The sequence below is a fragment of the Blastomonas sp. AAP25 genome, from assembly GCF_001295965.1.
In the GTDB taxonomy this organism is placed as follows: domain Bacteria; phylum Pseudomonadota; class Alphaproteobacteria; order Sphingomonadales; family Sphingomonadaceae; genus Blastomonas; species Blastomonas fulva.
In genome coordinates, this window is sequence record NZ_LJHP01000002.1 from 54030 (window position 1) to 275023 (window position 220994).

The following is a 220994-nucleotide window of genomic DNA, read 5'->3' on the forward strand; positions in this document are numbered from 1 at the left end:
GGTGCGCGCGCCGGGGCCCTGGCGACCGACGAAGTTGCGGTTCGAGGTCGAGGCGCAGCGCTCGCCTGCGGGCACCTTGTCGGGGTTCATGCCGAGGCACGCCGAGCAGCCCGGCTCGCGCCACTCGAAGCCGGCGTCGATGAAGATGCGGTCCAGACCCTCTTCTTCGGCCTGGCGCTTGACCAGACCCGAGCCGGGCACCACCAGCGCGGACTTGATGCCAGGCGCATTGCGGCGACCCTTGAGCACCGCTGCGGCGGCGCGCAGATCCTCGATCCGGCTGTTGGTGCAGCTGCCGATGAAGATGTGCTCGACCGGCACTTCGCTGAGCGGCGTGCCCGCGGTCAGCCCCATATAGGCCAGCGACTTTTCCGCCGCCGCGCGCTTCGACGGATCGGCAAAGCTTTCGGGATCGGGGACGCTGCCGGTAATCGGCACCACGTCCTCGGGGCTGGTGCCCCAGGTGACCGAAGGCGCGATTTCGGCGGCGTTGATCACCACGCTCTGGTCGAACACCGCGCCGTCATCGGTCTTCAGCGTACGCCAATAGGCGACCGCCGCATCCCAATCGGCACCCTTCGGCGCCATCGGGCGACCTTTGAGATAGGCGAAGGTCGCATCGTCGGGCGCGATCAACCCGGCGCGCGCGCCCGCTTCGATCGACATGTTGGCGACCGTCAGCCGCCCCTCGATCGACATTTGCTCGAACACACGGCCACGATATTCGATGACATGGCCGGTGCCGCCGGCAGCGCCGATCTGGCCGATGATGTGCAGGATCAGGTCCTTGGGGCTGACGCCCGGGGGCAGATCGCCCTCGACGCGGATTTCCATCGATTTCGACCGCTTGAGCTGCAGCGTCTGAGTCGCCAGCACATGCTCGACCTCGGAGGTGCCGATACCGAACGCCAGCGCGCCCAGCGCGCCGTGCGCCGCGGTATGGCTGTCGCCGCAGACCATGGTGCAGCCGGGCAGCGTGAAGCCCTGTTCGGGGCCGATCACGTGGACGATCCCCTGCCGCACGTCGGTCGCATCGATATACGGAACGCCGAACGCAGGCGCATTGCGCTCGAGCGCCTCGAGCTGGGCGCGGCTTTCGGGATCGGCGATTGCGATGCGCTTGCCCGCTGCATCAACGCGCGGCGTGGTGGGCACGTTGTGATCGGGAACCGCAAGCGTCAGATCGGGCCTGCGCACCTTGCGGCCTGCCATGCGAAGTCCCTCGAACGCCTGCGGGCTGGTGACTTCATGGACAAGATGCCGGTCGATGAAGATGATCGCGGTGCCATCGTCGCGCTGGTCGACGACGTGCGCGTCCCATATTTTTTCATAGAGCGTCTTTGCTTGGGCCATCACCAGAAACCTTCGTATCTTGGGCGTTTGTGCCCGTCGCTTGGCAGATGCGCCGGGCCAAATCCAGCGCGTATTTGGTTGCGGCTGCAACCGCCTGCACGAGCCCTCTTCAAACCGGCGGCGATTGCGCCTATTCTTGTGACCATGCAGGCTCTTATCAATCTCGGCATCGTGATTGCCACCACCGCGTTCATGGAATTCGTCGCCTGGTGGAGCCACAAATATGTGATGCACGGCTGGGGCTGGGGCTGGCACCGCGACCATCACGAACCGCATGACAATGTGCTCGAGAAGAACGACCTCTATGCGATTGTCGGCTCGGCGATCTCGATCAGCCTTTTCGTCATCGGTGCATGGTTGTGGGAGCCGGCGACATGGATGGGCATCGGCGTGATGATCTATGGCGCGATCTACACGCTGATCCACGACGGCCTCGTCCACCAGCGCTATTTCCGCTGGGTACCCAAAAGCGGCTACGCCAAGCGCATCGTCCAGGCGCACAAATTGCACCACGCGACCATCGGCAAGGAAGGCGGGGTCAGCTTCGGCTTCGTGATCGCCGAGGACCCGGTCAAGCTGAAGCAGGAATTGAAGCGCCAGCGCGAGGCGGGGATCGCCGTGGTGCGGGAGTCTGCCGGGGCGTATTGAGCGGTTAGTTCGAAGAAGCGCCTCTCCCCTCCCGCTTGCGGGAGGGGAGAAAAGTTGGACCACATCGCGATCCCATCAAGGGAGAGGCGGAGAGATTACAGCATCCCCGTATCCGTCGGCAGCCCCAGCGCCACTCGCCCGACCAGCTCATACACGCTGCTCGCGGTCGCGATGTGTTGCGTCGCGACATGGGCATCGCGGAAGCGGCGCTGGAGCGAGCTCGTCATGTAGACCGCGCTGCCGCCTCCGATGGTGAACGCGGTCTTGGCGACGTCGGCGGAAGTTTCGGTCGCATGGGTCGCCGCCAGCCGCAGCTTGGCGCGCTCCTGCGGCGACAGTTCGCCGCGCGTCGTCGCGCCCTCCCAGCATTCGGCGATGCTTTCGCGGAAGAAGGCTTCCGCCGCCGACAATTTCGCCTCGGCGCGCATCAAGTCGGTCTGCACCACGGTGCGTTCGGCCATGGTGCGCTGGCCGCCCTGCGGCTTCTTGGCGCGGGCGAGCGCCTTGATCTCGTCCATCGCGCCCACCGCATTGCCCAAAGCCACCGAGGCGACCCCCATTGCGAGCAGCCCGAACACCGGGAACTGGTAAAGCGGCCCCTGCTCGACCGGCTTGTCCGCGATCAGCGAGACGCTGCGCGCCTTGGGAACGATCGCGTCCCTGACCGCGATATCGCCCGAGCCGGTGCCTTTCATCCCCATCACATGCCAGGTGTCGAGCAGTTCGACTTCGTTTGCCGGGAAGATCATCATCCGGTGATACGGCGCGCCATTGGCGAAGCGCTGCAGCTCCCCGTCCTTGAACACCATCGCGCCGCCGCACAGCCAGTCGCAATTGGCGCTGCCCGATCCCCACTGCCAGCGACCGGTGACCTTGTAGTGATCGCCCATGTCGTCGGCGCGGCCCATCGGCGCAAACACCCCGCCGGTGATCGAGTGCGGATCGGCATAGACCTCGGCGGCGACATCATGCGGCAGATAGGCGGCGTTGATCGCAGTGGTCGCGCCGATCATCGCGCACCACCCGGTGCTGGCTTCAGCGCGCGCGATCGCATGCAGCACGCCCACCAGATCGAGCGGCGCCATCTCCAGACCGGCGAGGCTCTTGGGGCGGACCATGTTGAAGACCCCGGCGCGGGCAAGGCTCTGGGCAATGTCAGCAGGCAGTCGCCGCGCCTCCTCGATCTCGTCACCGCGCGCGGCGATGCCGGGCAGCAGCATCGCGACCACATGGCCCAAGGGTTCGACGCTCTCGAGTGGTTCCATGAAAAAATCCCTATCCTATCCCACTGCCGTCATCCTGAACTTGTTTCAGGACCCATTTCTCGTGATCGACCATCCTGACCCGGACGTGGCATGGGCCCTGAAACAAGTTCAGGGTGACGAAGGAAAACACGCGTGCGCGCAGGTCCATCACAACCGCATCAAGCTCGCCAGATTGTTCTTCTGCATGTCGCTCGACCCGCCGACGATCGGCATGCCGAGCAGATCGCGGACGTGGCGTTCCATCTCATAGGCATCGCTGAGCGCATAGGAGCCCATCACCTGCTGGCAGATCAGCGCGATCTCGACGCCCATGTCGGCAACAAACAATTTGGCCATGCTGGTCTCGACCGAACACGGCCGCCCTTCATTGGCCAGCCACGCCGCGTGGTAGAGCATGTGCCGCGCCGCCTGCCATTTGGTGCGCGCGGTCACCAGTTTGTGGCGGATCGCCTGATGCTGGCTGATTGGTTTGCCGAACTGGACGCGCTCCTGCGCATAGCCCCAGGCCTCGTCGATCGCGGCGCGGGCGATGCCGAGCGCTACCGCGGAAATCTCGAGCTTCTCGACATCGAGCGCGCGGCCCGCGAGCAGCTTCCAGCCCTTGTTCCACATCGCCTCGCCCCCGACGATCGCGGATACCGGCAGACGCACATTGTCGAAATACACGTCTTGGCTGTGGGTGTAGCGCAGGTTGACGTGCTCGATATCCTGCATCGTCACGCCGGCGGCCTTGGTCGGCACCAGCACGAACGACAGGTTCTTGTAGCGGTCTTCTGGCGGGCCTGAGCGCACCAGGCAGTAGATGTAATCCGCCCAGTCCGCGCCGGTGCACCAGCGCTTCGCTCCGTTGATCACGATATCGTCGCCCTCGCGCACCGCGCGGGTCTCGACGCTGGCAAGGTCGCCGCCGACATTGGGTTCGGACAGGCCATAAGCGAAGAACAGCTCGCCCTTGGCCAGCCTCGGCAGGAATTCGGCCTTCTGCTCGGGCGAGCCGTTTTCGCTGAGGTTCATGCCGCCGTAGAAGCTGGTGTGGATGAAGGGACCTGCGAGGCACGGGCCGCCTGCCGCCAACTCCTCGATCACCGCGATCGCCGCGACAAGGTCCTGCCCTGCCCCGCCGAACTCTTCCGGCACGGTGAGAGCCGTCAGACCCAACGCATTGAGTTTGCTGTAGACATCGCGCGGCCAGCGCGCCGCCTTGTCCCACGCCTGCCGCGCCTCGCGCGGGGCATGTTCGCCGAGGAACCGCTGCAACGTCGCGCGCAGCGCGGAGACGTGATCGGGTTCGTCGGTGAAGGTTTGCAGGGTCATTCGCTTGTCCCCTCTCCGTCACCCCCGCGAAGGCGGGGGTTCCGCTTCCGCACGGCGGTGGAGCAATAAGGCGGGATTCCCGCGTTCGCGGGAATGACGAACAAGGTCACCAGCATCCCCCTCATTCCCCGGTCAAATTCGGAGCACGCTTCTCGGCCATCGCCGCGACCGCCTCGCGCCGGTCGCCGAGATAGTTCGAGACGCTCTCCCACCCGATCGCCGCATCCATCATCTGTGCGGCGAGTGCGCGCAAGGGTATGTTGGTCACCGTCTTGGTCCAGCGCACTGCCCATTTGGGGTTGCCCTGCAATTTGGCGATGATTTCGCCCAACTTGGCATCGAGCTGATCCCCCGGCACAGCATGGTTGATCAGCCCCAGCGCCTTGGCTTCGGTCGCGGTCAGCATGTCACCGGTCATCAGCAGTTCCTTGGCGCGGGCATAGCCGATCAGCTGCGGCCAGATCAGCGCGCCGCCATCGCCCGCGACCAGCCCGACCTTGACGTGCGGATCGCCGATCAGCGCCTTTTCGTCGGCGACGATGATGTCGCACAGCAACGCGATCGTCGCCCCCAGCCCCGCCGCCGCGCCGTTCAACCGGCACAGCAGAGGCTTTTCCATCTCGAGCAGGCTGGTGACGATCCGCTTGGCATCCCAGGCAATCGCGCGGAAGCTCGCCGGGTCGTCGATCTGCTGCTGGAACCACGCAAAATCGCCGCCTGCGCAGAACGCGCGGCCCCTGGCGGTCAGCACAATGATGTCGCTTTCGCTGTCGCGCTGCAGGTCGGTGAACACCCGCGCCAGCTCGTCGTGCATCGGGCCATCGACGCCGTTGACAGGATGGTCCGAAGTGATGATCGCGCGCAGCACCCGCCCGTCGCGCTCGAAGGTGAAGCGGGTATAAACCTGGTCCTCGATCCGGAAGGTCTGGCTCATCACACGTCTCCGAGCCGCACCAGCCGCCGCCCGAAATTGGCCCCGGTGAACAATCCGCAAAACGCTTCTGGCAGTTGATCGAGCCCTTCGAACAGCTCCTCACGATAGACCAGCTTTCCATCGCGGATCATGCCGCCCATGTCGGCCTGTGCTGCGGCGAATTGCGGAATGTCGTCAAACACCACCAGCCCGCGCATCGTCAGGCGCTTGGCGATGAATTCGGCGGTGTTGGTGATGCCAACGCGCTGGTCGTGCGGCACGCTGTAGTCTGCGACCTGCCCCGACACCACGATATGACCGTTTAACCGCATCAGCGGCAGCACAGTGTCGATCATCGCGTTGCCGACATTGTCGAACAACAGATCGACGCCCTTGGGCATCGCAGCGGCAATTGCGCCCGCGAGATCATCGGTGCCCTTGTAGTCGATCGCGGCATCGAACCCGCATTCACGGGTCAACCAGTCGCATTTGTCCTGCCCGCCTGCGATCCCGACCACGCTGGCAGCGCCCCAGGCCCTGGCCAGTTGCCCCGCTGTCGCGCCGACCACGCCTGCCGCTGACGTCACCAGCACATGCGCGCCCTCGCGCAAAGCGCCGACGCGCTTCAGCCCGAACCAGCTGGTCATGCCGGGAATGCCGAGGATACCCAGCCATAAAGAGCGTGGCAGGCCGTTGTCAGGGAGCGGCATGATATAGCCGCGGCCATCGCCGATGCTGTGGCTCGCCCAGCCGCCGCCTGCGGTCACCCAGGTCCCGACCGGAAAACGCTCGTTGCGGCTCTCTGTCACCTGTCCCACCACGAACCCGTCGATGCGACCGCCCGGCGGGATCGGCGGCGCATAGCTCGCCCCGGTCGCCGACAGCCTAGACCGCACGCCGGGGTCAACCGAGACGATCCGGTGTTCGATCAGGAACTGATGCTCGCCCAGCGCGGGGATTTCGCTGTCGGCAAAGGTGAAGTCTTGCGGCTGCGGCAGGCCTGCAATCGGGGCTTTCAGCACGACGCTGCGCATGGTTGCCATTGGGGTGTCCGCTCCTGGTTTTTGCCTGATTTTCGCAAGAATTGCAGAAGCAGCGCAAGACGCAAAGCGGAAATGTCGGCGATTTCTTTGGCGAGCATGGCAATCGCCTATGCCCTAGCGTCATGCCCCCCCACGCTTGGCCCCAGCGCTGGGCCCCCGCGTTAGCCGGGGCGCCGCTCGCTTCCCAGTTCGGCCAACAGCGCGCGGTCAGCCTCGGGCACCAGCCCTTCGAGCACGCGCCAGAAGCCGGTGACAGACTCCTGCCCTGCGCGCCGGTACGCCTGCGACAGCCGCGTGCGCAGCGCATCGAACAGCTCCGCTTCCAGCGTCGCGCCCGCCTGTGTCAGCCTCAGCAATTTCTGCCGGCGGTCGGTCTCGCCGCTGCGGGTCTCGATCAGGTTGCGGCGTTGCAGCTCGGTCAGCACCCGGCCCAGCGATTGCTTCGTGATCGCCAGCGCGCGCAGCAGCTGGCTCACCGTCAGATCGGGGTTGCGCGCAATGAAATACAGCGCGCGGTGGTGCGCCCGGCCCAGCCCCTGCTTGGCCAGCTGGTCGTCGATCGACTTGGTGAGCCGGGTATAGCCGAAGAACAGCAGCTCGACGCCGTGCCGGATTTCATCCTCGCGCAAAAACAGGGCGGATGCTGAAGGGGAAGATGGGACAGGCATGTTGACCTTGATTGCCAGCACGATTAGGTCTTGGCAAGCCCGTGTTGCAGCAAGGCCAGCGATCGGGACCATACGACCACCCATAATCCTTGCAGTTTTCAGGGGATGACATGCTGCCCTTCGCCGTTGAGCCGACTTCAAACCCCACCCCCGCCGATGCGCGCGATGCGGCGCTCGCCGATCCGGGCTTCGGCAAATTGTTCACCGATCACATGGTCGTGGTGCGCTATGACGAGGACAAGGGCGGCTGGCACGACGCGAAAGTGACCGCGCGCGCGCCGATCCCGATGGATCCGGCCTCGTCGGTGCTGCATTATGCGCAGGAAATCTTCGAGGGCATGAAGGCTTATCGGCTGAGCGATGGCAGCACCGCGCTGTTCCGCCCCGATGCCAACGCCCGGCGCTTCAACGAATCCGCAGCCCGCATGGCAATGCCCGCGGTGCCGCCCGAACTGTTCATCGAATCGGTCGAGCAATTGGTGCGGATCGACAGCGACTGGTTCCCAAAGGTCGATGGCGGCGCGCTCTATCTGCGCCCGTTCATGTTTGCGAGCGAAGTGTTCCTCGGCGTACGCCCCGCGAAACAATATCTGTTCATTACCATCGCCTCGCCCGTCGGCGCCTATTTCAAGGGCGGCGTCGCCCCGGTGACGATCTGGGTGTCGCAGCATTACACCCGCGCCGCACCCGGCGGAACGGGCGCAGCCAAATGCGGCGGCAACTACGCTGCCAGCCTTGTCGCGCAGGCCGAAGCCACCGCGCAGGGTTGCGACCAGGTCGTGTTCCTCGATGCTGCCGAGCACAAATGGGTCGAGGAACTGGGCGGCATGAACCTGTTCTTCGTGTTCGAGGACGGCTCGATCATCACCCCGCCGCTGACCGGAACGATCCTGCCCGGCATCACCCGCAACTCGATAATCGAACTGGCGCGCGGCCAGGGCCTGACCGTGCGCGAGGAGCCCTATTCGATCGACCAGTGGCGCAGCGATGCCCAGAGCGGAAAGCTCCGCGAAACCTTCGCCTGCGGCACTGCGGCGGTGGTGACCCCGGTGGGAACGGTCAAATCACCGCAAGGCAGCTTCACCATCGGCGGCAACCAGTCGGGCCCGGTGACTGCGGCGCTGCGTTCGGCCTTGGTGTCGATCCAGCGCGGCGATGCCGCCGATCCGCACGGCTGGGTCCACCGCATCGGCTGATCGCGCGAGCCAAGCCGCCAGCGCCTCCAAAAAGGCGCTTGGCGGCCCGCGCCTTTTCCGTATATAGGCGCCTCCCGCGCTGCCCCGGCCCACACCGCCCGACAGCGCCGCGAGCACGGCATTGGGGTGTCGCCAAGTGGTAAGGCACCGGTTTTTGGTACCGGCATTCGCAGGTTCGAATCCTGCCACCCCAGCCAGTGTTTGTGCCAAGCGGTGCCGGTGCAAGACACCGGCCTTGCAATTCCGCCTTGGAATGTAAAGACATTGTGCCAGTCGAGGACAGCGAGTCGCAGCGAAGGGCTTGCGACGCGGGGGCCTCAGTGGGGGCTTCTCATCGCGACCAATTTGCTCACCGAACGGACGATCGCGGCAGCCAAGCCAGCGGAGCGCGAGCTTCGTCTGTTCGACGGTGGGGGCCTGTATCTGGCGATCCGGCCGACCGGCGGCAAAAGCTGGAAATGGAAGTATCGCTGGCAGGGTCGCGAGAAGAAGCTGACGATCGGCCCTTACCCGCTGCTGTCGCTGAAGGATGCCCGGCGCGCCCGCGACGGCGCGCGCACCGAACTGCTGGCTGGGCGGGACCCGGGAACGACGCTGCAGCTGGCCAAACGCCGCGCAAAGGACGGCGAAACATTCAAGGAAGTCGCCATGTCCTGGCACAAGGCGAAGGCACCGACCTTGTCGCCGCGCTACTCGGGCCAGGTACTTGCGCGCCTCGAGGCGAACGTCTTTCCGAGGATCGGAAAGATGCCGATCGGGCAGATCACGCCGGTAGACGTGCTGGAGACAATCCGCATCATCGAGCGCCGCGGTGCGAAGACCATGGCGCACGAGGTCCGGGGGCATATGTCCGAAGTGTTCGTCTGGGCGATCGCGTCCGGCCTGGCGGAGACAGACCCTGCGGGGATCATCCGCAAGGCCCTGGCGCCAGCGAGCAAATCGAATTTTCCTGCTATATTGGCGATCGACGATCTCAAGGAGTTGATCAAGGCGATCGATGCCGTCAGTCATGCGCTGAAGGCTACGCGGCTGGCTTCCCGTTTTCTGGCATTGACGGCAGTTCGTCCCGGGGTTGTACGTCTTGCCGAGCGCGGCGAGTTCGAGGAGCTGGATGGGGCAACGCCGCTCTGGCGCATCCCCGCCGCAAAGATGAAGCTCTCCAAGGCGTTGAAGGCCGATTCCCGCCGGGATTTTCTGGTGCCGCTTTCAACCCAGGCTGTCGCAACGGTTCAAGCTGCGATGACCGCCAGCAGGCACAAGGCCTGGCTTTTTCCCGGGTTGATAGGGCGCGCGCCGATAAGCGATTCCACGCTCAGTCAGCTTTATCTCGACGCAGGGTATCGGGGTCGCCACGTTCCGCACGGCTGGCGCGCGAGCTTCTCGACCATCATGAACGAGTGGGCTGCGCAGCACGGGCGGGAGGACGATACCGACATCATCGACCGGATGCTCGCCCATGTGAAGGGGGATGTGGAAGCAGCGTACAACCGCGCGGCCTATCTGCCGCGGCGACGCGAGCTGGCGCAGGCATGGGCAGACATGCTGATGGAGGGCATATCGCCCCCGGGGTCGCTCATCACCTGAAGCATCGGGAGAGCTGGGGCCGGGTCACCGGCTTTGGTTGTTTCTGGGAGATCGCGGCATGACGGCGATTTCTGCAGAGGGACGCGCAGGAACGGGCCGCGCAATCGGCGACGTCATATCCGGCGCTGAGTTTACCAAATCGCGGCGTACTGGGCAGCCCGTATGGCGCAACAGCTACTATGAGGGGCAGATTGAAAAGCGCCTCTGGCGACCGATTGCGGACGGGACCAGGCGCGGTGGCAGGCGCTATGCCGGCGCTGTGCTGAAAAGCGCGAAGGAGCTCGAGCGCAAGACGCTCCGCGCTCGGCAGAAGCTCAGCCCGGGTTGCCGCAATGGAGCTCTTGGCAGCGTAGCGATCGAGGTGCTCGAGGCGCTATACCTGAACTTCGTCGACTACAAATCCGGTCAGCTCGAGCCAGCAGTCGCGACGATCGCCGAGACCATCAGCCGATCATATTCCGCCGTGCATGCGGCGTTGAAGCGATTGCGGAATGCGCGTTTCCTGCATTGGATCAGGCGCAGCAGACCGATCGACAACGCCGTTGGGCCTCAGGTCGAACAGATCACCAACGCCTACGCCTTGGACATCCCTCCAGAGGTCGAGGCAATGGTGCGCCAGCTTATGGGGAGGTCACCACTGCCCGACGATGCCCGGTGGGCGCGCGAACAGCGCAAGGCCGAATGGGACGCGATGGTCGAGACCCTGTCGGCCGAGAAATATCTCAAGGACATCGCCCCCGTCGACGGCCGCCTAGGGGAAACCCTCAAATCCATAGCTATCATGTTGGACAGGCGCGAATCTTCCAGCCGCAGAGAAACCGGGAGCAGGGTTATATAGTGTGGCTTCGCCACGCGCTTTTCCTGCCCCCCAACCCCGAACCCGATGGTGAAACCATCAGTGCCGTGAAAACCCTCACCGGCGCGCAGGGGCGGCTGTGCCGCCCGGGCTTTCCAGGGGGCAGGGAGCAAGCTTTGTGCCAGTCGGCACAGGCATTGCGCCGCTAGAAACGAGCGCCTGGCCGGGTATTACGCGGCCAACAGCTCACCCCAGCGATCGAAGATCGCAGTTCGCTGATCGATCATGCCGGATCGGTTATATGCCGCCTCGACCTTGTCCTTGGGACTATGCGCCAGCGCGCGATCAATCGCCGCGCGAAATTCCGGGCCCATATCGTCATTGAGGATCGTCGAGAAGGACGAACGCCAGCCGTGCGGAACGTGGCGACCCTGAAATCCCGCTCGAGCGATCAGCGCACCCATCGATCCCCGGCCGATCGACACCGCGCCACCGCGGCCGGGGAAGACGAGCTGCTCCGGATCGATCGACTTGCCATCTGGCTGGCCCTGGATCTCAGCCGCGGCGACCAGGACAGCCAGCGCCGGCTCGCTTAGCGGCACCAGATGCGCAAACCGGGCTTCCCCCTTCTTGCTGCGCGCAAGCTTCATCCGCGCCGGCGGTACGCGCCAGGCCGGGCGGCCGGTGTCGACGCACTGCCATTCGATCTCGCCCCATCGCATGCCGCGCACTGCATCGAGGCGCACCGCGGTCAATGCCAGGAATCGGGATGCGAGACGAATATGCAAATTTGCACGGGCAAGTTCGCTCGCCTGCAACAGCGCACGACACTCAGCGATATCGATCAGCGCCGGGTGTGGCTGCACCAAAGCGGTACCGGCCATCGCGCGGCCGAGCTGGGCGGCCGGATCGGCCGTGACCAGATCCTGCGCGATCGCGAAACCAAACACGGCCGAAAGCCGCTGGCGTAATCGCGAGGCCGTCGCGCCGCAGCCGCGCGCCTCGACGGCGCGGATCACTTTTAGCAGTTCGCTGGGCCGGATATCGCCGATCGCCACCGCGCCGATCGCCGGGAAGACATCACGCTCGAGCCCCGCGATTACATCGTCGGCATGCGCCGACGACCAGCGAGTAAGATTGTGCGCATGCCAGGCACGGGCGATATCGGCGAAGCAGCGCAGCTGCTCTAGCTGGTCGACGCCGCGCGCCATATCCTGCTTGACCTGGTCGCGCGCAGCGCGTGCCTGGGCAAGGTTGATGTCCGGAAAGCGGCCGAGCGTCTTGAGCTGTTCGCGGCCGGCGCGGCGATATTTCAGCCGCCATGATTTGGTGCCGGCTGGCGTCACCAGCAGGAACATCCCGCCCGAATCGTATAGCTTGTAGGCGCGCGATTGCGGCTGCGCGGCCTTCGCCGCGGCATTGGTCAGCATGAAGCCCCCTTTTTCCCGGTGCCGGGAATATGGTTCGTGAACCCGGAAAAACCGCAGAAATCGGACTGTTTCGGCACTTGACCGGCATTTGATCGGAGCGCGATTGATCCGGATAATCCCTCCGGATCAATGATCGAGTGAAATGGCAGTTTTGCGCGCCTTTCGGCTGGTCGAAAGCGTGTCGATACCCCCGCCGGTACCCCCAGATGATCGGTAATTGATCATGCCGTTGGCGCCATCGATATGATCGGGCAGGCGCATTGACGGATTGAGAACACAATGAGAACAAGGGCGCATGCCGCGCCGCCGATTCGCCATCGTGACCTTCGATCCAGATCGCATCGAGACGATCGAGGCGAACGCTGATGGACAGACGTTCGCCTGGATCATGCTGCGCGCGCTGCAGGGGTACGACTATCCCAAGGAACGCGGCATCATCAACATCACGCTAATGGACCAGCTGCCGAAACGCGAGCTGTGATCAAATAGCCGACCACTTGGCATGCGCCTGGGCGATCTTGATGTGATACGCGTTGGCGGCATAGCCGGTGCCGTTATAGCCGCTGGCGAAGGGCACGCAGGCAGCATGATAGTTGCTGATCTGGCGAAGCGCAGTCAGCAAATTATTGTTCCGGATGAACGCCGCGAACGCATCCAGGTGCGCCCGCTCGCTGACCTTCATCGCCTCCCAGAACGCCTCGACGGTGTCGAAGCCGGCAAGCTTGTGGTTGAAGCCCATGATCTGGGCGCCGCCCACCGATGCCGATCGCAGCGCCGCGCGCCGATCGAGCTGCATCGCTTTGTTCAGCCGCAGCCACTCGGCTGAACCACCGACATACAGTTTCCGGTTCCACCGCGCGGACGAAAGGTTGGGATGGCTGGCGCGGAATCGTCCACCGGTCTCGCGATCGAAGATATGCGCTTCGAACAGGATCTTGGGCAGGTGCGGCCCATCGATGAACCCGCCGGGCCCATCGGATGCAAGAATATCGGTGCGCACGTCGGTGAACCACCCGCCGCCGCTCTCGACTTCCCACACGGCGCGGATCTGCGCGACAGTGCAGCCAAGAGCACCCGCGACCTCGGAAAAGTCGGCAGAGGTAAGTCCGATCTGGCGCGCTGGCACGGGTGCAAGGATACCAAGGCCAGCGTCAATCGCAGCATCGAGGCGGTCGACCTGAGGCTGCTGCAGCTGGCCGAACATGTCGATGACGGCGGCGAAAACCGGCTTTCGATTGAACGTGGTCACTGTCGCACTCCCTTGGTTCGGTCGAGCTCGCGCTGGATGGCGGTGGGCAGCGGTCCGGAGAGGCTGGCGCTGAACGCGGCACCCAGCGCGATCGGCACGGGGCCGCAGATCGCACTGCAGGCTAGCGTCAGCTTGTCCGCCTCGATCCGTACCTGTTCGATCGCGGAGCGATGGTCGTTGGTGGTCGTGATCATTTGAACCTCTGATCGAAATTCTGGATAGTGATCGTCAGCCCGGCCAGCGCTGTCGCCAGAGCCTTGTCCGCCTCGGTGCGAAGCTTGTTCTCTTCCGACCGCAAGCGCTCGAGCTCGGCGGCCTTTTCGGTCTGGTTTTTATCGCGCCAGATCAGATATCCGATCAGCAGCCCAGGAAAGCCGAACTGGCCGAACAGGGCGAGAGCTTCAGGGGTCATTCGCCCAATCCTTCAATTTTGGAGACCACCGCTCAGACCGTGTCGTCGCAGGGCCAGAGCATCATCCGCATTGCCATTCCACGCCCGAGGCGATTTTTGAGCTGCGCCTGATATGGATGCAGGTCATCATCCATCAGGCTGCGGCTGCTTGTCAGCGGGTTGCCTCCGACCGTCTGCACCTCGCCATCGGCATCACGGATGGTCTGCTGGTTGACACCGCTGCCGTTGTAGTTGTCGATCAGGAACGCACCCCACAGGCCAGCGAGCTTGATCTGCCCTTCGACGATGTTGCCCTTGCGGTCAGTCTCGTAATGGCAGTCGATTGCGATCGGCAGGTTGGGCTGCGAGATCCGGAACTGATCAAAAATGTAATTTGACGCGCCGAGGAAGGTGCCGCGATCGCGGGTTGGGTCCGCATTCGCCCCTACCCCAGTCAGCGGATCAGGATAGGTTCCAAGGCTGGTGGGCAGATAGCGCATATCGCCGACATCGCCGGTGACGCCGCCACCTGGTAGGGCGCCGGGGATGTTGCGTGCCCAGTCGTTATGACCATGTCCCCACAAAAGCCCGTCGATCGTACCGAAGTACGGCGCGTACAAACTTTCCCAGCAGTGCGCCAACCATTCGGCGATCTGATCGCTGGTCGGCGTTTCAGGTGCATCGGTCAGCAGGCTGCTGGTGGTTTCCCAGTCATCGATCAGGGCCTGCTTTTCCTCGATCGTCGCTGATGCGCACAGCATCACATCGGACACCGCCAGACCACCGATGCCATGAGGGTCGCTGGCAGAACGATTGGCCGCGACACCGAAGCGCGCCGTACTGGCGGGCTTGGCGCGATTCAGCACCGTAGCACCAATCACGTCGCCGGCGATCTGAGGATAGCCGCCCCACTGGATTGACGTGCCAGCAGACAGAAATAGCTTGCCCCGGTGCGGCGCAATGGAAATCTGGCGCTGCTGAGACACCATGAATTTCCGGACAGTTGGCGTTCTGCTGACGAAGCTGGAGATTTTCAGCGTACCGTTGCCCGGAGCGATGTATTCGAGGCCGGTGAACGGGATGATGTCGGGATCCCCGTCGCCTTGCTCGAGCGGATCACCGACCGTATCTCCGGTCACGGGATCATAGAGCTGGGCGATCGCAAAGTTCGCGCCGCCGAAGCGGTCGGCGTCGATAAGAAAGGCATCGCCTTCCAGAACACCGTCGACCTGGACAGATTCCCAAGGTCCTGCAGCCAGCGCACCGTCATTCGCAAGATCCCAGTAACCGGCAGAGGTGGTCAATGTGAGCAGCGAGTAGCTTGCGAAGATGCTGCGCAAATCTTCCAGCCGCGCGACTGATGCATTGATGTCCGCAGCCAACGCGGCAACTGCGTTGCTTGCGACCGATGCGAACAGATCAGACGGGCCGTCCCAGTCGCCTGCGGTGGTCGCGCCGTTCTTGACGTAAAGGCCGTTCTTCGATGGGTCAGGATCGAGAAGCACGAGTGCTGCTTCTCCATCGGCGGGGACCAGGTCCGCGAACAATTCGGACTGACTAAGGTAGACGCGATCGCCCACCGCCGCCGACACAGTCCCATTGGTCAGTGCAGCATCTTGGGCAGCGTTCCGAGCCTCGAGACCCGCCAGATATGTGCGGAGCGCGGGCATGTCGACGTTGCTGCCATCACGCAGGATGGCATTGATCGTGGTCATAACTGGCCTTTCATCGGGAAATTCAGAAACTAGGGTTCAAGCGCCTCAAGGCGCGATTCCAGTTCAGCGAGCTTGGCGGCATCATAACTGCCGACGGCGCCTGCTGTGGTGGCGCTGGCAACCACGGTCTCGACTGGATCGGGCGTCGCCACTGTCGCGCTGCCCGGCTTTGGCAGCTCGATCTCGGTCGACCATTCGTAGATTTCCGGGTTCTCCTCGCGCAGCAACAGCTGCACGCCAAAGCTCTGGTCCAGCTGCCAGTCGTCGATGACAAAAGCGTAATTGCCCAGGCCATAACGGGCCGTGTCGATCTGCACCGTCTGCATCGCCTGGTGGGCAAGCCCGGAGAAGTTCATCGGCCAGTTCACCCGTTTCTGGCATTGGCCGCGCCGCAGCATGATCTCGAGTATCCGCTGGCCGCGCGTGTGGCTTGTGATGTGGGGCAGCTCGTAATCGGCTTGGACAATATCCGTACCGCTGACTCCCCGCGTCGGTACAGGCTGAGGCTGATACAGGTTGTCCGGATCGAAATAGGTGCCGCTGACCTCGGTGGCGAACTGCTCAGTCTCCAACAGCAGAGGCACGCTGAAGCCGCCGGTAAGATCACGCTCGGAGAGCGTCGCAGTGGATGGCACCCAATAACCAGGTCGCATCCAGAAAACGCCACCGATGCAGGCGTGCTGCCCCGCCATGCAGGCGATCATGCTATCGCGTACCGCGCTGGGCTGGCCACCGGTTTCGATCAGCGCATCGAGCGTGTACCGTTTTTCGGTACCGCCGGCGTCCAGGTCCACGTCCTCATCGCAGATATTGGTCCATGCGCTCAGCAGGGTGTCGTCGGGTATTTCGTCCGGAAGCGCGCCGAAGCCGCCTTCCTCACGTGGCAGCTGCAGCCACCAATACGCGGCAGGAATGGCAAGGTCCGTCCAACCGATGCTATCGTCGCGCGGGTCACGGATTTCGTCCGCTCCTTCGATCTCGGCACTGATTGTCGGCATGCCTGCCTCGACCACGGCCTTCGTCAGCTTGAACTTGGCATAGATCGCAGCGACGCCCCGGCCCCGGTGATCGCTGGTCCACTTGCCGTCGCATTCGGCTACGAATGTGCTGTTGGCTGCTTGGTCTTCCATACCGCGCTGGAACCAGAGCCAGGCAGCGCCCGCATATGGTCCACTGGTCACCATGCCGCTACCATCGACCGTGACGACTTCGTCCCCCAGATACCAGCGCGCCACGCCCTTGCAGCGGTGCCCCGCACTGGCGAACACGAAATATCTGTAGGTATCGCTGCCAACCTTCCTTGGGTGGAAGAACGTCATCACCCCGCCCTGCCGCCGCTTCCCGATCAGAATGTGGCTGCTGGCATTGGCATTGCGATAATTGATCGGCTGCGGCTTGGTGCTGGGATTCGGTGAGAGTTGCTGGATAAGCAGGCCGCCTGCGAGTGAAAGAACGGTTGCGGCGATTGCCGTGGCTGCAGCCGTAGCAGTGGCGCTCGCCCCTGCTGCAAGGAAAAGTGCGCCCAGCTGCGGCGCAAAGACAGCCACTGCGACCGCCAAGGCTACGGTCGCCACAATTGCCACCACCTTGCCCATATCAGCCCTCTTTATCGTCGGCGCAAATCCAGCGGCCAACGGGCCATGCCGCATCGACATCAGCCAGTGGCACCATGGCTCCGCCGAAGAACTCGCACTGCTCTCCCCTGCACACGCCCATCGCCCAGCCTTTGCGGACGATGTCACCTCGCCGAGCTGCTCGCAGCGGAACAGGGTGGCCATGAACGGCGCAGACCACTTCGTGGAGCGATCGAACACCAAGGCGGCGCATCATCGCCGCCCAATCACGAGGTCGACGCGGCGAAGGGCCAACGATGTCGCAGATGTCTCGGCCTACAGTCGACTGCACGGCCTCCCGCCAGAGATCGCCGCAGTGTCGGGACCAATCGGGATCGGGAGCACACGCGGTCATAGCGGGTCCTGCCTCCCCTTGGCCCAAAGGATCGGCACCTCTGTGAGCCTGGGCAGATATTCGAAAAATCGGTCGCCTGGGAATTTGCGCTGCTGGTATTCGTTTGTGTACCGCTTGACCGCCGGGCGGCGCTGGTCGATCTGCCGGCTTTCCCCGACCGCGGTGACGGTGATCGAGCTACCCTCGTCGAGGATTTCATAACCCTGCAGCGTCCCTTTCCAGATCCGCTGGTGACCGACGACGGTCTGAAAATCCAGATCGAAGGCACCTGCGTACATTTCGAAAGCAACGCCGCGCACGGCCTGGTCGGCCACATCCTCGGCAAACTCCGTCGGCACCGAAAGTAACGTGGCACGTACACCGCTGGCGCTGCCACTGACGGTCTCGCCAACTGTATCGATGCTCGCAACGCCATGAATTCCGAGGAACTCATGGCCGCCCAATGTCATTTTGCCACGCCCGGTGAATGCGCGCACCGGGTCGGGAAAATCGATAAACAGAGCCATGAAAGGGCGGATGCCGCTTGTTGCCAGCTCTGCCTCGAGCTCCGGCGGCAGACCTCGGCTCATGGTAGATCCTCAACAAAATCCAGCTGATATTCGACGAGGTCACTCCCGACGTCGCTGTCGTTGTTGCCGGCATTTTCCGCGCTATCCGTGGACAGCTTGAACGGGGTGGTCGGCCGCATGGTTATCGCCTGGCCAACGCCCAGCGCGCTTTGCAGCGGTGGGTCGAAAGTCAGCATAGTGCGGCCGTCCTCGTCCGCGACCGTCGCGGTATGAATGATGTGCGAGCGACCATCGCCGCCAAAATAGTCGCCAGTCTGGAATGTGCGCTCGCCCGGCAAGAAGCCGCCGAAAACGATCGATGTCGCGCCTGCGGACGCCAATTCATTTATCGGCTCTGCTTCCGCCGGAACGAAAAATCGCTCACCCAGGCTGAAGGTCCGGCCATCGGCAAATGTGTACGTCTCGCCAGAAAACTGACTGTAGTACCGGCGCAGGCCGACAGGGTAGGGGCGGCGAAAGTCCCACAGGAGGACTCGATTGAAACCGCCCTGCATCTGAACGATCAGCGAATCCATCCTCGCGCCCAGCGCTGCCTTGCCGTCCTCGCCATCCCACCCCCCTCGAAACGAGAGGCGGCAGACCCAAACTGGCTTGCTGAGAAGGTAAGTTTTTCGCGTGCGGGTCAGCGGACTTTCAACCCCGCCAACATGCGGGCGCAGAAAGAACGATGCTCGAAACGGCGACAGGTCCCTGGGCCATTCGATGTCCGCCATCAGCGCGCACTCCGTCGGCGACTATCAGCCATGGCCGCCATGGTGGCGCGCTTCGTTGCATCTGCCAGACGGTAGACTTCCGCCCGCGTCGCCAGATCCACACCACCAGTGACGGTGATTCTCTGATGAACTACTGGCTGCATCTGCCCAGCGCCTGAACCACTGCCTGCCTGCTGAACGTTGACCAGTTCACCGCTCGACACCATGGCGATGGGATTGCCGTTAAGGCTGAGCGTATTCGTGTCGATGCCTGGCAGGCCTTTGATGATGCCTGATCCGCCCGTGTTGAAACGCGGGAGTGTCGACGCCGATTTCGCCGCGCGGGCAGCGGCATTACCGACCGCAGTTCCGGCACCACGGACCGACGCACCGGTTGTAGATCCGCCGCCGATCGCGCTGCCCAGCGCGCTGGCCAGCGTACTCAGGAAACCACCACCTCCACCGCCACCATTGCTCATCAGGTTGGCGAGTTGGTCGGCAAGTCGATCGAGCACCTTGGCCAGCGCGTCGAACGTTCGTGTCTCCATCCAGTTCTTGAAAAAGCTGCTCAGATCGCCGTTCATCGCGGCCTGCAGGCCTGCGCGGAAGGTGTCGCGGAAGGTTCCGGTCAGTGCAGCGCGCGAGCGCTCGGCACCTTCCTGCAATGCCTGGGCCTGCGAGTCTTCGACGCTCATGTTGCCGCCGGACCGCAGCTCATCCGCACGGTCGCGGATGCGCCGCCTCTCCTCGAGCGCATATATGCGCTGTGGATCGTCACCGCGGAGCCGCGCAAGTTCGATCTGTCGTGCATCCTCTTGGTCGGCGAGACGGCGCGATACCTGTTCGGCCCGTGCCTCTTCGAGATTTTTCAGGTCATTGGCAGCGCGGAGTTCAGCTTCAGCAAGATCGATGTCCTTGCCGCGCCACATCAGGATCTGCTTTCGCAGGAACTCTTGTTCTTTAAGAAAACGGACGGCTTCATAGTCATTGCGAAGCTCGGCAAGCTGTAGATCGATGCTCGCTTCTTCATCGGCGATCGCCCGGGCCTGCGCCTCGGCGCGCGCCTGGTCGAGCTCCGAGAGATCCTTTTCGGCTGCAAGTTTAGATGCGGCTGCATCCAGGCCGGCTCGCTCGTATTGTTCAACCTTCGAGCGCAGGTCGATCTGGCGACGCAGCGATCGCTCTGCCTCGATGTCGTTCTTTTCGCGCGCAACGGCCATCGCCTGGTCGAGCTTCAACTCTTCACGGCGGTCGGCGAGCTCGGCCGCGGTCGGACCGGAGCGACCACCGCCAGCTTTCCGCCCGCCGGAACCACCGGAGCCCGGAATGGCGTAATTTCCGCCGGATGCTTCTGCAGCGTCGGTGGCCTTGTTGGCAGCGCCGGCCATGAAGCCGATCGCGCTGCCGCTCCAGCCACCACCCTTGCCCTTGCCAGACGAAGACAGCGGCGAGCCGTCGCCGGTGAGCCGGGCCATCAGATCGAGAGCACCGGCGAGCCAGGGCATTACGCCGCGGATCAGGTTTGCAATGCGCTGGACAGCCCGGGCGACGGTGTTGCCAGCAGACTGCCAGGCACCTTCCCAGTCGCCCTGCAGCAGCTGTGAAACCGTCTGCACCACGCCGCGAATGGCCTCGATAATGCCCGTGATCAGGTCAACCGCAGCACCGATCGCCGTGATGACTGCAACGCCGCCGATCTCCAGCATGATGCGGATGACATCGCCGATCGTTTCGAACAGCGAAGCGAATGCCTGGCCGAGATCGCCGCTAATAAAGTCCTGCAACGCTTGGCCGAGATCTGCAAAAAGGCCGCTCACCTGCTCGAGCAGACCGGTCAACCGTGGGCCTAGCGCATCCTCGGCAAACTTGGTGATGTTTTGGAAAGCTTCGACGATATCGTCTTTGAAGAGCAGCACTGCAGTAAGCGCCAATCCCCAAGGCGTGAGGAAGCCAGCTGCGATGCGTGCGAGGCCGCCCAGTGCGCTGCCGACGAGGCCGAATTCGCCTGCCAGCTTGCCTAGGACGACGATAGCAGTGCCCAGTGGATTGATGATCGCGGAGATCGCGAGGAACACCGGTCCCATGTTCGCCAGGAACAATGGCAGCACCGTCGCGGCGATCGCGCCCAGCACCAGCATCGCAGGACCAAGCGCTGCAGCAAAAATACCGAAGCCGATCGCCGCGTCTTTGACGGCAGGCGGCAGGTTTCCGATCCACTCAACGGCGCCCTGCGCCCAGCCAACGACCTTTTCGGCATAGGGTAGGAATCGCTCGCCTATCTCTTCGGCCAGCTCCTGGATGTTGCCTCTCAACGCGCGAACGCGGTTGGCAAAGCTGCCAGACGTACGTTCGACGTCGCCGGTTGCATCGCGGAGGCCTTCGGTGATCAGCACCGATCGGGCCATGATCTTGCCCTGCTCGGTCAGCTCCTCGCCGACCTTGATCATGCCGAGCTCGAGCGCCTTAGCCTTTACGGCCGCCTCGGTTAGGAAAACGCCGAAATCGCGCAGCGGCTCGCTCTCGCCCGAAAGGCCAGAGCGAATCTTGCCAAGCGCTTCGTCGTAGCTGGTGTTGTAGAAGCTCGCGGCATCCTGGGCGAGCTCGGCAAAGCGCTGCGACAGGCGCGCAGCAGCTGCTTCCGTCGGTGCTGCCTGCTTGAAAAGCTGACCCATCTGCAACGCGCCAGCCTTCATTTCACTGGTGGCGCGACCCATGGCGTTGCCGGTGTCTTCGGCCCAGCGGTTCATCAGCGCCGACGTGTTGCCGAACGTGTAATCGAACGCGCTCTGCAGCTCCTGCAGATTGCTGGCGGCATTGACGGTGAAGCCTGCCAGCGCGACCATAGGCGCGGTGATTCCCAGCGTCATGCGCTGGCCGAACTGGTGAAAGCTGGCCGCAAGATCTGCGCCCAGCGTTCGCAGTCGCCCGAACGCTCCTTCGATATGGCGCGTGCCACGATCGAAATCGGCAAGATCCCACCGCAACGCGGCGTTCAGCGATGCGATTGGTCCGGCCATTGTCAGCCACCTTTCTTCTTGCCCGCGCGCCGTTGTCCGGCGCGCAGCCATGCTCCCCAGGCGCGCATGTTGGACGCGGCCTCTTTGGGATCGACTTTTTCGGGTTCGGCGGACTTCTCGCCGCCATTGCCGCCAATCAGCTTGTCGAGCTGCGGATATTGCGCCGGCGGACATTGGCTGAGCATTCCGCCCAACCAAGCACCGGTGACGATGTTGCGGAAGTCCGCCTCGAGGCGGTAGCGCGCGCCCCAGATCGCCAGCATCGTGCTGCGCGGCGTCTGGCGCAGGAAGGTGTCAGGCGAAAACCCCGCCTGACACCAGCTCTGGAAGATTACTTCCCAGTCCCAGCGCGCTTCCGACCGCCCGGCTTGCTCACCTTGGCCGCCTTGGGAGCGTTTCCCTCCGGTGCCTTGGGCGGGGCGAGCTCAGGCGACCGGGCGCCGCGCATCGCCTGGTTGATTGCCAGCATGACCTGGGGGTCTTCGCTGCAGATCATGTCGATCACGTTCTTCTGCGTGATCTCTGGGTGATTGCGCTTCAGCCCGCCATACACGATCGCGCAGATCGTCTTGAGGCGAGGCTTTTGGCCCAGGGCTGTTTCGCGCTGGTACTCCTCGATCGCGTCGAGCCACGACCGTCCAAGAACGTCTTCGGCATCGATCATGACCTCGTTGTCGAGCACCAAGTCGTAGTTGTGGCCCTCGAACGCGAAGCTCGCGCGGCCATCGAGGATATTCGCCATGAACTAGCGCTCCTTAAGCGGCCGCAGCCTTGGCGAGGATCCCGGGCTGACCGGTCAGGGTCGCCGTGCGCATTGCACCCAGCGGCGCGTTGTCGGGCACATAGGTCAGCAGGAACATCGTCCCGGTGCTTTCCTGAATGGTGCCGTCTTCCTCGACCTCGTCGATCTGGAAGGGGCGCTTTTCGCGGCTCGCCAGGTGCTCGAGGATCAGAAGATCGGTTGCGCTACCCGTTTCGTATTTCAGGGTCGCGGTCAGCTCGCCGACGTCGCCATGTCCGGGGATGTATTCCTTGACCTTTTGGCTGTCGTGATCGGTGCTCTCGACCTTGCTGATCGAGAGGTTGGGGCGGTTGACGCTCAACAGGCCGACCAGCTTGGTCAGCGTATCCGACGAGTTCGTCAGCCACAGCGCAGTGCCGTCCGAAAGGACGCCGTCTCCGGTTGCCATATCAAATTTCCTTTATGTGGGGGTGTAGGGGATCGTCATGTCGCGCAAATTCCGGAAAACCTTGATCCCGCCGCCCAGGTCTTCCGGTGTCATGTTGCGCTCGAACACCAGCTGCGCGCCGCGGTGGAAGCGGATGCCACCAACCTCGTCCGGTGTTTCGACAAGCTCGGTGATCGCGCGTGCCAGCTGCTTGGCCTGCAGCCAGGAGCGGCCGAAGCATTCGAAGCGGATGCGTGGAATATGCAGGCCCTGCGGCCCGTCCTGGTCGTACATCCGACCAGGGAAATTGATGTCGATGAAGCATGCTGGGAACGATTCCGGCTTGTCCGATCGCCGCTCGCCGACGTCGATCGCGGGTCTGCCATTGTAGACGCCGGCCACCGCAACGATTGCTGCGCTTGCGCGCAGTCGGGCGACCAGGGCCTCTTCCATGTCAGTTCGCGTTCAGGATCAGGCGCCCGGCACCTTTGCCTAGGATGTCGACGATCAGATCGCGGTGCTGCTCGAAGGCGGGGCCCAGAAACGGCTGCGCCTGCATGTGCACCGTGCCACCCTCGACAAACCAGCCATGCAGCGCACGGCCCTGCAAGACGCCAACATAGACCGAGCCGCCCTTCCCGCGTTCTGGCCCGCTATGCAGCCGATCGCTGATGACCAGGCTGTCGTGCAGCTCGTCTGTGTCGCGAGGCACCTGCTGGCGAGCTGTCTCGAGCACTGGCTCGAGCGCTTTCGCCGCCTCGGGCTTGATCGTGTCGTCCGTAACCGCGCCGCCGACCCGCCGGATGGCGGATATGGCGTCGTCGATGCCGGACATGGCGAAATCAAGCATCGGTTGCAGGCTTGCCCTTCGATGCCTGTTTCGCGTCGGCTGCAGCTGCAGCAGCGTCGACGACGAAGCCGCTTTCGATCAGCGTGCGCGGCTCGGGATGCTCGTAGGTTGCGCCCACCGTCTTGACGCGATGGCTGCCGTCTTCCTTGACGACGCCATGGCGATTTGCGTGTTCGCGTACGGTCTTTACCAGCATATCATGCTCCTTGGTTGAGGCTGGTGCGTCGCACCGCCGTAAATTCCATCTCGTCGCGCTCGAATGGCACGGCGCTGGTGATGTCCCATTGGCCACCGTCGTAGAGGACAAGGTGCGCCTCGGTGATCGCCCGAGTTGTTGGGTTCTGCAGCGTGATGAACGTCGCCGACAGATCGTTGCCCTCGATGCCCGCAGATCGACGCTCCTGACCCTTGCCATAGCTCACTGCGGCGTAAGCCTGCCCGGCATCGGCCAGGCTGGTTTCCACGGGTTCGCCGGCAGCGTTTTCTTGCGTGACAGGAAGCCGGAACTTGATCAGCCGGTCCCGCTTGCGCGAGCCAAAGCGCCCGCGCCGGGCGTCATGTTCCATCATCAGGCCAGCCAAATCCTGTGATTGACCAGCATGTGCTCGATCGCGATCTCGCGGCCTTCGAACTTGGCCCGGATCGCCTGCAAAATGACAAAGTACAGGTCCCGCGGCACGTCGGTACTAGCATCGCCGTACCCGACGCTGACGGTCACCCGAACGGCGTCGGCGCGACTGGCGATCGTCGGCCAGACGAACCCGGGGACGCCAATAATCTGCGCATCGAGCACGCCGGCGACGAGCTCGTAATTTTCCGCAGCCAGCAGCTGCTCGACACCATCGGTATTTACGTATTGGATCGTGACGATGTCCTGCACCGGCCCGATCGGCAGATGCTCCAGGTCGGCAAAACTGCTCGCAACCAGCATGACATCCTGCGTGATCATCCGCGTGTTGCAGATCTGCTCGATTTCGGCGCGCGACGCGGCGATGAAAGTCTCGACTTCGTCGTCGAAGCTCTCATCGCCGGCATCGATGCGCAGATACTGCTTGGCTTTCGCCAGATCGACCGGTTCCGCCTGAGCGGCAGTGACCGAGACCGGCGACAGCCACATCAGCTCTTCGCCCGCGCTTCAGCGGCCAGGCGCTTCTTCTTCTGGGCAGCGGTCTCTGCTTTCGGTGCGACTGCCTTGGCGTCAGCATCGGCCTTGGCCTTGGCCTCGGCAGCAGCTGCGGCCTCAGCATCGGCCTTTGCCTGCGCCTCGGCCGCGATCGCGGCTTCTGCGTCAGCCTTCGCCTTGGCGTCGGCGTCGGCCTGCGCAGCTGCTGCAGCTTCAGCGGCATCGCGTTCGGCCTGTTCAGGATCAATTGGCTCGAACCCGTCAGTTGCCTCGGCAAAACCGGCCAGGATCAGGCGTGAGGCCTCCCCTTCGCCAAATTCGTGGCTATCGCCGGGCGACAGCGAATAATCTGGGCCCGAAAGGCCCGTTTTCATCTTCAGCATCGGCATGGATCATCTCCTTCGCTGGCCCGCGCGAGCAACGCGCAGGCCAGCGAAAGCCCGGGCGAGGTTTCCCCCGCCCGGATTTCCGTTTCGACTGGCATTAAGCCGCCTGGCGAAGGGCCTTGACGGCGGCGGCATCGGTCAGCTCGCCATCGAAGCGGACCAGACCGGCCATGCCGACCTTCGGCCAGAAGCGCTCGCGCACGGTTCCGATCAGCGGGCTGCCGACCTTGCGCACGATATAGGCCGACATGTCGCCGAACAGCACCGAACGGTTGTTGGAAGCCATCGCCGGCACGTCGTCGTTCACGAAATACTGCTTGCCGAGCAGCAAATCGGGCGCTCCGACGCGGACATCGCCCATCTGCCACAGATAGTTGCCCTGGCCGTCCTTCAGCTTGCGGATCGCGGCAAGCGTGGTGTCGGCGAACTGCCAACCGCAACGCGGGCTGCGGCGGTATGCCGCGTTCACGGTGTGCTGGAAGGTGATCAGCTCGTCGGCCGCAATCGCGGCGGCAGCTGCAGCCGTCACGCCGACGGTGGCCGCAGTGACGATACCGTTGGGTTGGCTTACGCCGGTGCCGATCGTCAGGCGCTGGTTTGCGAGGCGACCAAGGCGCTTGCCGAGCGCTGCACCGACGAACTGCTCGAGGTTGAACGCCGAGTCCTGCAGCAGCTCGAAGCTGATCTTCAGCCACGGCGTCGCATAGACATAGGCGTTCAGGTTCTTTTCGCCGAACGCCAGGTCGCCGCTGTTGTCATCGGTCAGATCGGCGCCCTCGGCCAGCAGAGCGGCAAGGTTGCCGGTGTCGTCATTGGTCGGGATGTCAAACGCATTGCCGCTGCTGGTGATGATCTCGGTGGTGATACCGGGATCGTACATCGGGCCCCAGTCCTTCATCGCCTGAACGATGAAGTTGGCGAGCGTGGTGGGCACGGTGAAGCCGCCAGCAGCATCGGTGCCGGCAGTCTGCACGCGGTTTTCCACATAGCCGCGGCGCAGAAGCTGGCGCTGCTCAGCGCTGAGGCCGGACATATCGCCGCCCTCGCGCAGCATTGCATAGAATGCGTCGCGATATTCGTCCTGCATCTGAGCACTGGTGCGCTCTTCGTCGCCTTCGGGATTGTCGACGCCCGATGCGCTGCCATTGGCGCCGTTCGGGCGATTCTGGCGACGGCGCTCTTCTTCGCTCGTTTCGCGGGCCGCCTGGCGCTCTTCGAGCTCGATCTTCTTGTCGAGGGCGTCGAGCTTGGCCATCACGGCGTCGTGGCGCTGCTCGGCTTCGGTGATGCGGGTGGTGTCGGTTTCGGTCTCGATCGAATCGAGGATCGAGCGGGCCTCGGCCACCAGCGTGCCGCGCTGCTCATAGTACTGCTGCAGGATCATTTGTCGCTCCAGGTCACAAAAAAACCCGCCAGATTGGCGGGTGGTTGAGGACGCCGCGGTTGCGGACCGTCGCCTCGGGCTGGGCCCGGTAAATTGCTGTCAGATTTTCCGTTCGCGCTGCGATGTGCGCATGCGAAGGCGCGCCAGCGCACCTGACTTGTTGTGCTGGCGACGTTCGGTACGGGCCGTTTCCAGGCTGCGCATTCCGGCTTCGGTGTCCGGATAGGCGGGAAATGCCGTGTAAGTGATCTCGATCAGGTCCGCTTCGTGGATGGTCCGCAGCGGCGGCTCGACTGTTTCGTCCCATTCCTCGCGACGCGCGCGGAATCGGAAGCTCATGCCCTCGATGTCGCCGCGCTCAAGCTGGACCTTCAGGTCGCGGCCATCATTGGTGTCCGGCAGATCGTTTTCGAACGCCAGGCCGCGCGTGTCTTCATTCAGGCGCAGGGTGGTGCGACTGCGACGGCCGACAGGTCGCGCGTCATCATGGCTATCCAGCGCGACCACGTCGGCCTCGCCCAGCGACTTGGTGAAGCAGCCTGGCGCGAACTGTTCGGTCCACCATCCGCCGATATCGGTCCGGTTGTTCCACAGGACAGCATAGCCCACCGCCGTGCCGATCCCGTCGTTGCCCTGCGCAACGCGTAGTTCGCCGCCGGTAACAAGCGCCCTGCGCTCAACCCCATCAGTCTTCGGCGCTGGCATCTGCAGCATCCTCCTCATCGTTATCGTTTAGCGGTGGACCGCCGTTGTGGCCGACGCCGGCGCCGGCCATGGTCAGCGGAACCGTGGCCTGCTGCACGTAAAGGACATCGCCGCCGTCCAGCGGCGCACGCTGCTCGAGCGCGCGGGCTTCGTTTGGCGTCAGCTGACCAGTCTGGATGGAGCGGGCCAGCGCCTCGCTGCGTTCCTTGAATGCTCCGCGCTGCAGCCCGTCGAGATTGTGGCGGACGCGGCGTTGCGGGTTTTGCCAGCCATAGAGCTTCAGCGTCAGCTCATCTTCGAAAGCCTTAGCCCACTGCATGACGAGATGCTTTGCCAGCCACAAATCCTGCTGCTCGGTATTGCTGAACGTACCTTTCGATAGATCCTGCACGAACACCGGCGGCATCTGCCAACCGCGGCTGATCTCGATGATCTGGAAGGCCCGCGCCTCAACCATCTGCCCTTTCGAAGGATCAATCCCGACTGGCTTCAGGTTGTGGCCTGGCGGCATCCCGAATATGTTGCTGTTCGACTTTTTGGCGAGGTCGATCGCGCGTTGGATATCGGCATGTGCACGCCGATATGCATCTGCGCCTGATGGGACTGGCCCTTCGAGCGACAGTGGCGGGATACCTCCGCCGAGGAAAAAGCCGCCCGCAAAGCCCTCCATGGCGATCGCCAGCGATATCGCCTTGTTGATCTTGGCGATCGGCGAGTAGCTGCCCAGGCCGTCGCGCTTGAGCATGAATGGCGTGTCGATCACGTCCCTGGCGGCGTAATCTCTGCCGCTATGCGTGTAGATCTTCTGCCCGTTCACGCGCCGAATGGTTGTAAGCGCCGGATCCATCGGCCAGATCGCAACCGGCTTGGTCCCTGCGCGCTCGATCCAGGCCAGGCCACGACCGCCGGTAAAAACCTGCTGCCAGTGCCAGCGGCGCCAGCCATAGCTGCTTTCGCCTTCGTTCGGCGCGTAGCTCAGCAGCTGAGCCACCGAATCGTCCACCCGGGCGCCATTATCGCCCGCCTCGAACGTCGGCAGCGGCAGTGCAGCCAGCGTCCGCGACAAGAATGCGACGATCGAAAGCACCGCCGGCACGCACAGGGCGGCCTCGATCGACACGATCGGTAGCGCATTCTGCTTATCGGCGACGCCAAGCAGCCGCAGCAGCTCTTCCGGGCTTTCCGTTAGGCTGTATTGTGGGTCTTCGATCGAGCGCTGCTCGACACCGCCGAGCAGCCAGTCGCTGAACCACCCCATCAGGCTTCGCCCTCGTCGGCCGTGATCGAGAATTCCGGGTCATCCCATGGCGAAGTGGGCATAATTTCCTCTTCCTTCGTCATAGCCGCGCCCAGCGCGCTGATCAGCGCGACCGGGTTGTCGATCTTGGCTTCGACCCGTGGCTTGTTGGGGTAGACGTTGTCCTTGCGGTCAGCCTGTGCCACCACGTTGTTCATTTGCCATTCCATCACCGGGTCGCCACCATGGGCGATCGTTCCGGCCTTGGTCAGCGCGTCGAGCTCTTTCATCGGCTCGGAGAAGTTCAGCACGATGGGCCGGTACTCGATGACCGGAAACCCTTCCTTCTGCATGGTGGTGATCATGTAGGTCGCCTGATGCGGATCGTACGCCACCTGCTCGAGCTGGCAGAAGCTGCGCACATCGCGCAGCGTGTCCAGGATCTCGTCATAGTCGATGATGTTGCCATCGGTCACGTTGACCAGGCCCTGCGCATCCCAGCCCTGATAGGCAGGCACGCTCAGGACCGTTTCGGAGGGGAGGAAGTAGAATCCCACCCGAACATAAGGGTCGTCGACCGTCGCCTTCGCGCCGATCGGCAGGAACAGCAGCTCGAGCGCCGCGATATCGATCTTCGACGCCAGGTCGAGCCCGGCGATGCAGCGCCTGCCCCTCAGCCGTTCGAAGCTGAACAGCTCGCGGCCGCGCATCGGAACGTCCGCGTCATGGCAGCGGCGCCATGCCTGGATGTCGAAGTATGCCGCCTTCGAAGCAACCCAAAGGTTGAGGTGCTTCGTCTTGAAAACACCGGACTTTCGTGGCGTCGCGATCGCCTCGCGCTGTCGTGCGCGGAGGAAATCGCCTGCCACCGAGATATCCAGATTCGGATTGGCCTTGCGCAGCGTTTCTTCTGCGCGCCAGTCGTCGTCATCGTCGGCCGCGTACTCGACGAAGAACGTTTCGTCGTCGAGCGGAGGCCCGCCGTTATGGCCCAAGCCAGCGGCCGCCAAGACATCGCGGGTGTCTTCCATGACGCCGATGCCCTGCAGCTTGTCGCGTTCCTCTTGGATCTTCGCGTAACATGGACCGGCAAGGTTATCGCCGGCGGTGGTGATCAGCAGCTGCAGCGGTTGTTCGCGCGCCCCCATCCCGGTGAGCATCGTGTCGACCTGGCCGTCGTCGGCATGCTCGTGATATTCATCGTGGATCGAGCAGCTCGGGCTTTGCCCATCGCCCGGATCTCCGATGATCGTCTCGAACTTGCTCTCGTCGTCGATCCGCACCAGGTTCGCGGCGTTGACCTTGACGTTCCATTTCGAGAGCAGCGCCGGCGTCCGAGAGGCCATCAGCTTGGCCGGTTTGAAAACCTCCCAGGCCTGCTTCTCGTTGGTCGCTCCCGAATAGACCTCAGCGCCGAACTCCTCGTCGGCGCAGAACATGTACAGGCCGATTCCCGCGGCGATCGCTGACTTGCCGTTCTTGCGCGGCACCACGACGAACAGCACCCGGAAGCGCCGCAGCCCGTCGCGCTTGCGGATCCAACCGAAAGTGCAGCACAGTATCCAGATCTGCCAAGGCTCGAGCCTGATCAGTTCCTTCGCCCTGGCCCATTTGCCTTTCGAGTGCGGGAGCCGCTCGATGAACTTGCAGACCCGCGTTGCCTTGGCGTTATCGAACCGATGGGGGAACAGCTTGCGCCGTTCGACCTTCAGTTCATCCAGGAACCGCTGGCACTGCCGATGGATCGACTTGCCTGCAGGGATCTTGCCGGCAACAACATCACGCGCATATTGCTTCGCGATCCCAGGATAATCGCGCGTCTCCACATGCAGTTATGCCGCGCGGCGATGCTTCCTGCGCGTGCGCCGGCTGATGTGGAGGCGGTTGCTGCGCTTGGCAGGTTTCGCCTGCTTGCCCTTGCCGCGCGGGTACTTCGCATAGGCAGGCTGCAATGTGCGGCGGGGCGCCACAGCTTCCAACCGCTCCATCGCCACAGCCGCTGACGATGCAGCAGCCGAAACGCCAGCCATGGCCATCGCCAGGACCGGGAAGATGCTTTTGCCCAACATGCGCATTGAGGTCTCCTTAGAAATCGTCGAACTCGCCCGCCTGGGGCTTGTGGCCTTCGGCTAACTTCATGGCGCTGGCCGGGTTGAGCATCAGCTCACCGAGTAACGACTGCGCCTGGCGCATCGCATCCGAAAGCATCGCAACCTCGGGCCGCGCGCGAATGATGAACCCTGTCTTGGTCGCGGCCTCATAGGTATCGCCGACCGACTCGAGCACCGCCTGGTACCGCTGGATCTGTTCGAGCCGCTGGGCGAGCAGCGCGATATGTTCCGCATAGGACGGATGCGACCGCTTCTGCTGCTCCAGGATTGCGGCGATAGTGCCGAAGTGCAGCTGCGCCAGATCACTGAGATGCAGCGGGCAGATCAGTGGCCCTTCGCCGGGCGCGATCGTCGCCGCGGTCTGCCGATCCTTGCGGTCGGTGCCCATCAGCTTCTTCAGCGCCGGCGACGTCGGGCGTCGACCAGATCCCGGCCTAGCCCCGCCTCGCGCCATGCAACTTTTTACCCTTTGAAATCGACCGCGTAAGAATCTTCCCACCAAGGCGGTGTCCGGGGGGCGATGCATGGAGACACTGACCCTCCCCCTCCCCATGTGATGATGCTCAATCGAAATCTTCGATTTAGCGACGTCGCGTGAAGGCCCGCTCGGCCTTGGATTTCTCGTCGTGGCAGGGGTCGCATAGTCCCTGCTTGTTATCTAGATCGTCTGTTCCGCCCCATGCGAGCGGTATCTTGTGGTCGACAACGTCAGATGCGACCTCGAGCCCCTTTTCCAGGCACAATCTGCATAACGGCTCTTCAGCCAGGACCTGAGCGCGATCGCGCATGCCCGCACGGCCGCGTTTGCGCTTGTCCTTTACGAACAGACCAGGCCGTGCCCATGGCTTGCCAGGCATCCAGCCTGGTGGCCGGTAGCGTGGCGGCTGCGATGGCATCAGTCGATCGACATGCCCAGCTCAACGAGCTCCGCATTGATTACAGCGAGGCGATCATTCAGCGCGGCGACAGCAATCGGCACTGCCTGGGCGAGGATAACGCCGGTAAGCTTCGCAGGCCAGCGAGCATCCCCATGAAGCATGCTCTCAGCCGGGTTGGGCAGCTGCAGCACGTCCTGTATCTGCATCCGCTCACAAACCAACTTGGCCACACGGCTGAAGTTGTCGATATGCATCATCAGCTCCCGATCGTGCCAGTCTGCTCAGCGCGCGCAAGCACGAACGATTCCTCGCCCGCTTTGGCCGTAACGCCCAGCTTCGCTAGATCCTGGGCCTTGGGCCCGGATGTCGCCTTCAGCAGCGCCGTCTTGTCCAGCTTCGGCTTGGCAGGCGCGAACACCTTGCCCCAGCGCAGCTTTGTCAGCGCGCTGATCAGCGTGTCTTCAGCACCAGCGATCGCCAGCACTGTCTTGCCAGTGCGCGATCCAATGATGCATCCGCCCAGCTCCATGGATTTGCGCTTGGCCGGCAGCAGCTCGGCCGCCACCTTCGCCCACCAGGGCTGAACCTTCTCGTCGATTGCGTCCATCTCCTGGACGATCGGCACCAGCTGCTCGTCTGCAGCGGCGTTAATCTTGGCGATCGCGTCATTGCGCTCCGCCTCGATGCCCGCACGCTCACCGTCCAGCACGGCGAACCGCTCGAGCATGGCCGTGGCCTGCTCCAGCGTGCGTGGCTGGCGATGCTTGGTAGCGGCCGTCTCGCTCACAGCGTCGACGTCCGCTCGATCGGTCCGGTGCGCAGATCCTGGATGACATCATCCACGGTGCGCGCGCGGCTGAGTTGTGCCTGGGCAACGCGCCCGGCGGTCAGTTCGCCATGCACTTGACGCAGCCAAGCTAGGCTGACGACAGTGCGAGCCTTCGGCTCCTCGGACTTGAATGCGCTTGCGCGCAGCTGCTCCAGATCGATCCGATCGTCGCTCACATCCGCCTCCGCAAATTGGTACAGCCGCCCTGGCGCACGTCCGGCTGGCGAAACGCCGCGACGATCTCGCCCGCGATGGCTTGCGCCTCGCTCTCCAGGTCGTCGAAATGCCTTTGGTTGCGCACGCCCAGCGATACATCGTGGCACAAGACATCAAGCCGAGTGCTGGCGCGGGATAGGCGGCTGCCCGCATCGCCACCGTGAAGACCTTTCGGCATCGGTGCGTCTCCCGCCCACGAAAAAGCCCGCAGGCACCTCGGGGAATCAGGTGTCGCGGGCTACGGTCACAATTATCGCCGGGTCAGATTTGGCAGTCTCGATGCGCTTTTGGCAGGGGCTTTTTTGTGACACCTGCAAAAAACCTACATGCTCAGGCGATCTTTGGACTCATCGTCCCCCATCGTGATAGGTATCTGTGATTCTAAACAAATGCGGTTGATCAATATGAAACCTGATACGCGTTCTGACGAAATGGGCATCCGCGCGAATAACAGTATATCCAAGTTCATCGAGTATTATATCGAGCCAGAAAGGCGTTTCGATTATGCAGTAATGATTGACGGACCTTGGGGCTCGGGCAAAACCCACCTAGTCAAGGAATTTGTGAAAAATAGCACTGTAAACTCGCTTTATATCACGCTCAATGGTGTGTCTTCGACCGACCAAATCGACGCGGAAATCTATCGGCAGCTCCATCCGATTTTGTCGGGCAAAGGGATGAGGATTTTAGGCGCTGTATCGCGAGCGGTCGCTAAGGGTGCGTTCAAAATGGATTTTAGCGATGGCAATAGCGCCACCTTAAACGCAAGTCTGACTGAAATCGATATATCTAAGGAACTTAGCAATCCCGGCAAACGATTGCTGGTCTTCGATGATCTCGAGCGGTGCAAGATTCCGGTGGGCGAAGCGCTCGGCTATATTAACAGCTTCGTGGAGCATGACGGCCTTAAGGTTATAATCCTCGGTAATGAGGCTGAAATAAAGGATGATGGCGATATGACGTATCGCCAGATAAAAGAAAAATTGGTTGGTCAGACCTTAAAGGTATCGTCACCGGCCGGCGAAGCGTTCGAGGTATTTGCTGAACTGGTTCGGCATCCTCCAACTCGCGGATTTCTGAAGCGTCACAAGGAAAATGTACTGGCGCTTCACCGCCAGGGAGGACGCGGCAATCTTCGGACGCTCAAACACGCGATGTGGGATTTCGAGAAAATCGGCTCGCTTCTAGAAACGCGCCATTGGAACAAACAGGCTTCGGTATTGAAGATCATGAATGTTGCAATGGTGTGTACCATGGAAGCCCGCGCTGGCGTTCTCGATGCAGACGTCCTGAATTCGCTCATCGATAATGCTGTTGCAAGGGCGATGCGTCTCCAAGCTAAAAAACCCAAAAACCGTGCGGATGAAATTGATGATCGCTACCCTCAAATCAATTTTAGTGACACACTGCTGACTGCACAGATGCTCGGTTCCACGCTGCTCGAAGGGCAGATTAATGGTCCCGGGCTCGTGGCAGTGTTGGACGCTTCAGCCGACTATGCCGCCCCTGGAGACAGCCCGCTATGGAAGCAGGCGAGCGCGCTTTTCTTCGCCGACGACGAAACTAGCGAGCGCGTAACGCATGAATTGGAAGAAGCCTTCGCAAGTCATCAATTCACGTTGCGAGGTGAGATTTTGCACGTTGCCGGCATCCGTCTTTGGCTTGCTAAGATTGGTATGATACCGAAGGAAATTGATGAGGTGGTTGACGAGTGCAAGGCCTATATCGACCACGTTGGTCGTGCGGCTCAGCTGGAGACCAGCCTAGATAGGCCAAATGAACATGGCGGACGCAATATCTATGGCGGCTACATGATGGTTCAGTCAAACACACCGGAGTGGCTTAGTATAGCTGCACATTACGATGAGGTAGAACTCACTGTAGCGAAAGAAAAATATGGGTCGATCGCGCGCGACCTCCTTGAGGTCCTGCCCACGGATCCAGACGAATTTCTGTTTGACCTTGCGGTGAACGGCGTGCGCCGAGCTCGATATAGCGAACATCCGGTCTTAATGAGCATACCGGCGAAAGAGTTTGCGACGGTGATCTTCGAAGCATCACCCGAAATTCAGGCCCGCGCGTTTGCAACCTTGCAAAACCGCCACGCTGGCCGCAGCATCCCTTCGCTTCTCCCAGAAAGGCTGTGGATCGCAGAAGTGAAGAATGAACTCGAAAAGCTCATCGTTGCCGCCAAACCCATGACCCGCTATCGGCTAAATCAACTGATCGAAGAACACCTCGACCCGCTTTTTGCCGACTAAGATGCGACAGTTCATAACAACCCCGCATGCATCGCCGCCAAGTCGCCGGCATCCACCCGCTTCACCGCATCGGCATAGAAATTCGGCCACATATCCAGCGCCTCGAGCAGCATTCGCCTCGCCCGCCTCGGGCTGATATTATGCCGCGCCGCCGCTGCGCTGATTCCCATGTCGCCCACGATCATCGCCAGAACCGGCTGAGCCTGGGGCAATGCCGCGCGCCATCGGCCATAAGCCATCTCCGCTCTCACCCATCCCAGCGCCTCATAGAACGCGCCACCAGCGCGCGGAGAGGCATCGACCCGGGTTTCCAGGCTCACGGTGCGGATGGTCAGCTCGGCGCCGATTTTCGCGGCAATACCGGCGATCACGTCGGCGTCGGCGAGCTCGAACTGGTCGATTACACCACGCACATACAGCATGTGCAGGCTGCCCTGCAGCTGTCGGGATGCATGTTCATGCGTTTGGGCGGTGCCATGGCGCTTGTGATCCCACCGGTTGGCGATCGCGTGCTGCTCCTTGCGCAGCGCCCGCTCGGCGGCGGCCTTTCCGGGGTGTCGCGCGGCATAACTGGCGGCAATTCCTCGCCTGCGCTCACTCAGTTGCGCTTGCGCTACCTTCTTGCCCTTCGCTGCGCCTTTGCGCGCAACGCCTGCCTTCGATCCCATATCTGCCAATTCCCCGCAACTTCGATGCACGGGGAACATAATCCAGTTCGGCAGGAGGTAGGAGGGGCTGATTTGTAACGCTTTTCGGCCCACTGGCAGGCGGTGTCGCCGTGCGATCGCCCGGGTTGATTATCCACCCTCGCGCGCGCAGCTGCCGCACTGCCATCGGCTCGTCATCGGGCAGGCTCAGGCCACGAGGCCCAGGTATGCGCATTAGCTGCCCTTCCGCGACCAATGTCCGCAGCGCACGGCGCACCCGCGTGCGGTTGGTGCCAAGCGCGGCACCGATCTCGCCCAAGCTGGGAGACCCATCCCATTGCCGGATATATTCAGTGACGAATTTCAGCACTAACAGCTTCAAGCTTGCCATCTCAGGGCGCTGTTTCAGGTCGGCACGGGGCGCTGTTGGGCGGATCTGGCTGGCCATGCTGGGAACATATCAGGAAACGGGCTAAAATGCTCTATTTCGATAATTTGAGTCCCATAGCTCAGCTGAAAAAAACGCTGCAACGTGATTTCGACGTTGCGATTTCGAGATGGTATCGGCCATTAATGCCCCCACCCATCAATAGTACGAGGATGAGGTGCTACATTGGACGCTGGAATTCCTGCAGAAATCGCACAAGTCAGCTATAATTCGTGATCGCCAAAATCGGCAAGAAACTCCCGACCCTTCGCTGAAATCATAAGTTGCCTGGGAGACTGGTCGAGCCCTCCGATGGAAACTATGGTTTGCGGAGCGACAACGACAAGATAGCCAGCTTCTATCACCCGACGAATTAGGACCATCATCACCGGCGTCCACAGAATGCCTTGGCCCGGCGGTAATCTGGCGGCATCGAATAAGATATCCATTTCAAGTTGTGAAAACTTGTCATGGGCAAACCGGAGGTTGATTTTGTATAGACGAAGAGATTTACGATCAATCTCCCCGCGGTCGGCTCTCCTGTGGCAATTTGCACAGAGAGCGATGAGATTGTCGTAGTCATGCGAACGACAATTCGCCCAGGGGATAATGTGGTGAATCTCGACCTCAATGTATCGGCAGGTGGGTATCGCACAACGGTGTCCAGCCTCGACAAGGACGCGCCGTCTGATTTCGGCCGGTATTGGAGGACGACGTTCCCCGTCAAATGACTCGTTCATTATCGACCAGCCTCCAAGGCATACATCCTGATCGCCTTCGGTCCAGACCAGGCCGTGCCATGCAACGCATCGGCCTTCGCTTGGAGGTCAATCCGCCGTCCAGCCCTCCCGTTGTCATCGATATGGGCCAAAGTCACAGCATCCGGCCAATCTTGCTGCGCAAACATCTGCAACGCCAGCTAGTGATTAGGGCTGAAATTTTGCATGAATTCCACTGCATTTAGCTAGCTGACCCTCACATACGTCACTCTGGTCTGTTCGAAAACCTCCGGGCCGAACTTAGGAGCGACTCTGTCATAATCGGGAAATCGTATCGTGGTGCTGGCATAGCAATCGGCAACCGTCGCGCCGTCGCTATCACCCAAGGCGTCGTAGAAAACCCCGATCTTGAACGACCGGTAAATTGGCATCGGGTTTTGCCTGAACTCTACCGATGGCTGCGGCACCTCAATGAAGAACTGGAACTCGGCATGGTCGCCCGGCAGGATGCCCTGCATATGTTCGCCGGGCTGCCGCACAAATGCCTCGTCTGTGTTGAACGGGAGATGGTGTTGGCCAGCAGACCCTTCGAACTTAGGATATCGAAAGGTGACGTTCAGCGCAGGCGTTTGTCCTATGTTGATAGCTCGAGCGATTAAGGTGATGCGCGAAAAATCCTTCACCCGCTCGATGCTCAGGGGCCGGACCTCGAACTTTATCCAAGGCCTGGTACTAATCGAGGCGATCCTGTTTGCCGCCCCCATCTCTCTGTTCGCGGCTGCACCGCTGGTAACGGCGGCGCGCGTCAGATCAATCTGGTGCCAAAGCAGATAGGTGCCGACCACCGTCACCAATATCTGGACTGTCACCAATAACAGACCGGCCCCTGAAATCACTGAGGCCTGCCTTGTGATGGCAAGCTCGGCGTCTGCGCGCAAATGGTCGCGATGGATATCGTTCACTGCTCTGATGCATTTGCCGCGGTCGATCGCGAGGTCGCATTCGGCCTTGATCCGGGCTGCCGCTTGGGCGCGCTCTGCTGTAACGCCTAAGCGAGCAGACGGAACCAGCGATTGGCTCGAGATCCACAAAGCAGCTGGTGCGGCAACTGCGAGAACGAGCATAAGAATTCCGAGCCAGATCCATGAAACCGACCCAGCGACACCATTTGCCGGATGGCTGCTACCCTCACCCATGCCGCTTCACTTTCTTGGCGCGCATACCAGGATCGCCTTCGGTACATTCCATCCTTTGATGTGAAGCGTCCCGTCGATTGTCACCAGATCTAACCGTCCCGACGATCCAGTATCGTCGACATAGAGCAAAGTGACGCGATCAGGCCGGTCAGGCTGCCTGAGTACTATCGGGGGCCGCCAAGCGCCTGCATCGAAAATGCACCGCTCTACATCGTAGATATTGGCCTCCGAGACATAGTCGAAGTCAGGCTTGCGATCGTCCCACTTCGATATCGGCCCAGCAGCTGCTGCGGCAGGTAGCATCAATCCCGCAAACGCAAGCAACGCTCGGGTCATCCGAACGCGGCCTTGATATTGTCGGCGAACACCGCGATCGCCGCGACCAACGCTAGGGCAGCCGTCGTTGTCGTGACGATAAATCCCTTGCTGGGAAGGTGCGATACTCTCTCGGTCAGCGTGGCGATGTTGACCTTCACGTCGCCCAGTTCGTCGGCAACCTTGTCAATCCGACCTTCTAGCCTTGTCACGCGATCGTCTGTCGGGCCAGAGCCTCCACTGCCAGAATCCGTGCCAACACCTTTGATCTCAGCATGCATAAAACGAATTTCACGCTCCGCTTTCAGTATTTGGCTCAAACGGTCGTCAATCGCCATTGCGCTGCTCCTGAAGTAGCAGCAGAAGCTCTTTTGAAAGTTTCAGCAGCTCGTCAATATTTCCAGTAAGATTTTCCCACTCGTCTGCGCTCACCCCTTTACCGGTGTAAGTTCTAAACATAATACGGACCATTGCGGATGTCACGCCAACGTGACTAATCAAAGCCTCGGCGCTCTTTATACGGTATGTAGTTTCGTCGACCAACTTGCTGGATCCTTGATAAATAGAGGCTTTCCGCCATTAACGTGATCAATGATCGGTCCGCAGATCAATCCAAAAGACGCATCATTCAATCATCTCGGGCGCGTCGATCCGCGCGATCGCGAACTTATGCTCGCATCGCAGGTTTAGACAATAGCCAGTCAGATCGCGTCCGTTGCTGATCCAATTTGCCCACCGTGCGAACGCAAACCAACCCATGCTCGTCCGCATACGTAAACCGGATCAAGTCACCGGAAGCGCCAGGCTTCAGCATCCATCGCTTCGCCATATCGGCTCGCATTCCGGTCTTTGGCCTGCCGGTCGCAGCGATCGGAGTGGTTGGCGCAGACGGCGGCAGTGCAACTGGCGGCGGCGCACGCCGTAGCCCCTGCGCCTTATCGACCATGGCGGTGCCAGCCTCGTAGATCGATTTGACTGTCTTGATCGTGTTGGGATCGTTGAGCATCTTTGCGGCCGCGACTAGCAGGTGAACAGGAACCGCCATCGCTAAGCGCCCGCCTTAAAAACGCGTTCGTCATCTTCGGCGCGAAAAGCGCTCCGATCATTATGCAGGGTGTTGTGCTTGGATGGTCCTTCCACGGCTGACCTCATTATGATTATGAAGCTGTTTCTCTCAGGCTCGCCCAGCTTGTTAAAATACTCGATCAACTGCCGCTGCTGATAATCTAGCGCCAAAATGGGGGTTTCGGTCGAAGGATCGTCAGTTTCACCTGACAAATACGCTGCTGTAGTCTGCAGTTCCCTCGCGATTTTGTGGAGATATTTGCTCCCGTAGCCGTCGCCTGACACAAGCTTGTATATGGTCGTTTGAGACACACCAACGCGCCTCGCCAACTCAGATTGCGAGATGGCGAGCTCCTCCATCCGAAGTTTCAGGCGGGACGATTCTAACACTGCTGCATTCTAAACCTTTAGGTTTTGAGACAAACAAACCTTTCGGTGTTGACTCGATAAAACCAATGGGTGTAGCAAGCACTCATGGCACTGATTCGATCTTCATTCGAAACACCACTCGACGCATTGCTTGAGGCTGTGCGCATTTTTGGTGGCCAGTCAGCAACAGGTCGGCACCTAGGAGTCAGCCAACGTGCCGTCTGGAGGTGGGTCAAGCAAGGCACCGTGCTCCCAGCCGAGCATGTCCTCGCCATCGAAGCTGCCACCGGCATTTCCCGTCACGATCTGCGGCCCGACATTTATCCCGTCGATCTGCCTGCTTCTGCAGCATCATCCTTGCTTTCATCCAATCCCTCAGGGGCCCCCTTCCCCGAAGGTCGCACTTCCAGTCGTCCCGATGCCAGTCTTGACCCTGTTGAGGCATCCCAAACGGTGGCTGGTGGGGAGGCGGCGCAGTCTTTCGACGACCCGGGCTGCGCCGCCGACGCCCCCGAAGTAGGGGCCCCTCCCATCGGAAAGGCTGCGGCATGAAGTGCGGCGACGGATCTCTCATCATCGCCGCAATCCTGTCGCTGTGCCTGTTGATCTGCATTGGCGTGGCCTGTGGCCTTTCCCTTTACGGCATCGCCACATCGGAGGCCGCCTGTGCATCCTAACGCGCCTAAGCCCGGCAGTCCCTTGCCGTCGAGCAACCAGAATGCAGACCGTGCTGCTAGCGGCTCTGCAACCGAAGGGGCGGCACCGGCATATGCCGCCCCCGAGGGTTGGTCATGACGAAGGCGCGCGCGCCTCTCTCGATAGACGCTGGCCTTGCCCGCATCGCCGGCCACCTTCCCGGTGGCTACACCGATATGGCCACGATCGTCGGCCGCGCGGTCCGCACCGTGCGCAACTGGGGCGATCCCGATACGGCCGAACAGATCCCGCTCGATTGTGCGATCGCGCTCGATCTCGCCTTCATCGCCGCCGGTGGAGACTGTACTCCGCTGTTCGAGACCTATCAGCTGCAGCTCGAGCTCGCGCAGATGGAGCGCTTCGCCTGCAATATCGCCTTGGGCAAGCATGCCGCCAAGGTCATCCGCGAAGGCGGAGAGGCGCATTCCGCGCTGCTGCTCGCAACGCTGCCCGGCGCGACGGAAAACGACCGCAAGAACGCGCTGCGTGAATGCAGCGAGGCCTTCGATGTTCTGAAGCGTGCCCTGCCTCTGCTCGGCGCACCGAGCGCCGATGGGGCGGGCGGCACAAACAATGACCCGATTCCCGATCAGCACCACCCGCCGTGATCGACACTTCATAACCCCGGCGCGAAAGGGGTGCCTGGTACGGCTCGCGAGGCCCCCAGCGGCTGATTATTGGGTCAGCCCCTGCCTTGACAGGCTCGGCGGACATCGATCGCACCCCGTCGCGCAACATCCCGCCAACCATCAGCCAGCCCGCTGCGAACCGCGCTTTCGGGATGGCCTTTCTGCTGCCTGAAGAAAGCTCCCGATATGCCCGAAACAATGACCCAGCCCGCTTCAGCCCGCTTCGCAGACCCGGGTATCGGCCACGCCGAAATGCCTGCCGCCGAGCCGCGCCGCCTCAAGCACTGGACTGCCTATCGCTCCGGCGCTGCGCTCTCGGTGTCCGGAATGGACGCGGTAACCGGCAGCACCATGACGATCACCGGCGTCAGCACCCTCGGGCCCGATGCTAGGGGCGGCGTCTTCATCACCGATGCCACCGGCCAGCGCTGGGAACTGGTGCTGTGACCACACCGCCGCCCATCCCGGCTGCGCTAATGTCGCCCGGCACCTATCTCCGCAAACGCCGCGAGGCCGCAGGTGTCAGCCTCGACCTTGCGGCCGTCGCATTGGTGCCCTGGGCCCAAGCGAAAAAGGTGTTTGAGCCTGCCGCGGTGCGCTCGGTGATCAACAACGATCTCGTCGCCCAGGTCGTGCATGTTTCGGCCTGGATTGCCGAGCTCGAGCGCGACATGCGGGTCGTCGACGGCGCGGTCACCGCGCGCCTCGCCTGCATCATCCCGCTCGACGTCGAGATCTATGATCGCCTGGTCGCGCACAAACATGGTGTCGCCGTCCCGCTTCCGCAGATCTGCCGCGAGTGCGGCTGCAGCTGGCACCACCCCTGCGTCCAACGCGTCGAAAGCGGCATCCCTGGGTGTTTCGCCGAATACGGCTGCGCCTGGGCGGGTGCCGACCCCAACCTCTGCACCGCCTGCGAGCGCAAGGCTGCAACACCCCAGCAGGAGACGGCAGATGCGTCCTGATCCAACCCTCTGGAACCTGCAGGCTGATCGCGAGCCACAGGAAGGCTTCTTCGGCGAACCGATCAGCGCCGCGACCGCCGGCATCGCGCTCACATGCGGCTTCATCCTCATCCCGGGCCGCCTGGCCCTTTCTCTCGTCATGGAGCTGATCCGGTGAACCAGAGCACGATCCACCCCGCCGACTGCCGCTGCAGCAAGTGCCCCGGCACCCGCGAACAGCGCCAGCACCGCTTTCGGATCACCGTTTTCCTTTACATGGCCATCCTGATCGGTGCCGGCACCCTCATGATCATCGCGACGGCCGCACGATGAGCGCGCCCCTCTCTGCAGATGACCAGCTGCGCCTGTTCGTCGAGCGCATCGAGCGCCTCGAGGAAGAGAAGCGTGGCGTCGCCGACGACATCCGCGACACATACGGCGAGGCGAAAAGCCAGGGCTACGATCCCAAGATCATGCGCCAGATCGTGAAGCTCCGCAAAATGGAAGCGCACGCTCGCCAAGAAATGGAGCTGGTCCTCGAAACGTACAAAGCCGCGCTGGGGTTGGGCTGATGGCGGGCGGCGCGCAGCCCATCAACCTCTCGGCCGACCAAGCGCGCGTGATCCATTGGTCCGGCGTCTCGCAGATCCGCCTGCGCCCGGGCGTGATGGCCGATCGTATCGTGGCTGGCTCGCAGGCGTGGATCCGCGAGCCTTACGCTTTCATGCCCTGGGCAGACAATTACGCGCCCACGGCTGCGTTGGCGCGCGCCGACAGCGTCGCAACGCCAGGCTCCGGCAACATCCATTTCCTGGCCGATGGCCGCAAGCCAGCCGGGTTCGGGATCACCCGCTTCGCCCGCACTCTGCCCCGCCAGATGAGCCGCGGCTTCCTGCAGGTACTCTCGATCGAGATCGACGAGCTGCAGCGCTGGTCACTGCAGGATGAAGCCGCCCTGGGCTTCTCCAAGGCAGATTACGTCGCCTCGTGGAACGTCGCCGCGGCCGCGATCGCGAGCTTCGGCGGCGATTCTAGGGGCATGCTCTGGGCCGACAATCCCCGGGTGCGCATCATCAACTTCAGGCTGGTCAGGCAGAATATCGACGCCTGGCTTGCGTCCCGGCGCGAGGGTGTCGCGCATCGAAAACTTGCCGCAGCGGTGCCTGAAACCGCTGCGGCAAGCAGCGCTCGCAAAGGCAGGCAAGCCTCGCGAAGCGCACCTTCCGCAACCAATGCAACTGGCCACGAAAGGACCTGATCCATGAACCAGACCATACCGCTGAACAAGCTGATCCTATCACCGCGCAACGTCCGCCGTACTAACGGCGACGAGGATATCGAGAGCCTCGCCGATTCCATTCACTCGAAGGGTCTGCTGCAGAACCTCGTCGTCTCCGAAAGCATCGAACATGCCGGCAAGCACGAGGTCGACGCGGGCGGCCGTCGCTGGCGCGCACTCAATCTTCTCGTCGACCAGAAGCGCATCGCCAAAACGTTCCCGGTACCGGTCCACATCATCCCGCGCGACGACGCGCTCGAGGCCAGCCTGGTCGAGAATCTGCAGAAGGTGGCGATGAACCCGGCCGACGAAGTCGAGGCGTTTCACGCGATCGTCCATGGCGGCGAACCGTCGATCGACGACGTCCCCAACCGCATCGCCAATTGCGCCCGCCGCTTCGGCCGCACCGTGCGCTACGTCGAACAGCGCCTGCGCCTGGCTGCGCTGGCGCCGGAGATATTGAGCGCGCTGCGCGAATACCGGATCTCGATCGAGGCCGCGCGCGCCTATGCAAGCCATCCCGGCCACGCCGAGCAGCTCGTCGTGTTCAAGAAGGAAGACGCCAGGGCACTGACCCAACCCGAATGGGCGCACCGCCCGGTCAGCATCCGCGAGGCGCTGGCAGGCAAGAGCTTCCCGCTCGATCATCGCTTGGTGCGCTATATCGGGCTCGACGTGTACATCGGCGCCGGCGGCAAGACCGAACGCGACCTGTTCTTCGGCGACGACGATCGGGAGCTGCTGATAGACACCGCGCTGGTGCGCAAGCTCGCGACCGAAAAGGCGCTGCACGAAGCCCAGGCGCAAGCTCACACCGGCGGTTGGCTGGATGCGGCGGTTACACCGGTCGACGGCCCCTATTGGTCGACTCCCAAAACGCCCGACGGATTTAAGGAGCGCTGGGCCAGCAATCCCGCAGATCTGCCGCTGGTCGACAAGCACAACGCGATCGCGATTTTCCGCGTCAATGCAGACGGCACCGGCGTCGAATTGGCACAGCATTGGTTCCAGCCCGCACCGCCCGCTGCACCCGGCCAAGCCGACAGCTTGCCGCCAGCGATCGACCGCGACTGGCAGGCTGAAGCGCGCGAGGACGAGATCCGCACGATCGCCGCCCGCCTGGCCGCCCCCAAGGTGGCCGGCACCGCGCTGGAAGGTCGCGCCTTTTGGCCCGCCAAGGACCGGGCATGGATCGATGTCATCGAAGAGCACGAAGGAAAGACCTTCGTCGCGCTGATGATCGAGGTCGATCCCGCCGATCTCCAAGAGCGCCTGGTCGAAGCTGAGGCCGAGTATGAGGCGCGTGAAGCCGAAGCAGCCGAGAAAAGGCGGCGGGCCGAAGCGGCCCGAGCCGCTGGTCTTGATGGCGTCGAAGCCAACGACACCGCCGCGCAGGCCGGCTCCTCGATCGATGAGCCGGTCGCATGAGCCAGGACACCATAGAATCCCGCGTCGCCAGGATCATCGCCGACCAGTTCGGCGGGCTCAAGCTGGCCGACATCGATCCCGATATGAAGCTGCGCGACGACCTTGGTGCGGACAGTCTCGATTCCATCGAGATCGTTCTGGCTCTCGAGGAGGAGTTCGGCGTGCCGATCGCCGACGATGACTGTGCAGCCTGCCCCACTGTCGGCGAGCTGCAGCAGCTGCTCGTAAAGCTGCAGGAAGCGGTCGCATGAACGCGCAGGAGCCCACGGCAGAATCGCGGCGCGCTGAGCGCGAAATGCGCGCCGCCGTTCGCGAGCAGCTCGTTGCGATGGGCGTGCCCGGCAATACCGCGGTCGAGATTGTCGATTTAGCTTTCCACGCAACCGATAAGGCAATGGATGCGCTGGTCGCCGCGACCGAGGTCTCCCAGGATTCGCGGGTGCGTATGAACGCGCTGCTCGTCGCCACCAGTCTTGTCGACATCCGGATGAAGCAGGCGCGCGACTCTGCAAGCGAAATTGCGGGAGCGCTTGGCTGCCAGATGATGCACGGCACCATCCGCGTAGGAGGTCAGCCATCATGACCGCCACCGCCGAGAAGCCCGAATTCGCCACAGCTGTCGGCAACATGCCGGCGCTCAATTGGTGCAGGCTCGATCAGCTCCACATTGATGACGCGTACCAGCGCTCGATCGACACCCCGGGCAGCCAGTCGATGATCCGCGCGATCGCGCGCAAATGGAACTGGGATCTGTGCCAGCCGCTCTTCGTCGCCAAGCGCGATGATGGGCGCATGTATGTCGTCGATGGCCAGCACCGGCTCGCTGCGGCAATAATGCGAGAGGACATCGACCAGTTGCCCTGCATCGTGTCTATGACCAGCGGTTCAGCTCAGGAAGCGCAGCTGTTCAGCGAGTTCAACCGACGCAGGCGAGCGCCCAGCCAGCTCGATCTATACTTCGCGGATCTCGCTGCAGGCGAACCTACCGCGACCGACATCAACTGCGCGCTGATCGCTGCAGGCCTGTCGATGTCGAAGCACACCAACGCCGGGAGCTTCAAGCCCGGCCAGGTGATGAACATCGCCGGCCTTCGCAACTGCCTGCGTGTGCATGGCCTCGATGTGCTGTCAGTCGCATGCGACCAGATGGCGAAGGGTTGGGCCGGTCAACGCCTGCAGTATGCAGGCACGCTTTTTCCCGGAATAGCCGAGCTCGTTCGCCACGAGCGCGCGTTGGCGCAGCGCGCGCCGTGCTGGGCAGAAGGGCCAAGGGTCCAGGCGATTGCCCCGTTCCTCGCCAGCAAGCAGCAGATGGATTGGTACGGCCTGGTCATGCGCGCGAAAGGCGACACCCCGGGCACCAACACGCACGTCATCTCCGGCCAGGTGCTGCTGCAGCACTGGACCGCCAAGCATCCGGGAGGGGCGTGACCATGGAGATCGATGTTGAGGAAACCTTCAAGGGCTTTCACTGCCAAGTCCAGCACGCCGAAAATGCCGAAATAGACCCTCGCGAGGGTATTGTCAGCGTAAAGACGGTCACCATGCCCGGTAGCAATCCGTTGGTGTTGATCAACATTAGGCATGCCGACGGCACATCGAACTGCGCGGTGCTCGATTCCTCCAAGTTCATGCAGCTGACAGCGCTGATGTACGACGCAAGCTGCGAAGCAGCGACGCTTAGCCACCAGGCTGCAGAGGCGACGGTCCAATGACGCGCTACGCAGCGAAGACCGAGGTCAGCTCGGAAGCTTCCCGGATGGAGATCGAGCGAACGCTAACGCGTTATGGAGCCGACGCATTCAGCTACGGCTGGCAGGGCAAGACGCAGACGATGGTCTCGTTTCGCGCGCACGATCGCTATGTTCGCTTCGTCCTCACCTTGCCGGATCCTGATCTTCCGGAGTTCAAGTCGTACCGGCGCGGGGCCTTCATGGTCGACCGCGCGCCCGAGGCCGCGCGCAAGCTCTGGGAGCAGGCCTGTCGGCAACGCTGGCGTACTCTGGCGCTCGTCGTGAAGGCAAAGCTCGAGGCCGTTGAGTGCGGCATCAGCGAGTTCGAGGACGAGTTCCTTGCCAACATCGTGCTGCCCGATGGCCAGCTGCTTGGCCAAGCCATCCGACCGCAGATCGCCGCCACGTATGCAACAGGCAACATGCCGCCGATGTTGCCCGACTATTCGGAGGGCAGATGACCTGCGAATACATCCGCCTTCCTGATGGCACCGGCATGTTCGTCTGCGGAACAAAGGCGCGGCCGAAGTGCGTGAAATGCGGCAACCGCGCCGATCTCGAGTGCGACTGGAAGGTTCCCGGCAGGCGATCCGGCACATGCGACAAGCCGATCTGCGCGCGCTGCACCATAAGCCCGGCGCCGGAGAAGGACCTTTGCCCAGAGCATGCTGAAGCCTGGGCCAATTGGCAGCAGGCAAGACGCGCATGAACCAGCTCGCCCAGCAGATCCAAGAAGACGCGCGCCGCCGCGAAGAGCGTGTTGCAATCGCCCGCAAGTTCTCCAATGGCACGCCGCTGGATGTTGATCGAGGCGGATCGTTCCCGCTGCAGATGCCCGATCGCGGCGCCGGCGACGCCCGGCCGTATGCAGTCAGCGCCGATCCCTGCCCTCGCTGCGCCACGCGCGGCGCGCTCGGATGCGCGCACCAGAAACCCTACCAGCCCAGGAGCAATTGAAACCATGGCCAGCCAGCCAGTCCCGTCCGGCCGCATGTTGAAGATCGGCGAGGTGATCGAGCAGACCTCGCTTAGCCGCCGCTCGATCTACCGCCTAATGGACGCGGGCCAGTTTCCGAAAAGCCGCAAATTGTCGCCGCAAAGGGTCGCCTGGTCCGAGAGCGAAGTTGAGGCCTGGAAGCAGTCACTCCGGGGCAGCTGAGGCGCTCGGCAAGGGCCCTCACAAACACAAGAAAATCACAAAATCATTTTAATGCAAGGGGATAAGCCAATGTTCCAAATCCTGCCACCCCAGCCACGTTCAGCTGCAAACTATTGAAAAACAATGATTTGCCCTCTCGCTCCGCATTTGGCGCCTGCCAACTGTGTGACCTATCGTGTGTCGCAGGGTCGAACGAGTGGCATGAACCATGTCCAAGAAAGATACCAACTTCAGACGATTTCGCCGTCGCCTGGCGCGAACTGGATCAGGTCGAGGTCGTAACGATATGCATGACTGATGCTCGTTAACACCGGATCGGACAAATTTTCCCCGTTCGACACTCGCGGAGCCCTGGTCCGCTTGACCGACAAGCCAACTGATTTGCCCAGCCGCGCACTACTGGCCATGAAGCTCGCCAAATCGGCCACTGCATCCTTTGAGACCGCCCAACTGGCCGACACGCAGCCGGTGACGCGTCGCGCCTTTGGGTTTCAGATCGAAGGGCCGCTCCCGCGCAATAGCGTCTCTTGGCAGTCCAGAAAGGCGCACCGGCGTGACCATCCCAACGATCGCCCGCCGCTTCCCAAAAAAATCGTGCTGGACGCTCTTGCGGACCTGTGGTGAGCAAGGCGCATGTCCGCCCTGCCCCCGACGATCGTGACGCCTGCGATTGAGCCTGCCAAGCTCAACGCCAAGGAGCTCGAAATCCTGCGGTTGCTGGCCGAAGGGCATACCGTGAAATCAATCGCTGCAGGACTCAACCGCTCGGAAGCCTCGATCAACGAACGCCTGCGCGAAGCGCGGCGCAAGACCGGGGTAGGCAGCAGCCGCGAATTGGCCCGCTTGCTGGACGCCCAGAAAATCTGGGACAGGAAAATCGATCTGTCATCACAGTCACCCTCGACCGATAGCTCGGACAGGCCGCCGCACAGGCACGGCCCATGGTCGAAAGGAAAGATGATGATGCTGATTGCCCTACCCCTCGCCGCCGCCGGGCTGTTGATGACCTCGATTGGTGCGTTCGAAGATGTCGTGGCACCGGGTTCCGAGGCGGTGGTCCCCGCGGGCGCCTCGCCTCTGGTCGGCACCTGGTCGCTCGATGTGGCGCAAATCCCCTCCGCAGAACGGCCGCGTGCAGTCACCATCGCGTTCCGTGAGGCGACGGAGGGGCATTGGAACACACGGGTCGAGATCATCGCTCCGGATGGATCACGGATGACGGCCGAGTCCACCGCCCGTCTCGACGGCGTGGCGGTTCCCGTGACAGGGAATATGGGTTTCATCGACAGCATCTCGTTGCGCCAGCCCGAGCCCGCCACACTGGTGATGACGCTCGCAAAGGACGGCAAGCGGGTGTCGACACGTGTCTACACCTCGGCAAAGGACGCGCAGACGATGACCGAGACGATCGTCTGGGCCGCGGAAGGGATGCCCAACATTGTGACGACGACGTTCAACCGCACGAGCTGAGACGCAGAACGCCCGGGTCCACGGGCCGGGCGTTCTCATGTCCCGCTGTTCCGGCCCGTCAGAGCCGCGGGGGCTGCCGTCTTCAAACCGGGTTCCCCCACTGGTTCGCAACCGCATACCCCTTGGTGACGGCACTGCCGCCGATGCGCAGCCGACGGCCCCCAGATTACATCTTGGATCAAGCAGCACGCCGCACAAAGTGGATGCCTGCATGCCGTGTCGATGGTAGTTGCACGATAGCTTTCGCAGCTGAGGACCCCGCCATCACCGAAGAACGCAGTCAATCGCTAGACAGGCCGCAGCGGCGGTTGCTGCGCCGGATTTTCAACGGCCGCACCGTTCCCGTCTTCGTCGATGGGCGGCCTTTTCTGACCTACAAGGAGGCAAGCCGATACCTCCTCTCACTTGCGGATGACGACCGCCAGAAGGCCTTTCTGGACATGAGAAGCGGCGCGGCGATGGGATCCGTGATCGAGGAGTAGATCGTGCGGCCACGCAGGCGCGTGCCATGATTCAGCCTGACGCCGGCTTCACTGAAAGCGCAGCGTGTTCTCGAACCCCTCATTTGCCCTGGTCATCTTGGCGAGTTTCCTGAGATTGGCTCGAACATATCGTTCGAAACGCGGATCGTCGTAGATGCCCGTGACCACATACTCATCCTGTGCCAGCAATTGCTTGAGACGATCGGCGAATGCGACCTGATCATCCTTGTCGGCAACCATCCTCAGGCTTCGGCACACCCATTCTTCAGCCGCTGCCTTGTCATAGTCGTCCCGAGCCTCATACCCCCGCCTGTCGGCAGCCGCCTGATCAAGACGCGCCGCATCGATGCGGCATTCGAGCCATTTGCGGACCTGTTCGCCGTTCCATGCTTTCGACAATATGCTCATCCTGTTTTCCTGCCCGGCAGGGCAGCCTCTGGCTAGTTGCCATCCGCATCGACCGTGAAAACCATCGGTTTTCCGCGAGACGCAGGGTCCCAGCCGGCATCCAGCGCTGCCTGAATTCCCCTTGATACAATCGCATCACTGATCTGAAGGCGGCCTCGCTGCATTCCCTTCAGCAAGCGTTTGGGCGGGGGAAATTCCAGCAAGGCTTCGCGCTGGGTATGCTTCTGCAGCAAGGCGACCGTCACGCCTTTCCAGCCTTCGGAATCGCACCACTGCGGCTCGCTCCGCACCTCCCACTCATAATGAAGCCCGCCGACGTCGACGATACCGGAAAGTCTGTTGATGTTGGTCATGCTGCCACGCCTAGCAGGTCTGTGACCATAAACCATCGGGCAGGTGAGCGATTTCACGAAGTGCTCGCCGTTGGGCTCACGATCCACTAACCATCGTACATGGCAGAAAAATTCGAACGACATCGACAACCATGGACCAGCGCAGAGATCCAGAAACTCCACGCACTGGCAAAAAAGGGCATGCCGTTGAAGGCCATGGCCAAAGCGCTGACCCGTAGCGAGGAATCGGTGAAGGACCGCGCGAAGGCTGACGGATTACCCATCAAAAAGCTGAGATAGCGATGAGCGAAACATTACATGAGCTGCAGCTGAAAATGGATGCTGCGGCACGGGCACTGGACTTCGAGGAAGCAAAAAGATGCCGTGACAAGATCAGTCTGATACGCGGCGGCGCCACAGCTTCTGAAGCCGAGGAAGCCGATTTGCTGGGTGTGGAACGGCAGCAGCCGGGTGCTATGGGCTTGGGAACCAGCCAGCAGCGCGTGACGCCCCCTGAAGGCTGGAAGCCGCCGCCAAAGCCCGATCCGATGACATCCGGCAAAACCGCTCCCCGCAAACCACGCAGATGACACCATAGCGGGCAACCCATCATTATCTTGAGGAACCCGCCACAATTGGTAAGACACCTCCAAGAAGGAGTTTGTGATGGCACGACCCATAAGGAAGCGAGCCTTCAGCTGGCAGAAGGGCGCGAGCGGCTCTATCAGAAGCTCGCCTGGCAGCTTTTCGCGGAACTCGCGCCCGGGCGCTATGCCGTGGGCGACCGCTTGCCTGCGGAACGCGAGCTTTACATACAGTGCAACGTCAGCCGCCCTGCGGTGCGCGAGGCGATGATCGCGCTCGAGGTGCAGGGAATGATCGATGTCCGCACCGGATCGGCGGCCCATGTCCGCTCCTTGCCGTCCGAAACCGATACGCCAGGTTTCAACGTGACCGCATTCGAGCTGATGGAAGCGCGCCTGCTGATCGAAAAAGCGCGCACAGCCATTATCCAGCCGGTGGTCGAGGAGCACCGCGCGATGCTGAATGCCCTGCGCGTGCACGACCCCGCCGCAGCGCGCACCGCCATGCGCGGACACATGGCATCCGTCATCGACCATCTGCTGTTCGCGGCCGAGGAGGAGGCCGTCGAGGCCGCCCGCCGCCATGTCGCTACCACCCGCGAGCGCTCTGCGCGCGCCGTCAAGCTCTGAGGATTTCCATGCGCCCGCTTCACCTGCACCCCGACCGCCTGTTCCCCGCCGACCCCGAAGTCCGCGCCATCACTCGCAGGCTTTACGATCATGTCGCAACGCTGCCGATCATCAGCCCGCACGGGCATACCGATCCGCAATGGTTTGCCCAGAACGCGCCCTTCGCCAATGCCAGCGAACTGCTGCTGCAGCCCGATCACTATGTCTTCAGGATGCTCTATAGCCAAGGGGTGCCGCTCGAAGCTCTTGGGCTGACACCGGTGTCTGTCGATGCCGCCCCCGCGGTCGATCCGCGCGAGGCCTGGCGCATACTGGCGGGCCATTATCACCTGTTTCGCGGCACGCCTTCGCGCATGTGGCTCGACTGGGTGTTCGCCGAAGGCTTCGGGATTGCCGTGCAGCTCACCGCCGGAACCTCCGATCTGTATTACGACCGCATCACCGGTGCGCTGGCTACACCCGAATTCCGCCCACGCGCCCTGTTCGAACGGTTCAATATCGAGGTGATCACCACCACCGAATCGCCGCTCGACACGCTCGATCATCACCGAACGATTGCCGACAGCAACTGGAACGGCCGGGTACTGACGGCCTATCGTCCCGACCCGGTCGTCGACCCCGAATATGAAGGCTTTCGGGACAATCTGGCGCGCTTTGCCGAACTGACCGGAGAGGATACGTTCAGCTATGCCGGATATCTGGCCGCGCACCGCAAGCGCCGGGCGTTTTTCGCCAAGCATGGCGCGACATCGACCGACCATGGCCATCCGACGGCCCTTACGGCGGATCTGTCCCGGGCAGAGGCCGATGCGCTGTTCGCGCGCGTCATCCGCCCAGATGTCTCGCCGCAGGATGCCGAGCTTTTCCGCGCGCAGATGCTCACCGAAATGGCGGGCATGAGCGTCGAGGATGGTCTGGTCATGCAGATCCACCCCGGGGCGTTGCGCAACCACAACCCGCAGGTCTTCGCCCGTTTCGGCCGCGACAAGGGCGCCGACATGCCGATGCGCACCGACTATGTCCATGCGCTGCGCCCGCTGCTGGCGCGGCACGGCAACAACCCCGATCTCACCATCATCCTGTTTACGCTCGACGAGACGGTGTATGCGCGCGAGCTCGCCCCGCTCGCAGGGCACTATCCCGCGCTCAAGCTCGGCCCGGCCTGGTGGTTCCACGACAGCCCCGAAGGCATGCGCCGCTTCCGCCTGTCGATGACCGAGACCGCGGGCTTCTACAACACCGTCGGCTTCAACGACGACACCCGCGCCTTCCTCTCGATTCCCGCCCGGCATGATGTCGCCCGGCGGGTCGACTGCGGTTTCCTTGCGACTCTGGTCGCCGAACACCGGATGGAGGAATGGGAAGCGGCAGAACTGGCGCATGACCTCTCTTATGCGCTGGCGAAGAAGGCGTACCGGCTGTGAGGCTTTCACTCGAAACGCTGGACTCGCTCTCCCCGGCCGTTGCCCGCCCGGGCTATGACTTTGCACGCCAGCGGGCAGGCATCGTGCATTTCGGCATCGGCGCGTTCCATCGCGCGCACCAGGCGGTCTATACCGACGATGCCATGGCGGCGGGCGACCGCGACTGGCGGATCATCGGCGTGTCATTGCGCTCCGCCGATGTCGCCGAGCAACTTAATCCGCAGGACGGCCTGTTCACGCTGACCGAGCGGTCTTCGGACCGGACGGCCACGCGGCTCATCGGCAGTGTTGCGAAGGTCATCGTCGCGCCGCAGGATCCGCAGGCGGTGATCGAGGCGATCGCTTCGCCCGACACGCACATCATCAGCTTTACCGTGACCGAAAAGGGCTATGTCCGCAGCCCCGATGGATCGCTCGATCGCGCCAATCGCGCCATCGTGTCCGACGCCAGCGCAGCAGGGCCCCCGCAAACCATATATGGCTTCGTCGCAGCCGGCCTTGCGCGGCGCAAGGCAGCCGGGCTGCCGGGCCTGACGCTGCTGAGCTGCGACAATCTGGCCGACAACGGCGCGCGGCTGGCGCGGCTGATGAGCGACTATCTGACCGACACCGACCCTGCATTGGCCGAGTGGTTTGCCCGGACCTGCCGCTGCCCCGGCACGATGATCGACCGGATCGTGCCTGCGGTGACCGACGCCGATCGGCAGCGTGTCGCAGCCTCGATCGGTCTGGATGACCGCGGCGCGGTGATCACCGAACCGTTCAGCCAATGGGTGATCGAGGACGACTTTGCCGGGCCCCGCCCGCGCTGGGAGACGGTGGGCGCGCAGCTTGTCCCCAATGTCGGCCATTACGAGGCGGCCAAGCTGCGGATGCTCAATGGCGCGCACTCGGCCCTGGCGTATCTGGGTCTCGCGCGCGGTCATGAGTTCGTCCATCAGGCAATCGCCGATCCGGAACTTGCCGGGCTGATCGAGACGCTGATGCGGAGCGAGGCCGCTCCTACCCTGCCCCCGGATTCGGGCATCGACCTTGGCGCCTATGCCGATGCGCTGATCGCGCGTTTTGCCAACAGTGCGCTTGCCCACCGCCTGATCCAGATTGCGATGGATGGATCGCAGAAGATCCCGCAGCGCTGGCTCGAACCTTTGGCAATCAATCAGCAGGCGGGACGCAGCACGCCCGCCACATTGCAGGCGCTTGCCGCGTGGATACAGCATGTGTCTGGCGCTGCACGACCGGTCGACGACCCGATGGCCGCGCAGCTTGCCGATCTCTGGGCCAGCCATGGAGCAGACGGGATTGCAGCGGCGCTGTTCGGCACCGGCGGGGTGTTCCAAGCCAGCTGGACGCCATCGGCCGAGTCCGCGCAGGCATTGCAAGCCCATCTGGACGCTGCCCGCAACTGAGCGAGGCGGCTTTTGCCATCGCCGGGCGGGGATGCCTCAAGCATCGGATCGACATCTGAACGCAACGCATGGGCGCAATAGCGGTCGGGGCAACAAAAACTATCTTGCCAACCAAAATGGTAGAGATTAGTCATGTCTCCGCGGGCCATGCTGCATGCAGCCGGTCCGCACCAGATTTCACAGGAGTTTCGCCCCATGCCTCCTAGCAAACCCGCGCGCGCCGATACCGGTCCGCAATCAGCAGTCCCGCTTTCCGCGATTGCCGAAGCCATCGCCAGACTGCGCTTCGGCGCGGTCGTGCTGACCGTGCATGACGGCAGGCTGGTGCAGATGGACGTGACCGAACGCCAGCGTTTCTCCTGACGGTCACACGCTGCGAATGCCGAGACCGGGACAACGGAACGGCATTTTCCTGAAGCCCCGACCCCCCATCCACCAATCACCAACCACCAACCACCAACCACCAAATTGCCGTGCCGACCGGACAACCGGAAGCACTTCCACCCCTGGGAGTCCTGCCGAATGTCCATTACCCTTGCCGCGCGCGCGTCTGTCGTCGCGCTTGCCGTCGCACTTGCGCCACAGTCGCCAGTGCTCGCCTCTGATCGCGATGTCGCCGAAGCCCCGGGCGATACAGCAGACGCCGAGGCCGAACAGCAGCCCGAAACCGTGATCATCGTCTCGGCCCGCCGCCGCGAGGAATCCTCGCAGGACGTGCCGATCGCCTTGTCGGTGGTTGATGTGACCACGCTCGACAACACCGGAAGCTTCAATGTCAGCCGCCTGACGCAGCTTCAGCCCAGCCTGCAGTTCTATTCCTCCAACCCACGCAACTCGGCGATCAACATCCGCGGTTTGGGCGCGCCATTCGGCCTGACCAATGATGGCATCGAGCAGGGCGTCGGCATCTATATCGATGATGTCTTCGTCGGCCGGGTCGCGGTGGCGACGCTCGACTTCCTCGACATCGCGCAGGTCGAGACGCTGCGCGGGCCGCAGGGCACGCTCTACGGCAAGAACACCACTGCCGGCGCGATCAACATCACCTCGAAGGAACCGAGCTTCGATTTCGAAGGCCGCGCCGAGGTCACCGCGGGCAATCTCGAGTTCCGCCAGGCCGAGGCGTCGGTGTCCGGTCCGCTGTCGGATACTCTGGCGGTGCGCTTCGGAATTGCGACCACCGACCGGCGCGGTACGATCTTCAACATCGCCACCGGCACGCACGTCAATGAGCTCAACAATCTGGGGCTTCGCGGCTCGCTGCTGTGGAAGCCGAGCGATTCCCTCAAGGTGACGCTTGCAGGCGACTACAACCGCCAGAACCCGGAATGCTGCGCGCAGATCTATGCGCGCTACGGCAGCACCCAGCGCCCGGCCAACCGCCAGTTCCCCGCGCTGTCGGCCGCGTTCGGCTATGCCCCGCCCAGCCTCGATGCCTTCGACCGGGTGACCGATGTCGATGCCGAATTGAGCGCCAGGAGCATTCTGGGTGGAGCATCGCTCAAGATCGAATGGGATGTCGGCCCTGGCACGCTGACCTCGGTCAGCGCCTGGCGCTTCTGGGACTGGACCCCATCGAACGACCGCGACTTCACCGGCCTGCCGATCACGCTCAAGGTCAACAACCCCTCGCAGCAGGAGCAGTTCACGCAGGAGGTGCGCTATGCCGGATCGCTGGGTGAGCGCATCGATTTTGTCGCAGGCGTGTTTGGCTTCTACCAGACCATCGACACCCAGGGGATCCAGGAACAGGGCACCGCCGCCAGCCGCTGGCTGCTTGCGCCCACCAGCGCGCTCGCGGGCAACCCGGCCGTGCTCAACGGGTTGGTCGCCAACAACACCATCGGATTCAAGAACACCAGCGTTGCCGCGTTCGGTCAGCTCAGCTGGAAGGTCACCGATGATCTCACGATCCAGCCGGGTGTCAGGATCAATTACGACAAGAAGACCGGGTCCTATGACTCGGTGGTCACAGGCACAGCCTCGAACGGCACCCGCCAGCTGGTCAGCTTCAACGGGCCATTCCCCAACGACCCGTGGATTGTCGCACAGCGCGGGGTGCTGGCCCCGCAGTTCTTCGAGCCCGAGTTCTCCGACTGGAACCTGTCCTATGACCTGACGCTGTCCTACCGGATCGCCCCCGATATCCGCGCCTACGCGACCTATGCCAGGACCTTCAAGACCGGCGGCATCAACCTGTCGGGCGTTCCCAACGACGCGGCGGGCAATCCGCTGCTCGCGGCAGGTTCGGTGAAACCCGAGAAGGTCGACCATTTCGAGGTCGGCCTGAAAACCCAGTTCTGGGACCGCCGCGCGACACTCAACCTCGCGGGCTTCTGGACCGAGATCCGCGATTATCAGGCGACGGTGAACAACGGCCAATTGGGCGTGCTGCGCGGCTATCTCGCCAATGCGGGCAAGGTGCGGGTGCGCGGGATCGAGGCCGATTTCAGCGTGCGTCCGTCGGATCGGTTCAACGCCTATGTCAGCGGCGCCTATACCGATCACGAATATGTCCGTTTCGTCGATGCACCATGCCCGCCCGAGCTCGCGGGCGGCGCCACGGTGACCGGTACGCAGGTGCCCGGAGCGCCAGGCGTCCCCGGCGCGCTGAGCCCGGCAAACTGCGATATCTCGGGCCAGTGGCTGCCCGGCATCTCGAACTGGGCGCTCTCTTACGGCTTCGAGTATAACGAGCCGGTATCGATATTCGGCCTCGACGGCTTTGCCTATGCCGGGTTTGACGGCAACTATCGCTCGAAATTCTCGTCCAACCCTTCGCGCTCGATCTACACCGACATCAGTGGCTATGCGCTCAGCAACTTCCGGCTGGGCTATCGCACCGATGACGGGCTCAATCTCTTCGCCTGGGTGCGCAACGCCTTCGACGTCGACTATTTCGAGCAGCTCGCGGCCAACACCGGCGGCAATACCGGGCTGATCGCCGGACAGCCGGGCGACCCGCGCACCTATGGCCTCACTATCGCCTCGAGCTTCTAGGCGCGCCGACCCGCACGTCGGGCCCGGCACGAATCCTGGTCCCGGCAAATCCCGGCAAAGGCGCCGGGTCCGGAACCGGGGCGGGCCAGGCTCGTAACAGTCCTTGCATGCGTTGGGCAGCAAGGATTGGAGCGCCAGTGAACCGGCTACATGACGATTACTGGAATTTCCGCGGCTCGTTCAAGATCGCCAAGCTGATCGATATCGGAACCCATATGTCGCTGGTCCGCCGGGCCAGCGGGCGGTTTGTAGCGCTCGACAGCTATGCGCTGGATGACGCGGATCGCGGCCTGCTGCTCGAGGTAACCGATGGAGGGCGGCTGGTCGATGCGATCATCAACGTCCACCCGTTCCACACGCTGCACTGTACCGCGCTGATCGATGCGCTGCCGGGCGCACGGCTGATCGGAACGCGGCGGCACCTGGCGCAGTTGCCCGATCTCCCCTGGGATCAGGCGGTGATCGAGGACGCGGCCACCCAGGCGGAATTTGCGAGCGACCTGGAGTTCTCGATCCCGCAGGGCGTCGACTTCATCAGCGCCGACGAAAAGGTGCATGTCGCCTCGGTCCTGGTGCGCCACCGCGCCAGCCGGATCGTCCATGTCGACGATACGATTAACGTGCTTCAACCCCCCGGCATCCTGAGCGCGGTGCTGCCCGAAGCCAAGCTCCGCTTTCACCCGATGCTCGCCAAGGCGCTGCAGAAGCGCAGCGGTGCCGCCGATGACTACGCCAGCTGGGCGCGCGAGCTTGCGCAAAGCTGGGCCGATACGCCGGTCGTGTGCGCTGCGCACTCGGCGGTACGCCAGCTGCCCCCCGGCGGCTGGGAAAACGAAATCCTCGGCGCGCTGAAGGATGTCGAGAAAACGCTCGACAGCCACCGCGCCACCTACGGCTGACCCGGCCGTACCACCCCCGTCCATTGGAGACCAAAACTATGAGCGAACGCAGTTTCGAGACGATCAACCCTTTGAGCGAAGAGCCGATCGAGACCTACACCTACATGACCGACGCGCAGGCGAACGACGTGATCGAAGCGTGTCACAGCGCCTTTCTCGACTGGCGGATGCAGAGCCTGGAAGAGCGCGCCAGAGTGATCGGCCGTATCGGCGATGAATTGCGCGCGTCGAAAGATGAATTTGCGCAGTTGATGACAGACGAGGTCGGCAAATTGCTGCGCGACAGCCTGCAGGAAGTCGACCTCGTCGCATCGATCTGCGACTACACCGCCAAGCAGGGCCCCGAAGCGCTCGCCGACCAGAAGCGACAGGTCCAGAATGGCGAAGGCTATGTCACGCATGCCCCGCTGGGCGTCATCTACGGCATCCAGCCGTGGAACTTCCCCGCCTATCAGGCGGTACGCTATTCGATCGCCAGCCTGATGGCGGGCAACGGCGTGCTGCTCAAGCATGCCGAAAGCTGCACCGGCAGCGGATTGTTCCTGCGTGATGTGTATGAGCGCGCAGGGCTGCCAAAGGGTCTGTTCGGCGTGCTGGTGATCGATCATGACCAGTCGGACCGTGTCATCGAACACAAGCGTGTGCGCGGCGTGACGTTGACCGGCAGCGACAAGGCCGGCCGCGCGGTCGGAGCCAAGGCGGCGTCGGTGGTCAAGAAGACCGTCCTCGAGCTCGGTTCGAACGACGCTTACATGGTGCTCGACGATGCCGACATCGATCTTGCGATCAAGACCTGCGTGCAGGGCCGCATCTACAACAACGGCCAGACCTGCGTGAACGCCAAGCGCTTCATCGTCACCGAGGCCAATTACGACGCGTTCGTGAAGGGCTATGTCCAGCAGTTCGAAGCGCTGAAGATGGGCGATCCGACTGCCGAAGACACCCAGCTTGGCCCGCTGGTCTCGAAGCGCCAGCGCGACTCGCTGCACGATCAGGTCGAAAAGAGCGTCGCCAAGGGTGCGCGCGTGCTGACCGGTGGCGAGATTCCCGATCGCAAGGGCTGGTTCTATCCCGCCACGGTGCTGGTCGATGTCGAACCCGGCCAGCCTGCTTATGACGACGAGCTGTTCGGCCCCGCCGCATCGATCATCCGCGCCAAGGACGACGAGGACGCGATGCGGATCGCCAATGACAGCCGCTATGGCCTGGGCGGCGGAATCTTTTCGCGCGACACGGAGCGGGCGAAGGAGCTGGCTGCCAGGCATTTCGATACCGGCATGGTGTTCATCAACAACTTCAACGTCGCTTCGCCCGACATGCCGTTCGGCGGGGTGAAGGATTCGGGCTATGGCCGCGAGCATGGTGATGAGGGCTTCAAGGAGTTCGTCAACGCCAAGGCCATCCTGGTTGCATGAGCGAGAAGGACAGACTGCGCTGTGACGTCGTGGTGATCGGGGCCGGCACTGCCGGCCTCGCCGCCGAAAGGGCTGCGCGCGCCAATGGCGCATCGACGCTGCTGATCGACCCGGACTTCAGCGGGACGACCTGTGCCAATGTCGGGTGCATGCCGTCGAAACTGCTGATCGCGGCAGCCAAGGCACGCCACGCGGTTGATCGCGCCAGCCAGTTCGGCATCGATGTCGGTGAGGTCAGCGTCGATGGCGCTGCGGTGATGAAGCGAGTGCGCAAGGAGCGCGATCGCTTCGCGGCATCGACGCAAAAGTCGATCGAGAAAATCCCTGACGCTATCCGCATCAGGGGGCGGGCTAAGTTCACCGCACCCGGCAAATTGCAGTTGGACGACGGCCGGTCGATCGAGGCGCGGACGATCGTCATCGCGACAGGCTCGCGCCCTGCTCTGCCCGATGCGTTTGCCGCGCTGGGAGACCGTGCGCTGACCAACGAGACCGTATTCGAGCTCAAGGCTCTGCCAACGCGGCTCGCGGTGATCGGATCAGGTGCGATCGGACTGGAAATGGCGCAGGCCTTCGCGCGGCTGGGGGTCAAGGTCGCATTGTTCGACAAGTCCGAAACCATGGCCAAGCTGCGCTGCCCGCGCGTGCACGAGGCGCTCAAAGCGATCATCGCGTGCGATGTCGATCTGCATCTGGGTGTCGATGCCACGCCTGAACCGGCCAAGGACGGCGTCACCATGCGCTGGAGCGGCAACAGCAAGGGCAAGGCGGTGTTCGACCATGTGCTGGTCGCGGTGGGCCGACCGCCGGTGCTCGACGGGCTGTCTATCGATAAGGCCGGGCTCGATCTTGATGACAAGGGCGTGCCGTGTCACGACCGCGCGACGATGCGCTGCGGCGACAGCAACGTCTTCCTCGCAGGCGATGTCGCTGCCGATCTGCCCCTGCTGCATGAAGCATCGCATGATGGCGCGATTGCGGGAAGCAACGCGGCGGCCTATCCGGCGCCGGTCCCGACCGATCGCTATGTGCCGTTCAGCATCACCTTCACCGATCCGCAGGTCGTGACCATCGGAAAGGCGGAGGAGGATGGCGCGGTGAGCGGCACCGCCGATTTCACCGATCAGGGCCGCGCGCGGGTGGAGGCGCGCAACAAAGGGGCTCTCACCCTGTACGCAGCCGCACCTGACGGTGTGCTGATCGGCGCGGATCTGGTTGCCCCGGCGGGGGAGCATCTGGGCCATTTGCTGGCGTGGGCAATCCAGCAGAAGATGACCGCGACGCAAGTGCTCGAGATGCCTTTCTATCACCCGACGATCGAGGAAGGGCTCAAACAGGCGCTGCGCACCGTCTGCGCCGCGACGCCGATCGATATTCCGGAAAATCAGGACGCTGGTTCGCCGGCTGGGGCATAGCGCCAGCGGCGCCCGGCATCATTCCACCGTGGGAAGGCACACCTCGAACGTGCTGCCTTCCCCGGGAGCGCTGTGTTTCAGCCGGATGGCGCCGTCGTGCAGTTCGACCAGCTGCTTGACCAGCGCCAGCCCGATCCCGAGGCCGTCCTGCTTGACCTTGCCACTGACATCGGCCTGCTCGAAGATCCCGAAGATCCGGTCCTGCTGATCGGGCGCGATACCGATGCCGTTGTCGCTGACCTCGATCCAGGCGGTCCCGTCCCCGACCCGCGCAGTCACCCTGATCTCGCCTGCCGCTGGCGTGTATTTGGCGGCATTGCTGACGAGGTTACCGATGATCTGCGCCATGCGGGCGTGATCGGCGTCGAGCAGCACCGGTCCCGGCGGAAGCTCCACATGCAGATTATGCCCTGCCTCGTCGATCGCCGGCCGCGATGTTTCGACCGCGAACGCCAGCACATCGTTCAGGTCCACCCGCTCGCGCTGCAGCGATATCTTGCCCTGCTCGATCCGCGAGATATCGAGCAGATCCTCCACCAGCCGGGTCATATGCGTCAGGTAGCGGCTCATCGAGATGCGGATTTCACCCTCGACCGGCTGTCCTTTCTTGCGCTCGAGCATGATCAGCCCGGCGTTGAGCGCCATGATCGGGTTACGCAACTCATGCCCCAGAACGGCGAGAAACCGGTTCTTCTGGATGTCGGCCTGTTTGAGCGATTCGGTCAGCGCGGCGAGTTCATCGCGCTGCGCCGCCAGTTGCCGGCGCTGGGTATAGAGCTCCAGGAAGACGCGGGCCTTGGACCTCAGGATATCGGCCTCGATCGGCTTCTGGATGAAATCGACCGCGCCGGCCTCATAGCCCTTGAACCGCCGCGTGCCGTCGCCTGCGCCTGCGGTGACGAAGATGATCGGGATGTGCCGCGAGCGTTCGCTGTTGCGCATGAACTCGGCCAGCTCGAAGCCGTCCATGCCGGGCATCTGGACGTCGAGAAACGCCAGCGCATAGTCCTTGACCAGCAGCAGCTCGAGCGCCTCCTCGCCGCTGCGCGCGGTATCGCAGCTCAGCCCCTCGCGGCGCAGCAGCGCATTGAGCGCGATCAGGTTTTCCTCAAGGTCATCGACCAGCAGGATGCGGACCGGTTCTTCAGCCATCGACATCACGCTGCCTCCTGCTGCAGGTGCAAGACGATCTCGTCGATGCTCATCGCCTTGGCCGCCGGGCAGGCAGCCAGCGCTGCAAGCGGCATGGTGGCAACTTCGGCGGTCTGCGGGTCCTGAACGATGGCAGTCCCGCCCGCCGCGCCGATCGCGCGAAGACCTTCGGCGCCATCATGATTGGCGCCGGTGAGAATGATGGCTGTCACGTCGCGTTCCAAAGCATCTGCAGCGGTTTCGAAAAGCACGTCGATGGCCGGGCGCGAGTAATTGACGGGTTCATCCGAAGACAAGGCAATCGACATGTTTTTCTCGAGCAGCAGATGATAGCCGGGAGGAGCAAAATAGACCGTTCCTTGCTGGAGCATTTCCTTATCCTCTGCCTCCTTAACCTCCAAAAGGCATCTTGCCCGCAACAATTCGACCAAAAGATTGTCATTGCGTTGCGGAACGTGGAGGACGACCAGAATCGGGCATGCGAAATGCGGCGGCAAGGCGGTGAGGATCGACGACAGCGCCTGCACCCCGCCGGCCGACGCACCGATGACGATCGCCCGGGTCATGGACCGGTCCGCTGATAGATTTTTTCTTCGCGCACGAAATCGGCAAAGGCATCGGCGTGCGAGGAGAATCGCAGGCTCTCCTTCGACCCGAGCCCCAAGAAGCCCCTGCGCGCGAGCGAGTCGCGAAACAGCCCGACGGCGCGGTCCTGCAGTTCTCGGTCGAAATAGATCAGCACGTTGCGGCAGGAGATCAGGTGCATCTCTGCGAATGCGGCATCGGTGACCAAGCTGTGGTCGGAAAAGACGACCTGGCTGCACAGCGACTTGTCGAACACTGCGCGCCCGTAATTGGCGGTGTAATAATCGGACAGCGATGAACGCCCACCCGACGCCTGATGATTTTCGGTGAAAAGCCGGATCCGATCAAGCGAATATACCCCGGCTTGCGCGGCCTTGAGCGCGGTCGGGTTGATGTCGGTGGCATAGAACATCGTCTTCTTGGCCAGTCCCTCCTCGTGGAACAGGATGGCGAGCGAATAGAGCTCCTCGCCGTTGCTGCACCCTGCGACCCAGACCTTGAGCGAGGGATAGGTATGCAGGTGCGGGATGACCTTCTCGCGCAGCGCGCGGAAATAGGACGGATCGCGAAACATCTCGCTGACCTGCACCGTCAGGAAATCGAGCAGTCGCGGCAGCAGCGTCGAATCGCGCAGCACCGCGGCCTGGATCTCGGAGATGCTGTCATAGCCCAGCTGCGCACGCGCCTGCAGAAGCCGGCGCTTGATCGATGCGCGGGCGTAATGCCGGAAATCATAGTGATAATGCTGGTACAACGCCTCCAGCAGCAGCTGGATTTCGATGTCCTCGATAGAGCTGGTCACTAGCGCGGCATCCATACCCGCACCAGCGAGAGCAGTTTGTCGACGTCGATCGGCTTGGCCATATAGTCGTTGGCCCCCGCATCGAGGCAGTTCTGCTGGTCGTCGGGCATCGCCTTGGCGGTCAGCATGATGACGGGCAGCTTCGCCCATTTCGGATTGCTGCGCATCGCGCGCACCGCAGTCAGCCCGTCCATGACCGGCATCATCACATCCATCAGCACCAGGTCGATCGGCTTGTCGGCCCCGTCGGCGCTAGCCTCCAGCATATCGAGGGCCTCCTGGCCGTTGCGCGCGATCTTGGCGATCACCCCGCGCGGTTCCAGAACGCTGGTGAGCGAATAAACGTTCCGTACATCATCCTCGACGATGAGCACGCGTCGCCCTTCCAGCGCCGCATCGCGATGCCGGGCCTTTTCGAGCATCCGGCGCTGCTCGGGGGGCATCTCGGCGACGACCTGGTGGAGGAACAGCGAGACCTCGTCGAGCAGCCGTTCGGGCGACTTTGCGCCCTTGATGATGATCGAACTGGAATAGCGGCGCAGGCGCTGCTCTTCCTCTGCGGTCAGATCGCGCCCGGTATAGATGATCACCGGCGGATAGGCGCGGTCGCTGTCCTGGCTGAGCTCCTCGAGCAACGAGAAGCCCGAGGCATCGGGAAGCGCCAGATCGAGCACCATGCAATCGAACGGTTCGCTGCGCAGCAGCTCGAGGCACTTCGCCACCGTCCCCACGCCCACGGTTTCGACATCCTGCGACTTGAGCAGCTCCGACACCGCGTCGCGCTGCACCTCGTTGTCCTCCACGATGAGCACTCGCCGCATCGAGGAGGCGAGCTTCTGCTGAAGACCGGCCAGCACCTCGGCCAGCCGCTCGCGCTGCACCGGCTTTTCCAGATAACCGATCGCTCCCAGCGCCAGCGCGGTCTGGCTCTGGTCGGCGCCGGAGATCACGTGGATCGGGATGTGCCGGGTTTCGTCCTGGTGCTTGAGATGATCGAGCACGGTCAGCCCAGACTGGTCGGGCAGACCGATATCGAGCACGATCGCGCTGGGCTTGTAGTCGCGTGCGATGTCGATCGCCTCCTGCGCGGTCCCGGCGACGATGCACTGGAAGCCCAGCTCGTGCGAAAGGTCGCACACGATCGAGGCAAAAGTCGCATCGTCCTCGATCACCAGCAGCAACCTTTTTCCGGTATCGAGCACGTTGCGATCGTCCTCTATGCTGGCCGGCCGCGGCTTGGCAGCCGGACGGCGCCGGGCGGGTGGCGGGCTCGCCACTGCCGGCTGCGGCGCGGCGCGCGCCTGGTCGCGCACCCGAACCTTGGACGGATCGTAGGTCGCAGGGATGGTCAGCGTGAACCGGCTGCCTGCGCCGACCTCGCTCTCCACGGTGATCGCGCCGCCGAGCAGCCGGGCGAGCTCGCGCGAGATCGACAGGCCGAGCCCGGTGCCGCCATATCTGCGGCTGATCGATCCATCGGCCTGCTGGAATGCATCGAAGATGCTGTCCTGCTGCTCCTTTGTGATGCCGATGCCTGTATCTGTGACCGTCAGCGCGACGCAGTCCTCGCCAGCCGACGCCACGGTCAGCTGCACGCTGCCGCTTTCGGTGAACTTGAGCGCGTTCGACATCAGGTTCTTGAGGATCTGCTCCACCCGCATGCGATCGGTGAGGATCGACCGCGGGCAGTCGTCGGACAGCTCGAGCGCCAGCGTCAGCCCGCGCTCGTTGGCGATCGGCTGGAAGACCTTTTTCAGATCGCCCAGCAGCCGGTCCATCGGCACCGATGCCGGCTGGATTTCGATATGCCCTGCCTCGATCTTGGAGAGGTCGAGAATATCGTTGATCAGGTTGAGCAGATCGTTGCCCGACGACTGGATCGTCTGCGCGAACCGCACCTGCTCTGCCGACAGATTGCCATCGGGGTTGTCACCCAGCAGCTTGGAGAGGATCAGCAGCGAGTTGAGCGGGGTGCGCAGCTCGTGGCTCATGTTCGCCAGAAAGTCGGTCTTGTACTGGCTCGCCTGTTCCAGCTCGCGCGCCTTGAGCTGCAGTGTGGCGCTCGCGCGCTCTAGCTCGTCGCGCTGGGTCTCGAGCGTCTGCGCCTGTTCTTCGAGCTGGCTGTTGGTCTGTTCGAGCTCGACCTGCTGCAGTTCGAGCCGCGCCTGCGATTCGCGCAGCGCCGATCCCTGCTCTTCGAGCTCCTCGTTCGAGACCCGCAACTCTTCGGATTGCGCCTGCAACTCGCTGGCCTGCCGCTGGGTTTCCTCGAGCGCGTCCTGCAGCCGTTCGCGGAATCGTGCGGAGCGCAGCGCAATGCCGATGGCCCCGGACGCCTCCTCGAGCAGGTCGAGCACGACATCATCCACCGGTTCGAAAAAGCCGAGCTCGATCACCGCATTGACCGCATCGTCGGCCTTGGCCGGGGCGATCACGAGATGCCGCGGCGCCGAGCGACCGAGCGACGATCCGACCGTTAGATAGCCCGGCGGCACATCATTGAGCACCATGATCCGGCCATCGACCGCGACCTGCCCCATCAATCCCTCGTTGAGCGTGAATTCCACCGGGACGTCGGCATCACCGGGCACGCCGAGCATATTGGCCCGCCGGAAGCTGCCACCCTCGCCCTTGAACAGCGCGCCTGCCGGGCTGCCGGTCCGCTCGTGCAGGAACGACAGGATGGCTGCGCCGAGCTCCGCGATGGTCTTGTCCCCCATCATCGCCTTGCCGAGGTCCGCCTGCGCCGCCTGGAGCCACTGCTGGCGCTCGCGGCTGCGGGTGTTGCGGATGAACAGGATGAAGATGGCGATCGTCAGGGCAATGCCGCTGAGGCTGGTGATGACGGCACTGACGACCGCCGCCTGCGAGGCGGCGGCCATCGCGACAAGGCGAGATTCGCGGACACGCTGCTCCTCGCGCGTCATGCTGGCGACCTGTTCGCGGATATCGTCCATGACATTCTTGCCACGATCGGTGTTCAACGCGGCCACCGCGGCCTCGACACCGCCCGTACGCCGGAGCTCGATAACGTCCGCCATGATCTGCATTCTGGCCATGACCCGGTTTTTCAGCGCGGCGAAGGTCTCCTTCTGCACCGGGCTGGCACGGGTGAGGCCGTCAAGCTTCCGCAACTCGTCATCGGCCCGCGCGACTCCCTCCGAATAGGGCTCGAGATAAGCGTCGCGCCCGGTGAGCAGATAGCCGCGCTGCCCCGTTTCGGCATCGAGCATGGCTGACAGCACATCGTCGAGCGTGGTCAGGACGACATGCGTGCGCCGGATCTCGCGCTCGCTGGCGCGCACATTCTCGATGTTCAGATACGCCACGGCTGCGCTGATCACGAAGAAGGCGACGCCGATCACCAGCCCCACGACTGCCCATCGGCTCGCAAGACTTTGGGCATGCGACGTAACGCTGGCTGTTTTCACTGTGTCTCTTCTCGCAATCCGTGTTGGCCATGGCTTAGCCAAGAGCGGTGACCATATACAAGGACGCAAAGACCATATCTTGCGTCCGGCACGGTTCTGGACCTTGCCGACGTCGCCGATGCCAAATCGCAATGGGCAAGGCTCTGCACGTGTGCAGGTATCCTTCAACACACGGATTGTGCTGGCATGCGGGCAATACCACGGCCAATGGTGCTCCTGCGCGCAAAGGCGTGCGATGGTACCAAGGCAGAATTTCCTTCATGTTAGACACGATTACGCAGTTCGTCGACATCTACAGTGCGCAGATAGGGCTTGCCTTGCTCCTCGCCATATTTGCCGCGTTCATGACCGAGCGGTTTCCGCCTGTCGTTGTTGGCGTCACCGGCGCTGCGGTGGTCATGGTGCTGGGGTTCGTGTCGGTGGCCGATGTCCGCGCCGTGTTTTCGAACTCCGCACCGCTGGCGATCGGCGCGCTGTTCGTGCTGTCGGGAGCGTTGGTGCGCACTGGCGCAATCGAGGCGGTGATGGGGCTGCTGCTGCGCCGCGCCGAGAGCAAGCCCAGGCAGATCATGGTCGAGGTGTTCGGCGGAACGCTTGCCGCTGCCGCCTTTGTCAACAACACCCCCGTGGTCATCATCATGATCCCGATCGTCAAGAAGCTGGCCAAGACGCTGGGCACATCGGCCACCCGGCTGCTGATCCCGCTGTCCTATCTTTCGATCCTGGGCGGGACGCTGACGCTGGTGGGGACATCGACCAACCTGCTGGTCGATGGGGTGGCGCGCGGGCTCGGCCAGCCGGCCTTTGGCGTGTTCGAGATTACCGGCGTGGGTCTGATCACCGCGCTCACCGGCGCGCTGACGCTGCTGCTGCTCGGCCCCAGGCTGCTGCCCGACCGCCCCGAAAACGCGCCTGCCGACAGCGAGGCGCATGAGTGCCTGTCCGAACTGACGGTGCTTCCTGATTCCGAGATGATCGGCAGGGCGATCGAGGACATATCGGCGCTGAAGCCCGAGCGCGCGCGGATCCTGGGGCTCAAGCGACAGGGCAGCTTCCGCCGCAAGGGCTTCGAAAGTGCGGTTCTCGAGGTTGGCGACCGGCTGGTGATTGCAGCATCACCGCACGAACTGGCAGCGTTCGCCGCCAGCAGCGGGTTCGAAACCGGGCTCGCCGGGCTCGGGGGAGGTCTCGCGCTGCACGGCGATGAGCGGCCCGAAGACGTCACGCTGTACGAGGCCACCATCGCGCCCACGCATCCCAGCATCGGGCGGCATCTCGACGAAATTCCCATGCTGTCGCGGCTGCGCGTGCGCATACTGGGGATTTCGCGCGCGCGGCACCTGCCGGGCCCCGATCTGCCCACTGCCCGGCTGCGCGCAGCCGACACCCTGCTGATCGCCGCGCGACCGCCCGAACTGGCTCAGTTGCAGGACAACATCCACCTTGCCGGGGTCTCGACCGCCAAGGCGACCCCCTATCGGCGCGCCAAGGCTCCGATCGCGGTTCTGACGCTGTTGGCGACGGTGCTGGCAGCCGCGCTGGGTGTCATGCCGATCGAGGGCCTTGCCATCATCGGGGTGGCGGTGGTGCTGATCACCCGCACCATCGACCCTGCCGAGGCCTGGGCCGCGATCGATGGCAGCCTGCTCGTCCTCATCTTCGCGATGCTGGCGATCGGAACCGGGTTCCAGAATGCCGGCAGCGTCGATCTGATCGTCGGCGCGGTGGCACCGATGCTGACCAGCGCGCCCTTGTTCCTGCTGATCCTCGCAGTCTACACGCTCACCTCGCTGCTCACCGAGGCGGTCACCAACAATGCTGTAGCGGTGCTGCTGACCCCGATCGTGATCGGCATCGGCGCCAATATGGGGATCGACCCCCGGCCGCTTGTGGTGGCCGTGATGCTCGCCGCCTCGGCAAGCTTTGCCACCCCGATCGGCTATCAGACCAACACCATGGTCTATGCCGCCGCCGACTACCGGTTCTCGGACTTTCTCAAGATCGGCATCCCGATGAACGTCATCGTCGGGCTGGCAGCGTCGATCTCGATCTATTGGCTGTTCTGAGGCCATCTGGAATGAGATATGCCGCAAGGAGAGCAGGTCCCCTGCCCGCCAATCAGGATGAGACATGAACCCGATCTACCGCGACATGCCCACCACGATCTTCGAGGCGATGTCGATGCGCGCACGGGCGGCAGGCGCGATCAACCTGGGACAGGGCTTTCCCGACGGGCCACGCAACGATGCGGTCATCGATGCGGCGTGCGACGCGCTGCAGCAGCGGTCGAACCAGTATCCGCCGATGGTCGGCATCCCCGAGTTGCGCGGCGCGGTGCCGGATTGGTACCGGCGTCACCAGCAGCTTGAGCTTGGCCCCGACGAGGTCGTGGTGACCTCCGGCGCGACCGAGGCGATTGCGGCGGCCTTGCTGGCGGTGATCAGCCCGGGCGACGAGGTGCTGCTGTTCCAGCCGCTGTACGACGCCTATCTGCCGCTGGTGCAGCGCGCAGGCGGCGTCGCGCGGCTCGTCACCCTCGACCCGTCGGGCTGGCGGATCGATGCGGAGGCGCTCGCCGCGTCGATCACGCCGCGCACCCGTGCATTGGTGTTCAACGATCCGATGAACCCGATGGGGACCTGCGCGCATCCCGATGACCTGGCGCTGCTGGCGCGGATCTGCGCCGAGCATGACCTGATCGCGATCTGCGACGAGGTGTGGGAGGCCTTGGTCTACGATGGCGCGCAGCACAGGTCGCTGATGCAGTATCCGGGCATGCGCAAGCGGACGGTGAAGATCGGCTCTGCGGGCAAGATCTTCGGGCTCACCGGGTGGAAGGTAGGGTGGATGTGCGCCGCCCCGCCGCTTGCCCGCATCCTCGCCAAGGCGCACCAGTTCCTCACCTTCACCACCCCGCCCAACCTGCAATGGGCGGTGGCGCAAGGGCTGGCCAGCCAGGACGACTGGATCGCGATGGCGCGCGCCCAGCACCAGGCATCGCGCGACTTTTTCTGCGACGGGCTGCAGGGCCTCGGTCTGGTGACCGTACCCTCGGCGGCGACCTATTTCGTCTCTGTGGACCTGGCAGCATCCGGCGTGGCAATGGACGACGTGGCGTTTTGCGATGCGATCGTCGACCAGGCGGGCGTCGCGGCGATCCCGATTTCGGCCTTCTATGCAGAGGCGGCGCCCGGGCATCTGGTGCGCTTCTGCTTCGCCAAGGAGCGTGCGACACTGCAGGCGGCGCTGGACCGCCTGGCCGCGGCCCTGCCCCGCCTGGGATAGCCCGATCGGCCTATTGCCGCAGATCGTAGCTCTGCCGCATCAGAAAGGGTTCACCTGCTCCCCGCGTCATCTTGGTGATCCTCAGCCGGTTGCCCTCGCGGGTGACGATCTTGCGCGCGATGACAGTGCGGTTGTTTTCGCGGCTGGTGCCATCCAGCACGACGGTCGCCGACAGACCATCTGCCGACAGGCGCGCTTCGACGACCTGCCAGGCCTCGGGCGTGTTGCGGCCATTGCTGATCTGAAGCACCTGCTGCGACGCATCGAATGTCCAGCTTTCCGAGGACTTGACGATCTTGCCCGGGCCATCGTCGAAGGTCCAGGCCAGCGTCTGGCCGTCGCTGGTCATCATTGTCGGCAAGGTGGTGCGTGTGTCCTTCCTGTAGTCGCGATAGTCGAGCGTGCCCGTCCACGCGCCGCCCAGCGCCTTGGCGACCAGCGCCGCGCTGTCGGACCGCGCGGGCAGCGCGCCCTGCGCGACGCCGATCGTGCGGTCGCGCCCGGCCTCGAAATCCGCCAGCGTCGGCACGACCAGCTGATCGACCGCAACGCCCTTGCCCGGAACGAAGTTCGAGATCGCCGTGCGGTTCCATGCTTCGGGAATGCGCACCTTGATGCCGCTGGCGGGAAGCGTCATCAGGAAGATCGATCCTGACGTCGGCCCCTCGGCGCTACCGGCGCTGGCTTCGCCGATCACCGTCGCCCCGGCCTTGTCCTTCAATTGCGCGATAGTGCGAGTTGCGCCCGAGCCGTTGCGCGGACCGCTCAGGATCGTCAGGCGGCCATCAAATCCAAATGCGCCGATCGGTTGCTGCAACAGGGTGGTATCGCCATCGTTGAGCACCGCGTCACGCTGTTTGGGGATTCGGTCGAACCAACCATCTGGGGTCTGCTCGAAATCGGTCAGCGGAGGCGTGAAGCGTGCCGAGGGATCGCCCCACGTCTCGAAATATTGCGGCAGATCGCCATAGCGCACCGCCTTGTATCGCACCGGCTTGGACCAGACGAACGGCTGATCGATCAGGTATCGCCCCAGCGCGACCGAGACATCCTCCGACCCGCCGCCGTTCTTGCGCAGGTCAAGGATCAGGTGCTCCGTCCCGGCCTCCTCCATCGCAGCGAAGAACCCGCTGAGAAAGGCGGTGGCCTGCACCGGGTTGCGATAATTGACGAAGGTATCGATCCCCAGCCGCGCGACCTTGCCGTTCAGCCGCCAACTAACACTGTTGTAGAATTCGCCGCGATATTTCGCCCCCGGCCCGGCAAGGCCGGTCCATTGTACAAAGCGGATCGGCTTGAGCGTTGCGGTGGACGCGTCCTGGCTCCCCACCTTTTTCCATTCGATCTGCCATGCTTCTGGAAAGCCGAACAGCGACGGGTAATTCTCGTTGAAGTCGTCGCCCATCAGGTCGCTGTCATTGGCAAGCTTGGCGGCGATCGCCTGATCGGTGGTGCCATCATACGACACCAATTCCGCGAGCCTGAGCAGCAGCTGCGGCACCGGAGTGCCATTGATGCTGAGGATTTCGCTCCCCGCCGGCGGCGCGCCCGTCTGCCCATCGTTCGACACCACGATCATCCGCCCCTCGATCAGTTGGAAGCGCAGCGGCAGATGGGTGGGGTTGGCGGTGCGGAACGCGGTCATCGCGTCGGACATTTCCGCCTTGGTGTGATCGCAATGGATTGCCGCGAGCAGCCGGGCGATCTCGCCATGCAGCGCGAGGTCGGTGATCGGACGGCTGGTGGCGGCTTCGAGCTGGGCGAACGCGGCATCGATTTGCGCCTTGGCGCTGTAGCGGTACAGGCCGGGATGAACCGTCTCCAGCGCGCGGCGCAACAAGGCAATGTCGCGCGTCGCATCTTCGGGGCTGAGCAGACGCACGGCATAACGCGGCTGGGCGATGGCGGCGGCAGAGGGCTCGGCGGGGGCGGCAGCAAGGGCAACGGGTACGCTCATCAGGACGGCGGCGGCGGCTAGGGTCAGGCTTCGCATCAGGAACACTCCAAGGGTCGGTTACGCAGCCTGTCCTGACCGGAACGCCGACCTGGCGCGCCTCAATACTCAGATTTCCTGCGGTATTTGTGATTTGAGCCGCCACTGGCTGGGGCTCATCCCCGCCATGTCCAGGAACGCGCGGTTGAAACTGGCCTTGGAGTTGAACCCGGCATCAAATGCCAGCGTCAGCAGATCGCGCGGATCATCGCCGCAGGCGAGCACCCGCTGGATCTCGATCACCCGGTGACGGTTGATGATCGCGTTGAAGTTCTCCCCCGCCGCCGCTCCAAGGCCGCGCGAAAGATAGGTGGTGTTTGTGCCAAGGATCCGCGCCAGCCCCGCAAGCGTCAGCCCCGGGTCGCGCCACAAATGCTCGGCCTCGATCCGCCCCAGCCACAGCCTGCCCTGCGCAGCCCAGTCGCGCCCCGGCGCGGCGCTCTCCAAAGGCTCGGGCGGCGCGGCAGGGGTTGCCTGCGGAAATGCCGTGTCGGCGTTGCGCCATCCGCCGATGCCCAGATAGAGCACCAGCGCCGAGAACGCGACATAGAGCGGAAACTGATCGAAATAGTCGCGCGCGGGGTCCAGCCATTTGGCGAGCAGGAATCCCGCCCAGATCAGCGTGATCAGCGCCAGCGCCGCAAGGAAGTTGCGGATCCAGCCGGGATCGAAATCCACCCCGTCGGTGCGGTTGTCGTCTAGCCACATCCGGTAGGCACGGTACTGCCGGTACGCCGCGATGCTGTAGGCGGCGATGCTCACCAGCGCGGCGATATCGAGCAGCGGGTCGATGAAAGGCTCGTGGGCAACGCCGTTCCACCAGTTCTTGGTAGCCAGCGGCAACGGGAACACCACGGCATAGGCAAGGAACTGCGCGGCAACCGGGACGAAATGCGGCCAGATCCGCACCGGCGCCGCGCCCACCAGCGTGGCGGTGTAGAGATAGATCAGCGGCCCGAAGGCCACCGTATACGACAGCGGCGCAAAGCTCAGCCACGGCCATTTTTCGAAAAAGCCGGCATAGCCGATGATGTACGGCGTCATCAGCGCCGCCACCGCGATGATCAGCAGCGCAAGCCAGCGATTGGCCGCGCGGTTCTGCCGCGCGCGCAGCAGCAACCCGGCGAGCAACAGACCCTGCGCGGCGCAGATCAGCAGCGTGATGCTCATCGGCCCGAATGCGATCATCGCCCGGCGCCTACCATCCCATGCTGCCGGGGCCGCCCTTGAAGGGACCCGCATAGGCCGAGGTGATCCAGCCGCCGTAGAACGCGCCTGGCTGGGGCACCACCGTCTCCCCGTTCACAGTGCAGCGGTCGAACGGCGCGGCATAAAAGGCGATATGATCGCGCAGCATGGCAAAGCTGGCGCTGGGGCTCGGATAGCTCCAGCCGACCCGTGGCAGCACGACGCCGCCTGCCACCACGTCCCAATAGACCGCAGCGCCCTTCCATTCGCAGAACGAGCTTCCCGCCGCGCGGCGCAGAACGCCCGGCGTGATCGCCTCGGGCGGGATGTAATAGCTGGGCGGATGGCTCGTCTCGAACGTGCAGATGCTGCTGCGCGTCTCGGCGATCAGGATCCCGCGATGCTCGATGCGGACATGCGCATCGCACGGCTCGGCGATCGCGGGGCGGGGGAAGTCCCAGACGCTGCGCTGGCCGGGGCCGACAGGATCACGCTCTGGCCTCATGCGGCAGACCTTTCTCGTTCGCGGCGACCGAACGCCACCTAGTTTTCGGATGTAGCCGCGACCGAATCGCGGTGCGGTGCCTCATAAGTCGCCCAGTTGGCGGTTTCCGACGGCACCGGCGGATCGCCTGCCGGGCCCGCGACATCGTCCTTCGACCCGCAGCGCAGCTGGTGCAGGTGCACCTTGGCGATCATGTTGGCGGAGATCGGCGCGGTGATGAACAGGAACAGCGAGATCAGCAGCTCGTGCATCGTCCAGCCACCCTGATCGAAGGTGAAGAACAGCATCGAGCCGACCAGAATGCCGCCGAGGCCCAGCGTCGTCGCCTTGGTCGGTCCGTGCAGCCGCTCCATCAGCGTCGGCAGCCGCACCATGCCCCAGCTGCCGATCAGCGCGAAGCTTGCCCCCAGCACCAGCAGCGCGCTGATCGCGATATCGACAAAAAGACCTGCCCCGCTCATTCGACGATGTCTCCGCGCAGCAGGAACTTGCAATAGGCGACCGTTCCGATGAACCCGACCATCGCAAGCAGCAGCGCGGCCTCGTAGAAAATGTCGTTCACCGTCGCGATGCCGATCACGATGATGAGGCCGATCGCGTTGATCACCATGGTATCCAGCGCGACGATCCGGTCGCCCACCGATGGGCCCTTGAGCAGGCGCCACAGGTTGAGCGCCAGCGCCAGCGACAGGCAGACAAACGCAAAGAGCACGGCATAGGCGATCATCTGAAGACCCTCTTCAAGCGCGCTTCGTACCGCAGCTTGATCCGCGCGATTTCCGCATCGGGATCGGCCGCGTCGAGCGCATGCACCAGCAGATACTTGCCGCACGCCGACACGTCCGAAGACACGGTGCCGGGGGTCAGGCTGATCGTTCCGGCGAGCACGGTGATCGCCTCGGGCGTGTGCAGATCGAGCGGGATGGAGAGCCAGGCGGGGCGCAGATCGCGGTTGCGGCGGAACAGGATGATCGCGGCAATCTCGAAATTGGCAACGACGATGTCCCACAAAACCAGTGCGATATAGGCAAGCCCGGCGCGATACCTGACATCGGGCCGCCCCGGCCAGAAGGGCGCGGTGAAGATGGGCAGCAGAATGCCGATGACGATGCCGAGCAGCAGTCCCCCCACGGTCAGGGTGTTGGCCATCAGCAGCCAGACGATGACCAGCAGGACCGACAGGCCGGGATGCGGGATCAGGCGGCGCATGTCACGGCTCCCCCAGAACGGCGCGGACCGCCGATGCGCTATCGAGGATCTGGCCCGCAGCGGCGGCGCCATAGGCGGTGCCCGCCCCCGCGCCGATCGACCAGGCGGCGAGCAGCGCGAGTGTGATGACGGGCGCGACCATGTCCGCGCTGGAAACGACCGCGGGCTCGGCGCCATCGGTGGGGGGGATATCCTTCCAGAAGATCGCGCTGCCGGTGCGCGCAAAGCCGATGACGCCGATCAATGTGGTCGCCAGGATCACGCCCCAGGCCCAGCCCCAGACACCCTGCCAGCCCGGCGTATCGACGATCGATTCGAGGATCAGCAGCTTGCCGATAAAGCCCGACAGCGGCGGCAACCCGGTCGCGGCGATCGCGGCGGCCATGAACATCAGACCGACCGTCTGCTGCTGACAGAACGCAGGGCCAGCGCTCGCGGTATCGGCAAAGCTCGCCCGGCGACGCGCGACGACATCTGCGACTAGGAACAAGGCTGCGCCTGCCAGCGTGGAATGCACCAGATAATAGATCGCCGCGGTCAGCGTGTCGGCCTGCCATCCGGCCACCGCGATCAGCAGCGTCCCGGTCGATCCGATCACCGCATAGGCGGCCTGCTCGGAGAGGCTGCGGGCAACGAATACTCCGGCAAAGCCCACGATCGCGGTGATCGCGGCAGCGGGCAGCAGATAGGGCGCGGGCGCCCAGGCGGCAGCGCCGGCACCATCGCCGAAGATCTGCGGCACCACCCGGATGATCGAATAGACCCCGACCTTGGTCATGATCGCAAACAGCGCTGCGACCGCAGGCGTGGTGACCGCATAGGTGCGCGGCAGCCACAGGTGCAGCGGCGCGATGGCCGCCTTGAGCGCGAAGACGCTGACCAGCAGCAGCGCGGCTATCCGCAGCAGCCCCTGATCATCGGGCCCAAAGGCTGCAACCCTGAGCCCCATGTCTGCCATGTTGAGCGTGCCGGTGAGCGCATAGAGCAGCCCCAGCGCGATCAGGAACAGCGACGATCCCACGATGTTGACCACGACATATTGCACGCCAGCCTTCAGCCGGGCCGGCCCCTGGCCGTGCAGCATCAGGCCATAGGATGCGATCAGCAGCACCTCGAAGAACACGAACAGGTTGAACAGGTCGCCGGTGAGGAAGGCGCCGTTGAGGCCCAGCATCTGGAACTGGAACAGCGGATGGAAATGCCAGCCCTTGCGGTCCGCTCCGGTCAGCACGGCATGCACCAATGCGATCAGCGAGACCGTCGCGGCCAGCGTCAGCATGATCGCCGACAGCCGGTCGACCACCAGCACGATGCCGAAGGGCGCAGGCCAGTTGCCCAGCGCATAGGTTCGGATGGTGCCATCCCCAGCCTGGACCAGCAATGCCAGCGCCGCGATCAGCATCGCCGCGCAGGACAGCAGCGAGATCGCCGTGCCCAGCGTTCGCTTGCGGCGCATCACCATCACCGCAAAGGGCGCGGCAAGAGCCGGGATGACGACGGGCGCGATCGCCAGATGCTGGATCAGGCTCATGCGCGCGGTCCCGGCGTGGTTTCGCCGCTGGCGGCGTCAGCGGGCGTGCTCGGCGCATCATCGCCATCGACCTGATCGCTGCCGGTTTCAAGAAAGCTGCGCAGCGCCAGCACCACCGCAAAGGCGGTCATGCCGAAGGTGATGACGATCGCGGTGAGCACCAGCGCCTGGGGCAGCGGATCGGTATAAGAGGTGGCCGTCTCGGACAGGATCGGCGGAGCGTTGAGCGTCAACCGGCCCGAGGCGAACAGGAACAGATTCACCGCATAGGAAAACAGCGTCAGCCCGAGCACCACCTGAAACGTGCGCCCGCGCAGCGCCATGTAGATGCCGCCTGCCACCAGCACGCCAATGGCGCTCGCCACGAGAAATTCGAGCGTCATGGCGCGTCATCATGCCGCTGCGCTTCGACCTGCGCGGCGTGCGCGCGGGCAGCGCGCTGAGAAATCTGGCTGAGCTGCGCCAGCGCCTGCATCACCGCGCCGAAGACCACCGCGAAAACGCCGATATCAAACAGCAGCGCGGTGGCGAGCTCGACCTCGCCGACCAGCGGGATATGGAAATAGCCGAATGCGCTGGTGAGAAAATTGGCGCCGAACACAAGCGAGCCCAGCCCCGTCGCCATCGCCACCAGCACGCCGGTGGCGATCAGCATGTGTTCGCCGACCTTGCGCCGCGCATCGGTCCAGTCAAAGCCCGAGGCGAGATATTGCAGCAGGAACGCGATCGCCACCACCAAAGCGGCGATGAACCCGCCCCCGGGCTGGTTGTGTCCGCGCAGGAAGATGTAGATGCCCACCGCCAGCACAAGCGGCAGCAGGATGCGGGTTGCCATCACGAACATCAGCGGATGGCGCTCGGGCGAATGCGGCATATCCTCCTGCCAAGAGCGCAGCCGCGCGGCCGCCGCGCCGCGCGCGGTGGTATCGAGCAGCGCATAGATCGCCAGCCCTGCAATCCCCAGCACGATGATCTCGCCCAGCGTGTCGAACGCGCGGAAATCGACCAGGGTGACGTTGACGACATTGGTGCCGCCGCCGCCCTTGTAGCTGTTGGCGAGGTGATAGCTCGAGATCGGGTCATTGGGGTTGCGGGTCAGCATCGCCCAGGCTGCGCCGCCCACCCCCAGACCGCCGCCGATCGCGAGCACGGCATCGCGGATCCGGCGCGGCTGGCTGGAGAGCAGCGGCGGTGTCTTGGGCAGCAGGTTGAGCGCCAGCAACAGCAGCAGGATCGTCACCACCTCGACCGAAATCTGGGTGAGCGCCAGATCTGGCGCGGAGAAATGCACGAAGGCGAGCGTGATCACGAGGCCGATGACGCTGATGTAGATCAGCACCACGAAACGCTGGCGCTGTGCCCGCAGCACCGCGATGGTCGCCGCGATCAGCAGCGCCCAGGCGATGATCGCCACCACCGATGCCGACTGGCCGGGGCGCATTCCGGTCAGGCTGCCGCCGCCGGCCACAGCGCCCTCGATCACGCTGGCCACCACCACGGCAAAGGTCATCAGCAGCATCCGCTGCAGCGATGGGGTATGCGTCGCGACGATCAGCGTGCGCACCTGCGCATCGGCAAAGGCCATCGCCCGGTCGAACATGGCCTTGGCATCGAGATGGCGGACCGATTCATACGCGCGCAGCAACCCGGCATGCCGCCACAGCAGCAGCGCACCGATGGCAACGGCGGCCATGCTCATCGCCAGCGCCAGGTTGACACCGTGCCACAATGCCAGCCCCAGCGGCGGAGCGGCATCGCCGATCACCGCGCCGGCGACCGATGCGACCAGCGGCCCTGCCAGCGCCATCGGCACCAGCCCGAGCAGCACCGCCAGAACCACGAGGAAGGCGGGCGAGGCCCACATGCCGACGCCCGGATCATGCGCGCGGGCATGCGGTTCGGCATCGCGCGGCGCGCCGAAGAACAGGTGCACCGCCAGCCGCAGCGAATAGGCGACTGACAGCATCGCGGCGATCGTCGCCACCACCGGCACCAGCCAGGGCAGTCCGAACAGGGCGATGTGCAGCGTCTCGTCGAGCATCATCTCCTTGGAGATGAATCCGCCCAACGGCGGCAGCCCCGCCATCGCAGCGGCGGCGAGCGTCGCCACGATCGCCGTGATCGGCATCACCTTGGCAAGCCCCCCCAGCCGCCGGATATCGCGCGTTCCCGTTTCATGGTCGACGATCCCCGCCGACATGAACAGCGCCGCCTTGAACGCAGCGTGGTTGAGAATGTGGAGCACCGCGGCAACCGCCGCCATTTCGAGCGAAAAGCCCAACAGCATCACCAGCAGGCCGAGCTGGCTGATCGTCGAATAGGCCAGGATGCCTTTGAGATCGTGCTTGAACAGCGCCACCCAGGCACCCAGCAGCATGGTGATGAGCCCGACGCTGGTGACGATGACGGTGTACAGATCGGTCCCCGCCAGCACCGGCCACAGCCGAGCGAGCAGGAACACGCCTGCCTTCACCATCGTTGCCGAATGCAGATAAGCGCTGACCGGGGTGGGCGCTGCCATCGCGTGCGGCAGCCAGAAATGGAACGGGAACTGCGCCGACTTGGTGAAGCAGCCGATCAGGATCAGCATCAGCATCACCGGATAGAGCGGCGAGGCCTGGATGATGTAGCCGCGCTGCAGGATCGTCATCAGGTCGAACGATCCGGCGATGGTGCCAAGCAGCACCATGCCCGCAATCAGCACCAGCCCGCCGCCGCCTGTGACCGCCAGCGCCATGCGCGCGCCCTGGCGCGCCTCTGCCTTGTCGCGCCAGAAGCCGATCAGCAGGAAGGACGACAGGCTGGTCAGCTCCCAGAATACCAGCAGCAGCAGCACGTTGCCCGACAGCACGATGCCCAGCATCGCGCCCTGGAACAGCATCAGGCTGGCAAAGAAGCGCCCCGTCGCCTCGCCGCTGGCGAGATAGAAATGACCGAAGATCACCACCAGCAGGCCGATCCCCAGGATCAGCCCGGCGAACATCAGCCCCAGCGGATCGAGCATCAGCGAGACATCCAGCCCGATGGCCGGGACCCAGGGCGTCGACACCGCGGGAACCTCGCCGCCGATCACCCGTCCGGCAAGCCCCAGCACCAGCGCCAGCCCCAGCGCGCTGCCCGCTGCCGCCAACCCGCTGTGCACCGCTCGCCCCGCCCCGCTGCCGATCGCGATCAGCAGGGCGGCGAGAAACGGCAGGATAACAAGCGTGTAAAGCGTCAACGGGACTGCCATTGCCGGGCCGAAATGCTCCTTAGGGGGGATAAAGCCTGGGGGTGGGCGATATCGCTGTTCGCTTTGTCCTAGCCGCAGGCAGCCGCGACAAACAAGGAAAACTGGTCAGAAAACGACACCGGCAACGCGTGGCAATGCAGCCTTTGACCCTTATTGCGCCATCCAACGCGCTAGCTGGGTGTCCGGATTCGATCTGAACGATGGACGATCGAGCGCCTCGACCATGCGCCCGTCGATCACCAGACACAGCCGGTCGGCGATGCGCGCGGCATCCTCGATATCGTGCGTCACCATGACGATCGGAAGATCAGACAGCGCGCGCACCGCCTCGATCGAGCGGTGCAGCTGACGCCGGGTGGGGTGATCCACGGCGGAGAACGGCTCGTCGAGCAGCAGGATGTCGGGCTTGCGAGCGAGCGCGCGCGCCAGCGCCACGCGCTGCTGCTGCCCGCCCGAAAGCTGCGCGGGGCGCCGATCCTCAAGCCCTTCGAGCTGCATCTGGGCAAGCAGCCGCTGCGCCTCGGCTTCGCGCTTCTGGGCGCCGATGTCGAGCATCGCCTCCATCACGTTCTGCCGGGCAGTCATGTGCGGGAAGAGCGCATAGGACTGAAACACGAACCCGACGCGGCGATCGCGCGCGGCAAGATCGATCCCGGCGGCGGTATCGGCCCAGACCTGGCCGTTGCACACCACTTTGGCCTCGGTGGCGCGATGCAGCCCGGCGATGCAGCGCAGCACGGTGGTCTTGCCCGCGCCCGACGGCCCGACCAGCGCGACCGTCTCGCCGCGCGCGACCTCGAGCCGGAAATCGAGCGGAATGGGGGCGTCTTGGCGCAGGGCGATGGCGAGCGCTTCAGCCATGTCGGCACCCCCGCTGCGACAGCACGAAAGTCATGCTCACCGTGGCCAGCGAGATCGCCATCAGCACCAGCGCCATACTGTTGGCGCCCTGCATGTCGAACCCCTGCACCCGGTCATAGATCGAGAGCGCCAGCGTGCGCGTTTCGCCGGGGATCGACCCGCCGACCATCAACACCACGCCGAACTCGCCGAGCGTGTGCGCAAAGCTCAGCACCGCACCGGTGAGCAGCCCCGGCCAGGCAAGCGGCAGCTCGATCCGCCACAGGCAGCGCCAGCTGGAATGGCCGCAGGTCGCCGCCGCATGGCGCAGGTCCTGGCCGATGGCCTCGAACGCGCGCTGCGCCGGTTGCACCGCAAATGGCAAGTTGACGATCACCGAGGCGATCAGCACCGCCTCGAAGGTAAACACCAGCCCGTCTCCGAACAGCGCCTGCCAGGCGCGGCCGATGGGCGAAGACGGCCCCATGCCGGAGAGCAGGTAAAAGCCGATCACCGTGGGCGGCAGCACCAGCGGCAGCGTCACCAGCGCCTCGATCACCGCCCTGCCCCGAAACCGGGCGAACGCCAGCCAGCGCCCCAGCAGCAGCGCGATCGGCATCAGGATCAGCACTGTCATGCCCCCCAAGGCCAGCGAAAGGTTGAGCGCCTGCCAGTCCATGCGCGGTCAGTTGGCTGCGCTCGGCAGCGCAAATCCGTGACGATCGAGGATCGCGCGCGCAGGCGGCTGGTCGATATAAGCGTAGAAGCGCCGCGCGGTCTCGTCCGCCGAGCGCATCAGCACCATGCGCTGGCGCAATGGCGCGTGCAGCTCCGCCGGGATCAGGGCAAAGTCCGCGCGCGCGCCGAGCGCCGGATCCTGCACCAGCGACCAGGCGATGATCCCCCCCTGCGCCCCGCCATCGATCGCGAACTGCAGCGCCTGCGAGACATTTTCACCCAGGACCAGATGCGGTTCGAGCGGTTGCCACAGCCCCGCCTGCTCCAGTGCCTCGCGCGCACGTCGGCCATAGGGCGCGTGGTCCGGATTGGCGATGGCGAAGCGGCGGATGTCGCCCCGGGCCAGCGCCTTGCGCAGTCCTTCCAGGCCTTCGTCCACCTTCAGCGGCGAGGCCTTGGGGGCGATCAGCGCGAGCCGCCCGACTGCATAGAGCCGTCCCTGATCGGTGGTCCTGCCCGCCTTGGCGAGATCGAGCACATACTCCTCGTCTGCCGAGAGAAACATGGCAAAGGGCGCGCCCTGCTGAAGCTGGCGGTAGAAGTTGCCCGACGATCCGAACAGCAGATCGACCTTGCGCCCGGTGTCGCGCTCGAAGGCCGCCGCGATCTCGGTCAGCGCCAGCCGCAGATCGGCGGCGGCGGCAATACGCGGCGGCGGCGCGGGCCTGTCGCACGCCGTCAGCGCCGCGCAGGACAACGCCACACCGGCCAGCACCGTCATCCACATTCGGCCGATCAGGACCCGCATCGTCGCACCTCGCATCAGGCGATATGCTTTGCGGCATACATCGCTGGCTGGCAAGCCGTGAGTGCGGCGGCAGCATTGGAATTGCGCGCACAGCGATGCTAATGCGGAGGACAATGACCAGTCCGTCCCCCTCCCCGCTCAAGATCAAGGCACAGGTCTATCTCGATGGCGCAATCGCGATCGGACCGGGCAAGGCGGCCCTGCTCGACGCGGTGCAGCGCGAGGGATCGATCGCCGCTGCCGGACGCAGCATGGGGATCAGCTATCGGCGTACCCGCGATATGATCGACACGCTCAACCGCTGTTGGGGAGAGCCCGTCGTGCTCACCGAAAAGGGCGGCAGGACCGGCGGCGGATCGCGGCTTACCCCGCGCGGTCAGCAGGTGCTTGCCGCCTATCGCGCGCTAGAGCAGGCGCTGAACCAGACCGCGGCGCACCATGCGACCGCGCTTGTCGGCCTGCTGGGGCAGGTCGAGCCGGACATCTGATCCTGCAGGGCCGATGAAAGCCTTTGCTCCGCTGGCCGGGCGGGATATCGTCCGCGCCTGACTGCAAGATCGCCACCTCAAGGAGTTCGCCCGATGCGCATGATCCACCCCCTTCTGTCCGCTCTTGCCCTGGGCATGGCGGCACCGCTGGTCGCCCAGACAGCTCCTGCAACGGCCCCTGCCGCCGCGCCTGCGCCCGCGCCCGCAGCCTTCACGCTGCCCGCTTTGCCCTATGCCCCGGATGCGCTGGAACCGGCGATCGATGCGCAGACCATGACCATCCACCATGGCAAGCATCACCAGGCCTATGTCGACAATCTCAACAAGGCGGTGGCGACAGATGCCGCGCTGAAAGGCATGACGCTCGAGCAGCTGGTCGCCAAGGCCGCGACATTGCCCGCCGCCGTGCGCAACAATGCCGGCGGGCACTGGAACCACGGCTTCTTCTGGAAGACCATGGCGCCGCCTGCGCAGGCGGGAACCGCCTCGCCCGCGCTCACCAAGGCGATCACCGCGCAGTTCGGATCGATGGACCAGTTCAAGGCGGCGTTCAAGGCGGCGGGCACCGCGCGGTTCGGATCGGGCTGGGTGTGGCTGATCGTCAAGCCGGACGGTAAGCTGGCGATCACCTCCACCCCCAATCAGGACAATCCGCTGATGGATGTCGCCGAGGACAAGGGCCTGCCGATCCTGGGCAACGACATGTGGGAGCATGCCTATTATCTGAAGTACCAGAACCGTCGCGCAGACTATCTCGACGGCTGGTGGCAGGTGGTCAACTGGGGCGAAGTTTCGCGCCGGTTTGCCGCAGCCTCGAAGCGCTGATCCTGGCGCCCGGCGGCAGCGGGCAGAGGCGCGTCAGATCCCGCGCCGGGCTGCCGGTGCGGACCTGATTGCGCGGGCTGATCCCCCGCCGGACTTGGCCCCCGCATTGACACTGACACTGGCACTGGCACTGGCACCCGTACCTGCGCCGACCTGACGCCGGATGGACGCCCATTGCTTGGCGCGATACAATTCGCTGTCCGCATCGCGCATCAGCGCCTCGAGACCTGCGCTGTCCTTGGGGCCATGCGCGGTGCCGACACTGGCGGTGATGACGATCTGCTGATTGCGATACTGATACGGCAGCGACAGCACGGTCTGCACCGCACGCTTGAGCGCGTCGCTGTCGCTTGCCGTTTCGATCAGCAGCGCAAATTCGTCGCCGCCCAGCCGGGCGACGCAGCTGGCGTCCTGGCAAAGGTTGCGCAGGCGCTCGCCCGCCTGGACCAGGATCGCATCGCCGGCGGCATGGCCGAACGCGTCATTGGCCTGTTTGAAGCCATCCAGATCGATCATCACCAGCGTCACGCGCCTGGCACCTTCGGGCGCTGCAGGCGCGGAGGCGAACTGCGCGCGGAACGCCCGGCGGTTGGCAAGCCCGGTCAGCGGATCGGTTTCCGACAGCATCTTGAGCTCGTGGCGCAGGAGCAGGCCGCTGACGATCTCGTTGAAGCTGTTGACGATCAGCATCAGCGTCAGCGCCGAGACGATGACGAAGCAGACCCCCATCGCCTGCACGCCGATATCGGGCGACTGGACCATGATCGTGAGCATCGGCGTCAACGCCACGATCACCACCCCCATCGCGACCCTGGGCATGCTGGTCAGGCACACCGCCCCGGCAAAGGTGATCATGAAGATGAACACCGGCGCCAGCACCCGCCGCGTCTCCGGCGTGTCGAAATAGGCATCGACCGTCCACAGCCCGCCCACCAGGCCCATACCCAGCGCGATCCAGGTGGTGGATTTGAGGTAGCGGCGAACCTTGTCGATGGCGACCGGCACGCCGCGGCGGCGGTACCACACCAGGCAGCGACAGCAGCCCAGCACGATGAACCCGCCCGGCAGCAGCAGATGGTACATGATGTCGAACCCGCCGCCCGAGGCGGCTCCGGCCACAACCGCGACAAGCGCGATCGAAAAATACAGTATCGGGACGATCGATCCGAGCCGGGTATATTGCAGCAGGGCAAGTTCATCGCGGATATCCGGCGCAAGGTTGCCACCATCGGTCGCAGCCCTTGCCCGCTGCCATGCGGCGCGGATGAACATTGTCAGACGATCAAGAATGAACCATCCCCCGGGCACTTTAGATTTCAGTGTCTTGACTATGCCTTGCCCAAGGTAAAAGCCGGGTTAACTGGCGACGGCCCGATCGGGCTGGCCCAAGAGTGCAATCCGGTGGCAACGGTTCGGCGCACGAACCAAAACGGCGCTTGCCCCGACTTTGCCCGCCCCCTAGAAAGCGGAACAATCATCCGGGCGGACGACCCAGCCCCGGTGCTCGCGGATCCTTACAGGCATGAACAGATTTGTCAGCGCAGGGGCCATCTTCAGGCGCGATGCCGGCATGGGTTACGGTCTGGCGATCGTCACCTTCGCCGCCGCCCTGCTGTTGCGCATCTATCTGCGCGATACCCTGCCGCCGGGCTTTCCTTTTCTCACCTTCTTCCCCGCGGTCATCGTCACGGCCTTTCTGGCGGGGCTGCGGCCGGGACTTTTGTGCGCGACGCTCTCGGGGCTTGCGGCATGGTATTTCTTCATTCCGCCGCTCAACAGCTTCGGCCTTGATGGCGCGAGTGCGATCGCGCTGGGCTTCTACATCTTCATCGTCGCGGTCGACATCACGCTCATCCATCTGATGCACAGCGCGGCAGACGATCTGCGCGGGGAAAAGCAGGTGACGCAGGCGCTGTATGACCAGCAGCGCACGATGTTCCAGGAACTGCAACATCGCGTCGCCAACAACATGACCTTCGTCGCGGCGCTGCTGCATCTGCAAAAGCGCAAGGTCACCGCCGACCCGTCGACCGCCAGCAGCGCGCTCGACGAAGCGCAAAGCCGGATCGAGACGATGTCGCGCATCCACCGGCGGCTTTATGATCCTGCATCGGTCGACCTACCGGTGGCGCAGTATTTTCAGGAAATCTGCTCTGACCTGCTACAGGCGACCGGGGCCAAGAACATCGTGTGCATGGTCGACATGCCCACGATCCGGCTGGATATAGCGCGGCTGACCACGCTGTCGCTGCTGGTGACCGAACTGGTGACCAACAGCCTCAAGCACGCCTTCGCCGACAATGGCGGCACGATCACGCTGAAGCTGGAGCAGCTAGACCCTGCACGGCTCGCGCTGACGGTCAGCGACAATGGCAGGGGCCTGCCCAAAGGAGTCGATCTGGCCGACAGCAAGGGGCTCGGCACGCGCATCGTGCAGTCGCTCGCGGCGCAGCTTGGCGGAGAACTCAAGCCGGTCACCGGGGCGGGCGCAGGCGCAGCCTGGCGCGTGGTGTTCGCCGCCTGACGGTCAGTCGGCGATCGCCGGATCCAACGCCGCCACCGGCGGGATCGGGTCGGCCAGCGTGATCTGGTCCAGGATCACAGCGGTTTCATCGCGCACCTTGAGCATCAGCGCACGCAAGCGGCATTCATCCTCCGCCAGGCAATTCTTGCACTTTTCATAGGCATAGCGGCTGGCGCAGGGCACCAAAGCGAGCGATCCGCTGGTGATCCGCACGATGTCGCCATAGCGGATGTCGACCGGCGCGAGCCCCAGGGTGTAGCCGCCATCCTTGCCGCGCTGCGAATGCACCAGCCCGGCGCGCGCCATTTCCGAAAGGATCACGGTCAGGAACTTGGGCGGGATGTTCTGCGCCTGCGCGATGTCCTCCAGATGCACCAGCCCTTCGCCGTAATGGTCGGCAAGGTGCTGAAGCGCACGGATGGTGTATCGGACTTTCTGGCTGAGCATGTCCGCGTTGGCGTACGCGGCACCCGGCCGATTTTCAATGCTTTTGGTAGAGTGACCGCGAAATCAGTAAATTCCGCCCTGCTGCTGCAGGAATTCGCTGTCGCTGCGCGGGCGTGCTGCCGGACCGGCGCGCTTCTGCACCGCCTTGACCGCTGCCATTTCCTCCTGCCGGATGGTGCGGCGTGGCTCGGTCTCGGGCTTGAACGCTTCCCAGATCACCGCCGCCTTGGCCTCGTCGCCCGGCCAGGCGCCATAGACCCTGCGGCCCGACCGGCGATCGATACGGACCATGCGCGTGCCCGCAGGCGCGCGGAATTCGGTTACCGGCATGTCGGGCAGAACCTGTTTGGCGAACTGCTTGAACACCGGCGCGGCCAGCCTGCCGCCCTGGGCATAGCCGCCCATGCTGCGCGGCTTGTCGAAGCCCAGATAGATGCCCGCCACCATATCGGGGGTGCCACCTACGAACCACACGTTGGTGGGTCCGCTCGAGGTTCCGGTCTTGCCGAACATCGGGCGCTTGAGGTCGGCAAGGTTGGTCGCGGTGCCGCGCGTAATCACGCCCTCGAGCATGTGCACCACCTGATAGGAGGTGATCGGGTCGATGATCTGGCGTCCGCGCGGGGTATAGCGCGGCATCGGCTTGCCATCCCATTTGGCCATGTTGCAGCCCTCGCAGGTGCGCGGATCGGAGCGGAAGATAACCTTGCCGCGGCGGTCCTGCACATAGTCGATCATCGTGGGCTTGAGCTCGCGACCGTGGTTGACCAGCATCGAATAGGCGTTGGTGATCTTCATCACCGTGGTGTCGCCCGCACCCAGCGCGATCGAGAGATAGGGCTTGTAGTCGCCGATGCCGACCGCCTTGATGGTTTTCACCACATTGGTCATGCCCGCATCATTGGCGGCGCGCACCGTCATCAGGTTGCGCGACTGTTCGAGGCCCCAGCGCATCGTCTGCGCGCCCGCGCCCGCCGATCCGCCGAAGTTGCGGAAGCATTTGTTGCCGAGGCTGGCCGACTGATAGACGCAGAAGGTGCCGTCGACGATCTGGGTCGCGGGCGTCATGCCGTTGTCGAGCGCGGTCGCATAGACGAACGGCTTGATCGTCGAGCCCGGCTGGCGATCGGCCTGGGTCGCGCGGTTGAACGGGCTGATTTGCGAATCGAAGCCGCCCTGCATCGCATAGACCCGGCCCGAGCGCGGGTTCTGCACGACCATTCCGCCCGAGATTTCGGGCACATTGCGCAGTGCGTAGGTGTCGCCCGCCATCGGCGCCACGGCGATGATATCGCCCGGCTTCATCGAATCGAACGCGGTGCCGCCAACACGCTTGCGCGGCATGGTCGCGGTCGAGCGCGGCAGCACGCCCTTGTCGCCATTGGCAAAGCCGATTTCGGCGGCACTTGCGGACTTGTCGATCACCACCGCAACGCGCCAGTTTTCATAATCGATGTCGATATAGGTCGAGGCGAGCGTGGAGGCCCATTGATCGCTCATCTCGATGGTGTTGAGCGGGCCGCTCCAGCCGCTGCCGCGGTCATAGCGCAATAGCGCATCGCGCAGCGCCTCGGTGGTGGCCTTCTGCATCGCAGGGTTGAGCGAGGTGCGCACCCACAGCCCGCCGGCATAGACGCTGTTCTTGCCGTCCTCGGCCTTCTCGCCGAACTTCTCGACCAGCTGGCGGCGGACTTCCTCGACGAAATAGCCGCCGATCTTCTCATAGCCGTCACCCGTGCGCGCAATGGTGCCCAGCGGTTCGGCTTGCGCCGCAGCCATCTGCGCTTGCGTGATCCAGCCATTGGACTGCATCGCACCCAGCGCCCAGTTGCGCCGCTCCAGCGCGCGTTCCATGTGCACTTCGGGCCGATAGTTCGACGGCGCCTTGGGCAGGATCGCGAGATACGCGGCTTCGTGCAGCTTGAGCTCGCCGACGTCCTTGCCGAAATAGGCGCGCGCCGCCGCCTGTACGCCATAGGCGTTGCGGCCGAGATAGATCTCGTTGAGGTAGAGCTCGAGGATTTCCTGCTTGGTCAGCACATCCTCGATGCGATAGGCCAGGATCGCTTCCTTGATCTTGCGGGTGATCGAATATTCGTCGCCCAGCAGCAGGTTCTTGGCAACCTGCTGGGTGATCGTCGATCCGCCGCGCGCGCGCTGGCCCGACCCGATCTTGGTCACATAATCGAACACCGCAGATGCAAGGCCCGGATAATCGAGACCGTTGTGCGAGAAGAAGTTCTTGTCCTCTGCCGACAGGAAGGCCCGGATCAGCGGCAGCGGATAATCCTTGTACTGCAACTGCACCCGGCGCTCGCGCGCATAGCTGTTGATGATCTCGCCATCGACACCGCGCACCATGGTGGGCAGGTCGGGTTCGTAATCGATCAGCGTATCGGCAGACGGCAGATCGCGCGCGAAGATCACCCAGATCAGGAAGATGCCGACCAGCGCGGCAGCCAGCAGATAGGCCGCCCAGCGCACCCAGCGCTTGGTCCACGCATCGCGCATCGAGGCCAAGGCCCCGTCTCCGCCGCGCCGCACGCTATAGGCGATATCGCCGTTCTCACCCTCGCTCATGGCAGCGCGGTTAGCACATCATTCCTGAATAATGCCAGAGCGGATTGGACGGCACGAGACGGGTCGGGCCAGAGCTGCAGATCAGCCTGCTGCCCACCAATCATTCCTTTTCATCGTCACCCCCGCGCACGCGGGGGTCCCTCGTCCTTTCGTCACGGCGAGCAAAAGCGGGATTCCCGCCTTCGCGGGAATGACGGAAGCGGGATAATGCCCTCAGCGCGACGCCAGCTTGCGGGCGAAGAACACCGTGATCGCCTGGCTGACCGACTCCGCGATCCGGCGGCGATAACCCGACGAATTGAGCAAAGCGACATCGTCGGCATTGCTGACATAGCCTGTCTCGAGCAGCACCGAAGGGACATCGGGGGCCTTGAGCACCATCAGCGAGGCGAAGCGGTGGGAATCGGTGCGGAAGTTCATCTTGTCGTCACCCTCGCGCCGCAACAGCCGGGCAAAGTCTGCCGACAGGTTCATCGTCTCGCGCTGGGTCAGATCGATCAGGATCGACGAGACATCGGACGGTGCATCGGCCAGGTTCACCCCGTTGAGGATATCCGCCTTATTCTCGCGCGCCGCAAGCCGGGCGGCCTCGCGATCGGAGGCAACCTCGGACAACGTATAGATCGTCGCGCCGCGCGCGGTCTGCGAGGCCGCGGCGTCGGCATGCACCGAGATGAACAGGTCCGCCCCCAGCCTCCGCGCGATGCCATAGCGTTCCTGCAGCACCAGGAAGCTGTCGCTGTCGCGGGTCAGCGCCACCCGCACCCGCCCGCTCTTGAGCAGTTCGTCGCGGATGGCCTTGGCGATCTGCAGCGTGACCTTGCTTTCGTGCGTGCCATCGTGCGGGCTGATCGCGCCGGGGTCATGCCCGCCGTGCCCCGCATCGATCACCACCAGCGGGCGGGACTTGTCGTTGGGCCCTTCGATCCTGGGCAGCGGCGGCGCCTTGGCGGGCTTGGGCAACGGGATGCGCACGCTGTAACGGCGCGGCGGCGGCTCTGCGCGAAACCGCGCGGGCGGCACGAACGACTGGCGCGAGGCGGAAAGCACGCCGCGCAATTGCGACGAGCCCACCTCTGCCACCGAGAGCGTGAGGCTGCGGCCATCTTCGGAGAAGGTGCCCGAACTGATCGTTGCGGGCCGATCGAGATCCAGCACGATCCGGGCGGTGTCGTTGTCATACTGTGCCATGCGCACCGTGCGGAACAGCCCTGTCTGGTTGAGCGCGCGCGATCCTGCGGTCGCGCCCTTCACATCGATCGCGATGCGGTCGGGCCCGCTCAGCACGAAGCTGCTCGCGCTTTCGATGACATCGTTGAAGTGGAGCACGACCTGGTTGGCGCGCACCTCTACATCGGACACCTCGCCCGCCTGCGCGGGCAGGGCACATGCCATCGACGCGCAGATGGAGGTGAGCCACAGCATGCGCCTCTTATGCCCCCGGCGCGATTGTCCGGTCCAGTGCAATTTCATGTTCCCCGGATTCCTGCCTGTGTGCTTGATGAAGGCAGGATTAGGGTTAAGCGGGAAAAACCCTGTGAAACGATCTGGTTAACAGGAATTTCAGCATGATTGCGCGGGATGCTGGATGTTCACATGGCGCGCATGCGATTGTGCGTTGCAATATTAGCCGGCTCCCCGCCTTGACGAGCTTTTTGTTGCTGTATTCACAAAGCGATGCTAGCAAAGCTATGCGGCTCATTGGCTTAACACGCCATGCCCGCATTCAATGACAGCATTGCGGACGCATTTCGCCCCCGGTGCCGTATCATCAGGTTGACGCTTTATGGGTTTGAATACCGCCTTTTCCGCGACCCCGCTTTCGGGCGGTTGGCTGCGGAAAAGTGTTGCGGCCAGTGCGCTTGACGCCCTGCGAACCTGTGAAGCAGACACAATCCTTCTTGCAACAACCAGTTTGCGCAACGCCCCGGATCTCCGGGGTGGCAGCGCCCTAACAAACAGAAGCGCAGCGACCCGGCCGGTTCCGCCCGGTGCGCGCGCACGGAGAATATTGAATGACAACGCGCATGTTGATCGATGCGCGCCACCAGGAAGAAACCCGGGTGGCGGTGCTCAAGGGAAACCGGATTGAGGAATTCGATTTCGAATCTGCCGAACACAAGCAGATCAAGGGCAATATCTACCTTGCCAAGGTAACACGGGTCGAACCTTCGCTGCAGGCAGCGTTCGTCGATTATGGCGGCAACCGCCACGGCTTCCTCGCCTTTTCGGAAATCCATCCCGACTACTACCAGATTCCGCGCGAGGACAAGATTGCCCTGCTCGCGGAAGAAGCCCGTCACGCCAAGGAAGAAGCCGACGCGCTTGCTGCCGAGGAAGAAGCCGATGACGCTGCGGGTCATGGCGAGGACACCGATTACAATGACGGCCTGTCCGACGACGGCCTGATCGAAGCCGATGACGAGCCCATCGTCGCCGAAACCCTGTCGGGTGACAGCGATGGCGAGAGCGAAGGCGAAGGCGACGGCGAGTCCGACTCCGAAGGCGAAAACGCCGAGGACGCGCGCGAGAGCGATGGCGAAGGCAACGGCAACGGCCGCAATTCGGGTCGCCGCAAGCGTCGCGATGGCCGTGGCGGCAAGGCCAAGGCCAGCGACGAGGCGCGCACCAACCGCATGGCGCTGCGTCGCCGCTACAAGATCCAGGACGTCATCCAGCGTCGCCAGGTGATGCTGGTGCAGGTCGTCAAGGAAGAACGCGGCAACAAGGGCGCCGCGCTCACCACCTATCTCTCGCTCGCAGGCCGCTATTGCGTGCTCATGCCCAACAGCGCGCACGGCGGCGGCATCAGCCGCAAGATTTCCAACGCGTCGGACCGCAAGCGTCTGAAGACAATCATCGCCGAGATGAAGCTGCCCACCACGATGGGCTGCATCGTGCGCACCGCCGGCCTTTCGCGCACCAAGCCCGAGATCAAGCGCGACTTCGACTATCTCGCACGCCTGTGGGACGAAATCCGCGAAAAGACGCTGAAGGCGTCGGCGCCCGAGATCATCCACTCGGACAGCGATCTGATCAAGCGCGCGATCCGCGACATCTACAACCGCGATATCGAGGAAGTGCTGGTCGAAGGCGAAGCGGGGTACCGCGCCGCCAAGGACTTCATGAAGCTGCTGATGCCCAGCCATGCGCGCCGGGTGAAGAGCTATGCCGACCCGGTGCCGATGTTCCAGCGTTACGGCGCCGAGGACCAATTGTCTGCGATGTACGAACCGGTCGTCCAGCTCAAATCGGGCGGCTATCTGGTGATCAACCCGACCGAAGCGCTCGTTTCGATCGACATCAACTCGGGCCGTTCCACCAAGGAACACGGCATCGAGCAGACCGCGCTCAGCACCAACCTCGAGGCCGCGCGCGAAATCGCCCGTCAGTTGCGCTTGCGCGACATGGCTGGCCTTGTCGTCATCGATTTCATCGACATGGAATATGGCAACAACGTCCGCAAGGTCGAGAAGGCCATGCGCGATGCGCTGAAGAGCGACCGTGCGCGCATCCAGGTCGGGCGCATCTCGGGCTTCGGCCTGATGGAAATGAGCCGCCAGCGCCTGCGCACCGGCGTGCTCGAGGCATCGACCCGCACCTGCCCGCATTGCGACGGCACCGGCCTGGTGCGGACCGCATCGTCGGCGGGCCTGTCGGCGCTGCGTCTGCTGGAAGAAGAGGCCGCGCGCGGCCATGGCAGCCTGATCACGCTGCGCACCAGCCAGGAAGCATCGATCTACGTGCTCAACAACAAGCGCCGCGATCTCGCCGAGATCGAGGAACGCTTCGGCGTGCGCATCGAAATTCTGCCCAATGGGGAGAATGAAGGCGCGAAGATGGAAGTGACCGCCAGCGGCCCGCGTCCGGAAAAGACCGTGACCTTCCAGCCGATCATCGACGACGATGACGACGAGGAAATCGAAGACGATATCGACGAGATCGAAGAAGAGGAAGAAGCAGCGCCGCGGCGCGGCCGGGGTGATCGCGGAAATCGCGGCAACCGTGGTGATCGCGGTGATCGCTCCGAGCGTGGCGAGCGGGCAGACCGTCCCGAACGTGCTGACCGCCCCGAACGCGCAGATGGCGAAGAGCGGACCGAACGCGCGCCTTCGCAGCGCACGGCCGAGGAAGGCGAAGGCGGTCGCTCCAAGCGGCGCCGCCGCCGTCGCGGCAAGCGCGGCAAGCGCGATGGCTACACCGCTCTCGACGAGAACGGCCAGCCGGTTCAGACCGAAGCCTCATACGACAATGGCAACGAGGCGGATTTCGCCAGCGAAGCCGGCGCCGAGGCAACGGGTGAAACCGACGACCAGCGCGAAGACACCGGCACAGACGAGGCGACCACTGCCACGGACGATGGCGGCGAAGCCAAGCCCCGCCGTGCGCGGCGCGGTCGTCGCGGTGGTCGTGCCCGCAAGGGCGGCGAAGGTGATACGGGCGGCGATGCATCGGACGAGGCATCGAGCGATGCCGAAGCCGGCGGTGCATCGGCCGACGAGGCTGCACCCATGATCGAAGCGTCACCGGCCAATGCCGATGTCGCGATCGCGGATGCTGCACCCGAGACCGAAGACGCCGCTGAAGCGCCTGCCGAGAAGCCCAAGCCCAAGCGAAAGTCTCGCGCCAAGAAGCCGGCAGCCGAAGCAGAAGCTGCGACCGAGGTTGCCGCAGAGCCCGAAGCTGCTGCAGCATCCGAGACCGACGCGGAAGCCGCACCGGAAGCGGAAGCCAAGCCCAAGCCCAAGCGCGCACCCCGCAAAAAGGCTGCGCCCAAGGCCGAAGCGCCGTCCGAAGCGGTGACAGACACCGCGCCTGCGGCCAAGGCTGCGGATGATGCGGACGCACAGCCGGTAGCGCAGGCGGCTCCTGCGGCTGGCCAGCCCGCCGCAGACAGCAACGAGCCGACGCGTCGCGGCTGGTGGCAGCGCACCTTCGGCAACTGAGCCTGAGGTACAAATGATCGATTGGCGGTCGTTCCCGGACATATCCGGGAACGACCGCCGATGATCGCATTTCAATTCATGATTTCAGCCCATCGGGCCGGGCAAGGCGTCAGCCCAGCGCAACGCGCGCCGTGCCGAACGCCTGTGCGATCGCGTCCATGTCCTGTGCCAACGCGCGTTCGGCAGCATCGGCGGGCAGCGCGGCCAGCGCCACGATCTGCGGCATGGAAATCCCCACGCGCAGCGTCCCGCGGACCTTGCCCGCCATGTCCAGCCCCTGGAACCGCGCGCATTTGACCGGCTGACCCAGCCGCACCGACGCCCCCATCATCGCCATCTGGATCGCGGTGGCACCTTCGAAATCGATCGCGCCGCTTTCGCCGCTGAGGTCTATCGTGGTCAGCGTGCGCATCTCGATCGGGTGGCTGCCCGCCTGCTCGCGATCCCCAATCGGATAGGGCAGCACCCGCGCCCCGCCGATGCGCTCAACCAATTGCAGCGATGCGGTGCGGAACAGTTCGATGATCCGGGCGACATCGCTGAACGCGAGCGCCTGGAAGCGCTCGAGTTCGAACAGCGCCGCCTCGAGACGCACCGTGAGCCCGGCATTGCCGCCATCGGGGAGCTGATCGGCACCCGCCCAGCGGGCTGGCAGTTCTGCACGGCGGAAGATCGTCGCCATCCCCTCGCCCAGCGGCGCGATGCGCGCGGCGATCGACTGCGGCACCAGCGCGAAACCCGAGAACGGCGCCCCGCCCATGAACTTGGATCCGGTGAGCAGCACCACCGCGCCGCGCGTCAGATACGCCGCGATCGCCGCGCTGGTGATCCGCGCCTGGCACGCATCGACGACAAAGCCGATGCGGTTCCCATAGCGCGCGATCAGCGCGTCGATGTCATCGAGATGCGGCAGGATAAGCCCCGTCTTCGACCCGTGCACCACGTGCAGCAGCGGGAACTGATCGTTCGCCAGCGCGCGCTCGATCTCGCTGCGCATGCCAGCGACAATAACGCCACTGTCGAAGGCATCACCAAAGCCGTTGCGTACCGAAATTTCGGTGAGCGACACAGGCGCCAGCCCCGGCACCGGCGTGCCCTTGGTCGTCGGTACACCCAGGGCCGTCTGTGCGGCGAAATACTGGCCGTGCGCGCTCAGGATGCAACCGCTGCCGACCTCGTCCGCGCCCAGCAGCACATTGTGGATGCCGCCCCGCGCGCGCCCGGCAAAGGCCTGCAGCGCGATGTATTCCAGGTCGGTGCCCGATGCGGAAAAGGCGATGTCGGTGCCCGATGGCAGGCTGTAGGCCCTGGCGAGCCGCTCGCGCACTGCATCGAGATGCCGCGCATAATCGGCGCCTGCCATGTCCGGGGTGATGCCGTTGTGCGCGACGAATGCGGTGAGGTGCTCGAACGCCGGCGCAGAAATGTCGTTCGCGGTCGATGACGCATAGGTCACCGTCTGCCGCGGGAACGGCGAGGAGTGATATTTGTTGGTGCCATCAGCATGCGCCGGGACGATACGCTCGTCTCCGCCCAGCGTCAGAAGGTGGCTTACAGCCTTGTTTGGTTCGTGTTCCATCAAACGGTACTTTCGCTGCGCCCCCGAAGCGGATATGGGCGCGCCTATAGGGGTGTTGGCCGCAATGGCAAGTTGTCTTGGGTCATTCGCCCTGCCTGAAGGAACCCCGGCCCGGGCTGCTGGCCCCCGGATGAACAACGAAAGTGTGCCTTTTCAGTGACCCAATACCCTGCCCCGCTCACCATCGATGCCAAGACGCGCGAAACGCTGAAGGTCCTGTTCCTCGCCAAGCATGCGCTGGGCGATGGCTCGCTGCACCCCGAGGACGGCAACCACGCGGTCTACCACAACGAGGTGCGCACCATCCTGGAAGGGCTATTCGACAATCTGCAGGTGGGCAACCAGTACGCGATGCTGTTCGATCCGCCTGAGGTCGACTTTGTCTTCTCGCTGCTCAACCGCGGCGGGTTCGTCAATTCCGAGATGCTGGTGCCCTTGCTGTGCAATCGCAGGAACCTGCCCTATCTCGGCGGCAGCCCGATCCTGCGCGGCCTGTCCGATGACAAGCATCTCTCCAAGCTGGTGGCGCGCGCGCGCGGGTTGCCGACGGCCGACTGGGCGATCTATCGCAAGGGCGGCCCGGTCGACGAGAAGCTCTGCCCGATGGCCGAGCGCATGGTGATCAAGCCCAACGCCTCGTCGGCGAGCTGGGGCGTGCGCGATGCGGCCGACTGGGCCGGCGTGCGCGACGCAGTGGCCGCGATCCACGAGGAAGGCCATGACGCGATCGTCGAGCCGTTCCTTACCGGCAGCGATGTCGAGGTGCCGGTGGTGACCATCCACGGCAAGCCCGTGATCCTGCCGATGATGCTGTTCGAGCAGGCCGATCCGACCCATCTGCGCACCTATTGGGAAAAGCGCGATCTGGTCGAACGTGCCAGCAAATACGAACTGGTCGACTTCGATGGCTCGCCGTTCGAGGCCGCCATCGCCGGGCACACCGCCAACCTCGCGCAGGAGTTCGTGCCGTTCGACTATGGCCGCTACGAGTTTCGGCTGGACCAGGACAAGGGCGAACTCAACTTCCTCGAGGTCAACCTCAACTGCAACCTGTGGTCGCAAAAGGTCTTCGGCCGCTCCGCCGTCCGCGCCGGATGGACCCAGGAACAGCTGATCGAGACGATCGTCGCAGAGAGCCTGCGGAGCCATGGGCTGATGGGGTAATCACCCCAAGGCGCGCAACACCGCCTCAGGCTCTCCCTCGATCACCGCAAGATAGGCAAGCAACGCGCTGTCGGCGCGCGTTCGTCCCTGTTCGAGATCGCGCAGCCGGGCGATGTTGATCCTGTAGGTGTCAGCAAAGCGTTGCTGGCTGAGCCCTGTCCGCGCGCGGACCGACCGCACCCTGCGCGCGGATGCCAGCCGTGCAAGCTCCTCTTCCGTGAGTGGCAGATTGTCCGGGTCGCTCAGCGCCTGTGCGGTCAGATCGGCATCGGTCATCGCATCAAGCCGCGCTGCCGTGTCGGCATCCAGAACGGGTGGGTGCGCAGGATCAAGCTTGAAACGTGCCATATCGTCTTTGTTCCTTTCCATTGCAGCGCCTTGCGGAGATGATGCGGATCGAGCTTGGCCGCTCGGTATACACCACCGCGAACAGTCGCTGCTCGATCATGCCCACGGTCTTGCGGCGCTCTTCGCCATCCTCGCTGCGTGACACGTCGAAATCCACGCGATCCGCATCGAGAAAGACGCGCACTGCATATTCGAAGCCGATGCCGTGCTTGGCGACATTCGATGACGCCTTGTCATCGTCCCAGTCGAATTTCAGCGCCGGCCCCATCATTCGACTATACGGCTTTTCCGTATAGTCGTCCAGCGTGCAACATCACAAGCTTGGCAAGCCGCACCTTTTTCGCACCCTCTCCCCATCTGCCGTTGAGCCTGCGCGTTAAAGTGTCTATCTAGGCGCTGGACGCACAGATTGACGAGGGATTTCCATGGCTACCTTTACGCTTCCGGCGAACAGCAAGATCACTGGCAAGGGCCAGGCGTTTCAGGCGAAGACCGGGGGCCGGACCAAGAAATTCAAGGTCTATCGCTATGATCCCGACAGCGGCGAGAACCCGCGCTACGACACGTTCGACATCGATCTGGACGATTGCGGCCCGATGGTGCTCGACGCGCTGATCAAGATGAAGTCCGAGCAGGACTCGACGCTGACCTTCCGCCGCTCGTGCCGCGAGGGGATCTGCGGCTCGTGCTCGATGAACATCAACGGCCGCAATGGCCTGGCCTGCACCACCGCGATCGAGGATTGCAAGGGCGAGGTGCGCATCACCCCGCTGCCGCACATGGACGTGATCAAGGATCTGGTCCCCGATTTCAGCCATTTCTACGCGCAGTATGCCTCGATCCGCCCCTGGCTGCAGACCGTGACGCCGGTGCCCTCGGGCAAGGAGCGGCTACAGTCGCCCGCCGACCGCGCCAAGCTCGACGGCCTTTACGAGTGCATCCTGTGCGCGTGCTGCTCGACCAGCTGCCCGAGCTACTGGTGGAACTCTGACAAGTTCCTGGGCCCCGCCATCCTGCTGCAGGCCTATCGCTGGCTCGCCGACAGCCGCGACGAGATGACCGGTGAGCGGCTCGACGAGCTGGAAGATCCCTTCCGCCTCTATCGCTGCCACACGATCATGAACTGCGCCAACGTCTGCCCCAAGGGCCTCAACCCCGCGCGGGCGATCGCCGAGATCAAGAAAATGCAGGTCGAACGGCACGTCTGACCGGTTTGACTGTCCCTCTCCCGGTGGACGCAGACTCGCCTTTGGTTCTGGACGGCGTATTGCCCGATGAATTTGCCCTCGGACCAGACCCGGACCACCCGGGCTGGATGCGGTGGGAGCTGCGAGAAAAGGGCCGCTACAACAGCACTCTGGGGCCGATGTCGGTGATGCAGCGCGCGGACGGCACCGTCGTCGTGCGCACCGTCCCCGGCCACCTGCAAGGCAACCTTGCCGACAACGTCCATGGCGGCGCGATCCTGACCCAGGTGGATATCTCGATGTTCGTCTGCGCACGGCTCAACGGATCGCTGCGCGAAGGCCCGGGCGTGACGCTCGACCTCAGCACACACTTCGTGGGCGCCGGCAAGGTGGGCGTACCGATGGACTGCGAGGTCGAGATCATCAAGGAAACCGGGCGGATGCTGTTCCTGCGCGGACTGGTCAAGCAGCAGGGCATCAGCATCTGCGCTTATACCGGCACGATCCGCAAGATGCCGGGTCGCAAGATCGGTGCACGCAGCGGATCACCGTCATGACCGGCACGCTCGCCCGCTATGACGCGCTGGTCACCGCAGGCGAATTGCGTCCCGATCCCGACCAGCGCGCCGCCGCGGTACGATTGCAGGCAATGCAGGATGCGCTACAGGCGGTGCCGCCGCGTGGATCGCTGCTCTGGCGACTGATGGCGATGCAGCCCCAGCCGCAGCCGGTGCGCGGGCTCTACATGTTCGGCGGCGTCGGGCGCGGCAAATCGATGCTGATGGACCTGTTCTACGAATCGGTCGATATCCAGCGCAAGATCCGAGTCCACTTTCACGAGTTCATGCAGGACATCCACGCGCGGCTGCGGGTCGAGCGCGACAAGATGCAGGGCGACCCGATCCCGCCGGTGGCAAAACAGTTCAGCGACAATTACCGGCTGATCGCGTTCGACGAGATGGTGGTCAACAACTCTGCGGACGCCATGATCATGTCGCGGTTGTTCACCGCGATCATCGAATCGGGCGTCACCGTTGTCGCCACCTCCAATCGCCCGCCCGATGATCTGTACAAGGATGGCCTGAACCGCGAGCATTTCCTGCCGTTCATCGCGCTGATCAAGCAGCGGCTCGACGTGCAATCCTTGAACGGCCCGACCGATTACCGGCTCGAGCGCCTTTCGGGCACCAATACCTGGCACGTCCCCAACGGCGCGCAAGCCACCGCCGCGTTGCGCGAAGCCTTTTTCCGCATGACCGATTATTCGCCCGACGATGCCGCGCACGTGCCCAGCGGCGAGGTCGCGATCAGCGGCGGGCGCAGCATCCACGTACCCAAGTCGCTGAAGGGCGTGGCAGTCTTCTCGTTCAAGAAGCTCTGCACCGAAGCCCGCGGCGCGCCCGACTATCTCGCCATCGCGCGGCGCTACCACACCGTGTTCCTGGTCGGCATTCCGCAACTCGGCCCCGAAAACCGCAACGAGGCCGCGCGCTTCGTGACGCTGATCGACGCGCTCTACGAGATGAAGGTCAAGCTGATCGCGTCTGCCGATGCCGAGCCGATGGACCTTTATTCGAGCGGCGACGGAAGGTTCGAGTTCGATCGCACGATCTCGCGGCTGATGGAAATGCAGTCGGACAGCTACCTCGCGCTGGGGCACGGCGAGCGGGCTGGGGCGGGGTAGCGTGCGTTAAGCGGACGGCTGGTTTTGGGGTACGCTGGAACAGGGTCTGGAGGCTGGCGCTGGGTGGGAAGCGGAAACCCTGCTTTCGGGTTCACCGAGCCGGAAATCAGCCTTTCGGATTAATGATCGGCGCGCCCTGCTTCTTGGCTGTAATCCGATCATGGACAACTCCCGTCTCGATGAGCTCCGGCCTCGAATCTGCCCATACTTCATATAGCGTGGAGGCGAGTTGAGCGACGCCCGATATGTCGTGCACATGCTCACCCTTCAGCTCATATGAATAGCGAGCATCGACAAATAGCTTCGAAAACCCAGGAAGATCTCCGGCGAGTTCCTGACCTTGATGGCGCTCGGCGTAGCGCGCCGCGATTTTCGCCCTAGTCGGCGAATCCAGTTGCTCAAAAAGTCGTGTGTGGTCGTGTCCGCGAGCGTCTTTCCCTTCTGCAACCAGCAAACCTTTGAGGTAGATCTCAACCACGAATGCAAGCAAGACGAGGCTAGGTTGGAAAAGGAAAGCCTGCCCCTCCCCGCGAAACTCCAGACATCTAAGCGCGCATTCGTGATAGGCTCGACCATGACGAAAGATCTGATCCGTCATCGGCACCGGTCCTCGTTCGCGAACTCGTTCCCTCATCCATGCTAGGACGTCTTCGGGAATGCCGGCTGGCTGGTTTGTCACGATCGCCCCTCCTAATCGAGTTTACATGCACCTAGGGACGCCATGGTCGGCCACCGTCATAAATTAAGGACGGCTCTTGGTTTACCCCGACATCTGCTGAAAGACTATCATGGGGTCGATTGCTGACTGACAACTTTTTTAGCGGCAGTGCTCCATGGCCGCCACCCCCTCCGCTCAGCCTGAGCTTGTCGAAGGCCCCGCTATTCCGCCAGCGTGGGCGCGGGTCCTTCGACTTCGCGGGCTGAGGCCCGCGGCTCAGGATGAGCGGAGGTGGTAAAGCAAGGTCTGAAACCGGGCGTCCTTCTGCCCTCTCCGCCGCTTGCCTGCCCGATTGCCTGCGAAGGCAGGCATCCATCTCCTGCCCTCGCACGCAAGCACGACGGTCAGGTTATGGGCCCCTGCCTTTGCAGGGGACCGGAACATTCAGGACATGTCGCAATGTAAGTAGGCCGCTCCCGCTCACAAAGCACCCCTCCCCTCACAACTCGAACGTCACCCCCTGCGCGAGCGGCAACGCGTGCGAATAGTTCACCGTACTGGTCTGGCGACGCATATAGGCCTTCCAGCTGTCCGATCCGGACTCGCGGCCGCCGCCGGTTTCCTTTTCGCCGCCGAATGCGCCGCCGATTTCCGCGCCCGAAGTACCGATGTTGACGTTGGCGATCCCGCAATCGCTGCCCGCTGCGGCGACGAACGCTTCGGCCTCGCGCAGGTCGTTGGTGAAGATCGACGACGACAGGCCCTGCGTTGCGGCATTGTTGAGCGCGATCGCCTCGTCCAGCGTGTCGTAGCGCAGGCAATAGAGGATCGGCGCGAAGGTTTCGCGCAGCATCGGGCCGGTCTGCTCTGGCATCTCGACAACCGCCGGGCGGACATAAACGCCATCACCCGGCCCATCGATCCGCTCGCCGCCGTGCACCGTTGCCCCGAGCGCGCGAGCATCGGCGAGCGCGGCCTGCATCGCTGCAAACGACGCCTCGTCTATCAGCGGTCCTGCCAGATGCGCCGGATCGCGCGGGTCGCCGATCGGCAGCCGCGATGCTGCCGAGATGATCCGCGGCACGAACGCGTCGTGTGTTCCGCGCTCGACGAACAGCCGCCTGAGCGAGGTGCAGCGCTGGCCCGTTGTTCCCATGAAGCCGAACGCACAGCCGGTGAGCGCGAGGTCCATGTCGGCGCTCGGCGCAACCACCGTCGCGTTGTTGCCGCCGAGCTCGAGAAGGCTGCGCGCAAAGCGCTTCGCCGCCGCCTGCCCCACGATCCGCCCCATCGCGGTGCTGCCGGTGGCCGAGACCAATGCGATCGCGGGGTGATCGACCAAGGCTGCACCCGTGTGCGCATCGCCGAGAACGAGCTGCGCCAGCCCCTCGGGCGCGTCTGGGCCGAAGTCCACTGCCACACGGTCGAACAGCGCCTGCACCGCGATCGCGGTCAGCGGGGTCTTTTCCGAAGGCTTCCACACCACGCTGTCGCCGCAGACCAGCGCCAGCGCGGCGTTCCAGGCCCAGACCGCGACCGGGAAGTTGAACGCGGTGATGATCGCCACCGGCCCCAGCGGGTGCCATGTTTCGCTCATCCGGTGCCCGGGGCGTTCGCTGGCGATGGTGAGGCCGTGGAGCTGCCGCGACAGCCCGACCGCGAACTCGCAGATGTCGATCATCTCCTGCACTTCGCCCAGCCCCTCGGACAAAGGCTTGCCGCAATCGAGCGTCACCAGCATGCCAAGGTCTGCCTTGTGGCGGCGCAGTTCCTCGCCGAGCCTGCGCACCAGCTCGCCCCGGCGCGGGCCCGGGACCGTGCGCCACTGGCGAAACGCAACAGCAGCGCGCTCCGCGATATCGCCCGCCGTAACGGAATCGGCAGAATCGAACCCGGCCACCCGCGCGCCGTCGACGGGGCTGAACACATCGATGGCACCTTGCGGAATCGCAAAGCCAAGCGTGGCGGCGAGCTCTTGCAGATGGTCTGCGCTGATTTTCATGGTTTCCTCATGTTTTGAAGGCCGGATCCATGGCCTTCATGTCGTTGCAATACAAGGACTTGGGCAGGGCGTCACCGGATTGGTGTAAAGCTATGTAAAAACGTATACGAAGGACTCGCCAACCATTGTAAAAACAGGCATTTGGCATGCTTAAGATTAGTTAACTGCTCAGTGGGCGCACAGTCAGGGGAACTTATGCGCATCGCAATAGCCGATGATGATGGCGAGAGCCTTGTCTATCTGGAACACATCATAGCGAGCATGGGCCATATCTGCGCCCGCTTCAACGATGGCGAAAGACTGGCGGCGGCGTTGTTGCGGGACACGTTCGATCTGGTGATGCTGGACTGGAACATGCCGGGCAAGAACGGTCTGCAGATCATCCAGTGGATGCGGCAGACGCTGGACAACCCACCTCCCGTCATCATGTTGACTGGTCGCACCGCCAAGCGCGACATCACCGAGGCGCTCAACGCCGGCGCGGACGACTATATCACCAAGCCCGAGGAAGACAGCGTCATCGCCGCGCGCATCGCAGCGGTGCTGCGGCGGACCAGCGCCAGCGCGAGCATGGACAAGGTGGCGGAATTCGGCGCCTACCGGCTGGACCGAATGGCGCAGACGATCCGCCATCTGGGTATCGAGATCACGCTGACCGCCAAGGAATTCGAGCTTGCGGACCTCTTGTTCCGCAACCGCGACCGCACGCTGTCGCGCGCCTATATCATGGAAACGATCTGGCGGACGAGCGCGGACCTCGCCACCCGCACGCTCGACATGCACATCTCGCGCGTCCGATCCAAGCTGGCGCTCAAGCCCGAGAACGGGTTTCGCATCTTCACGGTTTTCGGCTATGGCTATCGTCTCGAAACGATAGACCCGGCCAAGGACCTTTCAGCCTCCGAATGACCCTGCGCGCATCGCTGACATGCTGCCTGCTGTTCCTCGTTGCGCTGGTCTGCGGTGCTGCGTTGGCCCCCGATCGCGCGCTGGCGCAACAGCCGGGGGGCGATGATGCGATCACCTATACCGTGCGCAAGGGCGATACGCTGATCACGCTGGGCCGTGCCTGGTTGATCCGCGAGGCCGACTGGAAGCAGGTGCAGCGGATCAACCGCGTCGCCGATCCGCACCGGCTGCCTGTCGCGCGCAAGCTGATCCTTCCCGTCCGGCTGCTCAAGTTCCGCCCCGCATCGGCCAGCGTTGCCGCGTTTCGCGGGGATGCGCGCTCGGCGGCAGGCGGCGGCGGATTGCAGGCTGTGACGATGGGGCAGAGCCTGGGCGAAGGCGCGCGCGTGGTCACCGGCCCCGCCTCCTCGCTGTCGCTGGCGCTGAGCGATGGCTCGGTGATCACCCTGCCCTCCAACAGCGCCTTGCAGATCGCACGGCTGCGCAAGCTGCTGATCACCGACAGCATCGATTACGAACTGGCGCTGGAAAGCGGCGGGGTGCGCAGCCGTGTCTCGCCGTTCCGCGACCGCGACGACCGCTTCCGCCTGCGCAACCCGATCGCGGTGTCCGCGGTGCGCGGCACCGATTTTCGCACCCATTATGACGCGCAACAGGGCCAGGCCCGCGCCGAGCTGATCGAGGGCGGGCTGGCGATCAGTGGCCCGGCCAAAGCTGCCGACACCCGCCTGGTAGCAGAGTTCGGCGCGGTGATCGGCAAGAGCGGCGGCATACTGGTCGAACAGTTGCTGCCTCCACCCGCGCTGGCGACAGGCGGCGGCAAGCAGCGCAACCCAATGCTGGCGTTCTCGGTCGAGGCGGTCCCCGGCGCGCGGGCCTATCGCCTGCAGATCGCGCGCGACAGCGGCTTTGTCGATATCGTCGGCGACGTGTCCAGCCCCTCGCCCGCATTCGTGACAGACGCGCTGCCCAACGGCAATTACTTCGCGCGGTTCACCGCGATCGCGACGTCCGGGCTCGAAGGGATGCCCGGCACGTTCACCTTCAAGCGCCGCCTGGCAACCGCGACCCAGGGTGCCGCCGCGGGCGAGGACGGCTATGTCTTTCGCTGGATCGGCACCGGCGATGGCCTGCGCCGCTATCATTTCCAGCTGCGCACGCAGGACACACCCAATCTCGTCGTCGACGAGGCCGGGCTGACCGGATCGTCGATCATCCTGGGCGATCTGCCGCCGGGCCGGTACATGTGGCGCGTCGGCACCACGACCTTCACGCCCGAAGAGACCGATATCGACTGGACCGAGTTCGAGAGCTTCTCCATCGATGAATAAGGGCTCCGGAACCGCAGCTCTGCGGCGCCGGTTCCAGATCGAATGGGCCGTGGTGGCGATGATTGCCTCGGCGATCATCATCGCCGCCACCCTGGGCGGATGGACCCGGCCTGCCGATGATCTGCTCTATGATGCGGCGATGCGGGTGGCACCGGCTCCGCCAGACCCGGACATCCTGATCATCGCGGTCGACGAGCCCAGTCTGCAAGCGCTGGGCCGCTGGCCCTGGCCGCGCCGCCTGCATGCGCAGCTGATCGATAGGCTTGCCCAGGCGCGCCCTGCCTCGGTCACGCTCGACCTGCTGCTGTCCGAGCCCGAAGCGGACGACACCGTGTTGGCGGCGGCCATGGCGCGGATCGATCACCTCTTTCTGCCGGTCCAGTTCATCCAGCCAGGGCGCGATGGCCGTGCTTTCGACCGCATCGATCCTGCGCCCGCGCTGCTCGGCGCCGCCGACGATGTCGGCCATGCCAACACGCAGATGGATGGCGACGGCACCGTGCGCTCGGCGGTGCTCTGCTTTGCCGCTGACAAGCAGGCGCGCCCATTGCCGCATCTGATGACGATCGCCGCGGCGCCCACCAACTGGCCATCGTGCCTTGAGCCCGAGCGGCTGCGCTTTGCGGCGCCTGAGAGCTTTGCCACCGTGTCGTTCGCCAGCGTGCTGCGCGGCGAGGTCCCCGATGCGCTGATCGCGGGGCGCAGGGTGCTGATCGGCGTCACCGCGCAGGGCTTGGGCGATCGCTACCCGGTGCCGACATCGAATGGCAGCAACATGCCCGGGGTCGAGATCAACGCCAACATCGCCAGCGCGCGCGCGTTGGGCCATTGGGTGCGTCAGCCGCATGTGCTCGCCGCGCTGGTGATGGCGCTGATCCCGGCATGGCTGCTGCTGCTCGCCTTCTGGCGGGTGCGGCCGCGCAGCGTCAATCTGCTGGTGCTGGGCCTGGCGGTGCTGGTGCTGGGCACGAGCATCGCGGCGCTCACCGCCAATCTGTGGATCGCGCCGGGCCCGGCGCTACTCGGGCTGGCGCTGGTCTATCCCTTATGGGGCTGGCGCAGGCTGCAGGCGACCAGCGACTATATGGCGGGCGAGCTTGCCCGGCTGGAACGCGAAGAGGCGCTGCCGATCGGCGACACACGGCTGGCCGATGCCGATCTGGTCACCGGCCAGTCCAACCGGCTGAGCGGCGCGATCGGCCAGCTGCGCGACCTGAGGCGCTTTGTCGGCGACACGTTGGCGGGGCTGCCCGATCCCGCACTGGTCAGCGATGGCGCGGGCAAGGTGGTGCTGACCAACGCTGCGGCGGATGCGGCGTTCGGCGCGGATATGCAGGGCCAGAGCACCGCGACGCTGCTCGCCGGGATCGCCGACGAGGAGAGCCGCACCGAGCTGGCGCGCTATCTGGCCGATCCGGGCGCGGCGCATATCGAGTTCGCAACCCGCGACGGTCGCAGCTTCGTCCTGCGCCGTGCCGCGATTCTCGATGCCGGCAGTCGTCCGCGCGGCCATGTCGATTACCTCACCGACATCACCTCGATTGCCGCTGCAAGGCGCGAACGCGAGGAGATGCTGCAGCTGCTGTCGCACGACATGCGCGGGCCGCAGGCGGCGATCCTGGCGCTGCTCGCGACAGACCAGGGCGATCTCGATCGCGCGCGCATCGCCCGCCACGCGCGGCAGACGCTCACTCTTGCCGACAATTTCGTCGATCTGGCCCGCATGCAGGAACGCGCCTTCGCACCCGAACCGGTGATCGCCGCCGATCTTGCCAGCGAAGCCGCCGACAGCCTGTGGCCGGTTGCCCGGCAACGCGGGGTAAAGATTTCCGTGGTCGACACCAGCGACTGCGCCTTCATCGCCGCCGAGCGCGAAAGCCTGTTCCGCGCGCTGGTAAACCTGTTCGACAATGCAGTGAAATACAGCCCCGATAATGGCACGGTGACGGTCGAGATCGAAGCTGCACAAGGCGCGCTGGTCATCCGCATCCGCGATCATGGCCCGGGCATCGACTCTGCCATTCTGCCGCACCTGTTCCAGCGCTTTGCCAGCGAGGGCAAGGGCGCTGACGTCAAGGGGATCGGCCTGGGGCTGAACTATGTCGCCGCCGTCGTGGCGCGGCATGGCGGAACGATTGCAGGAGCGAATGCGGAAGCCGGCGGTGCGGAGTTCACGATCACGCTGCCGCTGGAGGGGTAGAACGTTCCTCACTGTTCATCGACAGTGTCTTTGTCCGTCACCCCCGCGAACGCAGGGGTCCCACTTCTGTCACGCGTTGGCGAAAAAGCGGGATTCCCGCGGTCGCGGGAATGACGGTGATTGCCGCCTCAGCGCACCCCGGCGCGTTCGACCATCCGCTGGCCGGGCGAGCCATCCAGTCCATCGAGCGCGGAGGCGACCAAGTGGGGCAGGCTCTCGTCGAGCGCGGCCTTGCAATGATACTCCGCCGCCGACCCCGAGTACACATCGGCGCCTGTGACCCGATCGGTCAGGCGGATGGCGAGGCGATGATCGCGCCTGGCGCAACCCTTGGTAGTCTTGCGGTCTGGCGCGGGGCCGATCACGGCGCTCGCCTTGCCAGCATCGTCCCCGGCCTGCAGCGCCGCCGTGGCGGGGCGATCGGAGAGCGTGACGAAAAGCAGATGGTCCCCCGCCGCCTCCGGCGCGGACCCGGCCATCGTCCAGCCGCGCTGGGTGAGCGCGGCGCTGACCATGTCGATCGCCTGCCTGTGCGCGAGCGTCGTGTCGCCGGGCGGAGTCACCACCGCAAAGCTCGACCGCGCAGGCAAGGGTGCTGGCACCGCCGCATCGATCCGAGTCACCACTGGCGATGCGCACCCCGCCAGCAGCAGCAACGCCGCACTCAGGCCCAGCGCGCGGATCATTTGGCGGTCCAGTCAAGATTGGCGACCGCCACCACCAGCGCCAGCCCAGAGGACAGACCGCCGATGAACGCGTTTCGCTCGACATTGACGTATTCATCCACCGAATGCGCGCGTCCGCCGCCGCCGCCGGTGGCGATGGTCACCGCCGGGATGCCGAGGCTCATCGGGATGTTGGAGTCGGTCGACGACGCCTGGAGCTGGGTCTGGAAGCCATGTTCGGCCAGCACGCGCTGGCTGGTGACCACCAGCGGATGCGTATCGGCGGTGCCGCCTGCGGGCCGGTCGCCGATGCGGGTCTTTTCCGCGCCGACCTCGCCCAGATTGGTCGAGCGAGCAAAATTCTCTGCCGCGACGGCCTGATCGACGATATCGAGGAAGCGCTTTTCCAGCCGATCGAGCGCCTTGGGATCGGGCGAGCGCATGTCGACCTGCAGCTCGATCCGGTCGGGGATCGAGTTGACCGAGGTGCCGCCCGAGACGACGCTGGCAGCAAAGCTGGTGCGCGGGCTGGCGGGAACATCGGTCTCGTACAGGCGCTTTACCGCATCGGCCATCGCCGCCATCGGGTTTACGATGCCGAAGGCGCCATAGCTGTGCCCGCCGGGGCCAGTAAACGCGATGTTGTAGCGCTTTGAGCCGACCGCCTGGTTGACGATTCGCGACGGATCGGGGCCATCGACCGAGATGAACCCGGCGATCCGGTCCTTGTAGGCGCTCTTGGTGAACAGGTAACGCACACCGCGCAGGTCGCCCGGGCCTTCCTCGCCGACCGTAGCGACGAACAGGATGTCGTGCCTGGTCGGCACCTTGGCGGCGTTCATCGCGCGGATCCAGGCGAGCATTCCGGTGAGCCCGACGGTGTCATCGCCCACGCCCGGCGCATTGAGCGTGTTGCCCTCGCGCCGCACGGTGACATTAGTCCCCTTGGGGAAGACGGTGTCGAGATGCGCGCTGATCACCACCAGCGGGCCGCCCGGGGCCACCGTGCCGCGCCTGATCCCGGTGACGTTTCCTTCCGCATCGATCGCGACGTCCGCCAGCCCCATATCCTTGAACGCCTTGGCGAAATACGCCGCCCGCGCCTGCTCGCCGAACGGCGGAGCGGGGATTTCGGTGATGGTAATCAGTTCCTTGACGATCCGGTCATAATCCCCCGCCAGCGCGGTCTTGGCCGCAGCGACATCCTGCGCGAAAGCGGGCGCAGTCAGGCTGGCGCTGAAGGCCAGTGCGGCGATGAATGTCCGGAAAGCCATGCGATGCCCCTTTTTGTCGTTTTCAATCTTGCTCCCCTCCCTTTCGGGGAGGGGTTGGGTAGGCGTCCCGATGCTACGTTCAGCGTGGACGACCCACCCCTAGCCCCTCCCTCACCAGGGAGGGGAACCTGCAATCGTCAGTCCCGCGTGAGCAGGAAATACACGACGTAAAACCACGAGAAGAACCCGTGGATGATCGCCCAGAGTACCGATTTGTGCGCAGTGTAGCTGATCGCAATGGCGAGAGCGCTGCCGAAGCCGACGCCGTTGCGGACGACCTCCTTCTGCACGATGATCCGCCGTTCGCTCATGCCGCCTTCCGCGCCGCTGCGGTAGCTTCGGCGTTGAGCATCTCGGCCACCTCGAACGCGACCTCGAGCGATTGCGCCGCGTTGAGCCGCGGGTCGCAGTGCGTGTGATAGCGGTCGCCCAAAGCCTCGTCGGTGATTGCGATCGCACCGCCGGTGCATTCGGTGACGTTCTGCCCCGTCATCTCGATATGGATGCCGCCGGCATGCGTGCCCTCGGCGCGATGCACCGCGAAGAAGCCGCGAAGCTCGGCCATGATCCGCTCGAACGGACGCGTCTTGAAGCCGCTCTCGGACTTGACGACGTTGCCGTGCATCGGGTCGCACGACCAGATGACCGGATGGCCCTCCTTCTTGACCGCGCGCACCAGCGGGGCGAGACCCGCCTCGACCTTGTCGTGCCCGAAGCGGCTGATCAGCGTCATCCGCCCCGGAATGCGCGCAGGGTTGAGCGTGTCGAGCATGTTCAGCAGCGCGTCGGGGCTCAGGCTTGGCCCGCATTTGATGCCGATGGGATTGCCGATGCCGCGCAGGAACTCGACATGCGCCGATCCTTCAAAGCGGGTGCGGTCGCCGATCCACAGGAAATGCGCGCTGGTGTCGTACCAGTCGCCGGTCAGCGAATCGCGCCGGGTCATCGCCTCTTCGAACGGCAGCAGCAGCGCCTCGTGGCTGGTGTAGAAGCTGGTCGCCTGCAGCTGCGGCACGGTGTCCGGGCTGATCCCGCAGGCGCGCATGAAATCGAGCGCTTCGCTGATCCGGTCCGCGGTCTGCGCGTAACGATCTGCCCAGGGGCTGCGGCCCATGAAATCATGCATCCACTGCTGGACCTGCTGCAGGCTGGCATAACCACCGCTGGCAAAGGCGCGCAGCAGGTTGAGCGTCGCTGCGCTCTGCGAATAGGCGCGGACCATGCGCTGCGGATCGGGCTCGCGCACCGCTGCATCGAACTCGATGCCGTTGATGTTGTCGCCGAAATAGCTGGGCATCTCGATATCGCCCTGCCGCTCGGTCGGGGCCGAGCGCGGCTTGGCGAACTGGCCCGCCATCCGGCCCAGCTTCACCACGGGGCGCTTGGAGGCGAAGGTCAGCACCACCGCCATCTGCAGCAGGACGCGGAAGGTGTCGCGGATGTTGTTGGGGTGGAACTCGGCAAAGCTCTCGGCGCAATCGCCGCCCTGCAGCAGGAAGGCTTCGCCGGCAGCGACGCGCGCGAGTTCCTTTTCCAGGTTTCGCGCTTCGCCTGCAAACACCAGAGGCGGATAGTTGCGCAGCGTCGCTTCTGCATCGGCAAGGGCCGCGGCATCGCGATAGTCCGGGATATGCCGAGCCTCTTGGGTCCGCCAGCTATCCGGTGTCCATTTTGCCGCCACGTCCATCACTCCAAATGGTATCGAAAAAATCAGGCCGGCCAATCTAGGCCGGGCCGCGCCCCATAGCAATGTCGCGCGCAAAAAGCAGCATCCAAATGGCATTTCCGGTCGCCACGGGCTCGCGAGCCTTGCCTTTGATGTCGCAAAGACTCTAAGCGAAGGCCATGGTCATGATCCCGCTCGATATCATTCCCTTCAATGGCCGGTTCGAGGGCCAGACGCATTATTTCGCCTGCCGGGTCTATTTCGAGGACACCGATTTTTCGGGCATCGTCTACCACGCCAACTATCTGCGCTATATGGAGCGCGCGCGGTCGGACATGCTGCGCTGCCTGGCCGTCGACCAGCGCGGAACGCATGATGCAGGTGGCGGGGTCTATGCGGTGGCCGACATGCACCTGCGCTTCGTGCGTCCCGCCAAGATGGACGACGACCTTGTCGTGATGAGCCAGATCACACGTCTGCGCGCAGCAGCCTGCATCATTCATCAACGAGTCATCCGACGCGGCCAATCTGTCACCGATTCTATCGAGACACTGCTGGAGGCAGACGTTACCGCAGCATTCATCAATCCCGAAGGGCGCCCCATCCGTCAACCGCGCGCCTGGGTGGACGCTTTTTCCGCCATTCTCGATCCCGACCAGAAAGACAGACCCCGCTTATGATCGATACCATGGGCCTCACCCCGGATGCCGTCACCCTGTCGCCGCTCAAGCTGTTCATGGAGGCGGATCTTGTCGTCAAGGCGGTGATGATCGGCCTTGCACTCGCCAGCATCTGGACCTGGACGATCATCATCAGCTTCGGCCTCAAGATCGGCAAGATCGTGCGCGACAACACCGGATTCGAGCAGGATTTCTGGAAGGCGGGCGATATCGATGCGTTCTACAAGGCGCGGGGCCACGAAAAGCTGCCCAGCGCGCGGGTGCTGGCATCGGGCGTCGGCGAATGGCGGCGGACCACCAAGAGCCGGATTACCGATCTCGATGGCGCGCGCCAGCGGCTCGCCACCGCGATGCACTCCACCGTGGGGCAGGAGATCGACACTATGGCGGATCGTCTGAACTTCCTCGCCACGGTCGGATCGGTCGCGCCGTTCGTCGGGCTTTTCGGCACCGTCTGGGGGATCATGCGCAGCTTCACCGCTATCGCGGCCGAACAGAACAGCTCGCTCGCGGTCGTCGCGCCGGGCATCGCCGAAGCCCTGTTCGCGACCGCCATCGGGCTGTTCGCGGCAATCCCCGCGGTCATCGCCTACAACCGCTTCTCGCATCGGCTGAACAAGCTCGAAGGGCGGCTCTTCCGCTTTGCCGATGCGTTTCATGGCGAGCTCAGCCGCGAACTCGAGAAGGACCCGATCTGATGGCGATGTCTCTTGGCCCATCAGGCGGCGGACGGGGGCGCCGTTCGCGCGCGCCGATCGCGGAAATCAACGTCACCCCGTTCGTCGATGTGATGCTGGTGCTGCTGATCATCTTCATGGTCACCGCGCCTTTGCTGGTCGCAGGCGTGCCGATCGACCTGCCAGACAGCCGCGCTGCCGCGCTTGAGCAGGAGAAGGAACCGGTACAGGTCTCGCTCGATGCCGAGGGCCAGCCGTTCATCGATGATGCGCAGGTTGCGATGGCGGACCTGCCCGCCGCGCTGGAAGCGATCCGCGCCGAACGCGGCGACGACAATGGCGATGCGCCGCAGGTAATGCTGCGCGCCGACCGCTCGCTCGATTACGGCAAGGTGATGCTGGTGATGGGCGAGTTGAACCGCGCGGGCCTCAACCGCGTATCCCTGGTCACCACGGGTTCATCCGAACGCCCATAGGCATTTTTTTGCGACGAAAGGCTGGAAACAGGCAGGGATGGAGAAAAGCGAACGCCTGGGACTATCGGTTGCGGTCATCGGCCATGTCGCGCTGTTCGGCGCGCTGTCGCTGGGCATCGCCAGCCGCAGCGAGCTGAAGATGCCCACCGAGCCGATTTCGGTGCAACTGACCGACGAGGTGGGGCTTGTCTCGACCGCGCCCAACCCGACGCGCGAGGCGGCCACGGCCACCGCGCCCGAGCTTGCCCCCGAGATCGAAAAGGCCGAGCCTGCCCCCGAGCCCGAACCGACCCCTGCGCCTGCGGTCAAGCGCCCCGAGCCGCCCGCGCCCAAGGCGATCGAGCGTCCCTCCCCGCCCAAGCCCAAGGCCGCAGAAAAGCCGCGCCCTGCGCCGGTGCCCAAGCCTGCGCGCAGCACCCCGCCGCCGCCAGCCAAGCCGCAACCCAAGGCGGCTGAAAAGCCCAAGCCTGCCGCGCCCGCCGATACCTCCGATCGCAGGCGCCCCGATCGTCCCGCTGCCAAGCCTGCGGCCAAGGCGCCGCGCGCGCCGCGCATCGGCAGCGATTTTCTGGAAGGGGTGACCGACAAGGCCTCGACCAGCCGGTCGCAGACGCCGCCCGCATCGGTCGCAGGGCCCGCGGTGGTCGCATCGCTGCAGCGCGAATTGCTCCGCCAGGTCAAGCCGCACTGGGTGCCGCCCACCGGCGCGGATGCCGACCAGCTGCGCACCAGAGTCAGCGTGCGGCTCGACGAATCGGGCAATATCGTCGGCAGCCCCAGCGCGGTCACCACCGGCGTGACCGCCAGCAACCGTGCGCAGGAGGCGCTGCACAAGGAACGCGCCATCGCCGCGGTCCGCCGCGCCGCCCCGTTCAAATTCCCGCCGCAATTCTATTCCGAGTGGCAGACCATCGAACCAACTTTCTATCTGGGATTGTAAACCATGCGAATGACCTCGCTCACCAAACTCGGCCTCGTGCTCACCACCGGCCTGACCTTGCTCACCACCCCCGCTCAGGCGCAGCTGGCGGTGGATGTGGACAATGCGGGCAATGCCGACCTGATCATCGCGGTCCCGGCGCTGCCCACCCCGCGCAGCGATTCTACGCTGGCGGGCACCACCGAGGATCTGGGCAACCGGATCAGCGACGTGATCGCCTCCGATCTGGACCGATCGGGCCTGTTCAAGCCGATCGGCCGCAGCGCGGTCAAGCGCATCACCGTGGACGAGGTCACCGCGCCGACCTTCCCCTATTGGCAGGGCCGCAGCGCCGCAGCGCTGATCCAGGGCTTCGTCCGCTCGAACGGCGACGGCAAGATCACCGTGGGCTGCTATCTCTATGACGTCGCGCTGGGCAGCGAACTGACGCGGCAGGGCTTCGTCGTCGAACCGGCTGACTGGCGCCGCGCCGCGCACAAATGCGCCGATGCCATCTATTCGCGGCTGTCGGGCGAAAGCCCGTTCTTCGACAGCCGCATCGCCTATATCGCCGAGACCGGTCCCAAGGGGAACCGCACCAAGCGGCTCGCGATCATGGACTCCGATGGCGCCAACCACCGCTTCATCACCAACGGCCAGTCGACCGCGCTGACCCCGCGCTTCTCACCCGACTACAAGCAGATCGCCTATCTGAGCTATCTCGACGGTAACCCGCGCATCTATGTCTATGATGTCGGCACCGGGCGGCAGCGGCTGGTCACGCAAAGCCGCAACCCCACCTTCGCGCCGCGCTGGTCGCCCGATGGCCGCTTCCTGCTGTATTCGATGGCGATCGGCGGCAACACCGACATCTACAAGATCCCGGTTGAGGGTGGCACCCCGGTGCGCCTGACCGACGGCCCGGGAATCGATGTCGGAGGAAGTTTCTCGCCCGATGGCAGCCAGATCGTGTTCGAGAGCGATCGCGGCGGCGGCCAGCAGCTGTATGTGATGAACGCCGATGGTTCGAACCAGCGCCGCATCAGCTTTGGCGGCGGCCGCTATGCAACGCCCGAATGGAGCCCGCGCGGCGACCTTATCGCGTTCACCAAGATGCAGGGCAATTTCCGCATCGGCGTGATGAGCCCATCGGGCGGCGGCGAGCGGCTGCTGACCAACAGCTGGCAGGACGAGGCCCCCACCTGGGCGCCCAACGGACGCGTGATCCAGTTCTTCCGCACCGGGCGCGGCGCGGTCAGTTCGACCGTGTGGCAGGTCGATCTGACCGGCTCGAACGAGCGGCGACTGCCCACCCCGGTCGACGGATCCGATCCCTCCTGGGGTCCGATCCTGCCGTGACCCGTGCCAAACCTGCGCTGCATGCCGCTTTTTGCGGCAAAGGGGTTTACCTCGGCGCCAAACCGAGTCACGCTTCGTCGCAGTTACGGGTTGTATTGTCGTCACGGGCCGCGTCGCACCGGTCCAGCATATCCATTCCCCCATGGAGCATGCGCTGTAACGGGAAATCCCCGGCGGCGTTGTTCCTCCCCTTGAAAGAAGGAGACGCTCGATGAGAACTGTCCGTAACACGCTGATCATGGCGACCGCCGTGATTGCCCTGGGTGCATGCGCCAAGAAGGCGCCCCCCGAGCTGCCGCCCGCACCGGGTCCGGCGGTCGACAATTCCATGGGTCAGGACAATTCGGGCGTCGGCGATGCCGTGGTCCCCGGTAGCCAGCGCGATTTCCTCGCCAAGGTGCGCTCCGACCGCATCCTGTTCGATCTGGATCGCTACAACGTCGATTCCGACGATCAGGTCACGCTGCAGAGCCAGGCGCAGTGGCTGGCGCAGTACCCCAACAAGCAGGCGATCATCGAAGGCCATGCCGACGAACGCGGCACCCGCGACTACAACATCGCGCTGGGCGAACGCCGCGCCAACGCCGCGAAGAACTATCTGGTCTCGCTGGGCGTCAGCGAGCAGCGGCTGCGCGTGGTCAGCTATGGCAAGGAACGCCCCGCCGCGATGGGATCGGACGAAAGCTCCTGGGCCCAGAACCGCCGCGCGGTCACGGTCACGATCGACTGATCAGCGAGCCGATCGCTTGAACCAAAAAGGGCCAGCCGTGCGGAACGGCTGGCCTTTTTGTTTGCGACGCCGGGGCCGCATTGCTGCGACTGGCGCCTAAACGTCTTCGGGCAGATCGAGCCCACGCGTACCGTGGTGCGGGGTGTGCGCCGGGGCGTGGGGCAGTTCCAGCTCGGCAGGGTCGGGGCGCTCCAGCATGCCTTCCCATTTGGTGATCACGCTGGTCGCCACGGCATTGCCGACGACGTTGGTAGCGGTCCGTCCCATGTCGAGGAACTGGTCGATGGCCAGAATGATCGCCACGCCTTCCACCGGCAGGCCAAACTGGGCCAGCGTCCCGGTGATCACCACCAGGCTGGCGCGGGGTACCGCGGCGATTCCCTTGGAGCTGATCATCAGTGTCAGCAGGATCAGGATCTGCGAGCTGATCGACAGATCGATGCCATAGGCCTGCGCGATGAAGATCGTCGCAAAGCTCATGTACATCATCGATCCGTCGAGGTTGAAGCTGTACCCCAGCGGCAGCATGAACCCGGAAATGCGGCGCGGGACGCCGAAACGGTCGAGCTGTTCGAACATCTTGGGCAAAGCGGCCTCGGACGAGGCTGTCGAGAACGCGATCAGCAGCGGCTCGCGAATATAGCGGATCAGCTGCCAGATCTTTTCGCGCAGGAAGATCCAGCCCATGGTCAACAGCAGCACCCACAGCAGCAGCAGCGAGGCGTAGAATTCAACGAGCAGCTCGAAATAGGTGCCCAGGATCGCAAGCCCGCTGGCCGCCACCACCTTGGCGATCGCGCCGAACACCGCAAAGGGAGCAAAGCGCATCACATAGCCGGTGATCTGCAGCATCATTTCGGCCAGCGCTTCGGATCCGCGCACCAGCGCCGCACCCTTTTCGCCGATCGCCGACAGGGCCACCCCGGCAAAGATGGCAAATACCAGGATCTGCAGGATGTTGTTGGTGGCCAGCGCCTCGAGCGCGTTCTTCGGAAAGATCGACAGGGTGAATTCCCAGGCATCGAGCTTCTTGACCTCGCCCACCATCTTGGCAGCTTCCGCAGCATCGGGGATCGGCGCGCCAACACCCGGCTGGAACAGGTTGACCATCAACAGCCCGAGGCCGATTGAGATGAAGCTGGCAGTAATGAACCAGGTCAGCGCGCGTACGCCGATGCGCCCGAGCGCGCTGCTGTCCCCCATATGCGCGATGCCCACCACGATGGTGGACAGTACCAGCGGGGCCACCAGCAGCTTGATCAGGTTGAGGAAGATGTCCGACAGCAGCTTGAAGGTCTTGGTCGTGTAATCGAACCAGGGATTGTCCACGGGAATGCCGACATGCACGCCATAGCCCACAGCGACGCCCAGCATCATGCCTGCGAAAATATACCAGGTGAGTTTGCGGTCCATGATCCTGCCCCTGCTGCTTCAATCAGCGTCCTACCGGTCCGCCGCAAATGCGCAAGCCCGCGCGTTGCCGGGGCTGCATGCGCCCGCCCGAAATGTGACGAACCGTTGCGGCGCGGACGCGCGCTGCGTGATCAGCGCAGCCCCTGTTTCAGCTTGGCGACAAAGCTGGGGGTCCCCGGAGTGGCGATATCCGCGACGTACCAAACGCCTTTGGCCAAAGTAAGGTCGACCGCGTAGCGCACCTTGCCGCCGTTGCGCATGTTGATGGTGACGCGCGCGCCCGACCTGCCGATCGCGGTGACGGTGCTGCCGACAACCCTGTAGTCCGTGCCGGTGTCCTGGCAGTCGCAAAACGGGACGGCATCGATCACGCAATATCCGCCGCCCTCTGCGGCGCAGGCATCGTCCCTGGCGATCAGCGCCTTGAGCGCAGGCGTGTAGCGAACCGAGCGATAGTCGAAATCGCCCGGGAGCCGGGCATAGATGCTTTCGACATAACGCTGGGCCGCGCCAAGCTCGGCTGCCGTTACCGTTGCCGTTGCCGCGACCGCGGGGGATGCACCCACTACCGCAAGCCCTGCCAGCACCATCGATTGCTTAAGCGCCATCCGCATCCTCATTTCAGCCCCCTCGTGATCGCGTTGCCCATCACTCCCGCCGCGCCGCCCGCTGCTGCGGCGGGGTGAGTCGGTAGACGTGATAGTCGGCATCGGGCCCCGCGCGCAGCGGCTCGAGCTGCCAGCCTGCCTTGCGCAGATAGCCGGCGATGTCGCCCCAAAAGGGTCGGTCTAGGATCACCGCATGCGTGACGCGTGCCTTGCGCGCGATCTCGTCGACCGCGCGGCCGCGATCCTTGCCCGCCGACGGCAGCGTCCAGCGACGATGCGCGGCGATCGAATCGGGGGATTTGAGCCCCACCACATCGACCAGCGCGAAATCGGTCTGCCAGCCGAAATAGCCCGCATCATGGATCAGCACCCGGGCATCGCGCGGCAGGTTGCGCTTCGCCCAGGTGGCAAGCTGCTCCTGATCCGCGGTGATGCGAAGGCTGTCGCGATAGAAACTCCAGCCGCCAAGGAAGAAGCTGGCGATCATCAGCGCGGCGCCCGCCGAGACGATCATCGGGGCCCTGCCGCGCATGACGTCCGCGCGCGCGGCAAGCGCCGCCCAGCCCGCGAGCGCCAGCGGCACGAAAATGAACAGATAGCGCTGCTCGTTGTGCATCAGCCCGCTGGGTAGCGACAGCGCGCTGGCGAGCAGATAGGCGCCTACAAACGCCAGCAGCGCCCAGCCTTCGCGGACCAGCGGCAAGGCCCCGAGCCCGAGCAGCACCCATCCAAGCGGCGCCGTGGCGACCGACAGCAGCACGATCAGCAGCCGGTCCGGCAGCGACAGCCCGCCATCGCCGAAGAACGCGACCTTGGCGCCCGCGGTCTGCGGGATCAGCTCGCCCGTCGCCGCCCAGGCCAGCGCCGCCAGCAGCGCCGCAACGCCCAGCGTCAGCGCGGCGAGCCGCGCCAGCTGCGCCGGCTGGCGGTAAAGTCTGGCTGCTGCGGCGATCGCCAGCACGGCGGTCAGCAGAGCAAGTTCAGGCCGAATGAAGGGCAGCACCCCTATCAGCCCTGCCAGCCATCGGCGCCGCGCCGGTTCGTCGGGAAACTGCGCGAGATAAACGGTCCAGATCACCGCCGCCATGGCAAACCCGGTCTCCAGCCCGTTCATCAGCTGGTACCACAGCTTGATGCCTGCGAACCCGGCGATGCTGCCGAGGATCGCGACGCCGCGATGGCCGCTGATCGTCAGCAGCGCCTGATACAGGCCAAGGACATAAGCCGACGCCGCGAGCATCGCCAGGGTAAGCGAGGCGGCAGGCCAGGCCATCACCAGGCCCAGCGGCACCAGCAGCAGCATGTGCACCAGGCTGGTCGCGCCGGTCGGGCGGGTGTAGCCATAGCTGTCCACCGCGCCGGTGACGATCTGCTGGGCATTGGCAATGGTGATATAGGCATCGTCGAGCGGAAAGCGGATCGGCTGGTTGGCGATCAGGGTCGCAGCGACGACCCCGGCCAGCGCCACGGCCACCAGAGCGCCGCCGCCCGATCCCAATCGACTGATCATTGCGACCGCACCTCTTGCCGCTCCCCCTGGCCCGTTGCCGGTGCCGCGCACCGTCCGGCATGCTCGACCAGAGCCCTGGGTGCTGGGTAGCCGACGCGATCGGGGCTGCCTAGGGCCCAAACGCAAAACGGGGGCCGACATTGCTGTCGGCCCCCACTGCGCCTGATCTGATCAACCGGTCCTTTTGGCCGGAGCCCCGAAGGCGGTTTCCCGCCTCAAAATGGTCCGTCTGCTGCGCCGCGAGCGGCTGGGCCGACGTATCCGTTTTCAGGCTTGCGGTTGCGACAGCTGCATTGCTGAAGTTGCCACTTCGGTCCTGAAGATCCTTCCCAAGCGTCCGGCTTCGCGCGAGGCCCGGTGCCATGTGGTCCGAAGACCGATGGACCCGGGTCCGCGCTCTGCCTGACACCCCATTTCTGCGCATCCGTTTCAAGTCATCCGGCCCGGCAGCACCATCCCGAAGGATCATGCGCGTTAACCGGTTGTCCTGACCCGCATTTTGCAAAGCCCGGGGCATCGCACCGGCCTGCTGCTCCAGCCCGGACTTGCGTCCCGCATTTCGCCTGCCTGCCGATCATCGGTTCTTCATTCGGACCTTCGGTGGACTGCCCATCCCTGCACCATTTCTGCTGCGGGGCGGCTTTTTCCGCCTATGTCTGGCCTGTGCATAACACCTGCCGTCTCTCGCGCCCGACCTGCCATCGCTGGCCTGCCTGGCGGGCGTACTCTCCGACCTTCAAAGCACGATCTACATTGCTGTATTTCAACGCTTTTCTCGGTCTTCAGTCCGCTTTCCGTCTGTCCTTCCGACTTCACAAAGGTGTCACGACATCCGAGTCGCAGCCAGCAAAATTGCGCAAGTTATCCACAGGCAACACGGGTTCGCTGTGGATAAAATGGTGGACAACAATGGATTAAAGTCGGGCTGATGGTTTGTTTCACGCACGTGTAACAAACAGGGTTAGCGAGCAGGACTCGGACGGGCGATTCGCCCAGCGCGGCCCGGATCCGGTCAGCCGATCGTCCCCATCGGCACGACCGCGATCAGCACCAGGCACGCAATCACGATCGCCGAGACGCGGGCGCGCATCGTGCCATAGGCCATGTCGGTCGCCCCCGCCTCCATCGCGCGGCGGTCGAGCCACAGCAGCACGCCGAATCCGATCGCGAACAGCAAAGCCGCCTCGTTGAACGGCACGAACCACAAGGCAGCGCAGGTGCCCAGCACCACGACGTTGCTGGCGATCAGCAGATTGGGGCTCACCTTCTGCGGCGCCACCACCTGAATGCCCCACAACGTGCCCGCCATGAACATCAGGATGGTGAACGCCCAGTAGCAGGTGAGATTGGCCGCGTTGACATCGCCATAGCCGGTGATGTGGCACGACGCGCCCGCAAGGAACGGCAGCGCCCCTGCATAGGTCAGCACCTGCATCAGAGTGCGGTTCGTGCCCTCTGCCCGCTCCATTAGCGCGCTCAGGCCCCCCGGCGGCCCAGCAGGCGCAGGCGCAGCGCGTTCAGCTTGATGAAGCCTTCGGCATCCTTCTGGTCATAGGCGCCGGCATCGTCCTCGAACGTCACCACCTTCTCGCTGTACAGCGAGAAAGGCGACTTGCGGCCGACGACCCAGGCGTTGCCCTTGTAGAGCTTCAGCCGCACGGTACCGGTGACACGCGCCTGGCTATGATCGATCGCCGCCTGCAGCATCTCGCGCTCGGGGCTGAACCACAGGCCGTTGTAGATCAGCTCGGCATAGCGCGGGGCGAGCTCGTCCTTGAGGTGCGCAGCGCCGCGATCCAGCGTCAGCTGCTCGATGCCGCGGTGCGCGATGTGATAGATGGTGCCGCCCGGCGTTTCGTACATGCCGCGCGACTTCATACCGACAAAGCGGTTCTCGACCAGATCCAGCCGTCCGATGCCGTGGGTCTTGCCATACTCGTTGAGTTTTTCGAGGAGGGTCGCAGGGCTCATGCCCTCGCCGTTGATCGCCACGCCGTCACCGCGCTCGAAATCAATCGTTATATATTCGGGCGTGTCGGGCGCATCCTCGGGGTGGTTGGTGCGCGAATATACATAGTCGGGGACTTCATCCCACGGGTCCTCGAGCACCTTGCCCTCGGACGAGGTGTGCAGCATGTTGGCGTCGGTCGAGAACGGCGCTTCGCCGCGCTTGTCCTTGCTCACCGGAATCTGGTGCGTCTCGGCGAACTCGATCAGCTTGGTGCGGCTGGTAAGGTCCCATTCGCGCCACGGAGCGATCACCTTCACATCGGGATCGAGCGCGTAATAGCCGAGTTCGAAGCGCACCTGATCGTTGCCCTTGCCGGTCGCGCCATGGCTGACCGCATCTGCGCCGACCATCTTGGCGATCTCGATCTGGCGCTTGGCGATCAGCGGACGCGCGATCGAGGTGCCCAGCAGATAGGTGCCTTCGTAGACCGCATTGGCGCGCATCATCGGGAACACGTAATCCTTGACGAACTCCTCGCGCAGGTCGTCGATGAAGATGTGCTCAGGCTTCACGCCCATCATCTGCGCCTTTGCGCGTGCGGGCTCCAGCTCCTCGCCCTGGCCGAGATCGGCGGTGAAGGTCACGACCTCGCAATTATAGGTCTGCTGCAGCCACTTGAGGATGACGCTGGTATCCAGCCCGCCCGAAAAGGCCAGAACGACGCGGTTGACGGATTGGGTCATGCAAGCGGACTTTCTGCTGATGTAGGTGCTCGCGCGCCGACTATCAGCGCGGCACAGCAGGGGCAAGTGTGCAGTGCGCCATGCCGGTGATGTTGACTTGGGCACGGCGCGATTCTAGCCTTGGCCTCAAGGTCGCAAGCCACCTTCCAGCCACAAGGCTGGTTCCAAGGATGCCTCGACCATGCTCTCCCGATTTGCCCGAATTGCCGCAGGCGCTGGCCTGGCCCTGGTTCTTGCTGCGCAGCCCGCAACGCTGACCGCCGGATCGGCCCCCGATCCGCAACGGCTGCACCAGCCGCGCACCGATTGCCATGTCGCCTATGACCGGCTGATCAACGATCTCGACAAGGGCGCGGCGATATCCGCGGACGAAGAGGCCTGGGCGCGGGCGCACGAAAACGCGTCCAACGCCCCTGCGCCCTGCCCCGCCCCTCCGCAGCCGCTGCTCGACAAGGCGGTGAACCATGTCATCTCGACCCCGGACGGGCTAAAGATCGCGCGGCGCTTTATCGACAGGCAGAAGGACGCCAGCGCGATGCTGGAGGTGGGGCTGTCGGTGTATTCGGGCTTCTTCAGCGACCTTCCCAAGTCGCAGGGGCTCGACCTGATCAGCGCCTCGGCCACCGGGGGCGACCCGATGGGCATGTACATCTACGGCACATTGCTGGCGCAGGGCGGCTATGGGACTAAAGACATCAAGGGCGGCGTCAGGATGATGGAGCAGGCCGCCGCGGCCGGCCATGTCGACGCGATGCACCGGGCGGGCATCTATTATCACGAAGGCCTGGGCGTGAAGAAGGACGAGAAGAAGGCGTTCGACCTGTTCCGCCAGGCAGCCGAGCGCGGTCATGTCTATTCGACGATCATGGCCTTCACGATGATCAGCGAGGGACGCGGGACGAAGAAGGACTTCGACCTCGCCTATCGGCTGTCGCGCAGCATGGCCGAACAGGGCGAGGTCTATGGCGCGGTGATGGCGGCATCATCGCTGCTGCAATCCAAGGACGCGATGAAGTACGAGACCGAGGTGCTGTACTGGATGGATTATGCGATCCGGAACGGCGACGACTCGATCAGGTCGCAGATGACCCCGCTGCGCACCCAGGCCGCAGCGATCTACAGTCGTCCCGCAGCGCCGACGCGCGATTATCGCCCTCGCCCGTTCAAGGCCTGCCCGATGAAGACTGTGTGTACCGTCAATCACTATAGCGGACTGCGCAGCTGCACCACCAACAAGGATTACTGGAACGACTGCGACGGCTGAACCGCCGGTTATCCGACCCAGCCCGCCGTCTGCGCCGCGACCCAAAGCCCGAGCGCTGCAAACAGCACAGCTGCGCCGATCTGCAGCGCGCGGATCGGCAGGATGCGCTCGATCCTGTGGCCCAGCAGCACCGCAGGCACATTGGCAATCATCATGCCCAGGGTGGTGCCCGCTGTCACCGCGATCACGTTCTGGTAATGCGCGCCCATCGCGACCGTGGCGATCTGGGTCTTGTCGCCCATCTCGACGAGGAAGAAAGCGATCAGGGTGGTGACGAACACGCCTGCACTGCGCGCCTTGGGCTGGTCGTCCTCGTCGAACGTGTCGGGGATCAGCGCCCACAACGCCATGCCGACAAAACCCGCCGCGATGGCATAGCGGAAAGCGGGGCTGTCGAGCAGGCCTGCGATCTGCTGGCCGAGCAAGGCCGCGAGGAAATGGTTGGCGAGTGTTGCGACCAGAATGCCAGCGATGATCGGCACCGGCTTGCGCAGCCGGGCGGCGAGCAGGATGGCGAGCAGCTGCGTCTTGTCACCCATTTCGGCGAGCGCAACGAGTGACAACGAGGCGAGAAAGGCTTCCATAAGCAGGATCACTTCCGGGGCCGGGCAGCAGGGTTTCAAGCAAAAACGCAACAACACCTTTCCCCCTGCCCGGCCGGACAATGGGATCAGGTGTCATCGGTCTTGCCGGAAGCCGGGCCTCGAAAAAGGTCCGGAAACCCGCGCACCATGGCCTCTCGACCAAGTGTGTTGACGCGCGGACCGGTGCACCGCACCGGTTGGCTACTCCCCATCAGACGTGCTAGTCTTTAGGCCTTGATCATGGGGGATGCAAGATGGCGGATGCAGCCAACAAGACCGTGGCCACCGATGCCGATGTGAAAGGCTATATCGCCGCGCTGGAGCCCGACCGGCGGCGCGAGGAAGCGCAGGCCCTGCTGGAACTGTACCAGCGTGTGACCGGCGAGCCTGCGAAGATGTGGGGGCCGAGCATGATCGGCTTTGGCGAATATCATTATACCTATGACAGCGGGCGCAGCGGCACATCGATGCGATCGGGCTTTGCCCCGCGCAAGGGCAAGCACAGCATCTACCTGATGTGCAGCGATCTGGAAGGCGCCGCCGCTGCGCAGCAAGAGGCGCTGCTGGCCCGGCTTGGCAAGCACAAGATGGAAAAGTCGTGCCTCTATGTGAACCGGCTTGACCAGATCGACTTGGGCGTGCTCGAACAGATCATCGCGGCCAATGTCGCCGAAATGAACCGGCTCTACCCGCCCGGATGATCTCCACCGACGACCTTTATCGCGGCCCGGTCAAGCGCAGCATCCAGATTGCGGGGCATCTCACCTCGATCAGCCTGGAGCCCCTGTTCTGGGACATGCTCAAGGCTGCCGCCGAGGCGCGCATGCTGCCGCTCAACGCGCTGGTGGCCCGGATCGATGTCGAACGGATCGAGGCGGACGACCCGCCGAACCTCGCGAGCGCGATCCGGCTGTGGCTGGTGCGCGATCTTGTCGAAACCCTCTCCCCTCCCGCTGGCGGGAGGGGTGGCTGAGGCGCAGCCGAGGCCGGGGTGGGCCTGAGATTCGGAACGTTTCAGGCCCACCCCGGTCCGGCAAGCCGGACCTGCCCCTCCCGCATGCGGGAGGGGAGAGCGGGATGAGCCAGCCCGCCCGTCAATCCCCGCCGACGCGCTCGATATCCGCGCCGACTGCCTGCAGTTTCTCTTCCAGCCGCTCATAGCCGCGGTCGAGATGGTACACGCGGTTGACCTCGGTCTCTCCCTCGGCGGCAAGCCCTGCGATGATCAGGCTCATCGAGGCGCGCAGATCGGTCGCCATCACCGGCGCTCCGACCATGCGGTTGACGCCGTGCACCACCGCGGTGCGGCCCTTGACATCGATATGTGCGCCCATGCGGTTCAGTTCGGGCACGTGCATGTAGCGGTTCTCGAAGATCGTCTCGGTGAGCATGCTGGTGCCTTCGGCCATGCACAGCATCGCCATGAACTGGGCCTGCATGTCGGTTGCAAAGCCCGGGAACGGCGCGGTCGAGAGGGTCAGCGCCTGCAATTTGCCATTGGGCCGCACCGCGATGCCGTCGGCGATTTCCTCGACATGCACGCCGGCCTGGCGCAAAGCGGCGATCGTGGCTTCCATCTCGTCGAGCCTGGCGCCGATCAGGTCGAGCGGGCTGCCGGTGATCGCGGCGGCGCAGGCATAGCTGCCCGCCTCGATCCGGTCGGCCATCACGCGATAGGTCGCGCCGTGCAGCCGGTCCTTGCCATGGATGACCAAGGTCGATCCGCCGATGCCCTCGATCACCGCGCCCATCGCCACCAGCAGGTTGCACAGGTCGACGATCTCGGGTTCACGCGCGGCATTGCGCAGCGTCGATGTGCCCTTGGCGAGCACCGCGGCCATCAGCGCATTTTCGGTCGCGCCGACGGAAACCACCGGAAAGCCGAAGTCGCCGCCGGGAAGCCCGCCCTTGGGCGCGCGCGCGGTGACGTATCCCGCAGCGATCTCGATCTCCGCGCCCAGCGCTTCCAGCGCCTTCAAGTGCAGGTCGATCGGGCGGTTGCCGATCGCGCAGCCGCCGGGAAGCGAGACCGTCGCCTCGCCCGCGCGCGCCAGCAAGGGGCCCAGCACCAGGATCGAGGCGCGCATCTTGCGCACGATGTCATAGGGCGCGACCGTTGCGGTGACGCGGCCCGCGCGCAGCGTCATCACCCGGCCAAAATCCTCGGGCCGCGCGCCTTCGATCATCGTCGAGACGCCGAGCTGGTTGAGCAGATGGCCGAAGCTGTCGACATCGGCGAGCCGCGGCAGGTTGCGCAGCGTCAGCGGCTCATCGGTGAGCAGCGCGCACGGCAACAGCGTCAGCGCGCTGTTCTTGGCTCCGGAGATGGGAATACGGCCCGAGAGCGGCTTGCCGCCGCGAATGATGATCTTGTCCATCGCCGCTGTTTAACGCCTGCGGCACCGGGTGCAAGGGGGGCAACGCCGCTTGCGGTGTCAAACCTTCTCGAGCGTGCACTGCAGCGGGTGCTGGTTTTCGCGAGCGAAGTCCATCACCTGGTTAACCTTGGTCTCGGCAACCTCATACGTGAAGATGCCGCACACGCCGACGCCCTTCTGGTGGACGTGGAGCATCACCCGGGTCGCCTCGTCCATGTTCATGCTGAAGAAGCGCTTGAGCACCAGCACCACGAATTCCATCGGGGTGTAATCGTCGTTGAGCATCAGCACCTTGTACTGGCTGGGCTTCTTCGACTTGGCGCGAGTCTTGACCGCGATGCCGATATCGGGCGGGCCATCGTCATTCCCGTCCTCGCGGTCCGGGCCTGCGTGCACGGCAAACCTGCCACCCGCCGCAGAAAGGGTCAGGGGCGCCAGGCGCGGCGCAAGGGTGGGGGTCTGAGGATGCATAGATGATTGCGAATATCGTATTTCGCTGGCCGCAGGCAAGGGGTCCCATGCAATTTGAGGCGATCCAGCGCCGCAGGCAGACGCACGCCCGGCCCCTGTGATCGCTGGCTCTGGCGTTTTGCATGCCTTTCCTTTAGGGGCGGCCCCATGCATTTTCTCGATCAAGCCAAGATTTTCATCCGCTCGGGTACCGGCGGACAGGGCGCGGTGTCCTTTCGCCGCGAAAAGTACGTCGAATATGGCGGTCCGGACGGCGGCAACGGCGGCAAGGGCGGCGACATCATCTTCGAAGCGGTCAGCGGCCTCAACACGCTGATCGACTTTCGCTACACCCAGCACTTCAAGGCGCGGCGCGGCACCGGCGGCATGGGTCGCAACCGCACCGGCGCGGGCGGCGAGGACCTGGTGATCAAGGTTCCCGTCGGCACCCAGGTGCTGAGCGAGGACAAGGAAGAGGTGCTCGCCGACTTCACCCATGCAGGCCAGCGGATCACACTGCTGCGCGGCGGCGATGGCGGGCGCGGCAACCTCAGCTACAAGACCAGCACCAACCGCACCCCGCGCCAGCACGGCCCGGGCTGGCCAGGCGCGGAAATGTATGTCTGGCTGCGGCTGAAGCTGATGGCGGATGCAGGGCTTGTCGGCCTGCCCAATGCGGGCAAGTCCACCTTCATCAACCAGGTGACCAACACCCACGCCAAGGTCGGCGATTATCCCTTCACGACGCTGCGTCCGCAATTGGGCGTGGTCCAGCACAAGAACCGCGAGTTCGTGCTCGCCGACATCCCCGGGCTGATCGAGGGCGCGGCCGAAGGCGCAGGGATCGGCGACCGGTTCCTGGGTCATATCGAACGCTGCCAGGTGCTCATCCATCTGATCGATGCCAATGGCGACGATCCGCTCGAGGCGATGCGCATCGTCAATGGCGAGCTGACCAACTACGGCGCCGGGCTTGACGAAAAGCCGAGGCTGGTGGCGCTCAACAAGGGCGATCTGCTCGACGACGAACTGATGCAGCATTTCTCCGACGAGGTGCTGGCAGCGGGTGCGGAACGCGTGTTCCCGATTTCTGCGGCGACCGGCGCGGGGATCGAGGCGCTGTTCGACGCACTGCTCGAATATCTGCCGCGCGATACCGCGACCGAAAAGCCCGAAGGGGTCGATCCGAATGCCGACAGCGAGCCGGGGGTCTGGTCTCCGGTTTGAGCGGCTACAAGCCGTGGTTCTGCAATATCGTGCCTTTCTCTCGTCACCCCCGCGCACGCGGGGGTCCCGCTTCTAAAGCTGGCCAGGCAAAAAGCGGGATTCCCGCGTTCGCGGGAATGACGGGGATGGAAGACCGTCTGTTTCGCCTGTAACTCACTTGGTGCCGCTTTCGCCGGAAAACGGGATTTGAACGATGACCCACGCCCCTTCCCCCGCCGCCCTGCTGTCTGCCGCCGCCTGTCCGGTGCTGGTGGTCAAGGTCGGCTCGGCGCTGCTGGTGGCGCCCGACGGGACGGTCCGGCGCGAATGGCTGGCGTCCTTGGTCGACGACATCGCCGCGCGGACCTCGGCCGGGCAGCGCATCGTCATCGTCTCCTCGGGCGCGATCGCGCTGGGCGCACGGAGGCTGGGGCTGCCCAAGGGCGGCCGCGCCAGCCTTGAGGATGCGCAGGCAGCCGCCGCCACCGGGCAGATTGCGCTCAGCCAATGCTGGGCCGAACTGCTGGGCGATCATGCCATCACCGCCGCGCAGATGCTGGTCACGCTCGACGATCTGGAAGATCGCAGGCGCTTCCTCAACGCCTCGGCAACCTTGCGCCGGTTGATCGCGCTGGGCGTGGTGCCGGTGATCAACGAGAATGATTCGGTCGCGACCGAGGAAATCCGCTTCGGCGACAACGACCGGCTCGCCGCGCGCATCGCGCAGGCGGCAGGCGCTGGCGGCGTGGTGCTGCTCTCCGACGTCGACGGGCTCTACACCGCCAACCCGAAGAACGACCCCGAGGCCAAGCTTGTCGAGAGCGTCGCGCGGATCGATGCGCGGATCCGCGCCATGGCCGATGGCGGCTCTGCATCGGGGATGGGATCGGGCGGTATGCTCTCCAAGCTCGAGGCGGCACGGATCGCGACCAGCGCGGGCGCGCACCTCGCCATCGCCAACGGCACGCACGACCACCCGCTCGCCAGGCTGGCGGCGGGCGGCCGAGCCACAGTGTTCACCGCCGGGCCGCAGGGCAAGGGCCGCAAATTGTGGCTGGCGGGGCGCATGACCGCGCGCGGGCGGATCACCGTGGATGCAGGAGCGCAAGCCGCGCTCGCCAAGGGATCGAGCCTGCTCGCCGCGGGCGCCACCGCCGTGGACGGCAAGTTCGTGCGCGGCGACGTGATCGAGATCCTGAACGCAAGCGGAGAGACGATCGCGCGGGGGCTGGCCGAATATGACGCTGGCGATGCGGCACGGATCATGGGGCTGCGCAGCGATGCGATCGCCGAGGTGCTCGGCTATGCGCCGCGCAGTGCGCTGGTCCACCGCGATCAGATGGTGCTGTTGTGAGCGTGATCGCGATGACCGGCGGGACCGGCTTTGTCGGCGGTGCGAGCATCGATGCGGCTCTGGCCAGCGGTCACCAGGTCCGCGCGCTGACCCGCCGTCCGCAGCCGGAACGCGAAGGCGTAATCTGGGTACCAGGCGCGCTGGACGACCCTGAAAGCCTCTCCGAGCTGTGCATCGGCGCCGATTGCGTGCTGCATATCGCGGGCGTGGTCAACGCGCCCGACCGCGCGGGCTTCATCGCGGGCAACATCACCGGCACCGAAAACATGCTGGCGGCGGCGAAGGCGGCTGGGGTTGCGCGGTTCATTCACGTCTCGTCGCTCGCCGCACGCGAGCCTGGCCTGTCGAACTACTGCTGGTCCAAGGCCGAGGCCGAGGCGCGAGTCGTCGCATCCGGGCTCGACTGGCAGATGGTGCGCCCGCCCGCGGTCTATGGCCCGGGCGATACCGAGATGCTCGACCTGTTCCGGATGGCGGCGCGCGGCGTGGTGATGTTGCCGCCGGGCGGGCGGATGTCGGTCGTGCATGTCGCCGATCTCGCCGCGCTGCTGGTGCGGCTTGCGGGCGGTGCAGGTGATGCGAACGCGATCCACGAAGTCGATGACGGTGCCCCGCGCGGCTGGAGCCACAAGGATTTTGCCGATGCGCTGGGCGATGCGGTGGGGCGCAAGGTCCGCGCGTTCAGCACGCCCAAGCTAGCGCTGCATCTGGCCGCGCAGGGCGACCGGCTGCTGCGCGGCAAGGCGGCGAAGCTGACCCCCGACCGGGCGCGCTACATCGCGCACAGCGACTGGACCGCCCATCCGGACCGGAAACCCCCGTCGCAACTGTGGAGTGCCGAGATACCGACACGTCAGGGACTGGCAGACACCGCGCGCTGGTATCGTGCCCAGGGCTGGCTCAAATAAGCGAGCGGCCCAGCGCCAGCTCGACCAGGAACAAAGCGAAGGTCAGCGACAGGCCGATCAGGAAGATGCGATAGGCATGGCCGAGATAGCGGTACTTCTTGTGCTGCAGCACCATGCCGTTCTGGTGGACATCGCGCAGCATGGTGCGGAAGATTGTCTCGTCGGTGTGCAGTTGGTCGATCACCAGATCGGCAAAGTCATCTTCCGCCATCGCGGAAAAATTACCGAAGAACATGAAGTTGGTCGATCCGGGCGGAACATTGGCTTTGGGCGTTGGGGTTCCGCGCACCGAGGGCAGGATGGCGAACACCGCGCACATCGCCGAGAGGAACGCGAACAGCGCGAGCACGATCAGCGGCAGCGTGAAGTTGCCGCTGCGCGCCTGGCCGACCGAAATTGTGAACACCACGAAGGTCGCGCCCATCAGGATGCTCGCCTTCTGGTCGGCCATCTGGCTCAATGCGAGATTGGTCTGAACCGATGTGCGGATCAAGTGGATGGCATGCGGCGAAAAGGTGTGCGGGGTCTGCGGCCATGGGGTGGGAATCGCCGGTCTCGGCGTTTCGACTCGCGCTGCTTTGGCCCCCTCTTCCATTACAGATTAATGACATAGACGCGCCGTGCTTGACAAGCGCCGCCGCACTGGCCTTCAGGCTTCCACATACTGCCGCGTTTATGCCGCAATCGCGGGGCAAGGCGGTGCCCACACTTGATCGACGAAAGACACCCATGACCGACAGCACCGCCACCTATGAGCGCATCGCCGCGCAGATCGAGCCGTTCAACAAAAAGGGCGTCGCGCTGACCGATGGCACCACCTTTGCGGGTGATCTGGAGTGGGACAGCCTGACCGTCATGGATTTCGTCGCCGCGATCGAGGATGAATTCGACATCATCATCACCATGAACATGCAGGCGGAGATCGAAACCGTCGGCCAACTGGTCGCCGCGGTGGAAAAACTCACCGCCTGACCCCATCTGCTGTTTCTCGCCTGCCTGCCCCCAACAGAGAATGACCCCATGACCGACCTGTTTTCCAAGTTCGACGCCCTGATCGGCGAGCGCGAGGCGCTGCTTTCGCACGGCGTGCGCGATCCTTATGCGCTGGTCATGGAATCGGTCAAATCGCCCACCGTGGCGATGTGCAACGGCAAGGAAACGATCCTGCTGGGCACTTACAACTATATGGGGATGACCTTCGATCCCGATGTGCTCGACGCCGGCAAGACCGCGCTCGACAATTTCGGATCGGGCACCACCGGCAGCCGCGTGCTCAACGGCACCTACGCCGGACACCGCGACTGCGAAGAGGCGCTCAAGGAATTCTACGGGATGGACCATGCGATGGTCTTTTCCACCGGATACCAGGCGAACCTCGGCATCATCTCGACCATGGCAGGCAAGGAGGATTACATCATCCTCGACATCGACAGCCATGCCTCGATCTATGACGGCTGTGCGCTGGGCAACGCCCAGATCGTCGCCTTCCGGCACAACGATGTCGAGGCGCTGGAAAAGCGGCTGAAGCGCCTGCCCCCTGAGGCGGGCAAGCTGGTCGTGCTCGAAGGCGTCTATTCGATGCTCGGCGATATTGCGCCGCTCAAGGAAATGGTCGCCATCTCCAAGGCTGCAGGCGCGATGGTGCTGGTGGATGAGGCGCATTCGATGGGCTTTATCGGCGAGAACGGCCGCGGCGTTGCCGAAGCGGCGGGCGTGATGGACGATGTCGATTTCATCATCGGCACGTTCAGCAAGTCGGTCGGCACCGTCGGCGGCTTCTGCGTATCCAACCACCCCAAGTTCGAAGTGCTGCGGCTCGTCTGCCGCCCCTATGTGTTCACCGCCAGCCTGCCGCCGTCGGTGGTCGCGACCGCCGCGACCAGCATCCGCAAACTGATGCACGCCGGCAACAAGCGCGCACACCTTTGGGAAAACTCCAAGCGGCTGCACCAGGGCCTGCGGGACCTCGGGTTCCAGCTTGGCACACCCGAAGCGCAGAGCGGCATCATCGCGGTGATCATGACCGACATGCTGAAAGGTGCCCAGATGTGGGAGGCGCTGCTCGACCGCGGGCTGTACGTCAACCTCGCGCGCCCGCCGGCAACCCCTGCGGGCATGACGCTGCTGCGCTGCTCGCTGTGCGCCGAACATTCGAGCGAACAGGTGACGCAGATCCTGGGAATTTTCGAAGCGGCGGGCAAGGACGTCGGGGTTATCTGAGAGATCCCTCTCCCCTCCCGCTTGCGGGAGGGGTGGCCGAAGGCCGGGGTGGGCCTGAACGCCAAGGTGGTGCTCCCAAGCCCACCCCTGTCTGGCAGGCCGGACCTGCCCCTCCCGCCAGCGGGAGGGGAGAGGCGCAGGCAATCACACCCCTTCAAAACCCCTGAAATTGCTGTATGGGCGAACCCACAACGTCCTCCCCAGACAAGGCTTTAGCCATGACCGAACTGCTTGCATTGCGTGATGCCGTGCGCGCTCATCACCGGGCCGATGAAGGTGCGGTGCTCGACCATCTGATCGCGAGCTATGCCCCGTCGCCCGAACTGCGCGCCCGCATCCGTGCGCGCGCGGTGCGCGTGGTCGAGGATGTCCGCGCAGCCTCTGGCCCCACGCTGATGGAGAGCTTCCTGGGCCAATACGGCCTGTCGAGCGACGAGGGGCTGGCGCTGATGACGCTGGCCGAGGCGCTGCTGCGCGTGCCCGACGCCGAGACGATCGACGACCTGATCGAGGACAAGATTTCACCCGCCAACTGGCGCGAACATTTCGGCAAATCCGAACACAGCCTCGTCAACGCCAGCACCTTCGCGCTCAGCATGACGCAGTCGGTGCTCGAAGGATCGGTCAGCCGCGGGCCGCTCGACGCGCTGCGCGGGGCAATCAAGCGATTGGGCGAGCCGGTCATCCGCGCCGCCGTGCGCCGGGCTATGAAGGAGCTGGGCAACCAGTTCGTGCTCGGCGAAGACATGGACGAAGCACTCAAGCGCTCGCGCAAATGGGCCGACGAGGGCGCGACCTTCAGCTACGACATGCTGGGCGAGGCGGCATTGACCTTCCCCGATGCCGACCGCTATTTCGCCGCCTATATGGACGCGATCCGCGCGATCGCCGCTGCCGCCAGAACCGACGACATGCGCACCAATCCGGGCCTGTCGATAAAGCTTTCCGCGCTCTATCCGCGCTACGAGATGAGCAAGGCGGACGAGTGCGTTCCCGCGCTCGCCGACCGCGTGCTCGAGCTCGCCCGCGCCGCACGCGATGCGCGCATCGGGCTCAATATCGACGCCGAGGAAGCCTATCGCCTGGGCATGTCGCTCGACATCATCAAGCTGGTGATGAACGATCCTTCGTTGGCCGGATGGGACGGTCTTGGCGTCGTCGTCCAGGCGTTCGGCAAACGCGCGAGCTTCGTCATCGACTGGCTCTATGGCCTTGCCCAGTCGCTCGATCGCAAGATCATGGTTCGGCTGGTCAAGGGCGCATACTGGGACAGCGAGATCAAGCGCGCGCAGGTCGATGGTGTGCCCGATTTTCCGGTCTTCACGAGCAAGGCTGCGACCGATATCTCGTACATCTGCTGCGCGGCGCAATTGCTCAAGCTGACCGACCGCATCTATCCTCAGTTCGCCACGCACAATGCGCACAGTGTCGCGGCGATCCTCGAGATGGCGGGCAACCGCGACGATTTCGAGTTCCAGCGGCTGCACGGTATGGGCGAACCGCTGCACGGCGCGCTGCTGCGCAACGAGAAGGTCCGCTCGCGGATCTATGCGCCTGTGGGCAAGCACCGCGAACTGCTCGCCTATCTGGTGCGCCGCCTGCTGGAGAACGGCGCCAACTCGTCGTTCGTCAACCAGCTCGCCAACCACGCCGTGCCCGCCGAGGCGATCGCTGCCGACCCGTTCGAGCAGCTAGAGGCCGCGCGCTCCGAGGCCGATGCCAGGATCATCCGCCCGCAGGCGCTTTATGCCCCGGCGCGGATCAATTCGCGCGGCTGGGATCTGGCCAACCGCGCCGACCTCAACGCGTTCCTCGAATCGCGCAGCGCCTTTGCACAGACCCAATGGCACGCCGCGCCGCTGATCGTGGGAGCGCCCAGCGCCGCCACCCATGCCCGCGAGGTGTTCAGCCCGGCAAGCCCGGACACGCAGATCGGCACAGTGCGTGATGCGACCGCGGACCAGGCCGCATCCGCCATTGCGGCTGCTCGCCCGTGGATTGCACCGGTGGCGACCCGCGCCGCGATCCTGAACCGCGCCGCCGACCTGCTCGAAGAGCACCATGGCGAGATATTCGCGCTGCTGGCGCGCGAAGCAGGCAAGACCGCGCTCGATGCGATCGCGGAGCTGCGCGAGGCGGTCGATTTCCTGCGCTATTACGCGGCCGAGGCGCTGGCCAACCCTGCGCTCGCACCCCGCGGCATCATCAGCTGCATCTCGCCATGGAATTTTCCGCTGGCAATCTTCACCGGCCAGATCGCAGCGGCGCTTGCGGCGGGCAATGCTGTGCTCGCCAAACCCGCCGAACAGACCCCGCTGATCGCGCATCTGGCGACCCGGCTGCTGCATCAGGCAGGCGTCCCCGACCACGCGCTGCAGCTGCTGCCCGGACAGGGCCGGGTGGTGGGCGCCGCGCTGACCGGGGATGGCGCAATCGCCGGCACCTGCTTTACCGGATCGACCGCCACCGCGCAGGCGATCAACCGCAACATGGCGGAGCACTGCCCGCCCGATGCGATGCTGATCGCCGAGACCGGCGGCCTCAACGCGATGATCGTCGATTCGACCGCTTTGCCAGAACAGGCCGTGCGCGACATCGTCGCCTCCGCCTTCCAGTCGGCGGGCCAGCGCTGTTCGGCGCTGCGCATGCTGTATGTGCAGCGCGATATTGCCGAGCCGCTCAAGGAAATGCTGTTCGGCGCGATGGACGCGCTGTCGCTGGGCGACCCGTGGTGGCTTGCCAATGACGTCGGACCGGTGATCGATCCGCATGCGCGCGACAAGATCGCCGCGCACATCGAGCAAGCCCAGCGCGACGGGCGGCTGCTCAAGCAGCTCGAGGCTCCGGCGAACGGCTGGTTCATAGGCCCCGCGGCGATTGCGGTCGGTGGCATCGACGACCTAGCCGAGGAAATCTTCGGGCCGGTGCTGCACATCGCGACCTTCGAGGCCGGCGAGATCGACGCGCTGATCGACCGGATCAACGCGCGCGGATTCGGCCTGACCTTTGGGCTGCAGACCCGAATCGATGGCCGTGTCGATCATGTCACGTCGCGTGTTCACGCGGGCAACATGTACGTCAACCGCAACCAGATCGGCGCGGTGGTCGGTGCGCAGCCTTTCGGTGGCGAGGGGATGTCGGGCACCGGACCCAAAGCGGGCGGGCCGCGTTATCTGCCGCGCTTCGCCGAGGCTTCAGGTCCGCACAATGCGCTCCCGCCGCTGACCCGGATCGCATCGCGTGCCGAGGTCGAAGCGGCGCTGACTGCCCTGCCGCGTGTCACCGAGCTGCCGTTGGACAGCATGACGATGCCCGGGCCCACCGGCGAATCGAACGTGCTGTCGACCTATGCGCGAGGCCGCATCCTGTGCCTGGGGCCGACGGTCGAGGCCGCGATGCAGCAGGCGCAGGCGGCGCAGTCGGAAGGTTGTGCTGCGCTGATCGTGGTGCCGGGCGCAAGGGGGCCGCACGCGATCGACGGGTTCATCGAACGCGGCGATCTGGCGCTGATCAGCGGCTTTGACGCGGTGGCAGCCTGGAGCACACCCGATGACCAGCGCGCCATCCGCATCGCGCTCGCCGCACGCGACGGCGCGATCCTGCCGCTGTTCACCGAAGAACATTACGCCGCCCGATGCGTGCATGAACGGCATGTCTGCATCGACACGACCGCAGCGGGCGGGAATGTGTCGCTGCTGGCGTGATCTTTCCCCTCCCGCAAGCGGGAGGGGAGATAGTCAAAGTCGCTCGATCTTCTGCGCGGCTTCGTCGAGGATCTCGGCAACGCGGTGCTTGAATTCGGCATCGGTCTCACCGCTCGCCAGGCGATGCGCCATCGCGGCCATCAGATTGCCTACCGCGCGGCCGATCTGCGGGCCACCTGCGCGCTGCTCGCGCTCTTCGCCCGCCTCGGACAACCGCGCCAGCAGCGCGTCGGCCTCGTCGCGCTTGTCGGAAAGCTCGGCAATCCCGGCATCGGTGATGCGGAACGCCTTGCGCGCGCCATCGGTTTCGACAGAGGCGATCAGCCCTGCATCTTCCAGCAGGCTGAGCGTGGGGTAGACCACGCCGGGGCTGGGCGCATAGTCGCCGCCGGTCATCTCCTCGATCGCCTTGATCAGGTCATAGCCATGCCGCGGCTCCTTTTCGATCAGCGCAAGCAGCACGATACGCAGCTCACCACTGTCGAACATCCGCCTGCGGCCCCGGCCACCGCGGCCTCCACCGCCGCCGCCACGGCCACCCCGGCCGCCACCATCGAAGCTCCAGTTGCCGAAGTCCCAGTCTCCGCCCCAGCTACGGCCACCGGCGCGTCCGAAGCTCATTGCGATAAAGGGGTTGCCCGATCCGCGCGGACCGCCGCCCATTTTGAAACGCATACTCATATCGAATCTATCTCCTGTGTGTCTCGATGGCTCTAAGATATATCTTAGATACAGTTTGACAAGAGCTGATCTGCGACGAGTGCATTTTTCATCCCCTTCCCCCTGCCCCCGCCAGCCGCTAGCGTTCCTGCGATGAGCGACCTGTTCGAAGCCCTTCCCCCCGCCACCAGCAACAGCCGGCCCGCCGCCGATGCGCCGCTGGCCGACCGGCTGCGCCCGGCGAACCTGGGCGAGATCATCGGCCAGGATCACCTGACCGGTCCGGAAGGTGCGATCGGACGGATGGTCGCGGCCGGTAAGCTGTCTTCCATGATCCTGTGGGGACCGCCCGGCACCGGCAAGACCAGCATGGCGCGGTTGCTGGGCGAGGCGACGGGGATGCGCTTTGTCGCGATCTCGGCGGTGTTCTCCGGCGTCGCGGACCTCAAGAAAGCCTTTGCCGAGGCCGAAAAGATGGCAGGCGCAGGGCAGCGCACCTTGCTGTTCGTGGACGAGATCCACCGTTTCAACCGCGCGCAACAGGATGGTTTTCTGCCCTTCGTCGAGCGCGGGACGGTGGTGCTGGTGGGGGCAACGACCGAAAACCCCTCGTTTGAATTGAACGCTGCATTGCTCAGCCGCAGTCAGGTGCTCATTCTGCGGCGGCTCGACGAGGCGGCGCTGGGCGAACTGATCGCGCGCGCGGAAGCGCTGACCGGACGCTCGCTGCCGCTCACCGACGACGCCCGCGCCGCGCTGATCGCCTCGGCCGATGGCGACGGGCGCTTCCTGCTCAACCAGGTCGAGACCTTGCTGACGGTGCGGATCGATGCGCCGCTCGATCCGGCGGGGCTCGCCGCGCTGCTGCACCGCCGGATGCCGGTCTACGACAAGGACCGCGAGGGTCACTACAACCTCATCTCGGCGCTGCACAAGGCGATGCGCGGGTCCGATCCGCAGGCTTCGCTCTACTATCTCGCGCGCATGCTGGTGGCGGGCGAGGAGCCGCTCTACGTGTTGCGCCGGATCACCCGCTTTGCCAGCGAAGACATCGGCATGGCCGACCCGCAGGCGCTGGTGCAATGCCTCGCCGCCAAGGATGCGTATGCGTTTCTCGGGTCACCCGAGGGCGAACTGGCGATCGTGCAGGCGTGCCTCTATTGCGCCACCGCCCCCAAATCGAACGCGATCTACGCCGCGCAAAAGGCCGCCTGGAAAAGCGCGCGTGCGACCGGATCGCTGATGCCGCCGCCCAACATCCTCAACGCCCCGACCAAGCTGATGAAGGACATCGGCTATGGCAAGGGTTATGCCTATGACCACGACGAGGCCGAGGGCTTTTCGGGCGCGGATTACTGGCCCGAAGAGATGGACGCGCAGCAGTTCTATCGACCGGTCGAACGCGGCTATGAAGCGCGCATTGCCGAGCGGATGCGCACATGGGAGAAAATGCGTGAAGACAATCGCAGTTAGTCTTGCCCTCGCCTTGGCATTGGCGGCCCCCGCCGTTGCCCAACAAGCGACGCCTATCCAACCCTCGCGCATGGATCGCGCGCAGGCCGCCGGCTACAAGGCGCAGTTCGTGTGTTCCGGCTTGTGGAACGGCAACAAGACGCTTGCCGATATCGAGGCGGATGAACTCACCGGGATCTATCCGCACGTCGCCGCGATCGTGCCGACATTGAAGGCGGACATCGACGAACCCGCGCATCAGGTGAGCGTGGCCTTTGCCGAGGACATGCCGCCGCGCGTTGCCCGGCACAATCCGGTTACCGGCTGCACATCGATGCCGATTGGCTGGACCAGCGACGGCACCCGCCTTCCCGCCGAGGCGCTGGAGCGGGCGATCCCCGGCAGCGCCGACGCGCTTGCCTGGCCGATGGGCGATGCCGATGCCAGCGATCCGAGGATCATGATGATCACGCCGTTCGACACTCTGGTGGAAAGTGCGTTCGAGGCGAAAGCGTTCGGTGGCAAGACCAGCGGTGTCGTGATCGTCCACAAGGGCCGGATCGTGCAGGAGCGTTACAAGCCCGGGCACGACATGCACACTGCGCAACGCACCTGGTCGGTCGCCAAGTCGATCGCGGGAACCTATGTCGGCTTCGTCCGCCAGAAGGGTTTCAACATTCCCGACGTGCCGGTGCGCGAATGGAACGTCGCGGGCGATCCGCGCAAGCGCATCACCCTCGATCATCTGCTGCGGATGGGCAGTGGCCTCGTCAGCGACTCGCCAGGTAACCGCACCGATGCGGTCTATATGGGCGCGGGCGAGGTGCGGCAGTGGACGACATTGTGGCCGATGCTGCACCAGCCGGGAAGCAGCTTTCGCTACTCGAACAACGACATCCTGCTCGCAACCCTGGCGGCGCGCGATGCCGCGCCCGATCTGCATCCGCACCAGATGTTCGATGCACTCGGCATGACGCGCACCTGGGCTGAGACCGACTGGCAGGGCAATTACATCCTCTCCAGCCAGGTTTGGACCACCGCGCGCGACATGGCGCGGATGGGGCTCTTGTATCTGAACGATGGCAGCTGGAACGGTCAGCGCATCCTGCCCGAAGGCTGGCGCGACTATGTGACCAGGCCCAGCGGCCCGCAGCCGGAAGGCCCGTTCGGCTATGGCGCGAGCTTCTGGCTGATGAGCAAGAGCGAGGGCGTTCCTGCCGATGCGTTCGCCGCGTTCGGCAATCGTGGCCAGTATCTGGTGATGATCCCCAGCCGCGATCTGGTGATCGTGCGGCGCGGCTATGACGGCGCGGACGATCAGTTCAACATCGTCAAATTCACCGCCGAGGTACTCAAGCAGATCCGCTGACCGCAATGCGCCGTTTCCAGCATTACGCCTGTTTCGACTGGTCGGGACAGGCCGTGGCACGTCCCAGGGGCCTTGCGCTCGCGACCATCGCGGCGGAGGCTGACGCGCGCCCGGTGCTGCTGCGCCCGCAGCGGGGCTGGTCGCGCGGCGCGGCGCTCGACTGGTTGCTCGCGCATGCCGATGCGGGTACCGACATGCTGATCGGCATGGATTTGTCCCCGACCTTCCCGTTCGTCGATGCGGGCGGCTATTTTCCGGGATGGTCCGATAGCCCGCCCGATGCGCGCAGCCTGTGGGCGCTGGTCGATCAGTTGTGCGATGGCGATGACCATCTGGCGGCGGGGGGCTTTGTGACGCACGAGCAGGCCCGGCGTTATTTCCGCCATGGCAAGGGCGATACCGGCGACCGTTTCGGCACGGCAGGCACCGGACGGCTGCGCGCGGTAGAGCATCATCAGCGCAGCACCCGCCAGGCCAACAGCGCAAGCTGCTTCAACCTGGTCGGCGCAGCGCAGGTCGGCAAGTCGAGCCTCACCGGGATGCGCGTGCTGCACCGGCTGGCGGGGCGCATCCCCGTGTGGCCGTTCGATCCATTGCCCGAACGGGGCCCGGTGATCGTGGAAATCTATACCAGCATCGCCGCGCGGGCAGCCGGTCGCGGACTGTCGCGCAGCAAGGTGCGCGATGCCGAGGGGCTGCATCAGGCGCTGGCCCAGCTGGGCGCTGCGCCCCCTGCCCCGTTGATCGCGCATGACGATCACAGCACCGATGCGCTGATGACAGCGGCGTGGCTGCGCCATGCCGCGCGCGACGAAAGCCTGTGGCACAGCTTCTGGCACCCGCCGGCGCTCGATGATGCCATCCGTATCACTGAAGGCTGGACCTTTGGCGTCAAATAGAGCATTGGACGCGGCGCAAACGCGCCTGTAGCGCCGCTTTAGCTCAGCTGGTAGAGCAACCGCCTTGTAAGCGGTAGGTCGTTGGTTCGAATCCGACAAGCGGCACCATAAGCGCGGGATCAGGGGCTGGGGGGCCGTAATCGCACGAGAACAAGCCCGCTGATGGACATGCCCCAGACCAAGATGATCCCTCCTGCCGAAGCCCTGCCCTGGCATCTGCGCGCCCACTCGTGGCTGCGCTCCCGGCTGGGTGAGCGCGCCGGCGGGGTGATCTTTGCACTGCTCGCCGAAATCCTGATCATCCTCGCGCTGCTGTCGCTCTCGATCGCGCCGCCGGCAACGCGGCAGGAAGAGGAGAAGCTGACGGTGTTCGGGGTGAGCCCCGAGCCATCCGAGGAAAAGGTCGAGGAAGAAAGCCCTGCCGCCGAGCAGGAGGCCGCGCAATCGCCCCAGCCGCAGGAGACCGAAGCCGCGCCCACCGAAGTGCCAAGCCCGGTGGTGGCACCCCAGCCATCGGTCGTACCTCCTGCCATCGTCCCGATGCCGTCCGCGCAACCTGCCCGTCCGCAGGCCGCGCCGCAGATCGCCAAGCCCAAGGCCAATCCCGGACGCGTCTATGGGCCGCCCGACAAGGGCGTGCCCGGCGACAGCGCACGGGTCAGCGGATCGGGACCCAATGGCGAGCCGCTTTATGCCGCCGCATGGTATCGCGAACCCTATGCGGATGAACTGGCAGGCTATCTGTCAACGGCGCGAGGCCCCGGCTGGGGCCTGATCGCTTGCCGCACAGTCGAGGATTTTCGGGTGGAAGATTGCGTGCAGCTTGGCGAATCACCGCAAGGATCGGGGATCGCCCGCGCGGTCATTTCGGCGGCCTGGCAGTTCCGGGTGAGGCCGCCAAGGGTCGGCGGCGTTTCCAAGGTGGGCGAGTGGGTGCGCATCCGAATCGACTATACCAGCAAGCCATGAGCGCGCACCCCGCCAAACGTTAGCTCAGCCTCGGCCGAACACCCCGCAGGCTATGCGATCGCCGCTGTCGCCCGACGGATCGGTCATTTGGTCATCCGCCTTGGCGTGGATCACGAGCGCCGCGCCATCGGCATCGAGCATCTCGGCGAGCGCCGCTTCCTTGACGGTGTAGTCCATCTTGCCGCTGCCATCGCTGGCAATCGTCAGATTGGGCATGTCGCCGTGATGCGAGCCCTGCGGATTGCTGAGGCCATGCTTGGCGCCCATGGGGTTCCAGTGGCCGCCTGCGGTCTCGAACTTGGGACCATCGCACTTGCCGGTCATGTGCACATGGATGCCATGCTCGCCCGGCGCGATGCCCGTTGCCGACACTGCGATCAGGATGCCGCCTTCGCGCTCGGTCGCGGTCACCGTTCCGGCATCTCGTCCATCGGCGGTCTTGAGGCTGGCGGTGGCGATCACAGGCGCAACCGGATCTGCCATGGCGAGCGTGCCATCGCCGCTTTCGGCGGGCTCGGGTGCCGGGGCTGGCGTCTCGTTGCCGCACGCGCCAAGCGCCAGGGCGCCGGCCAGCGCAGACGCGCTGAGGGAAAAACGGATCGGGATCATCGGACAAGCTCCTCTTATCTATGCTGTAAATACAGGGCAGTCTCGCCATGGTTCCGCCAACAGCGCGACATTGTGCGTTTGACATGCGCGGCATTTGGCGATTGGCTGGGCTTTGCAAAAACCGCAATCGAACGGAGCCCCATGACCGCAACACCCCCCGAAGCCGCCCATGACCTCAACACCGCCATGGGGTTCGTCCGCATTGTCGAGATGGATCCGCAAGGCCGTGCGACGATCGAATATCAGGCGGGGCAGCACATGTGCCATTCGGGCGGAGTCGTACAGGGCGGCTTCGTCACCGGCTGGATCGATGCCGCGATGGCGCATGCCGCGATGGCGATGACGGGCCCGGACGTGGTGCCCATGTCGCTCGAGCTCAAGGTCAGCTTTTTCGCGCCCGCTCGCCCCGGGGTGGTGATTGCCAAGGCGTGGGTCGAGAGGCGCGGGCGCAGCACCTGCTTTTTCGAAGGCCAGTTGCTCGATGCTTCAGGCAAGGTGCTCGCCAAGGCGAGTTCGACGCTGATGCTTGCCGAGCGCAGCCGTGTCGAGCAGGCCTCCAGCAAGGCAATGGCGGGCGCGAGCTAGCCGCCGCCCGTCAGCCCCTGGGCGCTGCAGCCTTCAGGTCTTTCAGGAAACCGCGGATCCGCTTGGCATTGACGCCCAGATCGCTGCGCCCCACTCGCGAAACGGATCGCACATCGATCTGGCTGGTGAGCCCGCCAGGGCCAGGTTGCACCCGCACCACGACATCGTCCTTGAACCGGAACAGCGACACGGTGTCCACCGCCTCCAGCCGACCTTCGTCGGGGCGTACCGCTGCGATGTCCCAGCCGCGCTTGCGCGCGACCTGCTCGGCCAGCGCCACTGCCTTTTCGACCGGCAGCGCCACGGTGACCGTGCGCAGGTCGCCATAGGCCGCGCCATGCAGCAGTTTCCAGCGCTCCATCGCATCCATTCCGGCATATTTCGCCTCGCCCCGTCCGGGGACATCGGCAAAATCGTCGGGCCGCAGCTTGAGCACCCGGAATTCGGGCGGATTGTCGAGATTGGTGGTGATGTCGTGGATCTGCGGGACGCTCCTGCCGACATTGACCCAGTATCCGATGACCCCCAGGAACCCGAGCGAACACACCAGGCCGATCAGCGTCATGTTGCGGATCGCTGTGCCCTTCTTGCGATAGAGCAGCAGCACGATGAGCGAGAACAGCAAGGCGACCAGCGCGACGACGACAGCGGCCATGACCACGCTGAGGCCTTCAAGCTTGCCCCACCAGTCCTGCCCGGCACCGATGGCGCCGACCAGGGCCATCACCACAGAACCCGCGCCCAGCAACAGACACAGCCGTGCCAGCCAGATCGATCCGTGCGGTTTTTCCATGGCCTGCATATAATCCCCCTGTTGCCCGTATGACACACATAGGAAAGGCGGGCGGCTTTGGCAATTCGATTAGGGGTGCTGTACCACTGCGGGAAATGCCGCTCGACTTGGAGAGGCCACGTGCCTAAGGGCGCAGGCTCTGTGACCTCTTGCTTACCCGTCTGGAACGATGACCGAATTCACTATCATCCCGCTGGATCAGGTCGATACGGCCTGGGTTGACGACCTTCTCGACCAGGTGTTCGGACCCGAGCGATCCGGGCGCACCATCTATCGCGTGCGCGATGGTCTTGAGGCGCTGCCCGCGCTCAGCTTTGCCGCGATCGATGCAGATGGCTATCTGGTCGGCACCATCCAGTGCTGGCCGGTGGCGCTGACCGATCCCGACGGTCTTGCCTATCCGATGATTCTGGTGGGCCCAGTCGGCGTCGCTCCCGATCATCAGGACCAGGGCATCGGCCGTGCGCTGATGGCCGCAGTGTTCGGCGCGATGGGCGTGGGCGAAAAGATGCCGCTCGTGCTGCTGGGCGATCCGGAATATTACGGCACCCGCTTCGGCTTTTCCGCCGATCAGACCGGTGGCTGGTCGCTGCCCGGCCCTTATGAGCAGCACCGGCTGCTGGCGCTGGCACGGCCCGATTCGGTGATGCCGCCCAAGGGCATTCTGGGCCCCTGGCGCCTGACGTGACGGATGATTGGGGGAGCCGGGCTTTGCATCGCGCAGCCTCCGTGCTTATCTGATCCCCCATGCCCTATGATCCTCCCCCCGAAATGCAGGACCTGTCGCTCGCCGAGATTGCGGGACTGGTCGCCGCGCGCAAGCTTCCCCCGGTCGAGCAATGGTCGCCCGCGGCCGAGAGCGACAGCCATATGCGCATCGCCGCCGATGGCCGCTGGTATCATCAGGGCGGGCTGATCTCGCGCCCGGCGATGGTCCGCCTGTTCGCGAGCGTGCTGCGCCGCGAGGAGGACGGGCGCCATGCACTGGTCACGCCGTTCGAAAAACAGTGGATCGAGGTGGAGGATGCTCCGCTGCTGGCGGTCGAGGTGAAGTCCGAAGGCAGCGGCAAGCAGCGGCGGCTGGCGTTCCGGCTGAACACCGACGAGCTTGCGGTGTGCGGCGCGGACCGCCCGCTGATCCTGCGCGGCACCCCGGAAGAGCCGCGTCCTTATCTGGGCCTGTGGCGCGGACTGGAGGCGCGGATCGAGCGCAGCGTCTTTTACGATCTGGTCGAGCTGGCGCTTGGCGATCAGGGCGATGATGCCGCAGACGCTGCCGGCCTTCCGATCTGGAGCGACGGCACCTGCTTCCGGCTGGACAGGATCGCTGCTGCATGAGCCTGTTTGCCAGGCTTTCCGATGCGCTTGCCGCCAGCGCCGCTAGCGGGCTTTCCGTCGTGGATGAGCGGCATATCGACCCCGATGGCGGCAGGCATATTCCCGCTGCGGTACTGATCGCGGTAACCGACCGGCCCGAACCGGGTGTCATCCTCACCCAGCGCCCCGATTATCTGCGCAGCCATCCCGGCCAGATCGCGTTTCCCGGCGGCAAGATTGACCCAACGGACGCGCACGCCGTTGCTGCCGCTCTGCGCGAGGCGGATGAGGAGCTGGGGCTTGCCCCGCATCATGTCCGCGTGATCGGCGAGGCGGATGTCTATCGCAGCGGCAGCGGCTTTGCGATCACCCCGGTGCTGGGCGTGATCCCGCCCGACCTCAGCTACACCCCCAATCCGGGCGAGGTGGCCGACTGGTTCGAAGTCCCGCTCGCTTTCGTGCTGGACCCTGCCAACCACGCCCATCACAGCACCCACTGGAAGGGCGCCGAGCGCCGCTATATCGAGATCATGTGGGGCCGCCGGCGCATCTGGGGGGTGACCGCAGGGATTATCGCCAACCTCTCGCGCAGGCTGGAAGGGATCATGGCATGACCCGGATCAGCGCCGCCTGGACGCAGCGCACGGACCTTGCCGCGATGCTGGCCGCGCTCGACCCCGGCGGCGACCAGTGCCGCTATGTCGGTGGCGCGGTACGCGATGCGCTGCTGGGCGTGGACGCTGTCGATGTCGATATCGCCACCCGGCTGCTGCCCGATCAGGTTATGGCTGCGCTGGCCGATGCCGGGATCAAGGCGGTGCCGACCGGGATCGAGCACGGCACCGTGACCGCGGTGCTGCCCGCAGGCCCGGTCGAGATCACCACGCTGCGCCGCGATGTCACCACCGATGGCCGCCATGCCGAGGTCGCCTTCACCGACGACTGGCGCGAGGATGCCGCGCGGCGCGATTTCACCATCAACGCGCTGTTCGCCGACCCGCGCACGCTCGAGGTCACCGATTATTTTGGCGGCGAGGCGGACCTGGCCGCGCGGCTGGTGCGGTTCATCGGCGATGCCGATGCGCGCATCCTGGAAGACCATTTGCGTATCCTGCGGCTGTTCCGCTTTCACGCGCGCTTCGGCGGCCCGGCCGATCCCGATGCGCTGGCGGCCTGTGCCCGACATGCGGACCGGTTGAAGGCGCTGTCGCGCGAGCGGATCGCGCGCGAACTGCTGCTGCTGCTGGGCAGCATCAACCCTGCAGATGCGGCGCTGCTGATGGCGCAGAGTGGAATCTGGCCGGTGGTCCTGCCCGAAATGGCGGGCGACGGGCTGGAGACGCTCACGATGCTGCTCGCCCGCGAGGCGCAGCTTTGTGCGAAGGCCGATCCCTTGGTGCGGCTGGCGGCGCTGCTGCCGGCGGACCCGCTCGTCGCCGAGGCCGTGGCTGCGCGGTTGCGGCTGTCCAAGGCGCAGCGGGCAACGCTCGCGCGCTATGCCGCGCGCTGGCCCGACAGCGGGACTGCGCGGCAGGTGGCAGCCGCGGTGCAGCCTGCCGATACGGTTTCGAACTGGCTGCTGCTGCGCGGCCCGGACGATGCACTGGCGCAGGGCTGGCAGAGCCTCAAGGGCTGGTCGGTTCCCGAATTCCCGCTGGGCGGGCGCGATATCCTGGCGCTGGGCATACACGCCGGGCCGGATGTCGCGCGGGTGTTGGGCGAAACGCGCCGCCGCTGGATTGCAGAGGATTTTCCCGAGCCCGAGCGTGTGCGCCAGATCGCTGCACAGGTGGCGGCGGCCTGACGATCCCGGGTGCCGATCAACCCATGCGGGTGATCATGTACGCATAGGCCTCGTCGGCGGGGACCGGCGGCGAATAGAAATAGCCCTGGCCGAACGAACAGCCGAGCGCAGCCAGGGTCTGCGAGATTTCCAGCGTCTCGATGCCCTCGGCGGTGGTCTCCATGCCCAGGGCGCTCGCCAGCGACAGGATGGCGCGCACGATGGCGACCTTGTCGCGTTCCTTGAGCATGTCCGAGATGAAGCTGCGGTCGATCTTGAGCACGTCGATCGGCAGCTGCTGCAGATAGGCCAGGTTGGAATAGCCGGTGCCGAAATCGTCCATCGCCAGCGAGACGTTGAGCGCGCGCAGGGCGCTCATCACCTTGGCGGCGCGCGCGGGATCGCTCACCACCACCGATTCGGTCAGCTCCAGGCACAGCCGCTCGGGCTTTGTCTTGTTGGCGCGCAGGATGTTGGCAACCATGCTGGGAATGTCGTCGCGGGCGAATTGCGCGGCGGAGACGTTGACGCTGACCTTGAGCGGCAGCACCTCGCCCGCCTTGGCATCCCATTCGTTGAGCACCTGGCAGGCGCGGTCCAGCGCCCAGCGCCCCAATGGCAGGATCAGCCCGCATTCCTCGGCAACGGGGATGAACTCGACCGGCGAGATCATGCCGTAATCCGGGTCCTTCCAGCGCGCCAGCGCTTCGAATCCGGTAACGAAGCCGTTGCTCATGTCGATCAGCGGCTGGAAATACAGCTCGAGCCGGTCCAGCTCGATCGCCTTGCGCAACTCGGTTTCCAGCGTGAAGCGGCGGCGGGCCTTGTCGAGTTCCTCAGGTGTGTAGATTTCCGCCTGGCGTGTGCGCTTGGCGCGCTTGAGCGCGATCTGCGACTGGCGGATGTAGTTGGCGCAATCGGTCTGGCCGGGCTTGCTGAGCGCGATGCCGATCGCCCCGTCGATCTGGATTTCGAGATCCGACAGCCGATAGGGGTTGAGGAAGATGTCGCGGATGCGGCTGGTGATCCGCGAAAGCTCGCGCGGGTTCGACCCGCGCAGCGGCACGAACAGCGCAAATTCATTGCCCCCGATCCGCGCGACGATATCGGTCTTGCGCACTCGCCCCATCAGGCGGCGCGCGACGGTGATGATCAGTTCGTCACCCACCACGCTGCCTGCGCATTCGTTGATCTGGCTGAAGCGCGCGATATCGAGCGTGATGATCGCAAAGCCCGACGTGGTCACGCGGCCATCGCTGCCCTGTTCCGCCAGCCGGCTTTCGACCGCGTCCTCGAACCCGGCCCGGTTGGGCAGGCCGGTCAGGCTGTCGCGCATCGTTTCGCGGCGGAAGCTGTCGTGCGTCTCGATCTCGCTGGTGCGGTCGATCAGGCTCACCAGAAAATGCGGCCAGTCCAGCCCGGGCATCTCGATCCGCGCCGCGGTCACGTCATAGCGGCGGGTCTTGACCGGATCCTCGGAGGTCCAGGGGCGGTTGGCCTTGCCACTGTCATTGCGGCTGGCGACCGACACCAGCTCGGTCAGCAGCGCCACATCGATGGCCGATACGGCGCCAGGCATCAGCTGACGATCGACGAATGCGGGGTTGGCCATCACGATCTGCGGAGCCCCATCGACCCGCGTCACCACCGCTGCGGGGATAGGCAGCGGATCGAGCACCGCCGCAAAGCCGGGATGCCCGCCGGAGAACGCATCCGATACAAGCGAATCCGGCAACGGCTTGGCGCGCGTTCTGGGGGGCGGAGTTGGGCTGGCCATATGTATCAACGTCTAGCCGCGAAAATGTAAAATTAACTTAAACGTCGGTGAAAAAGTCGCGGCCAAACAAAGGTTTTTCTAGCCATCGAAGCGGTTGTTGCGCGGGAAGCCATTGGGCGGCAGCCGCCCGGCCGCGCCGCGCGCGACGCGCCATAGCCCCATGTCCTTCTCGGTCCGCGTCCGCCCGCTATCGCCGCCCATCGTCCAGCTCAGCCCCTCTTCAAGCCGGAAGGTGGTGGCATCTGCCAGCGATCCGTCGCGATAGCGCTGCAGCTGCACCCCCTGCCCGCGCGCCATTACCGGCAGTTCGCCGAGCGGGAACACCACGAGCTTGCGGTTCTCGCCCACCACAGCGACGTGATCGGCGCTGGCAGGAACGTTGCGGATCACCATCAGCCGCACACCAGGCTTCAGGTTGACGACCTGCCGGCCCTTGCGCGTTTCCGCGATCAGCTCGGCCATTTCGGCCAGGAAACCGCGCCCGTTGGACGCGGCGAGCAGCAGCTTGCCTGCAGGATCATAGGGCATCAGCGCGATGATCTGCGCCTCGTTCTCCATATCGAGCATGTTGCGCACCGGCTCGCCAAATCCGCGCGCACCGGGCAGGTTCTGCGCGCCCAGCGTGTAGAACCTGCCATTGTCGAGCGCGATCAGCAATTTGTCGGTCGATTGCGCGTGGAAGGCGAAGGCGGGGCCATCGCCTTCCTTGAACTTGGTGATTTCAGGGACAGCGAGGTCCGCGTGCCCCTTCATCGCCTTGATCCACCCGCGCCGCGACATGATCACCGTCACTGGCTCGCGCTCGATCATCGCTTCGAGCGGAATTTCGCGCGCGGGGGCGGCTTCGCGCAGGTCGGTCCGGCGGCGGCCCAGCTCGGTGGTTTCCGCATACAGCGCGCGCAGCGTCGCCAGATCCTTCTTGAGCCGCTTCTTCTGCAGCTTCGGATCGGCGAGCAATTTCTCCAGCCCCTCGGCCTCCTTGACCAGAGCGTCGTGCTCGCGCCGCAGTTCCATCTCCTCGAGCTTGCGCAAGGAGCGCAGCCGCATGTTGAGGATCGCCTCGGCCTGGCGGTCGGTCAGCTCGAACTCGGCCATCATCACCGGCTTGGGCTCGTCCTGGGTGCGGATGATCTCGATCACCCGGTCGAGGTTGAGATAGGCGATGATATAGCCGCGCAGCAGCTCGAGCCTTGCCGCGATCTTGTCGAGCCGGTGGCGGCTGCGGTTGGTGAGGATGAGGATCTGGTGCCGCAGCCAGGATTCGAGCAGCGGCTTGATCCCCATCACGCCTGGCGTGCGGGTCTCGTCGAGCACGTTGAGGTTGAGCGGAAAGCGGACTTCCAGATCGCTCAACCGATACAGGCTGTCCTTGAGCACATCGGGATCGACATTGCGGCTCTTGGGCTCGAGCACGATGCGGATCGTCTCGTCCGATTCATCGCGGATATCGGCGAGGATCGGCAGCTTCTTCTCCGCGATCAGCGTCGCGATCTGCTCGATCAATTTGCCCTTCTGCACCTGATACGGAATTTCGCTGAGCACCAGCTGCCAGGTTCCGCCGGGCAGCTTCTCGATGCCGGTCTGCTCCCAGTTGCCCTCGGCATCCTTGCCGGTCGAATAGCGCGCGCGAAGCCGGAAGGCGCCGCGCCCGGTGCGATAGGCGTGGCTGATCGTTTCGGCATTGTCGACCAGCAGCCCGCCAGTGGCAAAATCGGGGCCGCGGAACACCTGCATGATCTGCTCGTGCGTGGTTTCCGGATTGTCGATCAGCATGTCGGCCGCGTCGATCACTTCGGCGACATTGTGCGACGGGATCGAGGTCGCCATGCCCACCGCGATGCCGCTGGCGCCGTTGGCGAGCAGATTGGGGAACAGCCCGGGGAAGATTTCAGGCTCTTCCTCCTCGCCGTTATAGGTCGGCTTGAAGGCGACGGTGCCCTCGTCGAGCCCGGCCATCAGCTCGATCGCGGTGCGCGTCAGCCGGGCTTCGGTGTAGCGATAGGCCGCAGCGTTATCGCCATCGACGTTGCCGAAATTGCCCTGCCCATCGACCAGGGGATAGCGCAGCACGAAATCCTGCGCGAGGCGGACCATCGCGTCATAGACCGACGCATCGCCGTGCGGGTGGTATTTGCCGATGACATCGCCGACGACGCGCGCGCTCTTCTTGTAGCTGCTCGCCGGATCGAGCTTGAGCTGGCGCATCGCCCACAACAGGCGGCGGTGAACCGGCTTCAGACCATCGCGCAGATCGGGCAGCGAACGCGCGGTAATGGTGGAGAGCGCATAGACAAGATACCGTTCCGACAGCGCGCGGTCGAAGGACGTGTTCTCGATTTCGGGGATATCGTCGCCAGACCCGGCGCTCGCGTCTTTAGCCATGCTTCAGGCGGGTAGCAGCGCGAATGCCGCAAGGCGAGAGGGTTGGCCCGGTTTTCTGGGGAAAAATGCGCGCCGGACCGGCGTCAGGCGAACGAGCCGTGCCGACCCTTGCCGCCGGCAAAGCGGCCAGCGCCTTCCAGCGTCTCTCCGCTGCTGATCGTCGCGCGGCCAAGCTGCGCTTCCAGCGCGATCGCCTCTGCCTCATCCAGCGACCATTGCGCGAGCGCGCTCGCCCGGTCATTGCGCAGGCAGGTCTGCGGAAAGGCCGCGATCTGCGTGGCGAGCTCCACCGCCAGTTCGAGCGCGCCGCCATGCCGCGCCACGCGGTTGGCCAGCCCGATGTCGTGCGCTTCGGCGGCGCCGATCTCGCGCCCGGTGAGCAGCAGATCCATCGCGTGCGAATGGCCGATCAGCCTTGGCAGGCGGATGGTGCCCATATCCACCAGCGGCACCCCGAAGCGGCGGCAGAACACGCCCATTCGAGCGGTCTCCGCCATTACCCGCATGTCACACCACAGGGCCAGCTCCATGCCGCCTGCCACCGCATAGCCTTCGATCGCGGCGATGACCGGCTTGGTCATCTGCATCCGGGTGGGACCCATTGGCGCCATTCCGGCGTCGGTCACCGGGCGTTTGTCGCCCTCGCTCAAGGCCTTGAGATCGGCCCCGGCGCAGAAATGCCCGCCCGCGCCATGCAGGATCGCGACATGCACGCTGTCATCGGCATCGATCGCCTCGAACGCCTCCAACAGCTGCAGAGCGGTGGCGGAATCGACCGCGTTGCGCCGCTCGGGGCGGTTGATGGTGACGATCGCCACCGCCTGTTTGTGATCGACCTTGACGTTCATGGCCCTGCCTTGTGCTCCCTCGATTTCACCGCAACGATACCATGCACGGTGTGCGACACGTTAACCGGAATTGGCAACTGGACAGCACAATTGCGCCCATGGCAGCAAGCGGCTATAGGGGCGCTGAACTACGCCCCGGCTCTGCGCGCTTTGGCCGCCGCACCGGGGCGTCATGCATTTTATCGGAGTTACGAGCCAATGACCCGCCGCCGCCAGATTTACGAAGGCAAGGCCAAGATCCTCTATGAGGGACCCGAGCCCGGCACGCTGATCCAGTATTTCAAGGACGATGCCACCGCGTTCAACGCCCAGAAAAAGGGCACGATCAACGGCAAGGGCGTGATCAACAACCGCATCAGCGAGTATGTGTTCACGCGCCTCGCGCATATCGGCATCCCCACGCACTTTATCCGCCGGTTGAACATGCGCGAGCAGCTGATCCGCCAGGTCGAGATCGTGCCGATCGAGGTTATCGTGCGCAATGTCGCTGCGGGATCGATCTGCACCCGTCTGGGCCTCGAAGAAGGCCAGCCGCTGCCGCACACCCTGATCGAATATTGCTACAAGGACGATGCGCTGGGCGATCCTCTGGTCGCAGAAGAGCATATCGCGTGCTTCGGCTGGGCGACGCAGGAAGAGATGCAGGACATCTCGTCGATGGCGATCCGCATCAACGATTTCATGTGCGGCATGTTCGCCGCGATCGGCATCCGTCTGATCGACTTCAAGCTCGAGTTCGGCCGCCAGTTCGACGGCGATTTCTCGCGCATCATCCTGGCCGACGAGATCAGCCCCGATGGCTGCCGCCTGTGGGATCTCGAGACCGGCGAGAAGCTCGACAAGGACCGCTTCCGGCGCGATCTGGGCGGCGAAGTCGAGGCCTATCAGGAGGTCGCACGGCGTCTGGGCCTGCTCAACGAGGGCGGCGAAAACGAGGTTCTCGACCTCGACAGCCACCGTCGCCGCAAGGGCAAATAAGCGCGCCAAACGCGCCTGACCGCTTTACGTTTCCGTCATCTTGCGTGGGCCCTGCGCCCATGCAACATTTTCCGCCCAAGCAAGCAACAAGCGGGCGGAGATGGATCGAGGCGAGAGGCTGTCATATGTGACCGGACGCATGGTGTTGGCCTCCTTGGCCATTGCCGCCTTTTCGCTTTGTCCGGCGCCCTCGCTCGCCAGTCCTGACACATCGCCGCCGGTTGAGGCGGCATCTGCCCCGGCGGTGCGCGACGAGGCCGCGATTGCCGCGGCGTGGCACTATGCCGGCAGCGACCTGACCGCCGATCCCGCGATCCGCTTCGGCGTGCTGCCCAACGGCATGCGCTATGCCATCCGCCACAATTCCACCCCCGCGACCACCGCGGTGATGCGACTGATGATCGATGTTGGCTCCACCGCCGAGGCGGAGGATGAGCGCGGCCTTGCCCATTTCATCGAGCATATGGCGTTCAACGGCACCACCAACGTGCCCGAAGGCGAGATGATCAAGATCCTCGAGCGGCTGGGGCTGGCGTTCGGGGCGGATACCAATGCGTTCACCAGCTATGATCAGACCGGCTATCTGCTCGACCTGCCCAATGTGAACGCTGAGACGGTCGACACCGCGCTCTACCTGCTGCGCGAGACCGCGAGCGAGATCAGCTTTGCGCCCGAGGCGATCGAGCGCGAACGCGGCGTGATCCTGTCCGAGCTGCGCACCCGCGCCAACTACGCGCAGCGCAACCGCGAATCGCTGTTCGAATTTTCGGTTCCCGAGACCCGGCTCGCCACGCGATCGCCGATCGGCGACAAGACCGTCATCGAGACCGCGCCGGCCGAACGGTTCCGCAGCTTCTACGAGCGCTATTACACTCCCGGCCGCACCACGCTCGTCGTGGTGGGCGATCTCGATGTCGATGCCATGGAGGCCAAGATCATTGCCGCTTTCGGCAACTGGCAGGCCCGGCATGGCGAGGCGCCCGACGTCCCGCTGGGACGGATCGACGTCACCCGCACCGACCAGGCCAACATCTTTGCCCATCCCGCGATCGACGAGGTCGCAACGGTGGTGCGCTTCTCGCCCTATGTCGAGGAAGCCGACAGCCGCGCCGCGCGCCGCGCCAAGCTGACCCGCGCGATAGGCTACAACATCATCGGGCGCCGCCTGGGCCGGATCGCGCGGCAGGAAAATGCGCCCTATGTCGGCGCCTCGATCGGCCGGTCGGATGTCTACAAGATCGCCAACCAGTCGGTGCTCAACGTCGCCGTCCGCGATGGCGAATGGCAGCGCGGCCTTGCCGCTGCCGAGCGCGAGGTCCGCGCGGCGCTGCGCTACGGCTTTACCGACGCGGAGCTTGCCGAGCAGCTCGCCAACTTCACCACCGGCTATGAGAATGCGGTGCGCGGAAACCAGACCCGCCCCAACGACCAGCTTGCCGACCAGATTTTGGCGATGGCCAAGGATGGCATGATCGTCACCACGCCCGAAAGCCAGCTTGAACGGTTCGTCGCGCTGCGCGACAGCCTGACGCCCAAGATGCTGCTCAAGGCGGTGCGCGAGGACTTCGGCACGCTGGACAAGCCGCTGATCCATCTGTCCACCAAGGTCGATCCCGAAGGCGGCGCACAGGCGATCCGCACCGCCTTTGCCGATGCGCGCAAGACCAGGGTGACCAAGCCCAAGACGCGCGATGCGCAGGCCTTTGCCTATCAGGACTTCGGAGCGCCCGGCGCGGTGGTGGCGGATGCGACCATCGAGGACCTGGGAATCCGCACCATCCGCTTTGCCAACAACGTCCGGCTCAACCTCAAGAAGACCGATTTCGACAAGAACCGGGTGCTGGTCTCGCTGCGCATCGATGGCGGCGATCTGCTGGCATCGCGCGAGAAGCCCGAAGCCACGAGCCTGATGAACATTTTCGTGCGCGGCGGGCTGGAAGCGCACAGCCTGGATGACCTTTACACCATCTTCGCAGGCCGCGCGGTCTCGCTCAACTTCGGATCGGGCGAGGATTATCTGGGCGGCTATCTGGCCACCACCCCCGATGACCTGGCGCTGCAGATGCAGGTGCTTACCGCGTTCACCCAGCATCCCGGCTATCGCAGCGAGGCGATCAACCAGTATCGCAGCTATCTGCCCAATTTCTATGCGCGGCTCAACGCCACGCCGGAAGGCGCGATCGGCAGTCAGATCGGCGCGATCCTGTCGGACAACGACCCGCGCTTCTCGCTCGCCGAGCGCGAGGTTTTCGAGAAGCTGACTTTCGACGACCTCAAGTCCGCGATCAGCGACCGGCTGCAACAGGGCGCGATCGAGATCGGACTGGTCGGCGATTTCGACGAGGACGAGGCGATCGTGGCAGTCGCGGCAACATTCGGCGCGCTGCCCGAGCGCGAGGCCGAGTTCCGCGATTATGACGAGGCGCGCGCCCGGCGCTTCACCGACAATCGCGCCCCGCGGGTGCTGCACCACAAGGGCGAGGCCGATCAGGCGATCGTCGAATTCTACTGGCCGACCACCGACGACCACGACTATCGCGAGGACGTCCGGCTGCGGCTGCTGGCCGAACTGCTGCAGATCAAGGTCACCGACCAGCTGCGCGAGAAGCTGGGCGCGAGCTATTCGCCTGTCGCGCGCTCGTTCACCTCCTCGATCTATCCGGGCTATGGCTATATCCAGATCAGCACCAATGTCGCGACGGGGGATGTCGAGCGCGTCGCGCAGGCCATCCGGCAGATCGCGGGCGAGCTCTCCGCGCCTGCCCCGATGGCGGGCGCAGCGATCCCGCCCTCGCCGATCGCGGCTGACGAACTGGCCCGCGCGCGCACGCCGATCCTGGAGAACATCGCCAACAGCGTGAAGACCAACACCGCATGGCTGGGGATCGTCGATGCCGCACAAAGCAAGCCTGCCAAGCTGGAGCGCTTCCGCAGCGGCGGCACCGCTTTCGGCAAGGTGAGCGCGGAAGACCTGCTCGATCTGGCGCGAACCTATCTTCCGCCCGAGCGCGCGCTGCTGGTGCAGTCGCTTTACGACGAAGCCGGCGACAAGGGCCAGCTGGCGTCGCGCACCGGGCCGGTCACCACCAATGCGGCGCCCCGCTGAGAGCTGCTGGTATCACCCTCGGGTGCGATAGCCGCTGATGATCCCGAAGATGAACGCCATGAACAGCGCGAGCTGCACATGGCCATTGGGATCGTTCCAGCCGACGAGTTCATGACCGAAGCCGAACAGTCCGACGAACATTGCGAGTGCCAATCCAGCCATATTTCCCCCATTTCGAGGCAAAGGCTATGCCGCACTCCTTTCCGCAGGCTTGTTAACGAAGGTTAACGCGCGCCCGGCAGCGGTGAACACGCGATATTGCGCCGAGCCCCCTTGCCCCTTTGCTGGCGCACGGTATAGGGCAGGCCATTCATTCTGCCAGGAGGACGCCGATGAAGGCCCGCATCCATGTGACCCTGAAAGACGGCGTGCTCGATCCGCAGGGCCGCGCCATCCACCATGCGCTGGAAGGTCTGGGCTTTGGCGGCGTGGAAGACGTCCGCGCCGGCCGGCTGATCGAACTGACCCTCGCCGATGGCACCAGCGATGCCGATATCGACGCGATGTGCCGCAAGCTGCTCGCCAACATGGTGATCGAAAACTACCGCGTCGAGCTGGTCTGATGAAATCGGCGGTCATCACCTTCCCGGGATCGAACTGCGACCGCGACCTGGCCGTGGCGATCGAGCGAGTCACCGGCCACGCGCCGATCCGGCTGTGGCATGGCGAACAGACGCTGCCTGAAGGCCTTGACCTGATCGGGGTCCCCGGCGGGTTTTCCTATGGCGATTATTTGCGCTCGGGCGCGATGGCCGCGCGTTCGCCGGTGGTCGGCGCTGTGATCGAGGCCGCAGAGCGCGGCGTTGCGGTGCTGGGCATCTGCAACGGCTTCCAGATCCTTACCGAAGCCGGCCTGCTGCCCGGCGCGCTGATGCGCAATGCCGGCATCCGCTTTGTCTGCCGTACGGTCGGACTGACAGTCGAGAATGCAAGCAGCCGCTTCACCAGCCTGTACCAGGCGGGCGAGACGATCCGGATTCCGGTGGCGCATCATGATGGCAACTACTTCGCCGATGATGCCACGCTCGACAGGATCGAGGGCGAAGGCCAGGTGGCGTTCCGCTATGCCGAGCCGGTCAACGGATCATCGCGCGACATTGCAGGCGTGCTCAACGCCAAGGGCAACGTGCTGGGCATGATGCCGCACCCCGAACGCATGGTCGAGCCGCTGCAGGGCGGGACCGATGGCGCAAGGCTGTTCGAGGCGCTGGCGCAATCGGTGCTCGAGCGCGCCTGACCTTCAGCGTCCGCGTCAGCCGAACAAAGCGGCGCGGTGATCGGAAAACATCTCGGCCACGTCCTCGGCGCCCATCGGGCGGCCGTAATAATAGCCCTGGATTTTCTTGCACCCCAGCTCGCGGATGACGCGGACCTCGTTTTCGGTCTCCGCCCCCTCGGCGGTGGTGGCCATGCCCAGGCTGTCGGCCATGGCGACGACCGCGCGGATGATCGCGATGCTTTCCTGCATCCCGCGCGCTGCGCCCTGGACGAAGCTGCGATCGACCTTGATCGTGGTGAACCGTGTCTTGCTGAGATAGCCAAGTGCCGAATAGCCCGTGCCGAAATCGTCGAGCGACAGCCCGACGCCCAGCGCCAGGATGCGGTCGAGCGTCTCGCCCGCGCGTGACCCCTCGCGCAGGAACACGCTCTCGGTAACCTCGAGTTCGAGCCGCTGCGGGGCGAGCCCCGTTTCGGACAGCGCCTCGACCACGGTTTCGACAAAGTCAGGCTCGTAAAGCTGCTCGGCGGAAACATTGACCGCAACGCGCACATCGGCCGGCCAGGACACCGCCTCGCGGCAGGCGCGGTGCAGCACCCAGTTGCCGATCGGCACCACCAGCCGCGCGTCTTCTGCCAGCGGGATGAAGCGCGCAGGCGACACCTGGCCGAATTCCGGGTTGTGCCAGCGCAGCAAGGCTTCGAAGCCGACCAAAGATTCGCTCGCGGCATCGACCACCGGTTGATAGGCCAGCGTGAATTCGTCCTTCTCGAGCGCCTTGCGCAGCGCCATTTCCATCACGCGGCGCTCTTCGGCATGGCTGTGCAGCTTGGGCTCGTAGACATTGTGGCGGCCGCCGCCCTCGTCCTTGGACCGGTAGAGCGCGAGATCGGCGCTGCGCATCAGCGTCTCGACGGTGCGCCCGTCGCGGACCCCGTGCGCCGATCCGATGCTGGCGCCGATGAACAGCGTGTGTTCGTCCACCTCATAGGGCCGCGACAGCACGTCGATGATGCGATGGGCGAGGTCGCCGATCCGCTGGCCATCGCCGGTATCGCGCATCACCACGGCGAATTCGTCGCCTCCCAGGCGGCCGCACATCTCGTCCTTGCCCATCAGCGAGCGCAGCCGCAGCGACACCTGCGCCAGCAAGCGGTCGCCGACAAGATGGCCGAGCGTGTCGTTGACCGACTTGAACCGGTCGAGATCGATCATCAGGAACCCGCAGCGCGTCTTCCATTGCTCGCACTCGTTCAGCGCGCGGTCGAGCGCTTCGGTCAATTGCAGGCGGTTGGGCAGGCCCGTCAGCGTGTCATAGCGCGCCAGCCGGGCGATCTTCTCGGCGCTTTCGCGGCTTTCGGTCACATCGGAGCCGACCCCGCGAAATCCGATGAACGCACCATTGTCGTCATAACGCGGCGAAGCCGACAGCTCCCACCAGAACGTCTTGTCCTCCCCCTGCACCTTGACCACCAGATTGGAGAAGCTCTCGCGCTTGGTCAGCTTGTCCGACAGCACATGCAGGCTGGGCGGCAGATTGCCGCTTTCCCATGCCTTGCCCGCGATCAGCTGGGTCAGGGGCATGCCCTCGATATCCTTGGCCTCGCGCCCGGCGGCAAAGGCAAAGCGCGGGCTGGCCGCGACGATCCGGCGCGAGGCGTCGATCTGCCACAGCCAGTCGGCATCGCCTTCCTCGAACTCGCGCAGCAACAGGCTGACGACCTCGTCCTTTTCGGCCAGGCCGACTTCGGACAGCTTGAACATCAGAAAGGCGCGGGCATTCTCGAACCCGGACAGCGCCAGCATGATGGAGAAGCACACGATCGCACCGATGGTCACGATGTCGCCGACGCGCGCGAAGGCGATGATCGATGCCACCATCAGCACCAGGTTGAACAGCACCGCGCCCAGCGGCAACGCGTTAAGCAGCAAGGTGCCGCCGACCACCAATGCAGCCAGTATGGTCCACACCGTGGCGAGCTCCATCGGTCCGGCCTGCGGCGCGAACAGCAATATCGGGATGGCCCAGACAAAGGCGATGAGGCTGGTGGCCGCAACCAGTTGCAGCACGAAGCGGCGGGCGACATGATCGTGATTGACCATGCCGCTCTGCCGATAGACGATGGCGGGAAAATACAGCGCCCCGCCCAGCATCGCCATCCACCCGGCAAGCTGCCAGAGCGGCACGAAACCGGCGAAAAGCTGGCACACCATCAAACCCAAAACCAGATTGGTCACCACGCGCAGAATCGCATAGCGAGCAAGCCCGGTATACTGGATCGCACGGAAGTGGTCCCAATCCCCCTCGGCAGGATCGCGCAGGCCAAGAATGGCCATCACGGGCAAATTGCGTGCCGTGGACGGGTTATGTTTGGTGGTGCTCACGCATCGGTTCTAGCCAAACAAAGTTAGCGAAGCGTAACCGGCAGATTTGTAAATGCATCGGTACGCGCGATGGCGTGGTGGGAGAGAGAGATGTCCACTTCGCCTGCAGCCGCGTGATGTCGCGCGCTGCAGGCAAAGGGAAAACCGGCCGCTCCGTCGATTGATCGAAGGACGTGGTTCAGATGACGGCCAGCATGATGACGGCGCTGCTGACGAAGGCAGCGGCCAGGTTGAATGCGATACGCATGACGAACTCCTGATGAACGGTTGGAATTTGCCGTGCAGACATCCTGCTCTCTGAAGCGGGAAATAGGTCATAACTTCTGTCATACAAGTGCAATTGTTTTCCATGCACTTGTGTTTTTTGCATGTCATTCGTCGTCGGTGAGGCTCGCTCTGGCTACTTCCCAGTTCCGGCCATCAAACGCTTCCACGTCGGCGGACAGGCCATGGTCGTCGTCCAGGCAGCGGAAATCGACCGACCAAGCCTGGGGATGCGATCGCGGCTGATAAAAGCTGCGGACCCCGCAGGTGCGACAGAACAGATGCTCCGCAGCACCGGTACCGAAGCGATAGCTGGAAAGCTCCCCCTGCCCCTGCAGCAGCCGGAAATTGCGGTGGGGCACGATCAGATGCAGGAACCCGGTCTTGTCGCACATCGAGCAATTGCACGCCAGCAGCCGCACCTGCGGCGCGACGTCCGCCTCGAATCGCACCGCCCCGCAGTGACAGCCGCCGGTGACCGTGACCTGCTTGTCAGCGCGCATCGCACGCGACACCTGCGGTCACTCCACCGTCACCGATTTTGCCAGGTTGCGCGGCTGATCGACATCAGTGCCCTTGGCGACCGCGACGTGATAGGCGAGCAGCTGGACCGGCACGGCATAGACGAGCGGCGCGATCAGCGGGTGGACCTTGGGCATCTCGATCGTGGCAAGACACCCCTCGCCTGCTTCGGCGAGGCCTTCGGCATCCGAGATCAGCACCACCTTGCCGCCGCGCGCGCGCACTTCCTGCATGTTGCTCACCGTCTTTTCGAACAGCGGGCCGGAGGGCGCGATGACGATGATCGGCACCGCCTCGTCGATCAGCGCGATAGGGCCGTGCTTCATCTCGCCTGCGGCATAGCCTTCGGCGTGGATGTAACTGATTTCCTTGAGCTTCAGCGCGCCTTCCAGCGCCAGCGCATAGTCCGGCCCACGCCCCAGATAGAGCACGTCGCGCGCCTGCGCGATCGTGTGCGCCATCGCCTCGATCTCGGCATCATGTGCCAGCGCCGCGTTGATCGCTGCCGGAGCCTCGATCAGATGGCGCACGATCTCGGCCTCTTCAGCCTGGCTGAGGCGCCCCTTGGCGCGCGCAAGATTGACCGCAAGCGCCGCCATCACCGCCAGCTGGCAGGTGAACGCCTTGGTCGAGGCCACCCCGATCTCGGGGCCCGCGTGCGTCGGCAGCAACAGATCGACCTCGCGCGCCATTGAGCTGGTGGGAACGTTGATGATGCCCGCGGTGGTCACCCCGCCCGCCTTCATGTGGCGCAGGGCCGCCAGCGTATCGGCGGTCTCGCCCGATTGCGAGACGACCACGCCCAGCATTCCGGGCGAGAGCACCGGATCGCGATACCGGTATTCCGACGCGACATCGACCTCGACCGGCACGCGGGCGAGCTGCTCGATCCAGTATTTGCCGATCATGCCAACATAGGATGCGGTGCCGCAGGCGATGATCGTCACCCGGTCGATGTCCGAAAGCTCGAAGTCCATCTGCGGCAGCGCCACCTGCTGTTCGACCGAGCGGATATAGCTTTGCAGCGTCTGCGCCACGACCACCGGCTGCTCGAAGATTTCCTTCTGCATGAAATGGCGGTGGTTGCCCTTGTCGATCAGCGCGCCTGTCACACCCGACAGCGTGACCTCGCGCTCTACGGGAGCGTTGTCGGCGTCAAAGACCTGCGCGCCGTCGCGGGTCAGCACCACCCAGTCGCCCTCTTCGAGATAGGCGATGCGCTGGGTCAATGGAGCGAGCGCCAGCGCGTCCGAACCCAGATAGGTCTCGCCCTCGCCATAGCCCAGCACCAGAGGCGAACCCAGCCGCGCGCCGATCAGCATATCCGGATACTGGCGGAACGCGATGGCGAGCGCGAAGGCGCCGCGCAGCTGCGGCAGTACGGCCTTGACCGCGTCCTGCGGGCTGTCGCCGGCCTCGATCCGCTCGCTCAGCAGATGCGCGACGACCTCGGAGTCGGTCTCGCTCTCGAAACGGCGACCGCGTGCGATCAGCGCATCGCGCAGCTGCTTGAAGTTCTCGATGATGCCGTTGTGCACCAGCGCCACTTCGTCCGTGGCATGTGGGTGCGCGTTCGATGTCGTCGGCGCGCCGTGCGTCGCCCAGCGGGTGTGCGCGATGCCGACATGGCCGGGCGCGGGATCCTTCGCCAGCACATCGACCAGATTGCGCAACTTGCCCTGCGCGCGCCGACGCACCAGCTGGCCGTCGTGCACCGTGCAGACCCCCGCGGAGTCATATCCGCGGTATTCCATCCGCTTCAAACCATCGACCAGATCGCCCACGACATCGCGCCGGGCGAGGATTCCAACGATACCGCACATTGAGGAAGGTGCCTTTCAAAGCTGATAGGGGACTCGGATACCCGGCATCTCTGCCGGAAAATCCTTGGTATTTCGTGTCACAAGCACCCGGCCGCGAATTTGCGCGGTGGCCAGGATGATGGCGTCCATGGCTTTCAAGCGTTGCCTTTCGCGACGCATGGAGGCAGCCCGCGCGGCTATTTCTCCATCGATCTCATCGATACCGAATCCGGACAAAAGCACTTCTGCCCGCTTCAAGCCAGTGCCTTGCCCCTTGGAAAGGACCTCAATCCAAACTGCTCGGCTTACCCATATCTTGCCAAATTCAGCCGCTCGCCGAAGTTCGGTTCGAGCTTGTGGGATGCCCCGAAGGGTATCGATCAAAATGTTGCTATCAAAGGTGAAGCTGCTCAAGGGTTTGCGCGCTTTGCTTTTTTATTTGGAGCCTTACTTTCTGGGGCGAACGAAGGCTTGTCAGACAAAAGAGATCCGTCGCCTAACTCTCGTCCATTCTCAGCCAACCAAGCCTTGTGCAACTCATGCTCTCGATCATCCTCCGCATCGAAAAGATCAGGAAACTCAGCCCGAACTTCAGGGTAATCAAAATCCCAAGGGCGCGTTGATGAAGCACGCTCGCGTCGTTGCCATTCGACTGCATCGCCGATGTCCTCGCGATCTTTCCACGCACCGAAACCCTGATCTATCCAGTCAAGAGGTGCTTGGGGACGATAAGCAGCGACCGCTTCGCGCAAAACTGCGGCGCGAGACTTGCCCTGCTCGGCAGCAAGCTGATCGAGCCACTTGATGTCATCTTCAGGAAGATCGGCGAGGATGCGGGGCATGGTGATATACTGATATCATATCATGATATCATGTCAAGCCGGATGCCGTCTCACTTACCCTCGCGCTTCTTCCGGCGCATCGCGTCGTGAAAGCGGTCGGCCCAGCCGGGCTTGACCAGCTGCTCCGCGCGGACAAGACGCAGTTCGCCATCGGCGACGTCGCGGCTGACGGCACTGCCTGCCGCGACAATGGCATCACGGCCAATCTTCACAGGCGCGATCAACGAGCTGTTCGATCCGATGAACGCGTTCTCGCCGATCACGGTCTGGTATTTGAAATAGCCGTCGTAGTTGCAGGTGATCGTGCCTGCGCCGATATTGGCGTTTGCGCCGACAGTCGCATCGCCCAAATACGTCAGGTGGCTGGCCTTGGCGCCGGGACCCAGCACCGCCTTCTTCATCTCGACGAAATTGCCGACCTTCGCCCCTTCCTGCATCTGAGCGCCGGGCCGCAGCCGCGCGAACGGGCCGACCGAACAGCCGCTGGCGATCGTCGCGCCCTCGATATGACTGAAGGCGTGGATCACGACGTTGTCGGCAATCGTGACCCCGGGGCCGAACATCACATTGGGTTCGATGACGACATCGCGGCCCACGATCGTATCGTGCGCGAACCACACGGTCTCAGGCGCAACCAGGCTCGCGCCATCGGCCATCGCCCGCGCGCGGCGGCGCGCCTGCCAGATGGCCTCTGCTTCGGCGAGCTCGGCGCGGCTGTTGATCCCGATCAGCTCGTCGGGGTCGGTCTCGACCACCACCGCGCGGTCGCCGTCCTGGATCGCCAGCATCACGATATCCGGGAGATAATATTCGCCTGCCGCATTGTTATTACCGACGCGGTCGAGCAGCGACCAGAGGTCGGCGGTGCGCACCGCAGTGACGCCGGAATTGCACAGCTTGACGCCCCGCTCGTGATCGCTCGCGTCCTTGAACTCGACCATCTTGGCGATATTGCCCGAAGCATCGGCGATGATCCGGCCATAGGCCTTGGCGTCATCGGGCGTGAAGCCCAGCACCGCAACGCGTGGGCCGTCCGCTGCGGAAAGCCGATCGGTCAGGCGGCGAATGGTGTCGGGTTGCAGGAACGGCGTATCGCCGAAGCACACGATTGCGATGCCATCGAAATCGGCCAGCGCCTCCCGCGCCTGCAACGCGGCATGCGCGGTGCCCAGTTGCTCGGCCTGGTGGGCGATGGCGACGCCGCGCGGCGCGACCGATGCCTCCACCTGCTCGCGGCGTGCTCCCACAACGACGACCTGGCGCGCGGCCCCCGCCGCGCTCAGGCTTTCCAGCAGGTGATGCAGCATCGGCAGCCCGGCAACAGGGTGTAGCACCTTGTGCAGATCGGACTTCATCCGTGTGCCCTGGCCCGCCGCCAAAATGATTGCAGCCAGCGCCTGCTCACCCATACTCTAAGTTCTCCGCGTTTCCCAAAGCAGATCGCACAAACCCTTGCCACGAACCGCTTGCATCTTCCACCTTTTTCGGGCGATGCAGCCTCTCATGACAGACTTTCCCTACCAAATCATTGGCTTCGACCTCGATGGCACATTGCTCGATACCAGCCCCGAACTGACCGTATCGGTCAACCACACGCTGGCGCTGGCGGGGCTGCCCACTTTGAGCCTGGAAGAGGTCAAGCCGATGGTTGGCCTGGGTGCCAAGCACATGCTGCAGGTGGGGCTCGAGCGCGCGGGCAACAGCGATCCGCAGGCGCTGCTCGACTATCTGCCGATCCTGCTCGATCATTATGGCGACAATCTCGGCAGCGGCTCCCCGCCCTATCCCGGGCTGCTCGATGCGATGGCGCGGTTTGACGCGATGGGGGTGAAGATGACCGTCGTCACCAACAAGTACGAAAGGTTCGCGGTCAAATTGCTGACCGAGGTCGGCCTGATCGACCGCTTCGCCTGCGTCATCGGCGGCGACACCATGGGCAAGGGCAAGTCCAAGCCCGATCGCGCGCCGATCGACGAGATGATCCGCCGCAGCGGCGGCGAGCCGGGATCGACGCCCGCCGCGTTCATCGGCGACAGCATCTATGACGTGATGGCCGCGCACAATGCGGGCATCCCTTGTGTTGCGGTGAGCTTCGGGTTCCTGCACCAGCCGGTCGACACATTGGGGGCCGATGCGATCATCGATCATTACAACGAGTTCATTCCGACGCTGCAGCAGATCGCGGCAAACGGCTGACCTAACCGCGATGCCCCTTGCGCCATTTGGTCCACAGGTGGCGCGCCAGCATCGCAGGCGGCATGCGCAAAAGGTGCGAGCGGATATAGAAGCCCTGGCGGGTAAGCTTGCGGGTCTTGCGGCCCCATCCGTCGACCGCGGTGATGCGGCGCAGGAAGAGCATGTCGCTCGCATGCACGGTATTGCGAGCCCGGTCGGGTCGTAGGAACATGATGGGAGTGGAGTAGAGCTGGGCCGACAGCCGCAGGGCCCGTCCCACTGCGTCGCTTAGTCCGTGCAGTCTGGCCCGCTCTGCCAGCGTTTCGGAGAACCCTGGCTCTTCGACAACGAACTGCCGCACCAGCCGGTCGATATCCCACAGGTTGCGCATCCCGCCGGACAGGTCCCCGTCCGCGATCAGGTGCGCTGCGGCGTGGCAGATGATGTCGGCGGGCGAGAGCACATACAGCCCCGAGGGAAGCAATCGCGCGCTGGCGACCAGCGCGGCGGCATCGGGCCTTGGCCCTGCGGTCAGCGGCAGGATCGTGTGGTGGACGTCGATCATCCGGTCCCGTGTTGCATGGATCAGCGGCGGCAGCTCGTGCATCCACTGACGGTAATAAGCATCGTCATAGGGATCGGGCTTGACCCACTCCCACCCCGCCTTGAGCAGCAGCGCTTCGACCTGATCGAGTCCGGCGCGCTCGACCAGGATATCGAGATCGCCGATCGAGCGACCTAAGGCAGCGTCGTATCCGGCCGCAGCAAAGGCGGTGCCCTTTAGCAGCACGACCTTGCCGGGATAATCGGCGAGCGCCATCGCTGCGCACTCGGCTTCCCACAGCGCCTGACGCTGGCCGGCGACATTGGAATGACGCACATCGGCAAGCACGCGGACGACATCGGGCGGCACCGGCGCATCGGCGAGCACTTCCGCCAGCGTTCCGATCAGCGAGAGTGCGCGCGCGGCGGACAGCAGATGCGTCCATCCGGTCGGATCGAGCCCGGCGACCGACCCCGGATCGGTGAGCGCGCGCGCGACCGACCAGCCATCGCTCATGCCGCGGCCGCCCTTGCCCCCAATTTGCCCCCCTGTTCGGACCACAGACGCTCGACCATCTCGACGCCCTCCTCGCCATCGGAATAATCGATGGCGCAGGCGGACATCGCGCGGACAAAGCCGGTCAGCGCATCGAACCCGCGTTCGCCCAGGGCGACATAGTTGGTCGAGGCCTGGGTGAGCCGGACGAAGCTCTCCGCCTCGTCGACCCGGCGCACCGCGCGCGGAAAGCCGAAGCGCGGGAAGAGCAGCAGCGCCGGCCGCGTCTCGCGCGCCATCAGCTCGACCGCCTCGGTGCGCGGGCGCAGGTGACGGATTGTGCCCTTGGGCGTCTCGCGCATCACCGGACCGAATCGGGTCTCGTCATCGACCTCGCGCTCCATCGCGGCGATCGCAGCGTTCTTGAGGCTGACCGGGCGCGGAAACGGCACGATCATCCCGCTATCCGGATCGAGCAGCACGAACTCGTCGCCCAGAAACCGCCAGCCGCGTTCGCCCAGCAGCGCCGAAAGCGTGGATTTGCCCGCGCCCGAGACGCCGGTCATCACCACCGCGCGGCCATTGCGCGATACCGCGCTGGCGTGCAGCAGCAGATGCCGCCGCCAGCCCAGAGCCATTTGCAGGTTCATCGCCATTTCGGCCGCGAGCAGCCCCTGTTCGAGCGGCAAAGGCGCGGCATCGGGCAGCGTGAAATCGCCCGCGATCGCCACCTGCGGCTTGACGAACCGGCGCAAGGCGGATGTCGCCTGCAACCGCACGGTGAAATCGGGAACACCCTCGTCCTGCGGGTAATCCTGATACAATGCGCGCAGCTGATCCACCGGCGCGCGCCAGTCACTGCCGATGCGGAATCGGGCCGGTCCGACAGTGATGGAACAGGAGTGGCGCATGCATCGCGCCTTACAGGCAGCGGGCACGCGGACAAAATGGAAACAGGGGGTTAGGCGGCCAAGTGCAGCGGATTTACATCACCCTGATGCAAGCGTGTCACGCATCGCGCGCGATCACGACCAGCCCCAGCGCGCCAAGCTCGGCAAGCCGCTCGGCGACCACCGCCTCGGGGGCTTCTCCGGGCTCGTCGCCGACGATATCGAACCGTTCCGCGACCAGCGCCAGCACCTGTGCGGGGGTCACCGATTCTCCCGGAGGCAGCTGCGCGAGCGCGTCGAGCAGATCGGGAACCGGCTCGGCGAGCAGATGGGTGATGCCGGAGGGCACGTGATAGATCGCCTCAAGCCCGCCGAGCGACACGCGCTTCAGCGCGGAAGCGGGCAAGGCTGAGAAGCGGGGCAAGGCCATATACGCGCGGCGCCTCGCAATCAGCGGCGAGGCATCTGCAGCGAGGCGTAGCAGGTAAAGCCGCTCTGGCCGTTCTGCAGCTTGCGGATATAGTTGAGATAGGCCTGAGACTGTTCGCGCGAGGCGCCCGGCAGGTTGCGCCCCTGCAGCGCCTGGCGCACTTCCTCGCCGGTGAAATCGCGCGGCGAAGGCGGGAACGCTCCCGGGGTATCTGGGGAGACCAGCTTGCCCGAGGCGTCGATGAACATGCCCTTTCCGCGCTCGGGCACGGGGATGGTGCAGTTGAGCACCGAGCCTGCGGTCTGCGCCAGCGCAGGCCGGATGCTGACCACGGCAGAGGTGGCGACTGCGCCGATCAGCAGCGTGCGCCGCGATGCCGCTGCGCGCATGTCGATCCCGCGCGAATCATCCTGGCCGGTATCACCCATTTTGCTGTCGTCAGCGCTCATATCTGCAATTCCCTGGTGCCCGGCACGGTCGGCGCACATGTTTGCACGAGCTTAAGGACCATCAACCGGCCAAGGCAAGGCATTTGATCCGGTGTCCTTTCACGGGACACGCCGGACGCCAGAGGTAAATCGCAAGGCCCCACCGCATCACCGATGGCGCGAATCCGCGCGGGCTGGTATAGCGGTGGCCCATGGGAGACACTCCGGGATCGGGATTGAATGGCGGCCGCTTTCTGTTCGCGACAGCTTTGCTGGGCGCGGGCGTGGCGATCAGCCAGTTCGGCAGCAACGGCATAGAGCAGGCGATGATCTGCTTTGCCGCAGGGCTTGTCGCAATCGTCGCGATGGCCGACCTGTCGAGCCCGGCCAAGCACAATCCGCAAGCTGCCGCTCCGATCCGCGAGCCAGAAATCAAGCCGATCAGCCAGCATCGCGATTTCACCAGCTTCATCGACGGGCTGGCCGATCCGGTGCTGGTGCTCACCGGAACCAATGTGCGCCGCGCCAACAGCGCCGCGCGCAAGCTGCTGGGCGAATATTGCGTGGGCGAGGATGTCCGACTTGTGATCCGCCACCCCGCCGCTGCCGATCTGCTGGTCGATACCAGCGCGGCGGCAGAAGGCCCGATCCAGCTGGTCGGCATCGGCAGCCGCGACCAGCGCTGGGAAATGCTGGTGCGCGACATGCCGGGAGGCGAGCGGATCCTGCATCTGTGGGATCGCTCCGGGGTTTATGCGGTCGAGCGGATGCGCACCGATTTCGTTGCCAATGCCAGCCACGAGCTGCGCACGCCGCTCGCATCGATCAAGGGCTTTATCGAGACGCTGGAGGACAACGAGGCCGGCGCCGATCCGGAAACGCGCGCGCGTTTCCTCAACGTCATGTTCCGCGAAGCCAACCGGATGCAGAAGCTGATCGACGATCTGATCTCGCTGTCGCGGATCGAGGCGGAGAAGTTCCGCGTTCCCGATACGCCGGTGGACCTGCCCGAATTGATGCGCGAGGTGCAGACCGTGCTGCGCCACAGCCAGCCCGATCGCGGCGCGGATATCGCGGTCGATATCGGCCCGGACCTGCCGCCGTTGCGCGGCGACCGCACCCAATTGTCGCAACTGCTGCACAATCTGGTGTCGAACAGCATGAAATACGGCCAGCCCGGCACCCCGGTGACGATGCGGCTGCGCTCGTCGCGCAACGGCGCGCTGGTGCGGCTGTCGGTCAGCGATTGCGGCGAGGGCATCGCGCCCGAACATCTGCCGCGCCTGACCGAACGCTTCTACCGCGTCGATTCGAGCCGCAGCCGCGCCATCGGCGGGACCGGGCTTGGCCTCTCGATCGTCAAGCACATCGTCGAGCGGCATCGCGGACGGCTGGAAATCGACAGCGAGGTGCAAAAGGGCACCACGATCACGATCACCCTGCCCGCCGACCCGCGCACCCCGCAGATCGACGGCTCCGGGTCGAATCCGGACCTGTCGGTCCCCGCCTGAGCCGGGCTGGCACACGCCTCCGGGGGCGTTGTCATAAATCCGTCATCGCATTGTCATCTTTGGGCAATCGCCTCTCCCTATCGGCTCCCTGTCGGGGGCCGCCTTTCCGGGGACACGTGGGTTTGCGTGATTCTGGGAAGGCCATGCGTGTCCCGCTATCGGGACAACCAGGACCGCCCATGCGGTCCAGGCTTTATGAGAGGTTGGGGTTTTGATCAGGAAGCTCGCTTTTGCCTGCCTTCCAGCTTTGCTGCTGGCAGGGTGTCAGGACCCGGCATCGACCAATCAGGGCAGCAGCCGCAGCGAGATCCGCATCGTCGGCTCGTCGACCGTCTTCCCCTTCGCCAAGAAGGTCGCCGAGGAGTTCGTCAATTTCGACCCCGAGCGGCGCTCGCCGATTCTCGAATCCACCGGCACCGGTGGCGGCGTCGAGCTGTTCTGTTCGGGCGTCGGCGCCAACACGCCTGATATCGTCAATGCCTCGCGCCGCATGAAGAAGGGCGAGTTCGACCGCTGCACCGCGAACGGCGTCGACGGCATCATCGAGATCGTGATCGGGTTTGACGGCATCGCGCTCGCGCAGGCGCAGAACGGCCCCCGGATCAGCCTGTCGGTCGAGGAATTCTATACCGCGCTTGCCGCGAACCCCTTTGGCAAGGGTGCCAACAAGGCGATCCGCTGGCCCGACATCAACCCGGCGCTGCCCGACACCCGGATCAACATTTTCGGCCCGCCGGCGACCTCTGGCACCCGCGATGCGCTCGAAGAAATCATCATGGAAAAGGGCTGCAAGTCCGATCCCGCGATCAAGGCGCTGTCGGATTCGGACAAGGACAGGTTCGAGGAAATCTGCCACTCGGTCCGCACCGACCAGGCCTATACCGACACCGGCGAGAACGATAACCTGATCGTCCAGAAGCTGTCGACCAACCCCGATGCGGTGGGGATCTTCAGCTACAGCTATCTGGCAGACAATGCCGATACCGTGCGTGGCGTCCCGATCAACGGGGTCGAGCCGACCTATGCCACGATCGAGAACGGCACCTATCCCGGTGCCCGCACGCTCTACATCTATGTCAAGAAGAAGCATGTCGATGTCATCCCGGGGCTGCGCGAATATCTTGCCGAGTTCATGCGCGGCGGGGAACATGAGGGCTATCTGACGCGCATCGGCCTGATCGCGGCGCCCGAAAAGGTGCGCGGAGAAATGCTGGGACGGATCAAGACGCTGACCACGCTTGACGGCGCAGAGCTGAAATAGGCGCCAGCATGACCAGCACAGCAACCTTGTTCCTGATTGCGGGCCTTGGCCTGATCACCTGGGTGTTCGCCCGTGCCCGTGCGGGCCGGTTCATCCAGTCGGGCGCGGCCAGCGTCCACTCGCTGCCCAGCTATCACGGCTGGTACGCCGCGATGTGGGCGGTGGTGCCCGCGATCCTGTTCCTGCTGGTGTGGAGCTCGGTCGCACCGGCGCTGGGCAGCTTTGCCGTGCTGGACAGCCCGCTCGCCGCCCAGCTCCCCACCGATCCGTTTTCGCGCGCCGCTATCCTGTCGGAAGCCCGCGCGCTGTCGCGCAACGCCGATCTCAAGGTGTTCAACGACGCGGCCGTTCAGCTCGCCCCGCTCTATGCCGCAGCAGACCGCCAATATGCGCTGATCGGCGCGCTTGCCGCATTCCTGCTGTGCTTTGCCGGCGGCGCGTTTGCCTTCACCCGCATCCGCCCCGATTTTCGTGCGCGCACCAAGGTGGAACGCACGGTGATGCTGGCACTGCTGCTCGCCTCGCTGATCGCGATCCTGGCGACCCTCGGCATCGTCGCCTCGCTGATCGTCGAGACGGTGCGCTTCTTCAACCTCGTCTCGCCGTTCGAATTCCTGTTCGGGCTCGACTGGAACCCGTCGGACAAGGTGGTCGACGGCAAGGCGACCGGCTTTGGCGCAGTGCCTTTGTTCTGGGGCACGGTGTTCATCGGCGCGATCATCGCGATGGCGGTGGCGATCCCGCTGGGGCTGATGAGCGCGGTGTACCTCACCCAATATGCAAGCCCCACGGTGCGCAAGTGGATGAAGCCGATCCTCGAGATTCTCGCGGGCGTGCCGACGGTGGTCTATGGCTATTTCGCCGCCCTCACTGTCGCGCCTGCGCTGCGCAGCTTTGCGGTGATGATCGGGATCACCGATGCCTCGTCGGAATCGGCGCTGGCGGCTGGCCTTGTCATGGGGGTGATGATCATCCCGTTCGTGTCCTCGATGGCCGATGACAGCATTGCCGCCGTCCCCGGCAGCATGCGCGATGGCTCGCTCGCCATGGGCGCGACCAAGAGCGAGACGATCAAGCAGGTGCTGATCCCCGCGGCGCTCCCCGGCGTGGTCGGCGGCGTGCTGCTCGCGGTCAGCCGCGCGATCGGCGAGACGATGATCGTGGTGATGGCCGCAGGGCTTGCCGCCAACCTCACTGCCAATCCGTTCGCCAGCGTCACCACCGTGACCACCCAGATCGTCCAGCTGCTCACCGGCGATACCGATTTCAACAGCCCGATGACGCTCGCCGCTTTCGCGCTGGGGCTCACGCTGTTCATCGTCACCCTGCTGCTCAACATCGTCGCGCTGCAGATCGTCAAAAGATATCGGGAAGCGTATGACTGAGGCCGCAACCATGTCCGCACACCTGCCTGCGACGGCTGCGACCGCGCGCAAGACCGACTGGATGGGCGATGCCATGCAGAAGCGCATCGCCTCGCGCTACGCCGCCGAGCGCCGCTTCAAGTTCATGGGGCTGGCTGCGGTCGTCCTGTCGTCGCTGTTCCTCGCCTTCCTGCTGTTCGTGATGGTCGGCAATGGCGCCAAGGGGTTCATCGCCACCGAAGCGACCCTGACCGTCGACCTGCCCGCCGCCACCGGCAGCATCTCGCCCGAGCAGCTCACCGGCCCGCGCCTGTCTGCCACAATGGCCTCGATCGACGTCCGGCGGATCTATGACAACGCTGTGCAGACGCAATATGGCAAGGACGGCAGCCGCTTCTTCGCGACCACCGCCTGGACCGCACTGCGCGACCAGCTGACCGAAAACCCCAATCTGGTGATGGGCAAGACCAGCTTCTGGCTGCCGACGTCGAGCGACATCGACCGCGCCGCCAAGGACACCTCGACCGCAGAAGCCGAGGCCGATTATGCCCAGCTGCGCAAGGCGGGCGAGGTGCGCCAGACGTTCAACTGGAACTTCCTCACCGGCTCGGACGGCACCGATCCGGCGCAGGTCGGCATCTGGGGTTCGCTCAAGGGTTCGCTGATCACCATGGTGGTCACGCTGTTGCTCGCCTTCCCCGTCGGCGTGCTCGCGGCGGTGTATCTGGAGGAATATGCGACCAAGAACCGGCTGACCGACCTGATCGAGGTGTCGATCAACAACCTGGCCGCGGTTCCCTCGATCATCTTTGGCCTGCTCGGGCTTGCGGTTTTTCTGCAGTTCTTCGCGATGCCGCGCTCTGCCGCGATCGTCGGCGGTCTGACGCTGGCGCTGATGACCATGCCGGTGATCGTGATCGCTGCGCGCAACGCGATCAAGGCGGTGCCGCCATCGATCCGCGAGGCGGCGATGGGTGTCGGCGCAAGCCCGATCCAGGTCGTGTTCCACCATGTGCTTCCGCTGGCGATTCCGGGAATCATGACCGGCACCATCATCGGCATGGCGCGCGCGCTGGGCGAAACCGCGCCGCTGCTGATGATCGGCATGCGCGCCTTCACCACGACACCCCCCGATGGCCTGACCGACCCGGCCACGGTGCTGCCGGTGCAGATCTTCCTGTGGTCGGACGAGGTCAACCGCGGCTTTGTCGAAAAGACATCCGCCGCGATCATCGTCCTGCTTGTCTTCCTTCTCACCATGAACGCGGTCGCGGTTTATCTGCGCAACCGGTTTGAAACGCGATGGTAACGAAATCCATGACCGAATCCGCTGCTGCTCCCAAGATGTCCGCACGCGACGTAAAGGTGTTTTACGGCGACAAGCAGGCGATCAAGGGCGTGTCGATCGACATCGACATGGACAATGTCGTCGCGTTCATCGGCCCGTCGGGCTGCGGCAAGTCGACCTTCCTGCGCACGCTCAACCGCATGAACGACACCATCCCCAGCGCGCGGGTGGAAGGCGACATCACGCTGGACGGCGAGGACATCTATTCGAGCAAGATGGACGTGGTGCAGCTGCGCGCGCGCGTCGGCATGGTGTTCCAGAAGCCCAACCCCTTTCCCAAATCGATTTACGACAATGTCGCTTATGGCCCGCGCATCCACGGGCTTGCCCCCAACAAGGCCGAACTCGACCAGATCGTCGAAAACTCGCTGGTGCGCGCAGGTCTGTGGAACGAGGTCAAGGACCGGCTGAGCGAAAGCGGTACCGCGCTTTCGGGCGGCCAGCAGCAGCGGTTGTGCATCGCGCGCGCGATCGCGGTCGATCCTGAGGTCATCCTGATGGACGAGCCCTGCTCGGCGCTCGACCCGATCGCCACCGCCAAGATCGAGGAACTGATCCACGAACTGCGCGGCCGCTATGCCATCGTCATCGTGACGCACAACATGCAGCAGGCCGCGCGCGTTTCGCAGAAGACCGCTTTCTTCCATCTGGGAACCATGGTGGAATATGGCGATACCTCCGATATCTTCACCAACCCGCGCGAAGAACGGACCCGTGACTATATTACCGGCCGATATGGCTGATTGCGCACATAGTTCAGCGACAGCGCCTAGCATTCCGGGTTATCCTGCACCGGACGGGGCCGTCACCGACATGATTTGGAAGATTTGATGAACCACAGCCTGAACGAACACACCCTGAAGGCCTTTGATGGCGACCTGATCACCCTGCGCGGGCTGATCGCGGAGATCGGCGGACGCGCCGAAAAGGCGGTCGAGGGCGCGATGACGGCGCTGGCCAATGGCGATCTCGATCTCGCGCGCCAGGTGGTCGAGGGCGACAAGCGCATCGACGCGCTGGAAGAGCAGATCGACCGCATGGTGATCCAGACCATCGCGCTGCGCGCGCCGATGGCCGACGATCTTCGCGAACTGGTCGCAGCGCTCAAGATTTCGGGCGTGGTGGAGCGTATCGGCGATTACGCCAAGAACATCGCCAAGCGCGTCGCTCTGATCGATGCCAGCCAGCAGATCGAGGCGGCACGGCTGCTGCCCGCGATGGCCGATGCCACCCGGCAGCTGGTCGACGATGCCTTCACCGCCTTTGCCCGCCGCGATGCGGACCTTGCCGTCGCCGTGTGCGCACAGGACAAGACGGTGGACGATTTCTACAACAGCATCTTCCGCGCGCTGATCGCGCACATGATCGAGAACCCCGAGCATGTCGGCGCTGGCACGCACCTTTTGTTCATCGCCAAGAATCTCGAGCGGATCGGCGACCACGCCACCAACGTTTCGGAAATGGTCTATTTCGCGGTCACCGGCCAGTCGATGAACGAACGCGAGCGCGGCGATGACGCGCTGGCGCCAGACACCGACTGATCAGGATAACCCTGATCGGGACTTTTGGCACAAGAAAGCACGAAGACGATGACAACACCCCATCTGCTGCTGGTTGAAGACGACATGGCACTGGCAGAGCTTGTCTCCTGGCACTTCGACAAACAGGGCTTTCGCGTCAGCCAGACCGCCGATGGCGAAGAGGCGATGCTGATCGCGCGCGAGGAGCGGCCCGATATCGTGCTGCTCGACTGGATGATCGAGAACCTGTCGGGCATCGAGGTCTGCCGCCGCCTGCGCCGCGACAACGATACCTCGAACATCCCGATCATCATGATGTCGGCGCGTGGAGAAGAGGAAGACCGGGTGCGCGGGCTGGACATCGGCGCCGACGATTATGTCACCAAGCCCTTCTCTCCGCGCGAGCTGATCGCCCGCGTCAACGCGGTGCTGCGCCGGGTGCGCCCGGCTCTGGCAGGCGAGGCGTTGAGCTTTGCCGACATCGAGATGGACACCGTAGGCTACAAGGTGAAGCGCGCCGGGCAGACGATCCCGCTCGGCCCCACCGAGTTCCGCCTGCTGCGCCACTTCCTCGAGCATCCCGGCTGGGTGTTCTCGCGCGAGCGGCTGCTCGACAGCGTCTGGGGACATGACAGCGATATCGAGATTCGCACCGTCGACGTGCACATCCGGCGTCTGCGCAAGGCGCTGAACGCGCACGGCCAGCCCGATATCATCCGCACGGTGCGCTCGGCGGGCTATGCACTGGACAGCGAACTGGCCTGAACGCCGTAACGTCAGCGGCGCTTTACGCGAACGTCAATCGGTGCCCCTGTCTGCCTGGAGCCAGCTTGGCGCTTGCCAAGCGGCGCAACATGGCTAAAACCCGCGCCATTCCGCGCGGATTTGCCGCGCCCAGTGTAAAACCCTGCCCGAAAGGATGTATGCCATGACCATCAGTTTCAAGGACCGCGTTGCCATTGTCACCGGCGCAGGCGGCGGCCTGGGCCGCGCCTATGCGCTCGATCTTGCCGCCCGCGGCGCCAAGGTTGTCGTCAACGATCTGGGTGGTGCCCGCGACGGCACCGGCACCTCGGATGCAGCCGCGAAGGTGGTTGAAGAAATCAAGGCTGCCGGCGGCGAAGCCATGGCCAATGGCGGTAACGTCACCGAATACGAACAGATGGTCGAAATGGTCGCCAAGGCCAAGGAAGCCTGGGGCGGCGTGCACGTGCTGATCAACAACGCCGGCATCCTGCGCGACAAGAGCTTTGCCAAGATGGAGCCCGCCGATTTCGATCTGGTGGTCAAGGTCCACCTGCTGGGTTCGGCCAACTGCACCAAGGCGGTGTGGGAAACGATGCGCGAGCAGAACTATGGCCGCATCCTGATGACCGCCTCGTCGACCGGCCTGTACGGCAACTTCGGTCAGGCCAATTACGGCGCGGCCAAGCTCGGCCTCGCAGGGCTTACCAAGACGCTGTATCTCGAAGGCGCTAAGAACAACATCAAGGTCAACACGCTGGCGCCCGTCGCAGGCACCCGCATGACCGAAGACATCTTCCCGCCCGAAGCGTTTGCTGCGTTCAAGCCCGAGAACGTTGTCCCTGCCGCGGTCTATCTGGTGTCCGAAGATGCGCCGACTAACATGATCATAGGCGCAGGCGCAGGCGCATTCCACGCGGCCTATGTCACGATGACCCAGGGCGCGGCTTTGCCCGAGGGCGAGCGCACCGCAGAGGGCGTGGCGCGCATCTTCGACAAGATCACCGACCGCACCGGCGAGACCGTGCCGCAGTCGGGCAGCGAACAGGCCATGACGATCATGCGCCTGCTGCAGGGCTGATCTTCGGCTTCATTGCTGGATTACATCGAGGGGGTGCGGCGCAAGCTGCGCCCCCTTTTGCTTGCGCTCAATCGCTCCAGTCCGCGCGGGCGATCCCCAGCGCGTGGAGCAGCACGGTCCAGTCGCCATGCGCGATATGCCCGTCCGCCGCCGCGATCGCTGCGGGCTTGGCGTGATAGGCGATGCCCGTCCCTGCCGCCTTGAGCATCGGGATGTCGTTGGCACCATCGCCCAATGCCAGCACTTGGCGCACCTCGAGCCCCTGTCCTGCAGCCTGCTCGATCAGGATCGCGGCCTTGCGCGCGGCATCGACGATGCTGCCTTCGAGTGCGCCGGTCATATGGCCGTGCTCAATCACCAGCCGGTTGGCGAACACCGCGTGAAATCCGAGCTCCGCGCCGATGACATCGGCAAAGGAATGGAACCCGCCCGAAACCAGCACGCAATCCGCGCCGCGCTGGCGAAGCGTACGCACCAATGTGCGCGCGCCGGGCATGGGATGGATGCGGTGGCGCAGGCAATCGGCGATGACATGCTCGCTCAGCCCGTCAAGCAGCGCCACGCGCTCGCGCAGTGCCGCCTCGAAATCGAGCTCGCCCTGCATCGCGCGCTCGGTGATCGCGGCGACCTGCGGCTTGACCCCGGCATAATCGGCCAGCTCGTCGATGCACTCATTGGCGATCATCGTGCTGTCCATGTCGGAGACCAGCAGGCGCGGGTCGCGCGCGGCCTCCTCCAACACCAGCACGTCGCATGCAGTGCGCATCGGCCCGAGCGCGGCATTGGCTGCGGCACGGTCACCAGTGAAGTGCACCTCGCCCACCAGCCCCGGTTCGACCCAATGGCTCTGCCCGACCACCAGCCCGGCCTGGTGCAATCGGTCGGCGGCGGCGTTTAGCTCTCCCGCTGGCAGGGGCTCTGCTGCTATCAGCACGGCTATGGGCACAAATTCTTCCCCCGATGAGACCGGAAACACCCGCCCGGCGGTGGCGCTTATTGCCGGACCGACCGCCAGCGGCAAGAGCGGATTGGCGGTGCGCTATGCGCATTGGCTTGAAAAGCGTGGGCAGCGTGCGGTGATCGTCAACGCCGACAGCGCGCAGGTCTATGCCGATCTCGCCGTGCTGAGCGCGCGCCCCTCGGCCGGGGAGATGGGCGGGATCGACCACCGGCTGTTCGGCTATATCGACGGTGCCGGGGCGTGCTCCGCAGCACGCTGGGCCGATGATGCCCGCGCCGAGATCGCCGCTGCGCATCAGGCGGGCGCGTTGCCCATCCTGGTGGGCGGCACAGGGCTCTACATCCAGACATTGCTCCACGGCATCGCGCCCATCCCGCCGATCGATCCGGCGATCCGCGATGCGGTGCGCGCAATGCCCGTCGACCAGACCTACGCCGCGCTGAAGCTGGAAGATGCGGCAAGCGCGGCCCGGCTGAACGCCGCCGATACCACCCGCGTCGCGCGCGCGCTCGAGATCATCCGATCGACCGGCCAGCCGATCGCGCACTGGCAGGCGCGCAAGGAGGGCGGGATTGCCGAGCGGATCACGCTGCACCCGCTGGTGCTGCGGCCCCCGCGCGACTGGCTGCTCGAGCGGTGCGACCGCCGATTCGCCGCGATGCTGGACGCAGGCGCGCTGGCAGAGGTCGAAACCCTGCTGACACGGCATCTGTCGCCCGATCTGCCGGTGATGCGCGCGATCGGGGTGCCCGAGGTCGCGCGGCTGCTGCGCGGCGAGATCGACCGTGCGCAGTGCTTGGCGCAGGGGCAACTGGCCACCCGGCAATATGCCAAGCGCCAATACACCTGGTTCCGCAATCAGCCGCCGGCGGACTGGAAAGTGCTCGAAGAACCACTTTCGGATAGTTTTGACGTGTATTTTGATATTTTATTTTAACATTGGCTGTTGACACGGCATTTTGTGTCTCTTAGAGCGAACGGGTCACGACGTTGCTGCGAGCGTCTCCGACACGTCACATCAATTTTTCAACCCGGCGCGGGCTGCCTGCGCCGGGTTGATTTTCGCCGGTTCCGGCCGCTGTCGGACAGCTGGCAGCTAATGGTTTTGCAACATCGGCCCGCTTTGTCTAAGCGGGCCTGGGTTTTTTTGAGGATGGGCTGGTTGTCATGGCCGAATTGAGCGGCGCGCAAATACTGGTTGAAACGCTGGTCGAGCAGGGCGTCGAAGTAATCTTCGGCTATCCCGGCGGCGCGGTGCTGCCGATTTACGACGCGATCTTTGGCCATCCGTCGCTGCGCCACATTCTGGTGCGGCACGAACAAGCCGCTGCGCACGCCGCAGAAGGCTATGCCCGCGCCACCGGCAAGCCCGGAGTCGTGCTGGTCACCTCGGGCCCGGGCGCGACCAATGCGGTCACCGGGATCACCGATGCGCTGATGGATTCGATCCCGATGGTGGTCATCACCGGCCAGGTCGCGACCAACCTGATCGGCACCGATGCTTTTCAGGAAGCCGACACCATCGGCATCACCCGCCACTGCACCAAGCACAATTATCTGGTGAAGGACCCGGCGAAGCTCGCATCTACCGTCCGCGAGGCGTTCCACATCGCCACCAAGGGCCGCCCCGGCCCGGTGCTGATCGACATTCCCAAGGACGTGCAGGTCGCCAGCGCGCCGCATGACGCGGACACTCCCGCGCGCCCCAACCAGCGCTACGCCCCGGTCACCGCGGGCACGCCCGACGATATCGCCAGGGCCGCGCAGATGATCAGCGCAGCGACCAGCCCTGTGATCTATTCGGGTGGCGGCGTCATCAACGCGGGACCAGAGGCGAGCACGCTGCTGCGCGAACTGCAGGCGATGACCGGCGCGCCGGTCACCTCGACGCTGATGGGCCTGGGCGCCTTCCCGTCCGAGCATCCCGACTGGCTGGGCATGCTGGGGATGCACGGCACCTATGAAGCCAACATGGTGATGAACCGCGCCGATCTCGTCATCTGCGTGGGTGCACGCTTCGACGACCGGGTTACCGGGCGGCTCGATGCGTTCTCGCCGGACTCCAAGAAGATCCACATCGATATCGACCGCTCGTCGATCAACAAGACAGTGCGGGTCGATCTGGGCATCATCGGCGACTGCACCACGGTGCTGCAGCAGATCATCGACCAGCTGCACGCCATCGGCCATGACAAGCGCGACCTTTCCGAATGGCAGGCGCGGATCAAGGGCTGGCGCACCCGCGAATGCCTGGCCTATCCGCCCAGCGACAGCGAGATCATGCCGCAGCTCGCGATCGAGCGGCTGTATGCGCTGACCAAGGACCAGAGCCCGATCATCTCGACCGAGGTCGGCCAGCACCAGATGTGGGCGGCGCAGTATTTCCGCTTCGAAAAGCCCAACAAGTGGCTGACCTCGGGGGGCCTGGGCACCATGGGCTATGGCCTTCCCGCCGCGATCGGCGCGCAGTTGGGCAATCCGCAAGCCTTGTGCATCGACATCGCAGGCGAAGCCTCGATCCAGATGAACATTCAGGAGCTGGGCACCGCGACGCAATACCGTCTGCCGGTCAAGATCTTCATCCTCAACAACGAATATATGGGCATGGTGCGCCAGTGGCAGCAGCTGACCTATGAGAGCCGCTATTCGGAAAGCTATTCCGATGCGCTTCCCGATTTCGTCGCGCTGGCCGAGGCTTATGGCTGGAAGGGCATCCGCATTTCCGAGCAGGCAGAGCTGGATGCGGGCATCCAGGCGATGATCGATCATCCAGGGCCCGTGCTGGTCGATTGCCGCGTCGCCAAGCTTGCCAACTGCCTGCCGATGATCCCTTCGGGCGCAGCGCACACCGACATGATCCTGTATGGCGACGAGGTTGCCGGGACCATGGAAGACGAAGCCAAGGCGCTCGTCTGATGCGGTTTCGTGCGCCCCGTGACGTCCCATCGGCGAAAGCCGATTTGCCCATCCTGCTAGCGCGGCATACTGCTGCGGGCAGCATCGGCTTTCACCCCTTCTGAAAGATCGCCCCATGCACATCCAGCAACAGGCATCCGAACGGCACGTTCTGACCGTGACCGTCGACAACGAGGCGGGCATTCTGGCGAAGATCGCCGGCATGTTCACCGCGCGCGGATACAATATCGAAAGCCTGACGGTGGCCGATATCAGCGAGGACCATGCGGTCAGCCGGATCACCATCGTCACCGTCAGCCCGCCTGCGGTGATCGACCAGATCATCGCGCAACTCGACCGGCTGGTGGCGGTGCACCGCGTCGCCGACCTCACCGAGCTCGGGCCCCATGTCGAGCGCGAGCTGGCATTGGTCAAGGTCGCGGGCGCGGGCGAGCACCGGATCGAAGCGCTGCGGCTGGCGGACATCTTCCGCGCCCGCCCGGTCGACACCAGCACCACCAGCTTCGTCTTCGAGATTTCCGGATCGTCGGAAAAGATCAACCAGTTCATCGCGCTGATGCGCGAGGTCGGGCTGGTCGAGGTCGCCCGCACCGGGGTCGTCGCCATGACCCGGGGGGCCACGGCGGGATAATTCAGTTCGCAACCACATCGTCACCCCCGCGCAGGCGGGGGTCCCGCCTCTGCACCAACCAAAGCGGGATTCCCGCGTTCGCGGGAATGACGAACCAGATTAGAAATGGGGAAATGACATGCGCGTTTATTATGATTCCGATTGCGATCCCAAGCTGATCGAAGACAAGAAGATCGTCATCGTCGGCTATGGCAGCCAGGGCCATGCCCATGCCCAGAACCTGCGCGACAGCGGCGTCAAGGATGTCGCGATCGCGCTGCGTCCGGGCTCTGCCACCGCCGCCAAGGCCGAAGGCGCAGGCTTCAAGGTGCTCAGCAACGCCGATGCCGCAGCCTGGGCCGATATCGTGATGATTCTGGCGCCCGACGAGCATCAGGCCGCGATCTATGCCGATGATTATCACGCCAACATGAAGCCTGGCGCGGCGCTGGCGTTCGCGCATGGCCTCAACATCCACTTCGGCCTGATCGAGGCACGTGAAGACCTCGACGTGATCATGATCGCGCCCAAGGGCCCCGGCCACACCGTGCGCAGCGAATATGTCCGCGGCGGCGGCGTGCCCTGCCTGATCGCGGTGGAACGCGACGTTTCGGGCAACGCGCACGACATTGCCCTCGCTTATGCATCGGGCGTCGGCGGCGGCCGCAGCGGCATCATCGAAACCAACTTCCGCGAAGAGTGCGAGACCGATCTGTTCGGCGAGCAGGCGGTGCTCTGCGGCGGCCTGACTCACCTGATCCAGGCCGGGTTCGAGACGCTGACCGAAGCAGGCTATGCGCCGGAAATGGCGTATTTCGAGTGCCTGCACGAGGTGAAGCTGATCGTCGACCTGATGTATGAAGGCGGCATCGCCAACATGCGCTATTCGATAAGCAACACCGCCGAATATGGCGACATCACCACCGGCCCGCGGATCATCACCAGCGAAACCAAGGCGGAGATGAAGCGCGTGCTCGAGGACATCCAGCAGGGTCGCTTCGTCAAGAACTTCGTGCTCGACAACCGCGCCGGCCAGCCCGAACTGAAGGCCGCGCGCAAGCTCGCCGCCGCGCATCCGATCGAAAAGACCGGCGCGCAGCTGCGTGCGATGATGCCGTGGATCGGTGCCAACAAGCTGGTCGACAAGGCCAAGAACTGACCACTGCGTTGGCCACGCCAGCCTTCGAAACCCATGCCGCGCAGCTCGGATCCCTGAAAAGGGATTCGAGGCTGCGTGCGCTTGCGCCCCGTTCGGGCAAGGATTTTGCCTCGAACGATTATCTGGGGCTGGCAGGATCGACGCTGCTGCACGATGCCTTGCGTGAAGGCATGGCATTTGGTCTGCCCGCAGGATCGGGCGGATCGCGGCTGCTGCGTGGAAACCATGCGGCGCACGAGGCGCTCGAAGCCGATGCCGCGGCGCATTTCGGCAGCCAGTCCGCACTGTTCTTCGCCACCGGCTTTGCCGCCAACGCGGCGCTGTTCGCCACGCTGCCGCAGCGCGGCGATCTGGTGGTGCATGACAGCCTGATCCACGCATCCGCGCACGACGGCATGAAACTGGGCCGCGCCGAAACCCGCGCCGCTCGGCACAACGACGCGCAGGCGTTCGACGACGTCATCACCGCCTGGCGCGCCGAAGGCGGATCCGGGCAGGTCTGGATCGCGGTCGAAAGCCTCTACAGCATGGACGGCGACTGCGCCCCGCTGGCCGATCTGGCCGAGGTCGCCGCGCGGCACGATGCGGCGCTGATCATCGACGAGGCCCACGCCACCGGGGTGTTCGGCCCTTCCGGCGCCGGCCTCGCGCATGGCCTTGCAGGGCAACCGAATGTCATCACGCTGCACACCTGCGGCAAGGCCTTGGGCTGCGAAGGCGCGCTGATCTGCGCGCCCAAGGTGGTCACCGATTTCCTCGTCAACCGCGCGCGGCCCTTCGTGTTCTCGACCGCGCCCTCGCCGCTGATCGCGCACATGGTGCGCCGTGCGATCGCGATCGTCGCGGCCCATGACGACTGGCGCGACGAGCTGTTCGCGCGCGTTGCCGAGGCGCGCCGCCTGCTCGCCCCGCGGCTGGGTGCGCAGGCCGGCACCAGCCAGATCCTCCCCGTGATCATCGGCGATGATGCCCGCACCATGCGGATCGCCGCCAGCCTGCAGCGCCAAGGCTTCGACATTCGCGGCATCCGCCCGCCCACCGTGCCGCCCGGCACCGCGCGCCTGCGCATTTCCATTACCCGCAATGTCTCGATGGGTGATATCGGCGCGCTATCCGAATCACTCGACAGGATCATGATCCCCGCATGAAACCGCGATTTGTTGTAACAGGCACCGACACCGATATCGGCAAGTCGGTGTTCAGCGCTGCCCTGGTCCAGGCTTTGGGCGCGAGATACTGGAAGCCGGTGCAATCCGGCCTCGAGGGCGAGACCGACACAGCGTTCGTCGAGCGCATGGCCCCCGGATCGACGCTGCCCGAAACCTGGCGGCTGGTCACCCCCGCTTCGCCGCATCTCGCCGCCGAGATCGACGGAGTGGAGATAGACCCCGGTGCACTGACGCCGCCCGATATCGACGCCCCCTTGGTGATCGAGGGTGCAGGCGGCGCGCTGGTTCCGGTGACCCGCCAAACGCTCTATGCCGATGTCTTCGCGCGCTGGCAGATCCCGGTGATCGTCTGCGCGCGCACCGCCTTGGGCACGATCAACCACAGCCTGCTGACGATCGAGGCGTTGCGGTCGCGCGGGGTGCCGATCCATGGCGTCGCGTTCATCGGTGATGCGGTGCCCGACAGCGAGCACACCATCGCCGCGATCGGCAAGGTCCGCCGCCTCGGACGTCTGGCGCGGCTGGCTGCGCTGACGGCCGAGACGCTGGCCGATGGCTTTGCCGCCGGCTTCGATCTCGCGGACTTCGCATGACGCCCTCGCCCGTATGGCATCCCTTCACCCAGCATGGCCTGGGCGAGGACATCCCGCTGATCGCGCGCGGCCAGGGCGCGGTTCTGCATGGCGCCGATGGCCGGACATGGATCGACGCGATCTCGAGCTGGTGGGTGACCACGCATGGGCACGCGCATCCACGCATCATGGCCGCGATCCGCGAGCAGAGCGAAAAGCTCGACCAGATCATCTTCGCAGGCTGGACGCACGAGCCCGCCGAAACGCTGGCGCGCGGGCTGATCGAGATCACGCCCGGGCCGCTCACGCGCGTGTTCTTCAGCGACTCCGGCTCCACCGCGGTCGAGGTCGCGCTCAAGATGGCGCTGGGCTTCTGGCACAACCGAGAAAAGGGCGGGCACGGCGAGCAGCGGCACAAGATCATCGTGATGGAGCACAGCTATCACGGCGACACCATCGGCGCGATGTCGGTGGGCGCGCGCGGGGTGTTCAACCGGCCTTATGCGCCTTTGCTGTTCGACGTCACCGCCATCCCCTTCCCCGCTGCAGGAGGCGAGCAGGCGACCTTCGATGCGCTGGATGCGGCTTGCCGCGACCACGCCGCCGCGTTCATCGTCGAGCCTCTGGTGCTGGGTGCAGGCGGGATGCTGATGTACTCCGCCGATGTTCTTGCCGAGATGGCCGCGATCTGCGCCGCGCACGACGTATTGTTCATTGCCGACGAGGTGATGACCGGCTGGGGCCGCACCGGCACGATGCTGGCGTGCGAGCAGGCAGGCGTGATCCCCGACATCCTGTGCCTCTCCAAGGGGCTGACCGGGGGAGCGGTGCCGCTGGCGGTGACGCTTGCGGGCGAGGAGATTTTCATGGCGCACTGGTCGGACGACCGCGCCGACTGCTTTTTCCATTCGAGCAGCTACACCGCCAACCCGATCGCGTGCGCGGCCGCCAACGCGAACCTTGCCATCTGGCGCGAAGAGCCGGTCCAAGCGCGGATCGATGCGCTTGCGGCGCTTCAGACGGAACAGCTCGCGGCCATCGCCAGCCACCCTCTGGTCGCCGGCACGCGGCAATGCGGCACCATCGCCGCGTTCGACATCGTCGCCGACAGCCAAGGCTATCTGTCGAGCTGGTCGGTGCATCTGGCGGGGTTCGGCAAGGCCCATGGCGTGCTGATCCGCCCGCTGGGCAACACCGTCTATGTCATGCCCCCCTATTGCACCACGCCCGGCCAGTTGCAGACGATCTACGCCGTGGTGCGCGAGGGGCTGGAGGCCGCCGGGCGCTGATTCGCTGGCGACGGATCAAAGATTGACTTGCGGCGTTCAGGCACCCAGTTTCGGAGCTCCTGTCCCCACACTTCCCTAGGAGTTCGTCATGCGCAAGACTCTCGCTATCCTCGCTCTCGTCGCCGCCACCCCGCTGATCGGCCAAGGCATGCAGCTGCCCGGCCAGAAGGACGCTGCCCGCGTGACCGCCGGCACCTACAAGACCGACCCCGGCCACTCGCTGATCGGCTGGGAGGTCAATCACTTCGGCTTCAACGATTATTACGGCCTGTTTGGCGACATCGCCGGAACGCTGATGATCGATCCGGCCAACCTCAACGCCGCCAAGGTCGATGTCACCATCCCCGTCGGCAAGGTGACCACCGCCAGCGCCGGGCTCACCAGCCATCTGCTGCGCGCGGGCAAGGACGGCGGCAAGCCCGACTTCTTCGGCCCCTCGCCCGCCGATGCGCGCTTCGTCTCGACCAAGGTGGTGGCCAGCGGCATGACCGCCAAGATCACCGGCAACCTCACGCTGAATGGCGTCACCAAGGAAGTGACCTTCGACGCCGAGTTCACCGGCGCGGGTACCAACCCGTTCAACAAGAAGGAAACGATCGGCTTCGAGGCCGAGACCGAGATCAAGCGCAGCGATTTCGGCATCGCTTATGGCCTGCCGATGGTGAGCGACGAAGTCGAACTCGACATCAGCGTGGCGTTCGAAAAGCAGTAAAAAGCAACTCCCCCCTTCCCGGTCATCCGCCGGGGAGGGGTTTGCCTCTCCCCACATCCTGCGTGCGAGATAGCGCCGACCATTTTTTTGTTGCGCAAAGCCGCCGGTTCACGCAATGACGCTGACATTATGACCGGATCGGCCCTCCTTCTTGGATTGCGACTTACACGCCCTTAGGCGTGTACCGACCGTGCGCGCCGATGCGGCGCGCCACGCCTAAGGGCTTTTTCACCTGCCAGCACGCCCAGCGCCGATCACCGGTTGCGCTGATTGCTGGCCACCCTTATCGCACCACCAAACAGCCAGGGGCGCCTTTCAGCCATGCCGATGCTCACCGATCCTTCGCAAAAATACCGCGCCTTCCCGCGGGTCGACCTGCCGAACCGAACCTGGCCCGATGCGGTGATCACCGCGCCGCCGCGCTGGCTTTCCACCGACATGCGCGATGGTAACCAGGCGCTGATCGACCCGATGGACGGGCCCAAGAAGCAGCGGTTCTTCGACCTGCTGGTCAAGATCGGCCTCAAGGAGATCGAGGTCGGCTTTCCGTCGGCGGGCGAGACCGAGTTCAACTTCATCCGCGGCCTCGTCGACGGCAACAAGATCCCCCCCGACGTCACCGTGCAGGTGCTCACCCAGTCGCGGCGCGACCTGATCGAGAAGACCTTTGCGAGCCTCGCCGGGGTCCATCGCGCGATCGTGCACCTCTACAACGCCGTCTCGCCCGCGTGGCGCGAGGTCGTGTTCGGTCTCGACCGCGCAGGCGTCAAGGCGATCGCGGTCGAGGGTGCGAACATCCTCAAGGAGCAGGCGGCGAAGTATCCGCAGACCGACTGGCATTTCGAATACTCGCCCGAGACCTTTTCTACCGCCGAGCTCGATTTCAGCCTGGAGGTCTGCGAAGCGGTGATCGAGGTGCTGCAGCCGACGCCCGAAAAGCCGCTGATCCTCAACCTGCCCGCGACGGTCGAGGCCTCCAGCCCCAACATCTACGCCGACCAGATCGAGTGGATGTGCCGCCATATCAGCAGGCGCGATTGCGTGGTGATCAGCCTGCACCCGCACAATGATCGCGGATCGGGCATTGCCGCGGCGGAACTGGGCCTGATGGCGGGCGCGGACCGCATCGAGGGCTGCCTGTTCGGCAATGGCGAACGCACCGGCAATGTCGATCTCGTCGCGCTGGGGCTCAACATGTACACGCAGGGTATGCACCCCGGGCTCGATTTCTCGGACATGGACGAGATCGTCAAGACGGTGGAATATTGCAACCAATTGAAGGTGCCCGAGCGGCACCCTTATGCAGGTGAACTGGTGTTCACGGCATTTTCGGGCAGCCATCAGGACGCGATCAAGAAGGGCTTTGCCGCGCAGGAAAAGCGCAACGACCAGTATTGGCAGGTGCCCTATCTGCCGCTCGACCCCGCCGATATCGGGCGTTCGTATGAAGCGGTGATCCGCGTCAACTCGCAAAGCGGCAAGGGCGGCGTCGCCTGGGTGCTCGAGCAGGACCAGGGCCTCAAGCTGCCCAAGCGGCTGCAGGCCGATTTCAGCAAGACCGTGCAGGCGCTCGCCGATGCCAAAAGCATGGAATTGTCCTCGGGCGATATCTGGCAGGCCTTCCAGACGCGCTACCGGCTCGACGGCCAGGGCAAGTACCAGCTGGTCGATTACGAGGAACGCAAGGCGGGCAGCGACCGGCTGTTCGTCGGGCGGATCATCGCGGACGGCAAGGAAATCCCGGTCAGCGGGCGCGGCAACGGGTTGATATCGGGGGTGGTCGATGCGCTGTCGGCTGCGCTGGGGATTGCCATCGACATCGCCGATTACCGCGAGCACGCGATCGGCGCAGGATCGAAGGCGCGCGCTGCGGCCTATGTCGAATGCGCGGTCGACGGCCGCTCGCCCTGCTTCGGCGTCGGGGTGGACGAGGACGTCGCGACGGCTTCGATCAAAGCGGTATTGAGCGCGCTCGAGGGGATCTGATCTGTCAAATCCTCCCCCAGCTTGTCTGGGGGAGGGGGACCATCCGCAGGATGGTGGAGGGGTTCTTACCAACCGTCGTTATCGAGCCCCTCCACCATTCGATGCGCGAACGGTCCCCCTCTCCGAGCAAGCTCGGGGAGGAATTAAGCGGCCCCCTGCAGTTTTCATTCAAAACTTAATTGCCTAGTTAAGAATGCCTCTGGACAGCCCATGAACCATGGCTAATGTCGCGGCCATGACCATGCCATCCCCGCTTTGCGACAACCTGCGCCTGCCCGTCATCGGGTCGCCGCTCTTCATCATCTCCGGCCCCGAGCTCGTCATTGCGCAATGCAAGGCGGGCGTGATCGGGTCGTTCCCGGCGCTCAACGCGCGGCCGCAGAGCCAGCTCGACGAGTGGCTGCACCAGATCACCGAGGAACTGGCCGAATACAACCGCGCCAACCCCGATGCGCCCGCCGCGCCCTATGCGGTCAACCAGATCGTCCACAAGTCCAACGACCGGCTGGAAGCTGACATCATGACCTGCGCCAAGTGGCAGGTGCCGATGGTGATCACCTCGCTGGGTGCGCGCGAAGACCTGAACAAGGCCGTGCACGACTGGGGCGGCATCACCATGCACGACGTGATCGACGACCGCTTCGCGCGCAAGGCGATTGAAAAGGGCGCAGACGGCCTGATCCCTGTCGCGGCTGGCGCCGGCGGCCACGCCGGCACCATCTCGCCCTTCGCGCTGATGCAGGAAATCCGCCAGTGGTTCACCGGCCCGGTGGCCCTGTCCGGATCGATCGCCAGCGGCGCGGCCATCCTAGCCGCGCAGGCGATGGGCGCGGACTTCGCCTATATCGGCTCGGCCTTCATCGCGACGGCCGAAGCGCGCGCCGACGATGGCTACAAGAACGGCATCGTCGAGGGCAAGGCCGCCGACATCGTCTATTCCGACCTCTTCACCGGGGTGTCGGGCAATTATCTGCGCCAGTCGATCGTCAACGCGGGTCTCGATCCCGACAATCTGCCCAAGGGCGATTACAGCACGATGAACTTCGGCTCGGGCGGCAACACCGATGCCAAGGCGTGGCGCGACATCTGGGGCAGCGGCCAGGGCATCGGCGCGGTCGACAAGGTCGATACCGTCGCCGACATGGTCGGGCGCCTCACCCGCGAATACCACGCGGCGAAGGAATCGCTGCTCGCGCGCTCTGCCTATTGATCGCCTTGCATGGGCCGCCCGGGAACGGCGGCCCGTTTGTTTGGTCATCGACGGTTAAGCTCGAAACCGGCTTATTCCTCCCGGGTGTTGACGAATATCGAGGGGGATAGATTGTCATGCGTGCAATCGCTGTCGTTGCGGCTGCTTCACTTGTCTGTTCGGTTCACGCCGAGGCCGCGCCCAAGGCCCAACTGCCCGAGGAACTTGTTCTCACCGGCGACAACCTGATCGACGTGACGATCAACGGTCTGCCCCTGCGGCTCGAGGTGCGCCCCGAAGCCGCCGATGCCCCCATGCTCAACCCGGATGTCGCGGCCAGGCTGCAACTGAAACCCGGCATGTTCGGCTTCATCACGGTGGTGGGCCCCGAGCGGGTGAGCGGCGATTCGGCCGTGCACAAGGTCGATTACGGGGTCGGCCCCAAGAACCAGCGGATTTTCTGGGCCGACCGCGCATCCTCCACCATCGCCGATGGCACCATTAGCCCTGCCTCGCTGCCCTACAAAAGGGTGCGCTTCCAGCTGGCGGCGGCTGCTGCCAGTGAACGCACGCAGCAGCTGCCGCTCGACAATTTCGGCTTTCTTGGGCGCGGCGGGATCGGCACGACATTTGCGCTGGAGGGGGAAGAGGTTCGCTTCCAGTTCAGCCTGCAGCGTCCGGAAACCCTGGCCAGCGCCCCCACCGGCAACTGGCTGGCGCGAAAGCGCGAGGGCCGGTTTACCGGACAACCCCGCCAGACCCTGATCTATTTCGGCATCCAGCGGCCCACCCGCGCGATGACGCTGTCAAAGCCCATCCCCGTCGGCCAGACCATGCTGGACACGGTCGATGTGCGTTACAGCGATTATGGCGATGCCTCGGGCATTGCCGAGCAGGAAGCAACCGAGGGCGGAGATTCGGACGAAATCGTCGTCGTCGCCAAGAAGGAAAAGAAGGTCGATCTGCGCATCGTTGCCGGCAGGCGGTTCCTGCAAGGCTGTTCCAGCCTGCTCTACGACCTGCAGCAGCGCAACCTGACGCTCAGTTGCAAGGCCGAGTGATGATCAGAGCGGCCGTGAGCCCGTCACGTCATAGGCGGTGATCGTCCGGTCATGAATGCCGTGCGCGGCGCTGGCGGCGCGCCACTCGGCCATGTGCGCGCTGGCGGCATGCGCCTTGAGCGCCGCCTCGTCCTGCCAGGATTCGCTCACCCGGATCAGTCCCGGCTCCACGACGTCGTGCGCAAAGGCGTAATGCCCGCAGCCCGGCTCCGCACGGCTCAGTTCGATCATCCGCGCCATCGCCGGTTTCACAGCGTCCAGCTGGTCGACCGGGAAACGATAAAAGCCTGCAATCACGATCATGGCCCGGCCCCCTTCTAGATTTCCAGCTGGCTGCCGAGTTCCACCACGCGGTTGGAGGGCAGGTTGAAGAACTCCATCGGGCTGGCCGAGTTGCGCAGCATCCAGGCGAAGATCTTCTCGCGCCACACCGGCATTCCGGGGCGTTCGGCGGTGAGCAGGGTCTGGCGCGAGAGGAAGAAGCTGGTCTGCAGCATCTCGAACTTGCCGCCGCACAGCTCCTTCACGTCCTTGAGCGCAGCGGGCACATCGGTCGACTGCATGAAACCATAACGCAGCACCATGCGGTAGAAGCCGTGTCCCAGGCTTTCCACCTGGAAGCGGTTGGCATCGGTGACATAGGGCACCTCCATGATCTGCACCGTCAGAATGACGACGCGCTCATGGATGACCTTGTTGTGCTTCATGTTGTGCAGCAGCGCGGTCGGCACGCCGGTGGTCGCCGATGCCATGAAGATCGCGGTGCCCTTGACCCGGGTGGCCGAACCTTGCGCGGACTTGACGAACACCTCGATCGGCAGCGCGCTTTCGATCATCGTCTCGCGCATCAGCTTGCGACCGCGCGCCCAGGTGGTGAGCAGCGTGAAGGTGAACGCGCCGATGACCAGCGGGAACCAGCCGCCATCGGGAATCTTGGTGGCGTTTGCCAGGAAGTATGCGCCATCGACCACCACGAAGGTGACGATGACGGGAATCGCCATCCACAATTTCCACTTCCACATCGCGATCAGCAGCACCGCCATCAGGCAAGTATCGATCAGCATCGCGCCGGTCACCGCGATGCCATAGGCCGCGGCAAGGTTGCTCGAGCTCTGGAAGGTCAGCACCAGCAGGATCACCGCGATCATCAGCACCCAGTTGATCAGCGGGATATAGATCTGCCCGCTTTCCGAAGCGCTGGTGTGCTTGATCGACAGCCGCGGGATATATCCGAGCTGGATCGCCTGATGGGTGATCGAGAACGCGCCCGAGATCACCGCCTGGCTGGCGATGAAGGTGGCCGCGGTCGCGAGCAGCACCAGCGGCAGCCTCAGCATGTCGGGCGCGAGCAGGAAGAACGGGTTCTTGATCGTCTCGGCAGCCTCCGCAGGGCCCATGCCGATGATCATCGCGCCCTGGCCGAAATAGTTGATCAGCAGCGCGGGCATGACGAAGCCGAACCACGAGAGCCGCAAGGGACCGCGCCCGAAATGGCCCATGTCCGAATACAGCGCCTCGGCGCCCGTCACCGCGAGGACGACGGAGCCCAAGGCGAGAAACGCAAACCAGCCATCATTGATGAAGAACCGTACCGCGTACCACGGGTTCAGCGCCAGCAGGATCTCGGGATTGAACAGGATCTGGTAGACGCCCAGCACCGTGATCGTGGTGAAATAGAGCACCATGATCGGCGCGAACAACGTCCCGATCTTGGCGGTGCCGCGGGACTGGATGAAGAACAGGAATACCAGCAGCGCGACCGCGATCGGGATGACGAGCGGTTGCAGCCCCGGATTGACCACGGTCAGCCCTTCGACCGCCGACAGCACCGAAATTGCGGGCGTGATCATGCTGTCGCCATAGAACAATGCGGTGGCGAATACGCCCAGCAGGATGAGCAGCCAGCCATAGCTGGTGCGTCCGATGCTGCGCGAGATCAGCGCGACGAGTGCGAGGCTGCCGCCCTGCCCCTTGTTGTCCGCACGCATCAGGATGCTGACATATTGCACCCCCACGACCAGCGTCATCGACCAGAAGATCAGGCTGACGACGCCGAAGATATGCTCGCGGTCAGGGGTAAGCGGATGGTGCCCGGCAAAGGTCTCGCGAAACGCGTAGATCGGGCTGGTGCCGATATCGCCGAACACGATGCCGATCGCGCCGAACGCGAGCAACGCCACCGAACTGCTGTGCGTGTCAGCGTTGCCAGCCTGCTGGGCCACCTGTTCGCCCGCCATCGACCCGGCACTCGGTTGCTCTGAGGGCACTTCTGAAGGAGTATCAGTCATCATCGGGCAGTGTGCGAACGCGTGAAGGCCAGGCAGCCCGCGTTCATCGTCCCCTTTCGCCTATCGCCAAATCGGCAATGGCACGCGGATTAGCATGCGGCATGATGCGGTGCAATATAATCGCGGTGTGACGATTATGGTTGTGAATCAACGGGTTGTGCTGGATCCGCAGACGGCGGCACCGATCCGGGCATGCCCAGCGCGGGCGCACCGCTCTGCTGGGCGATCAAAGCATCGATCCGCGCGAGTCGTGTGGTCAGGTCCTCGCGCCATTCGGCCTCGGGCGGGGAGCGCTCGAGCAGTTCGCCCCAGATCGCCCGCGCCTGCTGCAACTGACCCGATGTGGCGAGCGCCAGCCCCAGGAAAAACGGCGGTGCGGGGTGATCGGGGGTCAGCGTCGCGGCCTTCTGATAGGCGAACTGCGATGCAGGCGTCAGCAGGCCGTTGCTGTGGCCGACCAGCGCATTGCCGAGCGCCACCCACAGATCGGTGTCCTCGGGATAGGTCTCCAGGCCCTTGCTGAGCGCGGTGGCGGCGGTGGCGAACTTGCCCTGGCGGCTCTGCGCATCGGCGAGCACCAGCCAGGCGCGGGCATCTCCGAAGTTGCCGCCCATCTCGTCGCGCTGCTTGGCGAGGTCCTCGTCGAACATGCTGAGCTTCTCGACCGGCTCCTTGGGCGATCCGGCGAGCGAGGGCTGGCCCTGCCAGGCATAGCCTGCAATCCCCAGGAACAGCGCGGCACCCGCAAGTTCCCACGCCCGGCGCGGCAGCTTGCCCAGCCAGATCATGCCGGCCATGATGGCCACGGCCACCAGCAGAACGATCACCCACGCCATCAGCTCTTGTCTCCGGTTGCCCTGGCCTTGCCAAAGCGCTTGCGGGCGATGATGCCTGCGAACAGCAGCAGCACGATCGGTGCCGCGAAAAGCGGCCAGGTCATCGCGGTCACCTGCGGTTGATAGGACACCCAGTCGCCATAGCGTTCGATCAGCCACGCCCGGATCGCCTCAGGGTCTTCACCTGCTGCGATGCGCGTGCGCACCTGATGGCGCATATCGCCTGCCATCGGCGCGTCCGAATCCGCGATCGACTGGCTCTGGCAGGTCAGGCAGCGCAGCGTCATCATCAGATCCTGCGCGGACTTTTCCTTCGCCGGGTCATCGAGCTGCTTGTAGGCGTAGGGCGCGGGCGGAAGAGTATCCTGCGCGGCGAGCGGCTGCGCGAACAGGGCGAGGAGCAACAGGATCAGGCCCCGCATCACTGCGCTTCCTTCAGTTTCTGCAGGATCACGGGCACATGCTCGGGACGGATGTCGCCGATATGCTGATAGGTGATCATGCCCTTGCCATCGATGACGAAGGTTTCAGGGACGCCCGACGAGCCCAGGTCGAACTGGATCTTGCTGACATCGTCCGCGCCGATCCGCGCATAGGGGTTGCCGTTGCGCGCAAGGAACGCCTGCACGTCTGGACCGCGATCACGGATTGCGACGCCGTTGATCTCGACCCCGGCATCGGCGAGCTGCTGCAGATACGGCGCCTCGGCGATGCAGGGCACGCACCAGCTGGCAAAGACGTTGAGCAGCCGGGGCTTGCCATCGGTGAAGTTGGTGCGCGCCAGCGCGGGCCGGTCGGGCACTGCCTGGGGCAGATCGAAATCGGGCAGCGGCTTGCCGATCATCTGCGAGCTGATGGTGCGATCGCCGGGCGCGATCAGGCCGCTCGCAAACACGGCGAACAGCACGCCGAACAGCGCGAGCGGCAGCCAGATGGCCCAGTGTTTCATGCGATCAGAAGGCTCATGCCAGCGCTTCCTTGCCCCCGGCAGCGGGCGTGCCCGGAGCAGGCGCGGCGATCGGCTCGTACTCGGGCTGGTCCTTGCGGCGCAGGTCGCGCGAGGTGCGCCCGACCAGCGCGAGAATGCCGCCCAGCCCGATCATCAACCCGCCATACCAGATCAGCGGCACGAAAGGCTTCCACCACAGGCGAAGCTGCCAGCGGCCATCCTCACCCTCTTCGCCCAGCACGACGTACAACTGGCCGTTCCAGCGGGTCAGCAAGGCGGCCTCGTTGGTCGCGGTCGGCGGCGATGCGAACATGCGCGATTGCGGATTGAGCACGGTCTGCACGTTGCTGTCGCCATAGCGCGCGACCAGCCGCGCCTCGAGCGCGGTCCAGTTGGCGCCGGCGATCGGGCGAACACCCTGCATCTCGATCGTCCAGGGGCCGACCTTGTGGCTCTGGCCGAATTCGCTCGCCACCAGCTTTTCGGTGTTGAACGCGCTTTCGGATGCCATTCCGGCGAGCGCAACCGCGATCCCCAGATGCGCGATGACCATGCCGTAGATATGCGCCGGCGTGCGGCGCAGGTTGCGCTTCCACAAGGGCAGCACGCTGGCGACCGCCAGACCTGCTGCAAACACGAGGCCGAGCAGGGGCAGCACGCCGATATCGCCGCCGAACACCACGACCAGCGCCAGCGTGGCTGCGGCCACGAGCGCAGGCACCGCCATCAGGCTGGTGAGCTTGCGGCCATTGTCCGAGCGCCAGCGCATCAGCGGGCCTGCCGCCATGATGATCAGCATCGGGAACACGAAGATCGCGCTCACCGGATTGAAATAGGGCGGGCCGACCGAGACCTTGGTGTCGAACGCCTCGGTTACTAAGGGATAGAGCGTCCCCATCAGGACAATGCCCAGCACGCCGACCAGCAGCACGTTGTTCATCACCAGCGCGCCTTCGCGGCTGAACAGATGGAAGCGCGCGCCTTCGGTGACGGTCGATGCGCGCAGCCCGAACAAAGCGAGCGCGCCGCCGATATAGATCGCGAGCAACGCGAGGATGAAGCTGCCGCGTTCCGGATCGACCGCAAACGCATGCACGCTGGTCAAAATCCCCGAACGCACCAGGAAGGTGCCGACCATCGACATCGAGAACGCGACCACCGCGAGCATCACCGTCCATGCCTTAAGCGCGTTGCGCGTCGCCAGCACGCTCACCGAATGCAGCAAGGCGGTTGCGGCGAGCCAAGGCATCAGCGAGGCGTTCTCGACCGGATCCCAGAACCACCAGCCGCCCCAGCCGAGTTCGTAATAGGCCCACCACGATCCCGCGGTGATGCCGAGCGTGAGGAAAATCCACGCGCCCATCACCCAGGGGCGCATCGCGCGGGCAAAGGCGGGGCCGACATCGCGGGTGATCAGCGCGCCGACCGCGAACGAGAACGCGATCGAAAGCCCGACATAGCCGATATAGAGCGTCGGCGGATGGAAGGCGAGACCGGGGTCCTGCAGCAGCGGGTTGAGGCCGTTGCCCTCCACCGGCGCGGGGTTCAATCGCTCGAAGGGGTTGGAGGAAAACAGCATGAAGGCATAGAAGCCCAGGCTGACGAACGCCTGGCCGGCCAGCGTCGCGACCATCGTGCGCTCGTTCAGCCGCCGCTCGAGCAGCGCAACGAAACCGCCCGCCATGCCCATCACGGTCACCCACAGCAGCATTGAGCCTTCGTGATTGCCCCACGCGCCGGCGACCTTGTAGATGATGGGCTTGAGCGAATGGCTGTTCGCCGCGACCAATTTGACCGACAGGTCGGTGCGCAGGAACAGAACGATCAGCAGCGCGAAGGCAATCGCGACCAGCACGCCCTGCACCACCGCGATCGGGCGGATCGCGCGCAGGAACTCCGCACCGCGCGCGGTCAGCGCATAGCTGCCAAGGCCAAGCTGCAGTACCGCGAGCGCTGCGGCGAGCCACAGCATGGCAAGCGCGATTTCTGCGATCATGGCTGCTGCACCGTACCTGCGACCTTTTGGACATCGGCCTTGGTCATGTCGCGCATTTCGCGCGGCACGTAGTTTTCGTCATGCTTGGCGAGCAGGTTGTCGGCGACGAAGAACCCCGCCTTGTCCATCCGGCCCTCGGCAACCACGCCAGATCCCTCGACGAACAGGTCGGGGGTGATACCGGTAAAGCGCACCGGGACCGTGCCCTTGCCGTCCTCGACGATGAAATCGATGGTCACGCCGTCCGCCTGGGTCTTGATCGACCCGCGCTGCACCATGCCGCCCAGCCGAATCGCCTGGCCAGGCTCGACACCCTTTTCGGCAATGTCGCCCGGGGTGTAGAAATAGCTCGCCTGATCGCGCAGCGCATAGGCCGCGATCAGCCCCGCCGCCAGCAGGCCGACAAAGGCGATGCAGATCAGGACGAGACGCTGGTGTTTGGCTTTCATGGATTTGTCCGGTTCACTTGCGCTTGAGCGCATCAAGCCGCGCTTCTGCGCGCTTCAGGGCGATCCAGCAATAGCCGATCAGACCGATGGTCCCGCCGATGCCCAGCGCATAGGTCATGATGACATAGGTCCACTGGGTCATGCCGCAGCCAGCCTGCGCATCCGCGCCTCTATCCGGATATCCGCCAGCAGGGTGCGCATCCGCATCAGCACGATCGCGCCGAAGATCAGCGAGAAGCCGATCACCGCCATGCCCAGGGGCCACAGGAACGCAGGGTCGATCGCCGACTTGCCCATGGTGATACTGGCCGGCTGGTGCAGGCTGTTCCACCAAACCACCGAGCGGTTGATGATGGGCACGTTGATCGCTCCGATCAGCCCGAAGATCGCAGCGACCCGTCCGGTGCCGTTCCGCCCGGCCGCGGCATCCTTCTGGCTGGCATCGGCGAGCGCCATGTAGCCGAGATACAGGAACAGCAGCACCAGCATCGATGTCAGCCGGCCGTCCCACACCCACCAGGTGCCCCAGGTGGGCCTGGCCCAGATCGATCCGGTGGCAAGGCACAAGGCGCAGAAGAACGCGCCGGGCAGCGCCGAGGCGCGCGCGGCGATTCCGGCCAGCGGGTGCCGCCAGACAAGCTCGACCAGGCTGGCGATGGCGATGCTGGTCCAGCCCGCCATGCCCAGCCACGCGGCCGGAACGTGAATGTAGAGAATGCGCACCGTCTCGCCCATCAGCCGGTCGGCAGGGGCGTTGAACAGTCCGAGAAACAGGGCGATTGCGACCATGATCAGGCCGGTCACCATCAACGCCGGGGTCAGCGGACGGGCAATCGACAGAAATCGCGTAGGATTGGCAAAACCGTGCATGAGCGAGCGTTGCGTCAGCTTCCTTGCGCCGAGGCATATCGGCGTCGTCCCTTGTTGCCACGATGCTGGCACAGCCTCAAGGGAATTTGCGTGGGGGCTGGCCAACTGACGGCCGAGAGCATGCAATTGCAACTCTCCCCTCCCGCATGCGGGAGGGGAGAATTTATCTTCAACCCCGCCCGATCAGCTTCTGCGCCATCGCATCCGCCACTGCGGCGGGCGACTGGCCGGTCGAACGGCTTTCCTGCCAGATGCCGGTGAGCCGCTGGGGGATCCCCGTCAGTCGGGCGAGCACATCCTCGACCTGTGCGGTGCGGCCTTCGGCCTGTGCGAAATATTCGAGCGCGACCGAGATGATGCCGCCTGCGTTGATCACATAGTCGGGCGCATAGAGGATGTCGCGGTCGACCAGCATGTCGGCGTGGTGCGGCCGCGCGAGCTGGTTGTTCGCGCCGCCCGCGACGATCTTGACGTTGAGCTTCTCGATGCTCTCCGAATCGAGGATCGCGCCCAGCGCGTTGGGGCTGAACACATCGGCCTCGACCTGCATGATGCGGTCGGCAGAGACGGTCGTCGCGCCCAGTTCGTCGGCCAGCGCCTGCGCGCGGTCGGCGTTGACATCAGCGAGCGTCAGATCGGCGCCCTCTGCCGCCAGCAGCCGGGCAAGCCCGCCGCCGACGCTGCCGGTGCCCTGCACCGCGATACGCACGCCCTTGAGGCGGTCGGTGCCCAGCTTGAACTGCACCGCCGCCTTGACGCCCTGGAAGATGCCATTGGCTGTGAACGGGCCGGGATCGCCGCCTGCGGAACCTTCCTGCTGCACCGGCAGGCCCGAGACGAAGCGGGTGCGCTTGGAGATCGCGACCATGTCGGAGTCCGACATGCCGATATCCTCGGCGGTGACATAACGCCCGCCCAGGGCCTCGATCGCATTGCCAAAGGCTGCGAGCATTTCGGGGGTCTTGCGGCTGTCGGCATCGGCGAGGATCACGGCCTTGCCGCCGCCCATCGGCAGGCCGGCCATGGCGTTCTTGTAGCTCATGCCGCGCGAGAGGCGCAGCGCATCGGTGATCGCGCGGCCCTTGTCGGCATAATGCCAGAAGCGCGTGCCGCCGCCTGCGGGGCCAAGCTTGGTCGAGTGGATGGCGATGATCGCCGAAAGACCCGAGGCGCGGTCGTGCACATACTGCACGGCCTCATGCTCGTCGAAGTCAGGCAGATCCCAATAGCTTTGCACGCGCGCACTCCCCCGGCTGGTCATGACGCGGCGGGGGCCGAAGAGCCTCGATATCAAGGGCAGATGGGGCGACCGAGGGGTCTCGAACCCCCGACCTCCGGTACCACAAACCGGCGCTCTAACCAACTGAGCTACGGTCGCCACACACTGCACACGCCACGCGGAGGCGCTCCTTAGGAGCGCGTGGGGACAATCGTCAAGCAACGATTGGCGCGGCTCGCTATCTTACAAAGCATGGGCCCAATGCAAGGGAAAATGCGGAAATCTGTCGTAATGCTGTAATTAAATTAGGCGGGCGCTTACGGCTCGCCGATCCGCCGTGCGATGATGCGCGCGGGCGTCAGTTGCGCGTCGAGCAGGCTGGTCTGCCGCCAGCGACTCTCGCCCTGCGCGATCACCAGATCGAGCTCGAACCAGCGGCTGACGATCTGCGGCTGCGATTCGATTTCGGGCCCGAAGGTCTGCGATTGCAGCGCCAGCGGCCGCCAGAAGTCGGCGATCCGGGCATAGCCCAGCGGCGGGCGCTGCTCGATCAGCCGGCGCGCGCGCTCCAGCGGGATCTGGCCGGGGGCGAGCATCATGATCAGCGGAGCCTGCTCGGGCAGCAACGTGTTGACGTTGATCGGCGAGAGAATCGCATCGGGCAGCGCGCAGATCCAGGGCTCCAGCCGGGCATAAAGCTGCGGTGTCATGCCGCGCAGCGCCTGCACTTCGCCCTTGTCGCCGAGCAGCTGGCCCGCAGTGCGAAAGGGTGCCTCGCCCTGCATGTAAAACTGGTCCTCGGCGCCGGCGGGCAGCGGCACGGAATCGGTGTCGATCCAGTCGGCCAGCGCATCGGCAAGCGCTGCTGAATCCTGCGCGGGCACGCCGAGCGCGGTCATCAGACCGGCGAACTGGCCGATGCCGACCGGCCGCGCGGCGAAGTCCCCGGGCTGGCCCGCCACCACCGAGTTCAGATTGAAACAATTCCCGCCATCGCGCACCGTCGCGGTGACGGTTGCCCCCGAGCCGTCATCGACGGGAAGCACCATTGGCGCACCCAGCCAGCCGCCGACATTGACGGTGCGCGCAGGGCTCTGGTCGAGCCGCCGCTTGATCTCGCGCGCAGCCAGGCCTTCGGCGCCCAGCGCCGCAAACCGCGCGCGGTCGGCAGCACCGGCGTTGCCCGCCAGCCTGACCGCAAGGTTGACGCGGTCGAGGATCAGCGTGGTCACGATCGCCATCACGGCAACCAGCAGCAGCACACTGAGCAGCGCAATGCCGCGCTCGGATGGCTTGCCCGGCGCGCTCATCCGCCGCCCCCGGCGACCAGGAACTGCATCACCAGCGGTGCCCCGGGGTTGCCCGCCTGCGCCAGGGTGAGCTCGATCGCGATCGGAAGTTCGTCGGTCCGCTGCGGGCGCCAGTCGGGTTGCCACACGCCAAGCCGGTCGCGAAAGCGCATCTGCACCGATTCGATCCCCTCCAGGATCGGCACCGGGGCCGATGTCGCCGCGCCATCGGCCTTGGGCGCGGTCGCGCGAGTCAGGCGGCCGTCGACCAGCGCCCATTCGACCCGCTGCAGGCTCGAGGCTCCGGGTTGCGGATCGATCTGCGGCACCTGGCGGGTGAAGCCGAGCAGCAGGCCATCTCCGCTCATCAGCGCAACCCTGTCGCTTCCCACCGCATCGCGCGACGGGCGCGGCAGCATCAGCGTCATGTCCTGCGCCAGGATCGCGGAGAAGCGGCGCAGATCGCCCATCTCCTCGAGCCGCACCGCGCTGCGCGCCTCGGCCTCGACGCTCTGGCGCAGCAGGAAAACGGAAGCGCTGGCGATCATTCCGAAGATGAACAACGCGACCATCATTTCGACCAGGGTGAAGCCGCGCTCCCCTTGCCCGCGCCCCTCCCCGTCATTCCCGCGAACGGTGACGAATGCAGGAATGGGGTGCACGTCGCTCACAACACCGGTCTCAGCACTGTCAGCGTCACCTCGGGTCCCGCCGCCTGCTTCACTGCCAGATCGACCTTGAGCATCTCGCCGCCATCCAGCGCGCTGGTGGTGCGCCGCCAGGTGAAGCTGCGCCCCGCATTGGTCGTTGCGCCTTGCGAATCGCCAAGCGAGGGCGGGTTGGGATCGGTCAGCGCCTCGACCGCGAGGTTGCGCACCACCACCTCGCTGTACAACCGGCTGTCGAGCTCGGCGGTCTGCATCAAGCTCGCCCCCTGCAGCTTGATCAGCGCGAGCGCGGCGATCGAGAACACCGCCAGCGCCACCAGCATTTCCAGCAGGCTGAAACCGGCTGATCCGGCGGAGGGACGGTGGCGAAGGGGCATGGCCGCTCATTTAACCGTCAATGCCCCGGCACGCCAGCCGTTTGCGGGGTTGAACTGGCGTGGAAATGCGGGCTAATCGGCGGGCGGACATGAGCCGCGCGTGGATCGGACCGATGAGCGAAACCAGCACCGCCAGCAACCAGTGTAACATCGCCGCCCTGATGAAGGTGCCCGGCATCCAGCGGGTGCCGACGCCGCGGCTCGAACTGTTCATCCTGCGCAATTTCCTGACGGCGGAGGAGTGCGCGCGGTTCGTCGCGAAGATCGATATCGACCGCCGCCCCTCGACCATCGCCGATCCCAATGGCGACCATTATTTCCGCACGTCCGAAACCTGCGACCTCAGCGCCGAGGATCCCGAGGTGATCGCGCTCGATGAAAAATTGAGCACGCTGTCCGGAATCGACCGGCAGTTCGGCGAGACGATGCAGGGCCAGCGCTATGATGTCGGGCAGGAGTTCAAGGCGCACACCGATTATTTCGAACCCGGCGGGCAGGATTACAAGCGCTACACCAGCGTTGCGGGTCAGCGCACCTGGACCTTCATGATCTATCTCAACGAGCCGGTTGCAGGCGGCGCGACCCGGTTCAAGACCATCGGCAAGTCGATCCAGCCCGAAACCGGCAAGCTGGTCGCGTGGAACAACCGCAGGCCCGATGGATCGCTCAACCCCGCGACCATCCATCATGGCATGAAGGTGCGCGAGGGGACCAAGTACGTGATCACCAAATGGTACCGTGAAAAAAGCTGGGGCTGGTGAGCCTCGGAACCTATCGCCCCGGGCCAGCGATGCTGGTCACCGCAGCGTTCATCGGCCCCGGAACGGTCACCGCCTGCGCGAGCGCGGGGATCGGTTTTGGCTACGCGCTGCTCTGGGCCCTGATGTTCGCGACTGTCGCCACGATCATCCTGCAGAACATGGCGGCGCGAGTCGCGATCGTCACCGGCCAGGGGCTTGCCGAGGCGATTCTGGCGGCGGCATCCAGCCTGCCGGTGCGCTGGGCAATGGCGGCGCTGATCTTCGCGGCGCTGGGCATCGGCAATTCGGCCTATCAGGCGGGCAACATCAGCGGCACGGGGCTGGGCCTCGCGCTGCTGGGCCTGGGCGATGCCACGCTCGCGCCGCCCCTGCGCGCGCTGGCGGTGGGCGGGCTGGCGGCGGCGCTGGTGATCGCCGGAAAGCCTGCCTGGCTTGAAAAGCTGCTGATCGCGCTCGTGCTGGCAATGTCGCTGGCGTTCATCGGCGGCCTGCTGGTGATCGATGTCGACTTGTCTTCGGCGGCGCGTGGTCTGCTGCCGGCCCTGCCTGCCGACAGTCTGTTCACCGCGATCGCGCTGATCGGCACCACGGTGGTGCCGTACAACCTGTTCCTGCACGCCGCATCGGTGCGCGGCCAGTTCAGCGCCGACCGCCAGGGCATCGCCGCTGCAAGCCTCGACACCGCGGTATCGGTAACCTTGGGCGGGCTGTTGTCGATGGCGATCGTGATCATGGGCGCTGCGACCAGCGCGCTGCCCTCCGCCGGGGCCGGGCCGCTGGACGAGGTCGCGCTGCGGCTGGAGGCGTTGTTCGGCAGTCCCGCGCGCATCGTCTTCGCGCTGGGCCTGGTGGGCGCAGGCTTCAGCTCGGCGCTCACCGCGCCGCTCGCCACCGGCTATGTGCTCGCCGAGATGATGGGTGGCAGCAGCGACCCGGAACGGCGCACCCGCATCTTCAAGCGTACCGCGCTGGCGGTGATTGCGATCGGCACCGCGTTCGCGGTGCTGGCGGTCAACCCGGTCGAATTGATCCTGATCGCGCAGTCCGCCAACGGCCTGTTGCTGCCGATCCTCGCCGTGTTCCTGCTCTGGGTCGCTTCGCGGCGTCAGAGCCTGGGCAGCTTTGCCAACGGGCCGTTGGCCAATCTGGCGGGGGGCTCCGTGGTGCTTGTGTGCACCCTGCTGGGGCTGCGGCTGATTTTGCGCGCGGCGGGCGTGTGGCCATGACCGCGCAAATCGACATCAACGCCGATCTGGGCGAAGACCCGCTCGCAGAGGCGCGCGACATCGCGCTGATGGCGCATATCTCGAGCTGCAACATCGCATGCGGCGGGCATGCCGGAGACGCCGGCAGCATGGCGCGGATGCTGCGCGCGGCGCGCGATGCGGGCGTTGCGGCGGGGGCGCACCCCTCCTATCCGGATCGCGCAGGCTTTGGCCGGACATCGCTGGATATGCCGCTGCCCGCGCTGATCGACTCGCTGATCGCGCAGGTTACCGAGCTTGCCCGTGTCGCGGCAGACCTTGGCGTTGCGCTCACCCATATCAAGCCGCACGGCATGCTCTACAACGATCTGGCCGACCGCGTGGAGATGGCCGAGGCGGTGGCTGACGCGCTGCACCGGGCCTTTCCCCGGCTCGCCCTGGTCGGCCTGGCGCATGGCGCGTTCGAGAGTGCGGCGGCGAAGGCCGGGGCGCGGTTCATCGCCGAAGGGTTCGTCGATCGCGGTTACACGCCCACGCGCCGCCTGGTGCCACGCAGCCGTCCCGGTGCGCTGATCGCGGGCGATGATGCCCGTGCCGCGCAGGCGCTCGCCATCGCCACCGGCCAGCCGCTCACCGCCGATGACGGCAGCCTGATCCATGTTATGGCGCAAAGCCTGTGCCTTCATTCCGACAGTCCCGGATCGGAACAAACCGCTTTGCGGATCGCCGAGGTGATGGCAAGCAAGGGCATAAGCATAAAAGCACCCGGAGAGCCGCCCGATGACCCTGCCGATCTACTGCGCCGATGACTGGTTGATGATCCGATCGCTTGGCCCGGATCAGGTGGCAGGGCTGGCACAGGCGGCACAGGGTCAAGGCTGGGAAGATGTGGTCCCGGGGCTCGACAGCCTCTCGCTGAGCTGGAACCCGGCGGAAAGATCGCTCGAGACGGCGCGCGCGGTTGCCGAAGCGCTGGTGGCCCAAGCGGACGCAGATCCGGCAGAGGGCACCCTGCCCCCGGTCACGCTGCACATCTGCTACGACGCGGTGTGGGCGCATGATGCGGAGATCGTCGCCGAACTGCTCGGGATCGCCACAGATGTCCTGCCGCATTGGCACGCCGCGCAGGATTGGCGCGTGGCCATGCTGGGGTTCCAGCCGGGCTTTGGCTATCTGGTGTGCGATGCGCATATCCCCGAGATTCCGCGCCTGTCCGATCCGCGCGCGCATGTTGCGCGAGGGTCGGTTGGCCTGCTCGGACAGATCTGCGGACTGTATCCGCACGCCGGGCCCGGAGGCTGGCCGATCATCGGCCGCATCGCCGAAACGCTGTTCGATCCGCAAGCCGCATCGCCCGCGTTGCTGACCCCCGGGCAAAAGGTGCGCTTCGAGCGCGTCGACGGCCCCACCCTCTCGCGCCTGACGGGAGAGCCCGCATGAGTCTCACCGTGATCAAGGCCGGCATCCAGTCGAGCATCCAGGCCGCGCCCTTCCGGGGCTTGCGCAAGCTTGCCGTGCCATCGGGAGGCGCAGCAGACGTGCTCAGCCTCGCGCTCGCCAACCGGCTGGTGGGCAAGCCGCTCGAGGCGGCAGCGATCGAAGTCACGCTGGGCCCTGCCGAGTTCCGCGCCGAGCGCGCCATGGCGGTCGCAGTGACCGGCGCGCCGTGCCAGGTCGCGATCAACGGCGAGGATGCCGAGCAGCACGAGACGCTGCATCTGGCCGCCGGAGACACGATCAGCATCGGCCGGGTCTGGGCGGGGTGCCGCACCTATCTGGCGGTCTCGGCGGGCATCGCGGTCGCGCCGGTGCTGGGTTCGCAATCGACGCTGATCGCAGCCGGGTTCGGCGGGCTCGATGGCCGCGCACTGGCCGATGGTGATGTCATCGCGCTGGAAGACGGCGACGCGGCGCCCGACAAGATCACCACCCCGGCAGAGCTTCAGCCGTTCTTCGGCCACGGCTTTGTGCTGCGCATCGTCGGCGGGCCCGAATCGGACCGGCTGGCGCTGGGCATGGCGGCGCTTTCGCGCAAGCGCTGGCGGGTGTCGTCGCGCTCCAGCCGCATGGGGCTGAAGCTGCAGGGCACCGCGATCGATCTCAATTCCGCAGCGCCGATCCGCAGCGGCGCGGTGTTCCCCGGCATCATCCAGTGCCCGCCCGACGGCATGCCCTATCTGATCGGCTGCGAAGGCCAGACCACCGGCGGCTATCCGCGCATCGGCCAGGTCATCCGCGCCGACCGGCACCTGATCGGCCAGCTCGCCCCCAATGCGACGATGCTGCTGGTGCCTGTTCAGGGCGACCAGGCCGAGCAGATTCATGCCGAGAAGCTGGGCCTCTGGGCCGAGTGGCTTCCCGGCCTGGCGCTGGGCTAGGCTCCTCTCAGCCGCCCATCGCGGCGAAGATCATCGGGCCACCGAGTTCGATCGACTTTGCATAAGCGGGGCGATCACGCAGCCGCTGCAGATAGGCGGCCAGCGCAGGGCGATTTTCGAGCAGCTTGCTGGCAGAGGCGACCTCGAGCAGATAGGCCATGTGGATGTCCGCACCGCTCAGCCGGTCGCCGACCAGGAACTCGTGCCCCGTCACCGCCGCCTCGACATGGTCGAGCAGCTTGACGACCTCAGCCCCCAGAAAACCGCCCAGCATCGGGCCCAGCCCGCCAAAGCGCGGGGCAAGCGCGGTGAAGATGATCGGGCTCGACATGGTACCCTCGGCAAAGTGCAGCCATTCGAGATAGGCGGGGCGATCTTTGGCGTTGGCGGGCGCCAGCGTGTCGCTGCCATAGCGCTCGATGAGATATTCGATGATCGCGCCCGATTCGACCATGCAATGGCCGTCGATGATCACTGTCGGCGCCTTGGACAGCGGGTGGACGTCCTTGAGCGCGGGCGGCGCGCGGAAGGTCTGGGGATCGCGCTGGTGGCGGACCATCTCATAGGGCGTTCCCAGCTCCTCCAGCAGCCAGATGATGCGGGTGGAACGCGAATATTCGAGGTGATGCAGCACGATGCTCATGGCATGTCTCTCCGGTCTGTTCTGTTTTGGGGAAGGCTTTTCGGGTTAGTCGGCAAGGATGGTCTGGTCGGCCCCCGGTGCGCCAGGCACGATGCCGGGATCGAGAAACCTGGGATCCTTGTCGATGTCCATCCAGTCGCTGAACGGACGGCCGTAGACCGAATCGAAGAACTCGTACGGCAGCCGGAAGGGGCGGGTCGATCCGCTGTTCCACAGCATCACGATGCCGTTCTGGGTTTCGGGATCGAACCACATCGCAGCACGATAGCCGTTGACCGCGCCGCCATGGCCGACAAGATAATGGCCATCATAGATATGGCTGCGCCAACCCTGGCCATAGCCGTGGCTGATGATCAGCGAATCCGGTCCGCTGCGGCCGCCGCGATAGGTCGCGACGCGCGGACGGTGGATTTCGGCACGCACCCCTGCAGAGACAACCTGCGGCGCCTGCCCCATCTGCGCCTGCATCCAGCGCGCCAGATCAATGATGTTCGAGCTGACACCGGCGGCGGCGGGGACGCGGAAATAGGCATCGGACAGCACCTGGACGCTGCCGCGCCGATAGGGCCGCGCCCAGCTTTTCGCGCCGGTAAGGTTCGCCATCCCCAGCCCTGCGCTGGTCATGCCCAGCGGCGCGAACAGCTGCTGCTGGGCCGCCATTTCGTAAGGCATCCTGGTCGCGTTGCCGACGATCTCGCTGAACGCATCATAAGCGACGTTCTGATAGCTGTGGCAGTCGCCCGGCAGGCACTGCTGCGGTACGGTGGAAAGCATATTGCGCAGCATCGGCGCAGGGTCGCCCGATTCCAGCTTGCCGTCATACGCGTTGCGCGACAGCCCCAGCCGGTGGGCGAGCAGATCCGGGATCGCCAGCCGGTTCTCCGCCCCGCCCGAAAGCTTCAGGCTGGTGCCGAACGAGGCCAGCGGCGCAGAAAGGCTGAGCCTGCCCTCTTCGGCCAGCTTGTACGCCAGCGTGCCTGCGACACCCTTGGAGACCGAAGCCCAGCGGAACACCGTCTGCGGGGTGACGGCAAGCCCGGCCTCGCGATCGGCAAAGCCATAGCCGCGGACAAAGGCCAGCCTGCCGTTCTCGACCGTCGCCACCGACAGCCCGACCATCTCGGGATCGCGCATCAGCCGGTTGATCCGCGCATCGAACGCGGCGTAATCGACCTTGCCCTGCCAGCGTTCGGGGGTGTCGGGCAATAGCTGGCTCGCCTGCGCGGCAATCGCCGGCGTTCCCGGCACCACCCCGCCACCGCGCGATACGCTCAGCCCCACCAGCAAGCCTGCGGCAGCAAGACCGCTGGCGGCCCAGACGACAGGACTGCGCAGCCAGTGCTTCATGGTGTCTCCGAACAGAAATTGCGCCCCGGCTGCAATGCGTTACCCGCCTTGTCTTAGCCAATATGCATGTTTTGCCCTGTAAAATGCTTAAGAGCAAGCCATGCCGGATTCGGCCTGTCGCCGGTGCTGGCCGGATCACCGGTTCGCCGCCCTGCCCAGCCCGATCGAGGCACCCGTGTGCAGCGCGTCACAGAGCTGCAAGCAGCGCCTGCTAATCGGGCAGGGAGCCTGCCGCTTGTGGACAGGATCTGGATGAGGAGAGCGTGCATGCCGATGACCACCAAGACCCTGGCAGCGCTTGCGCTGCTGAGCACCGCAGCCCTCGTGCAGGCTGCCGCGCCGCAAAAGCCGCTCACCGGCACATGGACCACCGATTTCGGCAGCGTGCGAATGATCGAGGGCAAGCAGGGCGAGGTCAGCGGGACATATGACACCGATGACGGCCGCATCACCGGCAGCATCGCAAACGGCGTGATCAGCGGCTTCTGGGTCGAATCCGCGTCGGACTATACCTGCGATACAGCCAGGATGGGCAGCCGCCATTGGGGCCGCATCCGCTTCGAGCTCAACAGCGCGGGCTCGGGCTGGACGGGCATCTGGTCCTATTGCGATTATGAGTATATCGTGGGCAATGTCTGGAACGGCAAGCGCGCGGATTGACCGCGCGCGCCTAACCCGCGCCGGATAGCCAGCGGGCAAAGTCCATCCAGGCCGCCGTCGACCAGATCACCGGGGTGAGCACGATGCGCACCACGACAATCGCCGATCCGATGATCGCTGCAGGGTGAAAGCGCCGGGTTACCAGCCAGTCCCGTACGATCAGCACGATCAGCAGCAGCACCACCACCAGCCCGGAGAGCGGCCCGACGGCCTCTCCGGGCACGCCGGACATGCCGATCAACCGGCCCGCGGAGGGCTGGACCATGTCGATCATCGCCACCAGCATCAACCGTTTGTGGACATCGCTGCGGTGCCGCATCGCCAGCGCGGCGATGATCAGCCCGCCGAACACCGGGACATCGAGCAGGGGCAGCGCGGCCCATGACAGCGGATCGATCCCGGGAGGCGCGGTCAGCGGCCTGTCTATACCGGCAATGCCCACGGCGATCGCCAGCGGGATCATGATCGCCACCAGCAGCATGCCGAGAAGTCCGAGCTGGCGGTGAATGTGCCGCTTGCCCGCCGAGATCAGCCCGGCCTGGACCATGAACAGCATCACCCACGCGCTGAACACCACCCCATGCAGATGCACCAGCGGATTGAGCGGTTCCATCGGATGCGGGGGCGCGATGAACGCGCGCAGATAGTAACTGGGCGCGAACCCGATCACGGTCAGCGTCAGGATCGTCGCTGCCATCGCCAGAAAGAAACGATGCTCGCGCTCGGCCTTGCTCGGACCCGCCCCTGCAAACTGCGCCATGCTGTGTGATCCCCCCGGATGAAGGGGCAGTCTGCTACGATGCCGATGCAAGCGCAATGGCTTGTTGCATTACGCTATACGTCATCAGGACTATGGCGCCGCGCGATAATCCGCAGTCACGGCGGCAACTGCGGCGATTTCGTCCTCATGTGCCGGGTCGCGCCAGGTTTCGGCCAGGGCGGCTGCCTCCCAGTCGACCATCGCAGGGTGGCTCAGAATCCGCCCCACCCACGCCCTGCCTTTGTCGCCGATATCCAGACCGAAGCTGCGCACCCGGAAGGCGACCGGCGCAAAGAACGCATCGACCGCGCTGAACTCGGCGCCGGCCAGCCAGGGTCCGCCAAAGCGGTCGAGCCCTTGCGCGAACAATTCGCCGATCCGCTCTATATCCGCCTGCAGCGCCGGGGGTATCGCGATCAGATCGGCACGCACCCCCACGCTCATCGGGCAGATGTTGCGCAAAGGCGAAAAGCCCGAGTGCATTTCCGCGGCTGCCGAGCGTGCCCAGGCGCGCGCCGCGGTGTCGGCGGGCCACACGCCAGGATGGCGCTCGGCGAGATATTCCACGATCGCCAGCGAATCCCACACGACGATATCGCCATCGTGCAGGCACGGCACCTTGCCATTGGGCGCGAAGCTGCGGAACTCGGCCGAATTGTCGGGCCCGGCAAAGGGCACCAGCCGGTCTTCGAAAGCGATCCCGAGCCCGCGCATCAGCAGCCAGGGGCGCAGCGACCAGCTCGAATAATTGCGGTTCGCGGTGAACAGGGTGTAGGCCATGGTTACTCCGCAGGCTTGAGATGGCGGTTGAGGAACGCGGTGCTGTCGCCGAGCACCGGCCCCTTGGAGCGGAACGGCTTGGACAGGGCCATCACCACCTCTTCGTGGTCGAGCCCCTGATAATTGACCATCTGCGCCACCGCACCTTGCTGCTTGAGCCGGGCGGTGAGGTTGATCGCGTTGCGCGGGCGCACGGTGGTGTCCTCGCTGCTGGTGATCAGCAGCATCGGCGGCGCATCGGCGCGGGCAAAGGTGATCGGCTGGGTCGCCTGCGGATCGGGATAGGCCGACATCGCATCGATCGAGCGCTTAGTGGTGAAGGGGTAGAAATCATACGCACCGCTCAAGCCCACCACCGCCTTGACGATGCCGGGATCGACGCCTGCGGCTTTCAACCAGCGCGGATCGAGCGCCAACAGCACTGCAGTGTGCGCGCCTGCCGAATGCCCGGAAAAGCCGATCGCGTCGGGGTCACCGCCATAACGACCGATATTGTCGCGGGTCCAGGCGACCGCATCGGCGGCATCCTCGATAAATGCGGGGAAGCGAACCTGCGGCACCTTGCGGTAATCGGGGACGACCACGACGAAACCCTGCCTGGCGAAAGCGCGTCCGGCAAAGGCATAATCCTGCCGCGCCCCCTTCACCCATCCGCCGCCATGCCAGAAGATCAGAACCGGCCGCCTGTCACCATCGGCGGCGTCGGCTGCGCGCCAGACATCGAGCGTCTGGCCCTGATCGCCGAACGGCACGGCCTCGGCCACCAGCGCGGCACCCTTGCCCCCGCCGGTCGCAGCATCGAGATGGCTCAGCAGCAGCGGCGGCGAGGCGGTGGCAGCATAAAGCCCCATCCCGCCCAGAACCGCAACCAGCCCGCCCAGACCCAGCTTGGTGCTACGCTTCATGCGCTGGCTCAAGAGACGTAGTGTGCGGTCGTCCTGGCCGCGACATCCTCGGCCGTCACGCCGGGTGCCAGTTCGATCAGCTTGAACGGGCTGTCGTGGTCGGGGCGCTGGAACACGCACAGGTCGGTGATGATCATGTCGACCACGTTCTTGCCGGTCAGCGGCAGCGTGCACGACGGGATGAACTTGGGGTCGCCGTTCTTGGAGGTGTGCTCCATCACCACGATGATCTTCTTGACGCCCGCGACCAGATCCATTGCGCCGCCCATGCCCTTGATCATCTTGCCCGGGATCATCCAGTTGGCGATGTCGCCATTTTCGGCGATCTCCATCGCGCCCAGCACGGTGAGGTCGATGTGCCCGCCGCGGATCATGGCAAAGCTGTCCGACGAGCTGAAATAGCTCGACGAAGGCAGCTCGCTGATGGTCTGCTTGCCCGCGTTGATCAGATCGGCATCCTCGTCGCCCTCCAGCGGGAACGGGCCGATTCCGAGCATGCCGTTCTCCGATTGCAGCGTGACCTCCATGCCCTCGGGCACATGGTTGGCGACCAAGGTCGGAATGCCGATGCCGAGATTGACATAATAGCCGTCCTTCAATTCCTTCGCGGCGCGCGCCGCCATATCGTCACGGGTCCAGGGCATAGTCTAGGCTTCTCCACTCAAGCTGTTCCAGGCTCGCCAGGTACCGATGGCATACACCAGCCCGAAGACGAGGACGATTGCGGACGACCACCGGAGAAAGGTTTCCGACAGGTCCGGACGTTGAAAGGCGGACGGGAAAAACAGCACCAATCCGCGTAAAAGATAAATGGCGCTGATCACGACCAGCCCGGTGCGCAGCAACGGCAGCCGGGCGATCAGTCCCGCGCCTGAAAACGCATAGGCCGCCCAGATTGCGAGCACGGTCGCGATGCCGAGCGTCATGATCACGGGAACCCAGCTGCCCCGCGCCGCAGCACGGGCGATACCTTCGCCCGCGCCGAAGAAGCGATACCAATCAGGTCCGCCTATGATGCATGCCAGATGCAGCAGTGCGGCAGCAACGCTCAGCGATCCGCCGACGATTAACCAGATATTGCCCTGCTGCAGGCTGGTCACTGCTGCGGCTCCCAGTGCGTTTCAGCCGGGAATATATCATCGAAGCCGCCGCGGATCGACGGGCCGTAGACCGGATTGGCGAACAGGAACCAGCCATTGCCCCAAAGCGCATCGTAAGGCGCGGCGGTCGCCAGCGCGCGGCGCTGCAGCGGCGGCAGTTCGGGCTTGTTGAACAGGTTGCGGAAATCGCCAAGCTGATCACCCGCCATCGCGACAACGCACCAGCGCGAGGCGATGGTCGCGCGGCGCATGTCCTTGCTCGATCCGCCCGCATCGTCGCCCATCAGGAACAGGGTTTCGCCGTGCCTGAAATCGCCAAGGCCGGCAGCGGCCAGCGTTTGTTCGCTGCCTGCTGCGTTGGCGGCGGACCGGTTGGTGTTGGCGATCGGCGTGATTCCGGCGGCACGCAGCGCGGCCATCGCCTCGATCGCGCCCGGCATCGCCACAGCCTTGCCGGTGCCGGTCTTTTCCCACTGGTCCCAGGTCTTGGCGTCGAACTCGGCGCCGCGCAGCGCGAACCAGCGCATCGGGCCGATGTTCCAGATCAATGTCTCGTCGGCATCGAACACCGCAGCGAGTGGCTTGGTGCCGCAGGGCACCGGCTTGCCGGTCGCATCGTCGATGATCACGCTGTCGGCTGGGCGCGTTCTTGCCTTGGCGGTCGCGTAGCTGGTCAGCGCGCCAAAGGTCTGCCGGGTCGCAATCGCGCCCTCAGCCGATCCATAGAGCCACTGCTGGCCCATCGGCACGGACGGTGCCGCGGCGGGCGCAGGCGCTGCGGATGCAATAGGTTCGCTCTGCACTGTCGAACAGGCAGACAGGGCCAAAGCAGCGGCCACTACAATCCCCTTTCCCCTACCGCTTGCGGGAGGGGCAGGTTCAGCTTGCTGAACCGGGGTGGGCATGGAGCCCGACCGGTAGCGCAGGCCCATCCCGGCCTTCGGCCACCCCTCCCGCAAGCGGTAGGGGAGAAAAGCGGCGATCATCACGCTGCGGTCCGTTCGCGCACCGTCCGGAACTCGATCTTCTTGTCGTACGGCGCACCGCAGATCAGGCGCTTGATGTAGATTCCAGGGACGTGGATGCAGTCGGGATCGAGGCTGCCGGTCTCGACGATTTCCTCGACTTCCGCGACGCAGACCTTGCCCGCGGTCGCCATCGGCTGATTGAAATTGCGGGCGGTCTTGCGGAAGATCAGGTTCCCCGCCTTGTCGGCCTTCCAGCCCTTGATGATGCACAGATCGGCGTAGATGCCGCGTTCCAGAATATAGGTCTGGCCGTCGAAATCCTTGTGCTCCTTGCCTTCGGCCACCTGGGTGCCGACGCCGGTCTTGGTGTAGAAGCCGGGAATGCCTGCGCCCCCTGCCCGGCAGCGTTCGGCAAGCGTGCCCTGCGGGCAGAATTCCACCTCTAGCTCGCCTGCCAGATACTGGCGCTCGAATTCCTTGTTCTCGCCGACATAGCTCGAAATCATCTTCTTGACCTGGCGGGTGCGCAGCAGCTTGCCCAGCCCCTCGCCATCGATCCCGGCATTGTTCGAGGCGATGGTGAGGTCCCTGGTGCCGGCATCGCGGATCGCGTCGATCAGCCGCTCCGGAATCCCGCTCAGGCCAAAGCCGCCCGCACAGATGTGCATCCCGTCAAACAGCAGACCTTCCAGAGCGGATGCGGCATCGGGATAGATTTTCTGCATGGCGAGGTGTCTCCCAGGAGTATGATGACGTGGGCGAAGGAATGATTCGCTCCCCTGCGGGTGCCCTAGCGACACAAAGCCTCTTTTTCCAGCCGCCGCTTGATTTGAATCAATGCAAGTTGTGCCTGGCCCTCCCAAGCTCAGTTCATGAACACCAAGGAGAAGGCACTATGAAATCGATCCTGCTTTACGCCGATGGCGGCGCCGCATTCGAATCCCGGTTTCAGGTGGCGCTGGACCTTGCCCGAAGCCAGTCGGGACATATCACCTTCCTTCAGGCGACGCCGTTGTCCGGCTTCATCGTGATGGACCCGATGGGCGGCAGCTATGTGCCTGCCAGCATGCTGGAACAGCTGCGCGCCGATGAGGACAAGCTGCGCACGCTGGTCGAAGCGCGGATGAAAGTGGAGGGAATGCCCTGGGACTGGACGGCCTATGATGGCGATGTCACCCAGGCGGTGATCAGCGCCTCGCGCCTGGCCGATGTCATCGTGCTTTCGCTGGAAAACACCGGCCGCAACGTCCGTCCGCATCCGCTGCTGGCGATTGCCGATGTGGCGGTGGAAACCCGCTGCCCGGTGCTCGCGGTGCCGACCGATGCCAAATCGTTCAACACCGGGGGCAATATCCTGGTAGCGTGGGATGGCAGCCATGAGGCGGCGAATGCGCTGAAACAGGCGCTGCCGATGCTGCAACAGGCCCAATCGGTGCATCTGGTGTCGGTGGTCGAGCCCAAAAAGGCGGGCGGCTTCCCCTCCACCGAGGCCAGCGAATATCTCTCGCGCCACGGAGTGCGTAGCGAGCTGATCGAGCGCGAGCGCGGACTGCTCGCGATCGAGGAAGTGATCGAGAATGTCGCGGCCGAGATCGGCGCGGACCTGCTGGTGATGGGCGCGTTCGGCCATAGCCGGCTGCGCGAGGTGCTGCTGGGCGGCGTGACGCGCTATTTCCTCAGGGATTCAAACATCCCGCTGCTGCTGGCGCACTGAGCGCCAGCCACGGGTGGGCGCGATCAGAAGCGCGCCCGCACCGTGAAGCGCGCGTTTACCGGCTCGCCCGTGGTGATGTTGTTGTCGTTGTGCGAGGCGGGGAAATAGCGCTCGTCGAACAGATTCTCGACATTGATCTGCGCCTCGATCTGATCGGTTAGCTTGAAGAATACGGCGGCATCGACGCGGGTGAAAGCGGGTAGCCGCACGATGTTTGAGATACTGGCGAACTGGCTGGCCTGATGCGTGACGCCCAGGCCGAAGCCCAGCCGGTCGTTTACATCATAGCGGTTCCACAGGCTGGCAAGATGGCGCGGCACCTGGCCGATCGCCCGGTTGGCGACAGCGCCTGCAACGACCCGCCCGCGTTCATCGGCATCGAGATAGGAATAGCCCGCATTCACCTGCCAGCCGGGCATGACCTGACCGGTCAACTGCGCTTCGAAGCCGCGGGTCCGGCTGCCGGTGATCAGCGAGTTGGCGGGGTTGGCGGGATCGACCACCACGCCGTTTTCACGGTCGAGCTGGAACACCGCCGCTGACACGCGCAGGTTGGCCGCGATGTCCCATTTGGCGCCGAATTCGTAGTTGTCGAACGCTTCAGGGGCCAGCGTCGCCTGCGCGGGTGTCAGGGTGAGGAACTGGTCGCCCGAGCGCGGCAGGAAGGTCTTTGTGTAGCTCGCATAGATCGACACCTGCTCGAGCGGCTTGAAGATCAGCCCGACACGGGGCGACCATTCGGTATCGGTGCGGCTGAGCTGGCGGCCGGCCTGGATGTCGTTGACGTCGATTTCGAACCGATCATAGCGCGCGCCTAGCACGACATCGAAATGATCGCCGAGGCCGATCTGGTCCTGCAGATAGACCGAATAGAAGGTGACGTCCGAGACGGTGTTGCGGTTGTTGACCGGGAAGGTGATCGCGGGGATCACCAGCGGGTCGGTGAACGCGAAGGTCGCGATATTGGTGCCGCTGGTCGCGAACCGCCCGTTCTGGCGGCTGTTGGCAGAGCGCTGGTCGCCATATTCATAGCCCGCGAGCAGGGTGTGGCTGATCGCACCGGTCTGCCCGGTCCACACCAGATTGCCCTGCACAAAGAAATTCTCGCGCCGGGTGGCATCGCGATAGGAATCGAGCGTCACCCGTCCTGCGGCCAGATTGCTCGCCGCAGCGAACAGATTGCTGTAGGCCTTGTCGAAATCCGCATACTGGACCGTCATGTCATAGCGCAGATTGTCGGTGAAATCGTGCTCGAACCGCCCGCGCAGGATGTGCGCTTCCAGCGTCGTGGTGTTGAGCTCGGGCGAGCCGAAGAAGGTGCGGTAGAAACCGCGCACCGGGCCCGCCGGATTGGCGACTGTCCCGCCGGTGGCCGCAGGAATGCCGCGATCGACGATGCGGTCGTCATCGACATATTCGTAGGACAGCACCAGACGCGACTTTTCACCGATGCTGAAACCTGCGGTCGGGTTGATCGCGATGCGGTTGCCCTCGAACACGTCGCGGTGATTGTCGAACTCCTCGTACATCGCATTGAGCCGCAGGCCGACGCTTTCACCCAGAGCCGCATTGATGTCGCTGGTCAGTGCAAAGGCGCCGAAGCTGTCGACCGAGGCCGAGCCACCATAGAAGGTCTCGTCGAGCACCGGGGTCTTCGTGACTCGGTTGACCACGCCGCCACCGCCGCCGCGACCGAACAGCAGGGCGTTCGATCCCTTGAGAACCTCGACGCGCTCGAGATTGTAGAGCGGGCGGTAATACTGGACGTCGTCGCGGATGCCGTCGACGAAGAAGTCCGCGGTCGTGTCCTGTCCGCGGATAGAGATCTGATCGCGGTGTCCCTCGCCCTGGTTGGTCGAAACGCCAGGGGTGTAGCGCAGCACATCGGCGAGGTCCTGCAGCGCCTGATCCTCGATCTGCTCGCGGGTATAGACCGAGATCGCCTGCGGGATATCGACCAGGGACGTCGGGGTCTTGGACGCGCGGACGATGTCGAGCGCAAGATACCCCTCGTTGCGTCCGGTAACGATGATCTCGCGCCGGTCGGCATCGGATTCGGCATCGACCGCTTCGGTGCCTGCGGCATCTGCGGCAGCGGCTGCAACTGCCGTTGCCTCGGTCGCGGCAGCGGGCAATGCCACGGCTCCAGCCCACACCATGGCCATCGTGCTGACGGCGCGCGCAAAACTGGATTTCATGGGTTTGCCCCTTTTTGAGGTCGATGTTCAGGTCGATCGGCTTGCCGCCGGCTGCCAGCGATTCTCGTTCGCAGCAAGTTTCGCCTAATGATAGGCATTCTTAACTGCAATAGAAAACTTGGGCTGAAATGCTTAGAACGCGCGGCGCGGCAATGGGCTGGCACTCGCATGCCATTGCATCTAGACTTGGCTCCAATATCCCCTGCCCCTTGCCGCAAGGACCACGCCTGCGATGTTCAAATTCCTGAAATGGCTGCTTATCCTTCTGCTTATCGCGATCATCGGCCTCGGCATCTGGGGCTATGCGCCCGACATCGAGCCGAGCGAGCTGCAGGCGCAATATGGCCAGCCGCCCTCGCGGTTCATCGAGCTGCCCAATGGCCAGAGCGTGCACATCCGCGATGAAGGCCCGCGCGATGCGCCCGCCATCTTGCTGATCCATGGATCGAATGCCTCGCTGCACACCTGGGATGGCTGGGTTGATGCGCTGAAGGCGGATTATCGCGTGGTGCGGTATGATCAGCCGGGCCATGGCCTCACCGGCGCGCAGGTCAAGGAAGACTACAGCACCGAAGCCTTTCGGGACACCGGCGCCGAAGTGATGAACAAGCTGGGCATCGCCCGTTATGTCGTTGCGGGCAACTCGATGGGCGGCTGGGTCGCGTGGAACATGGCGCTGGCCTATCCCAAAAGGGTGGCCGGGCTGGTTCTGATCGACGCCTCAGGCGCGCCTGACGCCAAGCCCACCAAGATCCCGATCGGTTTTCGCCTGGCGCAGAGCGCGGCTGTCCGCCCGATCCTGAAGATCTTCACGCCCCGCGTCATCATCAAGCAGAGCCTGGAACAATCGGTCGCCGATCCTGCCAAGATCACCCCCGAGATGGTCGACCTGTACTGGAAGCTGCTGCGCCACCCCGGCAACCGCGAGGCAACCGTGGCACGCGGCGATTTCCCGCGTAAACCGGCAAACGCGCTGGAGTTCGCGGGCCTGACGATGCCTTCGCTGATCCTGTGGGGCAAGAAGGACACGCTGATCCCGCTGGCCAATGCCACCTGGTTCGCGCGCCAGCTGCCCAACGAGACCGTCGTCGTCTATGACGACCTCGGCCACATTCCGATGGAGGAGGACCCGGTGCGCACCGTCGCGGATTTCAGGGCCTGGCTCGAGAAAACCGGGCTCAACCTGCCTGCAACAGCGGTGACACAATCCGATCCTAGAGAGGGTCTGGCCAACCCTGGGGAAGGCGCCGCCCCCGCCGAACCGGCAGCAACACCGGCTACGGCTCCCGGGGGCTGACATGGGGGAGCGGATGCACAGCATTGCCGTCTACAATCTGAAGGGCGGCGTGGGCAAGACCACCAGCGCGGTGAACCTGGCCTGGTGCTCTGCGGTGCTTTCGGCGCGGCGGACGCTGCTGTGGGATCTCGACCCCCAGGGTGCAGCCAGCCACCTGATCGGCGATGACCGCGCGGTCAAGGACGAGGCGCGGTCGATCTTCGCGCGCGATGTCTCGGCGGACAAGCTGGTACGCCCCTCGCGGATAGCAGGGCTGGACCTGCTCGCCGCCGACCACTCCTTGCGCGGGCTGGACCGGCTGCTGTTCGAGATCGGAAAGGCCAAGCGCCTCAAAAAGCTGCTAGATGGTCTGGGCAAGACCTATGACCGGATCATCCTCGATTGCCCGCCGGGACTCAGCGAAACCTCGGATCAGGTGCTGCGCGCGGCCGATCTGGTGATCGTGCCGATCATCCCCTCGCCGCTGTCGCAACGGGCCTTCGTCGAGGTGCAGGCCTATCTCGACGGCAAATCCGGCCGACATGCGCCGATGCTGCCGGTGTTCGTGATGGTCGATCGCAGGCGGGCGCTTCACAAGGCGGCGCTGGAGAAATATCCCGACTGGCCGGTCATTCCCATGGCGAGCGCGGTCGAGCGGATGGCAGAAGAGCGGATGCCGGTGGGAGCGTTCGATGCCAGAAGCCCGGCGGCGCAGGCCTATGCCAAGCTCTGGCAGGGGATCGAGCGCAAGCTTGCCGGCTGAAGCCGGATCAGAGCGGCAGCGGGTAGCGCGCGAAAATCAGCGCAGTGGCGCAGCCCGAGACCATCACGAAGCGCAGGACCGCAATGAATGCAGCATTGGGTATCGGGCGGGCAATGAGGGCGCGGGCTTTGCTCATGCTGCGAGCATGCGCGTCAAGGCTCTAACAAGCGGTTAATGTCCGCGGCGCGTCTCGGCGGATGAGATGGATGTCGATGCCAAGGTCGAGGCCATTCCATTGTCGATCGGCGGTCAGCACGGGAAGGCTGCGGTGCTGCGCCAAGGCAAGACACGCCCGATCCCCCAACGACAGGCCGAGATGGCGCGTGGCTGCACATGTGCACAGGCTGGGTGCGCCTAGCCGGCGGCCAGCGCCTCGAGTGCCTCGCCCTCGATCCGCCAGGGCTCCCAGCCGACCGAATGGTGCGCGCCGATATGGCGATAGAATTGCTTGGCCTTGTCGTTCCAGTCCAGCACCGCCCAGTCCATCCGTGCACAGCCGCGCGACTTGGCCTCGCGCGCCAGCGTGGAGAGCAGCGCACGTCCGGTGCCGGTGCCGCGCGCGGCATCTGCGACGAACAGGTCCTCCAGATACAGCGAGGGCGCGCCGGTCCATGTCGAATAGGTGAGGAACCACAAGGCGAGCCCGACGATCTCGCCGTCCAGTTCAGCCAGATGCGCAAACACCTGGGGGTCGTCGCCGAAGAGCGTTGCCCTGAGCGATGGCTCGGTCGCCTTCACCGCGTCGGGCTCTCGCTCGTACACCGCCAGCGCCACGACCATGCGCAGAATATCGGCCTCGTCGCCGGGCCGCGCCGGACGAATGGTGACGGGCGCGTTCTTTTGTGTCTGCATGTGTTCAATGATTCCCGGCAAATTTTAGGCCTACCACGCAGGCGATCAGCCCCGCCACCAGCGCCATCCGGACGATGCCGAGCGATTCCGCGCCGGTTGCGACCCCCACCGCCAGCGTTCCCACTGCGCCGATTCCGACCCACACCGCATAGGCCGTTCCCAACGGGATGACCTTGGCCGCTTTGTCGAGCAGGCTGAAGCTCAGGAACGCGCAGACCATGAAGCCCGCCGTCCAGCCGATCTCGCGAAAGCCGTTCGAATAGCGCATGCAGGTGGTGAAGCCGACTTCGAACAAGCCGGCGCCAAGCAATAGCAACCAGGCACTCATTGGGCTATTCGGCCGCTACCGGCTCGGCATTTCCCGCATCGCTGGTTTCGGCCTCGATCTCGGCGGCCTTGGCCTCGACCAGCCGGACGATGTGATCGACCATGCCCTCGTCCTCGACCGTGTGATCGGTGATGCCCGAGAGGTACACCATGTGCTTGCCCTTGCCGCCGCCAGTGAGGCCGATATCGGTCTCGCGCGCCTCGCCCGGGCCGTTGACGACACACCCCAGCACCGACAGCGACAATGGCGTGTTGATGTGCTGCAGCCGTTCCTCGAGCTTCTGCACGGTGCGGATGACGTCGAAGCCCTGCCGCGCGCAGCTGGGGCAGCTGACGATGCGCACGCCCCGGGTACGGATGCCCAGCGACTTGAGGATCTCATAGCCGACGCGCACCTCTTCTTCGGGCTCGGCCGAAAGCGAGACTCGAATGGTATCGCCGATGCCAGCCCAGAGCAGGTTGCCGATGCCGATCGCGCTCTTGACCGTGCCGCCGATCAGTCCGCCCGCCTCGGTGATTCCGAGGTGCAGCGGGCAATCCACCGCATCGGCGAGCTGCTGGTACGCCGCCACGGCGAGGAACACGTCGCTCGCTTTCACCGCGACCTTGAACTCGTGGAAATCATGGTCCTGCAGCAGCTTGATATGGTCGAGCGCGCTTTCGACCAGTGCCTCGGGGCACGGCTCGCCATATTTCTCCAGCAGGTCCTTTTCGAGGCTGCCGGCGTTGACACCGATGCGGATCGCGCAGCCATTGGCTTTGGCCGCGTTGACGACCTCGCGCACCCGGTCGGACGATCCGATATTGCCGGGGTTGATGCGCAGGCACGCCGCGCCCGCATCGGCCGCTTCGAGCGCGCGCTTGTAGTGAAAATGGATGTCCGCGACGATCGGTACCTTGGCGGCGCGGGTGATCTGCTTCATCGCGGCGGTGGATTCGACATCGGGGCACGACACGCGGATGATGTCCACGCCCGCTTCCTCGCAGCGGCGGATCTGGTCGATCGTGGCGCGCGCATCGGATGTCAGCGTGTTGGTCATCGTCTGCACCGTGACCGGTGCATCTCCGCCGACCGGAACGTTGCCCACCATGATCTGGCGGCACTTGCGCCGGTCGATATCCCGCCAGGGACGCAGAGAAGGGTTGTGGGCCGACATAAATTGCTCTCCAAGAGTGTGACACCGCTATAGTCGCTTCGATGCGCTTTGGCGAGAGATCAGGGGATGGGTATCGGCATGAAGATGATGATCAAACTGGCGCTGGCAAGCAGCCTGATGGCGCTGGCGGGGACAACCGCGATTCCCGCTTGTGCCCAGACCCAGGCTCAGGCTTCCACCCCCCAGCGCAGCGCGCACGAACAAGCGGCTCGCGAGCTGTATCGCAACATCATCGGCTTCCGCACCGCGCGCGGGCACAAGCAGGTGCCTGCCATGGTGGCGTATCTCAAGGGCGAGTTCGTCAAGGCCGGCTTTGCCGAGACCGATATCTCGGTCACCGATTACGACAGCGCAGGCGAGCCGACCCAGGGTCTGATCGTGCGCTATGCCGCCAAGGGC

234 protein-coding genes, 3 tRNA genes and 1 riboswitch (2 of these 238 cut by a window edge) are annotated in these 220994 nt (G+C 64.6%); of the genes, 108 read left to right on the top strand and 129 right to left on the bottom strand.

Annotated features, from left to right (window positions below; genetic code table 11):
- On the bottom strand, positions 1 to 1353 hold the 5' portion of the coding sequence (gene leuC, locus IP68_RS02070; protein WP_054133312.1) for a 3-isopropylmalate dehydratase large subunit. The gene continues 75 nt to the left of window position 1, outside the view; 1353 of the gene's 1428 nt are visible here — the first part of the coding sequence; it begins with the start codon at positions 1351 to 1353; its stop codon lies off the left edge, out of view.
- A 144-nt stretch (positions 1354 to 1497) separates the two neighbouring features.
- Here leuC and IP68_RS02075 point away from each other — a divergent pair, with 144 nt between their 5' ends.
- Positions 1498 to 2001, top strand: coding sequence for a sterol desaturase family protein (locus IP68_RS02075; RefSeq protein WP_054133313.1), 504 nt, complete (start codon positions 1498 to 1500; stop codon positions 1999 to 2001).
- Between the two features lie 95 nt (positions 2002 to 2096).
- Here IP68_RS02075 and IP68_RS02080 read toward each other — a convergent pair whose 3' ends face one another.
- From IP68_RS02080 to IP68_RS02100, 5 genes are all read right to left on the bottom strand, one after another.
- Positions 2097 to 3266, bottom strand: coding sequence for an acyl-CoA dehydrogenase family protein (locus IP68_RS02080; RefSeq protein ID WP_054133314.1), 1170 nt, complete (start codon positions 3264 to 3266; stop codon positions 2097 to 2099).
- Between the two features lie 147 nt (positions 3267 to 3413).
- On the bottom strand, positions 3414 to 4580 hold the full coding sequence (locus IP68_RS02085; RefSeq protein WP_054133315.1) for an acyl-CoA dehydrogenase family protein: 1167 nt from the start codon (positions 4578 to 4580) through the stop codon (positions 3414 to 3416).
- 121 nt (positions 4581 to 4701) lie between these two features.
- The gene (locus tag IP68_RS02090; protein ID WP_054133316.1) at positions 4702 to 5514 is read right to left on the bottom strand and encodes an enoyl-CoA hydratase/isomerase family protein; all 813 of its coding nucleotides are present in this window, start codon (positions 5512 to 5514) and stop codon (positions 4702 to 4704) included.
- The gene (locus IP68_RS02095) at positions 5514 to 6536 is read right to left on the bottom strand and encodes an NADP-dependent oxidoreductase (protein ID WP_231683622.1); all 1023 of its coding nucleotides are present in this window, start codon (positions 6534 to 6536) and stop codon (positions 5514 to 5516) included. Before IP68_RS02095 ends, IP68_RS02090 begins: the two co-directional genes overlap by 1 nt.
- A 161-nt stretch (positions 6537 to 6697) precedes the next feature.
- The gene (locus IP68_RS02100; RefSeq protein ID WP_054133661.1) at positions 6698 to 7204 is read right to left on the bottom strand and encodes a MarR family winged helix-turn-helix transcriptional regulator; all 507 of its coding nucleotides are present in this window, start codon (positions 7202 to 7204) and stop codon (positions 6698 to 6700) included.
- Between the two features lie 110 nt (positions 7205 to 7314).
- Between IP68_RS02100 and IP68_RS02105 the strand changes: the two genes are divergently transcribed.
- From IP68_RS02105 to IP68_RS02120, 4 genes are all read left to right on the top strand, one after another.
- Positions 7315 to 8400 carry a branched-chain amino acid aminotransferase gene (locus IP68_RS02105; protein ID WP_054133317.1) on the top strand — a complete coding sequence of 362 codons (1086 nt, stop codon included), beginning with the start codon at positions 7315 to 7317 and terminating at the stop codon, positions 8398 to 8400.
- Positions 8401 to 8522: 122 nt separating this feature from the next.
- Positions 8523 to 8597 (top strand) — tRNA-Gln (locus tag IP68_RS02110).
- A 148-nt stretch (positions 8598 to 8745) separates the two neighbouring features.
- On the top strand, positions 8746 to 9984 hold the full coding sequence (locus tag IP68_RS02115) for an integrase arm-type DNA-binding domain-containing protein (protein ID WP_054133318.1): 1239 nt from the start codon (positions 8746 to 8748) through the stop codon (positions 9982 to 9984).
- Positions 9985 to 10042: 58 nt separating this feature from the next.
- Positions 10043 to 10822 carry a hypothetical protein gene (locus tag IP68_RS02120; RefSeq protein WP_054133319.1) on the top strand — a complete coding sequence of 260 codons (780 nt, stop codon included), beginning with the start codon at positions 10043 to 10045 and terminating at the stop codon, positions 10820 to 10822.
- Between the two features lie 188 nt (positions 10823 to 11010).
- Here the strand turns inward: IP68_RS02120 and IP68_RS02125 are convergent, their stop codons facing one another.
- Positions 11011 to 12210, bottom strand: a complete 1200-nt coding sequence (locus IP68_RS02125; RefSeq protein WP_054133320.1) for an integrase arm-type DNA-binding domain-containing protein — start codon at positions 12208 to 12210, stop codon at positions 11011 to 11013.
- Between the two features lie 295 nt (positions 12211 to 12505).
- Between IP68_RS02125 and IP68_RS02130 the strand changes: the two genes are divergently transcribed.
- A complete protein-coding gene (locus IP68_RS02130; protein WP_054133321.1) occupies positions 12506 to 12691 on the top strand; it encodes a hypothetical protein in 186 nt (61 codons plus the stop codon).
- Here the strand turns inward: IP68_RS02130 and IP68_RS02135 are convergent, their stop codons facing one another.
- The 28 genes from IP68_RS02135 to IP68_RS02270 form a co-directional block, all read right to left on the bottom strand.
- On the bottom strand, positions 12692 to 13459 hold the full coding sequence (locus IP68_RS02135) for an N-acetylmuramidase family protein (RefSeq protein WP_054133322.1): 768 nt from the start codon (positions 13457 to 13459) through the stop codon (positions 12692 to 12694). It abuts the gene before it with no gap.
- Complete coding sequence (locus tag IP68_RS02140; RefSeq protein WP_054133323.1) at positions 13456 to 13653, bottom strand: hypothetical protein; 198 nt, start codon at positions 13651 to 13653, stop codon at positions 13456 to 13458. The genes IP68_RS02135 and IP68_RS02140 overlap by 4 nt, the downstream gene beginning before the upstream one ends.
- The gene (locus IP68_RS02145; protein ID WP_054133324.1) at positions 13650 to 13871 is read right to left on the bottom strand and encodes a hypothetical protein; all 222 of its coding nucleotides are present in this window, start codon (positions 13869 to 13871) and stop codon (positions 13650 to 13652) included. Before IP68_RS02145 ends, IP68_RS02140 begins: the two co-directional genes overlap by 4 nt.
- Positions 13872 to 13903: 32 nt before the next feature.
- Positions 13904 to 15565 carry a hypothetical protein gene (locus IP68_RS02150; protein ID WP_054133325.1) on the bottom strand — a complete coding sequence of 554 codons (1662 nt, stop codon included), beginning with the start codon at positions 15563 to 15565 and terminating at the stop codon, positions 13904 to 13906.
- Between the two features lie 29 nt (positions 15566 to 15594).
- On the bottom strand, positions 15595 to 17160 hold the full coding sequence (locus IP68_RS02155; protein ID WP_054133326.1) for a phage tail protein: 1566 nt from the start codon (positions 17158 to 17160) through the stop codon (positions 15595 to 15597).
- A gap of 369 nt (positions 17161 to 17529) precedes the next feature.
- Entirely contained in the window at positions 17530 to 18102 is a 573-nt protein-coding gene (locus IP68_RS02160) for a hypothetical protein (RefSeq protein ID WP_054133327.1), read from the bottom strand.
- Positions 18099 to 18815, bottom strand: a complete 717-nt coding sequence (locus IP68_RS02165) for a hypothetical protein (RefSeq protein WP_054133328.1) — start codon at positions 18813 to 18815, stop codon at positions 18099 to 18101. Before IP68_RS02165 ends, IP68_RS02160 begins: the two co-directional genes overlap by 4 nt.
- Complete coding sequence (locus tag IP68_RS02170; RefSeq protein ID WP_054133329.1) at positions 18815 to 21811, bottom strand: hypothetical protein; 2997 nt, start codon at positions 21809 to 21811, stop codon at positions 18815 to 18817. Before IP68_RS02170 ends, IP68_RS02165 begins: the two co-directional genes overlap by 1 nt.
- Before the next feature lie 2 nt (positions 21812 to 21813).
- Positions 21814 to 22074 (bottom strand): hypothetical protein, encoded by a 261-nt coding sequence (locus IP68_RS02175; RefSeq protein WP_054133330.1) that lies wholly within the window; start codon positions 22072 to 22074, stop codon positions 21814 to 21816.
- A 68-nt stretch (positions 22075 to 22142) separates the two neighbouring features.
- On the bottom strand, positions 22143 to 22553 hold the full coding sequence (locus tag IP68_RS02180; protein ID WP_054133331.1) for a hypothetical protein: 411 nt from the start codon (positions 22551 to 22553) through the stop codon (positions 22143 to 22145).
- Positions 22554 to 22566: 13 nt separating this feature from the next.
- On the bottom strand, positions 22567 to 23001 hold the full coding sequence (locus IP68_RS02185) for a phage tail tube protein (protein WP_054133332.1): 435 nt from the start codon (positions 22999 to 23001) through the stop codon (positions 22567 to 22569).
- A gap of 12 nt (positions 23002 to 23013) precedes the next feature.
- Positions 23014 to 23433: a hypothetical protein gene (locus tag IP68_RS02190; RefSeq protein WP_054133333.1), complete on the bottom strand. Its 420-nt coding sequence runs from the start codon at positions 23431 to 23433 to the stop codon at positions 23014 to 23016.
- Position 23434: 1 nt separating this feature from the next.
- Positions 23435 to 23830: an HK97-gp10 family putative phage morphogenesis protein gene (locus tag IP68_RS02195; protein ID WP_054133334.1), complete on the bottom strand. Its 396-nt coding sequence runs from the start codon at positions 23828 to 23830 to the stop codon at positions 23435 to 23437.
- A complete protein-coding gene (locus IP68_RS02200; RefSeq protein WP_054133335.1) occupies positions 23823 to 24026 on the bottom strand; it encodes a hypothetical protein in 204 nt (67 codons plus the stop codon). The genes IP68_RS02195 and IP68_RS02200 overlap by 8 nt, the downstream gene beginning before the upstream one ends.
- Position 24027: 1 nt before the next feature.
- Positions 24028 to 24396 (bottom strand): head-tail adaptor protein, encoded by a 369-nt coding sequence (locus IP68_RS02205; RefSeq protein WP_054133336.1) that lies wholly within the window; start codon positions 24394 to 24396, stop codon positions 24028 to 24030.
- Positions 24397 to 24398: 2 nt separating this feature from the next.
- Complete coding sequence (locus IP68_RS02210; RefSeq protein WP_054133337.1) at positions 24399 to 24947, bottom strand: hypothetical protein; 549 nt, start codon at positions 24945 to 24947, stop codon at positions 24399 to 24401.
- A complete protein-coding gene (locus IP68_RS20415) occupies positions 24947 to 25336 on the bottom strand; it encodes a hypothetical protein (RefSeq protein WP_197275694.1) in 390 nt (129 codons plus the stop codon). Before IP68_RS20415 ends, IP68_RS02210 begins: the two co-directional genes overlap by 1 nt.
- 100 nt (positions 25337 to 25436) lie before the next feature.
- Complete coding sequence (locus IP68_RS02220) at positions 25437 to 26723, bottom strand: phage major capsid protein (protein WP_054133339.1); 1287 nt, start codon at positions 26721 to 26723, stop codon at positions 25437 to 25439.
- Positions 26724 to 26822: 99 nt separating this feature from the next.
- The gene (locus IP68_RS02225; protein WP_054133662.1) at positions 26823 to 27428 is read right to left on the bottom strand and encodes an HK97 family phage prohead protease; all 606 of its coding nucleotides are present in this window, start codon (positions 27426 to 27428) and stop codon (positions 26823 to 26825) included.
- Positions 27409 to 28686, bottom strand: a complete 1278-nt coding sequence (locus IP68_RS02230; protein WP_082382063.1) for a phage portal protein — start codon at positions 28684 to 28686, stop codon at positions 27409 to 27411. The genes IP68_RS02225 and IP68_RS02230 overlap by 20 nt, the downstream gene beginning before the upstream one ends.
- On the bottom strand, positions 28686 to 30491 hold the full coding sequence (locus tag IP68_RS02235; RefSeq protein ID WP_156317901.1) for a terminase large subunit: 1806 nt from the start codon (positions 30489 to 30491) through the stop codon (positions 28686 to 28688). The genes IP68_RS02230 and IP68_RS02235 overlap by 1 nt, the downstream gene beginning before the upstream one ends.
- Positions 30492 to 30497: 6 nt before the next feature.
- Positions 30498 to 30734, bottom strand: coding sequence for a hypothetical protein (locus IP68_RS02240; RefSeq protein WP_156317902.1), 237 nt, complete (start codon positions 30732 to 30734; stop codon positions 30498 to 30500).
- Between the two features lie 16 nt (positions 30735 to 30750).
- The gene (locus IP68_RS02245; RefSeq protein ID WP_231683628.1) at positions 30751 to 31164 is read right to left on the bottom strand and encodes a P27 family phage terminase small subunit; all 414 of its coding nucleotides are present in this window, start codon (positions 31162 to 31164) and stop codon (positions 30751 to 30753) included.
- A 193-nt stretch (positions 31165 to 31357) separates the two neighbouring features.
- Complete coding sequence (locus IP68_RS20800) at positions 31358 to 31672, bottom strand: HNH endonuclease signature motif containing protein (protein ID WP_156317903.1); 315 nt, start codon at positions 31670 to 31672, stop codon at positions 31358 to 31360.
- Complete coding sequence (locus IP68_RS02255; protein ID WP_197275696.1) at positions 31672 to 31908, bottom strand: hypothetical protein; 237 nt, start codon at positions 31906 to 31908, stop codon at positions 31672 to 31674. Before IP68_RS02255 ends, IP68_RS20800 begins: the two co-directional genes overlap by 1 nt.
- Before the next feature lie 2 nt (positions 31909 to 31910).
- Positions 31911 to 32441 carry a host-nuclease inhibitor Gam family protein gene (locus IP68_RS02260; protein ID WP_054133344.1) on the bottom strand — a complete coding sequence of 177 codons (531 nt, stop codon included), beginning with the start codon at positions 32439 to 32441 and terminating at the stop codon, positions 31911 to 31913.
- Positions 32438 to 32659 carry a hypothetical protein gene (locus tag IP68_RS02265; protein ID WP_054133345.1) on the bottom strand — a complete coding sequence of 74 codons (222 nt, stop codon included), beginning with the start codon at positions 32657 to 32659 and terminating at the stop codon, positions 32438 to 32440. The genes IP68_RS02260 and IP68_RS02265 overlap by 4 nt, the downstream gene beginning before the upstream one ends.
- On the bottom strand, positions 32656 to 32877 hold the full coding sequence (locus IP68_RS02270; RefSeq protein WP_054133346.1) for a hypothetical protein: 222 nt from the start codon (positions 32875 to 32877) through the stop codon (positions 32656 to 32658). The genes IP68_RS02265 and IP68_RS02270 overlap by 4 nt, the downstream gene beginning before the upstream one ends.
- Positions 32878 to 33103: 226 nt before the next feature.
- On the opposite strand from IP68_RS02270, the gene IP68_RS02275 reads away from it, so the two are divergent.
- The gene (locus IP68_RS02275; RefSeq protein ID WP_197275697.1) at positions 33104 to 34960 is read left to right on the top strand and encodes a P-loop NTPase fold protein; all 1857 of its coding nucleotides are present in this window, start codon (positions 33104 to 33106) and stop codon (positions 34958 to 34960) included.
- Between the two features lie 11 nt (positions 34961 to 34971).
- Here the strand turns inward: IP68_RS02275 and IP68_RS02280 are convergent, their stop codons facing one another.
- From IP68_RS02280 to IP68_RS20805, 7 genes are all read right to left on the bottom strand, one after another.
- A complete protein-coding gene (locus IP68_RS02280; RefSeq protein ID WP_197275698.1) occupies positions 34972 to 35667 on the bottom strand; it encodes a hypothetical protein in 696 nt (231 codons plus the stop codon).
- Between the two features lie 591 nt (positions 35668 to 36258).
- Positions 36259 to 36774, bottom strand: a complete 516-nt coding sequence (locus IP68_RS02285) for an HNH endonuclease (RefSeq protein WP_054133349.1) — start codon at positions 36772 to 36774, stop codon at positions 36259 to 36261.
- 224 nt (positions 36775 to 36998) lie between these two features.
- A complete protein-coding gene (locus IP68_RS02290) occupies positions 36999 to 37949 on the bottom strand; it encodes a hypothetical protein (RefSeq protein WP_156317904.1) in 951 nt (316 codons plus the stop codon).
- A gap of 332 nt (positions 37950 to 38281) precedes the next feature.
- Positions 38282 to 38602: a hypothetical protein gene (locus tag IP68_RS02295; RefSeq protein ID WP_054133351.1), complete on the bottom strand. Its 321-nt coding sequence runs from the start codon at positions 38600 to 38602 to the stop codon at positions 38282 to 38284.
- Positions 38592 to 38807, bottom strand: a complete 216-nt coding sequence (locus tag IP68_RS20045) for a hypothetical protein (RefSeq protein ID WP_156317905.1) — start codon at positions 38805 to 38807, stop codon at positions 38592 to 38594. The genes IP68_RS02295 and IP68_RS20045 overlap by 11 nt, the downstream gene beginning before the upstream one ends.
- Positions 38808 to 38931: 124 nt before the next feature.
- A complete protein-coding gene (locus tag IP68_RS20050) occupies positions 38932 to 39309 on the bottom strand; it encodes a hypothetical protein (RefSeq protein WP_156317906.1) in 378 nt (125 codons plus the stop codon).
- A gap of 2 nt (positions 39310 to 39311) precedes the next feature.
- Complete coding sequence (locus tag IP68_RS20805; protein ID WP_369814814.1) at positions 39312 to 39719, bottom strand: helix-turn-helix domain-containing protein; 408 nt, start codon at positions 39717 to 39719, stop codon at positions 39312 to 39314.
- Positions 39720 to 39803: 84 nt separating this feature from the next.
- Between IP68_RS20805 and IP68_RS19640 the strand changes: the two genes are divergently transcribed.
- The 19 genes from IP68_RS19640 (at position 39804) to IP68_RS02380 (ending at position 49518) form a co-directional block, all read left to right on the top strand.
- The gene (locus tag IP68_RS19640; RefSeq protein WP_082382067.1) at positions 39804 to 40250 is read left to right on the top strand and encodes a YdaS family helix-turn-helix protein; all 447 of its coding nucleotides are present in this window, start codon (positions 39804 to 39806) and stop codon (positions 40248 to 40250) included.
- Between the two features lie 239 nt (positions 40251 to 40489).
- Positions 40490 to 41002 carry a hypothetical protein gene (locus IP68_RS02305; protein ID WP_054133353.1) on the top strand — a complete coding sequence of 171 codons (513 nt, stop codon included), beginning with the start codon at positions 40490 to 40492 and terminating at the stop codon, positions 41000 to 41002.
- 207 nt (positions 41003 to 41209) lie between these two features.
- Positions 41210 to 41470, top strand: a complete 261-nt coding sequence (locus IP68_RS02310) for a hypothetical protein (protein WP_054133354.1) — start codon at positions 41210 to 41212, stop codon at positions 41468 to 41470.
- Between the two features lie 29 nt (positions 41471 to 41499).
- The gene (locus IP68_RS02315; RefSeq protein ID WP_054133355.1) at positions 41500 to 41988 is read left to right on the top strand and encodes a hypothetical protein; all 489 of its coding nucleotides are present in this window, start codon (positions 41500 to 41502) and stop codon (positions 41986 to 41988) included.
- Positions 41978 to 42145, top strand: coding sequence for a hypothetical protein (locus IP68_RS20055; protein ID WP_156317907.1), 168 nt, complete (start codon positions 41978 to 41980; stop codon positions 42143 to 42145). The genes IP68_RS02315 and IP68_RS20055 overlap by 11 nt, the downstream gene beginning before the upstream one ends.
- A complete protein-coding gene (locus IP68_RS20060) occupies positions 42142 to 42300 on the top strand; it encodes a hypothetical protein (RefSeq protein WP_156317908.1) in 159 nt (52 codons plus the stop codon). The genes IP68_RS20055 and IP68_RS20060 overlap by 4 nt, the downstream gene beginning before the upstream one ends.
- On the top strand, positions 42297 to 42539 hold the full coding sequence (locus IP68_RS02320; RefSeq protein WP_054133356.1) for a DUF2312 domain-containing protein: 243 nt from the start codon (positions 42297 to 42299) through the stop codon (positions 42537 to 42539). Before IP68_RS20060 ends, IP68_RS02320 begins: the two co-directional genes overlap by 4 nt.
- Positions 42539 to 43225, top strand: coding sequence for a hypothetical protein (locus tag IP68_RS02325; protein WP_054133357.1), 687 nt, complete (start codon positions 42539 to 42541; stop codon positions 43223 to 43225). Before IP68_RS02320 ends, IP68_RS02325 begins: the two co-directional genes overlap by 1 nt.
- 3 nt (positions 43226 to 43228) lie before the next feature.
- Positions 43229 to 44674, top strand: a complete 1446-nt coding sequence (locus IP68_RS02330; protein WP_054133358.1) for a ParB/RepB/Spo0J family partition protein — start codon at positions 43229 to 43231, stop codon at positions 44672 to 44674.
- A complete protein-coding gene (locus IP68_RS02335; RefSeq protein WP_054133359.1) occupies positions 44671 to 44925 on the top strand; it encodes an acyl carrier protein in 255 nt (84 codons plus the stop codon). The genes IP68_RS02330 and IP68_RS02335 overlap by 4 nt, the downstream gene beginning before the upstream one ends.
- Positions 44922 to 45257 carry a hypothetical protein gene (locus tag IP68_RS02340; protein WP_054133360.1) on the top strand — a complete coding sequence of 112 codons (336 nt, stop codon included), beginning with the start codon at positions 44922 to 44924 and terminating at the stop codon, positions 45255 to 45257. The genes IP68_RS02335 and IP68_RS02340 overlap by 4 nt, the downstream gene beginning before the upstream one ends.
- Positions 45254 to 46105: a DUF6551 family protein gene (locus IP68_RS02345; protein WP_054133361.1), complete on the top strand. Its 852-nt coding sequence runs from the start codon at positions 45254 to 45256 to the stop codon at positions 46103 to 46105. Before IP68_RS02340 ends, IP68_RS02345 begins: the two co-directional genes overlap by 4 nt.
- Positions 46106 to 46107: 2 nt before the next feature.
- The gene (locus tag IP68_RS02350; protein WP_054133362.1) at positions 46108 to 46389 is read left to right on the top strand and encodes a hypothetical protein; all 282 of its coding nucleotides are present in this window, start codon (positions 46108 to 46110) and stop codon (positions 46387 to 46389) included.
- Entirely contained in the window at positions 46386 to 46868 is a 483-nt protein-coding gene (locus IP68_RS02355; protein ID WP_054133363.1) for a hypothetical protein, read from the top strand. Before IP68_RS02350 ends, IP68_RS02355 begins: the two co-directional genes overlap by 4 nt.
- A 244-nt stretch (positions 46869 to 47112) precedes the next feature.
- Positions 47113 to 47364, top strand: a complete 252-nt coding sequence (locus IP68_RS02360) for a hypothetical protein (protein WP_156317909.1) — start codon at positions 47113 to 47115, stop codon at positions 47362 to 47364.
- A 4-nt stretch (positions 47365 to 47368) separates the two neighbouring features.
- Entirely contained in the window at positions 47369 to 47566 is a 198-nt protein-coding gene (locus tag IP68_RS02365; protein ID WP_054133365.1) for an AlpA family transcriptional regulator, read from the top strand.
- 360 nt (positions 47567 to 47926) lie between these two features.
- Positions 47927 to 48190 carry a hypothetical protein gene (locus IP68_RS02370; protein ID WP_156317910.1) on the top strand — a complete coding sequence of 88 codons (264 nt, stop codon included), beginning with the start codon at positions 47927 to 47929 and terminating at the stop codon, positions 48188 to 48190.
- 9 nt (positions 48191 to 48199) lie between these two features.
- Positions 48200 to 49036, top strand: coding sequence for a helix-turn-helix transcriptional regulator (locus tag IP68_RS02375; protein WP_082382068.1), 837 nt, complete (start codon positions 48200 to 48202; stop codon positions 49034 to 49036).
- Between the two features lie 173 nt (positions 49037 to 49209).
- Positions 49210 to 49518, top strand: a complete 309-nt coding sequence (locus IP68_RS02380) for a hypothetical protein (protein ID WP_231683630.1) — start codon at positions 49210 to 49212, stop codon at positions 49516 to 49518.
- A gap of 48 nt (positions 49519 to 49566) precedes the next feature.
- Here IP68_RS02380 and IP68_RS02385 read toward each other — a convergent pair whose 3' ends face one another.
- Together IP68_RS02385 and IP68_RS02390 are read right to left on the bottom strand one after the other, a co-directional pair.
- Positions 49567 to 49926 (bottom strand): hypothetical protein, encoded by a 360-nt coding sequence (locus tag IP68_RS02385; protein WP_054133367.1) that lies wholly within the window; start codon positions 49924 to 49926, stop codon positions 49567 to 49569.
- A gap of 32 nt (positions 49927 to 49958) precedes the next feature.
- Entirely contained in the window at positions 49959 to 50279 is a 321-nt protein-coding gene (locus IP68_RS02390; protein WP_054133368.1) for a hypothetical protein, read from the bottom strand.
- Positions 50280 to 50378: 99 nt separating this feature from the next.
- Between IP68_RS02390 and IP68_RS19645 the strand changes: the two genes are divergently transcribed.
- The 10 genes from IP68_RS19645 to IP68_RS02435 all read left to right on the top strand — a co-directional run bounded on the left by IP68_RS19645 (position 50379) and on the right by IP68_RS02435 (position 61034).
- Positions 50379 to 50558, top strand: coding sequence for a hypothetical protein (locus IP68_RS19645; protein WP_082382070.1), 180 nt, complete (start codon positions 50379 to 50381; stop codon positions 50556 to 50558).
- A gap of 2 nt (positions 50559 to 50560) precedes the next feature.
- On the top strand, positions 50561 to 50848 hold the full coding sequence (locus IP68_RS19650) for a UvrB/UvrC motif-containing protein (protein WP_082382071.1): 288 nt from the start codon (positions 50561 to 50563) through the stop codon (positions 50846 to 50848).
- Positions 50849 to 50956: 108 nt separating this feature from the next.
- Positions 50957 to 51472: a GntR family transcriptional regulator gene (locus IP68_RS02400; RefSeq protein WP_054133667.1), complete on the top strand. Its 516-nt coding sequence runs from the start codon at positions 50957 to 50959 to the stop codon at positions 51470 to 51472.
- An 8-nt stretch (positions 51473 to 51480) separates the two neighbouring features.
- Positions 51481 to 52896, top strand: a complete 1416-nt coding sequence (gene uxaC, locus IP68_RS02405) for a glucuronate isomerase (RefSeq protein ID WP_197275699.1) — start codon at positions 51481 to 51483, stop codon at positions 52894 to 52896.
- Positions 52893 to 54305 carry a mannitol dehydrogenase family protein gene (locus IP68_RS02410; protein ID WP_054133370.1) on the top strand — a complete coding sequence of 471 codons (1413 nt, stop codon included), beginning with the start codon at positions 52893 to 52895 and terminating at the stop codon, positions 54303 to 54305. The genes uxaC and IP68_RS02410 overlap by 4 nt, the downstream gene beginning before the upstream one ends.
- A 195-nt stretch (positions 54306 to 54500) precedes the next feature.
- The gene (locus IP68_RS02415) at positions 54501 to 54668 is read left to right on the top strand and encodes a YezD family protein (protein WP_082382099.1); all 168 of its coding nucleotides are present in this window, start codon (positions 54501 to 54503) and stop codon (positions 54666 to 54668) included.
- A gap of 159 nt (positions 54669 to 54827) precedes the next feature.
- Positions 54828 to 57305 carry a TonB-dependent receptor gene (locus IP68_RS02420; RefSeq protein WP_054133372.1) on the top strand — a complete coding sequence of 826 codons (2478 nt, stop codon included), beginning with the start codon at positions 54828 to 54830 and terminating at the stop codon, positions 57303 to 57305.
- A gap of 137 nt (positions 57306 to 57442) precedes the next feature.
- On the top strand, positions 57443 to 58204 hold the full coding sequence (locus IP68_RS02425) for a hypothetical protein (protein WP_054133373.1): 762 nt from the start codon (positions 57443 to 57445) through the stop codon (positions 58202 to 58204).
- 38 nt (positions 58205 to 58242) lie between these two features.
- The gene (locus IP68_RS02430; protein WP_054133374.1) at positions 58243 to 59619 is read left to right on the top strand and encodes an NAD-dependent succinate-semialdehyde dehydrogenase; all 1377 of its coding nucleotides are present in this window, start codon (positions 58243 to 58245) and stop codon (positions 59617 to 59619) included.
- Positions 59616 to 61034, top strand: coding sequence for a dihydrolipoyl dehydrogenase (locus IP68_RS02435; RefSeq protein ID WP_054133375.1), 1419 nt, complete (start codon positions 59616 to 59618; stop codon positions 61032 to 61034). Before IP68_RS02430 ends, IP68_RS02435 begins: the two co-directional genes overlap by 4 nt.
- 18 nt (positions 61035 to 61052) lie before the next feature.
- Here the strand turns inward: IP68_RS02435 and IP68_RS02440 are convergent, their stop codons facing one another.
- The 4 genes from IP68_RS02440 to IP68_RS02455 are packed head-to-tail and all read right to left on the bottom strand — an operon-like array spanning position 61053 to position 67004.
- Positions 61053 to 62192, bottom strand: coding sequence for a hybrid sensor histidine kinase/response regulator (locus IP68_RS02440; protein ID WP_054133376.1), 1140 nt, complete (start codon positions 62190 to 62192; stop codon positions 61053 to 61055).
- Positions 62192 to 62752, bottom strand: a complete 561-nt coding sequence (locus IP68_RS02445; RefSeq protein ID WP_054133377.1) for a chemotaxis protein CheB — start codon at positions 62750 to 62752, stop codon at positions 62192 to 62194. Before IP68_RS02445 ends, IP68_RS02440 begins: the two co-directional genes overlap by 1 nt.
- Positions 62749 to 63588, bottom strand: a complete 840-nt coding sequence (locus IP68_RS02450; RefSeq protein ID WP_054133378.1) for a protein-glutamate O-methyltransferase CheR — start codon at positions 63586 to 63588, stop codon at positions 62749 to 62751. Before IP68_RS02450 ends, IP68_RS02445 begins: the two co-directional genes overlap by 4 nt.
- The gene (locus tag IP68_RS02455) at positions 63573 to 67004 is read right to left on the bottom strand and encodes a response regulator (RefSeq protein WP_231683633.1); all 3432 of its coding nucleotides are present in this window, start codon (positions 67002 to 67004) and stop codon (positions 63573 to 63575) included. The genes IP68_RS02450 and IP68_RS02455 overlap by 16 nt, the downstream gene beginning before the upstream one ends.
- A gap of 260 nt (positions 67005 to 67264) precedes the next feature.
- On the opposite strand from IP68_RS02455, the gene IP68_RS02460 reads away from it, so the two are divergent.
- A complete protein-coding gene (locus IP68_RS02460) occupies positions 67265 to 69070 on the top strand; it encodes an SLC13 family permease (protein WP_054133380.1) in 1806 nt (601 codons plus the stop codon).
- Positions 69071 to 69134: 64 nt separating this feature from the next.
- The gene (locus tag IP68_RS02465) at positions 69135 to 70289 is read left to right on the top strand and encodes an aminotransferase (RefSeq protein ID WP_054133381.1); all 1155 of its coding nucleotides are present in this window, start codon (positions 69135 to 69137) and stop codon (positions 70287 to 70289) included.
- A gap of 10 nt (positions 70290 to 70299) precedes the next feature.
- Here IP68_RS02465 and IP68_RS02470 read toward each other — a convergent pair whose 3' ends face one another.
- From IP68_RS02470 to modA, 12 genes are all read right to left on the bottom strand, one after another.
- The gene (locus IP68_RS02470) at positions 70300 to 72282 is read right to left on the bottom strand and encodes a S41 family peptidase (RefSeq protein WP_156317911.1); all 1983 of its coding nucleotides are present in this window, start codon (positions 72280 to 72282) and stop codon (positions 70300 to 70302) included.
- Between the two features lie 69 nt (positions 72283 to 72351).
- Complete coding sequence (locus IP68_RS02475) at positions 72352 to 73470, bottom strand: AraC family transcriptional regulator (protein WP_054133383.1); 1119 nt, start codon at positions 73468 to 73470, stop codon at positions 72352 to 72354.
- A 10-nt stretch (positions 73471 to 73480) separates the two neighbouring features.
- Entirely contained in the window at positions 73481 to 73975 is a 495-nt protein-coding gene (locus IP68_RS02480; protein ID WP_054133384.1) for a DUF427 domain-containing protein, read from the bottom strand.
- A gap of 38 nt (positions 73976 to 74013) precedes the next feature.
- Complete coding sequence (locus tag IP68_RS02485) at positions 74014 to 74436, bottom strand: Na+/H+ antiporter subunit G (RefSeq protein ID WP_054133385.1); 423 nt, start codon at positions 74434 to 74436, stop codon at positions 74014 to 74016.
- Positions 74433 to 74702, bottom strand: a complete 270-nt coding sequence (locus IP68_RS02490) for a K+/H+ antiporter subunit F (protein WP_054133386.1) — start codon at positions 74700 to 74702, stop codon at positions 74433 to 74435. The genes IP68_RS02485 and IP68_RS02490 overlap by 4 nt, the downstream gene beginning before the upstream one ends.
- Positions 74699 to 75184, bottom strand: coding sequence for a Na+/H+ antiporter subunit E (locus IP68_RS02495; RefSeq protein ID WP_054133387.1), 486 nt, complete (start codon positions 75182 to 75184; stop codon positions 74699 to 74701). The genes IP68_RS02490 and IP68_RS02495 overlap by 4 nt, the downstream gene beginning before the upstream one ends.
- 1 nt (position 75185) lies before the next feature.
- Complete coding sequence (locus tag IP68_RS02500) at positions 75186 to 76715, bottom strand: monovalent cation/H+ antiporter subunit D (RefSeq protein WP_054133388.1); 1530 nt, start codon at positions 76713 to 76715, stop codon at positions 75186 to 75188.
- Positions 76712 to 77098: a Na+/H+ antiporter subunit C gene (locus tag IP68_RS02505; RefSeq protein WP_054133389.1), complete on the bottom strand. Its 387-nt coding sequence runs from the start codon at positions 77096 to 77098 to the stop codon at positions 76712 to 76714. The genes IP68_RS02500 and IP68_RS02505 overlap by 4 nt, the downstream gene beginning before the upstream one ends.
- Positions 77095 to 79947, bottom strand: a complete 2853-nt coding sequence (locus tag IP68_RS02510; RefSeq protein ID WP_054133390.1) for a monovalent cation/H+ antiporter subunit A — start codon at positions 79945 to 79947, stop codon at positions 77095 to 77097. The genes IP68_RS02505 and IP68_RS02510 overlap by 4 nt, the downstream gene beginning before the upstream one ends.
- 150 nt (positions 79948 to 80097) lie before the next feature.
- Entirely contained in the window at positions 80098 to 80808 is a 711-nt protein-coding gene (locus IP68_RS02515) for a sulfate/molybdate ABC transporter ATP-binding protein (protein ID WP_054133391.1), read from the bottom strand.
- The gene (gene modB, locus IP68_RS02520; RefSeq protein WP_054133392.1) at positions 80801 to 81466 is read right to left on the bottom strand and encodes a molybdate ABC transporter permease subunit; all 666 of its coding nucleotides are present in this window, start codon (positions 81464 to 81466) and stop codon (positions 80801 to 80803) included. The genes IP68_RS02515 and modB overlap by 8 nt, the downstream gene beginning before the upstream one ends.
- 6 nt (positions 81467 to 81472) lie before the next feature.
- Complete coding sequence (gene modA, locus IP68_RS02525; protein WP_054133393.1) at positions 81473 to 82273, bottom strand: molybdate ABC transporter substrate-binding protein; 801 nt, start codon at positions 82271 to 82273, stop codon at positions 81473 to 81475.
- A gap of 113 nt (positions 82274 to 82386) precedes the next feature.
- Here modA and IP68_RS02530 point away from each other — a divergent pair, with 113 nt between their 5' ends.
- Both IP68_RS02530 and IP68_RS02535 read left to right on the top strand, forming a co-directional pair.
- A complete protein-coding gene (locus IP68_RS02530; RefSeq protein WP_054133394.1) occupies positions 82387 to 82761 on the top strand; it encodes a winged helix-turn-helix domain-containing protein in 375 nt (124 codons plus the stop codon).
- Between the two features lie 99 nt (positions 82762 to 82860).
- On the top strand, positions 82861 to 83586 hold the full coding sequence (locus tag IP68_RS02535) for a superoxide dismutase (RefSeq protein ID WP_231683636.1): 726 nt from the start codon (positions 82861 to 82863) through the stop codon (positions 83584 to 83586).
- Between the two features lie 33 nt (positions 83587 to 83619).
- Here IP68_RS02535 and IP68_RS20775 read toward each other — a convergent pair whose 3' ends face one another.
- On the bottom strand, positions 83620 to 84858 hold the full coding sequence (locus tag IP68_RS20775; RefSeq protein WP_054133396.1) for a GGDEF domain-containing protein: 1239 nt from the start codon (positions 84856 to 84858) through the stop codon (positions 83620 to 83622).
- Positions 84859 to 85108: 250 nt separating this feature from the next.
- On the opposite strand from IP68_RS20775, the gene IP68_RS02545 reads away from it, so the two are divergent.
- Positions 85109 to 86110, top strand: a complete 1002-nt coding sequence (locus IP68_RS02545) for a sensor histidine kinase (RefSeq protein ID WP_054133397.1) — start codon at positions 85109 to 85111, stop codon at positions 86108 to 86110.
- 3 nt (positions 86111 to 86113) lie between these two features.
- On the opposite strand, the gene IP68_RS02550 is transcribed toward IP68_RS02545, so the two are convergent.
- From IP68_RS02550 to IP68_RS02560, 3 genes are all read right to left on the bottom strand, one after another.
- A complete protein-coding gene (locus IP68_RS02550; RefSeq protein WP_054133398.1) occupies positions 86114 to 86557 on the bottom strand; it encodes an Rrf2 family transcriptional regulator in 444 nt (147 codons plus the stop codon).
- A gap of 63 nt (positions 86558 to 86620) precedes the next feature.
- Positions 86621 to 89137 carry a penicillin-binding protein 1A gene (locus IP68_RS02555; RefSeq protein ID WP_054133399.1) on the bottom strand — a complete coding sequence of 839 codons (2517 nt, stop codon included), beginning with the start codon at positions 89135 to 89137 and terminating at the stop codon, positions 86621 to 86623.
- Between the two features lie 213 nt (positions 89138 to 89350).
- Positions 89351 to 90562, bottom strand: a complete 1212-nt coding sequence (locus IP68_RS02560) for an N-acetylmuramoyl-L-alanine amidase (protein WP_231683637.1) — start codon at positions 90560 to 90562, stop codon at positions 89351 to 89353.
- 590 nt (positions 90563 to 91152) lie between these two features.
- On the opposite strand from IP68_RS02560, the gene IP68_RS02565 reads away from it, so the two are divergent.
- Positions 91153 to 94083 (top strand): ribonuclease E/G, encoded by a 2931-nt coding sequence (locus IP68_RS02565; RefSeq protein WP_054133401.1) that lies wholly within the window; start codon positions 91153 to 91155, stop codon positions 94081 to 94083.
- 109 nt (positions 94084 to 94192) lie between these two features.
- Here IP68_RS02565 and IP68_RS02570 read toward each other — a convergent pair whose 3' ends face one another.
- Positions 94193 to 95662, bottom strand: coding sequence for a hypothetical protein (locus tag IP68_RS02570; protein WP_054133402.1), 1470 nt, complete (start codon positions 95660 to 95662; stop codon positions 94193 to 94195).
- A 156-nt stretch (positions 95663 to 95818) separates the two neighbouring features.
- Between IP68_RS02570 and IP68_RS02575 the strand changes: the two genes are divergently transcribed.
- Entirely contained in the window at positions 95819 to 96826 is a 1008-nt protein-coding gene (locus tag IP68_RS02575) for a phosphoribosylglycinamide synthetase (protein ID WP_054133403.1), read from the top strand.
- On the opposite strand, the gene IP68_RS02580 is transcribed toward IP68_RS02575, so the two are convergent.
- On the bottom strand, positions 96827 to 97174 hold the full coding sequence (locus IP68_RS02580; RefSeq protein ID WP_054133404.1) for a DNA-binding transcriptional regulator: 348 nt from the start codon (positions 97172 to 97174) through the stop codon (positions 96827 to 96829). It abuts the gene before it with no gap.
- The gene (locus IP68_RS02585) at positions 97155 to 97445 is read right to left on the bottom strand and encodes a BrnT family toxin (protein ID WP_197275700.1); all 291 of its coding nucleotides are present in this window, start codon (positions 97443 to 97445) and stop codon (positions 97155 to 97157) included. The genes IP68_RS02580 and IP68_RS02585 overlap by 20 nt, the downstream gene beginning before the upstream one ends.
- 154 nt (positions 97446 to 97599) lie before the next feature.
- Here IP68_RS02585 and IP68_RS02590 point away from each other — a divergent pair, with 154 nt between their 5' ends.
- Genes IP68_RS02590 through zapE form a run of 3 tightly spaced genes read left to right on the top strand, consistent with a single transcriptional unit; the run spans position 97600 to position 100045 of the window.
- A complete protein-coding gene (locus IP68_RS02590) occupies positions 97600 to 98382 on the top strand; it encodes a succinate dehydrogenase iron-sulfur subunit (protein WP_054133405.1) in 783 nt (260 codons plus the stop codon).
- Positions 98383 to 98441: 59 nt separating this feature from the next.
- Entirely contained in the window at positions 98442 to 98918 is a 477-nt protein-coding gene (locus tag IP68_RS02595) for a PaaI family thioesterase (RefSeq protein WP_054133670.1), read from the top strand.
- A complete protein-coding gene (gene zapE, locus IP68_RS02600) occupies positions 98915 to 100045 on the top strand; it encodes a cell division protein ZapE (RefSeq protein ID WP_054133406.1) in 1131 nt (376 codons plus the stop codon). Before IP68_RS02595 ends, zapE begins: the two co-directional genes overlap by 4 nt.
- Before the next feature lie 106 nt (positions 100046 to 100151).
- Here the strand turns inward: zapE and IP68_RS02605 are convergent, their stop codons facing one another.
- Together IP68_RS02605 and IP68_RS02610 are read right to left on the bottom strand one after the other, a co-directional pair.
- Positions 100152 to 100643, bottom strand: coding sequence for a hypothetical protein (locus IP68_RS02605; protein ID WP_054133407.1), 492 nt, complete (start codon positions 100641 to 100643; stop codon positions 100152 to 100154).
- Positions 100644 to 101202: 559 nt separating this feature from the next.
- Positions 101203 to 102705 (bottom strand): aldehyde dehydrogenase family protein, encoded by a 1503-nt coding sequence (locus IP68_RS02610; protein ID WP_054133408.1) that lies wholly within the window; start codon positions 102703 to 102705, stop codon positions 101203 to 101205.
- A 195-nt stretch (positions 102706 to 102900) separates the two neighbouring features.
- Between IP68_RS02610 and IP68_RS02615 the strand changes: the two genes are divergently transcribed.
- Genes IP68_RS02615 through IP68_RS02625 form a run of 3 tightly spaced genes read left to right on the top strand, consistent with a single transcriptional unit; the run spans position 102901 to position 107145 of the window.
- Entirely contained in the window at positions 102901 to 103614 is a 714-nt protein-coding gene (locus IP68_RS02615; protein ID WP_054133409.1) for a response regulator transcription factor, read from the top strand.
- Positions 103611 to 104945, top strand: coding sequence for a FecR domain-containing protein (locus IP68_RS02620; protein WP_054133410.1), 1335 nt, complete (start codon positions 103611 to 103613; stop codon positions 104943 to 104945). Before IP68_RS02615 ends, IP68_RS02620 begins: the two co-directional genes overlap by 4 nt.
- Positions 104938 to 107145: a CHASE2 domain-containing protein gene (locus IP68_RS02625; protein WP_054133411.1), complete on the top strand. Its 2208-nt coding sequence runs from the start codon at positions 104938 to 104940 to the stop codon at positions 107143 to 107145. The genes IP68_RS02620 and IP68_RS02625 overlap by 8 nt, the downstream gene beginning before the upstream one ends.
- Before the next feature lie 128 nt (positions 107146 to 107273).
- On the opposite strand, the gene IP68_RS02630 is transcribed toward IP68_RS02625, so the two are convergent.
- From IP68_RS02630 to IP68_RS02640, 4 genes are all read right to left on the bottom strand, one after another.
- Positions 107274 to 107831: a hypothetical protein gene (locus tag IP68_RS02630; RefSeq protein ID WP_054133412.1), complete on the bottom strand. Its 558-nt coding sequence runs from the start codon at positions 107829 to 107831 to the stop codon at positions 107274 to 107276.
- Complete coding sequence (locus IP68_RS02635; RefSeq protein ID WP_054133413.1) at positions 107828 to 109084, bottom strand: M20/M25/M40 family metallo-hydrolase; 1257 nt, start codon at positions 109082 to 109084, stop codon at positions 107828 to 107830. The genes IP68_RS02630 and IP68_RS02635 overlap by 4 nt, the downstream gene beginning before the upstream one ends.
- A 137-nt stretch (positions 109085 to 109221) precedes the next feature.
- The gene (locus tag IP68_RS20420) at positions 109222 to 109395 is read right to left on the bottom strand and encodes a hypothetical protein (RefSeq protein WP_023837985.1); all 174 of its coding nucleotides are present in this window, start codon (positions 109393 to 109395) and stop codon (positions 109222 to 109224) included.
- A complete protein-coding gene (locus IP68_RS02640; protein ID WP_054133671.1) occupies positions 109392 to 110765 on the bottom strand; it encodes a class II 3-deoxy-7-phosphoheptulonate synthase in 1374 nt (457 codons plus the stop codon). Before IP68_RS02640 ends, IP68_RS20420 begins: the two co-directional genes overlap by 4 nt.
- A 170-nt stretch (positions 110766 to 110935) precedes the next feature.
- On the opposite strand from IP68_RS02640, the gene IP68_RS02645 reads away from it, so the two are divergent.
- The 6 genes from IP68_RS02645 to pal all read left to right on the top strand — a co-directional run bounded on the left by IP68_RS02645 (position 110936) and on the right by pal (position 115591).
- Positions 110936 to 111430 (top strand): YbgC/FadM family acyl-CoA thioesterase, encoded by a 495-nt coding sequence (locus tag IP68_RS02645; RefSeq protein ID WP_197275701.1) that lies wholly within the window; start codon positions 110936 to 110938, stop codon positions 111428 to 111430.
- Positions 111427 to 112128, top strand: coding sequence for a protein TolQ (tolQ, locus tag IP68_RS02650; RefSeq protein ID WP_054133414.1), 702 nt, complete (start codon positions 111427 to 111429; stop codon positions 112126 to 112128). Before IP68_RS02645 ends, tolQ begins: the two co-directional genes overlap by 4 nt.
- Positions 112128 to 112583 carry an ExbD/TolR family protein gene (locus IP68_RS02655; protein ID WP_054133415.1) on the top strand — a complete coding sequence of 152 codons (456 nt, stop codon included), beginning with the start codon at positions 112128 to 112130 and terminating at the stop codon, positions 112581 to 112583. The genes tolQ and IP68_RS02655 overlap by 1 nt, the downstream gene beginning before the upstream one ends.
- Before the next feature lie 37 nt (positions 112584 to 112620).
- Positions 112621 to 113523 (top strand): hypothetical protein, encoded by a 903-nt coding sequence (locus tag IP68_RS02660; protein ID WP_054133416.1) that lies wholly within the window; start codon positions 112621 to 112623, stop codon positions 113521 to 113523.
- 3 nt (positions 113524 to 113526) lie between these two features.
- Entirely contained in the window at positions 113527 to 114861 is a 1335-nt protein-coding gene (tolB, locus tag IP68_RS02665; protein ID WP_156317912.1) for a Tol-Pal system beta propeller repeat protein TolB, read from the top strand.
- Positions 114862 to 115072: 211 nt separating this feature from the next.
- Positions 115073 to 115591 (top strand): peptidoglycan-associated lipoprotein Pal, encoded by a 519-nt coding sequence (pal, locus tag IP68_RS02670; protein WP_171900156.1) that lies wholly within the window; start codon positions 115073 to 115075, stop codon positions 115589 to 115591.
- Positions 115592 to 115687: 96 nt separating this feature from the next.
- On the opposite strand, the gene IP68_RS02675 is transcribed toward pal, so the two are convergent.
- The 5 genes from IP68_RS02675 to IP68_RS02695 all read right to left on the bottom strand — a co-directional run bounded on the left by IP68_RS02675 (position 115688) and on the right by IP68_RS02695 (position 121816).
- Positions 115688 to 117004 carry a dicarboxylate/amino acid:cation symporter gene (locus tag IP68_RS02675; RefSeq protein WP_054133419.1) on the bottom strand — a complete coding sequence of 439 codons (1317 nt, stop codon included), beginning with the start codon at positions 117002 to 117004 and terminating at the stop codon, positions 115688 to 115690.
- Positions 117005 to 117135: 131 nt separating this feature from the next.
- Positions 117136 to 117612 carry a hypothetical protein gene (locus tag IP68_RS02680; RefSeq protein ID WP_156317913.1) on the bottom strand — a complete coding sequence of 159 codons (477 nt, stop codon included), beginning with the start codon at positions 117610 to 117612 and terminating at the stop codon, positions 117136 to 117138.
- A gap of 40 nt (positions 117613 to 117652) precedes the next feature.
- Positions 117653 to 119122, bottom strand: a complete 1470-nt coding sequence (locus IP68_RS02685) for a hypothetical protein (RefSeq protein WP_156317914.1) — start codon at positions 119120 to 119122, stop codon at positions 117653 to 117655.
- A 1012-nt stretch (positions 119123 to 120134) separates the two neighbouring features.
- Positions 120135 to 120590, bottom strand: coding sequence for a DUF3429 domain-containing protein (locus IP68_RS02690; protein ID WP_054133422.1), 456 nt, complete (start codon positions 120588 to 120590; stop codon positions 120135 to 120137).
- A gap of 8 nt (positions 120591 to 120598) precedes the next feature.
- Complete coding sequence (locus IP68_RS02695) at positions 120599 to 121816, bottom strand: argininosuccinate synthase (RefSeq protein ID WP_054133423.1); 1218 nt, start codon at positions 121814 to 121816, stop codon at positions 120599 to 120601.
- A gap of 181 nt (positions 121817 to 121997) precedes the next feature.
- Between IP68_RS02695 and IP68_RS02700 the strand changes: the two genes are divergently transcribed.
- Positions 121998 to 123080: a tetratricopeptide repeat protein gene (locus IP68_RS02700; RefSeq protein ID WP_054133424.1), complete on the top strand. Its 1083-nt coding sequence runs from the start codon at positions 121998 to 122000 to the stop codon at positions 123078 to 123080.
- Between the two features lie 8 nt (positions 123081 to 123088).
- Here IP68_RS02700 and IP68_RS02705 read toward each other — a convergent pair whose 3' ends face one another.
- Positions 123089 to 123664 (bottom strand): TMEM165/GDT1 family protein, encoded by a 576-nt coding sequence (locus tag IP68_RS02705; protein WP_054133425.1) that lies wholly within the window; start codon positions 123662 to 123664, stop codon positions 123089 to 123091.
- Positions 123665 to 123693: 29 nt separating this feature from the next.
- Positions 123694 to 123875: riboswitch (yybP-ykoY riboswitch) on the bottom strand.
- Positions 123876 to 123918: 43 nt separating this feature from the next.
- Here IP68_RS02705 and IP68_RS02710 point away from each other — a divergent pair.
- Positions 123919 to 124365 (top strand): DUF1801 domain-containing protein, encoded by a 447-nt coding sequence (locus IP68_RS02710; protein WP_054133426.1) that lies wholly within the window; start codon positions 123919 to 123921, stop codon positions 124363 to 124365.
- Complete coding sequence (locus IP68_RS02715) at positions 124362 to 124637, top strand: ribbon-helix-helix domain-containing protein (RefSeq protein ID WP_054133427.1); 276 nt, start codon at positions 124362 to 124364, stop codon at positions 124635 to 124637. The genes IP68_RS02710 and IP68_RS02715 overlap by 4 nt, the downstream gene beginning before the upstream one ends.
- 121 nt (positions 124638 to 124758) lie before the next feature.
- Here IP68_RS02715 and murA read toward each other — a convergent pair whose 3' ends face one another.
- The gene (murA, locus tag IP68_RS02720; protein ID WP_054133428.1) at positions 124759 to 126042 is read right to left on the bottom strand and encodes a UDP-N-acetylglucosamine 1-carboxyvinyltransferase; all 1284 of its coding nucleotides are present in this window, start codon (positions 126040 to 126042) and stop codon (positions 124759 to 124761) included.
- A gap of 57 nt (positions 126043 to 126099) precedes the next feature.
- Positions 126100 to 126513, bottom strand: a complete 414-nt coding sequence (gene clpS / locus IP68_RS02725) for an ATP-dependent Clp protease adapter ClpS (RefSeq protein ID WP_054133429.1) — start codon at positions 126511 to 126513, stop codon at positions 126100 to 126102.
- Positions 126514 to 126660: 147 nt separating this feature from the next.
- On the opposite strand from clpS, the gene obgE reads away from it, so the two are divergent.
- The 3 genes from obgE (at position 126661) to IP68_RS02740 (ending at position 129960) form a co-directional block, all read left to right on the top strand.
- Positions 126661 to 127719, top strand: a complete 1059-nt coding sequence (gene obgE, locus IP68_RS02730; RefSeq protein ID WP_054133430.1) for a GTPase ObgE — start codon at positions 126661 to 126663, stop codon at positions 127717 to 127719.
- A gap of 193 nt (positions 127720 to 127912) precedes the next feature.
- Positions 127913 to 129052: a glutamate 5-kinase gene (proB, locus tag IP68_RS02735; RefSeq protein WP_054133431.1), complete on the top strand. Its 1140-nt coding sequence runs from the start codon at positions 127913 to 127915 to the stop codon at positions 129050 to 129052.
- Complete coding sequence (locus tag IP68_RS02740; protein ID WP_054133432.1) at positions 129049 to 129960, top strand: NAD(P)-dependent oxidoreductase; 912 nt, start codon at positions 129049 to 129051, stop codon at positions 129958 to 129960. The genes proB and IP68_RS02740 overlap by 4 nt, the downstream gene beginning before the upstream one ends.
- Here IP68_RS02740 and IP68_RS02745 read toward each other — a convergent pair.
- On the bottom strand, positions 129953 to 130453 hold the full coding sequence (locus tag IP68_RS02745; RefSeq protein ID WP_231683640.1) for a Pycsar system effector family protein: 501 nt from the start codon (positions 130451 to 130453) through the stop codon (positions 129953 to 129955). The genes IP68_RS02740 and IP68_RS02745 overlap by 8 nt on opposite strands.
- A 236-nt stretch (positions 130454 to 130689) precedes the next feature.
- On the opposite strand from IP68_RS02745, the gene IP68_RS02750 reads away from it, so the two are divergent.
- The 3 genes from IP68_RS02750 (at position 130690) to putA (ending at position 135884) form a co-directional block, all read left to right on the top strand.
- Complete coding sequence (locus tag IP68_RS02750; RefSeq protein WP_054133433.1) at positions 130690 to 130932, top strand: acyl carrier protein; 243 nt, start codon at positions 130690 to 130692, stop codon at positions 130930 to 130932.
- Positions 130933 to 130980: 48 nt separating this feature from the next.
- The gene (locus IP68_RS02755) at positions 130981 to 132180 is read left to right on the top strand and encodes an aminotransferase class I/II-fold pyridoxal phosphate-dependent enzyme (RefSeq protein ID WP_054133434.1); all 1200 of its coding nucleotides are present in this window, start codon (positions 130981 to 130983) and stop codon (positions 132178 to 132180) included.
- Positions 132181 to 132398: 218 nt separating this feature from the next.
- Complete coding sequence (gene putA / locus IP68_RS02760) at positions 132399 to 135884, top strand: bifunctional proline dehydrogenase/L-glutamate gamma-semialdehyde dehydrogenase PutA (RefSeq protein WP_054133435.1); 3486 nt, start codon at positions 132399 to 132401, stop codon at positions 135882 to 135884.
- A 33-nt stretch (positions 135885 to 135917) separates the two neighbouring features.
- Here putA and IP68_RS02765 read toward each other — a convergent pair whose 3' ends face one another.
- Positions 135918 to 136565, bottom strand: a complete 648-nt coding sequence (locus IP68_RS02765; protein WP_231683642.1) for a PadR family transcriptional regulator — start codon at positions 136563 to 136565, stop codon at positions 135918 to 135920.
- 132 nt (positions 136566 to 136697) lie between these two features.
- Here IP68_RS02765 and IP68_RS02770 point away from each other — a divergent pair, with 132 nt between their 5' ends.
- The 5 genes from IP68_RS02770 to IP68_RS02790 all read left to right on the top strand — a co-directional run bounded on the left by IP68_RS02770 (position 136698) and on the right by IP68_RS02790 (position 141233).
- Complete coding sequence (locus IP68_RS02770; RefSeq protein ID WP_054133437.1) at positions 136698 to 138017, top strand: replication-associated recombination protein A; 1320 nt, start codon at positions 136698 to 136700, stop codon at positions 138015 to 138017.
- A gap of 70 nt (positions 138018 to 138087) precedes the next feature.
- Positions 138088 to 139365 carry a serine hydrolase gene (locus IP68_RS02775; RefSeq protein WP_054133438.1) on the top strand — a complete coding sequence of 426 codons (1278 nt, stop codon included), beginning with the start codon at positions 138088 to 138090 and terminating at the stop codon, positions 139363 to 139365.
- A gap of 5 nt (positions 139366 to 139370) precedes the next feature.
- Positions 139371 to 140264, top strand: a complete 894-nt coding sequence (locus IP68_RS02780; protein ID WP_054133439.1) for a hypothetical protein — start codon at positions 139371 to 139373, stop codon at positions 140262 to 140264.
- A gap of 32 nt (positions 140265 to 140296) precedes the next feature.
- A tRNA-Thr gene (locus IP68_RS02785) sits at positions 140297 to 140372 on the top strand.
- A gap of 54 nt (positions 140373 to 140426) precedes the next feature.
- Complete coding sequence (locus IP68_RS02790; RefSeq protein ID WP_231683644.1) at positions 140427 to 141233, top strand: hypothetical protein; 807 nt, start codon at positions 140427 to 140429, stop codon at positions 141231 to 141233.
- Between the two features lie 24 nt (positions 141234 to 141257).
- On the opposite strand, the gene IP68_RS02795 is transcribed toward IP68_RS02790, so the two are convergent.
- Complete coding sequence (locus IP68_RS02795; protein WP_054133440.1) at positions 141258 to 141842, bottom strand: superoxide dismutase family protein; 585 nt, start codon at positions 141840 to 141842, stop codon at positions 141258 to 141260.
- Positions 141843 to 141983: 141 nt separating this feature from the next.
- Between IP68_RS02795 and IP68_RS02800 the strand changes: the two genes are divergently transcribed.
- A complete protein-coding gene (locus tag IP68_RS02800) occupies positions 141984 to 142427 on the top strand; it encodes a PaaI family thioesterase (protein WP_054133675.1) in 444 nt (147 codons plus the stop codon).
- A 10-nt stretch (positions 142428 to 142437) separates the two neighbouring features.
- On the opposite strand, the gene IP68_RS02805 is transcribed toward IP68_RS02800, so the two are convergent.
- A complete protein-coding gene (locus IP68_RS02805; protein WP_054133441.1) occupies positions 142438 to 143229 on the bottom strand; it encodes a DUF1499 domain-containing protein in 792 nt (263 codons plus the stop codon).
- A 160-nt stretch (positions 143230 to 143389) separates the two neighbouring features.
- On the opposite strand from IP68_RS02805, the gene IP68_RS02810 reads away from it, so the two are divergent.
- The 4 genes from IP68_RS02810 to IP68_RS02825 are packed head-to-tail and all read left to right on the top strand — an operon-like array spanning position 143390 to position 146341.
- Positions 143390 to 143908, top strand: coding sequence for a GNAT family N-acetyltransferase (locus IP68_RS02810; RefSeq protein ID WP_054133442.1), 519 nt, complete (start codon positions 143390 to 143392; stop codon positions 143906 to 143908).
- Positions 143909 to 143967: 59 nt separating this feature from the next.
- Entirely contained in the window at positions 143968 to 144558 is a 591-nt protein-coding gene (locus tag IP68_RS02815) for a DUF1285 domain-containing protein (RefSeq protein WP_054133443.1), read from the top strand.
- Positions 144555 to 145151: a CoA pyrophosphatase gene (locus IP68_RS02820; RefSeq protein ID WP_054133444.1), complete on the top strand. Its 597-nt coding sequence runs from the start codon at positions 144555 to 144557 to the stop codon at positions 145149 to 145151. The genes IP68_RS02815 and IP68_RS02820 overlap by 4 nt, the downstream gene beginning before the upstream one ends.
- The gene (locus tag IP68_RS02825) at positions 145148 to 146341 is read left to right on the top strand and encodes a CCA tRNA nucleotidyltransferase (protein ID WP_054133445.1); all 1194 of its coding nucleotides are present in this window, start codon (positions 145148 to 145150) and stop codon (positions 146339 to 146341) included. The genes IP68_RS02820 and IP68_RS02825 overlap by 4 nt, the downstream gene beginning before the upstream one ends.
- A gap of 16 nt (positions 146342 to 146357) precedes the next feature.
- Here the strand turns inward: IP68_RS02825 and IP68_RS02830 are convergent, their stop codons facing one another.
- The 3 genes from IP68_RS02830 to IP68_RS02840 form a co-directional block, all read right to left on the bottom strand.
- Positions 146358 to 148097 (bottom strand): bifunctional diguanylate cyclase/phosphodiesterase, encoded by a 1740-nt coding sequence (locus IP68_RS02830; RefSeq protein WP_054133446.1) that lies wholly within the window; start codon positions 148095 to 148097, stop codon positions 146358 to 146360.
- Positions 148098 to 148175: 78 nt separating this feature from the next.
- Positions 148176 to 150479: a DNA topoisomerase IV subunit A gene (gene parC, locus IP68_RS02835; RefSeq protein WP_054133447.1), complete on the bottom strand. Its 2304-nt coding sequence runs from the start codon at positions 150477 to 150479 to the stop codon at positions 148176 to 148178.
- Between the two features lie 83 nt (positions 150480 to 150562).
- A complete protein-coding gene (locus IP68_RS02840; protein ID WP_054133448.1) occupies positions 150563 to 151327 on the bottom strand; it encodes a crotonase/enoyl-CoA hydratase family protein in 765 nt (254 codons plus the stop codon).
- 198 nt (positions 151328 to 151525) lie between these two features.
- Here IP68_RS02840 and purC point away from each other — a divergent pair, with 198 nt between their 5' ends.
- Entirely contained in the window at positions 151526 to 152305 is a 780-nt protein-coding gene (gene purC / locus IP68_RS02845) for a phosphoribosylaminoimidazolesuccinocarboxamide synthase (RefSeq protein WP_054133449.1), read from the top strand.
- A gap of 127 nt (positions 152306 to 152432) precedes the next feature.
- The gene (locus IP68_RS02850; RefSeq protein ID WP_197275702.1) at positions 152433 to 155411 is read left to right on the top strand and encodes a pitrilysin family protein; all 2979 of its coding nucleotides are present in this window, start codon (positions 152433 to 152435) and stop codon (positions 155409 to 155411) included.
- A 12-nt stretch (positions 155412 to 155423) separates the two neighbouring features.
- Here the strand turns inward: IP68_RS02850 and IP68_RS20425 are convergent, their stop codons facing one another.
- Positions 155424 to 155573, bottom strand: coding sequence for a hypothetical protein (locus IP68_RS20425; protein ID WP_162892532.1), 150 nt, complete (start codon positions 155571 to 155573; stop codon positions 155424 to 155426).
- A 170-nt stretch (positions 155574 to 155743) separates the two neighbouring features.
- Here IP68_RS20425 and purS point away from each other — a divergent pair, with 170 nt between their 5' ends.
- The gene (purS, locus tag IP68_RS02855) at positions 155744 to 155974 is read left to right on the top strand and encodes a phosphoribosylformylglycinamidine synthase subunit PurS (RefSeq protein ID WP_054133451.1); all 231 of its coding nucleotides are present in this window, start codon (positions 155744 to 155746) and stop codon (positions 155972 to 155974) included.
- Complete coding sequence (purQ, locus tag IP68_RS02860; RefSeq protein WP_054133452.1) at positions 155974 to 156648, top strand: phosphoribosylformylglycinamidine synthase subunit PurQ; 675 nt, start codon at positions 155974 to 155976, stop codon at positions 156646 to 156648. Before purS ends, purQ begins: the two co-directional genes overlap by 1 nt.
- Positions 156649 to 156663: 15 nt before the next feature.
- On the opposite strand, the gene IP68_RS02865 is transcribed toward purQ, so the two are convergent.
- From IP68_RS02865 to glmU, 7 genes are all read right to left on the bottom strand, one after another.
- Positions 156664 to 159015, bottom strand: coding sequence for a bifunctional diguanylate cyclase/phosphodiesterase (locus IP68_RS02865; RefSeq protein WP_231683646.1), 2352 nt, complete (start codon positions 159013 to 159015; stop codon positions 156664 to 156666).
- 178 nt (positions 159016 to 159193) lie between these two features.
- The gene (locus tag IP68_RS20065; RefSeq protein WP_150126177.1) at positions 159194 to 159385 is read right to left on the bottom strand and encodes a hypothetical protein; all 192 of its coding nucleotides are present in this window, start codon (positions 159383 to 159385) and stop codon (positions 159194 to 159196) included.
- Between the two features lies 1 nt (position 159386).
- Entirely contained in the window at positions 159387 to 159782 is a 396-nt protein-coding gene (locus tag IP68_RS02870; protein WP_054133454.1) for a GFA family protein, read from the bottom strand.
- An 18-nt stretch (positions 159783 to 159800) separates the two neighbouring features.
- On the bottom strand, positions 159801 to 161624 hold the full coding sequence (glmS, locus tag IP68_RS02875) for a glutamine--fructose-6-phosphate transaminase (isomerizing) (protein WP_054133455.1): 1824 nt from the start codon (positions 161622 to 161624) through the stop codon (positions 159801 to 159803).
- Between the two features lie 15 nt (positions 161625 to 161639).
- On the bottom strand, positions 161640 to 162017 hold the full coding sequence (locus tag IP68_RS02880) for a type II toxin-antitoxin system VapC family toxin (protein ID WP_054133456.1): 378 nt from the start codon (positions 162015 to 162017) through the stop codon (positions 161640 to 161642).
- A complete protein-coding gene (locus IP68_RS19655; RefSeq protein ID WP_082382075.1) occupies positions 162014 to 162445 on the bottom strand; it encodes a ribbon-helix-helix domain-containing protein in 432 nt (143 codons plus the stop codon). The genes IP68_RS02880 and IP68_RS19655 overlap by 4 nt, the downstream gene beginning before the upstream one ends.
- 50 nt (positions 162446 to 162495) lie before the next feature.
- Positions 162496 to 163854, bottom strand: a complete 1359-nt coding sequence (glmU, locus tag IP68_RS02890; RefSeq protein WP_054133458.1) for a bifunctional UDP-N-acetylglucosamine diphosphorylase/glucosamine-1-phosphate N-acetyltransferase GlmU — start codon at positions 163852 to 163854, stop codon at positions 162496 to 162498.
- A 94-nt stretch (positions 163855 to 163948) separates the two neighbouring features.
- Here glmU and IP68_RS02895 point away from each other — a divergent pair, with 94 nt between their 5' ends.
- The gene (locus IP68_RS02895; RefSeq protein WP_054133459.1) at positions 163949 to 164641 is read left to right on the top strand and encodes an HAD hydrolase-like protein; all 693 of its coding nucleotides are present in this window, start codon (positions 163949 to 163951) and stop codon (positions 164639 to 164641) included.
- 1 nt (position 164642) lies between these two features.
- Here the strand turns inward: IP68_RS02895 and IP68_RS02900 are convergent, their stop codons facing one another.
- The 4 genes from IP68_RS02900 to IP68_RS02915 all read right to left on the bottom strand — a co-directional run bounded on the left by IP68_RS02900 (position 164643) and on the right by IP68_RS02915 (position 167407).
- Positions 164643 to 165680 (bottom strand): nucleotidyltransferase family protein, encoded by a 1038-nt coding sequence (locus tag IP68_RS02900; protein WP_054133460.1) that lies wholly within the window; start codon positions 165678 to 165680, stop codon positions 164643 to 164645.
- Positions 165677 to 166570 (bottom strand): HprK-related kinase A, encoded by an 894-nt coding sequence (locus tag IP68_RS02905; protein WP_054133461.1) that lies wholly within the window; start codon positions 166568 to 166570, stop codon positions 165677 to 165679. Before IP68_RS02905 ends, IP68_RS02900 begins: the two co-directional genes overlap by 4 nt.
- A gap of 97 nt (positions 166571 to 166667) precedes the next feature.
- Complete coding sequence (locus IP68_RS02910; protein ID WP_054133462.1) at positions 166668 to 166979, bottom strand: HPr-rel-A system PqqD family peptide chaperone; 312 nt, start codon at positions 166977 to 166979, stop codon at positions 166668 to 166670.
- A 20-nt stretch (positions 166980 to 166999) separates the two neighbouring features.
- Positions 167000 to 167407 carry a hypothetical protein gene (locus IP68_RS02915; protein ID WP_054133676.1) on the bottom strand — a complete coding sequence of 136 codons (408 nt, stop codon included), beginning with the start codon at positions 167405 to 167407 and terminating at the stop codon, positions 167000 to 167002.
- 212 nt (positions 167408 to 167619) lie between these two features.
- On the opposite strand from IP68_RS02915, the gene IP68_RS02920 reads away from it, so the two are divergent.
- The 8 genes from IP68_RS02920 (at position 167620) to IP68_RS02955 (ending at position 176236) form a co-directional block, all read left to right on the top strand.
- Positions 167620 to 168918: an ATP-binding protein gene (locus IP68_RS02920; RefSeq protein ID WP_054133463.1), complete on the top strand. Its 1299-nt coding sequence runs from the start codon at positions 167620 to 167622 to the stop codon at positions 168916 to 168918.
- Positions 168919 to 169129: 211 nt separating this feature from the next.
- On the top strand, positions 169130 to 170179 hold the full coding sequence (locus IP68_RS02925; RefSeq protein WP_054133464.1) for a substrate-binding domain-containing protein: 1050 nt from the start codon (positions 169130 to 169132) through the stop codon (positions 170177 to 170179).
- An 8-nt stretch (positions 170180 to 170187) separates the two neighbouring features.
- Positions 170188 to 171564, top strand: a complete 1377-nt coding sequence (gene pstC, locus IP68_RS02930; protein ID WP_054133465.1) for a phosphate ABC transporter permease subunit PstC — start codon at positions 170188 to 170190, stop codon at positions 171562 to 171564.
- A complete protein-coding gene (gene pstA / locus IP68_RS02935) occupies positions 171557 to 172852 on the top strand; it encodes a phosphate ABC transporter permease PstA (protein WP_054133466.1) in 1296 nt (431 codons plus the stop codon). Before pstC ends, pstA begins: the two co-directional genes overlap by 8 nt.
- Before the next feature lie 8 nt (positions 172853 to 172860).
- Complete coding sequence (gene pstB, locus IP68_RS02940; protein ID WP_054133467.1) at positions 172861 to 173634, top strand: phosphate ABC transporter ATP-binding protein PstB; 774 nt, start codon at positions 172861 to 172863, stop codon at positions 173632 to 173634.
- Between the two features lie 87 nt (positions 173635 to 173721).
- Entirely contained in the window at positions 173722 to 174432 is a 711-nt protein-coding gene (gene phoU / locus IP68_RS02945; RefSeq protein WP_197275703.1) for a phosphate signaling complex protein PhoU, read from the top strand.
- A gap of 48 nt (positions 174433 to 174480) precedes the next feature.
- Positions 174481 to 175176 (top strand): phosphate regulon transcriptional regulator PhoB, encoded by a 696-nt coding sequence (phoB, locus tag IP68_RS02950; RefSeq protein ID WP_054133468.1) that lies wholly within the window; start codon positions 174481 to 174483, stop codon positions 175174 to 175176.
- Positions 175177 to 175339: 163 nt separating this feature from the next.
- Positions 175340 to 176236: an SDR family oxidoreductase gene (locus tag IP68_RS02955; RefSeq protein WP_054133678.1), complete on the top strand. Its 897-nt coding sequence runs from the start codon at positions 175340 to 175342 to the stop codon at positions 176234 to 176236.
- 67 nt (positions 176237 to 176303) lie between these two features.
- Here IP68_RS02955 and serB read toward each other — a convergent pair whose 3' ends face one another.
- Positions 176304 to 177182 carry a phosphoserine phosphatase SerB gene (gene serB / locus IP68_RS02960; protein ID WP_054133469.1) on the bottom strand — a complete coding sequence of 293 codons (879 nt, stop codon included), beginning with the start codon at positions 177180 to 177182 and terminating at the stop codon, positions 176304 to 176306.
- On the opposite strand from serB, the gene miaA reads away from it, so the two are divergent.
- The 11 genes from miaA to IP68_RS03015 all read left to right on the top strand — a co-directional run bounded on the left by miaA (position 177175) and on the right by IP68_RS03015 (position 189860).
- Positions 177175 to 178134: a tRNA (adenosine(37)-N6)-dimethylallyltransferase MiaA gene (miaA, locus tag IP68_RS02965; protein ID WP_054133470.1), complete on the top strand. Its 960-nt coding sequence runs from the start codon at positions 177175 to 177177 to the stop codon at positions 178132 to 178134. The genes serB and miaA overlap by 8 nt on opposite strands.
- Positions 178135 to 178364: 230 nt before the next feature.
- On the top strand, positions 178365 to 180113 hold the full coding sequence (ilvB, locus tag IP68_RS02970) for a biosynthetic-type acetolactate synthase large subunit (RefSeq protein ID WP_054133471.1): 1749 nt from the start codon (positions 178365 to 178367) through the stop codon (positions 180111 to 180113).
- A gap of 115 nt (positions 180114 to 180228) precedes the next feature.
- Entirely contained in the window at positions 180229 to 180744 is a 516-nt protein-coding gene (gene ilvN, locus IP68_RS02975; protein ID WP_054133472.1) for an acetolactate synthase small subunit, read from the top strand.
- Between the two features lie 118 nt (positions 180745 to 180862).
- Positions 180863 to 181882: a ketol-acid reductoisomerase gene (ilvC, locus tag IP68_RS02980; RefSeq protein ID WP_054133473.1), complete on the top strand. Its 1020-nt coding sequence runs from the start codon at positions 180863 to 180865 to the stop codon at positions 181880 to 181882.
- Between the two features lie 8 nt (positions 181883 to 181890).
- Entirely contained in the window at positions 181891 to 183030 is a 1140-nt protein-coding gene (locus IP68_RS02985; RefSeq protein WP_054133474.1) for an 8-amino-7-oxononanoate synthase, read from the top strand.
- The gene (gene bioD, locus IP68_RS02990; RefSeq protein ID WP_054133475.1) at positions 183027 to 183644 is read left to right on the top strand and encodes a dethiobiotin synthase; all 618 of its coding nucleotides are present in this window, start codon (positions 183027 to 183029) and stop codon (positions 183642 to 183644) included. Before IP68_RS02985 ends, bioD begins: the two co-directional genes overlap by 4 nt.
- Entirely contained in the window at positions 183641 to 184912 is a 1272-nt protein-coding gene (locus tag IP68_RS02995) for an adenosylmethionine--8-amino-7-oxononanoate transaminase (RefSeq protein ID WP_054133476.1), read from the top strand. The genes bioD and IP68_RS02995 overlap by 4 nt, the downstream gene beginning before the upstream one ends.
- Before the next feature lie 88 nt (positions 184913 to 185000).
- Positions 185001 to 185624, top strand: coding sequence for a YceI family protein (locus tag IP68_RS03000; RefSeq protein ID WP_054133477.1), 624 nt, complete (start codon positions 185001 to 185003; stop codon positions 185622 to 185624).
- Positions 185625 to 185945: 321 nt separating this feature from the next.
- Positions 185946 to 187610, top strand: a complete 1665-nt coding sequence (gene leuA / locus IP68_RS03005) for a 2-isopropylmalate synthase (protein ID WP_054133478.1) — start codon at positions 185946 to 185948, stop codon at positions 187608 to 187610.
- 235 nt (positions 187611 to 187845) lie between these two features.
- Positions 187846 to 188820, top strand: coding sequence for a nitronate monooxygenase family protein (locus IP68_RS03010; RefSeq protein ID WP_054133479.1), 975 nt, complete (start codon positions 187846 to 187848; stop codon positions 188818 to 188820).
- 116 nt (positions 188821 to 188936) lie between these two features.
- Positions 188937 to 189860 (top strand): hypothetical protein, encoded by a 924-nt coding sequence (locus IP68_RS03015; protein WP_054133480.1) that lies wholly within the window; start codon positions 188937 to 188939, stop codon positions 189858 to 189860.
- Between the two features lie 3 nt (positions 189861 to 189863).
- On the opposite strand, the gene IP68_RS03020 is transcribed toward IP68_RS03015, so the two are convergent.
- From IP68_RS03020 to gspI, 14 genes are all read right to left on the bottom strand, one after another.
- Positions 189864 to 190163, bottom strand: a complete 300-nt coding sequence (locus IP68_RS03020; RefSeq protein ID WP_054133481.1) for a putative quinol monooxygenase — start codon at positions 190161 to 190163, stop codon at positions 189864 to 189866.
- Positions 190164 to 190177: 14 nt separating this feature from the next.
- Complete coding sequence (locus IP68_RS03025; protein WP_054133482.1) at positions 190178 to 192097, bottom strand: potassium transporter Kup; 1920 nt, start codon at positions 192095 to 192097, stop codon at positions 190178 to 190180.
- Positions 192098 to 192282: 185 nt separating this feature from the next.
- Positions 192283 to 192984 carry a tetratricopeptide repeat protein gene (locus tag IP68_RS03030; protein ID WP_054133483.1) on the bottom strand — a complete coding sequence of 234 codons (702 nt, stop codon included), beginning with the start codon at positions 192982 to 192984 and terminating at the stop codon, positions 192283 to 192285.
- The gene (locus tag IP68_RS03035; RefSeq protein WP_054133484.1) at positions 192984 to 193406 is read right to left on the bottom strand and encodes a cytochrome c-type biogenesis protein; all 423 of its coding nucleotides are present in this window, start codon (positions 193404 to 193406) and stop codon (positions 192984 to 192986) included. Before IP68_RS03035 ends, IP68_RS03030 begins: the two co-directional genes overlap by 1 nt.
- Positions 193406 to 193933 carry a DsbE family thiol:disulfide interchange protein gene (locus IP68_RS03040; RefSeq protein WP_054133485.1) on the bottom strand — a complete coding sequence of 176 codons (528 nt, stop codon included), beginning with the start codon at positions 193931 to 193933 and terminating at the stop codon, positions 193406 to 193408. The genes IP68_RS03035 and IP68_RS03040 overlap by 1 nt, the downstream gene beginning before the upstream one ends.
- 13 nt (positions 193934 to 193946) lie before the next feature.
- A complete protein-coding gene (locus IP68_RS03045; protein ID WP_054133486.1) occupies positions 193947 to 195929 on the bottom strand; it encodes a heme lyase CcmF/NrfE family subunit in 1983 nt (660 codons plus the stop codon).
- Positions 195926 to 196378 (bottom strand): cytochrome c maturation protein CcmE, encoded by a 453-nt coding sequence (ccmE, locus tag IP68_RS03050; RefSeq protein WP_054133487.1) that lies wholly within the window; start codon positions 196376 to 196378, stop codon positions 195926 to 195928. Before ccmE ends, IP68_RS03045 begins: the two co-directional genes overlap by 4 nt.
- Positions 196379 to 196391: 13 nt before the next feature.
- Entirely contained in the window at positions 196392 to 196520 is a 129-nt protein-coding gene (locus IP68_RS20720) for a hypothetical protein (protein WP_255352523.1), read from the bottom strand.
- Positions 196517 to 197248, bottom strand: a complete 732-nt coding sequence (ccmC, locus tag IP68_RS03055; protein WP_054133488.1) for a heme ABC transporter permease CcmC — start codon at positions 197246 to 197248, stop codon at positions 196517 to 196519. Before ccmC ends, IP68_RS20720 begins: the two co-directional genes overlap by 4 nt.
- Before the next feature lie 169 nt (positions 197249 to 197417).
- The gene (locus IP68_RS03060; protein WP_054133679.1) at positions 197418 to 198485 is read right to left on the bottom strand and encodes a Glu/Leu/Phe/Val dehydrogenase dimerization domain-containing protein; all 1068 of its coding nucleotides are present in this window, start codon (positions 198483 to 198485) and stop codon (positions 197418 to 197420) included.
- Between the two features lie 64 nt (positions 198486 to 198549).
- Positions 198550 to 198626: transfer RNA gene (locus IP68_RS03065), tRNA-His, on the bottom strand.
- 158 nt (positions 198627 to 198784) lie between these two features.
- Entirely contained in the window at positions 198785 to 199777 is a 993-nt protein-coding gene (gene gspK, locus IP68_RS03070) for a type II secretion system minor pseudopilin GspK (protein WP_054133489.1), read from the bottom strand.
- The gene (gene gspJ / locus IP68_RS03075; RefSeq protein WP_054133490.1) at positions 199774 to 200427 is read right to left on the bottom strand and encodes a type II secretion system minor pseudopilin GspJ; all 654 of its coding nucleotides are present in this window, start codon (positions 200425 to 200427) and stop codon (positions 199774 to 199776) included. Before gspJ ends, gspK begins: the two co-directional genes overlap by 4 nt.
- Complete coding sequence (gene gspI / locus IP68_RS03080) at positions 200424 to 200801, bottom strand: type II secretion system minor pseudopilin GspI (protein ID WP_054133491.1); 378 nt, start codon at positions 200799 to 200801, stop codon at positions 200424 to 200426. The genes gspJ and gspI overlap by 4 nt, the downstream gene beginning before the upstream one ends.
- Before the next feature lie 113 nt (positions 200802 to 200914).
- On the opposite strand from gspI, the gene IP68_RS03085 reads away from it, so the two are divergent.
- Genes IP68_RS03085 through IP68_RS03105 form a run of 5 tightly spaced genes read left to right on the top strand, consistent with a single transcriptional unit; the run spans position 200915 to position 205145 of the window.
- On the top strand, positions 200915 to 201562 hold the full coding sequence (locus tag IP68_RS03085; RefSeq protein ID WP_082382101.1) for a 2OG-Fe(II) oxygenase: 648 nt from the start codon (positions 200915 to 200917) through the stop codon (positions 201560 to 201562).
- Positions 201559 to 202788 (top strand): Nramp family divalent metal transporter, encoded by a 1230-nt coding sequence (locus IP68_RS03090; RefSeq protein WP_197275704.1) that lies wholly within the window; start codon positions 201559 to 201561, stop codon positions 202786 to 202788. Before IP68_RS03085 ends, IP68_RS03090 begins: the two co-directional genes overlap by 4 nt.
- Complete coding sequence (locus IP68_RS03095; RefSeq protein WP_082382078.1) at positions 202785 to 203576, top strand: LamB/YcsF family protein; 792 nt, start codon at positions 202785 to 202787, stop codon at positions 203574 to 203576. The genes IP68_RS03090 and IP68_RS03095 overlap by 4 nt, the downstream gene beginning before the upstream one ends.
- Entirely contained in the window at positions 203548 to 204207 is a 660-nt protein-coding gene (locus IP68_RS03100; protein ID WP_054133493.1) for an allophanate hydrolase subunit 1, read from the top strand. Before IP68_RS03095 ends, IP68_RS03100 begins: the two co-directional genes overlap by 29 nt.
- Positions 204204 to 205145: a biotin-dependent carboxyltransferase family protein gene (locus tag IP68_RS03105; protein WP_054133494.1), complete on the top strand. Its 942-nt coding sequence runs from the start codon at positions 204204 to 204206 to the stop codon at positions 205143 to 205145. The genes IP68_RS03100 and IP68_RS03105 overlap by 4 nt, the downstream gene beginning before the upstream one ends.
- A 7-nt stretch (positions 205146 to 205152) precedes the next feature.
- Here the strand turns inward: IP68_RS03105 and IP68_RS03110 are convergent, their stop codons facing one another.
- Both IP68_RS03110 and IP68_RS03115 read right to left on the bottom strand, forming a co-directional pair.
- Positions 205153 to 205788, bottom strand: a complete 636-nt coding sequence (locus tag IP68_RS03110; RefSeq protein WP_054133495.1) for a glutathione S-transferase family protein — start codon at positions 205786 to 205788, stop codon at positions 205153 to 205155.
- 45 nt (positions 205789 to 205833) lie between these two features.
- On the bottom strand, positions 205834 to 207135 hold the full coding sequence (locus IP68_RS03115; protein WP_054133496.1) for a serine hydrolase: 1302 nt from the start codon (positions 207133 to 207135) through the stop codon (positions 205834 to 205836).
- Positions 207136 to 207408: 273 nt separating this feature from the next.
- Here IP68_RS03115 and IP68_RS03120 point away from each other — a divergent pair, with 273 nt between their 5' ends.
- The gene (locus IP68_RS03120; RefSeq protein WP_054133497.1) at positions 207409 to 207795 is read left to right on the top strand and encodes a hypothetical protein; all 387 of its coding nucleotides are present in this window, start codon (positions 207409 to 207411) and stop codon (positions 207793 to 207795) included.
- 10 nt (positions 207796 to 207805) lie between these two features.
- Here the strand turns inward: IP68_RS03120 and IP68_RS03125 are convergent, their stop codons facing one another.
- From IP68_RS03125 to IP68_RS03155, 7 genes are all read right to left on the bottom strand, one after another.
- Entirely contained in the window at positions 207806 to 208555 is a 750-nt protein-coding gene (locus IP68_RS03125; RefSeq protein WP_054133498.1) for a hypothetical protein, read from the bottom strand.
- A 90-nt stretch (positions 208556 to 208645) separates the two neighbouring features.
- The gene (locus IP68_RS03130) at positions 208646 to 209335 is read right to left on the bottom strand and encodes a glutathione S-transferase family protein (RefSeq protein WP_054133499.1); all 690 of its coding nucleotides are present in this window, start codon (positions 209333 to 209335) and stop codon (positions 208646 to 208648) included.
- A 2-nt stretch (positions 209336 to 209337) separates the two neighbouring features.
- On the bottom strand, positions 209338 to 210240 hold the full coding sequence (locus IP68_RS03135) for an alpha/beta hydrolase (protein ID WP_054133681.1): 903 nt from the start codon (positions 210238 to 210240) through the stop codon (positions 209338 to 209340).
- 8 nt (positions 210241 to 210248) lie between these two features.
- On the bottom strand, positions 210249 to 210884 hold the full coding sequence (locus tag IP68_RS03140; RefSeq protein ID WP_054133500.1) for a 3-oxoacid CoA-transferase subunit B: 636 nt from the start codon (positions 210882 to 210884) through the stop codon (positions 210249 to 210251).
- A 3-nt stretch (positions 210885 to 210887) separates the two neighbouring features.
- Positions 210888 to 211340: a hypothetical protein gene (locus IP68_RS03145; protein WP_197275705.1), complete on the bottom strand. Its 453-nt coding sequence runs from the start codon at positions 211338 to 211340 to the stop codon at positions 210888 to 210890.
- Positions 211337 to 212179, bottom strand: coding sequence for an HAD family acid phosphatase (locus tag IP68_RS03150; protein WP_231683648.1), 843 nt, complete (start codon positions 212177 to 212179; stop codon positions 211337 to 211339). Before IP68_RS03150 ends, IP68_RS03145 begins: the two co-directional genes overlap by 4 nt.
- A 146-nt stretch (positions 212180 to 212325) precedes the next feature.
- A complete protein-coding gene (locus tag IP68_RS03155; RefSeq protein WP_054133501.1) occupies positions 212326 to 213033 on the bottom strand; it encodes a CoA transferase subunit A in 708 nt (235 codons plus the stop codon).
- A 170-nt stretch (positions 213034 to 213203) separates the two neighbouring features.
- Between IP68_RS03155 and IP68_RS03160 the strand changes: the two genes are divergently transcribed.
- Positions 213204 to 214022, top strand: a complete 819-nt coding sequence (locus IP68_RS03160) for a universal stress protein (protein ID WP_054133502.1) — start codon at positions 213204 to 213206, stop codon at positions 214020 to 214022.
- A 23-nt stretch (positions 214023 to 214045) separates the two neighbouring features.
- Here IP68_RS03160 and IP68_RS03165 read toward each other — a convergent pair whose 3' ends face one another.
- A complete protein-coding gene (locus IP68_RS03165; protein ID WP_231683650.1) occupies positions 214046 to 216220 on the bottom strand; it encodes a TonB-dependent siderophore receptor in 2175 nt (724 codons plus the stop codon).
- 232 nt (positions 216221 to 216452) lie between these two features.
- On the opposite strand from IP68_RS03165, the gene IP68_RS03170 reads away from it, so the two are divergent.
- Together IP68_RS03170 and IP68_RS03175 are read left to right on the top strand one after the other, a co-directional pair.
- Positions 216453 to 217517 (top strand): alpha/beta fold hydrolase, encoded by a 1065-nt coding sequence (locus IP68_RS03170; RefSeq protein WP_054133504.1) that lies wholly within the window; start codon positions 216453 to 216455, stop codon positions 217515 to 217517.
- Positions 217518 to 217530: 13 nt separating this feature from the next.
- A complete protein-coding gene (locus IP68_RS03175; protein WP_197275706.1) occupies positions 217531 to 218259 on the top strand; it encodes a ParA family protein in 729 nt (242 codons plus the stop codon).
- Between the two features lie 7 nt (positions 218260 to 218266).
- Here IP68_RS03175 and IP68_RS20725 read toward each other — a convergent pair whose 3' ends face one another.
- The 4 genes from IP68_RS20725 to ispG form a co-directional block, all read right to left on the bottom strand.
- A complete protein-coding gene (locus IP68_RS20725; RefSeq protein WP_255352524.1) occupies positions 218267 to 218395 on the bottom strand; it encodes a hypothetical protein in 129 nt (42 codons plus the stop codon).
- Positions 218396 to 218613: 218 nt separating this feature from the next.
- Positions 218614 to 219111 carry a GNAT family N-acetyltransferase gene (locus IP68_RS03180; RefSeq protein ID WP_054133506.1) on the bottom strand — a complete coding sequence of 166 codons (498 nt, stop codon included), beginning with the start codon at positions 219109 to 219111 and terminating at the stop codon, positions 218614 to 218616.
- 4 nt (positions 219112 to 219115) lie between these two features.
- A complete protein-coding gene (locus IP68_RS03185) occupies positions 219116 to 219439 on the bottom strand; it encodes a multidrug efflux SMR transporter (protein WP_054133507.1) in 324 nt (107 codons plus the stop codon).
- A gap of 4 nt (positions 219440 to 219443) precedes the next feature.
- Entirely contained in the window at positions 219444 to 220595 is a 1152-nt protein-coding gene (gene ispG, locus IP68_RS03190) for a flavodoxin-dependent (E)-4-hydroxy-3-methylbut-2-enyl-diphosphate synthase (RefSeq protein ID WP_054133508.1), read from the bottom strand.
- A gap of 78 nt (positions 220596 to 220673) precedes the next feature.
- Between ispG and IP68_RS03195 the strand changes: the two genes are divergently transcribed.
- A protein-coding gene (locus tag IP68_RS03195) for a M20/M25/M40 family metallo-hydrolase (protein WP_231683652.1) crosses the window boundary here: on the top strand, positions 220674 to 220994 show its 5' portion. 1125 nt of this gene lie beyond the right edge of the window; the window shows 321 of its 1446 coding nt (coding positions 1-321); its start codon is at positions 220674 to 220676; its stop codon lies off the right edge, out of view.

What these genes read in the sequence shown, in the direction of transcription:
- IP68_RS02075 (WP_054133313.1), top strand. Translation starts at nt 1,498, where the DNA reads ATGCAGGCTCTTATCAATCTCGGCATCGTGATTGCCACCACCGCGTTC.
- IP68_RS02080 (WP_054133314.1), bottom strand. Translation starts at nt 3,266, where the DNA reads ATGGAACCACTCGAGAGCGTCGAACCCTTGGGCCATGTGGTCGCGATG.
- IP68_RS02085 (WP_054133315.1), bottom strand. Translation starts at nt 4,580, where the DNA reads ATGACCCTGCAAACCTTCACCGACGAACCCGATCACGTCTCCGCGCTG.
- IP68_RS02090 (WP_054133316.1), bottom strand. Translation starts at nt 5,514, where the DNA reads ATGAGCCAGACCTTCCGGATCGAGGACCAGGTTTATACCCGCTTCACC.
- IP68_RS02095 (WP_231683622.1), bottom strand. Translation starts at nt 6,536, where the DNA reads ATGGCAACCATGCGCAGCGTCGTGCTGAAAGCCCCGATTGCAGGCCTG.
- IP68_RS02100 (WP_054133661.1), bottom strand. Translation starts at nt 7,204, where the DNA reads ATGCCTGTCCCATCTTCCCCTTCAGCATCCGCCCTGTTTTTGCGCGAG.
- IP68_RS02105 (WP_054133317.1), top strand. Translation starts at nt 7,315, where the DNA reads ATGCTGCCCTTCGCCGTTGAGCCGACTTCAAACCCCACCCCCGCCGAT.
- IP68_RS02120 (WP_054133319.1), top strand. Translation starts at nt 10,043, where the DNA reads ATGACGGCGATTTCTGCAGAGGGACGCGCAGGAACGGGCCGCGCAATC.
- IP68_RS02125 (WP_054133320.1), bottom strand. Translation starts at nt 12,210, where the DNA reads ATGCTGACCAATGCCGCGGCGAAGGCCGCGCAGCCGCAATCGCGCGCC.
- IP68_RS02130 (WP_054133321.1), top strand. Translation starts at nt 12,506, where the DNA reads ATGCCGCGCCGCCGATTCGCCATCGTGACCTTCGATCCAGATCGCATC.
- IP68_RS02140 (WP_054133323.1), bottom strand. Translation starts at nt 13,653, where the DNA reads ATGATCACGACCACCAACGACCATCGCTCCGCGATCGAACAGGTACGG.
- IP68_RS02145 (WP_054133324.1), bottom strand. Translation starts at nt 13,871, where the DNA reads ATGACCCCTGAAGCTCTCGCCCTGTTCGGCCAGTTCGGCTTTCCTGGG.
- IP68_RS02150 (WP_054133325.1), bottom strand. Translation starts at nt 15,565, where the DNA reads ATGACCACGATCAATGCCATCCTGCGTGATGGCAGCAACGTCGACATG.
- IP68_RS02155 (WP_054133326.1), bottom strand. Translation starts at nt 17,160, where the DNA reads ATGGGCAAGGTGGTGGCAATTGTGGCGACCGTAGCCTTGGCGGTCGCA.
- IP68_RS02160 (WP_054133327.1), bottom strand. Translation starts at nt 18,102, where the DNA reads ATGAGCCGAGGTCTGCCGCCGGAGCTCGAGGCAGAGCTGGCAACAAGC.
- IP68_RS02165 (WP_054133328.1), bottom strand. Translation starts at nt 18,815, where the DNA reads ATGGCGGACATCGAATGGCCCAGGGACCTGTCGCCGTTTCGAGCATCG.
- IP68_RS02170 (WP_054133329.1), bottom strand. Translation starts at nt 21,811, where the DNA reads ATGGCCGGACCAATCGCATCGCTGAACGCCGCGTTGCGGTGGGATCTT.
- IP68_RS02175 (WP_054133330.1), bottom strand. Translation starts at nt 22,074, where the DNA reads ATGCTGGCGATCTGGGGCGCGCGCTACCGCCTCGAGGCGGACTTCCGC.
- IP68_RS02180 (WP_054133331.1), bottom strand. Translation starts at nt 22,553, where the DNA reads ATGGCGAATATCCTCGATGGCCGCGCGAGCTTCGCGTTCGAGGGCCAC.
- IP68_RS02185 (WP_054133332.1), bottom strand. Translation starts at nt 23,001, where the DNA reads ATGGCAACCGGAGACGGCGTCCTTTCGGACGGCACTGCGCTGTGGCTG.
- IP68_RS02190 (WP_054133333.1), bottom strand. Translation starts at nt 23,433, where the DNA reads ATGGAAGAGGCCCTGGTCGCCCGACTGCGCGCAAGCGCAGCAATCGTT.
- IP68_RS02195 (WP_054133334.1), bottom strand. Translation starts at nt 23,830, where the DNA reads ATGCTTGATTTCGCCATGTCCGGCATCGACGACGCCATATCCGCCATC.
- IP68_RS02200 (WP_054133335.1), bottom strand. Translation starts at nt 24,026, where the DNA reads ATGCTGGTAAAGACCGTACGCGAACACGCAAATCGCCATGGCGTCGTC.
- IP68_RS02205 (WP_054133336.1), bottom strand. Translation starts at nt 24,396, where the DNA reads ATGGAACATGACGCCCGGCGCGGGCGCTTTGGCTCGCGCAAGCGGGAC.
- IP68_RS02210 (WP_054133337.1), bottom strand. Translation starts at nt 24,947, where the DNA reads ATGTGGCTGTCGCCGGTCTCGGTCACTGCCGCTCAGGCGGAACCGGTC.
- IP68_RS20415 (WP_197275694.1), bottom strand. Translation starts at nt 25,336, where the DNA reads ATGCTGAAGATGAAAACGGGCCTTTCGGGCCCAGATTATTCGCTGTCG.
- IP68_RS02220 (WP_054133339.1), bottom strand. Translation starts at nt 26,723, where the DNA reads ATGATCCTGCAGCAGTACTATGAGCAGCGCGGCACGCTGGTGGCCGAG.
- IP68_RS02225 (WP_054133662.1), bottom strand. Translation starts at nt 27,428, where the DNA reads ATGCCAGCGCCGAAGACTGATGGGGTTGAGCGCAGGGCGCTTGTTACC.
- IP68_RS02230 (WP_082382063.1), bottom strand. Translation starts at nt 28,686, where the DNA reads ATGGGGTGGTTCAGCGACTGGCTGCTCGGCGGTGTCGAGCAGCGCTCG.
- IP68_RS02240 (WP_156317902.1), bottom strand. Translation starts at nt 30,734, where the DNA reads ATGTTGGGCAAAAGCATCTTCCCGGTCCTGGCGATGGCCATGGCTGGC.
- IP68_RS02245 (WP_231683628.1), bottom strand. Translation starts at nt 31,164, where the DNA reads ATGGGCACCGACCGCAAGGATCGGCAGACCGCGGCGACGATCGCGCCC.
- IP68_RS20800 (WP_156317903.1), bottom strand. Translation starts at nt 31,672, where the DNA reads ATGCCATCGCAGCCGCCACGCTACCGGCCACCAGGCTGGATGCCTGGC.
- IP68_RS02255 (WP_197275696.1), bottom strand. Translation starts at nt 31,908, where the DNA reads ATGCATATCGACAACTTCAGCCGTGTGGCCAAGTTGGTTTGTGAGCGG.
- IP68_RS02270 (WP_054133346.1), bottom strand. Translation starts at nt 32,877, where the DNA reads ATGCCGAAAGGTCTTCACGGTGGCGATGCGGGCAGCCGCCTATCCCGC.
- IP68_RS02275 (WP_197275697.1), top strand. Translation starts at nt 33,104, where the DNA reads ATGAAACCTGATACGCGTTCTGACGAAATGGGCATCCGCGCGAATAAC.
- IP68_RS02280 (WP_197275698.1), bottom strand. Translation starts at nt 35,667, where the DNA reads ATGTTCCCCGTGCATCGAAGTTGCGGGGAATTGGCAGATATGGGATCG.
- IP68_RS02285 (WP_054133349.1), bottom strand. Translation starts at nt 36,774, where the DNA reads ATGAACGAGTCATTTGACGGGGAACGTCGTCCTCCAATACCGGCCGAA.
- IP68_RS02290 (WP_156317904.1), bottom strand. Translation starts at nt 37,949, where the DNA reads ATGGGTGAGGGTAGCAGCCATCCGGCAAATGGTGTCGCTGGGTCGGTT.
- IP68_RS02295 (WP_054133351.1), bottom strand. Translation starts at nt 38,602, where the DNA reads ATGGCGATTGACGACCGTTTGAGCCAAATACTGAAAGCGGAGCGTGAA.
- IP68_RS20050 (WP_156317906.1), bottom strand. Translation starts at nt 39,309, where the DNA reads ATGGCGGTTCCTGTTCACCTGCTAGTCGCGGCCGCAAAGATGCTCAAC.
- IP68_RS19640 (WP_082382067.1), top strand. Translation starts at nt 39,804, where the DNA reads ATGGCACTGATTCGATCTTCATTCGAAACACCACTCGACGCATTGCTT.
- IP68_RS02305 (WP_054133353.1), top strand. Translation starts at nt 40,490, where the DNA reads ATGACGAAGGCGCGCGCGCCTCTCTCGATAGACGCTGGCCTTGCCCGC.
- IP68_RS02310 (WP_054133354.1), top strand. Translation starts at nt 41,210, where the DNA reads ATGCCCGAAACAATGACCCAGCCCGCTTCAGCCCGCTTCGCAGACCCG.
- IP68_RS02315 (WP_054133355.1), top strand. Translation starts at nt 41,500, where the DNA reads ATGTCGCCCGGCACCTATCTCCGCAAACGCCGCGAGGCCGCAGGTGTC.
- IP68_RS20055 (WP_156317907.1), top strand. Translation starts at nt 41,978, where the DNA reads ATGCGTCCTGATCCAACCCTCTGGAACCTGCAGGCTGATCGCGAGCCA.
- IP68_RS02320 (WP_054133356.1), top strand. Translation starts at nt 42,297, where the DNA reads ATGAGCGCGCCCCTCTCTGCAGATGACCAGCTGCGCCTGTTCGTCGAG.
- IP68_RS02325 (WP_054133357.1), top strand. Translation starts at nt 42,539, where the DNA reads ATGGCGGGCGGCGCGCAGCCCATCAACCTCTCGGCCGACCAAGCGCGC.
- IP68_RS02330 (WP_054133358.1), top strand. Translation starts at nt 43,229, where the DNA reads ATGAACCAGACCATACCGCTGAACAAGCTGATCCTATCACCGCGCAAC.
- IP68_RS02335 (WP_054133359.1), top strand. Translation starts at nt 44,671, where the DNA reads ATGAGCCAGGACACCATAGAATCCCGCGTCGCCAGGATCATCGCCGAC.
- IP68_RS02340 (WP_054133360.1), top strand. Translation starts at nt 44,922, where the DNA reads ATGAACGCGCAGGAGCCCACGGCAGAATCGCGGCGCGCTGAGCGCGAA.
- IP68_RS02345 (WP_054133361.1), top strand. Translation starts at nt 45,254, where the DNA reads ATGACCGCCACCGCCGAGAAGCCCGAATTCGCCACAGCTGTCGGCAAC.
- IP68_RS02350 (WP_054133362.1), top strand. Translation starts at nt 46,108, where the DNA reads ATGGAGATCGATGTTGAGGAAACCTTCAAGGGCTTTCACTGCCAAGTC.
- IP68_RS02355 (WP_054133363.1), top strand. Translation starts at nt 46,386, where the DNA reads ATGACGCGCTACGCAGCGAAGACCGAGGTCAGCTCGGAAGCTTCCCGG.
- IP68_RS02360 (WP_156317909.1), top strand. Translation starts at nt 47,113, where the DNA reads ATGAACCAGCTCGCCCAGCAGATCCAAGAAGACGCGCGCCGCCGCGAA.
- IP68_RS02365 (WP_054133365.1), top strand. Translation starts at nt 47,369, where the DNA reads ATGGCCAGCCAGCCAGTCCCGTCCGGCCGCATGTTGAAGATCGGCGAG.
- IP68_RS02375 (WP_082382068.1), top strand. Translation starts at nt 48,200, where the DNA reads ATGTCCGCCCTGCCCCCGACGATCGTGACGCCTGCGATTGAGCCTGCC.
- IP68_RS02385 (WP_054133367.1), bottom strand. Translation starts at nt 49,926, where the DNA reads ATGAGCATATTGTCGAAAGCATGGAACGGCGAACAGGTCCGCAAATGG.
- IP68_RS02390 (WP_054133368.1), bottom strand. Translation starts at nt 50,279, where the DNA reads ATGACCAACATCAACAGACTTTCCGGTATCGTCGACGTCGGCGGGCTT.
- IP68_RS19645 (WP_082382070.1), top strand. Translation starts at nt 50,379, where the DNA reads ATGGCAGAAAAATTCGAACGACATCGACAACCATGGACCAGCGCAGAG.
- IP68_RS19650 (WP_082382071.1), top strand. Translation starts at nt 50,561, where the DNA reads ATGAGCGAAACATTACATGAGCTGCAGCTGAAAATGGATGCTGCGGCA.
- uxaC (WP_197275699.1), top strand. Translation starts at nt 51,481, where the DNA reads ATGCGCCCGCTTCACCTGCACCCCGACCGCCTGTTCCCCGCCGACCCC.
- IP68_RS02415 (WP_082382099.1), top strand. Translation starts at nt 54,501, where the DNA reads ATGCCTCCTAGCAAACCCGCGCGCGCCGATACCGGTCCGCAATCAGCA.
- IP68_RS02420 (WP_054133372.1), top strand. Translation starts at nt 54,828, where the DNA reads ATGTCCATTACCCTTGCCGCGCGCGCGTCTGTCGTCGCGCTTGCCGTC.
- IP68_RS02430 (WP_054133374.1), top strand. Translation starts at nt 58,243, where the DNA reads ATGAGCGAACGCAGTTTCGAGACGATCAACCCTTTGAGCGAAGAGCCG.
- IP68_RS02435 (WP_054133375.1), top strand. Translation starts at nt 59,616, where the DNA reads ATGAGCGAGAAGGACAGACTGCGCTGTGACGTCGTGGTGATCGGGGCC.
- IP68_RS02440 (WP_054133376.1), bottom strand. Translation starts at nt 62,192, where the DNA reads ATGTCGATGGCTGAAGAACCGGTCCGCATCCTGCTGGTCGATGACCTT.
- IP68_RS02445 (WP_054133377.1), bottom strand. Translation starts at nt 62,752, where the DNA reads ATGACCCGGGCGATCGTCATCGGTGCGTCGGCCGGCGGGGTGCAGGCG.
- IP68_RS02450 (WP_054133378.1), bottom strand. Translation starts at nt 63,588, where the DNA reads ATGGATGCCGCGCTAGTGACCAGCTCTATCGAGGACATCGAAATCCAG.
- IP68_RS02460 (WP_054133380.1), top strand. Translation starts at nt 67,265, where the DNA reads ATGTTAGACACGATTACGCAGTTCGTCGACATCTACAGTGCGCAGATA.
- IP68_RS02465 (WP_054133381.1), top strand. Translation starts at nt 69,135, where the DNA reads ATGAACCCGATCTACCGCGACATGCCCACCACGATCTTCGAGGCGATG.
- IP68_RS02470 (WP_156317911.1), bottom strand. Translation starts at nt 72,282, where the DNA reads ATGCGAAGCCTGACCCTAGCCGCCGCCGCCGTCCTGATGAGCGTACCC.
- IP68_RS02475 (WP_054133383.1), bottom strand. Translation starts at nt 73,470, where the DNA reads ATGATCGCATTCGGGCCGATGAGCATCACGCTGCTGATCTGCGCCGCG.
- IP68_RS02480 (WP_054133384.1), bottom strand. Translation starts at nt 73,975, where the DNA reads ATGAGGCCAGAGCGTGATCCTGTCGGCCCCGGCCAGCGCAGCGTCTGG.
- IP68_RS02485 (WP_054133385.1), bottom strand. Translation starts at nt 74,436, where the DNA reads ATGAGCGGGGCAGGTCTTTTTGTCGATATCGCGATCAGCGCGCTGCTG.
- IP68_RS02490 (WP_054133386.1), bottom strand. Translation starts at nt 74,702, where the DNA reads ATGATCGCCTATGCCGTGCTCTTTGCGTTTGTCTGCCTGTCGCTGGCG.
- IP68_RS02495 (WP_054133387.1), bottom strand. Translation starts at nt 75,184, where the DNA reads ATGCGCCGCCTGATCCCGCATCCCGGCCTGTCGGTCCTGCTGGTCATC.
- IP68_RS02500 (WP_054133388.1), bottom strand. Translation starts at nt 76,715, where the DNA reads ATGAGCCTGATCCAGCATCTGGCGATCGCGCCCGTCGTCATCCCGGCT.
- IP68_RS02505 (WP_054133389.1), bottom strand. Translation starts at nt 77,098, where the DNA reads ATGACGCTCGAATTTCTCGTGGCGAGCGCCATTGGCGTGCTGGTGGCA.
- IP68_RS02510 (WP_054133390.1), bottom strand. Translation starts at nt 79,947, where the DNA reads ATGGCAGTCCCGTTGACGCTTTACACGCTTGTTATCCTGCCGTTTCTC.
- IP68_RS02515 (WP_054133391.1), bottom strand. Translation starts at nt 80,808, where the DNA reads ATGGCTGAAGCGCTCGCCATCGCCCTGCGCCAAGACGCCCCCATTCCG.
- modB (WP_054133392.1), bottom strand. Translation starts at nt 81,466, where the DNA reads ATGGACTGGCAGGCGCTCAACCTTTCGCTGGCCTTGGGGGGCATGACA.
- modA (WP_054133393.1), bottom strand. Translation starts at nt 82,273, where the DNA reads ATGCGGGTCCTGATCGGCCGAATGTGGATGACGGTGCTGGCCGGTGTG.
- IP68_RS02530 (WP_054133394.1), top strand. Translation starts at nt 82,387, where the DNA reads ATGACCAGTCCGTCCCCCTCCCCGCTCAAGATCAAGGCACAGGTCTAT.
- IP68_RS02535 (WP_231683636.1), top strand. Translation starts at nt 82,861, where the DNA reads ATGATCCACCCCCTTCTGTCCGCTCTTGCCCTGGGCATGGCGGCACCG.
- IP68_RS20775 (WP_054133396.1), bottom strand. Translation starts at nt 84,858, where the DNA reads ATGTTCATCCGCGCCGCATGGCAGCGGGCAAGGGCTGCGACCGATGGT.
- IP68_RS02545 (WP_054133397.1), top strand. Translation starts at nt 85,109, where the DNA reads ATGAACAGATTTGTCAGCGCAGGGGCCATCTTCAGGCGCGATGCCGGC.
- IP68_RS02550 (WP_054133398.1), bottom strand. Translation starts at nt 86,557, where the DNA reads ATGCTCAGCCAGAAAGTCCGATACACCATCCGTGCGCTTCAGCACCTT.
- IP68_RS02555 (WP_054133399.1), bottom strand. Translation starts at nt 89,137, where the DNA reads ATGAGCGAGGGTGAGAACGGCGATATCGCCTATAGCGTGCGGCGCGGC.
- IP68_RS02560 (WP_231683637.1), bottom strand. Translation starts at nt 90,562, where the DNA reads ATGCTGTGGCTCACCTCCATCTGCGCGTCGATGGCATGTGCCCTGCCC.
- IP68_RS02565 (WP_054133401.1), top strand. Translation starts at nt 91,153, where the DNA reads ATGACAACGCGCATGTTGATCGATGCGCGCCACCAGGAAGAAACCCGG.
- IP68_RS02570 (WP_054133402.1), bottom strand. Translation starts at nt 95,662, where the DNA reads ATGGAACACGAACCAAACAAGGCTGTAAGCCACCTTCTGACGCTGGGC.
- IP68_RS02580 (WP_054133404.1), bottom strand. Translation starts at nt 97,174, where the DNA reads ATGGCACGTTTCAAGCTTGATCCTGCGCACCCACCCGTTCTGGATGCC.
- IP68_RS02585 (WP_197275700.1), bottom strand. Translation starts at nt 97,445, where the DNA reads ATGATGGGGCCGGCGCTGAAATTCGACTGGGACGATGACAAGGCGTCA.
- IP68_RS02590 (WP_054133405.1), top strand. Translation starts at nt 97,600, where the DNA reads ATGGCTACCTTTACGCTTCCGGCGAACAGCAAGATCACTGGCAAGGGC.
- zapE (WP_054133406.1), top strand. Translation starts at nt 98,915, where the DNA reads ATGACCGGCACGCTCGCCCGCTATGACGCGCTGGTCACCGCAGGCGAA.
- IP68_RS02605 (WP_054133407.1), bottom strand. Translation starts at nt 100,643, where the DNA reads ATGACGGATCAGATCTTTCGTCATGGTCGAGCCTATCACGAATGCGCG.
- IP68_RS02610 (WP_054133408.1), bottom strand. Translation starts at nt 102,705, where the DNA reads ATGAAAATCAGCGCAGACCATCTGCAAGAGCTCGCCGCCACGCTTGGC.
- IP68_RS02615 (WP_054133409.1), top strand. Translation starts at nt 102,901, where the DNA reads ATGCGCATCGCAATAGCCGATGATGATGGCGAGAGCCTTGTCTATCTG.
- IP68_RS02620 (WP_054133410.1), top strand. Translation starts at nt 103,611, where the DNA reads ATGACCCTGCGCGCATCGCTGACATGCTGCCTGCTGTTCCTCGTTGCG.
- IP68_RS02625 (WP_054133411.1), top strand. Translation starts at nt 104,938, where the DNA reads ATGAATAAGGGCTCCGGAACCGCAGCTCTGCGGCGCCGGTTCCAGATC.
- IP68_RS02630 (WP_054133412.1), bottom strand. Translation starts at nt 107,831, where the DNA reads ATGATCCGCGCGCTGGGCCTGAGTGCGGCGTTGCTGCTGCTGGCGGGG.
- IP68_RS02635 (WP_054133413.1), bottom strand. Translation starts at nt 109,084, where the DNA reads ATGGCTTTCCGGACATTCATCGCCGCACTGGCCTTCAGCGCCAGCCTG.
- IP68_RS20420 (WP_023837985.1), bottom strand. Translation starts at nt 109,395, where the DNA reads ATGAGCGAACGGCGGATCATCGTGCAGAAGGAGGTCGTCCGCAACGGC.
- IP68_RS02645 (WP_197275701.1), top strand. Translation starts at nt 110,936, where the DNA reads ATGATCCCGCTCGATATCATTCCCTTCAATGGCCGGTTCGAGGGCCAG.
- tolQ (WP_054133414.1), top strand. Translation starts at nt 111,427, where the DNA reads ATGATCGATACCATGGGCCTCACCCCGGATGCCGTCACCCTGTCGCCG.
- IP68_RS02655 (WP_054133415.1), top strand. Translation starts at nt 112,128, where the DNA reads ATGGCGATGTCTCTTGGCCCATCAGGCGGCGGACGGGGGCGCCGTTCG.
- IP68_RS02660 (WP_054133416.1), top strand. Translation starts at nt 112,621, where the DNA reads ATGGAGAAAAGCGAACGCCTGGGACTATCGGTTGCGGTCATCGGCCAT.
- tolB (WP_156317912.1), top strand. Translation starts at nt 113,527, where the DNA reads ATGCGAATGACCTCGCTCACCAAACTCGGCCTCGTGCTCACCACCGGC.
- pal (WP_171900156.1), top strand. Translation starts at nt 115,073, where the DNA reads ATGAGAACTGTCCGTAACACGCTGATCATGGCGACCGCCGTGATTGCC.
- IP68_RS02675 (WP_054133419.1), bottom strand. Translation starts at nt 117,004, where the DNA reads ATGGACCGCAAACTCACCTGGTATATTTTCGCAGGCATGATGCTGGGC.
- IP68_RS02680 (WP_156317913.1), bottom strand. Translation starts at nt 117,612, where the DNA reads ATGGCGCTTAAGCAATCGATGGTGCTGGCAGGGCTTGCGGTAGTGGGT.
- IP68_RS02685 (WP_156317914.1), bottom strand. Translation starts at nt 119,122, where the DNA reads ATGATCAGTCGATTGGGATCGGGCGGCGGCGCTCTGGTGGCCGTGGCG.
- IP68_RS02690 (WP_054133422.1), bottom strand. Translation starts at nt 120,590, where the DNA reads ATGGAGCGGGCAGAGGGCACGAACCGCACTCTGATGCAGGTGCTGACC.
- IP68_RS02695 (WP_054133423.1), bottom strand. Translation starts at nt 121,816, where the DNA reads ATGACCCAATCCGTCAACCGCGTCGTTCTGGCCTTTTCGGGCGGGCTG.
- IP68_RS02700 (WP_054133424.1), top strand. Translation starts at nt 121,998, where the DNA reads ATGCTCTCCCGATTTGCCCGAATTGCCGCAGGCGCTGGCCTGGCCCTG.
- IP68_RS02705 (WP_054133425.1), bottom strand. Translation starts at nt 123,664, where the DNA reads ATGGAAGCCTTTCTCGCCTCGTTGTCACTCGTTGCGCTCGCCGAAATG.
- IP68_RS02710 (WP_054133426.1), top strand. Translation starts at nt 123,919, where the DNA reads ATGGCGGATGCAGCCAACAAGACCGTGGCCACCGATGCCGATGTGAAA.
- IP68_RS02715 (WP_054133427.1), top strand. Translation starts at nt 124,362, where the DNA reads ATGATCTCCACCGACGACCTTTATCGCGGCCCGGTCAAGCGCAGCATC.
- murA (WP_054133428.1), bottom strand. Translation starts at nt 126,042, where the DNA reads ATGGACAAGATCATCATTCGCGGCGGCAAGCCGCTCTCGGGCCGTATT.
- clpS (WP_054133429.1), bottom strand. Translation starts at nt 126,513, where the DNA reads ATGCATCCTCAGACCCCCACCCTTGCGCCGCGCCTGGCGCCCCTGACC.
- obgE (WP_054133430.1), top strand. Translation starts at nt 126,661, where the DNA reads ATGCATTTTCTCGATCAAGCCAAGATTTTCATCCGCTCGGGTACCGGC.
- proB (WP_054133431.1), top strand. Translation starts at nt 127,913, where the DNA reads ATGACCCACGCCCCTTCCCCCGCCGCCCTGCTGTCTGCCGCCGCCTGT.
- IP68_RS02750 (WP_054133433.1), top strand. Translation starts at nt 130,690, where the DNA reads ATGACCGACAGCACCGCCACCTATGAGCGCATCGCCGCGCAGATCGAG.
- IP68_RS02755 (WP_054133434.1), top strand. Translation starts at nt 130,981, where the DNA reads ATGACCGACCTGTTTTCCAAGTTCGACGCCCTGATCGGCGAGCGCGAG.
- putA (WP_054133435.1), top strand. Translation starts at nt 132,399, where the DNA reads ATGACCGAACTGCTTGCATTGCGTGATGCCGTGCGCGCTCATCACCGG.
- IP68_RS02765 (WP_231683642.1), bottom strand. Translation starts at nt 136,565, where the DNA reads ATGAGTATGCGTTTCAAAATGGGCGGCGGTCCGCGCGGATCGGGCAAC.
- IP68_RS02770 (WP_054133437.1), top strand. Translation starts at nt 136,698, where the DNA reads ATGAGCGACCTGTTCGAAGCCCTTCCCCCCGCCACCAGCAACAGCCGG.
- IP68_RS02775 (WP_054133438.1), top strand. Translation starts at nt 138,088, where the DNA reads ATGGATCGCGCGCAGGCCGCCGGCTACAAGGCGCAGTTCGTGTGTTCC.
- IP68_RS02780 (WP_054133439.1), top strand. Translation starts at nt 139,371, where the DNA reads ATGCGCCGTTTCCAGCATTACGCCTGTTTCGACTGGTCGGGACAGGCC.
- IP68_RS02790 (WP_231683644.1), top strand. Translation starts at nt 140,427, where the DNA reads ATGGACATGCCCCAGACCAAGATGATCCCTCCTGCCGAAGCCCTGCCC.
- IP68_RS02795 (WP_054133440.1), bottom strand. Translation starts at nt 141,842, where the DNA reads ATGATCCCGATCCGTTTTTCCCTCAGCGCGTCTGCGCTGGCCGGCGCC.
- IP68_RS02800 (WP_054133675.1), top strand. Translation starts at nt 141,984, where the DNA reads ATGACCGCAACACCCCCCGAAGCCGCCCATGACCTCAACACCGCCATG.
- IP68_RS02805 (WP_054133441.1), bottom strand. Translation starts at nt 143,229, where the DNA reads ATGCAGGCCATGGAAAAACCGCACGGATCGATCTGGCTGGCACGGCTG.
- IP68_RS02810 (WP_054133442.1), top strand. Translation starts at nt 143,390, where the DNA reads ATGACCGAATTCACTATCATCCCGCTGGATCAGGTCGATACGGCCTGG.
- IP68_RS02815 (WP_054133443.1), top strand. Translation starts at nt 143,968, where the DNA reads ATGCCCTATGATCCTCCCCCCGAAATGCAGGACCTGTCGCTCGCCGAG.
- IP68_RS02820 (WP_054133444.1), top strand. Translation starts at nt 144,555, where the DNA reads ATGAGCCTGTTTGCCAGGCTTTCCGATGCGCTTGCCGCCAGCGCCGCT.
- IP68_RS02825 (WP_054133445.1), top strand. Translation starts at nt 145,148, where the DNA reads ATGACCCGGATCAGCGCCGCCTGGACGCAGCGCACGGACCTTGCCGCG.
- IP68_RS02830 (WP_054133446.1), bottom strand. Translation starts at nt 148,097, where the DNA reads ATGGCCAGCCCAACTCCGCCCCCCAGAACGCGCGCCAAGCCGTTGCCG.
- parC (WP_054133447.1), bottom strand. Translation starts at nt 150,479, where the DNA reads ATGGCTAAAGACGCGAGCGCCGGGTCTGGCGACGATATCCCCGAAATC.
- IP68_RS02840 (WP_054133448.1), bottom strand. Translation starts at nt 151,327, where the DNA reads ATGAACGTCAAGGTCGATCACAAACAGGCGGTGGCGATCGTCACCATC.
- purC (WP_054133449.1), top strand. Translation starts at nt 151,526, where the DNA reads ATGACCCGCCGCCGCCAGATTTACGAAGGCAAGGCCAAGATCCTCTAT.
- IP68_RS20425 (WP_162892532.1), bottom strand. Translation starts at nt 155,573, where the DNA reads ATGGCTGGATTGGCACTCGCAATGTTCGTCGGACTGTTCGGCTTCGGT.
- purS (WP_054133451.1), top strand. Translation starts at nt 155,744, where the DNA reads ATGAAGGCCCGCATCCATGTGACCCTGAAAGACGGCGTGCTCGATCCG.
- purQ (WP_054133452.1), top strand. Translation starts at nt 155,974, where the DNA reads ATGAAATCGGCGGTCATCACCTTCCCGGGATCGAACTGCGACCGCGAC.
- IP68_RS20065 (WP_150126177.1), bottom strand. Translation starts at nt 159,385, where the DNA reads ATGCAAAAAACACAAGTGCATGGAAAACAATTGCACTTGTATGACAGA.
- IP68_RS02870 (WP_054133454.1), bottom strand. Translation starts at nt 159,782, where the DNA reads ATGCGCGCTGACAAGCAGGTCACGGTCACCGGCGGCTGTCACTGCGGG.
- glmS (WP_054133455.1), bottom strand. Translation starts at nt 161,624, where the DNA reads ATGTGCGGTATCGTTGGAATCCTCGCCCGGCGCGATGTCGTGGGCGAT.
- IP68_RS19655 (WP_082382075.1), bottom strand. Translation starts at nt 162,445, where the DNA reads ATGCCCCGCATCCTCGCCGATCTTCCTGAAGATGACATCAAGTGGCTC.
- glmU (WP_054133458.1), bottom strand. Translation starts at nt 163,854, where the DNA reads ATGGGTGAGCAGGCGCTGGCTGCAATCATTTTGGCGGCGGGCCAGGGC.
- IP68_RS02895 (WP_054133459.1), top strand. Translation starts at nt 163,949, where the DNA reads ATGACAGACTTTCCCTACCAAATCATTGGCTTCGACCTCGATGGCACA.
- IP68_RS02900 (WP_054133460.1), bottom strand. Translation starts at nt 165,680, where the DNA reads ATGAGCGATGGCTGGTCGGTCGCGCGCGCGCTCACCGATCCGGGGTCG.
- IP68_RS02905 (WP_054133461.1), bottom strand. Translation starts at nt 166,570, where the DNA reads ATGCGCCACTCCTGTTCCATCACTGTCGGACCGGCCCGATTCCGCATC.
- IP68_RS02910 (WP_054133462.1), bottom strand. Translation starts at nt 166,979, where the DNA reads ATGGCCTTGCCCCGCTTCTCAGCCTTGCCCGCTTCCGCGCTGAAGCGC.
- IP68_RS02915 (WP_054133676.1), bottom strand. Translation starts at nt 167,407, where the DNA reads ATGGGTGATACCGGCCAGGATGATTCGCGCGGGATCGACATGCGCGCA.
- IP68_RS02920 (WP_054133463.1), top strand. Translation starts at nt 167,620, where the DNA reads ATGGGAGACACTCCGGGATCGGGATTGAATGGCGGCCGCTTTCTGTTC.
- pstC (WP_054133465.1), top strand. Translation starts at nt 170,188, where the DNA reads ATGACCAGCACAGCAACCTTGTTCCTGATTGCGGGCCTTGGCCTGATC.
- pstA (WP_054133466.1), top strand. Translation starts at nt 171,557, where the DNA reads ATGACTGAGGCCGCAACCATGTCCGCACACCTGCCTGCGACGGCTGCG.
- pstB (WP_054133467.1), top strand. Translation starts at nt 172,861, where the DNA reads ATGACCGAATCCGCTGCTGCTCCCAAGATGTCCGCACGCGACGTAAAG.
- phoU (WP_197275703.1), top strand. Translation starts at nt 173,722, where the DNA reads ATGAACCACAGCCTGAACGAACACACCCTGAAGGCCTTTGATGGCGAC.
- phoB (WP_054133468.1), top strand. Translation starts at nt 174,481, where the DNA reads ATGACAACACCCCATCTGCTGCTGGTTGAAGACGACATGGCACTGGCA.
- IP68_RS02955 (WP_054133678.1), top strand. Translation starts at nt 175,340, where the DNA reads ATGACCATCAGTTTCAAGGACCGCGTTGCCATTGTCACCGGCGCAGGC.
- miaA (WP_054133470.1), top strand. Translation starts at nt 177,175, where the DNA reads ATGGGCACAAATTCTTCCCCCGATGAGACCGGAAACACCCGCCCGGCG.
- ilvB (WP_054133471.1), top strand. Translation starts at nt 178,365, where the DNA reads ATGGCCGAATTGAGCGGCGCGCAAATACTGGTTGAAACGCTGGTCGAG.
- ilvN (WP_054133472.1), top strand. Translation starts at nt 180,229, where the DNA reads ATGCACATCCAGCAACAGGCATCCGAACGGCACGTTCTGACCGTGACC.
- ilvC (WP_054133473.1), top strand. Translation starts at nt 180,863, where the DNA reads ATGCGCGTTTATTATGATTCCGATTGCGATCCCAAGCTGATCGAAGAC.
- bioD (WP_054133475.1), top strand. Translation starts at nt 183,027, where the DNA reads ATGAAACCGCGATTTGTTGTAACAGGCACCGACACCGATATCGGCAAG.
- IP68_RS02995 (WP_054133476.1), top strand. Translation starts at nt 183,641, where the DNA reads ATGACGCCCTCGCCCGTATGGCATCCCTTCACCCAGCATGGCCTGGGC.
- IP68_RS03000 (WP_054133477.1), top strand. Translation starts at nt 185,001, where the DNA reads ATGCGCAAGACTCTCGCTATCCTCGCTCTCGTCGCCGCCACCCCGCTG.
- leuA (WP_054133478.1), top strand. Translation starts at nt 185,946, where the DNA reads ATGCCGATGCTCACCGATCCTTCGCAAAAATACCGCGCCTTCCCGCGG.
- IP68_RS03010 (WP_054133479.1), top strand. Translation starts at nt 187,846, where the DNA reads ATGACCATGCCATCCCCGCTTTGCGACAACCTGCGCCTGCCCGTCATC.
- IP68_RS03015 (WP_054133480.1), top strand. Translation starts at nt 188,937, where the DNA reads ATGCGTGCAATCGCTGTCGTTGCGGCTGCTTCACTTGTCTGTTCGGTT.
- IP68_RS03020 (WP_054133481.1), bottom strand. Translation starts at nt 190,163, where the DNA reads ATGATCGTGATTGCAGGCTTTTATCGTTTCCCGGTCGACCAGCTGGAC.
- IP68_RS03025 (WP_054133482.1), bottom strand. Translation starts at nt 192,097, where the DNA reads ATGGCGGGCGAACAGGTGGCCCAGCAGGCTGGCAACGCTGACACGCAC.
- IP68_RS03030 (WP_054133483.1), bottom strand. Translation starts at nt 192,984, where the DNA reads ATGGCGTGGGTGATCGTTCTGCTGGTGGCCGTGGCCATCATGGCCGGC.
- IP68_RS03035 (WP_054133484.1), bottom strand. Translation starts at nt 193,406, where the DNA reads ATGCGGGGCCTGATCCTGTTGCTCCTCGCCCTGTTCGCGCAGCCGCTC.
- IP68_RS03040 (WP_054133485.1), bottom strand. Translation starts at nt 193,933, where the DNA reads ATGAAACACTGGGCCATCTGGCTGCCGCTCGCGCTGTTCGGCGTGCTG.
- IP68_RS03045 (WP_054133486.1), bottom strand. Translation starts at nt 195,929, where the DNA reads ATGATCGCAGAAATCGCGCTTGCCATGCTGTGGCTCGCCGCAGCGCTC.
- ccmE (WP_054133487.1), bottom strand. Translation starts at nt 196,378, where the DNA reads ATGAAAGCCAAACACCAGCGTCTCGTCCTGATCTGCATCGCCTTTGTC.
- IP68_RS20720 (WP_255352523.1), bottom strand. Translation starts at nt 196,520, where the DNA reads ATGACCCAGTGGACCTATGTCATCATGACCTATGCGCTGGGCATCGGC.
- ccmC (WP_054133488.1), bottom strand. Translation starts at nt 197,248, where the DNA reads ATGCACGGTTTTGCCAATCCTACGCGATTTCTGTCGATTGCCCGTCCG.
- gspK (WP_054133489.1), bottom strand. Translation starts at nt 199,777, where the DNA reads ATGAGCGCGCCGGGCAAGCCATCCGAGCGCGGCATTGCGCTGCTCAGT.
- gspI (WP_054133491.1), bottom strand. Translation starts at nt 200,801, where the DNA reads ATGCCCCTTCGCCACCGTCCCTCCGCCGGATCAGCCGGTTTCAGCCTG.
- IP68_RS03085 (WP_082382101.1), top strand. Translation starts at nt 200,915, where the DNA reads ATGAGCGAAACCAGCACCGCCAGCAACCAGTGTAACATCGCCGCCCTG.
- IP68_RS03095 (WP_082382078.1), top strand. Translation starts at nt 202,785, where the DNA reads ATGACCGCGCAAATCGACATCAACGCCGATCTGGGCGAAGACCCGCTC.
- IP68_RS03100 (WP_054133493.1), top strand. Translation starts at nt 203,548, where the DNA reads ATGACCCTGCCGATCTACTGCGCCGATGACTGGTTGATGATCCGATCG.
- IP68_RS03105 (WP_054133494.1), top strand. Translation starts at nt 204,204, where the DNA reads ATGAGTCTCACCGTGATCAAGGCCGGCATCCAGTCGAGCATCCAGGCC.
- IP68_RS03110 (WP_054133495.1), bottom strand. Translation starts at nt 205,788, where the DNA reads ATGAGCATCGTGCTGCATCACCTCGAATATTCGCGTTCCACCCGCATC.
- IP68_RS03115 (WP_054133496.1), bottom strand. Translation starts at nt 207,135, where the DNA reads ATGAAGCACTGGCTGCGCAGTCCTGTCGTCTGGGCCGCCAGCGGTCTT.
- IP68_RS03120 (WP_054133497.1), top strand. Translation starts at nt 207,409, where the DNA reads ATGACCACCAAGACCCTGGCAGCGCTTGCGCTGCTGAGCACCGCAGCC.
- IP68_RS03125 (WP_054133498.1), bottom strand. Translation starts at nt 208,555, where the DNA reads ATGGCGCAGTTTGCAGGGGCGGGTCCGAGCAAGGCCGAGCGCGAGCAT.
- IP68_RS03130 (WP_054133499.1), bottom strand. Translation starts at nt 209,335, where the DNA reads ATGGCCTACACCCTGTTCACCGCGAACCGCAATTATTCGAGCTGGTCG.
- IP68_RS03135 (WP_054133681.1), bottom strand. Translation starts at nt 210,240, where the DNA reads ATGAAGCGTAGCACCAAGCTGGGTCTGGGCGGGCTGGTTGCGGTTCTG.
- IP68_RS03140 (WP_054133500.1), bottom strand. Translation starts at nt 210,884, where the DNA reads ATGCCCTGGACCCGTGACGATATGGCGGCGCGCGCCGCGAAGGAATTG.
- IP68_RS03155 (WP_054133501.1), bottom strand. Translation starts at nt 213,033, where the DNA reads ATGCAGAAAATCTATCCCGATGCCGCATCCGCTCTGGAAGGTCTGCTG.
- IP68_RS03160 (WP_054133502.1), top strand. Translation starts at nt 213,204, where the DNA reads ATGAAATCGATCCTGCTTTACGCCGATGGCGGCGCCGCATTCGAATCC.
- IP68_RS03165 (WP_231683650.1), bottom strand. Translation starts at nt 216,220, where the DNA reads ATGAAATCCAGTTTTGCGCGCGCCGTCAGCACGATGGCCATGGTGTGG.
- IP68_RS03170 (WP_054133504.1), top strand. Translation starts at nt 216,453, where the DNA reads ATGTTCAAATTCCTGAAATGGCTGCTTATCCTTCTGCTTATCGCGATC.
- IP68_RS03175 (WP_197275706.1), top strand. Translation starts at nt 217,531, where the DNA reads ATGCACAGCATTGCCGTCTACAATCTGAAGGGCGGCGTGGGCAAGACC.
- IP68_RS20725 (WP_255352524.1), bottom strand. Translation starts at nt 218,395, where the DNA reads ATGAGCAAAGCCCGCGCCCTCATTGCCCGCCCGATACCCAATGCTGCA.
- IP68_RS03180 (WP_054133506.1), bottom strand. Translation starts at nt 219,111, where the DNA reads ATGCAGACACAAAAGAACGCGCCCGTCACCATTCGTCCGGCGCGGCCC.
- IP68_RS03185 (WP_054133507.1), bottom strand. Translation starts at nt 219,439, where the DNA reads ATGAGTGCCTGGTTGCTATTGCTTGGCGCCGGCTTGTTCGAAGTCGGC.
- ispG (WP_054133508.1), bottom strand. Translation starts at nt 220,595, where the DNA reads ATGTCGGCCCACAACCCTTCTCTGCGTCCCTGGCGGGATATCGACCGG.